The 221,959-nt window shown below is 72.6% G+C and carries 221 protein-coding genes and 1 riboswitch (2 of these 222 running past the window's edge); of the genes, 83 read left to right on the forward strand and 138 right to left on the reverse strand.

What is annotated here, in order from left to right:
* The 13 genes in view from ACLJQE_RS08395 to ACLJQE_RS08455 are tightly spaced (at most 22 nt apart) and all read right to left on the reverse strand, a layout consistent with a single transcriptional unit that may run on beyond the window.
* A protein-coding gene (locus ACLJQE_RS08395) for an NADase-type glycan-binding domain-containing protein (RefSeq protein WP_410638570.1) crosses the window boundary here: on the reverse strand, positions 1 to 760 show its 5' portion. Its footprint begins 221 nt before the window's first position; only the first 760 of its 981 coding nucleotides appear in the window; it begins with the start codon at positions 758 to 760; its stop codon lies off the left edge, out of view.
* A gap of 3 nt (positions 761 to 763) precedes the next feature.
* A complete protein-coding gene (locus ACLJQE_RS08400) occupies positions 764 to 1,303 on the reverse strand; it encodes a phage tail protein (RefSeq protein WP_410638571.1) in 540 nt (179 codons plus the stop codon).
* On the reverse strand, positions 1,300 to 3,261 hold the full coding sequence (locus ACLJQE_RS08405) for a putative baseplate assembly protein (protein ID WP_410638572.1): 1,962 nt from the start codon (positions 3,259 to 3,261) through the stop codon (positions 1,300 to 1,302). Before ACLJQE_RS08405 ends, ACLJQE_RS08400 begins: the two co-directional genes overlap by 4 nt.
* On the reverse strand, positions 3,261 to 3,680 hold the full coding sequence (locus ACLJQE_RS08410) for a GPW/gp25 family protein (RefSeq protein ID WP_410639160.1): 420 nt from the start codon (positions 3,678 to 3,680) through the stop codon (positions 3,261 to 3,263). Before ACLJQE_RS08410 ends, ACLJQE_RS08405 begins: the two co-directional genes overlap by 1 nt.
* A gap of 22 nt (positions 3,681 to 3,702) precedes the next feature.
* On the reverse strand, positions 3,703 to 3,984 hold the full coding sequence (locus tag ACLJQE_RS08415; RefSeq protein ID WP_103342742.1) for a PAAR domain-containing protein: 282 nt from the start codon (positions 3,982 to 3,984) through the stop codon (positions 3,703 to 3,705).
* 12 nt (positions 3,985 to 3,996) lie between these two features.
* The gene (locus tag ACLJQE_RS08420; RefSeq protein ID WP_410638573.1) at positions 3,997 to 5,820 is read right to left on the reverse strand and encodes a VgrG-related protein; all 1,824 of its coding nucleotides are present in this window, start codon (positions 5,818 to 5,820) and stop codon (positions 3,997 to 3,999) included.
* Entirely contained in the window at positions 5,813 to 6,580 is a 768-nt protein-coding gene (locus ACLJQE_RS08425) for a LysM peptidoglycan-binding domain-containing protein (RefSeq protein WP_410638574.1), read from the reverse strand. The genes ACLJQE_RS08420 and ACLJQE_RS08425 overlap by 8 nt, the downstream gene beginning before the upstream one ends.
* Before the next feature lie 2 nt (positions 6,581 to 6,582).
* A complete protein-coding gene (locus ACLJQE_RS08430; RefSeq protein ID WP_003098522.1) occupies positions 6,583 to 7,029 on the reverse strand; it encodes a phage tail protein in 447 nt (148 codons plus the stop codon).
* Positions 7,030 to 7,040: 11 nt separating this feature from the next.
* Positions 7,041 to 9,905: a hypothetical protein gene (locus tag ACLJQE_RS08435; RefSeq protein WP_410638575.1), complete on the reverse strand. Its 2,865-nt coding sequence runs from the start codon at positions 9,903 to 9,905 to the stop codon at positions 7,041 to 7,043.
* Between the two features lie 7 nt (positions 9,906 to 9,912).
* Complete coding sequence (locus ACLJQE_RS08440) at positions 9,913 to 10,071, reverse strand: DUF6760 family protein (protein WP_003098516.1); 159 nt, start codon at positions 10,069 to 10,071, stop codon at positions 9,913 to 9,915.
* Positions 10,068 to 10,514 (reverse strand): hypothetical protein, encoded by a 447-nt coding sequence (locus ACLJQE_RS08445; RefSeq protein ID WP_410638576.1) that lies wholly within the window; start codon positions 10,512 to 10,514, stop codon positions 10,068 to 10,070. Before ACLJQE_RS08445 ends, ACLJQE_RS08440 begins: the two co-directional genes overlap by 4 nt.
* Positions 10,515 to 10,518: 4 nt before the next feature.
* The gene (locus tag ACLJQE_RS08450) at positions 10,519 to 10,962 is read right to left on the reverse strand and encodes a phage tail protein (protein WP_091311556.1); all 444 of its coding nucleotides are present in this window, start codon (positions 10,960 to 10,962) and stop codon (positions 10,519 to 10,521) included.
* Positions 10,963 to 10,977: 15 nt separating this feature from the next.
* Positions 10,978 to 12,531, reverse strand: coding sequence for a phage tail sheath family protein (locus ACLJQE_RS08455; protein WP_410638577.1), 1,554 nt, complete (start codon positions 12,529 to 12,531; stop codon positions 10,978 to 10,980).
* Positions 12,532 to 12,722: 191 nt separating this feature from the next.
* Between ACLJQE_RS08455 and ACLJQE_RS08460 the strand changes: the two genes are divergently transcribed.
* Together ACLJQE_RS08460 and ACLJQE_RS08465 are read left to right on the forward strand one after the other, a co-directional pair.
* A complete protein-coding gene (locus tag ACLJQE_RS08460) occupies positions 12,723 to 16,286 on the forward strand; it encodes a hypothetical protein (protein WP_410638578.1) in 3,564 nt (1,187 codons plus the stop codon).
* A gap of 5 nt (positions 16,287 to 16,291) precedes the next feature.
* A complete protein-coding gene (locus ACLJQE_RS08465; RefSeq protein ID WP_410638579.1) occupies positions 16,292 to 16,573 on the forward strand; it encodes a hypothetical protein in 282 nt (93 codons plus the stop codon).
* Between the two features lie 16 nt (positions 16,574 to 16,589).
* Here ACLJQE_RS08465 and ACLJQE_RS08470 read toward each other — a convergent pair whose 3' ends face one another.
* The 3 genes from ACLJQE_RS08470 to ACLJQE_RS08480 all read right to left on the reverse strand — a co-directional run bounded on the left by ACLJQE_RS08470 (position 16,590) and on the right by ACLJQE_RS08480 (position 20,081).
* Positions 16,590 to 17,336 carry a DUF4157 domain-containing protein gene (locus ACLJQE_RS08470; RefSeq protein ID WP_410638580.1) on the reverse strand — a complete coding sequence of 249 codons (747 nt, stop codon included), beginning with the start codon at positions 17,334 to 17,336 and terminating at the stop codon, positions 16,590 to 16,592.
* Between the two features lie 103 nt (positions 17,337 to 17,439).
* Positions 17,440 to 19,425: an ATP-binding protein gene (locus ACLJQE_RS08475; protein ID WP_410638581.1), complete on the reverse strand. Its 1,986-nt coding sequence runs from the start codon at positions 19,423 to 19,425 to the stop codon at positions 17,440 to 17,442.
* A complete protein-coding gene (locus ACLJQE_RS08480; protein ID WP_410638582.1) occupies positions 19,422 to 20,081 on the reverse strand; it encodes a DUF4255 domain-containing protein in 660 nt (219 codons plus the stop codon). The genes ACLJQE_RS08475 and ACLJQE_RS08480 overlap by 4 nt, the downstream gene beginning before the upstream one ends.
* 119 nt (positions 20,082 to 20,200) lie before the next feature.
* Here ACLJQE_RS08480 and ACLJQE_RS08485 point away from each other — a divergent pair, with 119 nt between their 5' ends.
* Positions 20,201 to 20,644 (forward strand): GNAT family N-acetyltransferase, encoded by a 444-nt coding sequence (locus tag ACLJQE_RS08485; RefSeq protein WP_410638583.1) that lies wholly within the window; start codon positions 20,201 to 20,203, stop codon positions 20,642 to 20,644.
* Positions 20,645 to 21,273: 629 nt separating this feature from the next.
* On the opposite strand, the gene ACLJQE_RS08490 is transcribed toward ACLJQE_RS08485, so the two are convergent.
* Positions 21,274 to 22,131: a hypothetical protein gene (locus ACLJQE_RS08490; protein ID WP_410638584.1), complete on the reverse strand. Its 858-nt coding sequence runs from the start codon at positions 22,129 to 22,131 to the stop codon at positions 21,274 to 21,276.
* A 617-nt stretch (positions 22,132 to 22,748) separates the two neighbouring features.
* Between ACLJQE_RS08490 and ACLJQE_RS08495 the strand changes: the two genes are divergently transcribed.
* Positions 22,749 to 24,239 (forward strand): right-handed parallel beta-helix repeat-containing protein, encoded by a 1,491-nt coding sequence (locus ACLJQE_RS08495; protein ID WP_410638585.1) that lies wholly within the window; start codon positions 22,749 to 22,751, stop codon positions 24,237 to 24,239.
* Here the strand turns inward: ACLJQE_RS08495 and ACLJQE_RS08500 are convergent.
* Together ACLJQE_RS08500 and ACLJQE_RS08505 are read right to left on the reverse strand one after the other, a co-directional pair.
* Positions 24,157 to 24,720 (reverse strand): hypothetical protein, encoded by a 564-nt coding sequence (locus tag ACLJQE_RS08500; protein WP_410638586.1) that lies wholly within the window; start codon positions 24,718 to 24,720, stop codon positions 24,157 to 24,159. The genes ACLJQE_RS08495 and ACLJQE_RS08500 overlap by 83 nt on opposite strands.
* A gap of 15 nt (positions 24,721 to 24,735) precedes the next feature.
* Positions 24,736 to 26,151 (reverse strand): amidohydrolase family protein, encoded by a 1,416-nt coding sequence (locus ACLJQE_RS08505; protein ID WP_410638587.1) that lies wholly within the window; start codon positions 26,149 to 26,151, stop codon positions 24,736 to 24,738.
* A gap of 191 nt (positions 26,152 to 26,342) precedes the next feature.
* On the opposite strand from ACLJQE_RS08505, the gene ACLJQE_RS08510 reads away from it, so the two are divergent.
* The 4 genes from ACLJQE_RS08510 (at position 26,343) to ACLJQE_RS08525 (ending at position 30,090) form a co-directional block, all read left to right on the forward strand.
* Positions 26,343 to 27,155, forward strand: coding sequence for an IclR family transcriptional regulator C-terminal domain-containing protein (locus ACLJQE_RS08510; protein ID WP_410638588.1), 813 nt, complete (start codon positions 26,343 to 26,345; stop codon positions 27,153 to 27,155).
* Between the two features lie 106 nt (positions 27,156 to 27,261).
* Complete coding sequence (locus ACLJQE_RS08515) at positions 27,262 to 28,434, forward strand: CaiB/BaiF CoA transferase family protein (RefSeq protein WP_410638589.1); 1,173 nt, start codon at positions 27,262 to 27,264, stop codon at positions 28,432 to 28,434.
* A complete protein-coding gene (locus ACLJQE_RS08520; protein ID WP_410638590.1) occupies positions 28,427 to 29,218 on the forward strand; it encodes a citryl-CoA lyase in 792 nt (263 codons plus the stop codon). Before ACLJQE_RS08515 ends, ACLJQE_RS08520 begins: the two co-directional genes overlap by 8 nt.
* Before the next feature lie 11 nt (positions 29,219 to 29,229).
* Positions 29,230 to 30,090, forward strand: coding sequence for a dioxygenase (locus ACLJQE_RS08525; protein WP_410638591.1), 861 nt, complete (start codon positions 29,230 to 29,232; stop codon positions 30,088 to 30,090).
* Positions 30,091 to 30,243: 153 nt separating this feature from the next.
* On the opposite strand, the gene ACLJQE_RS08530 is transcribed toward ACLJQE_RS08525, so the two are convergent.
* The 3 genes from ACLJQE_RS08530 to ACLJQE_RS08540 all read right to left on the reverse strand — a co-directional run bounded on the left by ACLJQE_RS08530 (position 30,244) and on the right by ACLJQE_RS08540 (position 31,872).
* The gene (locus ACLJQE_RS08530) at positions 30,244 to 30,411 is read right to left on the reverse strand and encodes a hypothetical protein (RefSeq protein ID WP_410638592.1); all 168 of its coding nucleotides are present in this window, start codon (positions 30,409 to 30,411) and stop codon (positions 30,244 to 30,246) included.
* A gap of 129 nt (positions 30,412 to 30,540) precedes the next feature.
* Positions 30,541 to 31,284, reverse strand: a complete 744-nt coding sequence (locus ACLJQE_RS08535; protein ID WP_410638593.1) for a hypothetical protein — start codon at positions 31,282 to 31,284, stop codon at positions 30,541 to 30,543.
* 54 nt (positions 31,285 to 31,338) lie between these two features.
* Positions 31,339 to 31,872 carry a carboxymuconolactone decarboxylase family protein gene (locus ACLJQE_RS08540; RefSeq protein ID WP_410638594.1) on the reverse strand — a complete coding sequence of 178 codons (534 nt, stop codon included), beginning with the start codon at positions 31,870 to 31,872 and terminating at the stop codon, positions 31,339 to 31,341.
* A gap of 276 nt (positions 31,873 to 32,148) precedes the next feature.
* Here ACLJQE_RS08540 and ACLJQE_RS08545 point away from each other — a divergent pair, with 276 nt between their 5' ends.
* The 3 genes from ACLJQE_RS08545 to ACLJQE_RS08555 are packed head-to-tail and all read left to right on the forward strand — an operon-like array spanning position 32,149 to position 36,081.
* On the forward strand, positions 32,149 to 34,731 hold the full coding sequence (locus tag ACLJQE_RS08545) for an FtsX-like permease family protein (protein WP_410638595.1): 2,583 nt from the start codon (positions 32,149 to 32,151) through the stop codon (positions 34,729 to 34,731).
* Entirely contained in the window at positions 34,724 to 35,416 is a 693-nt protein-coding gene (locus ACLJQE_RS08550) for an ABC transporter ATP-binding protein (RefSeq protein ID WP_410638596.1), read from the forward strand. Before ACLJQE_RS08545 ends, ACLJQE_RS08550 begins: the two co-directional genes overlap by 8 nt.
* Positions 35,413 to 36,081 carry an ABC transporter ATP-binding protein gene (locus ACLJQE_RS08555; RefSeq protein WP_410638597.1) on the forward strand — a complete coding sequence of 223 codons (669 nt, stop codon included), beginning with the start codon at positions 35,413 to 35,415 and terminating at the stop codon, positions 36,079 to 36,081. Before ACLJQE_RS08550 ends, ACLJQE_RS08555 begins: the two co-directional genes overlap by 4 nt.
* Here ACLJQE_RS08555 and ACLJQE_RS08560 read toward each other — a convergent pair.
* Together ACLJQE_RS08560 and ACLJQE_RS08565 are read right to left on the reverse strand one after the other, a co-directional pair.
* Positions 36,062 to 37,264 (reverse strand): FAD-dependent monooxygenase, encoded by a 1,203-nt coding sequence (locus ACLJQE_RS08560; RefSeq protein ID WP_410638598.1) that lies wholly within the window; start codon positions 37,262 to 37,264, stop codon positions 36,062 to 36,064. The two genes, ACLJQE_RS08555 and ACLJQE_RS08560, sit on opposite strands and share 20 nt — an antisense overlap.
* A 57-nt stretch (positions 37,265 to 37,321) precedes the next feature.
* Entirely contained in the window at positions 37,322 to 38,182 is an 861-nt protein-coding gene (locus ACLJQE_RS08565; protein WP_410638599.1) for an oxidoreductase, read from the reverse strand.
* Positions 38,183 to 38,280: 98 nt separating this feature from the next.
* On the opposite strand from ACLJQE_RS08565, the gene ACLJQE_RS08570 reads away from it, so the two are divergent.
* The gene (locus ACLJQE_RS08570; protein ID WP_410638600.1) at positions 38,281 to 39,183 is read left to right on the forward strand and encodes a LysR family transcriptional regulator; all 903 of its coding nucleotides are present in this window, start codon (positions 38,281 to 38,283) and stop codon (positions 39,181 to 39,183) included.
* 16 nt (positions 39,184 to 39,199) lie between these two features.
* Here the strand turns inward: ACLJQE_RS08570 and ACLJQE_RS08575 are convergent, their stop codons facing one another.
* Positions 39,200 to 39,829 carry an FMN-dependent NADH-azoreductase gene (locus ACLJQE_RS08575; RefSeq protein ID WP_410638601.1) on the reverse strand — a complete coding sequence of 210 codons (630 nt, stop codon included), beginning with the start codon at positions 39,827 to 39,829 and terminating at the stop codon, positions 39,200 to 39,202.
* Between the two features lie 62 nt (positions 39,830 to 39,891).
* On the opposite strand from ACLJQE_RS08575, the gene ACLJQE_RS08580 reads away from it, so the two are divergent.
* Entirely contained in the window at positions 39,892 to 40,524 is a 633-nt protein-coding gene (locus ACLJQE_RS08580) for a TetR/AcrR family transcriptional regulator (protein ID WP_410638602.1), read from the forward strand.
* A 43-nt stretch (positions 40,525 to 40,567) separates the two neighbouring features.
* A complete protein-coding gene (locus ACLJQE_RS08585) occupies positions 40,568 to 41,647 on the forward strand; it encodes a GDSL-type esterase/lipase family protein (RefSeq protein ID WP_410638603.1) in 1,080 nt (359 codons plus the stop codon).
* A gap of 383 nt (positions 41,648 to 42,030) precedes the next feature.
* Here the strand turns inward: ACLJQE_RS08585 and ACLJQE_RS08590 are convergent, their stop codons facing one another.
* From ACLJQE_RS08590 to ACLJQE_RS08605, 4 genes are read right to left on the reverse strand one after another with little or no spacing between them, the layout of a single operon-like run.
* Entirely contained in the window at positions 42,031 to 42,330 is a 300-nt protein-coding gene (locus ACLJQE_RS08590; protein WP_310972923.1) for a hypothetical protein, read from the reverse strand.
* Positions 42,317 to 42,541: a hypothetical protein gene (locus ACLJQE_RS08595; RefSeq protein ID WP_410638604.1), complete on the reverse strand. Its 225-nt coding sequence runs from the start codon at positions 42,539 to 42,541 to the stop codon at positions 42,317 to 42,319. Before ACLJQE_RS08595 ends, ACLJQE_RS08590 begins: the two co-directional genes overlap by 14 nt.
* A 46-nt stretch (positions 42,542 to 42,587) precedes the next feature.
* Positions 42,588 to 43,043, reverse strand: coding sequence for an Lrp/AsnC family transcriptional regulator (locus ACLJQE_RS08600; RefSeq protein ID WP_043786019.1), 456 nt, complete (start codon positions 43,041 to 43,043; stop codon positions 42,588 to 42,590).
* On the reverse strand, positions 43,040 to 44,182 hold the full coding sequence (locus ACLJQE_RS08605) for a M24 family metallopeptidase (RefSeq protein ID WP_410638605.1): 1,143 nt from the start codon (positions 44,180 to 44,182) through the stop codon (positions 43,040 to 43,042). The genes ACLJQE_RS08600 and ACLJQE_RS08605 overlap by 4 nt, the downstream gene beginning before the upstream one ends.
* 180 nt (positions 44,183 to 44,362) lie before the next feature.
* Here ACLJQE_RS08605 and ACLJQE_RS08610 point away from each other — a divergent pair, with 180 nt between their 5' ends.
* On the forward strand, positions 44,363 to 45,307 hold the full coding sequence (locus ACLJQE_RS08610) for a 5'-3' exonuclease H3TH domain-containing protein (RefSeq protein WP_410638606.1): 945 nt from the start codon (positions 44,363 to 44,365) through the stop codon (positions 45,305 to 45,307).
* Positions 45,308 to 45,473: 166 nt separating this feature from the next.
* On the opposite strand, the gene ACLJQE_RS08615 is transcribed toward ACLJQE_RS08610, so the two are convergent.
* The 4 genes from ACLJQE_RS08615 to ACLJQE_RS08630 form a co-directional block, all read right to left on the reverse strand.
* Entirely contained in the window at positions 45,474 to 46,691 is a 1,218-nt protein-coding gene (locus ACLJQE_RS08615) for a GNAT family N-acetyltransferase (RefSeq protein ID WP_410638607.1), read from the reverse strand.
* Positions 46,692 to 46,746: 55 nt separating this feature from the next.
* Positions 46,747 to 47,949: a GNAT family N-acetyltransferase gene (locus ACLJQE_RS08620; RefSeq protein WP_410638608.1), complete on the reverse strand. Its 1,203-nt coding sequence runs from the start codon at positions 47,947 to 47,949 to the stop codon at positions 46,747 to 46,749.
* A 71-nt stretch (positions 47,950 to 48,020) separates the two neighbouring features.
* The gene (locus ACLJQE_RS08625) at positions 48,021 to 48,788 is read right to left on the reverse strand and encodes a DUF4333 domain-containing protein (RefSeq protein WP_410638609.1); all 768 of its coding nucleotides are present in this window, start codon (positions 48,786 to 48,788) and stop codon (positions 48,021 to 48,023) included.
* Between the two features lie 158 nt (positions 48,789 to 48,946).
* A complete protein-coding gene (locus ACLJQE_RS08630) occupies positions 48,947 to 51,724 on the reverse strand; it encodes a DEAD/DEAH box helicase (RefSeq protein ID WP_410638610.1) in 2,778 nt (925 codons plus the stop codon).
* Between the two features lie 138 nt (positions 51,725 to 51,862).
* Between ACLJQE_RS08630 and ACLJQE_RS08635 the strand changes: the two genes are divergently transcribed.
* On the forward strand, positions 51,863 to 52,438 hold the full coding sequence (locus ACLJQE_RS08635) for a hypothetical protein (protein WP_410638611.1): 576 nt from the start codon (positions 51,863 to 51,865) through the stop codon (positions 52,436 to 52,438).
* Here ACLJQE_RS08635 and ACLJQE_RS08640 read toward each other — a convergent pair.
* From ACLJQE_RS08640 to ACLJQE_RS08670, 7 genes are all read right to left on the reverse strand, one after another.
* Positions 52,435 to 53,316 (reverse strand): diacylglycerol/lipid kinase family protein, encoded by an 882-nt coding sequence (locus tag ACLJQE_RS08640; protein ID WP_410638612.1) that lies wholly within the window; start codon positions 53,314 to 53,316, stop codon positions 52,435 to 52,437. The two genes, ACLJQE_RS08635 and ACLJQE_RS08640, sit on opposite strands and share 4 nt — an antisense overlap.
* Entirely contained in the window at positions 53,316 to 54,287 is a 972-nt protein-coding gene (tatC, locus tag ACLJQE_RS08645; protein WP_410638613.1) for a twin-arginine translocase subunit TatC, read from the reverse strand. The genes ACLJQE_RS08640 and tatC overlap by 1 nt, the downstream gene beginning before the upstream one ends.
* An 86-nt stretch (positions 54,288 to 54,373) precedes the next feature.
* Positions 54,374 to 54,688, reverse strand: coding sequence for a Sec-independent protein translocase subunit TatA (gene tatA / locus ACLJQE_RS08650; protein ID WP_410638614.1), 315 nt, complete (start codon positions 54,686 to 54,688; stop codon positions 54,374 to 54,376).
* Between the two features lie 31 nt (positions 54,689 to 54,719).
* Positions 54,720 to 54,932 (reverse strand): bacteriophage holin, encoded by a 213-nt coding sequence (locus tag ACLJQE_RS08655; RefSeq protein WP_410638615.1) that lies wholly within the window; start codon positions 54,930 to 54,932, stop codon positions 54,720 to 54,722.
* Positions 54,933 to 54,941: 9 nt separating this feature from the next.
* Positions 54,942 to 55,922: a helix-turn-helix transcriptional regulator gene (locus ACLJQE_RS08660; RefSeq protein WP_410638616.1), complete on the reverse strand. Its 981-nt coding sequence runs from the start codon at positions 55,920 to 55,922 to the stop codon at positions 54,942 to 54,944.
* Positions 55,919 to 56,902, reverse strand: coding sequence for a helix-turn-helix transcriptional regulator (locus tag ACLJQE_RS08665; RefSeq protein WP_410638617.1), 984 nt, complete (start codon positions 56,900 to 56,902; stop codon positions 55,919 to 55,921). The genes ACLJQE_RS08660 and ACLJQE_RS08665 overlap by 4 nt, the downstream gene beginning before the upstream one ends.
* Positions 56,903 to 56,912: 10 nt before the next feature.
* Positions 56,913 to 57,344 (reverse strand): winged helix-turn-helix transcriptional regulator, encoded by a 432-nt coding sequence (locus tag ACLJQE_RS08670; protein WP_410638618.1) that lies wholly within the window; start codon positions 57,342 to 57,344, stop codon positions 56,913 to 56,915.
* 108 nt (positions 57,345 to 57,452) lie between these two features.
* On the opposite strand from ACLJQE_RS08670, the gene ACLJQE_RS08675 reads away from it, so the two are divergent.
* Together ACLJQE_RS08675 and ACLJQE_RS08680 are read left to right on the forward strand one after the other, a co-directional pair.
* Positions 57,453 to 58,367: an NADP-dependent oxidoreductase gene (locus ACLJQE_RS08675; RefSeq protein ID WP_410638619.1), complete on the forward strand. Its 915-nt coding sequence runs from the start codon at positions 57,453 to 57,455 to the stop codon at positions 58,365 to 58,367.
* 127 nt (positions 58,368 to 58,494) lie between these two features.
* Positions 58,495 to 59,199 carry an SDR family oxidoreductase gene (locus ACLJQE_RS08680; protein ID WP_410638620.1) on the forward strand — a complete coding sequence of 235 codons (705 nt, stop codon included), beginning with the start codon at positions 58,495 to 58,497 and terminating at the stop codon, positions 59,197 to 59,199.
* Here the strand turns inward: ACLJQE_RS08680 and ACLJQE_RS08685 are convergent.
* Positions 59,196 to 60,218 (reverse strand): WD40/YVTN/BNR-like repeat-containing protein, encoded by a 1,023-nt coding sequence (locus ACLJQE_RS08685; RefSeq protein ID WP_410638621.1) that lies wholly within the window; start codon positions 60,216 to 60,218, stop codon positions 59,196 to 59,198. The genes ACLJQE_RS08680 and ACLJQE_RS08685 overlap by 4 nt on opposite strands.
* An 89-nt stretch (positions 60,219 to 60,307) precedes the next feature.
* Positions 60,308 to 61,666 carry a Pup--protein ligase gene (gene pafA, locus ACLJQE_RS08690; RefSeq protein WP_410638622.1) on the reverse strand — a complete coding sequence of 453 codons (1,359 nt, stop codon included), beginning with the start codon at positions 61,664 to 61,666 and terminating at the stop codon, positions 60,308 to 60,310.
* Between the two features lie 144 nt (positions 61,667 to 61,810).
* Here pafA and ACLJQE_RS08695 point away from each other — a divergent pair, with 144 nt between their 5' ends.
* Together ACLJQE_RS08695 and ACLJQE_RS08700 are read left to right on the forward strand one after the other, a co-directional pair.
* The gene (locus ACLJQE_RS08695) at positions 61,811 to 63,292 is read left to right on the forward strand and encodes a bifunctional phosphatase PAP2/diacylglycerol kinase family protein (protein WP_410638623.1); all 1,482 of its coding nucleotides are present in this window, start codon (positions 61,811 to 61,813) and stop codon (positions 63,290 to 63,292) included.
* Positions 63,293 to 63,394: 102 nt separating this feature from the next.
* On the forward strand, positions 63,395 to 64,603 hold the full coding sequence (locus ACLJQE_RS08700; RefSeq protein WP_410638624.1) for an alpha/beta hydrolase: 1,209 nt from the start codon (positions 63,395 to 63,397) through the stop codon (positions 64,601 to 64,603).
* Positions 64,604 to 64,829: 226 nt separating this feature from the next.
* Here ACLJQE_RS08700 and prcA read toward each other — a convergent pair whose 3' ends face one another.
* The 4 genes from prcA to dop form a co-directional block, all read right to left on the reverse strand.
* Entirely contained in the window at positions 64,830 to 65,636 is an 807-nt protein-coding gene (prcA, locus tag ACLJQE_RS08705; RefSeq protein ID WP_410638625.1) for a proteasome subunit alpha, read from the reverse strand.
* 52 nt (positions 65,637 to 65,688) lie between these two features.
* Entirely contained in the window at positions 65,689 to 66,543 is an 855-nt protein-coding gene (prcB, locus tag ACLJQE_RS08710) for a proteasome subunit beta (protein ID WP_410638626.1), read from the reverse strand.
* Between the two features lie 109 nt (positions 66,544 to 66,652).
* Positions 66,653 to 66,847, reverse strand: a complete 195-nt coding sequence (locus ACLJQE_RS08715; RefSeq protein ID WP_013226725.1) for a ubiquitin-like protein Pup — start codon at positions 66,845 to 66,847, stop codon at positions 66,653 to 66,655.
* Between the two features lie 85 nt (positions 66,848 to 66,932).
* Positions 66,933 to 68,435, reverse strand: a complete 1,503-nt coding sequence (gene dop, locus ACLJQE_RS08720) for a depupylase/deamidase Dop (RefSeq protein ID WP_410638627.1) — start codon at positions 68,433 to 68,435, stop codon at positions 66,933 to 66,935.
* Positions 68,436 to 68,476: 41 nt separating this feature from the next.
* Between dop and ACLJQE_RS08725 the strand changes: the two genes are divergently transcribed.
* Positions 68,477 to 68,995, forward strand: coding sequence for an NUDIX domain-containing protein (locus ACLJQE_RS08725; RefSeq protein WP_410638628.1), 519 nt, complete (start codon positions 68,477 to 68,479; stop codon positions 68,993 to 68,995).
* Here ACLJQE_RS08725 and ACLJQE_RS08730 read toward each other — a convergent pair.
* From ACLJQE_RS08730 to ACLJQE_RS08740, 3 genes are read right to left on the reverse strand one after another with little or no spacing between them, the layout of a single operon-like run.
* Positions 68,986 to 69,591 carry a hypothetical protein gene (locus tag ACLJQE_RS08730; protein ID WP_410638629.1) on the reverse strand — a complete coding sequence of 202 codons (606 nt, stop codon included), beginning with the start codon at positions 69,589 to 69,591 and terminating at the stop codon, positions 68,986 to 68,988. The two genes, ACLJQE_RS08725 and ACLJQE_RS08730, sit on opposite strands and share 10 nt — an antisense overlap.
* Before the next feature lie 53 nt (positions 69,592 to 69,644).
* Positions 69,645 to 70,586, reverse strand: a complete 942-nt coding sequence (locus ACLJQE_RS08735; RefSeq protein WP_410638630.1) for an aldo/keto reductase — start codon at positions 70,584 to 70,586, stop codon at positions 69,645 to 69,647.
* Positions 70,583 to 70,918 carry a hypothetical protein gene (locus ACLJQE_RS08740; protein ID WP_410638631.1) on the reverse strand — a complete coding sequence of 112 codons (336 nt, stop codon included), beginning with the start codon at positions 70,916 to 70,918 and terminating at the stop codon, positions 70,583 to 70,585. The genes ACLJQE_RS08735 and ACLJQE_RS08740 overlap by 4 nt, the downstream gene beginning before the upstream one ends.
* A 76-nt stretch (positions 70,919 to 70,994) precedes the next feature.
* On the opposite strand from ACLJQE_RS08740, the gene ACLJQE_RS08745 reads away from it, so the two are divergent.
* Positions 70,995 to 71,357: an ArsR/SmtB family transcription factor gene (locus ACLJQE_RS08745; RefSeq protein ID WP_410638632.1), complete on the forward strand. Its 363-nt coding sequence runs from the start codon at positions 70,995 to 70,997 to the stop codon at positions 71,355 to 71,357.
* Between the two features lie 68 nt (positions 71,358 to 71,425).
* A complete protein-coding gene (locus ACLJQE_RS08750) occupies positions 71,426 to 72,307 on the forward strand; it encodes a TIGR03620 family F420-dependent LLM class oxidoreductase (protein ID WP_410638633.1) in 882 nt (293 codons plus the stop codon).
* Here the strand turns inward: ACLJQE_RS08750 and ACLJQE_RS08755 are convergent.
* Positions 72,296 to 73,132, reverse strand: coding sequence for a DUF3626 domain-containing protein (locus ACLJQE_RS08755; RefSeq protein WP_410638634.1), 837 nt, complete (start codon positions 73,130 to 73,132; stop codon positions 72,296 to 72,298). The two genes, ACLJQE_RS08750 and ACLJQE_RS08755, sit on opposite strands and share 12 nt — an antisense overlap.
* A 97-nt stretch (positions 73,133 to 73,229) precedes the next feature.
* Here ACLJQE_RS08755 and ACLJQE_RS08760 point away from each other — a divergent pair, with 97 nt between their 5' ends.
* Positions 73,230 to 74,156, forward strand: coding sequence for a DMT family transporter (locus tag ACLJQE_RS08760; protein ID WP_410638635.1), 927 nt, complete (start codon positions 73,230 to 73,232; stop codon positions 74,154 to 74,156).
* A 51-nt stretch (positions 74,157 to 74,207) separates the two neighbouring features.
* Here the strand turns inward: ACLJQE_RS08760 and arc are convergent, their stop codons facing one another.
* Positions 74,208 to 76,010: a proteasome ATPase gene (arc, locus tag ACLJQE_RS08765; RefSeq protein WP_410638636.1), complete on the reverse strand. Its 1,803-nt coding sequence runs from the start codon at positions 76,008 to 76,010 to the stop codon at positions 74,208 to 74,210.
* 366 nt (positions 76,011 to 76,376) lie between these two features.
* Here arc and ACLJQE_RS08770 point away from each other — a divergent pair, with 366 nt between their 5' ends.
* Positions 76,377 to 77,312 (forward strand): hypothetical protein, encoded by a 936-nt coding sequence (locus ACLJQE_RS08770; RefSeq protein WP_410638637.1) that lies wholly within the window; start codon positions 76,377 to 76,379, stop codon positions 77,310 to 77,312.
* A gap of 13 nt (positions 77,313 to 77,325) precedes the next feature.
* A complete protein-coding gene (locus tag ACLJQE_RS08775; RefSeq protein ID WP_410638638.1) occupies positions 77,326 to 77,778 on the forward strand; it encodes a hypothetical protein in 453 nt (150 codons plus the stop codon).
* 30 nt (positions 77,779 to 77,808) lie between these two features.
* Here the strand turns inward: ACLJQE_RS08775 and ACLJQE_RS08780 are convergent, their stop codons facing one another.
* Entirely contained in the window at positions 77,809 to 78,639 is an 831-nt protein-coding gene (locus ACLJQE_RS08780; RefSeq protein WP_410638639.1) for a tRNA (adenine-N1)-methyltransferase, read from the reverse strand.
* Between the two features lie 62 nt (positions 78,640 to 78,701).
* Positions 78,702 to 79,853, reverse strand: coding sequence for a site-2 protease family protein (locus tag ACLJQE_RS08785; RefSeq protein WP_410638640.1), 1,152 nt, complete (start codon positions 79,851 to 79,853; stop codon positions 78,702 to 78,704).
* Between the two features lie 271 nt (positions 79,854 to 80,124).
* On the opposite strand from ACLJQE_RS08785, the gene ACLJQE_RS08790 reads away from it, so the two are divergent.
* The 3 genes from ACLJQE_RS08790 (at position 80,125) to ACLJQE_RS08800 (ending at position 82,824) form a co-directional block, all read left to right on the forward strand.
* Positions 80,125 to 81,033 carry a RecB family exonuclease gene (locus ACLJQE_RS08790; RefSeq protein WP_410638641.1) on the forward strand — a complete coding sequence of 303 codons (909 nt, stop codon included), beginning with the start codon at positions 80,125 to 80,127 and terminating at the stop codon, positions 81,031 to 81,033.
* Positions 81,033 to 81,824: a thioesterase family protein gene (locus ACLJQE_RS08795; RefSeq protein WP_410638642.1), complete on the forward strand. Its 792-nt coding sequence runs from the start codon at positions 81,033 to 81,035 to the stop codon at positions 81,822 to 81,824. Before ACLJQE_RS08790 ends, ACLJQE_RS08795 begins: the two co-directional genes overlap by 1 nt.
* A gap of 64 nt (positions 81,825 to 81,888) precedes the next feature.
* Entirely contained in the window at positions 81,889 to 82,824 is a 936-nt protein-coding gene (locus ACLJQE_RS08800; RefSeq protein ID WP_410638643.1) for a ParA family protein, read from the forward strand.
* Between the two features lie 79 nt (positions 82,825 to 82,903).
* On the opposite strand, the gene hisG is transcribed toward ACLJQE_RS08800, so the two are convergent.
* The 6 genes from hisG to metH are packed head-to-tail and all read right to left on the reverse strand — an operon-like array spanning position 82,904 to position 90,416.
* Positions 82,904 to 83,749 (reverse strand): ATP phosphoribosyltransferase, encoded by an 846-nt coding sequence (gene hisG / locus ACLJQE_RS08805; protein ID WP_410638644.1) that lies wholly within the window; start codon positions 83,747 to 83,749, stop codon positions 82,904 to 82,906.
* 45 nt (positions 83,750 to 83,794) lie between these two features.
* The gene (locus ACLJQE_RS08810) at positions 83,795 to 84,058 is read right to left on the reverse strand and encodes a phosphoribosyl-ATP diphosphatase (RefSeq protein WP_410638645.1); all 264 of its coding nucleotides are present in this window, start codon (positions 84,056 to 84,058) and stop codon (positions 83,795 to 83,797) included.
* Complete coding sequence (locus ACLJQE_RS08815) at positions 84,042 to 84,644, reverse strand: methylated-DNA--[protein]-cysteine S-methyltransferase (protein ID WP_410638646.1); 603 nt, start codon at positions 84,642 to 84,644, stop codon at positions 84,042 to 84,044. Before ACLJQE_RS08815 ends, ACLJQE_RS08810 begins: the two co-directional genes overlap by 17 nt.
* A gap of 19 nt (positions 84,645 to 84,663) precedes the next feature.
* Entirely contained in the window at positions 84,664 to 86,127 is a 1,464-nt protein-coding gene (locus tag ACLJQE_RS08820) for an AlkA N-terminal domain-containing protein (protein WP_410638647.1), read from the reverse strand.
* Positions 86,128 to 86,185: 58 nt separating this feature from the next.
* Positions 86,186 to 86,818, reverse strand: coding sequence for an HAD family hydrolase (locus ACLJQE_RS08825; RefSeq protein WP_410639161.1), 633 nt, complete (start codon positions 86,816 to 86,818; stop codon positions 86,186 to 86,188).
* A 43-nt stretch (positions 86,819 to 86,861) separates the two neighbouring features.
* Positions 86,862 to 90,416, reverse strand: coding sequence for a methionine synthase (gene metH, locus ACLJQE_RS08830; protein WP_410638648.1), 3,555 nt, complete (start codon positions 90,414 to 90,416; stop codon positions 86,862 to 86,864).
* 38 nt (positions 90,417 to 90,454) lie between these two features.
* On the opposite strand from metH, the gene ACLJQE_RS08835 reads away from it, so the two are divergent.
* Positions 90,455 to 91,360: a PAC2 family protein gene (locus ACLJQE_RS08835; RefSeq protein WP_410638649.1), complete on the forward strand. Its 906-nt coding sequence runs from the start codon at positions 90,455 to 90,457 to the stop codon at positions 91,358 to 91,360.
* Position 91,361: 1 nt separating this feature from the next.
* Here ACLJQE_RS08835 and ACLJQE_RS08840 read toward each other — a convergent pair whose 3' ends face one another.
* Entirely contained in the window at positions 91,362 to 92,297 is a 936-nt protein-coding gene (locus ACLJQE_RS08840; protein WP_410638650.1) for a phosphotriesterase, read from the reverse strand.
* A 38-nt stretch (positions 92,298 to 92,335) separates the two neighbouring features.
* On the opposite strand from ACLJQE_RS08840, the gene ACLJQE_RS08845 reads away from it, so the two are divergent.
* Positions 92,336 to 92,881 (forward strand): CGNR zinc finger domain-containing protein, encoded by a 546-nt coding sequence (locus ACLJQE_RS08845; protein WP_410638651.1) that lies wholly within the window; start codon positions 92,336 to 92,338, stop codon positions 92,879 to 92,881.
* Here ACLJQE_RS08845 and ACLJQE_RS08850 read toward each other — a convergent pair.
* Both ACLJQE_RS08850 and ACLJQE_RS08855 read right to left on the reverse strand, forming a co-directional pair.
* Positions 92,876 to 93,709, reverse strand: coding sequence for a metallophosphoesterase family protein (locus ACLJQE_RS08850; RefSeq protein WP_410638652.1), 834 nt, complete (start codon positions 93,707 to 93,709; stop codon positions 92,876 to 92,878). The genes ACLJQE_RS08845 and ACLJQE_RS08850 overlap by 6 nt on opposite strands.
* A complete protein-coding gene (locus ACLJQE_RS08855) occupies positions 93,673 to 94,665 on the reverse strand; it encodes a helix-turn-helix domain-containing protein (protein WP_410638653.1) in 993 nt (330 codons plus the stop codon). The genes ACLJQE_RS08850 and ACLJQE_RS08855 overlap by 37 nt, the downstream gene beginning before the upstream one ends.
* 247 nt (positions 94,666 to 94,912) lie before the next feature.
* Between ACLJQE_RS08855 and ACLJQE_RS08860 the strand changes: the two genes are divergently transcribed.
* Positions 94,913 to 96,286: a serine hydrolase gene (locus ACLJQE_RS08860; protein WP_410638654.1), complete on the forward strand. Its 1,374-nt coding sequence runs from the start codon at positions 94,913 to 94,915 to the stop codon at positions 96,284 to 96,286.
* On the opposite strand, the gene ACLJQE_RS08865 is transcribed toward ACLJQE_RS08860, so the two are convergent.
* Both ACLJQE_RS08865 and ACLJQE_RS08870 read right to left on the reverse strand, forming a co-directional pair.
* Complete coding sequence (locus ACLJQE_RS08865) at positions 96,190 to 97,428, reverse strand: MFS transporter (RefSeq protein ID WP_410638655.1); 1,239 nt, start codon at positions 97,426 to 97,428, stop codon at positions 96,190 to 96,192. The two genes, ACLJQE_RS08860 and ACLJQE_RS08865, sit on opposite strands and share 97 nt — an antisense overlap.
* Complete coding sequence (locus tag ACLJQE_RS08870; protein ID WP_410638656.1) at positions 97,425 to 98,012, reverse strand: ArsR/SmtB family transcription factor; 588 nt, start codon at positions 98,010 to 98,012, stop codon at positions 97,425 to 97,427. Before ACLJQE_RS08870 ends, ACLJQE_RS08865 begins: the two co-directional genes overlap by 4 nt.
* Positions 98,013 to 98,158: 146 nt before the next feature.
* On the opposite strand from ACLJQE_RS08870, the gene ACLJQE_RS08875 reads away from it, so the two are divergent.
* Entirely contained in the window at positions 98,159 to 98,638 is a 480-nt protein-coding gene (locus ACLJQE_RS08875; RefSeq protein ID WP_410638657.1) for a MarR family winged helix-turn-helix transcriptional regulator, read from the forward strand.
* 154 nt (positions 98,639 to 98,792) lie between these two features.
* Entirely contained in the window at positions 98,793 to 100,424 is a 1,632-nt protein-coding gene (locus tag ACLJQE_RS08880; RefSeq protein WP_410638658.1) for an ABC-F family ATP-binding cassette domain-containing protein, read from the forward strand.
* Positions 100,425 to 100,550: 126 nt separating this feature from the next.
* On the opposite strand, the gene mshC is transcribed toward ACLJQE_RS08880, so the two are convergent.
* Complete coding sequence (mshC, locus tag ACLJQE_RS08885) at positions 100,551 to 101,789, reverse strand: cysteine--1-D-myo-inosityl 2-amino-2-deoxy-alpha-D-glucopyranoside ligase (RefSeq protein ID WP_410638659.1); 1,239 nt, start codon at positions 101,787 to 101,789, stop codon at positions 100,551 to 100,553.
* A 24-nt stretch (positions 101,790 to 101,813) separates the two neighbouring features.
* Positions 101,814 to 102,590 (reverse strand): MerR family transcriptional regulator, encoded by a 777-nt coding sequence (locus ACLJQE_RS08890; protein ID WP_410638660.1) that lies wholly within the window; start codon positions 102,588 to 102,590, stop codon positions 101,814 to 101,816.
* 53 nt (positions 102,591 to 102,643) lie between these two features.
* Here ACLJQE_RS08890 and ACLJQE_RS08895 point away from each other — a divergent pair, with 53 nt between their 5' ends.
* A complete protein-coding gene (locus tag ACLJQE_RS08895) occupies positions 102,644 to 104,233 on the forward strand; it encodes an amidohydrolase family protein (protein WP_410638661.1) in 1,590 nt (529 codons plus the stop codon).
* A 40-nt stretch (positions 104,234 to 104,273) separates the two neighbouring features.
* Here ACLJQE_RS08895 and ACLJQE_RS08900 read toward each other — a convergent pair whose 3' ends face one another.
* Together ACLJQE_RS08900 and ACLJQE_RS08905 are read right to left on the reverse strand one after the other, a co-directional pair.
* Positions 104,274 to 106,235, reverse strand: coding sequence for a vWA domain-containing protein (locus ACLJQE_RS08900; protein ID WP_410638662.1), 1,962 nt, complete (start codon positions 106,233 to 106,235; stop codon positions 104,274 to 104,276).
* Complete coding sequence (locus tag ACLJQE_RS08905) at positions 106,232 to 107,629, reverse strand: ATP-binding protein (RefSeq protein WP_410638663.1); 1,398 nt, start codon at positions 107,627 to 107,629, stop codon at positions 106,232 to 106,234. Before ACLJQE_RS08905 ends, ACLJQE_RS08900 begins: the two co-directional genes overlap by 4 nt.
* Before the next feature lie 100 nt (positions 107,630 to 107,729).
* Here ACLJQE_RS08905 and ACLJQE_RS08910 point away from each other — a divergent pair, with 100 nt between their 5' ends.
* A complete protein-coding gene (locus ACLJQE_RS08910) occupies positions 107,730 to 108,527 on the forward strand; it encodes a hypothetical protein (protein WP_410638664.1) in 798 nt (265 codons plus the stop codon).
* A 124-nt stretch (positions 108,528 to 108,651) separates the two neighbouring features.
* On the opposite strand, the gene ACLJQE_RS08915 is transcribed toward ACLJQE_RS08910, so the two are convergent.
* Positions 108,652 to 109,695, reverse strand: a complete 1,044-nt coding sequence (locus tag ACLJQE_RS08915) for a ferrochelatase (RefSeq protein ID WP_410638665.1) — start codon at positions 109,693 to 109,695, stop codon at positions 108,652 to 108,654.
* An 87-nt stretch (positions 109,696 to 109,782) separates the two neighbouring features.
* Between ACLJQE_RS08915 and ACLJQE_RS08920 the strand changes: the two genes are divergently transcribed.
* Positions 109,783 to 110,367 (forward strand): TetR/AcrR family transcriptional regulator, encoded by a 585-nt coding sequence (locus tag ACLJQE_RS08920; protein ID WP_410638666.1) that lies wholly within the window; start codon positions 109,783 to 109,785, stop codon positions 110,365 to 110,367.
* A gap of 76 nt (positions 110,368 to 110,443) precedes the next feature.
* Complete coding sequence (locus ACLJQE_RS08925; protein ID WP_410638667.1) at positions 110,444 to 111,604, forward strand: Cmx/CmrA family chloramphenicol efflux MFS transporter; 1,161 nt, start codon at positions 110,444 to 110,446, stop codon at positions 111,602 to 111,604.
* 3 nt (positions 111,605 to 111,607) lie between these two features.
* Here ACLJQE_RS08925 and fabI read toward each other — a convergent pair whose 3' ends face one another.
* From fabI to ACLJQE_RS08940, 3 genes are all read right to left on the reverse strand, one after another.
* Entirely contained in the window at positions 111,608 to 112,375 is a 768-nt protein-coding gene (gene fabI, locus ACLJQE_RS08930; RefSeq protein WP_410638668.1) for an enoyl-ACP reductase FabI, read from the reverse strand.
* 43 nt (positions 112,376 to 112,418) lie between these two features.
* On the reverse strand, positions 112,419 to 113,123 hold the full coding sequence (gene fabG / locus ACLJQE_RS08935; RefSeq protein ID WP_410638669.1) for a 3-oxoacyl-ACP reductase FabG: 705 nt from the start codon (positions 113,121 to 113,123) through the stop codon (positions 112,419 to 112,421).
* 282 nt (positions 113,124 to 113,405) lie between these two features.
* Entirely contained in the window at positions 113,406 to 113,657 is a 252-nt protein-coding gene (locus tag ACLJQE_RS08940) for a hypothetical protein (RefSeq protein WP_410638670.1), read from the reverse strand.
* 114 nt (positions 113,658 to 113,771) lie between these two features.
* Here ACLJQE_RS08940 and ACLJQE_RS08945 point away from each other — a divergent pair, with 114 nt between their 5' ends.
* The 7 genes from ACLJQE_RS08945 (at position 113,772) to ACLJQE_RS08975 (ending at position 120,030) form a co-directional block, all read left to right on the forward strand.
* Positions 113,772 to 114,437 carry a helix-turn-helix domain-containing protein gene (locus tag ACLJQE_RS08945; RefSeq protein WP_410638671.1) on the forward strand — a complete coding sequence of 222 codons (666 nt, stop codon included), beginning with the start codon at positions 113,772 to 113,774 and terminating at the stop codon, positions 114,435 to 114,437.
* A gap of 149 nt (positions 114,438 to 114,586) precedes the next feature.
* On the forward strand, positions 114,587 to 115,924 hold the full coding sequence (locus ACLJQE_RS08950) for an MFS transporter (protein ID WP_410638672.1): 1,338 nt from the start codon (positions 114,587 to 114,589) through the stop codon (positions 115,922 to 115,924).
* Between the two features lie 7 nt (positions 115,925 to 115,931).
* Entirely contained in the window at positions 115,932 to 116,600 is a 669-nt protein-coding gene (locus ACLJQE_RS08955) for a response regulator transcription factor (RefSeq protein WP_410638673.1), read from the forward strand.
* Positions 116,601 to 116,603: 3 nt separating this feature from the next.
* Positions 116,604 to 117,998, forward strand: coding sequence for a sensor histidine kinase (locus ACLJQE_RS08960; RefSeq protein WP_410638674.1), 1,395 nt, complete (start codon positions 116,604 to 116,606; stop codon positions 117,996 to 117,998).
* Positions 117,995 to 118,939: a TAXI family TRAP transporter solute-binding subunit gene (locus ACLJQE_RS08965; RefSeq protein WP_410638675.1), complete on the forward strand. Its 945-nt coding sequence runs from the start codon at positions 117,995 to 117,997 to the stop codon at positions 118,937 to 118,939. Before ACLJQE_RS08960 ends, ACLJQE_RS08965 begins: the two co-directional genes overlap by 4 nt.
* Before the next feature lie 116 nt (positions 118,940 to 119,055).
* On the forward strand, positions 119,056 to 119,511 hold the full coding sequence (locus ACLJQE_RS08970; protein ID WP_410638676.1) for a tRNA (cytidine(34)-2'-O)-methyltransferase: 456 nt from the start codon (positions 119,056 to 119,058) through the stop codon (positions 119,509 to 119,511).
* A gap of 9 nt (positions 119,512 to 119,520) precedes the next feature.
* Entirely contained in the window at positions 119,521 to 120,030 is a 510-nt protein-coding gene (locus tag ACLJQE_RS08975; protein ID WP_410638677.1) for a hypothetical protein, read from the forward strand.
* A gap of 1 nt (position 120,031) precedes the next feature.
* Here the strand turns inward: ACLJQE_RS08975 and ACLJQE_RS08980 are convergent, their stop codons facing one another.
* The 3 genes from ACLJQE_RS08980 to ACLJQE_RS08990 are packed head-to-tail and all read right to left on the reverse strand — an operon-like array spanning position 120,032 to position 123,034.
* Positions 120,032 to 121,012, reverse strand: a complete 981-nt coding sequence (locus ACLJQE_RS08980; RefSeq protein WP_410638678.1) for a VWA domain-containing protein — start codon at positions 121,010 to 121,012, stop codon at positions 120,032 to 120,034.
* The gene (locus ACLJQE_RS08985) at positions 121,009 to 121,953 is read right to left on the reverse strand and encodes a DUF58 domain-containing protein (RefSeq protein ID WP_410638679.1); all 945 of its coding nucleotides are present in this window, start codon (positions 121,951 to 121,953) and stop codon (positions 121,009 to 121,011) included. The genes ACLJQE_RS08980 and ACLJQE_RS08985 overlap by 4 nt, the downstream gene beginning before the upstream one ends.
* Positions 121,954 to 121,960: 7 nt before the next feature.
* Complete coding sequence (locus ACLJQE_RS08990; RefSeq protein ID WP_410638680.1) at positions 121,961 to 123,034, reverse strand: AAA family ATPase; 1,074 nt, start codon at positions 123,032 to 123,034, stop codon at positions 121,961 to 121,963.
* A gap of 209 nt (positions 123,035 to 123,243) precedes the next feature.
* Between ACLJQE_RS08990 and ACLJQE_RS08995 the strand changes: the two genes are divergently transcribed.
* On the forward strand, positions 123,244 to 123,378 hold the full coding sequence (locus tag ACLJQE_RS08995; protein ID WP_410638681.1) for a hypothetical protein: 135 nt from the start codon (positions 123,244 to 123,246) through the stop codon (positions 123,376 to 123,378).
* Between the two features lie 343 nt (positions 123,379 to 123,721).
* On the opposite strand, the gene ACLJQE_RS09000 is transcribed toward ACLJQE_RS08995, so the two are convergent.
* Together ACLJQE_RS09000 and ACLJQE_RS09005 are read right to left on the reverse strand one after the other, a co-directional pair.
* A complete protein-coding gene (locus tag ACLJQE_RS09000; RefSeq protein ID WP_410638682.1) occupies positions 123,722 to 124,273 on the reverse strand; it encodes a molybdenum cofactor guanylyltransferase in 552 nt (183 codons plus the stop codon).
* Between the two features lie 9 nt (positions 124,274 to 124,282).
* The gene (locus ACLJQE_RS09005; protein ID WP_410638683.1) at positions 124,283 to 124,996 is read right to left on the reverse strand and encodes an SAM-dependent methyltransferase; all 714 of its coding nucleotides are present in this window, start codon (positions 124,994 to 124,996) and stop codon (positions 124,283 to 124,285) included.
* 61 nt (positions 124,997 to 125,057) lie between these two features.
* On the opposite strand from ACLJQE_RS09005, the gene ACLJQE_RS09010 reads away from it, so the two are divergent.
* A complete protein-coding gene (locus ACLJQE_RS09010) occupies positions 125,058 to 125,456 on the forward strand; it encodes a DUF1801 domain-containing protein (protein WP_410638684.1) in 399 nt (132 codons plus the stop codon).
* Here ACLJQE_RS09010 and ACLJQE_RS09015 read toward each other — a convergent pair.
* Complete coding sequence (locus ACLJQE_RS09015) at positions 125,453 to 126,766, reverse strand: NlpC/P60 family protein (protein WP_410638685.1); 1,314 nt, start codon at positions 126,764 to 126,766, stop codon at positions 125,453 to 125,455. The genes ACLJQE_RS09010 and ACLJQE_RS09015 overlap by 4 nt on opposite strands.
* 342 nt (positions 126,767 to 127,108) lie before the next feature.
* Between ACLJQE_RS09015 and ACLJQE_RS09020 the strand changes: the two genes are divergently transcribed.
* On the forward strand, positions 127,109 to 129,922 hold the full coding sequence (locus tag ACLJQE_RS09020; protein WP_410638686.1) for an aconitate hydratase: 2,814 nt from the start codon (positions 127,109 to 127,111) through the stop codon (positions 129,920 to 129,922).
* A 70-nt stretch (positions 129,923 to 129,992) separates the two neighbouring features.
* On the forward strand, positions 129,993 to 130,790 hold the full coding sequence (locus ACLJQE_RS09025; RefSeq protein ID WP_410638687.1) for an alpha/beta fold hydrolase: 798 nt from the start codon (positions 129,993 to 129,995) through the stop codon (positions 130,788 to 130,790).
* Here the strand turns inward: ACLJQE_RS09025 and ACLJQE_RS09030 are convergent.
* The 8 genes from ACLJQE_RS09030 to ACLJQE_RS09065 form a co-directional block, all read right to left on the reverse strand.
* The gene (locus tag ACLJQE_RS09030; protein WP_410638688.1) at positions 130,787 to 131,491 is read right to left on the reverse strand and encodes an MgtC/SapB family protein; all 705 of its coding nucleotides are present in this window, start codon (positions 131,489 to 131,491) and stop codon (positions 130,787 to 130,789) included. The genes ACLJQE_RS09025 and ACLJQE_RS09030 overlap by 4 nt on opposite strands.
* Positions 131,492 to 131,703: 212 nt before the next feature.
* Positions 131,704 to 133,293, reverse strand: coding sequence for an alpha/beta hydrolase (locus ACLJQE_RS09035; RefSeq protein WP_410639162.1), 1,590 nt, complete (start codon positions 133,291 to 133,293; stop codon positions 131,704 to 131,706).
* Between the two features lie 142 nt (positions 133,294 to 133,435).
* Positions 133,436 to 133,858 (reverse strand): nitroreductase/quinone reductase family protein, encoded by a 423-nt coding sequence (locus tag ACLJQE_RS09040; RefSeq protein ID WP_410639163.1) that lies wholly within the window; start codon positions 133,856 to 133,858, stop codon positions 133,436 to 133,438.
* Positions 133,859 to 133,904: 46 nt separating this feature from the next.
* A complete protein-coding gene (gene egtD, locus ACLJQE_RS09045; RefSeq protein WP_410638689.1) occupies positions 133,905 to 134,882 on the reverse strand; it encodes an L-histidine N(alpha)-methyltransferase in 978 nt (325 codons plus the stop codon).
* Entirely contained in the window at positions 134,879 to 135,634 is a 756-nt protein-coding gene (gene egtC, locus ACLJQE_RS09050; protein WP_410638690.1) for an ergothioneine biosynthesis protein EgtC, read from the reverse strand. The genes egtD and egtC overlap by 4 nt, the downstream gene beginning before the upstream one ends.
* A 4-nt stretch (positions 135,635 to 135,638) precedes the next feature.
* A complete protein-coding gene (egtB, locus tag ACLJQE_RS09055; protein WP_410638691.1) occupies positions 135,639 to 136,991 on the reverse strand; it encodes an ergothioneine biosynthesis protein EgtB in 1,353 nt (450 codons plus the stop codon).
* Positions 136,988 to 138,250, reverse strand: coding sequence for a glutamate-cysteine ligase family protein (locus ACLJQE_RS09060; protein WP_410639164.1), 1,263 nt, complete (start codon positions 138,248 to 138,250; stop codon positions 136,988 to 136,990). The genes egtB and ACLJQE_RS09060 overlap by 4 nt, the downstream gene beginning before the upstream one ends.
* Before the next feature lie 130 nt (positions 138,251 to 138,380).
* Entirely contained in the window at positions 138,381 to 139,307 is a 927-nt protein-coding gene (locus ACLJQE_RS09065) for a LysR substrate-binding domain-containing protein (protein WP_410638692.1), read from the reverse strand.
* Between the two features lie 119 nt (positions 139,308 to 139,426).
* Between ACLJQE_RS09065 and ACLJQE_RS09070 the strand changes: the two genes are divergently transcribed.
* Positions 139,427 to 140,626, forward strand: a complete 1,200-nt coding sequence (locus tag ACLJQE_RS09070; RefSeq protein WP_410638693.1) for a Glu/Leu/Phe/Val dehydrogenase dimerization domain-containing protein — start codon at positions 139,427 to 139,429, stop codon at positions 140,624 to 140,626.
* Here the strand turns inward: ACLJQE_RS09070 and pip are convergent.
* From pip to ACLJQE_RS09095, 5 genes are all read right to left on the reverse strand, one after another.
* On the reverse strand, positions 140,616 to 141,563 hold the full coding sequence (gene pip, locus ACLJQE_RS09075) for a prolyl aminopeptidase (RefSeq protein ID WP_410638694.1): 948 nt from the start codon (positions 141,561 to 141,563) through the stop codon (positions 140,616 to 140,618). The two genes, ACLJQE_RS09070 and pip, sit on opposite strands and share 11 nt — an antisense overlap.
* Before the next feature lie 100 nt (positions 141,564 to 141,663).
* Complete coding sequence (locus ACLJQE_RS09080; protein WP_410639165.1) at positions 141,664 to 142,392, reverse strand: ESX secretion-associated protein EspG; 729 nt, start codon at positions 142,390 to 142,392, stop codon at positions 141,664 to 141,666.
* A gap of 25 nt (positions 142,393 to 142,417) precedes the next feature.
* Positions 142,418 to 143,788 carry a hypothetical protein gene (locus ACLJQE_RS09085; RefSeq protein ID WP_410638695.1) on the reverse strand — a complete coding sequence of 457 codons (1,371 nt, stop codon included), beginning with the start codon at positions 143,786 to 143,788 and terminating at the stop codon, positions 142,418 to 142,420.
* Positions 143,789 to 143,791: 3 nt separating this feature from the next.
* Entirely contained in the window at positions 143,792 to 144,415 is a 624-nt protein-coding gene (locus ACLJQE_RS09090) for a DUF3558 domain-containing protein (protein WP_410638696.1), read from the reverse strand.
* Between the two features lie 2 nt (positions 144,416 to 144,417).
* Positions 144,418 to 144,819, reverse strand: a complete 402-nt coding sequence (locus tag ACLJQE_RS09095; RefSeq protein ID WP_410638697.1) for a hypothetical protein — start codon at positions 144,817 to 144,819, stop codon at positions 144,418 to 144,420.
* Positions 144,820 to 145,004: 185 nt separating this feature from the next.
* On the opposite strand from ACLJQE_RS09095, the gene ACLJQE_RS09100 reads away from it, so the two are divergent.
* The 5 genes from ACLJQE_RS09100 (at position 145,005) to ACLJQE_RS09120 (ending at position 150,761) form a co-directional block, all read left to right on the forward strand.
* Positions 145,005 to 145,586, forward strand: a complete 582-nt coding sequence (locus ACLJQE_RS09100) for a TetR/AcrR family transcriptional regulator (protein WP_410638698.1) — start codon at positions 145,005 to 145,007, stop codon at positions 145,584 to 145,586.
* Positions 145,587 to 145,796: 210 nt separating this feature from the next.
* Positions 145,797 to 147,134, forward strand: coding sequence for a hemolysin family protein (locus tag ACLJQE_RS09105; RefSeq protein WP_410638699.1), 1,338 nt, complete (start codon positions 145,797 to 145,799; stop codon positions 147,132 to 147,134).
* Entirely contained in the window at positions 147,131 to 148,174 is a 1,044-nt protein-coding gene (locus ACLJQE_RS09110) for a hemolysin family protein (RefSeq protein ID WP_410638700.1), read from the forward strand. The genes ACLJQE_RS09105 and ACLJQE_RS09110 overlap by 4 nt, the downstream gene beginning before the upstream one ends.
* On the forward strand, positions 148,171 to 149,052 hold the full coding sequence (locus ACLJQE_RS09115; protein ID WP_410638701.1) for a 3-methyladenine DNA glycosylase: 882 nt from the start codon (positions 148,171 to 148,173) through the stop codon (positions 149,050 to 149,052). The genes ACLJQE_RS09110 and ACLJQE_RS09115 overlap by 4 nt, the downstream gene beginning before the upstream one ends.
* Positions 149,053 to 149,168: 116 nt before the next feature.
* Positions 149,169 to 150,761, forward strand: a complete 1,593-nt coding sequence (locus tag ACLJQE_RS09120) for a hypothetical protein (RefSeq protein WP_410638702.1) — start codon at positions 149,169 to 149,171, stop codon at positions 150,759 to 150,761.
* A gap of 95 nt (positions 150,762 to 150,856) precedes the next feature.
* On the opposite strand, the gene ACLJQE_RS09125 is transcribed toward ACLJQE_RS09120, so the two are convergent.
* Positions 150,857 to 151,636: an aldo/keto reductase gene (locus ACLJQE_RS09125; RefSeq protein WP_410638703.1), complete on the reverse strand. Its 780-nt coding sequence runs from the start codon at positions 151,634 to 151,636 to the stop codon at positions 150,857 to 150,859.
* 40 nt (positions 151,637 to 151,676) lie between these two features.
* A complete protein-coding gene (locus ACLJQE_RS09130; RefSeq protein ID WP_410639166.1) occupies positions 151,677 to 152,471 on the reverse strand; it encodes a helix-turn-helix domain-containing protein in 795 nt (264 codons plus the stop codon).
* A gap of 168 nt (positions 152,472 to 152,639) precedes the next feature.
* Between ACLJQE_RS09130 and ACLJQE_RS09135 the strand changes: the two genes are divergently transcribed.
* Positions 152,640 to 152,999: a nuclear transport factor 2 family protein gene (locus tag ACLJQE_RS09135; protein ID WP_410638704.1), complete on the forward strand. Its 360-nt coding sequence runs from the start codon at positions 152,640 to 152,642 to the stop codon at positions 152,997 to 152,999.
* Positions 153,000 to 153,109: 110 nt separating this feature from the next.
* On the opposite strand, the gene ACLJQE_RS09140 is transcribed toward ACLJQE_RS09135, so the two are convergent.
* A complete protein-coding gene (locus tag ACLJQE_RS09140) occupies positions 153,110 to 154,264 on the reverse strand; it encodes an NAD-dependent epimerase/dehydratase family protein (RefSeq protein WP_410638705.1) in 1,155 nt (384 codons plus the stop codon).
* A gap of 137 nt (positions 154,265 to 154,401) precedes the next feature.
* Between ACLJQE_RS09140 and ACLJQE_RS09145 the strand changes: the two genes are divergently transcribed.
* On the forward strand, positions 154,402 to 154,899 hold the full coding sequence (locus tag ACLJQE_RS09145; RefSeq protein ID WP_410638706.1) for a GtrA family protein: 498 nt from the start codon (positions 154,402 to 154,404) through the stop codon (positions 154,897 to 154,899).
* On the opposite strand, the gene ACLJQE_RS09150 is transcribed toward ACLJQE_RS09145, so the two are convergent.
* Both ACLJQE_RS09150 and ACLJQE_RS09155 read right to left on the reverse strand, forming a co-directional pair.
* Complete coding sequence (locus ACLJQE_RS09150) at positions 154,829 to 157,003, reverse strand: glycosyltransferase family 2 protein (protein WP_410638707.1); 2,175 nt, start codon at positions 157,001 to 157,003, stop codon at positions 154,829 to 154,831. The genes ACLJQE_RS09145 and ACLJQE_RS09150 overlap by 71 nt on opposite strands.
* Positions 157,000 to 157,935, reverse strand: coding sequence for an NAD-dependent epimerase/dehydratase family protein (locus ACLJQE_RS09155; protein WP_410638708.1), 936 nt, complete (start codon positions 157,933 to 157,935; stop codon positions 157,000 to 157,002). Before ACLJQE_RS09155 ends, ACLJQE_RS09150 begins: the two co-directional genes overlap by 4 nt.
* Before the next feature lie 124 nt (positions 157,936 to 158,059).
* On the opposite strand from ACLJQE_RS09155, the gene ACLJQE_RS09160 reads away from it, so the two are divergent.
* Both ACLJQE_RS09160 and ACLJQE_RS09165 read left to right on the forward strand, forming a co-directional pair.
* On the forward strand, positions 158,060 to 158,725 hold the full coding sequence (locus ACLJQE_RS09160) for a hypothetical protein (RefSeq protein ID WP_410638709.1): 666 nt from the start codon (positions 158,060 to 158,062) through the stop codon (positions 158,723 to 158,725).
* A gap of 67 nt (positions 158,726 to 158,792) precedes the next feature.
* Positions 158,793 to 159,530 (forward strand): helix-turn-helix transcriptional regulator, encoded by a 738-nt coding sequence (locus ACLJQE_RS09165; protein ID WP_410638710.1) that lies wholly within the window; start codon positions 158,793 to 158,795, stop codon positions 159,528 to 159,530.
* 5 nt (positions 159,531 to 159,535) lie between these two features.
* On the opposite strand, the gene gcvP is transcribed toward ACLJQE_RS09165, so the two are convergent.
* Together gcvP and ACLJQE_RS09175 are read right to left on the reverse strand one after the other, a co-directional pair.
* Positions 159,536 to 162,421 (reverse strand): aminomethyl-transferring glycine dehydrogenase, encoded by a 2,886-nt coding sequence (gcvP, locus tag ACLJQE_RS09170; protein ID WP_410638711.1) that lies wholly within the window; start codon positions 162,419 to 162,421, stop codon positions 159,536 to 159,538.
* Between the two features lie 302 nt (positions 162,422 to 162,723).
* Positions 162,724 to 162,822, reverse strand: a riboswitch (glycine riboswitch).
* Between the two features lie 42 nt (positions 162,823 to 162,864).
* Positions 162,865 to 163,443 carry a MerR family transcriptional regulator gene (locus tag ACLJQE_RS09175; protein ID WP_410638712.1) on the reverse strand — a complete coding sequence of 193 codons (579 nt, stop codon included), beginning with the start codon at positions 163,441 to 163,443 and terminating at the stop codon, positions 162,865 to 162,867.
* 279 nt (positions 163,444 to 163,722) lie between these two features.
* Between ACLJQE_RS09175 and ACLJQE_RS09180 the strand changes: the two genes are divergently transcribed.
* Positions 163,723 to 164,355 carry a TetR/AcrR family transcriptional regulator gene (locus ACLJQE_RS09180; RefSeq protein ID WP_410638713.1) on the forward strand — a complete coding sequence of 211 codons (633 nt, stop codon included), beginning with the start codon at positions 163,723 to 163,725 and terminating at the stop codon, positions 164,353 to 164,355.
* Here ACLJQE_RS09180 and trxA read toward each other — a convergent pair.
* From trxA to ACLJQE_RS09220, 8 genes are all read right to left on the reverse strand, one after another.
* Entirely contained in the window at positions 164,336 to 164,671 is a 336-nt protein-coding gene (gene trxA, locus ACLJQE_RS09185) for a thioredoxin (protein WP_410638714.1), read from the reverse strand. The two genes, ACLJQE_RS09180 and trxA, sit on opposite strands and share 20 nt — an antisense overlap.
* A 12-nt stretch (positions 164,672 to 164,683) precedes the next feature.
* Positions 164,684 to 165,079: a MerR family transcriptional regulator gene (locus tag ACLJQE_RS09190; RefSeq protein ID WP_410638715.1), complete on the reverse strand. Its 396-nt coding sequence runs from the start codon at positions 165,077 to 165,079 to the stop codon at positions 164,684 to 164,686.
* Between the two features lie 67 nt (positions 165,080 to 165,146).
* Positions 165,147 to 165,620 (reverse strand): bifunctional nuclease family protein, encoded by a 474-nt coding sequence (locus ACLJQE_RS09195; protein ID WP_004559569.1) that lies wholly within the window; start codon positions 165,618 to 165,620, stop codon positions 165,147 to 165,149.
* Positions 165,621 to 165,836: 216 nt separating this feature from the next.
* Complete coding sequence (locus ACLJQE_RS09200; RefSeq protein ID WP_410638716.1) at positions 165,837 to 166,583, reverse strand: MerR family transcriptional regulator; 747 nt, start codon at positions 166,581 to 166,583, stop codon at positions 165,837 to 165,839.
* Positions 166,580 to 167,044: a glycogen accumulation regulator GarA gene (gene garA / locus ACLJQE_RS09205; RefSeq protein ID WP_004559567.1), complete on the reverse strand. Its 465-nt coding sequence runs from the start codon at positions 167,042 to 167,044 to the stop codon at positions 166,580 to 166,582. The genes ACLJQE_RS09200 and garA overlap by 4 nt, the downstream gene beginning before the upstream one ends.
* A 114-nt stretch (positions 167,045 to 167,158) precedes the next feature.
* Entirely contained in the window at positions 167,159 to 167,545 is a 387-nt protein-coding gene (gcvH, locus tag ACLJQE_RS09210; protein WP_013226819.1) for a glycine cleavage system protein GcvH, read from the reverse strand.
* A gap of 92 nt (positions 167,546 to 167,637) precedes the next feature.
* A complete protein-coding gene (locus ACLJQE_RS09215) occupies positions 167,638 to 168,261 on the reverse strand; it encodes a CDP-alcohol phosphatidyltransferase family protein (RefSeq protein ID WP_410638717.1) in 624 nt (207 codons plus the stop codon).
* A gap of 441 nt (positions 168,262 to 168,702) precedes the next feature.
* Positions 168,703 to 168,912 carry a hypothetical protein gene (locus ACLJQE_RS09220; protein ID WP_043789768.1) on the reverse strand — a complete coding sequence of 70 codons (210 nt, stop codon included), beginning with the start codon at positions 168,910 to 168,912 and terminating at the stop codon, positions 168,703 to 168,705.
* 298 nt (positions 168,913 to 169,210) lie between these two features.
* Here ACLJQE_RS09220 and ACLJQE_RS09225 point away from each other — a divergent pair, with 298 nt between their 5' ends.
* The gene (locus ACLJQE_RS09225) at positions 169,211 to 169,714 is read left to right on the forward strand and encodes a hypothetical protein (protein ID WP_410638718.1); all 504 of its coding nucleotides are present in this window, start codon (positions 169,211 to 169,213) and stop codon (positions 169,712 to 169,714) included.
* A 28-nt stretch (positions 169,715 to 169,742) separates the two neighbouring features.
* On the opposite strand, the gene ACLJQE_RS09230 is transcribed toward ACLJQE_RS09225, so the two are convergent.
* Together ACLJQE_RS09230 and ACLJQE_RS09235 are read right to left on the reverse strand one after the other, a co-directional pair.
* Positions 169,743 to 171,446 (reverse strand): AMP-binding protein, encoded by a 1,704-nt coding sequence (locus ACLJQE_RS09230; RefSeq protein ID WP_410638719.1) that lies wholly within the window; start codon positions 171,444 to 171,446, stop codon positions 169,743 to 169,745.
* Positions 171,447 to 171,456: 10 nt separating this feature from the next.
* Entirely contained in the window at positions 171,457 to 172,299 is an 843-nt protein-coding gene (locus tag ACLJQE_RS09235; protein WP_410638720.1) for a crotonase/enoyl-CoA hydratase family protein, read from the reverse strand.
* Between the two features lie 167 nt (positions 172,300 to 172,466).
* Between ACLJQE_RS09235 and ACLJQE_RS09240 the strand changes: the two genes are divergently transcribed.
* The gene (locus ACLJQE_RS09240; protein WP_410638721.1) at positions 172,467 to 173,342 is read left to right on the forward strand and encodes an alpha/beta fold hydrolase; all 876 of its coding nucleotides are present in this window, start codon (positions 172,467 to 172,469) and stop codon (positions 173,340 to 173,342) included.
* Positions 173,343 to 173,583: 241 nt separating this feature from the next.
* Here ACLJQE_RS09240 and cobA read toward each other — a convergent pair whose 3' ends face one another.
* The 7 genes from cobA to rpmB form a co-directional block, all read right to left on the reverse strand.
* Complete coding sequence (gene cobA, locus ACLJQE_RS09245) at positions 173,584 to 174,804, reverse strand: uroporphyrinogen-III C-methyltransferase (RefSeq protein ID WP_410638722.1); 1,221 nt, start codon at positions 174,802 to 174,804, stop codon at positions 173,584 to 173,586.
* A 48-nt stretch (positions 174,805 to 174,852) separates the two neighbouring features.
* The gene (locus tag ACLJQE_RS09250; RefSeq protein WP_410638723.1) at positions 174,853 to 176,700 is read right to left on the reverse strand and encodes a DUF2201 family putative metallopeptidase; all 1,848 of its coding nucleotides are present in this window, start codon (positions 176,698 to 176,700) and stop codon (positions 174,853 to 174,855) included.
* Entirely contained in the window at positions 176,697 to 177,758 is a 1,062-nt protein-coding gene (locus tag ACLJQE_RS09255) for an ATP-binding protein (protein WP_410638724.1), read from the reverse strand. The genes ACLJQE_RS09250 and ACLJQE_RS09255 overlap by 4 nt, the downstream gene beginning before the upstream one ends.
* Positions 177,759 to 177,855: 97 nt before the next feature.
* A complete protein-coding gene (gene rpsR / locus ACLJQE_RS09260) occupies positions 177,856 to 178,110 on the reverse strand; it encodes a 30S ribosomal protein S18 (protein WP_410638725.1) in 255 nt (84 codons plus the stop codon).
* Positions 178,107 to 178,412 carry a 30S ribosomal protein S14 gene (gene rpsN, locus ACLJQE_RS09265; RefSeq protein WP_410638726.1) on the reverse strand — a complete coding sequence of 102 codons (306 nt, stop codon included), beginning with the start codon at positions 178,410 to 178,412 and terminating at the stop codon, positions 178,107 to 178,109. Before rpsN ends, rpsR begins: the two co-directional genes overlap by 4 nt.
* Positions 178,412 to 178,579 carry a 50S ribosomal protein L33 gene (rpmG, locus tag ACLJQE_RS09270; protein WP_005149953.1) on the reverse strand — a complete coding sequence of 56 codons (168 nt, stop codon included), beginning with the start codon at positions 178,577 to 178,579 and terminating at the stop codon, positions 178,412 to 178,414. The genes rpsN and rpmG overlap by 1 nt, the downstream gene beginning before the upstream one ends.
* Positions 178,579 to 178,815: a 50S ribosomal protein L28 gene (gene rpmB / locus ACLJQE_RS09275; RefSeq protein WP_308671920.1), complete on the reverse strand. Its 237-nt coding sequence runs from the start codon at positions 178,813 to 178,815 to the stop codon at positions 178,579 to 178,581. Before rpmB ends, rpmG begins: the two co-directional genes overlap by 1 nt.
* Positions 178,816 to 178,894: 79 nt before the next feature.
* Here rpmB and mrf point away from each other — a divergent pair, with 79 nt between their 5' ends.
* Genes mrf through ACLJQE_RS09295 form a run of 4 tightly spaced genes read left to right on the forward strand, consistent with a single transcriptional unit; the run spans position 178,895 to position 181,618 of the window.
* Positions 178,895 to 180,157: a ribosome hibernation factor-recruiting GTPase MRF gene (mrf, locus tag ACLJQE_RS09280; protein ID WP_410638727.1), complete on the forward strand. Its 1,263-nt coding sequence runs from the start codon at positions 178,895 to 178,897 to the stop codon at positions 180,155 to 180,157.
* The gene (locus ACLJQE_RS09285; RefSeq protein WP_410638728.1) at positions 180,154 to 180,408 is read left to right on the forward strand and encodes a type B 50S ribosomal protein L31; all 255 of its coding nucleotides are present in this window, start codon (positions 180,154 to 180,156) and stop codon (positions 180,406 to 180,408) included. The genes mrf and ACLJQE_RS09285 overlap by 4 nt, the downstream gene beginning before the upstream one ends.
* Complete coding sequence (gene rpmF / locus ACLJQE_RS09290; RefSeq protein ID WP_093946719.1) at positions 180,408 to 180,560, forward strand: 50S ribosomal protein L32; 153 nt, start codon at positions 180,408 to 180,410, stop codon at positions 180,558 to 180,560. The genes ACLJQE_RS09285 and rpmF overlap by 1 nt, the downstream gene beginning before the upstream one ends.
* Positions 180,557 to 181,618, forward strand: a complete 1,062-nt coding sequence (locus ACLJQE_RS09295; RefSeq protein WP_410638729.1) for a GTP-binding protein — start codon at positions 180,557 to 180,559, stop codon at positions 181,616 to 181,618. Before rpmF ends, ACLJQE_RS09295 begins: the two co-directional genes overlap by 4 nt.
* Before the next feature lie 18 nt (positions 181,619 to 181,636).
* On the opposite strand, the gene ACLJQE_RS09300 is transcribed toward ACLJQE_RS09295, so the two are convergent.
* The 5 genes from ACLJQE_RS09300 to ACLJQE_RS09320 all read right to left on the reverse strand — a co-directional run bounded on the left by ACLJQE_RS09300 (position 181,637) and on the right by ACLJQE_RS09320 (position 186,842).
* Positions 181,637 to 181,936, reverse strand: coding sequence for a hypothetical protein (locus tag ACLJQE_RS09300; RefSeq protein WP_410638730.1), 300 nt, complete (start codon positions 181,934 to 181,936; stop codon positions 181,637 to 181,639).
* Positions 181,937 to 182,048: 112 nt separating this feature from the next.
* Positions 182,049 to 183,464, reverse strand: a complete 1,416-nt coding sequence (locus tag ACLJQE_RS09305) for a pyridoxal phosphate-dependent decarboxylase family protein (RefSeq protein ID WP_410639167.1) — start codon at positions 183,462 to 183,464, stop codon at positions 182,049 to 182,051.
* A complete protein-coding gene (locus ACLJQE_RS09310) occupies positions 183,464 to 184,768 on the reverse strand; it encodes an MFS transporter (RefSeq protein WP_410638731.1) in 1,305 nt (434 codons plus the stop codon). The genes ACLJQE_RS09305 and ACLJQE_RS09310 overlap by 1 nt, the downstream gene beginning before the upstream one ends.
* A 121-nt stretch (positions 184,769 to 184,889) precedes the next feature.
* Positions 184,890 to 185,915 (reverse strand): LLM class F420-dependent oxidoreductase, encoded by a 1,026-nt coding sequence (locus tag ACLJQE_RS09315; RefSeq protein ID WP_410638732.1) that lies wholly within the window; start codon positions 185,913 to 185,915, stop codon positions 184,890 to 184,892.
* 9 nt (positions 185,916 to 185,924) lie between these two features.
* Positions 185,925 to 186,842: an oxygenase MpaB family protein gene (locus ACLJQE_RS09320; RefSeq protein ID WP_410638733.1), complete on the reverse strand. Its 918-nt coding sequence runs from the start codon at positions 186,840 to 186,842 to the stop codon at positions 185,925 to 185,927.
* Between the two features lie 87 nt (positions 186,843 to 186,929).
* Here ACLJQE_RS09320 and ACLJQE_RS09325 point away from each other — a divergent pair, with 87 nt between their 5' ends.
* The 4 genes from ACLJQE_RS09325 to ACLJQE_RS09340 all read left to right on the forward strand — a co-directional run bounded on the left by ACLJQE_RS09325 (position 186,930) and on the right by ACLJQE_RS09340 (position 191,328).
* Complete coding sequence (locus tag ACLJQE_RS09325; RefSeq protein ID WP_410638734.1) at positions 186,930 to 187,520, forward strand: TetR/AcrR family transcriptional regulator; 591 nt, start codon at positions 186,930 to 186,932, stop codon at positions 187,518 to 187,520.
* Positions 187,521 to 187,577: 57 nt separating this feature from the next.
* The gene (locus ACLJQE_RS09330; RefSeq protein WP_410638735.1) at positions 187,578 to 188,348 is read left to right on the forward strand and encodes an IclR family transcriptional regulator; all 771 of its coding nucleotides are present in this window, start codon (positions 187,578 to 187,580) and stop codon (positions 188,346 to 188,348) included.
* 98 nt (positions 188,349 to 188,446) lie between these two features.
* On the forward strand, positions 188,447 to 190,468 hold the full coding sequence (locus tag ACLJQE_RS09335) for a glycosyl transferase (protein WP_410638736.1): 2,022 nt from the start codon (positions 188,447 to 188,449) through the stop codon (positions 190,466 to 190,468).
* A 107-nt stretch (positions 190,469 to 190,575) separates the two neighbouring features.
* Positions 190,576 to 191,328 carry a DJ-1/PfpI family protein gene (locus tag ACLJQE_RS09340; RefSeq protein WP_410638737.1) on the forward strand — a complete coding sequence of 251 codons (753 nt, stop codon included), beginning with the start codon at positions 190,576 to 190,578 and terminating at the stop codon, positions 191,326 to 191,328.
* Positions 191,329 to 191,362: 34 nt separating this feature from the next.
* Here the strand turns inward: ACLJQE_RS09340 and ACLJQE_RS09345 are convergent, their stop codons facing one another.
* The 6 genes from ACLJQE_RS09345 to ACLJQE_RS09370 form a co-directional block, all read right to left on the reverse strand.
* Positions 191,363 to 192,514 carry an LLM class flavin-dependent oxidoreductase gene (locus ACLJQE_RS09345; protein ID WP_410638738.1) on the reverse strand — a complete coding sequence of 384 codons (1,152 nt, stop codon included), beginning with the start codon at positions 192,512 to 192,514 and terminating at the stop codon, positions 191,363 to 191,365.
* On the reverse strand, positions 192,511 to 193,515 hold the full coding sequence (locus tag ACLJQE_RS09350) for an ABC transporter substrate-binding protein (RefSeq protein WP_410638739.1): 1,005 nt from the start codon (positions 193,513 to 193,515) through the stop codon (positions 192,511 to 192,513). Before ACLJQE_RS09350 ends, ACLJQE_RS09345 begins: the two co-directional genes overlap by 4 nt.
* A complete protein-coding gene (locus tag ACLJQE_RS09355) occupies positions 193,502 to 194,206 on the reverse strand; it encodes an ABC transporter ATP-binding protein (RefSeq protein WP_410638740.1) in 705 nt (234 codons plus the stop codon). Before ACLJQE_RS09355 ends, ACLJQE_RS09350 begins: the two co-directional genes overlap by 14 nt.
* Positions 194,191 to 195,009, reverse strand: coding sequence for an ABC transporter permease (locus tag ACLJQE_RS09360; protein ID WP_410638741.1), 819 nt, complete (start codon positions 195,007 to 195,009; stop codon positions 194,191 to 194,193). Before ACLJQE_RS09360 ends, ACLJQE_RS09355 begins: the two co-directional genes overlap by 16 nt.
* Positions 195,010 to 195,132: 123 nt before the next feature.
* A complete protein-coding gene (locus ACLJQE_RS09365) occupies positions 195,133 to 195,843 on the reverse strand; it encodes an MBL fold metallo-hydrolase (protein WP_410638742.1) in 711 nt (236 codons plus the stop codon).
* A gap of 10 nt (positions 195,844 to 195,853) precedes the next feature.
* On the reverse strand, positions 195,854 to 196,735 hold the full coding sequence (locus ACLJQE_RS09370) for a LysR family transcriptional regulator (RefSeq protein ID WP_410638743.1): 882 nt from the start codon (positions 196,733 to 196,735) through the stop codon (positions 195,854 to 195,856).
* 102 nt (positions 196,736 to 196,837) lie between these two features.
* Between ACLJQE_RS09370 and ACLJQE_RS09375 the strand changes: the two genes are divergently transcribed.
* Entirely contained in the window at positions 196,838 to 197,449 is a 612-nt protein-coding gene (locus ACLJQE_RS09375) for a dihydrofolate reductase family protein (RefSeq protein WP_410638744.1), read from the forward strand.
* Between the two features lie 10 nt (positions 197,450 to 197,459).
* Here the strand turns inward: ACLJQE_RS09375 and ACLJQE_RS09380 are convergent, their stop codons facing one another.
* Both ACLJQE_RS09380 and ACLJQE_RS09385 read right to left on the reverse strand, forming a co-directional pair.
* Positions 197,460 to 198,395 carry a hypothetical protein gene (locus tag ACLJQE_RS09380; RefSeq protein WP_410638745.1) on the reverse strand — a complete coding sequence of 312 codons (936 nt, stop codon included), beginning with the start codon at positions 198,393 to 198,395 and terminating at the stop codon, positions 197,460 to 197,462.
* Between the two features lie 904 nt (positions 198,396 to 199,299).
* On the reverse strand, positions 199,300 to 199,812 hold the full coding sequence (locus tag ACLJQE_RS09385) for a DinB family protein (protein ID WP_410638746.1): 513 nt from the start codon (positions 199,810 to 199,812) through the stop codon (positions 199,300 to 199,302).
* Positions 199,813 to 199,870: 58 nt separating this feature from the next.
* Between ACLJQE_RS09385 and ACLJQE_RS09390 the strand changes: the two genes are divergently transcribed.
* From ACLJQE_RS09390 to ACLJQE_RS09400, 3 genes are read left to right on the forward strand one after another with little or no spacing between them, the layout of a single operon-like run.
* Positions 199,871 to 200,731, forward strand: a complete 861-nt coding sequence (locus ACLJQE_RS09390) for a hypothetical protein (protein ID WP_410638747.1) — start codon at positions 199,871 to 199,873, stop codon at positions 200,729 to 200,731.
* Positions 200,732 to 200,784: 53 nt separating this feature from the next.
* A complete protein-coding gene (locus tag ACLJQE_RS09395) occupies positions 200,785 to 202,455 on the forward strand; it encodes an ABC transporter ATP-binding protein (RefSeq protein ID WP_410638748.1) in 1,671 nt (556 codons plus the stop codon).
* On the forward strand, positions 202,452 to 204,203 hold the full coding sequence (locus ACLJQE_RS09400) for an ABC transporter ATP-binding protein (RefSeq protein ID WP_410638749.1): 1,752 nt from the start codon (positions 202,452 to 202,454) through the stop codon (positions 204,201 to 204,203). Before ACLJQE_RS09395 ends, ACLJQE_RS09400 begins: the two co-directional genes overlap by 4 nt.
* 261 nt (positions 204,204 to 204,464) lie before the next feature.
* Here ACLJQE_RS09400 and ACLJQE_RS09405 read toward each other — a convergent pair whose 3' ends face one another.
* On the reverse strand, positions 204,465 to 205,337 hold the full coding sequence (locus ACLJQE_RS09405) for a MerR family transcriptional regulator (protein ID WP_410638750.1): 873 nt from the start codon (positions 205,335 to 205,337) through the stop codon (positions 204,465 to 204,467).
* A gap of 355 nt (positions 205,338 to 205,692) precedes the next feature.
* On the opposite strand from ACLJQE_RS09405, the gene ACLJQE_RS09410 reads away from it, so the two are divergent.
* The 3 genes from ACLJQE_RS09410 (at position 205,693) to glgC (ending at position 208,767) form a co-directional block, all read left to right on the forward strand.
* Positions 205,693 to 206,094: an STAS domain-containing protein gene (locus tag ACLJQE_RS09410; RefSeq protein WP_410638751.1), complete on the forward strand. Its 402-nt coding sequence runs from the start codon at positions 205,693 to 205,695 to the stop codon at positions 206,092 to 206,094.
* A 304-nt stretch (positions 206,095 to 206,398) separates the two neighbouring features.
* Complete coding sequence (gene glgA, locus ACLJQE_RS09415) at positions 206,399 to 207,553, forward strand: glycogen synthase (protein WP_410638752.1); 1,155 nt, start codon at positions 206,399 to 206,401, stop codon at positions 207,551 to 207,553.
* Positions 207,550 to 208,767: a glucose-1-phosphate adenylyltransferase gene (gene glgC / locus ACLJQE_RS09420; RefSeq protein ID WP_410638753.1), complete on the forward strand. Its 1,218-nt coding sequence runs from the start codon at positions 207,550 to 207,552 to the stop codon at positions 208,765 to 208,767. Before glgA ends, glgC begins: the two co-directional genes overlap by 4 nt.
* Positions 208,768 to 208,773: 6 nt before the next feature.
* On the opposite strand, the gene ACLJQE_RS09425 is transcribed toward glgC, so the two are convergent.
* Together ACLJQE_RS09425 and ACLJQE_RS09430 are read right to left on the reverse strand one after the other, a co-directional pair.
* A complete protein-coding gene (locus ACLJQE_RS09425) occupies positions 208,774 to 208,905 on the reverse strand; it encodes a hypothetical protein (protein ID WP_257920605.1) in 132 nt (43 codons plus the stop codon).
* A 96-nt stretch (positions 208,906 to 209,001) separates the two neighbouring features.
* A complete protein-coding gene (locus ACLJQE_RS09430) occupies positions 209,002 to 209,151 on the reverse strand; it encodes a hypothetical protein (RefSeq protein WP_410638754.1) in 150 nt (49 codons plus the stop codon).
* Between the two features lie 173 nt (positions 209,152 to 209,324).
* On the opposite strand from ACLJQE_RS09430, the gene ACLJQE_RS09435 reads away from it, so the two are divergent.
* The gene (locus ACLJQE_RS09435) at positions 209,325 to 210,362 is read left to right on the forward strand and encodes an NADPH:quinone reductase (RefSeq protein WP_410638755.1); all 1,038 of its coding nucleotides are present in this window, start codon (positions 209,325 to 209,327) and stop codon (positions 210,360 to 210,362) included.
* Between the two features lie 43 nt (positions 210,363 to 210,405).
* On the opposite strand, the gene ACLJQE_RS09440 is transcribed toward ACLJQE_RS09435, so the two are convergent.
* Both ACLJQE_RS09440 and ACLJQE_RS09445 read right to left on the reverse strand, forming a co-directional pair.
* Positions 210,406 to 210,648 carry a hypothetical protein gene (locus ACLJQE_RS09440; RefSeq protein WP_410638756.1) on the reverse strand — a complete coding sequence of 81 codons (243 nt, stop codon included), beginning with the start codon at positions 210,646 to 210,648 and terminating at the stop codon, positions 210,406 to 210,408.
* Positions 210,649 to 210,706: 58 nt separating this feature from the next.
* On the reverse strand, positions 210,707 to 213,445 hold the full coding sequence (locus tag ACLJQE_RS09445; RefSeq protein WP_410638757.1) for a BTAD domain-containing putative transcriptional regulator: 2,739 nt from the start codon (positions 213,443 to 213,445) through the stop codon (positions 210,707 to 210,709).
* Between the two features lie 121 nt (positions 213,446 to 213,566).
* On the opposite strand from ACLJQE_RS09445, the gene ACLJQE_RS09450 reads away from it, so the two are divergent.
* Entirely contained in the window at positions 213,567 to 214,046 is a 480-nt protein-coding gene (locus tag ACLJQE_RS09450; protein WP_410638758.1) for a hypothetical protein, read from the forward strand.
* 36 nt (positions 214,047 to 214,082) lie between these two features.
* Here ACLJQE_RS09450 and ACLJQE_RS09455 read toward each other — a convergent pair whose 3' ends face one another.
* Positions 214,083 to 215,042 (reverse strand): alpha/beta hydrolase, encoded by a 960-nt coding sequence (locus ACLJQE_RS09455; RefSeq protein ID WP_410638759.1) that lies wholly within the window; start codon positions 215,040 to 215,042, stop codon positions 214,083 to 214,085.
* 123 nt (positions 215,043 to 215,165) lie between these two features.
* Here ACLJQE_RS09455 and ACLJQE_RS09460 point away from each other — a divergent pair, with 123 nt between their 5' ends.
* Entirely contained in the window at positions 215,166 to 216,188 is a 1,023-nt protein-coding gene (locus tag ACLJQE_RS09460; protein ID WP_410638760.1) for a helix-turn-helix domain-containing protein, read from the forward strand.
* 427 nt (positions 216,189 to 216,615) lie between these two features.
* Here ACLJQE_RS09460 and ACLJQE_RS09465 read toward each other — a convergent pair whose 3' ends face one another.
* Both ACLJQE_RS09465 and ACLJQE_RS09470 read right to left on the reverse strand, forming a co-directional pair.
* Positions 216,616 to 217,584: a TIGR01777 family oxidoreductase gene (locus ACLJQE_RS09465; RefSeq protein WP_410638761.1), complete on the reverse strand. Its 969-nt coding sequence runs from the start codon at positions 217,582 to 217,584 to the stop codon at positions 216,616 to 216,618.
* Between the two features lie 207 nt (positions 217,585 to 217,791).
* On the reverse strand, positions 217,792 to 218,571 hold the full coding sequence (locus ACLJQE_RS09470; protein WP_410638762.1) for a prepilin peptidase: 780 nt from the start codon (positions 218,569 to 218,571) through the stop codon (positions 217,792 to 217,794).
* Positions 218,572 to 218,772: 201 nt separating this feature from the next.
* Between ACLJQE_RS09470 and ACLJQE_RS09475 the strand changes: the two genes are divergently transcribed.
* Complete coding sequence (locus tag ACLJQE_RS09475) at positions 218,773 to 219,648, forward strand: universal stress protein (RefSeq protein WP_410638763.1); 876 nt, start codon at positions 218,773 to 218,775, stop codon at positions 219,646 to 219,648.
* 78 nt (positions 219,649 to 219,726) lie between these two features.
* Positions 219,727 to 220,140: a hypothetical protein gene (locus tag ACLJQE_RS09480; RefSeq protein ID WP_410638764.1), complete on the forward strand. Its 414-nt coding sequence runs from the start codon at positions 219,727 to 219,729 to the stop codon at positions 220,138 to 220,140.
* Positions 220,141 to 220,204: 64 nt separating this feature from the next.
* On the opposite strand, the gene ACLJQE_RS09485 is transcribed toward ACLJQE_RS09480, so the two are convergent.
* Positions 220,205 to 220,564, reverse strand: coding sequence for an STAS domain-containing protein (locus ACLJQE_RS09485; protein ID WP_410638765.1), 360 nt, complete (start codon positions 220,562 to 220,564; stop codon positions 220,205 to 220,207).
* A gap of 123 nt (positions 220,565 to 220,687) precedes the next feature.
* Here ACLJQE_RS09485 and ACLJQE_RS09490 point away from each other — a divergent pair, with 123 nt between their 5' ends.
* On the forward strand, positions 220,688 to 220,909 hold the full coding sequence (locus tag ACLJQE_RS09490; RefSeq protein ID WP_410638766.1) for a hypothetical protein: 222 nt from the start codon (positions 220,688 to 220,690) through the stop codon (positions 220,907 to 220,909).
* A 62-nt stretch (positions 220,910 to 220,971) separates the two neighbouring features.
* Here ACLJQE_RS09490 and ACLJQE_RS09495 read toward each other — a convergent pair whose 3' ends face one another.
* Positions 220,972 to 221,959 carry the 3' end of a beta-galactosidase gene (locus ACLJQE_RS09495; RefSeq protein ID WP_410638767.1) on the reverse strand. The gene runs 1,904 nt beyond the window's last position, so only the last 988 of its 2,892 coding nucleotides appear in the window; its start codon lies beyond the right edge, outside the window; it ends in the stop codon at positions 220,972 to 220,974.

Here is a 221,959-nt window from a genome sequence, read left to right on the forward strand (position 1 = left end):
CCGCGTCACCGGAGTACACGATCGCCTTCCGCAGGTCCGCCGGGTGGTCGAAGGTGAACACCAGCACCTGTTCCCGGTCGGCCGGGGCCGCCCAGAACGTGTTCTTGGCGTTGTCGGTGACCAGCGGTGCCGCGTGCCCGGTGCTCTGCGCGGTCGCGGTCACCTTGACGGGGTGGATCGGGTTCAGCTTGGCCTCGAAGATCCCGGTCACCTGGCTCCACAGCCCGACCGCAGCGGTGTTGATCGCGCCGCGGAACGGCTGGTAGAGCGCGTAGATCAGGGCCGAGAAGAGCAGCGCCACCACGACCGCCCGGCGGATCACCTTGCCCACGGTCCGCCGCGCGGCCCCGGCCCGGCCGGTCCGGCGGCGGACGCCGTCCTTGCCCGGCCGCGCCCCCGCCTTGTGCTCCTTCGGCTTGCGGCCGAACAGCCGCCGCCACCACGAGGTCCTGGCGACCTCGGACTCCGCCAGCGATCCGCCGCAGCGGCTGCAGAAGTTCCGGGTGGGCACGTTGCCCTTCCCGCACCGGCCGCAGATCAGGTCGCCAGGGTTGAGCACCTCCTCCGCCACGGTCTGCTGCACCGGCTGCCGGACCGGGGCGAGCGGCTCGGCAGGCTGCACGACCTGCTGCTGCACCACCGGCTGCGCCCGCACCGCGGCGACCGGGCCGTCGTCGTCCCACTTCAGGTAGCGGCCGCATTCGCCGCAGAACTCGACGTCGGCGGGCCCCTGGTGCCCGCACTCCGCGTAGATGACCATTCGCTAGCCCTCCAGCACTTCCACCGTGACCCGCACGTGGGCGGGCACCGCATCCACGACCGTCGCCGTCAGCCGCCGCACGTCGACCCGGGCCGGGTCCGGCACCCGCACGCGCACCTGCACCCACGGCGGTCCCGGGTCCGGCAGCGGCGCGCCGGGCTGCGGCGCTTCGACGACCCCGCCGCTGTCGGTCACCTCGACCACGCCGCCGGTCAGCAGCCGCACGTGTTCGGCGAGGCCGCGCGGCGTGCCGCGCCACCGGTGCAGCTCGACCGAGCACGTCACCAGCTGCCGCAGCTGCTCCGGGCTCCAGCTCTCGTCGACCCGCAACGCGACCCAGTGGGCCAGCCAGCCGACGAAGTCGGCGGGCGCCACACCCGGGTCGAGGTAACCCGCGAAGTTGTCCAAAGTGGAGATGACCGGGGCGAGCACCTCGTCGAGCGCACCGGTGAAGCCCTGCACGAACCGGTCCTCGGCGTACACCGCGGGCAGCAGCTCGCCGATCGGGTGCGGGCTCGGCAGCCCCGGGATTCCCGTCCTCATGCGCCCGCCTCCCGGACCCGCACCTGATGCCCGAACGAAAACGCCAGCGCGTTCGACGGCAGATCAAGCCGGTCGACCTGCTCACCCCGTTCACGCGTGATCGGGTTCGCGGCGAACAGCCGCACGTCCTCGACCAGCTCGACGCCGGGAAGCCGTTGCAGCACCGCGAACACCTCACCCGACTGGACCGGGCGCCCGAACGGCCAGCCGTCGCCGTCCGGGCCGCCGCTGATCGGGTTGAAGTAGTCGTACAGGGCCTGGCTCGCCCGGGCGCCCAGCGTGCCCGCCGTCGTCCGGCGCCGGGCGCGCAGCCGCGCGACCACCGTGACGCCCTGGTAGAACGGCGGTTCCACGGACACGAGCGCGCCCACGCAGCGCCGCTCGCCGAGGTAGCGCTCGATCCGGCCGCGCAGGCCGGCTTCGAGCATCAGGGTCGCGAAGGCGAGTTCGCCGGTGTCGGGCACGGCCGGCACGACGAGGACCCGGATCGCGCCGGTCTCGCGGCCGTCGGCGCCGTGCGCCGGGATGCACCGCACCCGGGCCGCTTCCGGCGCCGCTTCGCGCGCGAGCTGCTCGTAGTCCTCGGCGGTGACCGCGCGGTCGCGGGTGCGCAGCAGCAGCGGGCCGCGGACCGCCGCGTCCCGCACCGATTCGCCGTCGACCCCGCCGATCGCGGGACGGCGGTTGACCACGCTGCTGACGAACGGGATCGGGTCCCGCTGCACCTCGAGGACCTCGCGGGCGACGTTGCCGCGCCGCCCGCCCCCGGACCGGTACTCGGGCACGCGGATCGCGGCCGACTTGGGCGGGACGGCCCCGTAGTACCGGAGACCGCCCTCGGGCTGGCGGACCGCGGGCCCGAACGCGACCTCCCCGCCGACGCGGTCGAGCATGACGTGCCGGTCGTCCGGGCCGGAGTCGGCGAAGGAGCGGACCTCCGTCCACTGCTGCCAGCCGTCCGGGCCCGAGACCTCGACGAGGAGTTCGCCCTCCCCGACGACCACCGGCGGGCGGCCGAGCGGGAACCGCTGGCCCGGCGTGCCGTCGGAGGTCCCGGCGACCTCGTTGCGGATGATCTCGGCGTGCACGGCGCCCGCCGTGCCGCCGATGGTCGACGCTTCGACCGCGTACAGCCGCGGCGAGCGCTGGTAGAACGGCTGGTTCGGCTTGGCCTCGACCAGGCGGCACCGCAGCCAGCCGGCCCGCTGCCGCGCGAGCACCGACATCGCGTGCCCGTGCGGGACGTGCACCACGATGTCGCCGGCCCGGTTGAACGCGCCGGTGCTGTCCCGGTCGACCTCGCACGCCGCCCAGCCGGTGCCGTCCCACGCCTCCCACAGCCACGGCGGGTCGCGCGGGTCGACGCCCTGGCCCTCGACCTCGCAGTTCATCCGCAGCAGCACCGCGCAGCCGGGGACGGCGTCCGACAGCCCGAACAGGACCGCGTCGCCGGGGGCCGGGGTCTCGGAGAAGGCCGCCGGGCCGCCGCCGACGAGCAGCTCGTCGGTGCGGTCGACCGGCGGCAGGCCCGTGTCGGCCGTGCTGGTCGCCAGGTGCGCGAGCGAGCACGGCACGATGTTCAGCGTGCGCTCCACGGTGAAGACCACCGGGTCCTCGACCTCGTTGCGCACGCTGGCGACCTGCTTGCCCGCCGCGACCACCACCGGGACGTCGCGGGCGGCCGAGAGCCAGAACGTCACGTCGGTCCGCGCCGCGGCGGGCGGGAACAGCCGGACCCCGATCAGGTCGAGGAAGCGCAGGTAGTGCAGGTCGGGCACCCGGTTGAGCCGGTAGAGCAGCTGGTCGACCATCTGCGCGAACGTCTCGATCAGCGTGACGCCGGGGTCGGAGACGTTGTGGTCCGTCCACTCCGGACAGTTGCGCTGGACCAGGTACTTGGCTTCGTCGACCAGGTCCTGGAACCGGCGGTCGTCGAGGTTGGGCATCGGCAGGGACATCACGCACCGTCCTCTGTGGACTCGTGCGGCGGGATGACGTAGAACGGGAAGACGAGGTTGCGGGGATCGTTGGTGCCGCGCAGGCGGTAGCGGATGTCGATCAGCAGGGTGCCCCGGTCGGCCTCGTCGAAGCCGACCACGACGTCGTCGAGACTGATCCGCGGCTCCCAGCGCTCCAGCGCGACCCGGACCTCGTAGGCGATCTGCCCGGCGGTGGCCGCGTCGGCGGGCGCGAACACGAGGTCGTGCACCGCGCAGCCGAACTCGGGACGCATCGGGCGTTCGCCCGGCGAGGTCGCCAGGATCAGCCGGATGCTCTCGACGACCTCGCGCTCGCCGCCGACCAGCGCGATCGAGCCGGTCGCGTCGGTGTGCAGCGGGAACGCCAGCCCCCGGCCGAGGAAGTCCTTCCCGGTCACGTCCTTCCGTGTCACAGCCACGTCAGCCTCCGATCAGGACGGTCGGGCAGCCCATCACGATCGGCGCGCCGCAGGTGGCCATGTCGCCCATCCGGGCCGCCGGCATGCCGCCGATGAGCACCGTCGGGCAGCCCGGCGGCGCGATCGGCGTCGGCGGGTGCACCGCGGGCGGCGGGAACGAGCACGTGTGCAGCGTCCCGACGTTCGCGGCGGGCATCCCGCCGATCAGCACGGTCGGCACCCCCGGCCCGGCGATGACGCCCGGGTGCCCGGTCGGGTCGCCGACCCTCGCGGCTGGTGGCATGTCGCTCCCCCGTCAGTTGATCTTGACCACGCTGCCGCGCACGGTGACGACACCGCTCGCGGTCAGCTCCGTCTGGCCCTGGCCGGCGACCGAAACGGTGGCGCCTTCGACCTTCACGCCCGCCGTGCCGGTCAGCTTCAGCTGGCCGGCCGCCTCGATGCCGGCGTCGGTCTGGGACTTCACGGACACCTTCTGGCCCTTGAGCTCCAGCGGCCCGGTCCCGGCGTCGATGCTCACGCCGTTCCGCGCCTTGATCGTGACGCTCTTGCCGCTGGTCACCTCGATGACCTGGTTCTTCTGATCGATCTTGACCACGAACTTCGCGTCCCCGGAGGACAGGATGATCCCGTCGTCCTCGGCGAACTCGAGCTTGTGGCCCTTCCGTGAGACGAACCCGCGCAGGGCGACCTCCCCGCTGTTGGCGTCGACGACGGGCTTGGTGAACTTCGACGGCGCGGTGTCCTTGGTGCTGTGGAGGCCGCCGAGCACGTAGGGGGCCTCGAAGTCGCCGTGTTCGAAGCCCACCAGGACCTCGTCGCCGACTTCGGGCAGCACCAGCGCACCCCGGTCCTGGCCCGCGCCCGCCTGGACCGTGCGTGCCCAGGTGCTGGCGAACTCCTTGTCCAGCCACGGGAAGGTGAGCTTGACGCGGCCGAGCTTCGCCGGGTCCTTGAGGTCGGTCACCAGTGCGGGGACCACACCCGGCCACGTCGAACTCCTGGCGCCGCCGGCGACCAGCCCGTAGAGCGAGCGTTCCTGGCGGCCGGACACGGCGAACTCGGTGGTGTAGCCGACGTCGTCGTTGAACAGGTGGCGCGTGCTGGTCAGCGTGTACTTGCCCGCGAAGGGCAGGCCGACGCCGGTGAGGGTGACGGCGGTGCCCGCGCGCAGCTTCGGGTTGCCCTTCGCGACACCGTCGAGTTCGGTGCAGGCGCTGCCGAACCGGTCGGCCAGCGCCTGCGCGGTCGCGTTCGCCTCGCCCTGGGTGCGCCGGGGCGAGGCGGCTTCGAGGAAGGGCGGGCTCGCGAACTTCCCCGCCAGCGCCACCGGGTCCACCGACGGCACCTCCGCGCCCGCGTTCTTCGGCGTCGCGGTGGCGGTGATCGGCTGCTTGTTCTCGTAGTCCCAGCCGTTCACCCGCACCTCGGGGACCTGCTCGGCCGCGGTGACGCTGGCGCGCAGGCTGACCAGCGTCCCGTGTGCCTCGAGGACGAGCGGGTCGGCGGTGGCCTTCGTGGTGGTCGACGGCGCGCCGGAGGGCTTCTCCGGCAGTTCGAAGTTCAGCTTCCCGTCGCGGACGGCGATCTGCGCGCCCACCACGTCGGCGAGCCGGGACAGGAACTCCCAGTCGCTGACGTTGTCCTGGCTCAGCTGGGTGTTCGGGCGGCCGCCGAAGCCCTTGACGTTGTCGATCTTCCCGGCCGGGATGTTCGCGCGCTGGGCGACCCTGCGCACGACGTCCGCGACCGTCATGTCCGGGTACGCCGCGACCCGGCGGCCCCGGAACAGCCGGTGCGCGTGGTCGTACCCGCGGACCTCGGTGAACGTGCCGTGCGCGTCCAGGTCGACGGCGACCGCGGTGACCTCGCCGGAGAGCAGGTCCTGCGGGCCTTCCGGGTCGGACGTCTGGACCTTCAGCTTGATCTTGGCCCCGACCTTGAACTTGCCCTTCTCCAGCACCACCGACCCGGGGTCGCGGAAGCGCAGCACGAACGTGTCCGGCAGGTTCCGGCTGTCGTCGACGTAGGCGTAGCCGAGCATCACCTTGACGTCGTCGGGCAGCGCGGTGCCCTCGACCTCGACCATGAGCGTGTTCGTGAAGGTCTCGTTAGCCATCGAGCTCCTCCAGCGCGGGCACCAGGAGCCGGGTGCCGGGCCGCAGCCGCATCGGGTCGTCGATGTCGTTGGCGTCGGCGATCTCGCGCCACTTCCCGGCGTCGCCGTAGGCGCGGAACGCCACCGACGGCAGGGAGTCCCCGGCGACGAGCACGTGCGTGTCCCGGGCCGCGAGCGCGCCGGACGTCGGGTTCTGCCCGCCCAGCTCGCCCGAGATCTCTTCGAGGTTCACCGTGCAGACCGCGCGCACCGGCGTCCCCGACGGCGTGAAGAGCGTGTACTTCGCGGTGACCGACGCGACGTAGGCCGGAAAGCCCGTCATGCCGCCCCACTTGAAGATCACCCACGGCGGCGAGGGCTTTTTGTGCTGACGGCTGTCCTCGGTGGCCACGCAGCAGGTGAACAGCTGCTCGACCTTCTTGACGACGGCGTCGTCCATCTTGTCGGTGGCGTCGAGGAACATTTCCAGCGCGAGCTTCGCCGGATCGGACCCCTTGAACTGCGGGGGCGCGCTCTTCTTGGCGTTGGGCTGCGCGTCGCGGCCCCATTTGGCGTTCTTGCTGACCGAGAGTTCCTTGGGGTTGAACTGGAACTTGATGTCGAACAGCTTCTCGCCGGGCGGCTGCCCGGTCCCGCCGGACTGCGGCGGTTTCCGGACTTCCAGCAGCGCGCGCTGGAGGTTGCTGGGCGCCGGTTCCCCGGAACCGTAGGCGGCAGGCGGCTGGGCGCCGGCCGAGGTGAAGGTGACGGGCGAGGACATGGCTAGCCCTTCTTCGCCGGGCTGAGGAAGCCGTGGTGGGCCAGTTCGAGGGTCTCGGTGGCGACCTTGGGCGAGTCGGGCGAGAGCTGCGGCCCGCTCCAGCGCACCGGGACGACACCTTCGAGGGCCCAGCTGGCGATCACCTTGCCTTCGAGGGTGCGGGCCTCGATGGTGGCGGTCTTGCGCTCGATCCCGCTCGCCAGGCTGGCGAACCACTTGGTGATCTGCGAGCTGGCCTCGGTGACCGGGCGCGAGAGCTTGATGTTCGAGTACTTGATCCGGGTCGGCAGCTGCCAGACCATGCCGTTGTTGCCGCCCTCTTCCCGCTGTTCCATGACGAATTCGCAGCCGAGCCCGTCGCAGCTGGAGAACGCGCCGAGGTTGCCGAGGTTCTTGTCGTCCAGCTTGACGACGTAGCACACGGCAACGGCCTCTTCGGTGTCCGGCATCGGCTCCTCCTTCAGTGCGGGCGGTCGGTGAGCGCGCCCCGGCGTTCACGGTCGAGACGGAGTTCGGTCTTGAGGCGGCGCAGCAGCGGATCGAACAGTTTCTTGACGAGCTCTTCGGTTTCCGGCTGCTGTTGCTGTTGCTGTTTCTGTTGCTGCTGCGGAGGAGCGGCCGGCGCGGGCGTGGCCGCCGGTTCCGGTTCGCGCTGGACGACCGTGGTGAAGGTGGAGCCGGCCGGTGGGGCCTGGACGGCGCGGTGACTTGCACCTTGGTCGGCGATCCTCGCCACCGGCAGTGGTGCGGGAGTTTCGCTGTGGAGCACCGGCGCATCGGCGGCCCGCGGAATCGGGGTCGCGGAGCCCTCGACGGCCCGCGCGACGGGCAGGGACGGCACCGCGGTGCCGGGCAGTTCGGCGGGGAGTGCAGGGGTTTCGGCCGCCCGCGCCACCAGAAGCGGCGGCGCGGACCCGGCAACCGGCGCCCGGCTTTCGACGGCCGGTGCCACGGAGTGCGGCACCACCGCGGCTCCGGTCATCGGCGCCAAGCCATCCAGCGCCCGTGCCACCAGGAGCGACGGCACCGCAGCCCCCGCCACGGGCACCGAGTCTTCGAGGACCCGCCCCGCCGAACGCGACGGCAGCTCGAAACCATCGGCAACCCGCGCCACCGGAAGCAGCGGCGCCGCAGCTCCTGTCATGGGCGCCAAGCCTTCGACGGCCCGCCCCACCGAACGCGACGGCAACTCGAAACCATCGGCAACCCGCGCCACCGGAAGCAGCGGCACCGCAGCTCCCGCCACGGCCGCCGAACCTTCGAGAGCCCCCGACGCCGGGCGCGACGGCAACCCGGCGCCGGTCACCGGCGCCAAACCATCGGCAGCCCGCCCCGCCGAACGCGACGGCAGCTCGAGTCCACCGCCCACCGCCAAACCATCCACAGCGCGCGCCACCGAACGCGACGGCAGTTCGACTCCGCTGCCCGCCGCCAAACCATCCACGGCCCGTGCCACCGGAAGCAGCGGCACCGCAGCTCCCGCCACGGGCGCCAAGCCTTTGAGAGCCGGTCCTGCCGGGCGCGACGGCACCACCGTTCCCCCAGCGCCTTCGGCCGCGGGAGGCTGGGGGAATGCCGCGGTCTCGACCGCCCGCGCCACCGGCAGCGAGGCCCCGGTCGCCGGCGCCGAGCCATCGACGACCCGGATCACCGGGAACGGCGAAGCTCCCCCACCCTCGACGGCGGAAGTCACCGGGAATGCCGCGTTATCGACCGCCCGCGCCACCGGCAACGAGGCCCCGGTCACCGGCGCCGAGCCATCGGCGACCCGGATCACCGGGAACGGCGAGGCTCCCCCGCCATCGGCGGCGGGAGTCACCGGGAATGCCGGGGTCTCGACCGCCCGCGCCACCGGCAACGAGCCTCCAGCCACCGGCGCCGAGCCACCGGCCGCACCGGCGGTAGGCGCCGGAGTCCCGATCACCCGTGCGACCGGCAGCGGCGGGACCGTGTTCGCCGGCATCGGGGCCGCCGCCCCTTCGATGGCACGAGCCACGGGGAATCCCTGGGTCTCGACCGCCGGTGGCTCGGCCCCGGCCACCGGCCCGGAGCCACCGGCGGCCGGTTCCGGAGCCTCGATCGTCCGTGCGACCGTGCTCTCGGCCGCGCGAGCCACGGGCAGTCCCTGACTCTCGGTCGCCCGGGCAACCGGCAGCAGCGGCACCGCGGTCGACGGCACCGAAGCCGCCGCCCCCTCGGCCGCGCGAGCCACGGGCCATCCCGAAACCTCGATCGCCCGGTCCGCCGGTAGCGTCGATCCGCCACCCGGAGTCTCGGCCGCCCTCGCCATCGGGGGCGAGCCTTCGATGGTGCGAGCAACCGGCAGCGGAGCACTCTGCGCTGCTTCGGCCGGGGAAGCCGGCGAGTCCACGACCGCTCGAGCGACCGGGAGCGGTGCCCCCGCACCGGCCGGGGTGGTCACTTCCGTCACGGGGAGCGCCGGAGCCTCCACCGCTCGCATCAGCGGTAGTGGCGGCTGCTCCGCCGGGCGCACCGAGGGGTCGCCTCCCGGCAGCGCGGGTACTACCGGGTGCACAGGCGTCTCCCCCGCCCCCGGGGCCACCGGAAGCGGGGACTCGGCCGCCGGCGACGGCGGGGAAACGCTCGTCGAGCCGCCCGGTGTCCCGGGCGGCTCCGTGGTCCCGGACCGGTTCTCCGGGGTGTCGAACGGGCGGAAGCTGTTCACCGGCGGTGGTATCGCGGACGCCGCACTCGAAAGCGGTAAGCCGGCGTCCGCGCTGCGGGACACCGGGAGCGATGGTGCCGGGGAAGACTCCGGCAGTATCGGCGCGCCGAGGCCCAGCCGGCGCGGCACGGCCTGCTCGGTCCGCTGGACGAGCGGCAGCTCGGGCCGCGCGGGCTCGACCGGCTCCGCCGGGGTGTCCACAGGGGACGGCTCCGCGATGGCCTGGAGGGTCCGCACCGGCGGGGTGACCGCGCTGCCGGCCGACGTCAACGGCGGCACGACCGTGCGCCCCGCGACGACCGGCAACACCAATGGCAGCTCCTCCGGTTCCGCGGACCGGTCGCCGTCCGGCGCGACGACCCGCTGCACCGAGCCGTCCTGGCCGCCGGACGGCCGCACGAGGTCGCCGATGACGCCGGCGGGCTCCGCCGGCCCGACCCGGTGCCCGAGCGGCTCGAGGTAACCGGGACTCCGCCACGACGTCAGCGTCGAACTGAACCGCTGCACCGGGTTGACCAGCGGGTGCTCGGCCAGGACACGCTGGATCGGCGCCACGCTCCGCCACTCCGCGCGCGTCACCGGCAGCGCGGCCGGTGCCGGCGCGGCCTCCGGAGGCGTCTCCTTCCTGCGAAACCACATTCCAGCGTCACCGTCCCTGGCTCATCCGGGTGTTGATCCGGGCGATCTCGGCGACGTAGGTCAACCGGTCGGGGTGTTCGAGGTCGAGGATGTCGTCGAGCGACCAGTGCAGGTGGTAGGCGACGTACGCGACTTCCTCGTGCAGCCGGTCGGCCGCGTACGTCACGATTCCCCCAGGCGGCCACCGGCGACGTCGACGACGAAGCTGTGGCCGCACTCGGGGCAGGCGACGCCCGCCCTGGTGTGGCCCTCGCTGTTGACCCGGCGGTACATGTCCTGCAGGAACGCCAGGTCGGAGGCGAACAGGTTCTCGATGATCCCCGCGTGCACGTCGGTGATGTCGCCGATCCGGGTGACCACCCGGGCCAGCAGCACGACCGTGAGGAACGCCGCGTTCTCGCGCACCCGGTCGTCCCGCAGCGGGATCAGCTCGTCGCGCGCGGTGGCCAGGCGCATCACGCCGGAGTGGTGCACCTTGCCCTCGTCGTCGACGTACCCGCGCGGGAGCTCGAACGCGAACTCCGTCCGCAGCTTCGGCCGTTCCGACCGGGGTTCGCCCACCGGCAAGGGGGCTTCCTCGGCCGGCGCCGACGCCATCACCCTGCGCATCGGCTCACTCGACTTCCATCTGCTCGTAGGTGATGACGAGCTTCTCGGTGAGCACGCTCGTGTCGCCGGCCTTCAGCGAGCCGATCTCCAGGCTCTTCGGCCAGGCGTTGGTGAGCTTGTAGCGCTTGAGCGCGGTGCCCTCGTAGTCGTAGACGATGATGGCGCCGCCCTTGCGCGCGGTCGCCATCTTGCCGAAGTGCGCGTCCTTGACCCACTTCTCGAAGCTGTTGTCCTCGGTCAGGCCGCGGGTCAGCGTGACCTCGCCCGCCTTGGGCCTGCCGGGCAGCTTCTTGATGACGTACTTGCCGTCGACGGTGTTCTGCTTGAGCTCGATGACGTCCTGCTCCATCTTGAGGCCGGAGACCTCGGAGATCTGCTTGATCTGGACGCCGTCGATCTCGAGCCCGAAGGAGTGGCCAACAGCCTTGTCAAGGTCGGGAAGTGCCATGTCGGAGCCCTTTCATCACTCGTTGACGAGGCTGGTGCCGCCGGACATCTGGGCCAGCCGGAAGATCACGAACTCCGCCGGTTTCACCGGGGCGATGCCCACTTCGCAGATCACCTGGCCGAGGTCGATTCCCTCGGCCGGGTTGGTCTCGCGGTCGCACTTGACGAAGAAGGCCTCGTCCGGGGTGAGCCCGAACAACGCGCCCTTGCGCCACTCCATCACCAGGAACGCGCTGATCGTGCGCCGGATCCGGGCCCACAGCGCGTCGTCGTTCGGCTCGAACACGACCCACTGGGTGCCGCCGAGGATCGACTCCTCGAGGTAGTTGAACAGCCGCCGGACGTTCAGGTAGCGCCACGCCGGGTCGCTCGACAGCGTCCGCGCGCCCCAGACCCGGATGCCCTTGCCGGAGAACGACCGCACGCAGTTGACGCCGATCGGGTTGAGCAGTTCCTGCTCGGCCTTCGTCAGGTGCGTCTCGAGCGCGAGCGCGCCGCGGACGACCTCGTTGGCCGGGGCCTTGTGGACGCCGCGGGTGGCGTCGGTGCGGGCCCACACGCCGGCCATGTGGCCGCTCGGCGGGATGAACGTGTTGGTGCCCGACGCGGGGTCGAGGACCTGGACCCACGGGTAGTACAGCGCGGCGTACTTCGAGTCGTAACCGGCGGCGTCCATCCGCCAGCTGCGGACTTCCTGGGGGTTGAGCGCCGGCGGCGGGTCGATGATCGCCATCCGGTCGCCCATCAGCTCGCAGTGGGCGATCATCGCCAGCTGCACGGCCTTGACCGTGTCGAGGTCGACCAGGTCGCGCTGGTAGGCGGCCATCAGGTCCGGCGCCGCGACCATGGTGATCTCGTCGATCGCCTCCAGGCCGCCGAACCCGGTCCGGTCGGCGACGTCGCCGACGTAGTCGTCGGCCGCGACCCGGCGCGGGACCGGCGGTGCCTCCGCCTCCTTCGGCGGCGCGGAGAGCACCGCGGTGCCCTTGTCGGGCTTGGTGACGGCGCCGCCGGTGGCGACCTCTTCGATGGTGATCAGGCTCGACTTCTCCCGCACCGCGGTGACGACGTTCTCCTTGGTGCGCTTGGTCGTCACGTTGTGCGTCTCGACGACCTTGCCGTCCTGCTTGACCAGGACGGTGAACCGGTCTTCGGCCGGGTTGTCACCGGTCGGGTCGGCGACCTCGACGGTGATCTCCCCGGCCGGCTTGCCCTCCGGCAGCTCCTTCGCGACGAAGCGGTAGCCGCCGAGCACGGCCTGGCGGGCCGTGATCTGCTTCGGCGCGGCGCCGTTGTCCTGGGCGCGCGATCCGCCGATGCGGACGATGTAGCAGTTGCTGCCCCCGTTGAGGAAGTAGCCGTAGACGGACTGGGCCAGGTAGCAGCCCTCGATGAAGTCACCGAAGGTCTGGGTGAACTGACCCCAGTTGGACACCAGCGTCGGGGTGTTGAAGGGACCGTCCGCCGCGAAGCCGACGAAGGCGGCGACCGCGGTGCCCACGCCCTCGATCGGCCGTGCGCCCGCCTCGATCTCCTCGACGTACACCCCCGGCGTGAGATAGGTGGGCATGCGTGCCTCCCTTGTCGACGCACAAGTCTTGTCTTCGGCGATGCTGCTGCCGGCGCGTTCTCCGCGGAACGACCGTGCGGCTAGGCCCGCGGGAACCGATCTCTGCCCTTAAAGGCAGCTGCCCGTTCGGGCAGCCGTGCCCGCCCGTCCGGCCGTTGGCAACCGGCCCGCCACGGCCGACAGTGGAACCCATGCCGACAGGGCGGGACAAGGCGCCACGAGAGCCGTCCGGGCAGTCCGCGCGGCCGGCCCGGCCGGCCCGCCGGGCGACCCCGCCCGCGTTGCTGCGCCTGCAGGCCTCGGCGGGCAACGCGGCGGTGTCGAGGCTGGTCGCGCTGCAGCGGCAGGGCTGTCCCGCTCCCCCGGTCGCGCCGCCCGGTGTGACGCCGGAGTCCGACCCGAAGTTCCAGTCGCTGAAGAAGGACGTCGGCGGCAAGGCCAAGACGGCGAAGGCGCACCCGCCCGCCGGTTCGGAGGTCAAGAAGGCGCAGGACGCCGCGGTGGCGCCTACCGACGACAAGGACGCGCAGGCCAAGGCGGCCCAGGCGGACAAGATGGCGGCGGCGAAGCCGGCCGGCTTCGACAAGGCGGCCTTCATCGCCGCGGTGAACGCCGCGATCGCCAAGCAGGCACCCAAGAACCTCGACGAGGCCGACAAGTTCGCCTCGTCCGGCAAGGCCGACCAGGTCAAGTCCGAGGTGCTGGGCAAGGTCACCAGCGGCAAGGACGCCTCCGCCAAGGACGTCACCGACCGGACGAAGGAGCCGCCGGACCCCAGCCGGGCCGTGGAAAAGCCGGTCACGCCGCTGCCGGAACCACCGGCCACGCCCGCGTTGGCCCCGCCGGACGCACGCAAGGCGATCCCGGACAAGGCGCCGCCCGCGCAGACCGATCTGCGCGCCGACCAGTGCGAGACGCACGGGGCGATGGCCGCGGCGGGCGTCACCGACCAGCAGCTGGCCGAATCCCACGAGCCGGAGTTCACGGGCGCGCTGGCCGCGAAGCAGGAAGGCGAGCAGCACACGGCTGCGGCGCCGGCCGCGGTCCGCGAGTCCGAGGCGGGGCAGCTGGCCGCCGTGACCGGCGCGGCCCAGGCGTCCGGGCAGGCCGCGGTGGCGGGCATGACGGGCGCTCGTTCGTCGGCCGGGCAGAAGGGCCAGGCGGCGAAGTCGGCCACGAAGTCGAAGGACGAGCAGGACCGGGCGCGGATCGCCGGCGAGATCAAGGCCATCTTCGACGAGACCAAGACGAAGGTCGAGGGCGTGCTGGGCGCGCTCGACGACCAGGTGGCGAAGAAGTTCGAGGCGGGCGAGGCGCAGGCCAAGGCCGCGTTCACCGCCGATCACCAGGCGCGGATGAAGCGCTACAAGGCCGAGCGCTACGACGGGGTCACCGGCGCGGCCCGCTGGGCGTACGACCTGTTCGCCGACCTGCCTGCCGAAGCGAACAATCTCTTCCTGGAGGCCAAGAAGGTCTACGAGTCGAAGATGCAGGGCGTGATCGGCGAAATCGCGGACTTCGTCGGCGAGAAGCTGGGCGAGGCGAAGCAGCTGATCGCGGACGGCCGCACCCGCGTGCAGCAGAAGGTGGCGTCCCAGTCGCCGGCGTTGCGCAAGATCGCGGGCGAGGCGGCGAAGGAGTTCGGCGGCCAGTTCGACGATCTCGAGAAGTCCGTCGACGAGAAGCAGGATGCGCTGGTCGAGGACCTGGCCCAGAAGTACCGCGAGGCCCGCACCGCCGTCGACGAGGAGATCAAGGCGCTGCAGGCGGAGAACAAGGGCCTGTGGAGCAAGGCGAAGGAAGCGGTCGGCGGTGCGATCGAGACGATCCTGAAGCTGAAGGACATGCTCCTGGGCGTGCTGTCCCGGGCCGCGAACGCGGTCGGGCTGATCATCGCGAAGCCGATCGAGTTCCTCGGCAACCTGGTCAACGCCGTCAAGACCGGGGTGGTGAACTTCGGCGCCAACATCGTCCAGCACCTCAAGGACGGCCTGAAGGGGTGGCTGCTGGGCAACCTGGCGAGTGCGGGCATCGAGATCCCGGAGACGCTGGACGCGAAGGGCATCCTGAAGATGGTCCTGTCGCTGCTGGGCCTGACCTGGGCGAGCGTGCGGGCGCGGATCCTGCGGTTCATCCCGGAGCCGGTGCTGGCCAAGCTGGAGCAGACCCTCGACGTGGTCAAGGTGCTGATCACCGAGGGCGTGCCGGGCCTGTGGCGCTGGATCGTCGAGAAGCTGGGTGATCTGAAGGAGCTGGTGCTCGGCCAGATCAAGGAATTCGTGATCGAGAAGATCGTCAAGGCGGGCATCACCTGGATCATCTCGATGCTCAACCCGGCGGCGGCGTTCATCAAGGCCTGCAAGGCGATCTACGACATCGTGCTGTTCTTCGTGGACAAGGCCGCCCAGATCAAGGAGTTCGTCGACTCGGTGCTGGACTCGGTGGAATCGATCGCCCGCGGCGGCGCGGGTGCGGTGGCGGGGCTGATCGAGCGGACGCTGGCGAAGGCGTTGCCGATGGTGCTGGGGTTCCTGGCGAGCCTGCTCGGGCTGGGCGGGATCTCGGAGAAGATCAAGTCGGTGCTGGAGAAGGTCCAGTCCCCGGTCGGGAAGGTGATCGACTCGGTCGTGGGCACGATCGTCAAGGCGGGCAAAAAGGTCTGGTCGAAGCTCAAGGGCGGCAAGAAGAAGGACAAGGACGTCGACCCGAGCGACAAGGCCGGCGTCGCGCGGGCGGCGGCACAGGACGCGCACAACCGTCTCACCGCCGGCAACGTGGCACCGTCCGCGGCGAAGGGCGTTCTCGATTCGGTGCTCAACGTCTGGCGGCCGAAGGGCCTCCAGGAGCTCAAGCTGGTGCCGGACGGCGAACACCAGTTCAAGGTGCAGAGCAAGGTCAACCCGACCGACGAGCAGGGACCGGTCGTCTTCCGGCCACCGCCCATTTCGGAGATCTACCCCGGCGATCCCACCGGCGACCGGATGCTCACGGCCGACCAGGCGGCCGCGAAACCCCCACCCGAGGAGGACTTCGGTCAGACCGTCGCGCGTGGCAGCTTCCTCTACGGCGGGCGCGGGCACGTCGTCGGACCGGCGACCAGCGGCGCCGAGCGCGGTACCCAGAAAGCCGCGGGCGTCAAGACCGGCGCGCACGCCGAGGAGATCGTCGTCGCGATGTTCAAGCAGATCTGGGTGGACGCCCTCAAGCGGCCCCGCGGTCTGGAAATCAAGATGGAAATCGACGTCAACCGCAGCAGCTGCCCCAACTGTGCCGCCTACATCGCCGGGTTCATCAAGGAGCTCCGCGACGCCGACTGCCAGGTCGAGGCGAAGATCTTCTTCTCCCAGATGTACAAGAGCACCAAGCCGCAGCGGATCCCGGCGACGACCGCGGCCACCCACGCCGACGTCATCGGCAAGTTCCTCAGTGCCGGCAAGCTCGTCAAGACCAAGGAAGGCGGCCGGCACTGGGGCAGCAGCGTGCTCACCTCCGATCCCCGCAAACGCGCCAAGGGGTGGTACGAGATGCGGGGCGGTAAGGTCGAGGGCGACCTCCAGAACGCCAAGGCTGCGATCGGCATCCTGCGCACGGCGGGTGTCGAGGTTTCGGCACTGGGACTCGACAGGATGGACCCGAAGAGCGTCGAGGAGATGCGGCCGTCGGAGAAGGCAGCAGCGGAGACGAGGGCGCGCGAAGTGACCGAAGCGGTCAAGAAGGTCGACGAGGTGCTGGGACTCAGCGCGAAAGCGGGATGACGGACGTGCGCGTACTGACGGAATGGCTCGCCGAGTACTGGGAGCGGGGATACGAAGAGGTGGCTCTCTCCCAATGGGCGGTCACGGCACGGTACGCGCCGGACAAGGCCGATCGCTACCTCGTGGACTTGAGGGCCCTCCTCGACGGCACCGATCCCGGAAAGCTGACCGAGGTCCTGGCGAATTCCGGCATCGACCTCGACGAAACCGGGGACAAGAGCTACGAAGCGTGGTTGAGCCGGGTGCTCGACGAGTTCACCCGGGTACTCGCCGAGCATCGTCCATGACGAAACCGTTCGGGGATCAGGAAGCCTCTTCTTCGGTTTCTTCCTCGCGCTGCACGTAGGTCTGCGCCATCTTCGCTTCTTCGGCCTCTTCGGCCTCAGGCGCTTCCTCGCGCTGAACGGTCATCCGCTGCACGGAATCCTCGTGCGCGCCGCCGTCCTCGCAACGCTGGACCGCGGGCCCGGCCGGAGCGGGCGCGGACATCAGCCGGTCCGCGTTCGCCACCGCCTCGCGCTCGAACCGGTCCGACGGATCCGACACCTTCACCCCACCCCCAGCATCCGTCCCGTCCACCGGGCCGCTGCGCTGCTGCACCACGTGGGTCAGCTCGTGGGTCAGCATGTGCTTGCCCGAATCCGAAGCCGGGTCGTACTTGTCGCGCTGGAACACGATGCTCGAGCCCACCGTGTACGCCTGGGCGTTCACCGACTTCGCCGAGTCGTGCGCCGCCGCGTCCGTGTGGACCCGGACGTCCGAGAAGTCCGCACCGAAGCGGCCCTCCATGTCCGTGCGCGTCGCGGCGTCCAGCGGCGCGCCACCCGAGCCGACCACGTCGTGGACCGGGGAGCGCTCCTCCTCCACCAGCGAAGCGGTGCCCGCGTTGCCCACCGCGCGCTGCAGGCCCAGCATGCCCGCCGGGCCCAGGACGTCGGTGCGGCCGGCCACGGCCGCGCGGCCCAGGAGGTCGTGGTCGTCCCGCTCGATGCGGTCGCCCTTCGGCCGCAGGGCCGGGTCGAGATCGTTGTCGTGACTGTGCCCGCGCATGTCCGCTCCCTCCGCCGACGTCCAAGCTTGCCCCGCCGGCGCGCCGTGCGCCAGGCTGCGGTGCACGGCCGGACGGGCAGCGAAACCTGCCCCTACGGGCAGCTCAACCGTCCGTCACCATCGCCAGGTAGGGCCCGAACTCGCGGTCGAGGCAGAGCCGGCCCAGCTTGCGGTATTCCCGCGCCACCGCGCCGACCAGGTCGCTCATCGCCACCGGGCGGCCCGCCTCGGCCGCCAGGTACGCGCCGGTGACCGCGGCCGAGCGGATGTGGCCGCCGGCCAGTTCGAACGCTTCGGCGAGGAATCCCAGGTCCAGGTCGGCACCCCGCGGCATCCGGGCGCCGAGGCAGCGGTCCCACAGCCGGTGGCGGAGTCCGACGTCCGGCAGCGGGAAGTCCACGATGACGTCCAGCCGCCGGGTGAAGGCCTCGTCGAGGTTCGCCCGCAGGTTGGTGGCCAGCACCGCGATGCCGTCGAAGGTCTCCATCCGCTGCAGCAGGTACGCACTTTCGATGTTGGCGTACCGGTCGTGCGCGTCGCGGACCTCGGAGCGCTTGCCGAAGATCGCGTCCGCCTCGTCGAAGAGCAGGACGCCGTTGACCCCGGACGCCTCGGTGAAGATCCGCTCCAGGTTCTTTTCCGTCTCGCCGACGTACTTGTCGACCACGGTCGCCAGGTTCACGGTGTAGAGGTCCAGCCCGAGCGACGAGGCGATGACCTCGGCGGACATCGTCTTGCCGGTCCCCGAATCGCCCGCGAACAGCCCGGTCACGCCCCGGCCGCGGCCACCGCCCGGGCGCATCCGCCACTCGTCGAGCACCTGGTCGCGGTAGCGCGCCCGCGCGGCTAGTTCGTCCAGAAGGGACAGCACGCCGGCCGGCAGCACGAGGTCGGCCCAGCCGACGACCGGTTCGATCCGCCGCGCGAGCCGTTGCAGGCCGGCGGCGTTCTGGCTGCGCGCACCCGCCCGGACGTGGGACGCGCGGACCAGCCCGTCGTCGGCCAGCGCGGTCACCGACGCGGCCTTCGCCGCGCGGGCGATCTGCCCGGGCCCCAGCACGAAGTGCGCGGTCGCCTCGGCCGGGTCGACGTCCGGGGCGAGCTGGCCGTCGAGGCGGCTGCGCCAGAGTTCCGCGCGGGCCGCGCCCGACAGGGGCAGCGCGTCGAGCTGCAACGGTGGCGTCGCGCTCCAGCGCGGGTCCCAGGCACCGGTCCCGTGCACCACCAGCGGGACCGCCGGATGGGCCAGTTCCTCCAGCCGCGGGTCCTCCACCGGGCCCAGCACGATCCCGGCACCGCGCAGCAACGCCTCTCGCCGCAGCGACGCGGTGAGCTCGGCGTGGCCGGGTTCGGCCTGCCAGCGTGCCGCGTCCACCACCAGCGCCGGGTACCCGGCCGCGGCCAGCGCGCCGGCCCCGAGTTCCTCGGCACCGCCCCCGGGCTGCTCCTTCAGGTAGACGAGCCCGACCCGGCCGCGGATGGCGCGGGCGAGCCGGTCCCGGCCCGGCACTTCGACGAGCTCGGTGCCGAGGTGCGCGCAGCCGGCGAGCTCGGGCGCGAGCCGGTCGTCGCCGAGCAGGTGGTTCACCACCCGGTCGGGGACGCGCAGCGTGCGCGACAGGAACGGCCGTTCGTCCTCGCCCACGGCGAGCAGGCCGCAGGCGACCAGCGGGGAGCCGGCGTCCAGCCGGGCGCGGCCGGCGGCCGACGCCTCGGGGATGCCGCACAGGCGCAGCGCGAGCCCGGCACTGGCGCGGCGGCGGGTCACGTCGTCGTTGAGGTAGCCGTAGAACTGCTCGAACCGGCTGTCCAGGTCGGGGGCGAGCGCCACCAGCAGCAGTTCGACGTCGACGCCGGTGAGCCCGGCGCGTTCGGCGAGCGGGCGCAGCCTGCCGTCCGGGACGGAGTCGGTGAACGGGGTGAACGGCTCGCGGTGCCCGTCCAGCAGGGCGTCGATCGTCTCGTTGGACAGGTACAGGCCGCGGAACGGGTCGTCGGGGTTCGGGTCGGCCGCCCGGCGGCTGTCGACCGCGTCGCGGATGCGCTGTTCGAGCCGGGCCAGCCGCTCGAACAGGTACTCCAGGCTCACCGGGGCTTCCGGTGGGTGCGGGCCATCGCGACCCGGCGCTGCCCTTCGACGGCCCCGGCCGCGGACACGTGGTGCCCGATGCGCTCGCCGTCGCCGGTGTCGAGCTTGAGGCCTTCCTTGGCGGGCGGCCCGGCCGGGAAGACGCGTCCACTGTGGATCGGGGCGGAGACGACGACGTCGAGCGACGGCTTGAGTTCGCCGCCCAGCGCGGTCCACACGTCGGCGAACGCGCGGTCCTCCGGTGGCGGCAGCGCGACGGTCATCGGCACCGGCAGCGCCATCTCGGCCAGCGATCCGGTGAGCACCTCGGCCGGCACCGCCTCGTGGCGCAGCAGGCCGAGCAGCAGGTCCGACAGCACGCGGTGCTCGTCCTCGGGACGCTGGGTCCACGCGGTGACCAGGTAGGACAGCTTGACGTGCTTGGGCGGCAGGTGCCGCGCCGCGACCTCGCCACGCTGGTCGTACTCGTTGAGCAGCCCGCGCGACCGGCGTCGCATGTCCTCCCGCACGTCGTAGAGGTAGATGTTCACCGTCGGTGCGTTGCGCCGGGCGGCCCAGTCCTTGGTGGGTGCGTCGAAGGCGACGTCGACCTCGCTGCCGCGCAGCGCCTCGTCCTTCACCAGCCGGCGCAGCGCCTCGTCGACCTCGTGGATCACCGGCGGACCTCCTCGCACTGGCGGTGCCTCCACGATGATCGCGAGCGAGCGGACCGGCCAGCCGCGCAGCGGCAAACCTTCGGGTACCCCCGGCTGCCCGTACGGGCAAAGTGGGCTGCATGACGATCACGACCAGGCTCGCCGCCGAGGCCGACCTACCGGCACTTCTCGCCCTGTTCCAGGAGTTGCACCCGGACGACCCCGCCCCGTCCGGGCAAGCCGCGGCCGACGCCTGGCGGGCCATCGAGGGCCAGTCCGGACGGGCGATCCTGCTCGCCGAGACCGGCGGCGTGGTCGTCGGGACGATCGACTGCACCACGCTGCCGAACCTCACGCGGGGGGCACGGTCGTTCATGGTCGTCGAGAACGTCGTGGTCACAGCCGGACACCGGCGGTCGGGCGTCGGTGCCGCCCTGATGGAGGCGGCCGTCGCCCGGGCCCGGCAAGCGCGTTGCTACAAGGTCCAGCTGCTGTCGCGGTCCGGCCGCGAAGCCGCGCACGCCTTCTACGAATCGCTGGGATTCCGTGCCGTTGCCCAGGGCTACCGCCTGTACCTCGGCTGAGGACAGCGCGATCGGCCCCCGCACGTTCGCGGTTCGCGGTGCACCGGCAGCCGCCATGGCCACGATGGGCCTGACCGCGCAGGACTACCTGGTCCGCAGCGCCGACGGCCTCTTCGCCCCGATCGCCGTCGTGATGGCCGCGGTGCCCGGCCCGCTCCGGACGACCGCTGCCGCCCGCGGTGGCGACCACCGAGTGGCTCGCGACGTTCGCGCTGGTCAGCGTCGGGCTCTTCTGGGCCGTGGCCGGCTACTCCGCCTCGGTCGGCGGCGGCCGGGCCATCCAGATCGAGGCCGCGCTGACCGCGCCGCCGGAGGCCGTCCTCTACAGCGCGAAGAGCCTGAACCTGACCGCGCCGGGGTCCGCGAAACCCCGTGCCGCAACCCCGGCACCGCCTACAGTTCCGCTACACCGGGCTGAAGCTGATCCTGCAGTCCGGCGGCCAAATCTTCTTCCTCCCCGTGCAGTGGCACAAGGCTGACGGGACCGCCGTCGTGCTGCCCCGCACCGACGCCCTGCGGCTGGAGTTCACCCCGGTCGCCGACCCGGACGCCCCTGCTGAGCGCACCGAGCGAGCCGGGTCCGCACGGTGCGGACCCGGCTCGCTCGGCTTCGGCTTCGATCGGGGCGGTCAGTCCTCGTCGACGGCGAAGTCGTCGTCCACGTCGTGGTCGACCACCCAGTCGTCGTCGTCCGCCTCCGTGGCGTCGGCCACCGCGGTGACCGAGTGCGCCGCGGCCCCGCCCACACCGGCCGAGGTGTACCAGGCGTGGTAGCCCGCGTAGTCCGGCACGGCCACCGCGTGCGCACCCTCCGACGATGCGCCGTGGGGGCCGGCCGTCAGCTTCTCCGCCTCGTACGTGGCGTGGTGCTCACCCGCGTGGCTCGCCACGTGGGTCGAGGACGCACCGTTCACGCCGGCCGAGTGCTGCTCGGCGAAGTAGCCCACGCCGTCGTCACCGTCGTCGTCACCGTCGTAGCCGCTGTCGTAGTCGCCGTAGTCGGCGTCGTCATCGTCGTCGTCGGTGTCGTACACCGGGCGCACGACGTAGCCGGCCGGTTCCTGGTCCACCGGGTCGGGGTGGCTCACGACGTGGTGGACGACGTGGTCGACGTCGTCGTCCGCGTCGTAGTCGTCCGCGTCGCAGGCGCAGTCGTCGTCCCCGTCGTACCAGCCGTTGTGGACGGTGTGGTGCCACGGCCGGTGCCAGCCGTCGTCGTGGCCAGACTCGCCGCTGTGCGTCACGTAGGCGCCGCCGATGCCGGCCACCGCCGAGTCCTGCTCCGACCAGTGGTGTCCCCACCCGGTCGAGCCTTCTTCGGTGTCGGTCGTGCCCGCGCCGCCGATGCCGGCCCAGCTGCTGGAGCTTTCGGCGCTCCAGGAGTCGTGCGGCCAGTCGAGCGGGTGCGCCGTCGCCGGGCAGGCGATGACGAGGGAAAGCGGCAGCGCGAAAGCGCCGGCGACAGCCAGTCGTCGCAATGTGGACATGATTTCTCGGGGTTCCCTTCCTGAGTGCGGCAGCCGGGTTTCATTCGGGGCCCGGACGCCGGGGCAGAAGTTCTGTCCGAGAGGTGACGTTACCGCCCCGCGTGCCATCGACAGGGCTTTGACCTGCGCAAATACCCGATCGGTACGGGGGACGCACCGAGTGGAGGACAGCTGTCGAATGGGGTCGGACCAGCCTAGTTCGCCGCCGCGGAAGCGACTGGAATGAATGGCGGTAAATCACTCGCTCAGGTAGTTCTCGGTTTAACGGAACAAAACCGGGTCCGGCCGCCGGGGCGCCGGGAGCGGAGCCGTGGGACGACGCAGCCGCCGTCCACCGCTCGCCCGCCGCCGCGCTCGGCCGCCCGGCTGACCGGGACGCGGCAGGTGGCCCACCGCGCTACCCCGGCCGAGTGTCGCCGAACTTCCCCCTTCGGCAGGATTCCGGCTGCGAGCCGCCGCCGGACCACGATAACAGAACCGTCCACAGATTGTTCCCACGGTATTCACAGTCGTGGAGTAATCACGGCTTTTTTCGTTACCTGGTGCACCCAAAAAGCAACACAAATGGACTCGTTCGGACCACGCCGTTTCGCCGTGAATTGCGTAGGTTGCACGGCATGTCGCCGATAAGATCCATTCTGGCTGTCGTTCTGCTTGCCGCGTTCATCGTGCCGCCCGGCCCGGCGGTGGCCGAGGCCGCGGCGACACCCGGACCGGTGTGCGACCACCAGCCAATCGCCAACACGACGCCTCCCGCGGGCGCCGTCACCGCCGACCCCGCGGTGCCCGGCGACCTCTACCGCAAGACGCAGGAGTCGCCGGCCGGCACGACGTTCTGGCTGCCTGCGGGCACGCACAAGCTGGCGTCGGACCCGTTCGGGCAGATCATCCCCAAGAACGGCAACGTCTACCTCGGCGCACCGGGCGCGGTGCTCGACGGGCAGGGCATCAACCGCGCGGCCTTCACCCAGCAGGCGAAGGACGTCGTCATCCGCGGGCTCACCATCCAGAACTTCGTCGCCGAGCAGGACCAGGGCGTGGTGAACCACGATTCCGGCGAGCATTGGATCATCGAAAACACCACCGTGCAGAACAACAAAGGCGCGGGAATCATGGCCGGTGCGCGCCAGGAGGTGCGGCACAGCTGCCTGCGCAACAACGGCCAGTACGGGATGAACGCCTACCGGGCGGACAGCACGATCACCGCATTGATCGTCGAGGGCAACGAGATCTCGGGGAACAACACCGACGACTGGGAAACGCGCAGCCCCGGCTGCGGGTGCAGCGGCGGGATCAAGTTCTGGGTGGTCGACAAGGCCGACATCCGCGGGAACTGGATCCACCACAACCACGGCGCCGGGCTGTGGGCCGACACGGACAACAACGACTTCCTCATCGAGCACAACCTGATCGAGGACAACGACGCCGAGGCGCTGTTCTACGAGATCAGCTACAACCTCGTGTTCCGCGACAACGTCCTGCGCCGCAACAGCCTGGTCGCGGGCAAGTGGCGCGCCGACCGCGGCGACAACTTCCCGGTGGCGAGCGTCTACCTGTCCGAGTCGGGCGGTGAGCCGCGGGTGCCGGGCCGGACCTACCTCATCGACATCTACGACAACGTCTTCGAGGACAACTGGTCCGGCATCACCGCGTGGGAGAACGCCGACCGGTTCTGCAACAGCCCGGCCAACACCTCGATCAACACCTGCACGAAGCTCGTCGACGACCGGACGCAGTGCTCGGCGCCGGGCATCGCGTCCCCGCCGCTGTACGACGACTGCCGCTGGAAGACCCAGCTCGTCATGGTGCACGACAACACGTTCCGCTTCGACCCGGCCCGCGTCGGCTGCACGAACGGCAGCTGCGGCAAGATGGCGCTGCTGGCCAACTACGGGACGTACCCCTCTTGGTCGCCGTACAAGGGCACGCTCGTCCAGGACGCCATCACCCACGACCAGGACAACTACTGGTTCAGCAACGCCTACCACGGGCCCTGGAAGTTCGTCGCGGGTGACACGTCCCGGATCATGACGGCCGAGCAGTGGCAGTCGACGCCGTGGAACCAGGACAACTGCGCGTCCTTCGACGGCGTGATGCCACACTGCTGAGCAGGCCCAGCACGGCGGCGGACTTCGCCTCGTCGAGGAACCGCAGGCCCATGAAGTTGTCGCCGGGGGTGAAGCCGGGCAGGGCCCAGATCGCTTCGTAGGGCAGGTCGACGCGCCGGTAGCGGCGCAGGCTGTAGACGTTGCTGAACAGGCACTTGCCCGGGTCCGGGTTCCAGAGCCGGCGGGCGAACGCGGGGTTGCGGAAGCCGTGCCCCACCTCCGCGGTGGCCCGGACGTGCTTGCCGCCGGTGAAGAGCACGACGTCGCCGGTGGTCACGGTGTCCATCCGGCGGTCGTACTTGTCCTTGGCGCCCCAGAACCGGGCTCGCCCGCCCGGGTGCAGGGCGTCGAGGCGGGCGAGGTCGGCGGGGTCGAGCCGGTCGGCGAGCTCGCGGAAGGCCACGGTCCGGTCGAGGGATTCCGCGCCGTAGCGGCGGGCGTCCGCGGTGCCGTACGCGGGCTGGACGAAGACCTGGACCACACCCGGCACGGTAGCTCAGCCGCCGTGGGTGCGGTCGCTCTGGTAGTCGGTGTAGGTGTACGGGTTGTCCAGGACCTTGGTCTCCGGGACGTCCGGGTTCATCCCCTGCCGCCACGCTTCCTCCCCCAGCTGCCCGCGCAGGTGCTCCACGGTCTCCTCGACGCGGCGCCGGACGGCCGGCAGGTCGGCGCCGACCAGGCGGCCGTCGCGCTTGACCACCCGGCCGCCGACGAGCACCGTGTGGACGTCGGCGCGCTGGGCCTGGAACGCCACGTGGCCGTAGGGGTGCAGCAGCGGGAAGGACACCAGCGAGTCGTCGTTCTTCAGCAGCACGACGTCGGCCGTCTTGCCGACCTCGAGGCTGCCCAGGTCCGCACGGCCCAGTGCCGCGGCGCCGCCGCGGGTGGCCCACTCCACCACCTGTTCCGCCCGCAGCGCGGCGTGGGTCACCGTTTCGCCCTTGGTGTGGGCTTCCAGGTGCTCCCGGGACCGGTCGGCGCCCAGGGTCGCGCGCATGGCCGAGAACAGGTCGCCGCTCCACCACACCGAGGTGTCCATCGACAGCGACACCGGAATGCCGTACTGGCGCAGTGCCCAGGTGGGCGGGTAGCCCTGGCCCGCGCTCTGCTCGCTCTCGGTCGAGACCGACACCGACCCGCCGGTGGCGGCGATGCGCTGGTAGGAGTCCGCGGACAGCGACGCACCGTGGACGTAGATCGTCTCGGGGGTCATGAACCCGTGGTCGTACATCAGGCGGATGCCGTCGTCGCCGGTCGCGCCCCAGACGCCGGCGTGCGTGGTCACCGGCACACCGAGGTCACGGGCCACCTCGAACGCCGGCTTCTCGGGGAAGGCCGGATCGCCGGTGACGTCGAAGGCGAGCTGGAAGCCGAGGTCACCACCCGTGCGCCGCGAGACGAAGTCGCGGAACTCCCGCGTGGCCGTCCAGTTCGCCGGGGCGTCCTGGATGTTGCCGTAGGCCAGGACGAACCGGCCGGGGACGGCTTCGAGCGCGTCGGCCGCCGCGTCGGCGTGCCCCGTGGTCTGCAGGCCGTGGGACCAGTCGACGGTGGTCGTGACACCGGCCTCCAGGGCTTCCCACGCGCCGAGCAGGTTGCCCGCGTAGATGTCGTCGGGGCGGAACACCTTGCCCCATTCGAGGTAGTACCAGACGAAGTACTGGGTCAGCGTCCAGTCGGCGCCGTAGCCGCGCATGGCCGTCTGCCACAGGTGGCGGTGGGTGTCGATCATCCCGGGCATGACGATGCCACCGGAGGCGTCGATCTCGGTCGTGCCCGCCGGGACCTCCAGCGCCGGTCCGATCGCGGCGATGCGGCCGCCGTCGACGAGGACGTCTTCGCCGGGCAGGACGCGGCGCGCGTCGTCGAGGGTCAGCACCGTGCCACCCCGCAGGACGATCGATCCGGACATGACTGCCTCCGTTGCGTACACTTGTCCGCTGAGCGGACACTCGCCGGGTGACGTCACCCTTGCCCAGTGCCGCACCGGTGTCAATCCCCGCGGCTACGCTGCGGTGACAACCGGAGCTTCGCTCTGAGCCGGGGGCCCCGCCACCCGGACCCCCGAAGGTTCGGCTGTGGAAGACACAGAGGAGGTCGCGCATGCCACGCGAGGGAACCGGTCCCGACTTCATCGAGGCGCTGGCGCGCGGGCTCGAGGTGATCACGGCGTTCCGCCCGGGCCGCCCGGCGATGACGCTGGCCGAGGTCGCCACCGCCGCCGGGCTGGCCCGCCCGACCGCCCGCCGGATCCTGCTGACCCTCGAAGAGCTCGGCTACGTCCGCACGGACGGGCGCGACTACGCCCTGACACCGCGGGTGCTCGACCTCGGCGTCGCCTACGTGCACTCCACCGGCCTGTGGGACGTGGCCCGCCCGCACCTGGAGCGGCTGGTCGCGCGCACGAACGAGTCGTGTTCGATCGCCCAGCTCGACGGGTCCGACATCGTCTACGTCGCCCGGGTGGCGGTCCCGAAGATCGTGGGACTGAGCGTGCAGATCGGCACCCGGTTCCCCGCGCTGCCGACGTCGCTGGGCAAGGTGCAGCTGGCCGCGCTGCCGCCGGCCGAGCTGGAGGCGGTGCTGGCCGAGCCGACCCGCTCGGGGCTGGTCCCGCGCTGGCAGCCCGGCCGGGCCGAACGCGACGCCGAGCTGCGCGAGGTCCGGGCCCGCGGCTGGGCGCTGACCGACGAGCAGCTCGCGCTGGGCATCCGGTCGGTGGCCGCGCCGCTGCGCGACGGGTCCGGCCGGGTGATCGCCGGCGTCAACGTCAACTGCCACGCCGCGGAAACCCCGGTCGAGCGGCTGCTGGAGCACCACCTGCCGCTGCTGCTGCAGACGGCCGGGGAGATCAGCGCCGACTTCGCCCGTCTGCACGCCCTCCCCGCCGTGGTCGTGAGCGGCAAGGCGGGTTAGCAGCCGCCTTACCGCTCACGACCGGCTCCTTGACCGCGGCCCGGCGGTTGTCGCAGACTGACGGACAAGAGTCCGCCTGACGGACAGAAGGCGAGGAGCTGCACTCTTGTATGCCCACACCGCCGAACCACCCGCCGGCCCGCTGTTCGGGCTGCTGGTCGCGGACTTCTCCCGGGTGCTGGCCGGCCCGTACGCCACCATGCTGCTCGCCGACCTGGGCGCCGACGTCGTCAAGGTCGAGGGCCCGCAGGGCGACGAGACGCGCACGTGGATGCCGCCGGTGCGCGGGGACGTCTCGACCTACTACCTCGGCGTCAACCGCGGCAAGCGGTCCATCGCGCTGGACCTGCGCGACGAGGCCGACGCCGTCGTCGCCCGCGAGCTGGCGGCCCGCGCGGACGTGCTGATCGAGAACTTCAAGCCGGGCGGGCTGGCCAAGTACGGCCTGGACTACGAAGCGGTCCACCGGGCCAATCCCGGCAGCGTCTACGCCTCGATCAGCGGGTTCGGGGCCGGCGAAGGCGCGCACGTGCCCGGCTACGACCTGATGGTGCAGGCGATCTCGGGTCTGATGAGCCTGACCGGCGATCCGGACGGCCCGCCGTACCGGGCCGGGATCTCGGTGTTCGACGTCATGGCGGGCAACCACGCGGTGATCGGCATCCTGGCCGCGCTGCGCCACCGCGACGCGACCGGCGAGGGCCAGCACGTCGAGGTGAACCTGCTGTCCTCGGCGCTGACCGGGCTGGTCAACCACAGTTCGGCCTTCGCCGCCGGTGGCGTGGTGCCGTACCGGATGGGCAACGCCCACCCCAGCGTCTTCCCCTACGAACCACTGCCGACGGCCGATGCCGACCTGATCGTGGCCGCGGCCAACGACGGGCAGTTCCGCCGGCTGTGCGAGGTCCTCGACCTGCCCGACGTTCCGGCCGACCCGCGGTTCGCCCGGAACGCCGATCGCACGAAGCACCGCGAAGAGCTCCGGCCGATCCTGGTCGAACGGCTGGCGAAACGCGGCGCGGCCGACTGGTTCGACGCGCTGACCGCGGTCGGCGTCCCCTGTGGACCGATCAACACCATCGACGGCGGGTTCGCGATGGCCGAGCGCTTCGGGCTGGACCCGATCGTCGAAGTCGGCGACGGCGACCGCGCGGTCCCGACGACCCGCCACCCCATCCGGTTTTCCGCGACCCCGGCCGGCTACCGGCTGCCGCCGCCGGAGCTCGACGAACACGGCGCCGAGCTGCGGGCGTGGCTGACGGAGGCCGCCGATGGCTGAGCCGGTCTACGAAACCGCCCTCGGCGCGTCCACAAAGGACAAAATCACGCTGCTCGGCCGGGACCTCGCCGAAGACGTGATGGGCACGGTCGGGTTCGGCGAGCTCGCCTTCTGGCTGGCGACGCAACGGCGTCCGTCCGCGGGGGAAACCCGGGTCTTCGAGGCGGTGCTGGCCGCGCTGGCCGACCACGGCTTCACCCCGACCGCGATCGTCACCCGGCTGACCTGGCTGTCCGCTCCGGACTCGGTCCAGGGCGCGCTGGCCGCCGGCCTGCTGGGCGGCGGGTCGCGCTTCCTCGGCGTCACCGAGGACTGCGGCCGGTTCCTGCACGACGTCCTCACCGGCGTCGAGCTGCCCACCGACGAACCCGGCTGGGACGCGCTCGCGCTCGAAACCGTCGAAAAGCGCCGTGCGGAGCGGAAGTTCGTCCCCGGCCTGGGACACCACGTGCACAAGGACGGCGACCCACGCACCCCGCGGCTGTTCGAGATCGCCGGCGAAGAGGGCCTGCGCGGCCCCCACCTGGAGCTGTTCGCCGCGATCGGCCGGGTGCACCCGCGGGTGCTGGGAAAGACGCTGCCGCTCAACGGGGCCGGCGTCTGCGGCGCCGCGCTCGCCGATCTCGGGCTGCCGCTGGAGCTGCTGCGCGGGTTCGCGCTGCTGGCCCGGACCGCCGGGCTGATCGGCCAGCTCGCCGAGGAGCTGCGCCACCCCGTCGCCAACGACGTCTTCTTGTCGGTCGACCTGAACAACCGGTCGGTCCCGCCGGATCCGCACGCGTGAGAGGAACGCCGATGCAGCTGGTCACCGAGGACAACATCACCGAGCTCGCCGCGCAGCGCTGGGCGAGCGCGCACGATCCGCGGACGGCCGAGGTGCTGGCCGCGCTCGTGCGCCACCTGCACGCCTTCGCCCGCGAAGTGCGGCTGAGCGAGCCCGAGTGGATGGCCGCGATGCGGTGGCTGACCGAGGCCGGGCGGATCAGCGACGAGAAGCGGGAGGAGTTCATCCTCGCCTCCGACGTGCTGGGCCTGAGCATGCTGGTGGTGCAGATGAACCACACCTTCGACGCGAAAGCCACCCCGGCCACCGTGCTCGGCCCCTTCCACATCGAGGGTTCGCCGGAGAAGGAGTTCGGCGGCGACATGTCCGACGGCCTGCCCGGCACGCCGCTCTACCTCACCGGCACGGTCCGCGGCCTGGACGGCTTCCCCGTCGTCGGCGCGGTGCTCGACGTCTGGCAGGCCGACGAGGAAGGCGCGTACGAGTCGCAGCTCCCGGACATCGACGAGGCCCGGCTGCGCGCGAAGTACACCAGCCGCGCCGACGGGACCTACTGCGTGCGGACCATCGCGCCGAAGGGGTACTCGATCCCGATGGACGGCCCGGTCGGCGAGCTCATCCGCGGCACGGACATCAGTCACTTCCGGCCGGCCCACGTGCACTTCCTGATCAACGCCGCCGGGTACGAGCCGCTGATCACGCACCTGTTCCAGGAGGGCGCGCAGTACCTGGACAGCGACGTGGTGTTCGGCACGAAGCAGGAGCTGGTGGTCGCCTTCGAGCCGCGTGATCCCGGACCGACGCCGGACGGCGGCACATCGGCGCAGCCCTGGCTCGAAGCCCGGTACGACTTCATCCTCCAGCCGGTGTGACCACCGGTGCGCCGGGCGTGCGCCAACGCCCCAAGGTGGCCTTGGTTGCGTTGAACGCACCGAAGGCCACCTTGGGTGCGTTCAACGCACCGAAGGCCACATTGGGGTGCTGGTGCCCTGAGGCGTGTTCCCTGCTCTACCGTGAGTCGGCGGTCACTGGCCTCCAGGGCCGGGTTTCGGCACGTCGCCGATGTAGGGGCCGCCTCCGACCCCGCCGACCGGCGACGGGTCGCTCGGGGGACCGCTCGCCGCGGACGCCACGGGGGCGAGCAGGGCGAGCGCGGCCGCGGTGAGCAGAGCGGCAGCTGCAGTACGGTTCATCGTTGGGCTCCTTCGCGTTCCCCCGTATTGTGCGGGATCCGGCTTCCGAACCGCTTCCGCGCCCGGAAAGCTCCCGCCGATGGGCTGTTCGGTCCGGTTTCGGGGGTGCGCCGTTCAACGCGCGGTGCCTCACGACGGAGGCGCGGGGTTCCCGCAGAGTGCGGTGGGGAACTTCGGTTCGGCGGCCAGGATTTCACCGCAGCCGCCGCCCTTCGCCGAGGCGAAGTCGCTCCAACCGGTGCCCGTCCAGCGGTACGCGACCCGGCGCGCGGGTTCGCCGCCGTGCCGCTGCAGGTCGTGGATCAGCCAGTTCTGGTCGCACGCCCGCATGGTGCCGGGGTGCTCGGCCTCGGCGCCGAACTCCAGCGGCGCGATCCGCACCGGGCTGCAGTGGTCGGCGGGCGGGAAGCAGCCGACGATCCGGTCGCACCTCTGCCAGCCGCCGGCCACCAGTCCCCAGCTGTCGCCGAGGTTGACGTACACCGGCCGTTCCCCGATCGGCGCGGCCGTCTTCACCGGGAAGCCGGCCGGGGAAACCCCGCAGTTCGCGCCGCTCGGCATCCGGTACCGGACCTCGGCTTCGATCCGGTGGCCGGTCTCTTCGACCTGGGCCACCGGTGCTTCGGCGCAGGTGGGCAGGTTGACGTGCAGCACCGCGGTGTGGTCGTCCGGACCCGCCCGGACCTCGGTGACATACGCGCTCAGCGCCGCGGGCGGCGGCGCCGGAGTGGTGGTCGCCGAGGTGACCGGCGTGGTTTCGGGCGCGGCGGTGCTCTTGTACGGGATGTCCAGGGCCAGCAACAGCCAGAACGCGAGCAAGCCCGCGGCGAGCACCCCGGCCGTCCACAGCGCGGGCTTGATGAATCTCGGCATCGACGGTCCCCCCACCGTGTTCCGGCGGGAGCCTACCGAGGCCGGCGACCCGCCCTAGCGGCCGTAGCCCTCCGCGGCCAGCACCTTGCCCATCTGGTCGTAGGCCGCCGGGTCGTCCGGGGCCACCGTGGCGAGGCCGTCGACGTAGCGGTTGTACATGCAGAACGCCGCGGCGATCAGGACCGTGTCGTGCAGTTCGACGTCGGTCGCGCCTTCCGCGCGGGCCGCCGCGATCAGCTCGGGGGTCACGGCACGGCCGGTTTCGCGGACCGCGAGCGCGATCCGCAGCAGGGCCTTGAGCTTCTCCCCCACCGGTGCGTCGTCGACCCCGGCGCACGCCGCGTCGACCACCGCACGGCCACCGTCGAGGGTCTCGGCCGCCGCGGCGGCGTGGCTGCCGTGGCAGAAGCGGCACTCGTTGCCGTTCGACACCACCGCCGCGATCAGTTCCCGCTCACCGACCGTCAGGCTGCTCGGGCCGCGCAGCAGGGTCTGCGCCAGCTGGTTGAGCGGGACGGCGGTTTCGGGCCGGAACGCCATCAGCGACCGGATCCCCGGCAGCTGCGGGTCGAGCGGGATGTGCGGCATCGGTCCTCCTTGCGGGGCGGAAGATCTTCCTCGCGCAGTCTTTCGGCCCGCGGCCGTCCGGCCAACCTCCGTGTTGCCCAACCGGCCGCCGCCGAACGTCCCAGTCCGTTTCCTTGCCCCCACGGCGTTCGCGGCCGACGCCCATGATCGAGTACTCCGCTCGGCGCGTACCCACACGGTGAGCAACGATCGCGACAAAAACGTTCCAAGGCCGGGAGGTGGCCGGTAGCGTCCTGGTCCATGCGGGTGACGTGGGGGAAGAATGGACAACGCAGAGTGACCAAGCCGTGGCGAGCGGCCCCGAAGGCCGCCCTCTCCAGCCCGCTGACACTGATCGTGGCGGCCGTGACCTCGCTGCTGGCCTGTTTCCTCGGCACGGCCGCCGTGCTGCAGGCATCCGCGGCCGGCGGCGCGACGGTGCAGTACCAGACGGGCATCACCTGCCCGGACAGCTACGGCCCGATGTTCGGCAAGGGCAACATGCCGGTGCGGGACATCCCCGCGGTGACCGGCGCGATCCAGCGCCACGCCGCCGCCCACGGGTTCGGCACCCCGGTCGTCGGCCAGTTCACCAACGCCCTCCCCGGCACCGAATTCAACGGCGACCCGCACTACAAGGTCCGCCTCGGCTACCGCGACCAGGCCGGCCTGGACAACCTGACGCTGCAGCAGGGCACCCGCGCGCCGGGGCTGTGGCTGGGCAACGTGGTGGCCGACGCCGAACACATCGGCGTCGGCACGAAGCCGAGCCTGCAGGGCACCCCGCTGCCGCCCGTCACCGGCATCTACCGCGACCTGCTCGACCCGCCGCCCCGGTGGTGGTGTTCCCAGCAGTCCGGGGCCGTCGTCGACCGGCTGGCCAACGACCCGATCGACTCCATCGTCTTCGCCACCGACCGCAAGACCTTCGACGACGCGATCAAGGCGATCGGCCTGCCGACGATGCAGTACTTCCACGTCTCCTTCTACGAACCCGCGCCGACGACGCTGAGCGCGGCGGAAGACCTGCTGCAGCGCTCCCGGGACCTGGTCGCCGACGTCCGCGCCGACCTCACCGCGCAGGGCCTCGGCTCGCTGATCGCCGCCGACGTCCCGACGTTCCAGCGTTCGGTGCAGATCGCCCGCCAGGCCCAGGACAACGTGTTCGTTTCGATCCTGCCGCTCGCGCTGATCAGCGTCCTGGTCGGCTGCGCCGGTCTCGGCTCCGTCGCCCTGCAGTGGTACCAGCGGCGGCACGCGCAGCTTCGGCTGCTTTCGGCCCGCGGCAGCGGCCCCGCGGCACTCGGCGGGCTCGCCGTCGCGGAACTGGGCCTGCCGATCCTGCTCGGCGGAGCGGCGGGCGCGGTCGCGGCACGGCTGCTGCTCCGCCTGTACGGCCCGCCCGGTACCCCGGACCCGGCGGCCGAACTGCGCGCCGCCGGCGTCGCGGCCGCGACCCTCGCGGTGTCCCTGACGCTGCTGGCCCTGGTCGTCGCGGTCCGGGTGCACCGGGAGTTCGAGCTGGGCCGGATGCGCAGCGGTGGCCGCCGGGTGCGCCTGCTGGCGTACTTCCCGTGGGAGCTGGCGACGGCGGGCATGGCGTGGCTGGGCTGGACCCGCCTGGCGCAGTACGGCACGGCGTCGCGGCTGGGCAATCCGCTGCCGCAGGTGGACCCGCTCGCCCTGACCTACCCGGTGTTCGTGGTGCTGACCGTCGGGCTGCTGACCGCGCGGCTGGCGTGGCTGGCACTGCACGCTTCGCACCGGGCCCGGTTCTGGTCGCGCCCAGCTTTGCAACTGGCGATCCGGCGGCTGGCGGGCGCCCGTGCCCCGGTGACCGGGGTGCTCGTCATCGGCACCCTCGCCATCGGCACGCTGGCCACCGGGATCGGCATCGCCCGCGGCCAGGAGGAGGCACTGGCGACCAAGTCGGCGATCTTCGTCGGCAGCAACGCCCGCCTCGACACCGACAGCCCGATCGGCATGGGCGAGGTGGCGATGCCCGCTTCGCTGGCGGGCACCAGCACGGTGGTCGGCGAGCTGACCGGGACCGGCAGCGTGGTGCTGGTCGTCGACCCGGCGACGTTCACCCGCGGCGCCGCGGTGGACCGCGTGCCCGGCGACGACCTGGCCGGGCTGCTCGAGAAGATTTCGCGACCGGACCCGCGTGGCACGCCGGTGATCCGGGTCGGGCACACGGCCAAGCAGGACGCCAAGCTGCCGGACGGCCTGCCCGACGCGGTCGTCGCCGGCGACCTGCCGGTGTTCCCGTTGATCGGCACCTCGCCCGGTTACGTCGTCTCGCGCACGGTGCTCAGCCACGCGCAGCTCGACGGCATTCCGAAGTGGAGTGTGCTGACGACGGCGCCGATGGCGGAGGCGACCACGGCGTTGCGCGCGGCGGGGGTGTTCATCCCGAACCGGGTCAGCCGCGAGTCCGCTTTGGACGGTCTGCCGTTCTTCGTGGTGGCGTGGACGTTCTCGTTCGTGGCGCTGCTCGGCGCGGTGCTGGGGGTGGTGGCGATCCTGGCGCTGCTGGTGGCGGTCGAGGTCCGGCGGCGGCAGAACGCCCTGGCCGGGGCGCTGGTGCTGCGGATGGGCATGCGGCCGCGGACGCTGCTGGCCAGTCACCTGATGGAGCTGGGGGCGCTGAGCGGGCTGGCGATCGTCGTCGGGGTGACGTGCGGGGTTTCGGTGGCGGGCCTGTCGGTGCCCCGGTTCGACCCGGCGACGTTCCTCGCGCCGCGATCGGAGCTGCCGGATCCGCTGCCGTTCGTGCTGACTGTCGTCCTGATCGGCGTGGTGGTCGTCGCGCTGGCCGGCTGGATCGCGGTGCGCTCGGTGCGCACCGCCCGGACCGCGGAGCTGATCCGTGCCTGAGAAACCGATCTTCTCCCTGCGTGGCATCGGCGTCGACTACCAGACGCCCGCCGGGGTCGTCACCGGTGTCGACGACGTCAGCCTCGACGTGCCCGCACGCGGGATGACCGTGCTCGCCGGGCCGTCCGGGTCGGGGAAGTCGACGCTGCTGCGGGTGCTGGGGCTGTTCGAGCAGCCCGCCCGCGGCACGCTGACGTTCCAGGGCGCCGACGTCCGCAAGCTCAAGCACCGCGAGCGGCGGGCGCTGCGGCGCCACCACCTGGGGCTGGTGTTCCAGAACCCGGCCGACAACCTGCTGGGCTCCCTGACCGTGGCCGAGAACCTGCACGCCGCGGCCGAGGCCGCCGGGACCGAGTGCAGTGCGGACGACATCCTCGGGCAGCTGGGCCTGCACGGCACCGGCGGCTGGAAGATCACCGCGCTCTCGGGCGGGCAGCAGCAGCGGCTGGCGTTCGGGTGCGTGCTGGCCGCGCGCTCGACGGTGATCCTCGCCGACGAGCCGACGTCGCAGCTGGACGAGGCGTCGGCCGACCTGGTGCTGGACACCCTGCAGTACCTGGTGGACCAGGACTTCGCGGTCCTGGTCGCCTCGCACGACGAACGCCTGATCGACCTCGGCGCGCGGGTGGCCCGGCTGCACAAGGGCGCGCTCGAGGGCATCGAAGAACGGGAGCTGCCGGCATGACACTCGTGGAAGCGGTGGGACTGCGCCGCAGCTTCGCCCACCCCAGCGGCGACATCGAGGTGCTGCGCGGGCTGGAACTGCGCGTGGGCGCCGGCGAGCTCGTGACGGTGTCGGGCCGGTCCGGCTCGGGCAAGAGCGCGTTGCTGGCGCTGCTGTGCGGGTTCGACTCCCCCGACTCCGGCTGCGTGCTGCTCGACGGCGTCCCGATCAGCGGCGCGCCGCCGTGGCACACCTGCGCGGTGCTGCCGCAGGCGCTGGGCCTGGCCAACGAGCTGACGATCGCCGAGAACGTCGCGCTGCCGCTGCGGTTGCGCTCGGACGTCCCGCGGCCCTCGCCGTCGGCGATCGACGAACGGGTCACCGGCCTGCTGGACGAGCTGGGCATCGGCGAGCTCGGCGACCGCTACCCGCTGGAGGTGTCGTTCGGGCAGCAGCAGCGGGTAGCGCTGGCCCGCGCGGTCGCCGGGCGGCCGCGCGTCCTGCTCACCGACGAGCCGACCGCGCACCTGGACGCCGGGTCCACCCCGCGGGTGCTGCGGCTGCTGCGCCGCTGCGCGGAGGAGGGCGCCGCGGTGATCGTGGCGACCCACGACGAGGAGGTCCACCGCATCGCCGACCGCCGCGTCCGCCTGCTCGACGGGGTGCTCACCGCGCTGCTGGACTGACCGCGGCTCCCGCATCCGGCACTCCCGCGTAGCCGGGCAGCTCGGCGCCGTTGAGCGCGCGTTCGATCAGCGCGGTGAGCGCCTCGGGCTCGGCTTCCGGTTCCGCGGCGGCCGCGTCGCGGCTTCGGACGTGCAGCCGGCCGATCTCCTGGTTGGCCTCGACGAAGGAGCGCATCCGCTTCTCGTAGCCGTCGAACCCGGCTTCGGGGTCCCAGCCGGCGGCGGCGAGTTCGCCGGCCAGCAGGTAGGCGCCGACCAGGGCCAGCCCCGTGCCGCCACCGGACATCGGCGACGAGCAGAACGCCGCGTCGCCGATCAGCCCCACCCGGCCGTGTGACCAGCGGTCCAGCACCACCTGGGCGACCTGGTCGAGGTAGAAGTCCGGGGTGTCGTCCAGGTGCGCGAGGATCCGCGGCGTCCACCAGCCCAGGCCGGCCATCCGCTCGCGCAGCAGCCGTTTCTGCGCCTCGACGTCGCGGTGGTCGACGTCGAACCCGGCCGCGGGGAAGGAGAGCATCGCCATCGCCCGGGTGGCGTCCTTGAGGGGCCGCAGCCCGGCGGAGCGCCCGGACGCCGGGTCCTGGTGGTCGATCATCCAGCGGTCGATCCCGAACTCGTCGGGCACGCTGTAGAAGGCCAGTACGAGCCCGAGGTGGCGGACGAACCGCTCGCGCGGCCCGAAGACCATCGCGCGCAGCGCCGAGTGCAGCCCGTCCGCCCCGATCACCAGGTCGAAGCGGCGCCGTCCGCCGCTCGCGAAGGTCACGTCGACCCCGTCCGCGTCCTGGGTGAGCTCGGCGATCCGATCGCCGAAGAGGTACTCGACACGAGCGCGGGTGTCTTCGTAGAGCACCCGGGACAGGTCGCCGCGCAGGATCTCGATGTCCGCGATGTACCCGTCGCCGCCGTGGTCGTCGGCGCGGTAGGTCTCCAGCACGTTCCCGTCGGCGTCCACGGTGTGCGCGCCGGCGGTCTCGGTGCGGGCCGCGCGCACCGCGGCGTCCAGCCCCATCCGCCGGACGACCTCCTTGGCCACCCCGCGCGCGTCCACCGCCTGCCCGCCGGAACGCAGCCCGGGAGCGCGCTCGACCACGGTCACCTCGGCGCCCCGGCGGCGCAGCCAATGGGCCAGCGCGGGTCCCGCGATGCTCGCCCCGGCCACCAGCACCCTGCTCCCGCTCACCGCGGTCCCCCCATCGCCGTCCGGATGACGACCGGAGTGTAGGGCGAGCCACGTGGGCTACGGCACGGACGGCCGGGCCTCGTCGAACGCGGTGGCCCGGCTGACCTCCTCCCAGGCGGCCAGGTCCGCCGCGACGGCCTCGTGGTGGGCGCGGATCGCGTCGACGGCGTCCGCGCCCAGTGCGAGGCGCAGCGGGGCGTCGTCGCGGCCCACCGCACGGACGATCGCGGCGGCCGCCTTGGCCGGGTCGCCGGGTTGGGTGCCGTCCATGGTTTCGACCGCTTCGCGCGTTCCGGCGGTCGAGACCGCGTAGGCGTCGATCGTGCGGGACCGGTGCAGGCGGCCGCCGCCGAACTCGGTGCGGAACGCGCCCGGCTCGACGATCAGCACCCGCACCCCGAACGGCGCGACCTCCGCGGCCAGTGCCTCCGAGATGCCTTCCAGGGCGAACTTCGCCGCGCAGTAGGCGCCGTAGCCGGGCGGGGACAACTGCCCGCCCATCGAGCTGATCTGCACGACCGTGCCGCTGCCCTGTGCGCGCAGGTGCGGCAGCACCGCCTTGGTGACCGCGACCGCGCCGAAGAACATGACCTCCATCAGCGCACGCAGTTCGTCCATGGTGAGTTCTTCGACCGCGCCGACCGAACCGCGGCCGGCGTTGTTGACCACGACGTCGATCCGGCCGAACGCCTCGAGCGCGGCTTTCACCGCCGTGTCGATCTGCCCGGCGTCGGTGACGTCCAGTGCCGCGGTCCGGAGCCGGTCGCCGCCGCGCTCCTGCAGCTCCGTCAGGGTTTCCGGCCGGCGGGCGGTGGCCAGCACGCGGTCGCCGGCGGCCAGCGCGGCCAGCGCGATCTCCCGGCCGAAGCCGGCGGAGCAGCCGGTGATCAGCCAGACGCGGCCGTCGGTGTTCGTCATTTTCCGTGTCCTCCCAGTGCTTTGCTGCCTTTCATCCTGGAGACGAACCGGGCCGGGCCGCCAACACCGATGTCCTGTCACGGCTACAGTCGGAGCCTGTGACCCCCGAGTTGCGGCAGCTCCGCTACTTCGTCGCCGTCGCCGAGGCGACCAGCTTCACCCGCGCCGCCGCCGGGCTGCACCTCGCGCAGCAGTCGCTGTCCCAGCAGATCACCGTGCTGGAACGGGCCCTCGGCGTGCGGCTGTTCGACCGCGACGCCCGTGGCACGCGGCTCACCGCCGCCGGGCGGCTGTTCCTGCCCGAGGCGCGCGCGGTGCTGGCCCGTGCCGAAGAAGCCGTCGCGACGCTCGGCCGGGTGGTGCGCGGGGAAGTCGGCGACGTCCGGCTCGTCTTCCTCGCCACCACGGCGAACCACCTGCTGCCGCCGGTGGTCCGCGCGGTGCGGGAGCGGTACCCCGGGCTGGCGGTGACGACGGCCGAGGCATCGATCGCCGAGCTCGTCGAGGGTCTGCGCGAGGGCCGGTTCGACCTGGCGTTCACCCGGCCGCCGCTGGTCGGCGACCTGGTGTCCCGGACGCTGCTGACCGAAGAGGTGTGCGCGGTGCTGCCCGCCGGGCACCCGCTGGCCGGGCGGGCCTCGCTGAAGCTGGCCGACCTGGCGGCCGAACCGTGGGTGCTCACCCCGCGCGACAGCTGGGAACCGTGGCACCGCAGCTACGACGACGACTTCGCCGCCGCCGGCTTCACCCCGCGGGTGGTGCAGCGGGCCGCGACCGTGCAGGGCCTGCTCGGGCTGGTCGCGGCGGGCGTCGGCGTCACCCGGCTGACCCGCTCGTCGCACAGCCTGCGCCGCACCGGCGTGGCGTTCGTGCCGCTGGACGGCGACGTCGCCCGCACGGAACTGGTGTGGCTGCCCGGCAACGACAACCCGGCGGTCCGGGCGATCACCGAGGTCGCGGCCGGCCTGGCGGCGGCGACGGACCTGACCCAGGCGGGCTGACCGCTTCCGTTCGCGTTCAGAACGTCTTGGCGGCGTCGCGGGCGGCTTCGTGGGCGATCCGGCCGAGTTCGGCGGCGTCGCCGGTGAGGGTGGGGTGGAACCGGATCTCGGTGACGTCGTCGATGCCGGTCCAGTTGAGCCAGCCGGTGAAGAACGGCGCCTGGAAGTCCGCACCGAACTCCGGCCCGAGCCCGGGGGCCCACACGGCGCTGGTGTAGACGACCGCGGCGCGCTTGCCGCGGCCTTCGAGCAGGTGCCGGTAGCCGGTGACGGGGTCGACGCCGAAGACCCAGCCGGGCTGGGACACCACGTCCACGAACTGCTTGAGCACGTAGGGCACGCCGGAGTTCCACATCGGCACGCTGAACAGGATCCGGTCGGCGGCGTCGAACCGGGCGAACGCCGCCCCCGCGGCCGCCCAGGCCTCGGCTTCCGCGCCGTGCGGGGTGCCGCCGCCGAAGACGGTCATCTTGGCGCCGGCCGCGGCGGGGCCGAACGCGGGCAGCGAGCCGTCCCAGAGGTCCCATTCGTCGATGTCGGCGTCCGGGTGGAGGCTGCGGTAGGTGTCCAGGAAAGTGGCTGCCAGACGCAGCGACTCGGACGTTTCGCCTCGTGGGGACGCGGAAATGTGCAGCAGATCGGGCATTTGGAGGCTCCTCGAAGGAGGGCCGGCTTTCGCCGGACAGAGAATCGGACTAGAGTCCGTTTATGTCCTCGAACCGTAGTGGACCGCAGTCCGCTTCGTCAACGCCCGCCGGGCTGCCGGTCCTCGGCGCGCCCGTCCGCGAGCGGGCGGACGCCGCCCGCAACCGGGTCCGCGTCCTGGAAGCCGCCGAGAAGCTGTTCGCCGAACGCGGTGTCGACGCGGTGACCATGGACGACGTCGCGGGCGCCGCCGGCGTCGGCAAGGGCACGCTGTACCGCCGCTTCGGCGACAAGGGCGGCCTCGCCATGGCCCTGCTCGACCAGCGCGAACGCGAACTGCAGGAGCGGATCCTCACCGGCCCGCCACCCCTGGGCCCCGGCGCGGACCCCGCGGACCGCCTCGGCGCGTTCATCGAGGCCTACCTCGGGCTCCTGGACCGGCAGCTCGACCTCGTCCTGCTTTCCGAAACCGCCACGACCGGCGCCCGGTTCCGCACCGGCGCGCACACCCTGTGGCGGCAGCACTGCCGTCACCTGCTCGATGCGGGCGGCGCGGACGGCGCCGAGATCGCCGCGGACGTCCTGCTCGCGGCCCTGTCGGCCGAGCAGGTCCGGCACTGGCTCCGGGACCGGGAGATCGGCACGGTGACGCTGGCGCAGTCCCTCGTCCGGCTGGTGCGGAGCTGGTTGCCGTGACGCACCGTGTCCGCCGATCGGCCGGTCCGTAGAATCGGCGGCGATGCGACGTTTTCGGTGGTACTGGGGAGCCCTCGTCCTCGCGTGCGTGGCCCTGCTGGCCGGGTTCTTCGTCTTCTTCGGCTCCGAAAGCCGGCCCGGGCAACCGCAGCCGCGGCAGGGCCCACCGGGCACCGGCCCGCTCACCGTCGTCGCGATGGGCGACAGCACCGTCTCCGGCGAAGGCGCCGGCCAGTACACCGCCACCACCAACGGCCAGGGCGGCAACTGGTGCCACCGCTCCCCCAACGCCTTCGTCGAGAAGATCGCCGCGCCGGGCATCACCGCCCGCGTCAACCTCGGCTGCTCCGGCGCGCCCGCCGAGCAGGTCGCGCTCGGCGACGTCAAGCAGTGGACCGAAGGCTCGCAGGCGCAGCAGCTGGCCGCGCTGGTCGAGGACCACCGGGTCGCCGCGGTGGTGATCGCGGTCGGCGCGAACGACGAGCCGAAGTTCTCCAACCAGGTCAACGAATGCTTCAAGGCGTGGTTCGACGCCGGCGGCCCGCCGTGCAGCACCGCGCTGAAGCAGACCTGGCAGTCCAAAGTGGACGCGATGGTGCCGAAGGTCGCGAAGGCGGTCTCGGACGTCAAAACCGTGCTGGCGCAGGCGGGGTACGTGCCGGCCGACTACCAGCTGATCCTGCAGTCCTACGCGGCCCCGATCGGCCCGGACCTGCCGGAGGACCTGCGCAGCCTCAACGGCTGCCCGTTCCGCACCGAGGACCTGCGCTGGATCGCCCAGACCGGCATCGGCGTGCTGTCCTCCGGCCTGAAAGCGGCCGCCCAGCAGACCGGGGCGCGGTTCCTCGACCTGGCCAAGGCGGGCGTCAAGCACGAAGCCTGCAGCGGCGGCGCCAACCCCGCGACGGAGTGGTTCACCCGGCTGACGCTCCAGCTGGCCGACCTCGGCCGGGCCGAGCGCGCCGGGCACGCCCTCCAGGAATCCTTCCACCCCAACGCCGCCGGCCACGCGGCGATCGCCACCTGCCTGACGGAGTTCATCGCGGCCAAGGACGGCAACGCCTCCTGCCTGGCCGGCGCGGACGGCAAGCTCCACGCGATCCCGGAGGTCGTGGCCCGCTGACCCCGGACGGCCGGCTCACCAACCGACCCTCCGAGTACGCGGGCCGACCCGCCGAGTACGCGGGCCGACCCGCCGAGTACGCGAACCGACTTCCCGGGTACGCGGGCCGGGCGGGTACGGGTTTGTCAGTGCCCTTTGCGGACCGAGGTGGTGTCCACGCCGGCGGGGGTGCCGTCGACGCGGGTCGGCTGGAGCGGGGCAGCGGGGTGGCCCTGGTCGTCCACGAGGACCGAGTGGGGTTCACCGGGCTGGCGCTGCCGCTCGCGGCCGCGCCGTGGCGGCTGAACGCGGCGCTGATCGGCCTGTCCGGCAGGTGTCGTGGCCGGTCGTCGCCGGCTGGGCGGGGTCCGGTGTTCTCGCCCTGTGCGCACTGGCGGCCGGCCTCAGAGGTCGAGGGCGGCTCGCAACGCGATGTCGATGCGCTCCTGGACGTCCTGGTCGATCTCGGCGATCCGCTCGTCGAACCACGGGCGGTAGAGCCGGGTCAGGTTGAGCGTGGACACCCAGTAGCGGGCGTCGATCGCGACGCCGAGGATGTCCATCGGGTCGCGGTCGAGCAGTTCGGTGCCGAGCAGCCAGGGCCGCTCGGATTCGTTCACCCCGTCCGAGGACAGCAGCACCACCGTGCGCTGCCGGGCCGGATCGGTCGGGGGGTGGTACGTCCAGACTTCACCCCTGCGCACGCAGATCCTTTTCCGCCGCGCTGCGCTCGGCCTCGTCCGAATCCGCGACGGCCGGTTCCGGCCTCTGCGGGGTGTAACCCGTGCGCACCGCCTCGCGCCTGGCCGCCTTCGACAACCAGGACGAGACCGAGATTCCGTGGGCTTTCGCGGCTCGTTCGGCGAATTCCAGCGCGCCGCTGTCCAGCGAAAGAGTGACCTTACGTGTTGCCATACCTTTTACCGTACCAGCGCCCCGGCCGCCGGACGGAGCGCTGGTCTCAGAACGTCGGCGAACGTCCCTCGAACGGCGTAGAGAGCACCACCGTCGTGCGGGTCGACACCTTCGCGGCCTCCCGGATCCGGCGCAGCAGATCCTCCAGCGCCAGCGGCGACTGGACGCGCACCAGCAGGATGTAGGACTCGTCGCCGGCCACCGAGTAGCACGACTCGATCTCCTTGATGTGCTGGATCCGCTGCGGGTAGTCGTCCGGTGCCGCCGGGTCGTTCGGCGTCAGCGAGATCAGCGCCGTCAGCGGCAGGCCGATCTGCTCGCCGTCGAGCCGGGCGGTGTAGCCGAGGATGACCCCGCGCTGCTCGAGGCGGCGCACCCGCTGGTGCACCGCGGACACCGACAGCCCGACGCGCTCGGCGAGGTCGGTGAAGCTGCGCCGCCCGTCGGCCGCGAGCTCCTGGACGATCGACTGGTCCAGCGGTTCCAGGCCGCCGGTCGTCATGCGTCCAGCACGACGAGCTCGTGCGGCTGGTTGTTGACGGACTCGACGCCGTCGCCGGTGACGATCACGATGTCTTCGATCCGGGCACCCCACCGGCCCGGCTGGTAGATGCCCGGCTCGACGCTGAAGGCCATGCCCGGCTCCAGCGGCAGCGCGTTGCCCGCGACGATGTACGGCTCCTCGTGCACGTCCAGGCCGATGCCGTGCCCGGTGCGGTGGATGAAGTACTCGCCGAAACCCGCCGCCGCGATGACGTCCCGCGCGGCCGCGTCCACCTGCTCGGCGGTGACGCCAGGCTTGACCGCGGCCACCGCGGCGGCCTGGGCGCGCTGCAGCACCGCGTAGGTTTCGGCCACGTCGGCGTCCCGCGGCTCGCCGACGGCGTAGGTGCGGGTGGAGTCGGAGTTGTAGCCGGCCGGCAGCGGGCCGCCGATGTCGACGACCACGACGTCACCCTTTTCGATGACGCGCTCGGAGACGTCGTGGTGCGGGCTGGCGCCGTTCGGGCCGGAGCCGACGATCACGAAGTCCGCCTGGACGTGGCCCTCCTCGACGATGGCCGCGGCGATGTCGGCGCCGACCTCGGCCTCGGTGCGGCCCGGCCGCAGCCACTCGTGGACGCGGGCGTGCACCCGGTCGATCGCCGCGCCGGCTTCGCGCAGCGACGCGATCTCCGCGGCGTCCTTGCGCATCCGCAGCTCCCGCACGACCGGCCCGGCCAGGGTCTGCTCGGCCTCACCGAGCGCCGCCCGCAGCGCGAGGACGTGCAGGGCCGGGGTGAAGTCGCTGACCGCGACCCGCCCCGGCTTGCCGAGCCGGTCCGCGACCAGCTTGTACGGGTCGTCGCCGTCGACCCAGGTGAGCAGCTCGACCCCGAGCTCGTCGGTGGGGACGTCGGCGTACCCGGGCGCCTCCAGCTTCGGCACGACCAGCGCGGGGGTGCCGTCGGCCGGGACGACGAGGGTGGTGAGCCGCTCGAACGAGCCGCCGGCCTGACCGAGCAGGTACCGCAGGTCGGAGCCGGGCGCGATCAGCAGGGCATCGGTGCTCGCGGCGGCCGCGGCGGCACGGGCACGGTCCAGCCGGGCCCGCAGGGCGGCGGCGTCGGGAGCGGGCGTGTGAAGGGAACGGCGCGACATGGAGGCGAGCCTAGTGGGGCGGCCGGGACGGCGGACGCGCCCGGGCCCGCGACATGCCGGGCCGGGTGACGCAACCCGCCGGGTGTGTCGAGGCCGGGGCGGCCGCACTCCCGACCTCCTGCCGTGCCGAGTCGCGTGGCTTGCCCCTCGCCCGGGCCGCGGACGTGGCAGGCTGGGCGGGTGACCGGACCCCTTGCCCTGCTCGACTCCGCGAGCCTGTACTTCCGTTCCTTCTTCGCCCTGCCCGACTCGATGCGCGCCGCGGACGGGACGCAGGTCAACGCCGTGCGCGGGTTCGCCGACACGATCACGCGGATCCTCACCGACCGGCGCCCGGCGCGGCTCGTCTGCTGCCTGGACGCCGACTGGCGGCCGAAGTTCCGCACCGACCTGCTGCCCAGTTACAAGGCGCACCGGGTGGCCGAGGAGACCGGCACCGGCCCGGACGTCGAAGAGGTGCCCGACACGCTCACCCCGCAGGTGCCGATCATCCTCGACCTGCTCGAAGCGTTCGGGTTCGCCACCGCCGAAGCCGCGGGCTACGAGGCCGACGACGTCATCGGCGCGCTGGCGACCCGTGAGAAGGCCGACCCGGTCGAGGTCATCACCGGCGACCGGGACCTCTTCCAGCTCGTGCGCACCGAACCCACGCCCACGTCGGTCATCTACGTCGGCAAGGGCTGGGCCAAGGCCGAGGTGCTCGGACCGGCCGAGATCGCCGAGCGCTACAGCCTGCCCCGCGAGAACGCCGGGCCCGCCTACGCGGACATGTCCGCCCTGCGCGGCGACCCGTCCGACGGGCTCCCCGGGGTCGCGGGCATCGGCGAGAAGACCGCCGCGAAGCTGATCACGCAGTTCGGGTCGCTCGAAGCACTGGTGGCCGCGGGCGCGGCCGGGGACTCCGCGGTCCCGCTCAAGACGCGGCTGCGGCTGCAGGAAGCGGCGGACTACCTCGCCGTCGCCCCGACCGTGGTCCGGGTCGCGGTCGACGCGCCGGTGGAGCAGTCCCGCCCCGACATCGTGCCCGCGACGCCCGCCGACCCGGAGCGGGTCGCCGAGCTGGCCGAGCGCTGGAACCTCGGCAACTCGGTCGAACGGCTGCTCAAGGCCCTGCCCGGCGCCTAGTGCCGCGCCTGCCGGAACAGGGTCGCCGCCGACGGGGTGCGCCCCAATGTGGCCTTCGGTGCGTTCAACGCACCCAATGTGGCCTTCGGTGCGTTGAACGCAACCAAGGCCACCTTGGGGCGCTTGGGTGACGGACCGCTGTCAAACGAACCTCGGACGCGCGACCCTAGAAGGGCGTGCCGCACCACGGCGGCGCCGTCGTGGTGAACAGCTCGTCGGCCCGCCCGAGCGCGGCCGGGTCACGGACGTCGATGCGGCCGGCCTCGGCCAGCGTCGTCGCGGTCCAGTGCCCGAGGTAGAGCATGCCGAGGGTGTCGACGTCGAAGGCCAGGTCCGCCGCCTCTTCGGTGCGCCGGACGCCGTCCGGGCCGACCTCGTAGTGCCCGGTGTTGGCCGGCACCAGCCGGTCGGTCACCGCGAGCACCACCGGGGCGGCCGCGCGGTAGGTGCGGGCGGCGAGCGCGGCCGCGACGTCGACCGGCCGCAGCCAGAGGTCGTCCTCGACGGCGAGGGTGGCCGCGTGCCGGTGGTCGGTCAGCAGCAGGGCCAGCGGCTCGTCGACCGGGCGGTGCCGGGCCCGCACCTCGGAGACCAGGTCCACCGACAGCAGGTACCGCCAGAGCGCGGCCCGCGCCTCCGGGCCGGCGGCGTGCAGGTCGTGGACGTCCAGCGCGGCACCGCGGTCGGGTGCTTCGAAGGACCGGCGGTCGATCGTCGCGTACACGGCGAAACCGTCGTCCCCATCCGGTCCACTGTGGACGGCGACGAGGTGGGCGCCGCCCGGGCCTGCCTGCCGGTCGTGCGAGATCGGCCACCACTGCCCCGGCCGCCCGATCATGCCCGGCCGGTGCAGCCCGATCCGCCGGTACAGCCGGGGAATCTCCGTCACCGCCTCCTCCGGCGTGAGCAGCCGGACGTCGCCGCCGGCCGCCACGCGCTCGTGCAACCGGGCCGCCGGCCGCTCCACCCGCAGGGTCTTGCCGAGCGCGGCCGAGCCGTAGCCGAACCGCCCGTAGATGGTCGGCTCGCTGGCGTGCAGGACGGCCAGCGGCACCCCCCGCGCGGCGAAGTCCGCCAGCTGCGCGGCCATCATCGCGCTGAGCACCCCGCGGCGGGTCCGGTCGGCGCGGACGCCGACGCCCTCCACCGCGGCGACCGGCAGGGTCCGCCCGCCGGGGACGGCGATCTCGGTGTCGTAGGAGCTGACGATCCCGACCGGGGCCCCGTCGTCGAACGCGGCGAACTTGCGCGCGGCGGGCCAGGACGGCCCGATCCGGGCCCAGACGTCGTCGGTGACGGGCTGGACGTGCAACGCGCGGCGCAGCAGGTCGAAGGTGCTGCGCCGCTCGTCTTCGGTGATCGGGCGGACGTCGAAGGCGGTCATCCTCCCGATCTTGCCGCGGGACACCCCACCCGGCACGCGGTTTTCCCGCACCCGCTCAGAAGGGACTGCCGCTCCAGGCCGCCAGGCGGGTGCCGAACAGCACGTCCGCGGCCGCCGGGGCGGCCGGGTCACGGACCTCGATCCGCCCCGCCGCCGCCAGCGCCGAGGGCCGCCAGGTGCCGAGGTAGGCCATGGCCAGGGTGGTGACGTCCATGCGGAGCCCGGCCGGCCGGTCCGTGCGCGCGGCGCCGTCCGTGGTCACGAGGTAGGCACCGCTGTTGCCGGGCAGCAGCGGGTCGGTCACCTCCACGACCACCGGCTCGGCGGGTCCGTACGACCGGCCCGCCAACGCGGCCGGGACGTCGACGAGCCGGATCCAGTGCTCGTCCCCGATCCGGTCGACGTTCCCGCACCGGTGGTCGGCCAGCAGCAGCTCGATCGGATCGTCGAGCGGCCGCGACTCCGCGACGATCCGGTCCACCAGGTCGAGGCCGAGCAGGAACCGCCACAACCCCGCGTACGCCGTGGCCGAGCCGGCGAACAGGTCCGCCACCTCGACGGTCTTCGTCCACGGATGGGCCAGTGGGCCCGCGACGTGGTAGGTCGCGAACCCGTCCGGCCCGCCGGGCCCGTGGTGCACGACCGCCTTCACCGGCGGAGTGTGCCGACGCAGCTGCGTCTCGTAGAGCCGCCACAGCACCTCCGGCCGGGTCATCATCCCCGGCCGGTGCTCGAGGCGGTCGTACACACCGGGACAGACTTCGAGCGCCCGGTCGAGGTCCAGCAGCTCCAGCTCCCCACCGACGGCTGCGTCCGGACGCAGCCGCGCCCGGTGCCGGTCGATGCTGTAGCCGCGCGACCGCGTGGCCAGGCCGTAGCCGAACCGGCCGTAGATGCCGGCTTCGGACGCGAGCAGGTTCGCGAACACCACCCCGCGCGCGGCGAAGTCCTCCAGCTGCGTCGTCATCAGCGCGCGCAGCACCCCACGGCGCGTGCGGTCGGCGCGCACCCCCACCGAGGTGACCCCCACCATCGGCAGCCGCGCCCCACCGGGCACCGTCAGCTCCGCGTCGAAGGACCGCGCGGTCCCGACGAGCTCCGGATCGAACGCCCCGATCGTGCCGCCGGGCTGGTAGTACCGCGCCGCGTACACCCATTCGGCGTCGTCGGCCGACGGGAAGTGCACGGTCTCCCGGAACAGGTTGCTCGCCGCCCGGTGCTCCCCGGTGTCCAGCGTCCGGATTTCGAAGTCGCTCATACCCGGATCATCTCCGGAAACGACGAAGCCCGGCCACCGGAAAACCCGGCAGCCGGGCCCCGGGCCCCGCGCTACTTGGCGACGGGCGGGGAAACCTCGTAGTTGCCGCCGTCACCCTTCACCGTGATCGGCACCTGCTGCGGCTTCCCGGCGATCGTGGCGGTGCACTCGAACTTCGCCCCGTCCTCCACCTTCTGCTCGGCCGGGCAGGTGACGCCGGTGACGCCGTCGATCTTGTAGGTCTCGGTCAGCAGCTTCTGCACGTCGGTCTGCATCTGGGTGTTGTTGAAGACCTGCGTCTTGAAGAACCCGGGCGCGACGAACCCCAGCACCAGCACCACGGCGACGGCCACGATCGCCGCGACCACGCCGATCAGCAGGCCCTTCTTCGACTTCGCCGGCTTCTCCCCCTCCGGAGCCGCCGAGCCGGGGAACTGCTGGCCGTAGTCGTACTGGCCACCCGGCTGCTGCCCGTACTGCGGCTGGGCCTGGGGCCCGCTCGGCGGGTACGCCCCGCCGGGCTGCTGCCCGTACTGCGGCTGGGCCTGCGGCCCGCTCGGCGGGTACCCACCCCCCGGCTGCTGGCCGTAGGGCGGCGGCTGCTGGCCCCACTGAGGCTGCTGCGGCGCGGCGTACCCGCCCGGCTGCTGCCCCCACTGCTGCGGTTGCTGGGGCTGCTGCGGCTGACCCCATTGCTGCTGCTGGTTCGGGTCGTAAGGAGGCTGCTGCGGCTGTCCCCACTGCGGCTGCTCCTGCGAGCCGCTCGGCGGGTACGCGCCGCCCGGCTGCTGCCCGTACTGGGGCTGCTGTGGGTCGTTGCCGCCATAAGGCGTGCTCATCGTCTGCCTCCGCCTGCTTCACTCATCTCGCTGTCCACCCCGAACCACCGGCAAGCCGCGCACACACGGTGTCGAGGCGATCCAACCACAGGTGGGAGCCGAGCACACGTGTCCACGCTCACCGGCTTCCCGCCCGCCGAGCTGGGCTAACACCGAGTTCACGCCGCGCCGGCGGCCACGACCCCGCGGCGAAGCGCCTTCACCGCGTCGGCCGCCGCCGCACCCACCGGATCGGCCTTGCCCAGCACGTCCCGGATCTGGTCGAGCAGGTCGATCACCTGACGCGACCAGCGCACGAAGTCACCGGCCGACAGCTCCTGGCCGTTGGCCTCCGCCGCGGTCAGCACCTTCTCCAGGGATTCACCACGGGCCCAGCGGTAAACCGGCCAGGCGAACCCGGCGTCGGGCTCCCGGGTCCGGTCGAGCCGGTGCCGCCGCTCGTCCTCGGTCAGCTCCACCCACAGCCGGGCCGTCTCCTGCCACGCCTCGGGCACCGCCCCGCCCGGCAGCCGCGGCTCCCCGGCGGTGTCCCGGCGCGCCTCGAACACCAGCGTCGACACGACCGCGGCCAGCTCGGCCGGGTTGAGCTTGCGCCACACGCCGTGCCGGATGCACTCGGCGGCCAGCAGGTCCGACTCGCTGTAGAGCCGCGTCAGCCGCCGTCCGTGCTCGGTGACGCGATCCTCGCCGTCCCCCGCCGACTCCGGCCCGAGATAGCCGCGCTCACCCAGGAGCGCCAGGATCCGGTCGAACGCCCGCGCCAGCGAGTGGGTCGTCGCGGCGACCTTCCGCTCCAGCTGCTGCGTTTCCGCCGCGAGTCGCTGGTACCGCTCCACCCAGCGCAGATTGGCCTCACGCTCGGCCAGCCCGTGACACGGATGCGCGCGCAACGCCCGCTGCAGCGCCGCCAGCTCACCGTCCTCGTTCGCCCCCGACCGCCGCTTCTGCCTGCCCGGCAACGAAATCCCGGCGTTGCGCAGCGTCGCGGCGATGTCCCGGCGCGTCCGCGGCGACCGCAGCTCGATGTGCTTGGGCAGCTTGATCCGCCCCAGCGCCTCGACCGGCGACGGGAAGTCCGCCACCGACAACGGACCCGACCACCGGTCCTCGGTCACCACCACCGGACGGGGCTCCCGGATCGGGTCCAGCCCCGGATCGACCACCACGGCCAGGCCCGCCCGCCGCCCCGCGGGCACCGCGATGACGTCACCCTTGCGCAGCTTCTCCAGCGATTCGGCGGTCCCGGCCCGCCGCGCGGCCGTGTTCTGCCGCGACAACGCCTTCTCCCGCGTCGAAATCTTCGCCCGCAGCTCGACGTACTCGAGCATCTCGTCGAAGCCGCCGGTGACCGCGGCCGTGTAGCCCTTCAGCGCCTCCTTGTTCCGCTCGATCCGGCGCGCGGTACCCACCACCGACCGGTCGGCCTGGAACTGCGCGAACGACTGCTCCAGCAGCTCACGCGCCTCGGCCGCGCCGACCTGCGCCACCAGGTTGACCGCCATGTTGTAGCCCGGCCGGAACGACGACCGCAGCGGGTAGGTCCGCGTCGAAGCCAGCCCGGCGACCTGCTTCGGGTCCACCCCCGGCTGCCACGCGACGACGGCGTGCCCCTCCACGTCGATGCCCCGCCGCCCGGCCCGGCCCGTCAGCTGCGTGTACTCCCCCGGCGTCAGCTCGACGTGCGCCTCGCCGTTGTACTTCACCAGCCGCTCGAGAACCACCGTGCGGGCCGGCATGTTGATCCCCAGCGCCAGGGTCTCCGTGGCGAACACGACCTTCACCAGCCCACGGACGAACAGCTCCTCGACGGTCTCCTTGAACGCCGGCAGCAACCCCGCGTGGTGCCCGGCGATCCCGCGCTCCAGCGCCTCCCGCCACTCCCAGTAACCCAGCACGCCCAGATCGCCCTCGGGCAGCTCCGCCGTGCGCTCCTCGATGACCCGCCGGATCTCCTCGACCTCACCCGGCCCGTTCAGCCGCAACCCCGACCGGACGCACTGCGCCACGGCGGCATCGCAGCCCGCGCGCGAGAAGATGAACACGATCGCCGGCAGCAACCCGGCCCGGTCCAGCTGCTCGACGACGTCGACCCGCGACGGCGGCCGGAACCGCGGCATCCGCGGCGGCGCACCCCGCCGGTTCCGCGGCCCGCGGAACCCCGCCGGCGCGTACTGGCGGCCGATCTCCTCGGTCCGCCGCAACAGGGTCGGGTTGATCCGCAGTTCCGCACCCGGCGCGTGCACGTCGTCCCCGGCGAACAGGTCCAGCAGCCGGTTCCCCACCAGCATGTGCTGCCAGAGCGGCACCGGCCGGTGCTCGTCGACGACGACCGTCGTGTCGCCACGGACCTCCACCAGCCACTCGCCGAACTCCTCGGCGTTGCTGACCGTCGCCGACAGCCCGACCACGCGGACGTGCTCGGGCAGGTGCAGGATCACCTCTTCCCACACCGCGCCGCGGAACCGGTCGGCGAGGTAGTGGACCTCGTCCATCACCACGTAACCGAGGTCGATGATCGTCGACGAGCCGGCGTAGAGCATGTTGCGCAGCACCTCGGTGGTCATCACGACCACCTGCGCGTTGCCGTTGATCGAGGTGTCCCCGGTCAGCAGGCCGACGGCGTCGGTGCCGTAGCGGGCCACGAGGTCGGCGTACTTCTGGTTCGACAGCGCCTTGATGGGCGTCGTGTAGAAGCACTTGCGGCCTTCGGCGAGCGCCAGGTGCACGGCGAACTCGCCGACCACGGTCTTGCCCGCCCCGGTCGGGGCGCAGACCAGCACGCCGTGGCCGTCTTCCAGTGCCTCGCACCCGCGGATCTGGAACTGGTCGAACTCGAAGGACGCCTCCGCGGCGAAGCGCGTCAGCTGGGGGTACTTCCCGCGGCGCGCGGAGGCCGCATAGGCCTCGGCCGGGGACGAAGAAGGGCTACTGGCCACCTCGTCAGGGTTTCACATCCCCCGGGCAGTCCGCACGCCGCGTGACCGACGGGCGTGGCGTGCGGGGCGTTATACAGCGGGATCGGGGCGGGAACCGGATCACGGACGGGCGCGTCGGAGCGGCGGAGGAGGTCCCCGATGATCGAACCGTGTCCCGGGTGCGGGCAGCTGGACCGGGTGCAGCACGTGCCGGCGGTCTACCACGGCGGGCACTCCTACTACCGCGGCCAGGGCCCGCTGGTCGCGGTGCCCGCCGGTGACGGCGTCGTGTACTCGAGCAGCCAGGTCAGCGGGGTCACGGTCACCGCGGTCGCCCGCTCGCTCGACCCCTTTCCCCCGCCGCGCCGCAGCGGTGGCCTGCTGGCGGCGGTGATCGTGCTCGCGCTGGCCGGGAGCTGCTTCCTGCTGCTGCCGTTCTCGGCCGCCGACGACCCGCCGCCCGGCGGGACGGCCGCGAAGGCGCTGGGCTACGCGGTGCTCTCGCTGCCGGCGTTCGGGGTGTACCTCGCCGTGGGCGTGCTGGTCTGGCTCTACGCCCGGCGGGTGCGGGCGCACCGGAAACAGCGGAAGGGCGTTCCGGCGGCCCGGCAGGTCTGGGAGCAGGGCTGGTTCTGCCACCGCTGCGGTGGCGTGTACTTCGCCGACGCGGGACGGCTGCTGACCCCGGCGCACTTCCGGCACCTGGTGGCGCGCGCGGGCGGCTACGACCGTTAGGCCAGCACGGTGAGCGCGCCCGGCACGCAGCCGGCCGTCACCGGGACCGTGCCTTGCGGTTCCCCGTCGGCGTAGACGGGCCAGGTGTTGCCGGTCAGGGTCACCGAGCGGGCACGCAGCGTGCGGACCGCCGGGTGCGTCACGTGCCGGCCGGTGCGCAGGCCCGGGAGCATGCGCAGCAGGCCGCGGCGGGTCGTGTGCCCGACGATCGTGACGTCGAAGACGCCGTCCTCGGGGTCGGCCGTCGGGCAGATCGGGACGCCGCCGCCGTAGAAGCGGGTGTTGCCGATCGCCACGAGCGTCGCGACGAGCTCGAGGCGGGCGGTGCCGGTGTCGACGACCACCGGGCGGGCGCGGAACGCCGCCAGTTCGGCCAGGATCGCGACGTCGTAGCGGCGCGGCCCGGACGGACGGCGCATCCGGTTGGCACGTTCGTTGACGCTCGCGTCGAATCCCGCGCACAGGACCGTCGCGAACCAGGTGTCGCCGACGCGGCCGAGGTCGATCCGCCGCCGGGCGCCCGAGCGCAGGGCCGCGACCAGCGCGTCGACCGCCGGGAGCGGTTCGCCGGGGAGGCCGAGGGCGCGGGCGAAGTCGTTGCCGGTACCCGCCGGGACGAGGCCGAGCGCGACGTCGTGGTTCGCGCAGAACTGGACGCCCTGGTGGGCGGCACCGTCCCCGCCGAGCACGATCAGGACGTCGAGCCCGGCGGCGTGGGAGGACCGCATCAGCGCGCGGGACTCCTCGACGGAGTGGGCGACCAGCACGTCGAGGCGGTCCACGGCGGTGCGCAGCCGCTCGGCGACGGTGTCGGCGATCCGGGCGGCGGCGCCGTGCCCCGACGCCGGGTGTACGGCGAGCGCGGCGTGGATCCCCACTAGGTGACGTCGTCGGTGCTCGACCGGCCGCCGGACGCGGTCGGCGCGGACGGCTCGTCGTCGACGGTGCTCGGCGTGTAGTCGAACGGGGCGGCTTCGTCGTCGGCGAGCTTGTCCCAGCCCTCGTCACCGCGGGCCTTGTCCAGCTTGCGGTCGTGGAAGCGGGCCATCTGCACGGAGATTTCGAACAGCACGGTGAGCGCGCCGGCGAGGCCGAGCATGGAGAACGGGTCCGAGCCCGGGGTGGCGAACGCCGCGAAGACGAACAGCGCGAACACGATGCCGCGCCGCCACTTCTTCAGCTGCACGTACTTGACCACGCCGACCTGGTTGAGCATCACCACCAGCAGCGGGAGCTCGAAGCTGATGCCGAAGATGATCAGCAGCGACAGCAGGAACGAGATGTACTTGTCCGCGGTCAGCGCCGTGACGAACGCGTCCTGGCCGAAGCCCATGAGCAGCTGCAGGGCGTGCGGGAAGAGGATGTAGGCGAGCACGGCGCCTGCGGCGAACAGCACCGACGCGAACCCGACGAACGTCAGCGCGTACTTGCGTTCCTTGCTGTACAGACCGGGCGCGATGAACGCCCAGAGCTGGTACAGCCAGGCCGGCGAAAGGAGCACGGCACCGGCCGCGATGCCGACCTTCAGCTGCGTCATGAACGCCTCGAACGGCACGGTCTGCAGCAACCGGCACCCTTCGGCGCTGTCGAGCCGCCGATCCGGCGGGATGGCGCAGTACGGGTCCTTCACGAGGTCGCCCAGCGACGGGATCGGCCCGATGTTGGTGCCGAACCAGATGAACCCGAGGATTCCGCCGAGCACCACCGCGAGCATCGCGAAGCCGAGGCGGCGGCGGAACTCGTAGATGTGCTCGATGAGCGTCATCGTGCCGTCGGGGTTGGCCCGACGGCTGCGCTTGCGCCGCTTCGACCGGCGGCTGTCACCGTTTCCGGAGGCGGATTCCGCCACGGGTTGTTCCGTTCTCGTCGGAGTCCGCCGGAGCGCGCCGGGTTCGGCGCGCTCCGTGGACGGGGGACCGGGTGTGGCCTAGCCGCTCAGCTGACGTTCTTCTGCGGCTGCTCGGCGGCCTGCTGCTTCTTCAGCTCGTCGAGCTGCCGCTGCAGGTCGGCGACCTGCTGGTCGGTCGAAGCGGGCGTGACGGGCTTGGCCGGGATCTGCTTCGTGTCGGCGGGCTCGGCGTCTTCGTGCGCCGCGGCCTTGTCGCCGGTGAGGTCCTTGGTCTCGGCCTTGAAGATCTTCATGGACTTGCCGATGGACCGGGCCGCGTCGGGAAGCCTCTTGGCCCCGAACAGCAGCACGACGACGAGCACCAAGATGATCAAATGCCACGGCTGCAATCCGTTCAGCATGGTGGCCTCCTATCTGCGTCTGGTAGGGATGTTACTGGTTTTCCGCTTTGTGGTGGCGCCGCGCGAACGCGACGCGCAGCCCCGCCGCCCGGGCACGGACGAGCCCCGCCCGGTCCTGGGTGTTCGTAGCCACCATGCTTGCGGTCTGCCGGAAAGCACGCAAGACCTTGACGGTCCGCACCAGCAGGACCACGAGGACGGCGAGGCCGAGCACGATGAGCACAGCGGCGGGCAGGTACGGCACGCCGCCAGCCTAGTGGTCGCAGGTTGACGGAAGGTGACGGGCTCGGGCCACGGCGTCGGCGGCGCGGCGGCCGACGTCGGACGCGAGGTCCGCCGGGCTCTCCACCAGCGCTTCCCCGCCCAGTCCCAGCACCAGGCGGACCATCCACGACTGGTCGGCGTAGCGCATCCGGATCCGCAGGCGGCCACCGTCGAGTTCGTCGAGCTCCTCGCACGGGTAGTACTCGGCTACCCAGCGTGCGTCCTGGTCGAGGACCAGGACCGCCTCCCGCTGGTCGGGACGCTCGCGGAAGACGCCGTCGGAAATGTCGGTGGGGTGGGCGTGCGCGGGCGGCCGCGACGGCTCGTCGAGGATCGTCAGCTCGTCGATCCGGTCGAGCCGGAACAGCCGGACGCCCTCGGCGCGGCGGCACCAGGCCTCGAGGTAGCCGACGGCCTGGACGATCAGCAGCCGCATGGGGTCGACCGTGCGCTCGGTGATCTGGTCCTTCGAGGCGGTGTAGTAGCGGATCCGCAGGGCGCGCCGGCCCTGCAGGGCGCGGGCGACCTCCTCGCGGGTCCGCGCCGTCTTCTTGCCCTCCCGCACTCCCCCGCCGACGACCACGCCGGCCGGCTGGGCCTGCCCGGCGGCGGCTTCGATCTTGGCGATGGAGCGGCGGACGGCGTCGCCGTCGACCACGCCCGGCGTCTCGGCCAGTGCCCGCAGCGCCACCAGCAGCGCGGTCGCCTCGCCGCCGGTCAGGCGCAGCGGGCGGCTCATCCCGGCGTCGTGGTTGACGACGATCGTGTCGCCCTCGAAGGACAGGTCGATCAGGTCGCCGGGGCCGTAGCCGGGCAGCCCGCACATCCACAGCAGCTCGAGGTCCTTGCGCAGCTGCTTCGGCGTGACGTCGAAGTCCTGCGCGGCCTCGTCGATGCGGATGCCCGGGCGCGCGAGCAGGTACGGCACGAGGGCGAGCAGTCTCGGCATCCGGTCGGTCGATCCGCTCACCGGACACCGACCTGGCGCGCGACGACGGCTTCCAGCCGGTCCTGGACGCTCTTGGCCAGCACGTCGGGTTCGAACACGACGACGTCCGGACCCTGCGCGCTGATCCAGTCGGCGGCCGACTCGGGGTAGAGCAGGCCGATCTCCACGAGGTCGCCCTCTTCGCCGTCGACGGTGGCGCGGCCGACCACGGCGCCGCGGCGGCGGACGCCGGCCGCGCGGCCGTCGGCGACCCAGACCCGGGCGGTGGTCACCGGGGCCGGTTCGCTGTCGCCGGTGGCCGTGACGAGCTTGAGCAGGTTGACGCCCTCGGGGCGCCGGACCTCGCCGGGCTTGCCGACCGGGCGGACCTGCCCGGTGACGCGGGAGAGCCGGAAGCAGCGCGTGGCGCCGCGGTCGCGGTCGTGCCCGACGACGTACCAGCGGGCCCGCCACGACACCACGCCCCACGGTTCCAGGGTGCGCATGATCCGCTCCGGGGAGCCGCTGCGGCGGTATTCGAACCGCACCGCCTGGCCGTTCTGGACCGCGGCCAGCAGCGGCCCGAACGCCGGTTCGGCGCGCACGCGCGGCTCGACCACGGTGGGCGCCTGGTCGTCGACCTCCAGGCCGGCGGCGCGCAGCTTCACCAGTGCGCCCTGCGCCTGCCCGGTCAGCTCCGGGGAGTCCCACAGCCGGGACGCCAGTGCGACGGCGGCGGCCTCGTCGGGCGCGAGGTCGATCTCGCCGAGTTCGTAGTCGCGGCGGGCGATGCGGTAGCCCTCGATCGCGTCGAACGCGGAGTTGCGGCCGGTCTCCAGGGGGATGCCGAGCTCGCGCAGCTCGGTCTTGTCCCGTTCGAACATCCGGAAGTAGGCCTCGTCGCTGGCCGCGTCGCCGTATCCGGGCACGATGCCGCGGATCCGCTCGGCGGTGAGGTACTGCCGGGTGGACAACAGGGCCAGCACCAGATTGACCAGCCGTTCGGCGCGTGCGGTGGACACCCGGTAGAGCCTAGCCCGCGCGCCCCGGCCCGATCGTGAGGTCCGGGGTACGCGCGTCGTAATCGGTCCGGGCGGCGTCGACGGCTTCGAAGTTCGCCTCGGCCCACGCCTTGAACCCGGCCATCAGCGCGCGCAGCGATTCCCCCAGCGGCGTAAGGGAATAGTCGACGCGCACGGGCACCGCGGGCGTGACCTCGCGGTGGACGAGACCGTCCCGTTCGAGCACCCGCAGCGTCTGGGTGAGCATCTTCTGGCTGACGCCGGCGATGCGCCGCGAAAGGTCGCTGTAGCGCTGCGGGCCGTCACCGAGCGCGACGAGGACGAGGCTGACCCACTTGCCGGCGATCTCGTCCAGCAGCTTCCGGGTGGGGCACGCCGCCAGGTAGGCGTCGTAGGCGGCTTTCTCGGCTTGCCGCCGCTGTTCCGCCGTGCGCGTGGGCACCGGGCGAACCTCCTCGTGCCGTGGGCACCTGCAGGTGCGTACTTCCCATCGGAGAGTAGCTCCCCATACGTTCGCGGGGAAGGTTGCGGCTCGCGAAGGGAGACGAAGATGCGTGCGGTGGTGGTCCGGCGGTTCGGGGAGCCGGAAGTGGTTTCGGTGCCGGTGCCGGATCCGGGTCCCGGCCAGGTTCGGATTCGCGTGGCGGCGGCCGCGGTGAACCCGGTGGATCTGGCGACCACGAGCGGGGCGCTGAGCGCGGCGGGGGTGGTTCCGCCGCGGGAGGTGCTCGGCCTGGGGTGGGACGTCGCCGGTTCGATCGACGACGCCGGGGACACCGGATTCCGGGTGGGCGATGCCGTGATGGGTCTGCGTGACCGGATCGCCACGCCGCTCGGCGCCTACGCCGAGCAGATCGTGCTGGACGCATCGGCGGTCGCACCTGCACCGGCGGGTGTGTCGCCGCTTGAAGCCGCGACCCTGCCGCTGAACGCGCTGACCGCCGCCCAGGCGCTCGACCTCGTCGAAGCCACCGGGACCGTGCTGGTCACCGGCGCGGCCGGGGCGGTCGGCGGGTACGCCGTCGCGCTGGCGCACGCGCGGAAGCTGCGGGTCGTCGCCGTGGCCTCCGAAGCCGACGAAGCGCAGGTCCGGGCGTTCGGCGCGGCCGAGTTCGTGCCGCGCGGGCCGTCGCTGGGCGACCGGGTGCGCGCGGTCGTGCCGGGCGGGGTCGACGCCGCCCTCGACACCGCGCTCCTCGGCCTCGACGCCCTCGACGCGGTCCGCGGCGGCGGCGAGTTCGTGGCCTTCGCCGCGGGCGCCGCCCCGCTCCCGCTGCGTGGCATCCGCGTCCGCAACGTCTGGATCCGCGCGGACGGCGAACGCCTGGCCGAGCTGGCCCGCCTGGCGGAGAACGGCACGCTGGCGCTGCGCGTGGCCGCAACCCTGCCCCTGGCCGAAGCGGCGGCGGCCCACGCGCGTCTCGCCACAGGCGGCCTGCGCGGACGGCTCGTGCTGGTGCCCTGAGAACCAAGCGCAACCAAGGCCACATTGGGTGCGCCCAACGCACCGAAGGCCACCTTGGGTGCGCCCAACGCACCGAAGGCCACATTGGGGCGCTGGAGAGCCGGGGAACCGCCTTAGCCTGGAGTGCATGGCTGATCGTGTTCTCCTCATCACCGGTGCCTCCCGCGGCCTCGGCGCCGCGACCGCGCGCCTGGCCGCCGGCTCCGGCTCCGGCTTCAAGGTCGCCCTCGTCGCCCGCGAAGCCGGATCCGTCGCCTCCCTCGCCGCCGAGCTCGGCGAAGACCGGGCCGTCGCCCTCGGTGCCGATGTCGGGGACTGGCCGGGCATCTCCGGGGCCGTCGCCGAAACCGTCGAACGGTTCGGGCGGCTCGACGCCGCCTTCGCCAACGCCGGCATCGGGGTCGGGACGTCCTTCTTCGGCACCGACGATCCCGACCCGCGGGCGTGGGAGGCGATGGTCCGCACCAACGTCCTGGGCGCGGCCTACACCGCCCGCGCGGCCCTCCCGGCGCTCGCGGAGACGTCCGGGCACCTGCTCATCACCGGCTCGGTCGCCGGGCGCTACATCCGCAACGCGAGCCTCTACTCGGCGACGAAGTGGGCCGTGACCGGCATGGCGGGGGCGATCCGCGAGGAGGCCGTCGGCACCGGCGTGCGGGTCACGCTGATCAACCCGGGCATCACCGACACCGACATCCTCAGCGACGAGCAGCGCAGGAAGCCGAAGCTGGCCGCGGACGACATCGCCCGCGCGGTGCTCTACGCCCTCCAGCAGCCGCCCACGGTCGACGTCAACGAGATCATGGTCCGGCCGACCGGACAGGTCCTCTAGCGCAGGCGTGCCACCCGGCCCTGTGCGCCGCTGGCCCAGCAGGCGGCGCCGGCGCAGTCCACGCTGTCGAAGCTGCCGGTGTCGAACGACGTCCAGTGCCGTCCGCCGTCGGGGCTGTAGTCGCTGCCGCCGGGGCCGACGGCCAGCACCGTCCCGCCGCGCCAGGCCAGCCCGGAGCGGTAGCCCGCCGGGTACTGGCCCGGGGTGGTCCAGGTGCGGCCGCGGTCCCGGGTCAGCGCGACGGCCGGGCCGGGTGCGTCCGGGTTCGCGAAGTCGCCGCCGATCGCGATGCCCCGGGACGGCGAGCGGAAGGCCAGTGCGAACACGCCCGCCGACGGGCTGCTGGGCAACGGCGTGTCCGACACCGTCCAGTGCCGTCCGCCGTCGCCGGAGTGCAGGACGCGGGCGGTCGCGCCGCCGCCCGTCGCGAGCCAGGCGTCGAACGGCCCCGCCGTCGTGAGGCACTGGCCGCTGGCCGCGAACCCGGCCTCGCCGGGCAGCGCGGGCGGGAAGCCGCTGTCGGGCACCGGCCGCCAGCTGCGGCCGCCGTCGAAGGTGGCCTGCACGCGGAACCGGCCGTCGACGGGGTCGCTCATCGCCAGGCCGCGCCACGGGTCGAAGAAGGCGAGGCAGTCGTAGAAGGCCGCCGCATCGGTGTTCTGGAACGTCTGGCGCCAGTGCGCGCCGCCGTCGTCGGTCCGGTAGACGCGGGAGTCCGTCCCGGGGCCGATGGAGAGCACCACGGCGCGGTCGGCGTCGAAGGCCTCGATGTCACGGAACTGGAGCGTCCCGGTCCCGGGCGGCCCGACCGAGGCCCAGGTGCGGCCGCCGTCGACCGTGCGCAGGACGGTGCCCTGCGTGCCGCTGACCCAGGCCACCCGCGCGCTCACCGCGGACAGGCCGCGGAACTGGGCCGTGACGCCGGTCGGTTTCAGCTCCCACTCCGGCGGTCGCTCCCCCGCCGACGCCGGAGCCACGATCGAAACCAGCAAGGCGAGCACGAGCAGCACGACACGCATGCGCCCGATCCTGCCGCACCAGCCGCGCGACTTTCGTCGGGACCGCCGAGGGGGACGCCCGGCGCGGACGTCCCCCTCGGCGGTACCGGCTAGAGCGAGCTGATCAGGCGTTCCACCCGCTCGTCGACCGAGCGGAACGGGTCCTTGCACAGGACCGTGCGCTGGGCCTGGTCGTTGAGCTTCAGGTGCACCCAGTCGACCGTGAAGTCGCGGCCGGCGGCCTGGGCGGCGGCGATGAAGTCGCCGCGCAGCTTGGCCCGGGTGGTCTGGGGCGGGGTGTCCTTGGCGGCTTCGATCTCGCCGTCGTCAGTGACCCGGCGGACCAGCCCCTTGCGCTGGAGCAGGTCGAAGATGCCCCGGCCACGGCGGATGTCGTGGTAGGCCAGGTCGAGCTGCGCGATGCGCGGGCTGGACAGGTCCAGGTCGTGCTTGGCCCGGTAGCGCTCGACCAGCCGGTGCTTGATCGCCCAGTCGATCTCGGTGTCGATCTTGCCGAAGTCCTGCTGCTCGACCGCGTCCAGCGCCCGGCCCCACAGCTCGACGACGCGCTCGTTCGCCGCGGTCGTGCCGTTGTCCTTGATGTGCTGGATCGCGCGGGCGTGGTACTCGCGCTGGATGTCCAGCGCCGAGGCCTCGCGCCCGCCCGCCAGCCGCACCTGGCGGCGGCCGGTGAGGTCGTGGCTGATCTCGCGGATCGCCCGGATCGGGTTGTCGAGGGTGAAGTCGCGGAACTGGACGCCGGCTTCGATCATCTCGAGCACCAGGTTCGCCGAGCCGACCTTGAGCATGGTCGTCGGCTCGGCCATGTTCGAGTCGCCGACGATGACGTGCAGCCGCCGGTAGCGCTCGGCGTCGGCGTGCGGCTCGTCACGGGTGTTGATGATCGGCCGCGACCGGGTCGTGGCGCTGGAGACGCCCTCCCAGATGTGTTCCGCTCGCTGGGACAGGCAGTAGACCGCGCCCCGCGGGGTCTGCAGCACCTTGCCGGCACCGCAGATGAGCTGGCGGGTCACCAGGAACGGGAGCAGCACGTCCGCGATCCGGGAGAACTCGCCCGCCCGGGTCACCAGGTAGTTCTCGTGACAGCCGTAGGAGTTGCCCGCCGAGTCGGTGTTGTTCTTGAACAGGAAGATGTCGCCGCCGATGCCCTCGTCGGCGAGCCGCCGCTCCGCGTCGACCAGCAGGTCCTCGAGGATCCGCTCCCCGGCCTTGTCGTGGGTGACCAGCTGGACGAGGTCGTCACATTCGGCCGTCGCGTACTCGGGGTGCGAGCCGACGTCCAGGTAGAGCCGCGAGCCGTTCGAGAGGAACACGTTGGAGGAGCGTCCCCACGACACGACCCGCCTGAACAGGTACCGCGCCACCTCGTCGGGCGAGAGCCTGCGTTGTCCGTGGAAGGTGCACGTGACCCCGAACTCGGTCTCGATGCCAAAGATCCGCCGCTGCATTCCACCAGAGTAGGCGCTGGACCCCCTCCGACGGTGCGCCGTTCGGGCGTCGACACGCCCCCAGTACGCCACAGACGGTGAATTCACCCCGAATACGGCACGATTGGAGCACGGCTCTTGACGTCATTCGGAAGGCAGGACTCCTTGTCACACCAGCTCATCCGGGCCTTCCGGCGGGTCGGCCGGACCGACCGCGCCCTGATGCGCCGCAGTGCCTCGCTGCCCGCGTCGAAAGCCGACGACGCGCTGATGACGCTGTCGAGATCGGCGAACAAGTCCCGCCTGTGGTGGGCGGTCGCCGCGCTCCTGGCCACCCGCAAGGGCGCGCCCCGCCGGGGTGCGCTGCGCGGGGTCGTCGCGATCGCCGGGGCCAGCGCCGCGGCGAACCTCATCGGCAAGCCGCTGTTCCCCCGCCGCCGCCCGGCCGAGGAGGAGGTGCCGATGCACCGCCGCCTGCGGAAACGGCCCACGTCCTCGTCGTTCCCCTCCGGGCACTCCGCGTCCGCGGCGGCCTTCGCCACCGCGGTGGCGATGGAGTCGCCGCGGGCCGGGCTCGCCGTGGCCCCGCTGGCGCTGGCCGTGGCCTACTCGCGGGTCCACACCGGCGTGCACTGGCCATCCGACGTGGGCGTCGGGCTGAGCATCGGCGTCGGCGTCGGCCTGGCCACCCGGCACTGGTGGCCGCTGCACGACGACGTCCCGGGCCGCACGGCCCACGACGCGGACGCCCCCGAGATGGTCGACGGCGAGGACATGCTCGCGGTCGTCAACCCGAACTCCGGGGTGGCGAGCCAGGACCCGACCGAGGACGTCAAGTTCGCCTGGCCGAAGGCCACGCTGCTGTACCCGGACCCCCGGGGTGACCTGCGTGCCCAGCTCGAAGCCGAGATCGACGCCCGCGGCACGGTCCGCGCGCTCGGCGTCGCGGGCGGGGACGGCACCGTCGCCGCGGTGGCCTCCGTCGCCGCCGAGCGCGACCTGCCGCTCGCCCTGGTCCCGGCGGGGACGCTCAACCACTTCGCCCGCGACGTCGGCGTCACCTCGATGCCCGACGCCGACGCGGCGACCGAGGTGGGCAACGCCGTCCGCGTCGACCTGGGCGAAGTCGAGATCGACGGCGTCGGCGGCCCGGCCCACCGCTGGTTCGTCAACACCGCCAGCCTCGGCGGCTACCCGGAGATGGTCCGGCTGCGCGAGAAGCTCCAGCAGCGCCACCCCAAGTGGCCCTCGGCCGCGATGGCGCTGGCCAGGACGCTGCGGCACGCCAAGCCGCTGACCGTCCGGCTCAACGGCAAGCGGACGCAGATCTGGCTGCTGTTCGTCGGCAACGGCACGTACGCCCCGAAGGGGTTCGCGCCGAGCCGGCGGCCGGCGCTGGACACCGGGCTGCTCGACATCCGCTACCTGCGCGCCGACCTGCCCTACTCCCGCGCCCGGTTCCTGCTCGCGATGATCACCCGCAGCCTCGCCGCCAGCCACGTCTACCAGGAGCTCGACCTGCCCGAACTGAAGGTCGAGCTGCTCGACGGCAACCGCCGCGTCGCCACCGACGGCGAGGTCGGCCCGCTCGGCAACCGGTTCTGCTTCCGGTCGCGGCCGAGGGCTCTGACGCTCTACCGCCTGTGAGGTTGCTTTACCTTCTCTCAACGAACCCACAGGCGCCCGTGGCTAGGTTCGCGGTCGAACTGCGGGCACGCCGGCCCGCACCAGGGGACGAGCGGGGATTCGATGGACGGGCACGGCCTGGCGAGCGTCATCCACCGGGCCGCGACCGACCCGGTGCTCCCCGGTGACGTCACCGCCCGCGCCCGCGACCTCGGCCCGCTCGAGTCGCCGCTCATCTGGCTCGGCGTCGCCTCGGCCGCCGTCGCCGTCCTCGCCGTCGTGGTCGCGCTCGGGTACCGCCGCCGCGTCCGGCGCTGGGGCTTCACCGCCTTCGGCGTCCTGCTCCTGCTGACGGCGGTCACCGCGCTCAACAGCTACGTCGGGTACGTCCGCACCTCCGACGACCTGGCCCGGCTCCTCCAGCGCGGTCCTGGCGTCGTCAACCTCGCCGGCCACCTGCTCGACGACGGCAAGGAGGCGCCCGAACCGTCGGCGGGTTCGGCGTCCGCGCCGCACGCCGGCGCGGTCACGGCGGCCGCCGGGCAGCGGATCGACGTGCTCACCCTTCCCGACCCCGCCCACGGGATCCCGTCGGGCAGCAGCTACGTCATCCTGCCGCCCGGGTACGACGCCGGCCCCGCCCGCCGGTACCCGGTCGTCTACCTCATCCACGGCTACCCGTTCGGCGGTCCCCGCGACTGGCTCACCTCCGGCGACGCCCCCGGCACGCTCCTGGCGCTCCAGCAGGCCAACGTCATCGCGCCGATGATCGTGGTCAGCGTGGACATGACCGCCGGCACTCCCAGCACCGACTGGGAGTGCCTGAACGTGCCCGGGGGCCCGCAGCTGGAGAGCTACCTGGCCGGCACCGTGGTCCCGGCCGTCGACCAGCACTACCGGACGCTGGCCGACCGGACCCACCGGGCGCTGGGCGGCATGTCCGGCGGCGGGTTCGGCGCGCTCAACATCGGGCTCCACCACGTCGGCGAGTTCGCCACCCTGGTGATCGCCCTGCCGTACGACGACCTCAACGACTCCGTCGGCATCCTCGACGGCAACCAGGCCGCCATCGCCGCCAACACGCCTCGGCGCTACCTGCCTGCGATGAAGTTCAGCGCTCCGATTTCGGTGATGCTCGCGGTCGGTACCGGCGCGCCGACCGACGTCACCACGGCGCACCGGATCGCTGACGCGCTGCGGGCGCGGGGGCAGGAGGCCGTGGTTCATGCTGAACGGGGGTTCAACCACACCTGGCATACCGCGCGGGCCACGCTGCCGTACTTGCTGGCGTTTGCTGATCAGGCTTTTCGGACTTCTCCGGAGACGTTCTGAGGTCTGTGGGGTCTGCCGGGGTGTACCCCCGCCGGCCGAACGCCGGATTGTTCAACGGCCGACAGACCGTGTCAAGGCGGGAAAGCGTGCCTTGACACGGCCTGCCGGCCGCTGAGGCGGCTTCGTATCGGTCGGCAGGGGGGTGTGGCCGATGGGTTGTGTTGGGGTTGGTGCAGACGAAAAGCGGGGCGTGGCCGTCCGGCCACGCCCCGCTTTGCTTGGAAAATCACTCGCCTTCGGGCTTGCTCTCCGGCTCTTCGCCCTGGGGGTCCGGGACCGGGAGGAGCGTGTCCAGTGCCGTGCCCGTCAGGCGGCGGAACATGCGGCGGGGGCGGTCGCGGTCCAGGACCGCCACCTCCAGCTTGATCGGGTCGGCCTCGCCGTTTCCGTTCGCCGATGCGCTCGCCGATGCGCTCGCCGACGACGAGGACGAAGACGAAGAGGACGAAGTCGATGCCGGCTGGGTCGGCGTCCGCAGGGCCGCCACCGCGATGCCCAGCGCCGCCTGGAGGTCCAGGCCCTCCTCGAATGTCTCCTTCAGCTTTGCCGCGATCTTCTCGTTCTGACCGCCCATCACGGTGTACTGCGGCTCGTCGAAGATCGACCCGTCGTAGGTCAGCCGGTACAGCTGGTCCTCCGCCGCGGTCGCGCCGACCTCGGCCACGCAGACCTCGACCTCGAACGGCTTCAGCTGCTCGGTGAAGATGCTGCCCAGCGTTGCCGCGTAGGCGTTCGCCAGTGCACGGGCGCTCACGTCACGCCGGTCGTACTGGTAGCCCTTCAGGTCCGCGTGCCGGATGCCCGCCACGCGCAGGTTCTCGAACTCGCTGTAGCGCCCGACCGCGGCGAAGCCGATCCGGTCGTAGATCTCGGAGACCTTGTGCAACGTCGCCGACGGGTTCTCCGCCACGAACAGCACGCCACCCGAGTACTTCAGCACCACCACGCTCCGGCCGCGCGCGATGCCCTTGCGCGCCAGCTCGGAACGCTCCCGCATCAGCTGCTCGGGAGAGGCATACAACGGCATCGTCACGGTGTGCGCTCCAGGTCTTTCGGTGTTCCAACGTTCACTGGTCCGGCTCCGGTCAGGACAGCCGGCGCTGCTGGCGCTCGATCCGCCCGGCCACGACGGCCTCGGCCACGGCCGCCGTCTCGGCTTCCGACAGCTGTACGGCGCCGTGCTCCGCGGTGATCGTGACGACGCTCGGGAAGATCCGCCGCACCAGGTCCGGGCCGCCCGACGCGGTGTCGTCGTCCGCCGCGTCGTACAGCGCCTCCACCGCGACCCGCACCGCGCCGTCGACGTCGGCGTCCGGGTCGTGAAGCTTCTTCAGCGCGGACTTCGCGAACAGCGAACCCGAGCCGATGCCCGCGTAGCCGCCGTTCTCCTCGTAACGCCCGCCCGCGGCGTCGTACGAGACGATCCGTCCCGCGTGCTTGGCGTCCTCGGCCTCCAGGTCGTACCCCACGAACAACGGGATCGCCGCCAGCCCGGCCATCGCCATCTCGAGGTTCGCCTTGACCATCCCGGCCAGCTTGTTCGTCTTGCCGTCCAGCGACAGCGTGACGCCCTCGATCTTCTCGTAGTGCGCCAGCTCGACCGCGTACAGCCGCACCATCTCCACGGCCAGCCCCGCCGTGCCCGCGATGCCGACCGCCGAATACTCGTCGGTGACGTGCACCTTTTCGATGTCGCGGCTCGCGATCAGGTTGCCCGACGTCGCCCGCCGGTCACCCGCGATCAGCACACCGCCCGCGAACGTGCACGCGACGATCGTCGTCCCGTGCGGGATGCCCAGCTCAGCCACGCCCTGCGCCACGCGCCGCTCGGGGAGCAGCTCCGGCGCCTGCACGCGCAGGAAGTCCGAAAACGACGACGTCGCCGAGGAAAAGTAAGTCGAAGGCAGCGCGGGACCCGAGATGCCCCTGGTGTTGTCCATACGTGCTCAAAAATCCCATCTGTGCGGGCCGGAGCCCCGCGCGCGGAGGACGCACGCGGAACCCGGCCGCCGGCTGAACGGTCGGCAAGGGCGCAGTGCCCCGGAGCGGCTACTCGCCGCCCTTCTGCACGTAGGCCCGGACGAAGTCCTCGGCGTTCTCTTCGAGCACGTCGTCGATCTCGTCGAGGATCGTGTCCACGTCCTCGCCGAGCTTCTCGCGCCGCTCCTGACCCGCCGCGCCGGTGTCGTCGAACTCCTCGTCGGAGTCACCACCGCCGTGCTTTTCGATCTTTTCCTGGGCCATCTCGCCTCCCGGTCTGGCTGATGTTTCCTAGCCTACCCAGCGGCCCCGACATTCGGGGCAACGCCGCGATCGGTGTGCCAACCGCCTAGTCCGAACCGGTGAGCGCCTCCACCAGCTCCTCCGCCGTCGCCGCGTTGTCCAGCAACTTGCCGACGTGCGCCTTCGTCCCCCGCAGCGGCTCCAGGGTCGGGATCCGCACCAGCGACTCCTTGCCCACGTCGAAGATGACCGAATCCCACGAAGCCGCTGCGATGGAGGTCGCGTACTTCTCCAGCGCCCGGCCCCGGAAGTAGGCCCGCGTGTCCGACGGGGGCGTCGTCACCGCGGCCAGCACCTCCTCCTCCGAGACCAGCCGCTTCATCGACCCGCGCGTGACGAGCCGGTTGTACAGGCCCTTCGCCAGCCGCACGTCCGAATACTGCAGGTCGACCAGCCGCAGCCGGGGCGCGCCCCAGGCCAGGTTGTCCCGCTGCCGGTAGCCCTCCAGCAGCCGCAGCTTCGCCGGCCAGTCCAGCCGGTCCGCGCACTCCTGCGGATCCCGCGCCAGCGCGTCCAGCACCTCGCCCCAGACCCGCAGGACCTCCTTCGACGCCTGGTCCGCGTCCGTGCGCTCCAGGTTCTGCGAAGCGATCTCGTGGTAGGCGAACTGCAGGTCCAGCCCGGTGTACTTCTTGCCGTTGGCCAGCGCGACCTGCGTCTTCAGCGTCGGGTCGTGGCTGATCTGGTGCACGGCCTTGACCGGCTCGTCCAGCTTCAGCTCGTCGAACCGGATCCCCGACTCGATCAGGTCCAGGATCAGCGCCGTCGTCCCGACCTTCAGGTACGTCGAGTACTCCGACATGTTCGCGTCGCCGATGATGACGTGCAGCCGCCGGTACTTGTCCGCGTCCGCGTGCGGCTCGTCGCGGGTGTTGATGATCCCGCGCTTGAGCGTGGTCTCCAGGCCGACCTCGACCTCGATGTAGTCCGCACGCTGGGAGAGCTGGAACCCGGCCTCTTCACTCTGCTGGCCGATCCCGACCCGGCCCGAGCCGGTCACGACCTGCCGCGACACGAAGAACGGCGTCAGCCCGGCGATGATCGCGGTGAACGGCGTCGACCGCGCGCACAGGTAGTTCTCGTGCGTGCCGTAGCTCGCGCCCTTGCCGTCGACGTTGTTCTTGTACAGCTGCAGCTGCGGCTGGCCCGGCACGGACGCGGCCTTCATCGCCGCCTCCTCCATCACCCGCTCGCCCGCCTTGTCCCAGATGACCGCGTCCCGCGCGTTCGTCACCTCGGGTGCGGAGTACTCCGGGTGCGCGTGGTCGACGTACAGCCGCGCCCCGTTGGTCAGGATGACGTTCGCCGCACCCAGGTCCTCGACGTCCGGGTCGTGCCCCGGCCCGCCCGGGCCGGTCAAGTCGAACCCGCGAGCGTCCCTCAGCGGGCTCTCCACCTCGTAGTCCCACCGCGCCCGCCGGGCACGGGGGATGTCGGCCGCCGCCGCGTAGGCCAGCACGACCTGGGTGGAGGTGAGTACCGGGTTCGCCGTCGCGTCGCCCGGCACGGAGATGCCGTACTCGACTTCGGTTCCCATGATCCGCCGCATGTCCCCACCCTACGGGGTCGTCCTAGTGGAACGATGCACCCATGCCAGGCAGTGACGAACTCGTTGCCCTCTATGACCAGGCCGGCGCGGTGGTCGGCACCACCACCCGCACCCGCGTCCGCGCCGGCGCCCTGTGGCACGCCGCCGGCGTCGTCCTGGTCCGTTCGGGTGACGGAAACGCGGTCTACGTGCACCTCCGCACCCCCGGGAAGGACGTCTTCCCCTCCACCTGGGACTGCTGGGCCGGCGGGGTGGTCGCCGCCGGCGAGACCCCGGCCGAGTGCGCCCGCCGCGAACTCGCCGAAGAACTCGGCGTCCAGGGGGTGGAACCGGTGCCCCTGTTCACCAAGGTCTACGACGACGGCCGCAACCGCTGCCACAACTTCGCCTTCGAGGTCCGCTGGGACGGCCCGATCCGCCACCAGGCCGAGGAGATCGTCGAAGGCCGCTGGATCACCCTGGCCGAGCTGCGGGCCTGGATCGACGACCCGGCCCCGGAGCTGCCCTTCATCCCCGACGGCCGCGAAGGCGTCCAGGAGTGGTTCCGCCGCTACGGCTGAGCGGCCAGCTTCGCCGCCATCGCGGGCAGCAGGCGCTTCGCCGCGTCCACCGCCCGGGTCTCCGTGCTCGCCGAAACGGTCAGCCCGGACACGAGCCTCCCCTTCGCCAGCAGGACGGTGCAGGTCTTGCCCTCGCACCACGCCCGCTGGCGATCGACACCGGCCTGCGCCGGGACACTCACCGTCTTGCCCGCGCAGCCGGCACGCGCCACGGCGTCCGCCGCGGACTCGTCCGGGTAGGCCGCGACGCGGTGGCGCAGCACCGAGCCGCTGGGATAGCGCCAGGTCGCGGTGCGGCTGGTGGCCGAGATCCCGTCGGTCAGGCACCCCGACGTCTCACCCGAAGCCGGCTGCACGCCCTCCTCGGCGACGTCCGCATCGGACAGCAGCGCGCGCTGCGCGAGCGCACCGAGATCCGGCGTCACCGGGGCCGCCTTGGCGGGGCCCACCGGGGTTTCCGCGGCGGCCGGAGGCGTCGAGGACGTGGGGACCGGATCGTCGTAGTACGTCTCGAGGTTGTTCGGGTCGGGCCCGTCGCAGCCCGTGAGGCCGACCAACGCGACCGCGGCCAACGCGATCGCCTGCCGATGACGCACCTGTCCCGGCCTCCCGTCGTCCGTGGCGTGCCTGCGAAGGGTAGTGCAGCCGCTCAGTCCCACGCCAAGGAGGACCGGTGTCGCCAGTACGCCCCGGGTGCCTCGGCGAGCGTGGCCAGGACATCCCGTTCGGCCGCGGTCAGTTCGAGGGCCGTGGCCCGCAGGTTCGCCGCGAGCTGCGCCGGGCTCGCCGGGCCGATGACCGCCCGGCCCGCCCAGTCGTGCGCCAGCACCGCGGCCACCGCGACCGCGTCCGGCCCGGTGCCGTGCGCGGCCGCGATCTCGCGGACCGCGGCCGGCGCTTCCACCGCCAGCCTGCCGTTGGCCAGGGTTTCCTTGACCAGCACCCGGTTCCCGGCCGCGTGCGCCGCGGCCAGTGCCGGCCCCGCGGACGGCTCCAGGACGTTCCAGGTCGACTGCACCGCCGAGAACACCGGCTGCCCGGCCACTTCCAGCGCGAACGCCCGCTCGATCGCGTCCGCCTGGGCCGGCCCGGACGTCGAAAACCCGACCGCGACGCCGTTCGCGGACAGTTCCGCCAGCGCTTCGAGCAACGGTTCGTCACCGAAGAGCGGACTGTCCACAGTGAGCGAATGGACCTGGTGGAGCCCGACCCGGTCCCCCAGCAGCGCCAGGGTTTCCGCCCACTGCGCGGCGAACCGCGCCGCCGAGTGCTCCTTCACCTCGTGCACCTCGGCGTCGAGCCGCCACTCCCCGACGTAGGCGTACCCCCACTTGCTCGAGATCTCCACGTCGGCGTGTCCCCGCTCGGCGAGCCAGCCGGCCAGGAACTCCTCGGAGCGCCCGTACGAGCGGGCGACGTCGACGTGCCGGACGCCCGCGGCGTACGCGTCGTCGAGCACCGCGAAGGTCGCCGCTCGCATCGAAGCGACGTCCCGCACCGGCGGCAGCGCCCCGTCCCGGCCCAGGTTGATGTAGGCGGGACGGCCCAGCGCCGCCAGGCCGAGGGCGATCCGGTCCACGCGGGCGCTCACGCGGTCTGCTTGTGCCGCAGGATGGCCAGCCACTGACTCGCGGTCTGGGCCTGGCGGTGCAGCTTTTCGAGGCGCGCGGCCGGAGCCCGGACGTAGCCCTTGCCGAAGACGGGGGCGATCTGGCGCAGGCTCGCGCCGCCCTCCCGAGCCGCGAGCAGCAGCCAGTCCGAAGCGTCGGCGCAAGCCGCCGACGCGCGGCGCAGCTCGCCGAGCATGTCGATGAGTTCCTGGGCCCCCACCTCCCCCGCTTCGACGGCGGCCGCCGTCGTCTCCAGCCAGGCCAGGACGTCGGCTTCGGTGATGGGTGCGCGGGGCCGGGTTTCTTCGGTCACGGCCGTGAGTATAGGTCGTTATACGGGAAGGTGCGCGGAGCACACGCCGGGGCGGTTATGCTGATCTCGAGGCCTCATGACTGCGCACACCGAACCCGAACCCGAACTTGAACACGCCGAGCAGCTGCTCGACGTGTTCAAGGCACTCGCGAACCCGGTACGGCTGCAGGTGCTGCGGTGGCTGCGCGAGCCCGTGCGGCACTTTTTCGATGAACAGAGCCCGCTCGAGCGGGCCATCGCCGATCCGGTCGAGGTCGGCGTGTGCGTGACCCACATCCAGAAGAAGACGGGGCTGGCACAGTCGACCGTCTCGGCGTACATGGCCGAACTGCAGCGCGCCGGCCTGGTGCGGGCGACACGTGTCGGCAAGTGGACGCACTACAAGCGCGACGAAGCCCGGATCGCCGAGCTCGTCGGCACGCTCGGCCGCTCGCTCTAACCCCTCCCCTTCCCCGGTTCCAGTCCCCGCCGGTTGCATCATATCGAAAATCTGCGATACTTCGATTTATGGGTATGATCGAGAACATGCGCCTCGGCCGCTACGGGATCTGGACGTTCGACTTCGAGGACCAGCCGGCCGGTCTGATCCGGGACTCGGTGCGGGAGCTGGAAGAACTCGGCTGGCCGTCGATCTGGATCCCGGAGAGCCAGGGGCGGGAAGCACTGACGCACGCCGGGTTCCTGCTGGCGGCCACCGAGCGCCTCACCGTCGTGAACGGCATCGCGCGGATCTGGGCCCGCGAGGCGCAGTGGACCCGCGGCGCGGCCCTGCTGCTGGCGGACGCCTACCCGGACCGCCACCTGCTGGGACTCGGCATCGGTGCCGGAAAACCCGGCACGAAGCCCCTTCAGGCGATGAACGACTACCTCGACGCCTTGGACGACGGCCAGTCCGTCAACCCCGCCCCGCGGGCACCGATGCGCCGCCTGCTCGCGGCGTACGGACCGAAGATGCTGGCGCTGGCCCGCGACCGGTCGGCGGGCGCGCACACCTACCACGTAACGCCGGAGCACACGGCTCAGGCACGGGAAATCCTCGGGACGGAACCGTTCCTGGGCGTCGAGCACGCCGTGCTCTTCGAAACCGACGCGGCCAAGGCCCGGGAGATCGCCCGCGCGCACCTGCACCCCTACCTCACCTCGGAGTACAACGTCGCCAAGTTCCGGCGGCTCGGCTACACCGAAGCGGACCTCGACGGCGGCCGCGGCAGCGACCGGCTCGTCGACGACCTCGTGTTCTGGGGCGACCTCGACACGATCACCACGAAGCTGGGCAGCCACCTCGAGGCGGGCGCCGACCACGTCGGCGTCCAGGTCATCGGGGTCGAGCCGGGCACCTCGGCCATGCCGCACTGGCGCCGGCTGACCGAGGCCCTGCTACCCGCGTAAGCCGAACCGCGCAGTGCAGTGCCACACGCGCTTGAGCACCTGGGGGTCGTGCCGGCCGGCGCGGACGGCGCCGCCGATGACGCGGGCGTCCAGCCACCCGTCCTCGGCGATGTCTTCGCCGGCCCGCACGGCTTCCTCGCCGCGGTAGTCCGCGTGCTCGGCGAGCTTCGCCACCGGGAGCCGGAACCCGTGGTGCCAGCGGGTCGGGAACCGGAACTCCGCGGCCGCCGCCTCGACGTCGGTGCCGCGGAACGCCGGGTCCAGCACGAGGGCCGCGACGTCGTCCGGCAGCCGGAGCGGGCCGTGGACGTGAGCCTCGATGTAGCCGTCGAGCTCGTCGGGAGCGTCCGCCTCGACGAGCGGGATCAGCGGCATGTGCGTGCGCGTGCCGAAGTGCGCCGGCTCGCGGAAGCTGTCCGGGTAGCAGAACGTCGTCCGGTCCAGGACCTCCCGCTTGAGCCGGAGGTGGGCCGAACCGAACCGCACCGAGCCGCCGGCCCGGCGGCGGCGATGGTTGAGCGAGCCGTACTTCGGGCGGGCCGACGGCGGCAGGTCGTCGTAGACGCCGCCGAACATCCGGTGTTCCCAGTGCCACCGGTCACCACCGGGGTGCGCGGTCAGGCCGCCGTTGCCCGTGCCGGTCTCGAACTGCGAGCGGTAGACCCCGTCGGTAAGCCAGTGCCGCAGCAGCGGCACCTCCCCCACCAGCCGGTCCGGGTGGAAGTGGATCGTGACGTCCAGGTCTTCCGGCAGCGGCGGTCCGGTGACGCGGCTCGCGACGTGGCTGACGGCTTCCTGCCACCGCCGTCCGGTTCTCCCCGCCACGGAAACATCCTACCGCCGGGCGGTATAGGGCGTTATACGCAGCGCGGGGTCGGAAAACCGCTGGCTTCGCGGCCGGTTCGCCGGTTTGACTGCGGCCATGCGATTGGCGGAGTTCGGGGTCACGGTGCGGTTCGCGCTGCTGGCCGTGGTGTGGGGTGCGAGTTTCCTGTTCATCAAGGTGGGTCTCGGCGGGCTCTCCCCCGGCCAGGTCGCGCTCGCCCGCGTCGCGCTGGGGGCGGCGGCGCTGGCCGTGATCCTGCTGGTGCGCCGGCGGCCGCTTCCCCGTGATCCCGTGCTGTGGGGGCACCTCGCGGCCGTGTCGGTGCTGCTGTGCGTCGTGCCGTTCCTGCTGTTCTCGTGGGCGGAACAGTACATTTCGTCCGGATTGGCCAGCATCTTCAACGCGACGACGCCGCTGGTCACGATGCTGCTGGCGGCCGCCGCGCTGCCGGCGGAACGGTTCACCCCGCCCCGGGTGCTCGGCCTGCTGCTCGGGTTCGCCGGCGTGCTCACGATCGTCGGGGTGTGGCACGGCATCGACGTGTCGCACCAGCTGACCGCCCAGCTCGCCTGTCTCGGCGCGACGACGTGCTACGGCGCGTGTTTCGTCTACCTGCGCCGATTCGTCTCACCTCGGGGGACGGATCCGGTCGTCGTCGCGTTCGGGCAGACGGCGTCGGCAACGGTGATCCTCGCCCTGCTGGCTCCGGCGATCGCGGCCACGCCGGTCCACCTCGACCTGCCGGTGGTCGCGAGCATGATCGCGCTCGGTGTCTTCGGCACCGGCATCGCCTACGCCTGGAACACCCGGATCATCGCCGCCTGGGGCGCGGCCAACGCCTCCGCGGTGACGTACTTGACGCCGGTGGTGGGGGTCCTGCTCGGCGTGCTCGTGCTGGGCGAGCCGGTGAGCTGGAACCAGCCGGCCGGGGCACTGCTGGTGGTGCTGGGCATCCTCGCCGCCCACGGCAGGTTGCGCCTGCGCCGCTCAACTCCGGCCGAAGCCGAACTCGTCCGCCGTTAGACACGCCGATGGGGCGGCTGCCGAAGCAGCCGCCCCATCGAACCTTCGAACCTACAGGTACTGACCGGTGTTCGTGGCGGTGTCGATCGCCCGCCCCGAGTCCTGGTTCTTGCCGGTGACGAGCGTGCGGATGTAGACGATCCGCTCGCCCTTCTTACCGGAGATCCGGGCCCAGTCGTCCGGGTTGGTGGTGTTGGGCAGGTCCTCGTTCTCCGCGAACTCGTCGACGATCGCGTCCAGCAGGTGCTGCACGCGCAGGCCGGGCTGGTTGGTCTCCAGCACCGACTTGATCGCCGACTTCTTCGCCCGGTCCACGATGTTCTGGATCATCGCGCCCGAGTTGAAGTCGCGGAAGTACAGGACTTCCTTGTCCCCGTTGGCGTAGGTCACCTCGAGGAACCGGTTCTCGTCGCTCTCCTCGTACATCCGCTCGACGGTGTGCTGGATCATCGCGTCGAACGTCGCCTTGGCGTCGCCGCCGAACTCGGCGAGGTCGTCGGCGTGGATCGGCAGGCCTTCGGCCAGGTACTTGGAGAAGATGTCCTTCGCGCCTTCGGCGTCCGGACGCTCGATCTTGATCTTGACGTCGAGCCGGCCCGGCCGCAGGATCGCCGGGTCGATCATGTCTTCGCGGTTGGAGGCGCCGATGACGATGACGTTCTCCAGGCCTTCGACACCGTCGATCTCCGACAGCAGCTGCGGCACGATCGTGGTCTCGACGTCGGACGAGACGCCCGACCCGCGGGTCCGGAAGATCGAGTCCATCTCGTCGAAGAACACGATCACCGGGGTGCCCTCGGAGGCCTTCTCGCGCGCCCGCTGGAAGATCAGGCGGATGTGCCGCTCGGTCTCCCCGACGAACTTGTTGAGCAGCTCGGGGCCCTTGATGTTCAGGAAGTAGGACTTCCCGTCCTCGTTGTCGCCCCGCGCCGCCGCCACCTTCTTGGCCAGCGAGTTCGCCACCGCCTTGGCGATGAGCGTCTTGCCGCAGCCCGGCGGGCCGTAGAGCAGGACACCCTTGGGCGGCCGCAGCTGGTACTCCTGGTACAGGTCGGCGTGCAGGAACGGGAGCTCGACCGCGTCCCTGATCTGCTCGATCTGCCGGGTGAGGCCACCGATGTCCTCGTAGCGGACGTCGGGCACCTCCTCCAGCACCAGGTCTTCGACCTCCGCCTTCGGCACGCGCTCGTACGCGTAGCCGGCCTTGGAGTCGACCAGGAGCGAATCGCCCGGCTTGAGCGGTTGCTCCGCCAGCAGATCGGAGAGCAGGACCACCCGCTCTTCGTCCGCGTGCCCGACCACCAGTGCGCGAGGGCTGCCGCCCTCGATGTCCGGTGCGAGCACTTCACGCAGGGCGCACACCTCGCCGACGCGTTCGAAACCGCCGCCTTCGACCACGGTGAGCGCCTCGTTGAGCCGCAGCGCCTGGCCACGGCGCAGCGACGCGATCTCGACCGCGGGCGAAACCGACACCCGCATCTTCCGGCCCGCGGTGAAGACGTCCACCGTGTTGTCCTCGTACGCCTCGACGAAGACGCCGTACCCGGACGGTGGCTGGGCCAGCCGGTCGACCTCCTCGCGGAGGGCGAGGAGCTGTCCTCGCGCTTCGCGCAGGGTTTCGACCAGTTTGGTGTTTCGCTCGGTGAGCTGGCTCACCCTTTCCGAGGCCTCGGCGAGCCGCTGTTCGAGAACGCGGTTCTGCCGTGGCGAGTCCGTCAGTTTGCGACGCAGCAGCGCCACTTCCTCCTCGAGAAAACGGATCTGCCGAGCCTGCTCGTCCGCCGTCGTCCCAGCTCCGGATGTTGCTGAAGGGTCGGCCTCCTCGCGCCGACCTCCGGGAAGGTCATGATGCATCGGGCACCTCCTCGGAGTGCTTTTCATTCCACGGTACCGGCGATCACCGACAAGAAAAGGCCTTTCCGCATCACAAGATCGGCGCGTCGCGGTTTGCCTGCCACCCCCAGCACGGACATTCCCGCAGCGCAAGCGGCCATTTCGGTGCCCTGGCGCTGGTGCAAGACGGGTCCTTCCGGGCCGGGATGAAGCGAGCACGTCGGGAGTACCCCGCCCGCGAGAGCGCCAACCTCCGCGCGGGATCCGGGCATTTCCGGCCAGTTCCGCCCTAACCGCGCGGCGGTCCGGCCCGGTGGCTAGCATCGGGCAACGCTGTGCCGGCCCGACGGCCGGGCGCTACCGAAGGAACGCTAGGGGGCACCCGTCATGACCTACCCGCCGCAGCAACCGGGCGGCTACGGCCAGCAGCCCGGCGGCTACGGGCAGCAGCCCGGGCCGTACGGCCATCCGCAGCAGGGCGGCTACCCTCCGAGCGGTCCCCAGCCCCAGCCCGGCTACGGCGGCACTCAGCAGTACGGCCAGCCCGGCGACTACGACGGCGGGACCCAGCAGTACGGGCAGCAGGGCGGCTACGACGGCGGCACGCAGCAGTACGGGCAGCCCGGTCCGTACGACCAGCCCGGCCAGGGCGGTTACCAGCCGCAGACGGGCCCTCAGCCCCAGCAGGGCCACCCGCAGTACGGCCAGCAGGACCAGTGGGGCCAGCAGCCCCAGTCCTTCGGCGGCTACGACCCCTACGGCGGCGGTGGCTTCGGCGAGGCGCCCCCGCCCAAGAAGAAGAAAACCGGCCTGATCGTCGGCATCGCGGCGGGCGCGGTGCTGCTCGTCGGCGGCGGCGTCACGGCTGTGATCCTCGCCAACGGCGGCGACGACCAGCAGGCCGCCGCACCGCCCGCGAGCAGCAGCTCGGCGGCGCCGTCGACGGCGCCGAAGGCGTCCACCCCGAAGCCGAAGACCACCGCGCCGACCAGCCCGACGTCGAAGAGCAGCAAGCCCGCGGGCGGACCGGCCCCGGCCGGCAAGGCCGGCTCACAGGAGCTGTTCGACGCGACCATCGCCGCCTACAACGCGGGCGACGAGAAGGCACTCGGCGACACCATCTGCCGCAGCGTCTACGAGGGCAACACGGGCAACATCCCGAAGGTCACGGTCAAGCTGACCGGCACCCCGGAGGAGACCGGCGACAAGGCCACCGTCCGCTACTCCGCCACCGACGGCAGCGCCACCAAGGTCGGCACGATGTCGGCGCAGAAGGAATCCGGGCTCTGGTGCCTGTCCAACGTCAAGGCGGACGGCTCGTGAGCACCCGGCGGCGGTGAACCGCCCGATCGCCGCCGGGCTGGTCCTGCTCGGCGGCGCCGGGGCGGGCGTGGTGCTGGGGCTGCTGCTCGTGGCGCCGTCCGATTCCCCGCCCGTCGCAACCAGCCCGCCGGCGCCGTCGACCCGCCCTTCGGCACCGCCGCCCGCCCCCGACGAAGCCGACACGGCGGCGGTGGCGGTGCTGGCCCAGGCCATCGTCGACGCGATCACCCGCCACGATTCGGCGGCTTTCGGGAAGCTCACCTGCCGTCCGCAGACCGCCGAAGCACTGGCGGGCCTGCAGCGGACGTGGGACGCGGCCGGCCCGGTCACGGCGAGACTGGCCGCACCCCCGGAGCTGCGCGGCGAGTCGGCGACGGCGAAGGTGCACGTCGAAGCCGCGGGCGGCACCAAGGACACGCCCTTCCCGCTGCGCAAGGAGAACGGCCGCTGGTGCGTGCCGGGCTGAGCCGGCGGCGAAAACCCGGCGGGCGTCCGCTCAGCCCTTGCCCTTGCTCGGGCGACGCGAGACCCGCGGGGACACGGTGCCGTCCGCCAGCCGGCGGGCGGTGAGCAGGAACGCCGTGTGCGCCACCATCCGGTGGTCCGGGCGGACCGCCAGGCCCACCACGTGCCACGGGCGCATCAGCGTCTCCCACGACTCGGGCTCGGTCCAGCACTGCTGCTCGCGCAGCGACTCCGTGACGCGCGACAGCTGCGTCACGGTCGCGACGTAGACCGTCAGCACCCCGCCCGGCACCAGGTGGGCGGCGACGTTCGGCAGCTGGTCCCAAGGCGCCAGCATGTCCAGCACGACGCGGTCGACTTCGCCCTCGTGCGACGCCAGGTCGGCCACCGTGAGCGACCAGTTGGCCGGCTTCTCGCCGAAGAACTTCACCACGTTGCGCTCGGCGTGTTCGGCGTGGTCGTCGCGGATCTCGTAGGAGTGCACGCGCCCGGCCGGGCCGACCGCGCGCAGCAGCGAGCAGGTCAGCGCGCCGGAGCCGGCGCCGGCCTCCAGCACGCGCGCGCCCGGGAAGATGTCACCCCACATCACGATCTGCGCCGCGTCCTTCGGGTAGATCACCTGCGCGCCACGGGGCATCGAAAGCACGTAGTCCGGCAGCAGCGGGCGCAGCGCGAGGTACGTCGACCCGCCCGCGGACGTGACCACCGAACCTTCGGGGCGGCCGATCAGGTCGTCGTGGGCCAGCCCGCCGCGGTGGGTGTGGTACTCACCACCGGCGGCCAGCGTCAGGGTGTAGTGCCGCCCCTTCGAGTCGGTCAACTGCACCCGATCACCCGCGCGAAACGGTCCGCTGACCGACAACACTTCCTCCTGTAACCCGTTTGGCCGACGCCAGATCTTCGCAGGCCGCGCGAGCCAGGGGCTCAGCGGGTACGGCGGTTCAGCGCGGCCCGCAGGTCGTCCCGGCGCAGCACGCCCGCCGGGCGGCCCTCGTCGTCGACCACGAGGAACTGCCACGCCGCGGTTTCGCGGACCCGCTCGACGACGTCCTCCCCCGGCTCCGACGCCAGCAGCACCGTCTCGGCCCGGATGGGCTCGGCCGCGAACTCGGCCGGCGCGTTCGGCGAGGAGCTCGCGAGCCGCTCGGCCGCGCCCTCGTCCAGGAGCCCGGCCGCCACGCCGTCGGCGCGGACGAGGACCACGCCCCGGCCGGCCGACGCGGCCAGCGCGTCCGACACCGGGCTCTCGGCGGGCAGCTGCAGCACCGGCCGGACCAGCTCGCCGAGGACCAGGCCCTCCGGCCAGGTGCGGCGGGCTTCGGCGGCCAGCTCCGAGCGCGCGCCGAGGATGACGAACCACGCCGTCACGACGCAGACGCCCAGCCGCAGCCAGCGGTCCGGGCTCGCGGTCGCCAGGCCCCAAATGGCCCAGACCAGCAGCCCCGCGGCCACGACCGCGCCGCCGGCGACCGCGGCACGCGTCCCCTTCGCCCGGATGCCGGTGGCCGCCCAGACGCCGGCGCGGACCAGCCTGCCGCCGTCCAGCGGCAGCCCGGGCAGGAGGTTGAACACGCCGACGGCGAGGTTCGCCACCGCGCATTCGGCGACCAGGAGCCAGACCGCACCGTCCGGGGGCACGGCGAACATCAGCAGGCCGCAGAAGCCCCCGAGCAGCAGCGACACGGCGGGACCAGCCGCGGCGACCAGGCCTTCGTCGCCGGGGCGCTTCGGCGTGCGGGCCACTTCGGACAGGCCGCCGAGGAGGAACAGGCGCAGCCGCCGCACGGGGATCCCCAGCCGCAGCGCGACCAGGCAGTGCCCGAGTTCGTGCGCGAGCACGGACAGTCCCAGCAGCAGCGCGAACGCACCGGCCAGCAGCCACGACGTCGTGGTCGAGGCATCCGGCAGCAGCCGCCCGACCAGCGGCGCGTACAGCACGACGACGATCAGCGAGCCGATCCACCAGGACGGCGCGAGCAGCACCGGCACCCCGGCGACCCGGAACAGCACGAGGCCACCGTCCGAACGGACGGCCTGCCGGGTCCCCCCGGTGCCCTGCTCACTGGTCGCGGCCATGCGCAGAGCCTAGAGCCCCGCGTGTGGGTACCGGGTGATCCGGCCCCCACCAGTGTCGCCCCGCCTCAATGCGCCCCAATGTGGCCTTGGTTGCGTTCAACGCACCGAAGGCCACCTTGGGTGCGTTCAACGCACCGAAGGCCACCTTGGGTGCGTTCAACGCACCGAAGGCCACATTGGGGCGCTCGGGGCCATGGCTGGGTGGGGGCGGGTGGGCGTGGTGGGCGTTGCGGTCGCCGGAACTGTCGGACCCCGGCGTTACGCTCTGCCCATGCCCGACGCCGACACCGTCACCACCGACACCATGGACACCCCAGCCTCCGCCGTCGCCACCGAGGTGCGGCGGCGGCCCGCGTTGTCGCCGTCGAGGGCCAGTGACTTCAAGCAGTGCCCGCTGCTCTACCGGTTCCGCGCGGTCGACCGGCTGCCGGAGGTCCCGACCAGGGCCCAGCTGCGCGGCACGCTCGTCCACTCCGTCCTGGAACGGCTCTTCGCCCTGCCTGCCGCCGAACGCGTTCCACCGCGGGCGCGCGAGCTGCTCGGCCCGGCGTGGACGGACCTGTCCGCGGACCGTCCGGAGTGGACCGAGCTGTTCGACGGCGCGAAGCCCGAAGACCACGCGGAATGGCTCCGGTCGGCGGAAAAGCTCCTCGACGCCTACTTCGAGCTGGAGGACCCGCGGCGGCTCGAACCCGAAGCCTGCGAGCTGCACGTCGAGATCGAACTCGGCTCCGGCGTCCTGCTCCGCGGCTACATCGACCGGCTCGACGTCGCGCCGACCGGGGAAATCCGGGTCGTCGACTACAAAACCGGTGCCGCGCCGCGCGAGATCGGCGAGGCCAAGGCGATGTTCCAGATGAAGTTCTACGCCGTGGTCCTGTGGCGGCTGCGCGGGATCGTGCCGCGCCAGCTGAAGCTGATGTACCTCACCGACGGCCAGTCGCTCGCCTACACGCCCGACGAAGCCGAGCTGCTGCGCTTCGAGCGCACGCTGGAAGCCATCTGGCAGGCCATCCTCAAGGCCGGCAAGACCGGCGACTTCCGGGCGAACAAGAGCAAGCTGTGCAACTGGTGCGACCACCAGGCGCACTGCCCCGAGTACGGCGGCACCCCACCCGAATACCCCGGCTGGCCGGAGCCCGACGCGGGCGACGAGACGCCGCTGGACCGGGCCGACTGATGGCCGACGCCTTCTACGTCCCGCTCGGCGGCGACCGGTTCTCCGCCACCGGGCACACGGCCGGGCCGTGGACCCCCGAGGCCCAGCACTTCGGCCCGCCGTCGGCGTTGCTCGTCCGGGCCCTCGAAAACGTCGAAACCACCCATCCGGCCGCACTCGGACGGGTGACCGTCGAGATCCTCGGCCCGGCACCGGTCGCCGAGCTCACCGTGCGGGCCCGGATCGAGCGCCCCGGCCGGTCGGTCGAACTGCTGCAGGCCGAACTCGCGAGCGCCGAGCGCGTCGTGGCGCGGGCGTCGGCCTGGCGCATCGCGACGGCGGACACGGCGGAGGCCGGCACCGACGCCGGCCCGCTGTTGCCCGGCCCGGGCACCGTCGCCGAGTCGCCGTGGCCGGAGGGCTGGCTGGGCGGCTACCTCGACGCGATGGAGTGGCGTGCGGTGCGCGGCGGCATGGACGTACCGGGCCCGGCGGCGGTGTGGGCCCGCCAGCGCGTCCCGCTGGTCGACGGCGAAGAACCGAGCGGCCTGCAGCGGCTGTTCGCCGTCGCCGACTCCGCCAACGGCGTCTCGAACTACCTCGACCCGCAGAAGTGGTGGTTCATCAACTCGGAGCTCACCGTGCACCTGCGGCGGACGCCGGAGGGCGAGTGGATCGGCCTGGACGCGGTCACGCTGGTCGGCAAGCACGGCATCGGCACGGCGACGAGCATCCTGCACGACGACGGCGGCCCGGTGGCCACCGGCGCGCAGGCGCTGATGGTCCGGCCGCGACAGGCCGGGGGCGGATAGCCACCCACAACGGGCCCGCATCCAATAACCTTCGCGGAACGACCGACTTGAGGAGCGCTCCGGCATGCAGATCACCTCGGTGGTCAACCAGAAAGGCGGGGTCGGCAAGACCTCACTGAGCGTCGGCACCGCGGCCGCACTGGCCGAGCGGGGCCGCCGGGTGCTGCTGGTCGACCTCGACCCGCAGGGCCACGCGACGACCGAGATGCTCGGGCTGTCCGAGGTGCCCGCGGACCAGCCGAGCCTGGCGAAGGCGCTGGCCAAGACGTGGAAGGGCCCGATCGAGGAACTCGTCGTCCCGCACCCGCGCAGCAACCTCGGCCGCGGCGGCGCGCTCGACGTCGTGCCGACGTCACCGGGGATGTTCGACCTGATCCGGCGGCTCGACTCGTTCCGCGTCCCCGGCTGGCAGCTCGCGCGGGTCATCCAGTTCGCCAACTACGACCACTGCGTCATCGACTGCCCGCCCGCGCTGGACGTGCTGACGAACAACGCGCTGGCGGCGTCGCACGGCATCCTGGTCCCGGTCCAGCCGGACAAGACGAGCATCCGCGCGCTGCGGCTCCTGTCCGACCAGGTCCGGTACGTCGAGCAAACAGTCGGTCGGCAGCCGCTGTCGTGGTTCGGCCTGGTGCCGAGCCTGTACCGGCGGCCGATCTCGCACTACGCGGCCGCGGCGCTGCAGGAGATGTACGACTTCGGCATCCCGATGCTGTCGCACCTGCCGCTGGGTGTGGTGATGAACGAGGCGGCGGCGCACGGCGTCCCGGTGACGACGTACGCGCCGGAGACGTTGCAGGCGCTGTCCTTCCGCGAGATCGCGGGCACGCTGGACAGCCACCTGGCGCAGAACCAGGCGCCCGCGGTGGTCCCGGCCGACGAGGAGTTCGTCTTCGAGGACTTCATCTCCGAGGTCGCGGTGGCGCGCAACGTCAACGACAACGGCGTCCGCAAGGGCCTGTACGACCTGCTGCCCAAGAAACCGAACCGCCCCCGGTAAACGCCATGAACGACTCGTTCATGGCGTGGGACGTCACGAACGAGTCGTTCACTTCATGCGGTGGGGCCGCGGCCGGCGGTCAGAGGCGGCAGGAGCGGATGTCGGAGGCCAGGATCGCCTTCGCGCCGACCTCGGCCAGCTCGTCCATGACGAGGTTGACCTTCTTGCGCGACACCATCGCCCGCACGGCCACCCAGTCGTCGTCCGCGAGCGGGGCCACCGTCGGCGACTCCAGGCCCGGCGTGATCGCGATCGCGCGCTCCACCAGTGTCCGCGGGCAGTCGTAGTCCAGCATCAGGTACTGCTGCGCGAACACGACCCCGCGCAGGCGCGCGGCCAGCTGCGTCTTCGGCTTGCTCTCCTCGGAGCCCTTCCGCTGCAGCAGCACCGCTTCCGACACGCAGATCGGGTCGCCGAACGCCACCAGGTTGTTCTGCCGCAGCGACCGGCCCGACTCGACGACGTCCGCGATCGCGTCCGCCACGCCGAGCTGGATCGAGATCTCCACCGCGCCGTCGAGGCGGATCACCTCGGCCTCGACGCCGTGGCGGGCGAGGTCGTCGCGGACCAGCCGCGGGTACGACGTCGCCAGCCGCTTGCCGTGCAGGTCCGCCGGCTGCCAGTCCCGGCCGGCCGGGGCGGCGTAGCGGAAGGTCGAGCCGCCGAAGCCGAGCGCCTGGACCTCCTCGACCGGGGCACCGGAGTCGAGCGCGAGGTCGCGACCGGTGATGCCGAGGTCGAGGTCGCCGGAGCCGACGTAGATCGCGATGTCCTTGGGCCGCAGGAAGAAGAACTCGACCTCGTTCACCGGGTCGAGCACGGTCAGGTCGCGCTGCTCATGCCGCTTGCGGTAGCCCGCCTCGCCGAGCATCTCCGTCGCCGCGGCGGCGAGGGCTCCCTTGTTCGGCACGGCAACACGCAGCATTTCGCTTCTCTCCTCGTGGTCAAGCGACGTTCTTCGAGCGACCCGTCACAGGTGGCGGTAGACGTCCTCGGTCGACAGGCCGCGGCCGAGCATCAGCACCTGCACCCGGTACAGCAGCTGGGAGATCTCCTCCGCCAGGCGCTCGTCGGACTCGTGCTCGGCGGCGATCCACACCTCGCCGGCTTCCTCCAGCACCTTCTTGCCCTGGGCGTGCACCCCGGCGTCGAGGGCGACGACGGTGCCGGAGCCGTCGGGACGGGTACGCGCGCGCTCGGCAAGCTCCGCGAACAGCTCATCGAAGGTCTTCACGGTCCGCGATCCTTCCATCCCGGACCCCGCCGCGCCGCCCCGCCCCGCCCCGGGTGCCGCCGATCTCACACCACGGTGGACCCGGTTCCCAAGACGTGGGATCAGAAGAGGGCCCCTGCTCGAAGTCGAGCAGGTAGCGCTTGCGCTCGAGCCCGCCGCCGTAGCCGGTCAGCGAACCGGTGGAGCCGACCACCCGGTGGCACGGCACGATGATGCTGATCGGGTTCTTGCCGTTGGCCAGCCCCACCGCGCGCGACGCCGCGGGCTTGCCGAGCCGGTCGGCCAGCTGGCCGTAGGAGATCGTCGCGCCGTAAGGGATCTTGCACAGCTCCGCCCAGACCAGCTGCTGGAACGGCGTGCCCGCGAAGGCCAGCGGCACCTCGAACTCGTGCCGCTGCCCGGCGAAGTACTCCTTCAGCTCGGTTTCGGCGCGGTCGAAGACGGCCGCGCCGGGGTCGTGCAAGCCGAAGGTCAGCTCGTCCGGGCGGTGGCGCTGGTCGACCATGTAGAGGCCGCAGAGCGCCGCACCCTCGGCGACCAGGGTCAACGGGCCGCACGGGCTGTCGACGACGGCATGGGTACGCATGGGACTTCCTTTCGAAGAGCTAAGCGGCGGGCATCCGGTTGATCGGGTGGTCACCGGTGGCCCACAGGTGCTGGGTGGCGTAGGCGCGCCAAGGACGCCACGCCGCGGACCGGGCGACGACGGCGGCCTGACCGCCGAGCCCGAGAGCCTCCGCCGCGTACTTGATACCGAGGTCGGTGGGGAGGAAGGCGTCCGGGTCGCCCAGCGCGCGCATCGCGATGCTCTCGACCGTCCACGGCCCGAAGCCGGGCAACGCGCTCAGCGCGGCGCGGGCCGCCTCCCAGTCGCTGCCCGCGCTGAGGTCGAGCCCGGCCGTCAACGCCACCACCAGTCCCAGCAGGGTCCGGCGACGGCTGCGCGGCATGGCCAGGGTCTCCGGATCGAGGGAGGCCAGCGCCTCGGGCGACGGGAACAGGTGGGACAGGCCGCCTTCGGGGTCGTCGACCGGTTCGCCGTGCGCGACGACGAGCCGGGCCGCGTGGGTCCGCGCCGCCGCCGTCGAAACCTGCTGCCCCAGCACGGCCCGCACGGCGAACTCGGCGCCGTCCACCGTGTGCGGGACGCGGCGGCCCGGCGCGGCGGCGACCAGCGGCGCGAGCAGCGGGTCCGTGGCGAGCTGGTCGTCGACGGCGACCGGGTCGGCGTCGAGGTCCAGCAGGCGGCGGCACCGGCTGGTGGCGGCGGGCAGGTCCCGGAGGTCGGCCAGGGTGAGCCGGCAGGCGATGTGGCCGTCCTCCGGGCGGAGCGCGACGACGCCGTGGCCGTGCGGCAGCCGCAGCGTCCGGCGGTAGGCGCCGTCCCGCCACTCCTCCACGCCCGGCACGCCGGTCGCCACGAGGTGCCCGAAGAGGTTGTCCGGGCACAGCGGCTTCCGGTAGGGCAGCCGCAGCACGAGCGCCCCGGCCGCGGCCTGCGGCGTGCCCTTCGCGCGGCTGCGCAGCTCCGTCGGGGAGAGGGCGAACACCTCGCGGACGGTGTCGTTGAACGTCCGGATGCTGCCGAACCCGGCGGCCAGTGCGAGCTCGGTCATCGGCAGGGTGGTCGTCTCGATCAGGGTCCGCGCGGTCTGCGCGCGCTGGGCCCGCGCCAGGGCCAGCGGACCGGCGCCGAGCTCGGCGAAGACCTGCCGTTCGACCTGCCGGACGCTGTAGCCGAGCCGGGCGGCGAGTCCGCTCACGCCTTCGGTGTCGACCACGCCGTCGGCGATCAGCCGCATCGCCCGCGCCACCAGGTCGGCGCGCTCGTTCCACAGCGGCGAGCCGGGGCTGGCGTCCGGGCGGCAGCGCTTGCAGGCCCGGAACCCGGCCTGCTGGGCGGCCGCGGCGCTCGGGTGGAAGGTCATGTTCCGCGGCTTGGGCGGCACCACCGGGCAGCTGGGCCGGCAGTAGATCTTCGTCGTCAGGACGGCGGTGTAGAACCACCCGTCGAACCGGGCGTCCTTCGCCTGCACGGCCCGCACGCACCGCTCGAAGTCCTCATGCACCGCCTCAGCATCGCGGACCCGGGCGACTCGGGCTAGCGAAAATGCGACATGGTGGTGCTCAGCCGAGCAGGGCCGCCAGTCCGGGCACGTCGATGCCCACGAGCGAGTCGCGGAACACCCGCCGCTCCCCCGCGTCGACCGGGACGTCGTTGGGGACGACCAGGACCGTGCAGCCCGCCGCGACCGCCGACGCCGTGCCCGGCGGCGAGTCCTCGACCGCGACGCACCGCTCAGGCGAGACGCCCAGCAGCTCGGCCGCCTTGAGGTACGGGCGCGGGTGCGGCTTGTTGAGGCCTTCGACCTCGTCGCCGCACACGGTGACGTCGAAGAAGTCCCGCCCGATCGTGTTCAGCGCCAGCTCGGTCAGGACGCGCTCGGTCGAGGTGACCAGCGCCGAGCGCACGCCCGCCTCGCGCACCGCGATCAGCGCCTCGCGGGCACCCGGGCGCCACGGCAGCTCGTCGTCGAACAACCCGGCCGTGCGGCGGCGGATCTCCGCACCCGTCGACGCGATCGCCTCGGGATTGACCGGACGGCCGACGACCTCGAGCAGGTACGCCGACGTGTCGTCCATGTTGGACCCGACGAGCGTCATCCGCTGTTCTTCGGTGAGCTTGCCGCCGAGCCACTCCGTCGTCTCGTAGAGGGCGACGTCCCACAGCTTCTCGGAATCGACCAGTGTGCCGTCCATGTCCCACAACACGGCGTCGAGTCCGTCCACAGTGGATTCTCCCTCAGGTGTTGAAGTACTTGGCTTCGGGGTGGTGGCAGACGATCGCGTCGGTCGACTGCTCGGGGTGCAGCTGGTACTCCTCGGACAGCTTGACGCCGATCCGGCCCGGCTCGAGCAGCGCGACGATCTTCGCCCGGTCCTCGAGATCGGGACAGGCGCCGTAGCCCAGTGAGAACCGTGCTCCACGGTAGCCGAGCTTGAAGAAGTCCTCGACGTCGTCGGGGTCCTCTGAGGCGACCGCCACACCGCCGGGGAAGGTGAGCTCCTGCCGGATGCGGCAGTGCCAGTACTCGGCCAGCGCCTCGGTCAGCTGGACGCCGAGGCCGTGGACTTCGAGGTAGTCGCGGTAGGCGTCGGCGGTGAACAGCTCGTTCGCGTAATCGGCGATGGGCTGGCCCATCGTGACGACGGTGAACGGCACGACGTCCACTTCGCCTGACTCGCGGGGCCGGTAGAAGTCGGCCAGGCAGAGCCGCCGGTCGCGGCGCTGCCGCGGGAAGGTGAAGCGCAGCCGCTCCGGTGCGCCGGGCGACGGCTCGGTGAGCACGACGAGGTCGTCGCCCTCGGCAACGCACGGGAAGTAGCCGTAGACGACGGCCGCGTGGGCCAGGACGCCGTCCGCGGTCAGCCGGTCGAGCCAGTACCGCAGCCGCGGCCGGCCTTCGGACTCGACCAGTTCGTCGTACGTCGGCCCGCTGCCGCCGCGGGCGCCCTTGAGCCCCCACTGGCCCATGAAGGTGGCGCGCTCGTCGAGCATCGCGGCGTAGTCGGCGAGCGCGACGCCCTTGACCACCCGCGAACCCCAGAACGGCGGGGACGGCAGCGGCACGTCGGTGGCGACGTCCGAGCGCGCGGGCAGCGGTCCCCCGAGGGCCTCCTCGTCGGCCTTGCGGGCTTTGCGCGCCTCGGCAATCCGCAGCGAGCGTTCGCGGCGTTCCTTGCGCTCCTGACGCTTCTGCTCCGCGTCGGCGTCCACCGGGGGCGATTCCCCGCGCTTGGCGGCCATGATCGCGTCCATCAGCCGCAGGCCCTCGAACGCGTCCCGCGCGTACCGGACGTCGCCGAGGTACAGCTCGCTCAGGTCGTTTTCCACATAGGACCGGGTCAGCGCGGCGCCGCCGAGCAGCACCGGCCAGCGCGCCGAGACACCCCGGGAGTTCATCTCCTGGAGGTTCTCCTTCATGATCACCGTGGACTTCACCAGCAGCCCGGACATCCCGATCGCGTCGGCGCCGTGCTCCCCGGCCGCGTCCAGGATGGTCGTGATCGGCTGCTTGATGCCCAGGTTGACGACCTCGTAGCCATTGTTGGACAGGATGATGTCGACGAGGTTCTTGCCGATGTCGTGCACGTCGCCTCGGACGGTGGCCAGCACGATCCGGCCCTTGCCCGCGTCGTCGCCGGACTCCATGTGCGGTTCCAGGTGCGCGACGGCCGCCTTCATCACTTCGGCGGACTGCAGCACGAACGGCAGCTGCATCTGCCCGGACCCGAACAACTCGCCGACGGTTTTCATGCCCGACAGCAGCGTGTCGTTGATGATCTGCAGGGCGGGCCGCTGCTCCAGCGCGGCGTCGAGGTCGTCGGTCAGCCCGGTGCGCTCGCCGTCGACGATCCGGCGTTCCAGCCGTTCGAACAGTGGCAGGGCGGCCAGCTCCTCGGCCCGCGACGCCTTCGACGACGCCGTGCTGACGCCCTCGAACAGGGCCATCAGCTCCTGCAGCGGGTCGTAGCCCTCGCGGCGGCGGTCGTGGATCAGGTCGAGGGCCACGGCGCGCTGGTCGTCCGGGATCCGGGCCATCGGCACGATCTTGGACGCGTGCACGATCGCGGTGTCGAGGCCGGCTTGGACGCACTCGTGCAGGAACACCGAGTTGAGCACCTGCCGCGCGGCCGGGTTGAGACCGAAGGAGATGTTCGACAGGCCGAGCGTGGTCTGCACCTCGGGGTGGCGGCGTTTGATCTCGCGGATGGCTTCGATCGTCTCGATGCCGTCGCGGCGCGACTCCTCCTGGCCGGTGGCGATGGTGAAGGTCAGCGCGTCGACGATGACGTCGGAGGTCCGCAGGCCCCAGTTCCCGGTGATGTCCTCGATCAGCCGCGTCGCGATGTCGGCCTTCTTCGCGGCGGTGCGAGCCTGGCCTTCTTCGTCGATGGTCAGCGCGACGACGGCGGCGCCGTACTCGCGCACCAGCTCCATGACCTGGGTGAAGCGGGACTCGGGCCCGTCGCCGTCCTCGTAGTTGACGGAGTTGACCGCGCACCGGCCGCCGAGCCGTTCCAGCCCGGCGCGCAGCACCGGGACCTCGGTGGAGTCGAGCATGATCGGCAACGTCGATGCCGTGGCCAGGCGGCCGGCGAGCTCGGCCATGTCCGCCGTGCCGTCGCGGCCGACGTAGTCGACGCACAGGTCGAGCAGGTGGGCGCCGTCGCGGGTCTGCTCGCGGGCGATCTCGACGCAGTCGTCCCAGCGGCCCTCCAGCATCGCGGTGCGGAAGGCCTTCGAGCCGTTGGCGTTGGTCCGCTCGCCGACCATCAGCACGCTGGCGTCCTGCTTGAACGGCACCGCCTGGTACAGGGACGACACGCCGGGCTCGGGCCGCGGCCGCCGCGGGACCGGCGGGGTGTCCGCCACCGCGGCGGCGAGCTGCCGGATGTGCTCGTCGGTGGTGCCGCAGCAGCCGCCGACGAGGCCGACGCCGAACTCGCGCACGAACCCGGTCAGCGCCTCGACCAGCGCTTCCGGGCCGAGTGGGTACACGGCGCCGTCCGGGCCGAGCTCCGGCAGGCCGGCGTTGGGCATCACCGACAGCGGCACCCTGGCGTGCTTGGCCAGCTGCCGCAGGTGCTCGCTCATCTCGGCCGGGCCGGTGGCGCAGTTGAGCCCGATGACGTCGATGCCGAGCGGCTCCAGCGCGGCCAGCGCCGCGCCGACCTCGGTCCCGAGCAGCATGGTGCCGGTGGTTTCGACCGTGATCGAAGCGAGGATCGGCACCTGCCTGCCTTCGGCGGCCATCGCCCGCTTGGCGCCGATGATCGACGCCTTCGTCTGGAGGATGTCCTGGGTGGTTTCGACGATCACCGCGTCGGCGCCGCCGGCCAGCAGACCCCGGACCTCCTCGCGGTAGGCGTCACGCAGCGTGGCGAACGGCGCGTGTCCCAGCGTCGGGAGCTTCGTGCCGGGCCCGATAGAGCCGAGCACGAACCGCGGGCGGTCGGGCGTCGCGAACTCGTCGGCGGTCTCGCGGGCCAGCCGCGCCCCGGCCTCGGCGAGCTCGAAGATCCGCTCGGTGATGTCGTACTCGGCGAAGTTGGCGAAATTGGCCCCGAAAGTGTTGGTTTCGACCGCGTCCGCGCCCGCTTCCAGGTACCCGCGGTGCACCGAGCGGACCACGTCCGGCCGGGTGACGTTGAGGATCTCGTTGCAGCCCTCGAGACCGCCGAAGTCGTCCAGGCTCAGGTCGTGGGCCTGCAGTGCGGTGCCCATCGCCCCGTCGGCCACCAGGACGCGCGAGCGCAGGGCATCGAGGAACGGCGACGACGGGCGTTCGGACATGCTGAACAGCCTAAGGCCGGTGGTCGTAGGCTGGTCCGGTGAGTGAGCCCGTCGACGAGACCCCGCGGCCGCCCGGCGGCCGCCCCGAACCCACCCGGCCTTTGATGGTCGTTGCCTTCGAAGGCTGGAACGACGCAGGTGACGCGGCCAGCCGGGCGGTCGAGCACCTGCAGCTGAACTGGGACGCCACCCCACTGGCGGAACTGGAGCCCGACGACTACTACGACTTCCAGGTCAGCCGCCCGACCGTCCGGATGGTGGACGGCGTCACTCGCCGGGTGGACTGGCCGACGACGCGGCTGTCGGTGTGCCGCCCCGACGGCTTCGACCGTGACGTGGTCCTCGTCCAGGGCCCCGAGCCCAACATGCGCTGGCGCGCGTTCTGCGGGGAGCTGCTGGAGCACATCCAGCAGCTCGACGTCGCGACGGTGGTGACGCTGGGGGCGCTGCTCGCCGACACCGCGCACACCCGCCCGGTCCCGGTCACCGGGACGGCGTACGACAAGGACACCGCGTCCCTGTACGGCCTCGACCTGAACAACTACCAGGGTCCGACCGGCATCGTCGGCATCCTGCAGGACTACTGCGTCCAAGCGGGCATCCCGGCCGTGTCGATCTGGGCCGCGGTGCCGCACTACGTGTCGCACCCGCCGTCCCCGAAGGCCACGCTGGCGCTGCTGCACAAGCTGGAGGACATCCTCGACGTCGAGATCCCCCTGGGCGCGCTGCCGGAGCAGTCCGAGGAGTGGCAGCGCACGGTCAGCGAGATGGCCGACGAGGACGAAGAGATCAGCGAGTACGTCCGCAGCCTCGAAGAGCGCGGCGACGCCCAGAGCGAGGTCGCCGAGCAGGACGTCAGCGGCGACAAGATCGCCGCCGAGTTCGAGCGCTACCTGCGCCGCCGCGGTCGTGGCGGCGGGCAGGAAGGCTTCGGCCTGCGCTGAGTCACGCGAGCCAGCTGGTGGCGAACGCCCGTGCGGGGTTCGCCACCAGCATGGCCGTGACGACGTCGCCGCCGAGCTGCTCGGTCAGCCGGGGCGCGAGCGTGGTGAGCAGGTAGGACGCGCCCGGCTGGTACCGGGCCGCGGCGGTCGTGGTGTCGCCGCCGAGGAGCAGCTGCCCGCCGTGCCCGGCCTCGACGAGCGCTTCGAGGCCGTCGAAGAGCCGCCAGTCGGTGGCGTGGTTGGCCCGCGACGGGCCGTCGAAGCCGAGGAACACGCCGGTCTCGGCGATCTCCCGCTGGATCCGCGGGTCCGGGTTGCGGTTGAGGTGCCCGAGGATCACCTGCTGCGGGGGCACGTCCAGCTTGCCGCAGAGCAGTTCGACCGTCTCCAGGCCCGCCGTGCCGAGTTCGAGGTGCACGGCGATCGGCGCGCCGGTCTCCTGGTGGGCGACCGCGGCGGCGGTCATCGTCAGCCGGGCGTGGGAGTCGATCGTGTGGAAGGCGCCGGCCACCTTGACCAGCCCGGCGCGCGGGCCGGTCCGCGGCTCGCCGGGCAGGTCGGCGGGCTGGGTTCCCTCGGTCAGGTCGGCGACGAACTCCCGCGCGAGGTTGTCGACGACGTGGCCGAGGACCGCCGGAGCGTAGTGCTCCGCGCGGTGCAGGCCGGCGGCCGCGACCACGTGCACGCCGAGCCGCTGCGAGATCGAGGCCAGCTCGCGGGTCCGCCGGGTCAGGCCGTACGGCGTCCACTGGACGAGCGCCGCCCCGCCCCGCACCTTGAAGTCGAGGAGTACTTCGGCGGCGTCGGCCGGGTCGTCGAGCTCCTGGCCCGGCAGCTGTTTCGAGGCGAAGAAGAGGTGGTCGTGCGAGTTCGTCACGCCCAGTTCGGCCGGATCGATGTCGCCCAGCACCGTGCGGACCTTGGGTTCCCCAGTCACGACCGCGAGTGTAACGGCTCAACCGTTACGATGGCGAGGTGTCCGAAGACTTCCGCCTCGACATGGGCGCACCCTGGCTGAACCTGCTCGCCACGCGCGGCCGCCACTTCGGGGCCCAGCCGGTCGAGCGGATCCCGACGCCCGCGCGGCTGAGCGAATGGCTCGCCCGGGTCGAGCTGACGCCGCTCGCCCCGGTCACGGACGCCGACCTGCGCACGGCCCACGAGCTCCGCGAGGCCCTCCGCGAACTCGCACTGGGCGTGATCGACGGGACTCCGCCGAGAGCCGGCCAGGCGAGCTCGCTGACGCCCTTCCTCAAGGCCGAGCCGGTCCACCTCGCCGCGCTCGACCGGCTGCACCGCAGCGCGCCCGCGACCGCCGCCGACGCGCTCGGCCGGCTGGCGCACCAAGCCGCGGACTGGCTCACCGGGCCACTGCGAGCGGACCTGCGGGCGTGCCCCGAGCAGGACTGCCGGGGTGTCTTCGCCGACCCGGGCGGCCGGCGGCGGTGGTGTCCCGCCCCCGCCTGCGCCAGCCGCGGCCGGGTCCGCGCGCTCAGGGAGCGGCGGCGCGGAGGATCATGACGGCCACAGGATCCGGCGCATCGGCACCGCGCCCCGGGCCCGCTTCCGCCACTCGCGCGGGTAACCCAGCGAGACCTCTTCGAACCGGACGCCGTCGGCCTCGGTGCTGCGCGGGATGTGCAGGTGACCGTAGACGGCGACCTCCGCGCGGTAGCGGACGTGCCAGTCCTCGGTCTTCGTCGTGCCGCACCACAGCGCGAACTCCGGCCAGTACAGCGGCGCCGTCGGGTGCCGGTGCAGCGGCCAGTGCGACATCAGGATCGTCCCGTGGTCCCCGGGAATCGCGTCGAGGCGTTCGGTGCTGACCTTCAGCCGGTCCGCGCACCACGCCTGCCGGCTGGGGTACGGGTCCGGGTGCAGGAAGTACTCGTCCGTGCAGACCACGCCGGCCTCGCGGGCCTGGCGCAGGGCCTCCTCCAGGGGCTTGCCCGCCGCGTCCGGGGTCCGCCAGCTGTAGTCGTAGAGCAGGAACAGCGGCGCGATCGTCAGCGGCCGCGGGCCGTGCCGCCAGACCGGGAACTCGTCCTCCGGCGTCAGGACGCCGATCTCGCGGCACTGCTCGACGAGGTACTCGTAGCGGGCCTGGCCCCGCAGCTGGCAGGGGTCGTTCTTCGTGGTCCACAGCTCGTGGTTGCCCGGCACCCAGACGACCTTCGCGAACCGGCTGCGCAGGGTCTTCAACGTCCCGATGGTGGCTTCGGCGAGCTCGGCGACGTCGCCGGCGACGAGCAGCCAGTCTTCGGGGGTTTCCGGGACGACCGAGTCGAGGATCGGGCCGTTGCCCTCGTGGGTCACGTGGAGGTCGCTGGTGGCGAAGAGGTGCGGCACCCCTCCACCGTAGCCACCGCGGCCGGGGAAGCTTCGCGAAACCTGCGGATCGCTTCCCGCTGGACCGGGCTCAGGCGGTCCGGTCTCGCCGTGAGCGTGACCGTCCCGGAGCCGGTTTCGTGCAGTTCCAGGGGGTCGGCGATGGCCGGACGGCGCCGGATCGCGTCGAGGGCCGCCACCGCCCGGTCGCGGGACCAGCCGAGGGCGGCGGCCAGCCCGTCCGGGGTCACCGGCCGGCCGGCGTGCACCAGGGCGGCGACCACGGTCAGTGCGTCGTACCCGGCGGCCTCCGCCAGGGTGCTGCCGCCCATCTGCTCGCTGAGCCGTCCGAAGAACCGGCCCATGCTCGCCAGCCGGGTGCCGGCGGTCGTGTCCGGCCCGAAGATCCCGATGCCCCGCTGCGCGACGGCCGCGATCCGGCCGTGGGCCCCGGTATCGGCCTGCCACGCGCGCAGCCAGACGTCGTCGTCGATCGTGTAGCGCTCTCGGCGCCCGCCCGGGTCCGGCCGTCGCCCGACCAGCTCCATGGCTTCGAGGGCGCCGATGGACTTGGACACCGAAGCCGGGCTGACCTGCAGCAACCCCACCAGCTCGGCCGCGGTCAGCCCGTCGTCGCCGGCGGTGAGCAGGCAGACGAACACGCGGGCGGTCATCCGGGGCAGCCCGGTGGCGGCCAGCAGGGCCGCGAACTCGTCGACGAACCCGCGCACCACCCCGGCGGGCTGCCCGGGCGGCGCACCCGGCCGGGGCGGCCTGCGGCGGCGGGCCCGCCGGACGGTGGATTCCTGCGCGAGGCCGGGCCGGTATTCGCCGGACGTGCTGTTGCGGGCCACCTCCCGGCTGATCGTGGACGTCGGACGGCCGAGCCGCCGTCCGATCTCGGCGAACCCGAGCCCGTCGGCGAGCCAGCTCGCGATGCGGCGGCGGTCGTCGAGGGTCAGCCTGCCTCCGGGCACCGGACCCTCCTCCCTGTGCGTTCATCGACAGTGCAGTGCAACGGCTCGTTGCGTTCGTCATCAGCGCTGTTGCAATTTTTTGCCGGTCTACCAGGCATTATGGTCTCATCCTCGGTGACCGAACTGCAAACGCAACGTAGCTTTTCCGCATGAGGAAAGAGAAGACACACGTGCTGGCCGTCTCGCTGGCGGTCGCGAGCAAGGACGGCACCAGGGCCGAGGCCACGAACGCGGTCGGGCTCGCCCGATGACAATCCGGGACCGGGTGGCGGCCCTGCTGACCGGGTACGGCATCCCGAGCGCCGCGATCGGCGTGCTCCGCGACGGCGAAATCACCGAGTTCGCGGTCGGCGTCAAGAACGTCGAGACCGCCGAACCGGCGACCACGGACACGGTCTACCAGTGCGGCTCCATGACGAAGACGTGGACCGCACTGGCCTTCCTGCAACTGGCCGACGAGGGCAAAGCGGACCTGGACGAGCCGATCCGGACCTACCTGCCGGAGTTCTCGGTGGCCGATCCGGAGACGACCGCGAAGGTCACCGCCCGGCACCTGCTCAACCACACCAACGGCATCGAAGAAGCCTTCGGCGACCCCGGCGAAGACGACGACATCCACGAGCGCATGGTCGAAAACATCGCCGGCGCGCCGCAGGTCTTCCCGCTGGGCCACACCCACGGCTACAGCGCGGCGCTCGGTTACGCGATCCTCGCGCGGGTCGTGGAGGTGCTCGACGGCAAGCGCTGGGACGACGTCCTGCGGGACCGGCTCTTCACTCCCCTGGGCCTGACCGGCACGAACAGCCGCCCCGAGCGGGTGGACGAGACCCGCGCCGCGACCGGGCACCTGATCCGCTCCCCGGCCGAAGGTCCCTTCGTCACGCCGATCGACTACTTGCCGAGGGCGTTCGGCGCCGGCGGCGGCATCACCTCGACGGTCCGCGACGTGCTCACGATGGCGCACGTCCTGCTGAACGCCGGAACGGCGCCGGACGGCAGGCGGATCGTGTCGGCGGCGAGCGTCCGGGAGATGATGCGGTCACGGGTTCCGGTCCCGGACCCGTACATGTTCGGGCCGGAGTGGGCGCTCGGCCTGATCGTCTGCGACTGGTCCGGCGAGACCGTCTATGCCACGGACGGCAGCACGATCGGCCAGAACGCCCGGCTGCGGATCCTGCCGGACTCGAACACCGCCGTCGTCGTGCTGACGAACGGCGGCCCGCGGGAAAGCTTCGCGCGCGAGGTGTTCCGCGAGATCCTGGGCACCGTACCGGAGCTGCCAAAGCCGGATCCGGCCCTGAAGCTCGACCTGCCGAGGTACGAGGGCGTGTACGAGCGGCCGGGCACCCGGTACGAGGTGTCCGCCGACGGCGGGGCCCTGTTCCTGACGCTGGACCTCGACCCGATGCAGGCGGAGTTCCTGGGAAAGCCGGCGCGGCTGAGGTACGAACTGCTGCCGGTGAGCCCGACGCACTTCCTGATGCCCTCGGCCGATCCGCTGGAAGACACCCAGACGGTCGCGATCTACGACTTCGCCGACGGGGCCGCCCGGTACCTCCACACCAACTGCCGGGTGCACCCGCGGCGCGGCAGCAGCATCAGCACCCCGGCGAGGACGTAGCCGCCGGCCTGGACGTTCAGCAGCACGGCGGGCCCGGTCGTCGCGACGAGCGTGCCCGCCAGCAGCGCGCCGGCCGTCGTGCAGGTGGCCACGGCGGCGAACGTCGTGCTCAGCACCCGCCCGGCGCGCTCGGGCGCGACCGCGTGCTGGATCTCCGACAGCACCCCGGCGCCGACGACCACGCCCGGCGCACCGGCCACGACGAACAGCCCGACGTACACGCCCAGCGCCGTCGTGACCGGCGCGAGGTTCCAGATCACCGCCGACACCAGGCCGAGCGCGAGGGCGCCCCAGCCGAGCAGCGCGGCCGGCGCGACCCGCCGCGCCACGGTGGCCAAGGCGAACCCGGCCGCCAGCCCGCCGAGGGCCTGCACGCCCCGCAGCAGGCCGGCGTCGGCTTCGCTGCCGCCCAGCACGTCCAGGACGTAGACCACGAAGAGCACCAAGAACATGCCCTGCGCCAACGACGTGAACACCAGCGCGAGCCCGGTGCGGCGCAGGCGCCGGTTGCGGGTCAGCTCGCGCAGACCGTCGAGCCAGGCCTGCACCACCGGTTCCCGCGCGGGCGCCGCCGGCGGCGCGGTGACCCGGCGGAACGGCTTGGCCAGCAGGGCCGCCGCCACCACGAGGACGGCCAGGTAGCCGAGGACGACGTCGGCGAGCCCGCCGAAGCCGAGCAGGGCACCGCCCGCCCAGCCGCCGGCCAGCCGGGCGACGCTGCCGTTCACGCTCATCAGGCCGTTCGCCGCGGTCACGTCCGCGACGCCGACGAGCTCCGGCACGAGCGCGTTGCGCGCGGGTTCGAACACCGACGCCAGCGCCGCCTGGGCGGCCATCACCGCGTACACCACGGTGACGCCGGGCTCGGCCAGCAGCGGCAGCGCCACGACGGCGAGCCCGGCGCAGACGCCGAACAGCACCGCGCGGCGGTTCCACCGGTCGGCGACGACCCCGGCCACCGGGCTCAGCAGCACCGCGGGCAGCAGGCCGAGCACGATGCTCAGCGCCGTCGTGGCGGCGGAGCCCGTCCGCTGGAAGACGTGGAGCGGCAACGCCACCTGCAGCATCCACTCGGCCGTCTCGCCGAAGAACGCGGCCACCCACAGCCGCGCGAACGCCGGAACCCCCAGCAGCTGCCTCATTCCTCCGCCTTCCCCGAGTGTTCGATGCGCGGGAACGCCCGCAGGCCGACGTGCACCGGCCGCGCGCCGGCCGGGGCGTCGGTCCGGATGGCGCCGATGTACGGGCGGACCAGCGCGTCGATCGCTTCGGTCAGCCGGGTCAGCTCCGCCGGGGTGACGCGCAGGGCGTAGGTCGACAGCCCGGTCGCGGCGCGCCAGGCCGGGTCGAGGTCGTCGAGGGAGTCCAGGTACCGCTGGGTCAGCTCCTGCTCGTGGGTCAGGGTCGCGCCGACCACGCCCAGCTGGGCGGCCCGGTGTGCCGGGTCGTCGGCCAGGTCCCCCAGCTCCAGGCCGACCTGCCGGGCGCGCCACGGGCGTTCCCGGCCGTCCTCGGCGTCGGCTCGCTCGACCAGGCCGTACTGGGCGAGCTGGCGCAGGTGCCAGCTGCAGTTGGACGCGGTCGAGCCGACGGCCTCGGCGCACTCGCTCGCGGTCCGCGGGCCGACGGCGGTCAGGTGGTTCAGCAGCGCCGACCGCAGCGGGTGCGCCAGTGCCCGCAGCAGCTCGACGTCTTCGATCCGCTTGCGCGGCGGCAGCCCGGCCATCGGTGGTCCAATCTGAAAGAAGTGTTTCGAAAGTGCTCTTTCAGAGTTGATCCCGCCTGCGGATTTGTCAAGCGGCTCCGCTATCGTTTGCGGGGCAGTGACTGCGCGGAGCAGTGACCGCGTCGTGACCCGACCTTGGATGGACGTTGCCCGACCAGCGCGAACTCGCCACCGCCGCCGCCCTCGCCCTCCCCCGCTTCGTGGGTTCGACCGCGCTCTTCCACGCGGCGGTCGCCGAACGGATGGGTGTCACCCCGACCGAGCTGCACTGCCTGCACCTGCTCCACGGCGGCGTCAGCGACTCCCCGTCGGAACTCGCCCGGCTGCTCGGGATGAGCACGGGCGCGTTCACCCGGCTGCTCGACCGGATGGCCCGGCACCGGCTCGCCGAGCGCGCCCCCGATCCCGCGGACCGCCGCCGGCTGGTCGTGCGGCCACTGCCCGACCGGATGGCCGAACTCGCCGAGCTGTACGCGCCGATGGCCCGGTTCGTCGGCGAGCGCCTCGCCCGGTTCGACCGTCGTCAGCTGACGGCCCTGCTGGAGTTCCTCACCGACGGGACCGCGGCAGCCGAACGGTCGACGGCCGACCTCCCGGACGTGACCCAGGTCATAACGGTTGACTAACTCTACGGTTGTTGCGTTAACCTGGCTCCACTATGAGGAACTGAACCGCGCCCATCCCGCTTCCGAGGCGGCCCCCGGTCGAGCCTGACGCTCCCGGCGGCCACGACGCCCGGCGGGATTTCCGCTTTCTTCCCCCAGGGCTCGGTGATCGCACATGTCCACCCTTTTTCCCTTGCAGGCCAAGGACGTCGTCTTCGGCTACGGCACCCGCGTCGTCCTCGACGGCGTCTCGCTGACCGCGTCGGCCGGGCAGCGGCTCGGCCTGGTCGGCGAGAACGGCACCGGCAAGTCCACCCTGCTGCGCCTGCTGGCCGGGCTGGAAGAGCCTCGCTCCGGCGAGGTGCTGCGCGGCCCGGACGTCGGGTTCCTGCTGCAGGAACTGCCCCATCCGATGGACGCCACCTTCGCCACCGTGCTCGACGACGCGCTCGCCGAGATCCGGGCCGCCACGACCCGGCTCGACGAGCTGACCGCGGCCATGACCGACCGGCCCGACGACGCGGACGTGCTCGAGGAGTACGGCCGGGTGCTGGAGTGGGCCCAGGCCCACGACCTCTGGGACGCCGACCGACGCGCGAAGCTCGTCTGCGACGGGCTCGGTCTCGGCGGCGTCGAACCGGACCGGCGGCTCGGCACGCTGTCGGGCGGCCAGCGCTCCCGGCTCGGCCTGGCCGCGCTGCTGATCCGGCAGCCGCAGACGCTCCTGCTCGACGAGCCGACCAACCACCTCGACGACTCGGCGATGGAGTTCCTGGAACGCCACCTCACCGAACTGACCGGGATCGTGGTGCTGTCCTCGCACGACCGGGTGTTCCTCGACGCCGTCTGCACCGACATCGTCGACCTCGACCCGGCGGCGGCCGACCGCCAGGCCGGCGGCGCGGTCCGCTACGGCGGCAGTTACACCGATTACCTCGGCCACAAGAAGGCCGAGCGGGCACGCTGGGAACAGCGTTACGCCGACGAGCAGGAAGAACTGAAGGAGCTGCGGGAAACCGCCGCGGTCACGGCGCGGAACGTCGCCTCCGGCCGCGGGCCTCGCGACAACGACAAGTTCATCCACCACTTCAAGGGCGCCCGCGTCCAGAAGACGATCTCGCGGCGGGTCCGCGACGCCGAGCAGCGCCTGGAGCACCTGGAGCGCGACCAGGTGCGCAAACCACCGGCACCGTTGCGGTTCAAGGCGGAGCTCACCGGCCGGGCGACCGGCAACGGCCCGGCGATCTCGGTGCGCTCACTCGAAGTCCCCGGACGCCTGCGGCTGCCCCGGCTCGACGTCGACGGCTCGGCCCGGCTGCTCGTCACCGGCGGGAACGGCGCCGGCAAGTCGACGCTGCTCTCGGTACTGGCCGGACGGCTCGCCCCCGCGGCCGGAACGGTCCACTTCGGACACGGCGTGCGGGTCGGGCTGCTGGAGCAGGACGTGGTGTTCGCCGAGCCGGAACGCAACGCGGCCCGGGTCTACCGGGACGCGCTCGGCGAGGACGCACCCCCGCTGAGCGGGCTCGGCCTGCTGGCGTCACGGGATCTGCGGCAGCCGGTGGGTGCGCTGTCGGTCGGCCAGCGGCGGCGGCTGGCGCTGGCGATCCTGCTCGCCGACCCGCCGGACGTGCTCCTGCTCGACGAGCCGACGAACCACATCTCGCTGACCCTGGCCGAAGAGCTGTTCGCGGCCCTGGAAACGGCACTGGGCGCGGTCGTCATCGCCTCCCACGACCGCTGGCTGCGCCGCGACTGGCCAGGCGACCACCTGGCCCTCGCCCACGGCCATCCCGTCGCCGCATAGCCCGTTCCGCACACGAGTGCGGCACTTTCACGCGAAAGTGCCCATCTCGCATCTTTCCCAGGGAAAGTGACGACCTCCGCCGGGTCAGAAGGGGGCACTTTCACGCGAAAGTGCCCCCTCTCGTCGTCAGAGGGTGATGCCGAGGAGGGCGTCGACGGCGTCGCGGATCAGGGCCGGGGCCGTCGGGTCGGTACCGTCGCGGCGCAGGGCCTCGTTCGCCCACGCGTCGATCGCCGCCAGGGCCTTCGGCGTGTCGAGGTCGTCGGAGAGGTGGTCGCGCAGCCGCGTGACGGTGTCCGCCGCCGCCGGTCCGGTGGCCAGTGAGACGGCTTCCCGCCAGCGCGCGAGCCGGGTTTCGGCGTCCGCCAGCAGCTGTGCCGTCCAGGGGCGGTCGTCGCGGTAGTGGCCGGCGAACAGCGCCAGCCGGATCGCGCCCGGATCGACCCGGTCGGCACGCAGGCGCGAGACGAACACGAGGTTCCCCCGCGACTTCGACATCTTCTCGCCGTCGAGGCCGATCATGCCCGCGTGCACGTAGTGGCGGGCGAACTGACCGTCCTTCGCGACGGCCTCGGCGTGCGCCGCGCTGTACTCGTGGTGCGGGAAGATCAGGTCCGAGCCGCCACCCTGGAGGTCGAACCCGAGGCCCAGCCGGTTGACCGCGATCGCACTGCATTCGATGTGCCAGCCGGGGCGGCCCGGGCCGAGCTCGGACTCCCAGGACGGCTCGCCTTCGCGGGCCACGCGCCACAGCAGCGCGTCCAGCGGGTGACGCTTGCCGGCCCGGTCGGGGTCGCCGCCGCGTTCGGCGAAGTACTTCGCCATCGTCTCGGCGTCGTAGTTCGATTCGTAGCCGAACTTCCCGGTCGCCGTGTGGTCGAAGTAGACGTCGGGGAACTCCGGGTCGTCCGCGCGGTACGCGGCGCCGTTGGCCAGCAGTTTCGCGATGACCTCGACGATCTCCGGGATGCTCTCGACGGCGCCGACGAACTGCTTCGGCGGGAGCACGCGCAGCGCGGTCATGTCCTCGCGGAACAGCGCCGTCTCGCGCATGCCCAGCACGACCCAGTCGTCCTGGTCGCGCGTGGCGCGTTCCAGCAGCGGCTCGTCGATGTCGGTGACGTTCTGCACGTAGTGGACGTCGTGCCCGTTGTCCCGCCAGATGCGGTTCACCAGGTCGAAGGCCAGGTACGTCGCGGCGTGCCCCAGGTGCGTCGCGTCGTACGGCGTGATGCCGCAGACGTACATCCGGGCGGTGGCGCCGGGCGCGGTCGGGCGGATCTGCCCGGTGGCCGTGTCGTGGAGCCGCAGCGGGCGGGGGGTGCCGGGGATGCGGGGCACGTCGACCGATGACCAAGTCTGCATACCTCGACTGTAAGGGCTGGTGCGTCACGCCTTCCCGAGCGGTGGGACGAGCCTCACGCGCGCGTACGCTTCGATCGCCCGAGCCAGCCACGCCGGGAGCGCGGGATCGGCCCGCTCGGCCAGCGCCCGTTGGCGGGGATCGGTCAGGTACAGCCCGCCCATCGCCGCGTAGGCCGGGGCGGTCGGCTGCCAGAAGTGGCTCACGGACTCGTAGTGCTCGGCGACGGCGTCGAGCGCGGCGGGGTCTTCCGGCGCGGCACCGGAGCGCATGACGGCGGCCAGCCGCCGGAACAGCGCCGCGCTCCGGGCGGCGGCGTGCTCGTAGTCCGCGGCGGTGAGCCCCTCCTGGGCGGCCTGGGCGGTGTCGAACGCCACGGCGGCGCCCTCGCCGAACGTCTCGCGGTAGTTCTGCCGCATCGCGGCGCCGTCCTTGCGCAATCCGGCGAAGAACCGGTCCGGGTCGTCGATCCGGGCGCGGCCGAGGTCGGCGATCGTCTCCTCGACGGTGGCGATGACCCGGTCGAGGCGGCGCCGCTCCTCCTCGAGCTGGGCCAGGTGCCCCCGCAGCGCGGCCGCTTCTTCGACCTGGTCGCCCAGCACGGCGCCGATCTCGGCCAGGCCGAGCCCGAGCCGGCGCAGCAGCAGGATGCGCTGCAGGCGCAGCAGTTCGAGCCGGCCGTACCAGCGGTAGCCGTTCGCCGCCACCGAAGCCGGGGTCAGCAGGCCGATCGCGTCGTAGTGGCGCAGCATCCGCGCCGAGACGCCGGACGCCTTCGCGACCTGGCTGATCGAGTACTGCATCCCTTCAGCTTGAAGTTGACCTTGACACTGTGTCAACTTTTATCGTGGGCGCGGTGACCACGACCATCACCGGCGCCCGCGTCTTCGACGGCGAGCGCCTCACCGACCACACCGCGGTCCGGATCGCGCACGGCCGCATCACCGCGGTCGGCGACGACACCCTGCGCCGGCCCGGCGACGAGCACGTCGACGCCCGCGGCGGCACCCTGCTCCCCGGGCTGATCGACGCCCACGTGCACCTGCTGCCCGGCGCACCGCGGCAGGCGCTCACGTTCGGCGTCACGACCGTGCTGGACATGTTCAGCAAGCCGGACACGGTCCGGGACGCCCTGGCGCGCGCGGCGGAACCGGACTGCGCGGACGTGCGGTCGTCCAGCGTCGGGGCCACGGCACCCGGCGGACACCCCAGCCTGATGTACGCGCCTTTCCCGTACGTGACCGGACCGCGGGACGCCGAGCGGTTCGTCGCCGACCGCGTCGCCGAAGGTGCGACGCACCTGAAGGTGCTCTACGACGACGGCACCGGCGGGCCGATGCCGATGCCGTCACTGGACGTGCCGACGATCGCCGCACTGGCCGAAGCCGCGCACCGGGCGGGCCTCGTCGTCGCGGCGCACGTGTCGACCGCGCGCGGGGCGGTGGACCTGCTGGCCACCGGGGTGGACGTGCTCGCGCACGTCCCGTTCGACGCACTGGCCGGCCGCCAGGTCGCCGCCGTCGCCGCGGCCGGGGTCGCGGTGATCTCGACGCTGTCGGTGGCCGACGGCTTTCCCGGCGGCTCGCTGCTCGCCGAGCCCGCGCTCGCCGGCCGCCTGGGTCCGGCGTGGTGTGCGGTGCTCGAACGGCAGGCGCAGCGGTGGCTCCCGCCGCAGCTCCCGGATTTCACGGTGGCGCGGGCCAACGCCCGGCTGCTGCACGAGGCCGGCGTGCCGCTGCTGGCCGGGACGGACGCGCCGAACCCGGGCACCGTCCACGGCGCGAGCCTGCACCGCGAGCTGGGGTACCTGGTGGCGGCGGGGTGCTCGCCGCCGTCGGCGCTCACCGCGGCGACCGCCCGTCCCGCCGATGCGTTCGGGCTGGCCGACCGCGGCCGGATCCGGCCCGGGCTGCGCGCGGATCTCGTTCTGGTCGACGGCCGCCCGGACGAGGACATCACCGCGACGCAGCGGCTCACCGCGGTGTGGAAGCAGGGGGTCCGCACCGATCCGGCCGGTTACGTCGGCTCGGCCGACGAGCAGGCCGGGCTGGCCGCCCTGGAGGCGCAAACCGAGAAGGTGATCGCCGCCGTCCGCGACGGGCTGGGCGTGCCGCCGATCGACGTCCGGCGGGAGGAGGACGGCGAGCTCCTCGGCCACCTCCGGCTCACCGGAGCGGGCTGGGAGCCGGTCACCGTGTTCCACGCGGCACTCGCCGAGCCGACGAGCCGCGAGGAAGCCGAGGAGGTCGTCCGCCGCACCGGCCTTTCCTGCCTCGCCGACCCGTGGTGGGTCGAAGAGACGCCGGGCCGGTGGACGGAGGCGCGGATCCAGGAAGCGCACCCGGACCGCCTGCGGGTGCGGTGGACGGACCCGCTCGCCGGCCAGCCCGCGCACGGCCGGTGGATCGACCCGCGGCAGGTGCGCGTCCGGCGGCACCGCCGGTGAGCGGACGCTCCCGCCGGCGGTGCGAGAGCGTCCGGGCCGGTCACCGCCGGGTGCGCAGGTAGTCCCCCACCACGGCCGCACCGAGGCCGTCCAGGTCCGGCGCGATCACCCGGCCGCCCGACCGGCGGGCGATCAGGTCCACGAAGGAGGTCAGCCGCGGGTCGTCGCCCAGGCGGAACACCGAGATCGACGCACCCAGCTTGGCCAGGCGGTCCACTTCGGACAGTGTCTTGTGGAGGGTACGGGGCTGCGGCGGGTAGTCGAAGACCGCCTCGCCGTCCGGTTCGAGGTGCGCCGTCGGCTCGCCGTCGGTGACCACCAGCACCACCGGCTGGGCGTCCGGGTGCCGCCGCAGGTGCTGCCCGGCGAGCAGCAGCCCGTGGTGGGCGTTGGTGCCCTGCTCCCACGCACCCTCCAGGCCGACCAGCTCCGGCAGCTCCACCGACTGGGCGTAGCGGCCGAACGTGATCAGCTGCAGGGCGTCGTTGCGGAAGCGGGTGCTGATCAGCTGGTGCAGGGCCAGTGCCGTGCGCTTCATCGGCAGCCAGCGCCCTTCCTGCACCATCGACCACGACGTGTCGACCAGCAGCGCCACCGCCGCGCGGGAGCGGTGCTCGGTCTCGACCACCTCGACGTCCTCGACGTCGAGGCGCACCCGCCGCTCCCCTGCCGACACCGACCTCAGCACCGCATTGCGGATGGTCCGCGGCACGTCCCAGGGCTGCATGTCCCCGAACCGCCACGGCCGGGACGCACCGGTGGGCTCGCCCGCCGCGCCCGCCGACTCGGTCTCGCGTTCGCCGGTCTTGCCGCGCAACGCGTTCACGATGTCCGACAGCGCCGTCTCGCCGAGGCGCCGCAACGCCTTGGGCGACAACCGGAGCGAGCCGTCGGCGGCGCGTTCGAACAGGCCCTGCCGGCGCAGCTCGCGCTCCAGTTCGGCCAGCCGGCGGGCGTCGACGCCCGCGTCCTTGCCGAGCTGCTGTTCGAGGGCCTCCAGGTCGATGTCCTCCAGCCGCGCGCCGGGGTAGGACTGGCCGAGCTGCTCGGCCAGCGCGTCGAGCTCGGCGAGGTCCGCCATGGCCTGCGCGCCTTCGCCCATGCCCAGCGGGTTGTTGCCGCGGAAGCGCGCCGAACCGGTCCAGTCCTCACCCGGCCGCGCCGCCCGCAGCTGACCGTCCAACCGGGACAGCTGCTGGGCCAGGCGCGGGTCGCCGAAGGCCTGCTGGGTCAGCTCGGCGAGTTCCGCGCGCTGCTCGGCCGACATCGAGTTCAGCATGCGCTGGGCGGCCGCCGACCGTTCGGCGAGCGCGTCGATCAGCTCCTCGACGTTCCGCGGGTTCTCCGGGAAGAACTCGCCGTGCTTGCCCATGAAGTCTTCGAAGCGCTGCTGGATGTCCTCGGCTCCGCGCGCGTGCGCCTCGAGGAGGTCGTTGAGGTCGCCGAGCATCGCGTTGATCCGCTCGACGTCCTCGGGCCCGGCGTTCTGCAGCGCCTGCTTCATGCCCTGGAACCGGGAGTCCATCAGCTCCTGGCCCAGCAGGTCCCGGATCTGCCGGTAGTTCTCGCGGCCCTGTTCGGAGCGCCAGTCGTAGTTCGCGAGCTCGTTGACCGCCGCGGCCGTGCCCGGCGGCAGCGCGTCGAGCTGGGTCTCCCGGAACCGGGCGTCGTCGTCCGGGTCCGGGAACAGCTCGCGCCGTTCGGCGTCGAGGGCCTCCTGCAGCAGGCGCTGGACCTCCTGGAGGGTGCCGTCGAGCCGGTTGCGCCGCTGGATCTGCGAGCGACGCTGCCAGAGTCGGCGAGTGAGCTCGTCGAGGCCCGCGGTGCGGTTCGTGCCGCGCCGGAGCAGCTCCTCCAGCGCGGACCGCGGCGACGCCCCGGCCATGACGTCGCGGCCGATCTCGTCGAGCGCGTCACGCAGGTCGGCCGGCGGCGCGAGCGGGTCCGGCCCGTCGTGCCACGGGCCGTAGGAGTAGCCGTCGGGAAGCGGGACCGCGGTCATCGGCCGTAGACGGTCGTCGCGTCGTCGGAGTCCTTGGCGAGCCTTCGCGACAGGAACAGCGATTCGAGCGCGAGTTCGACGGCGGCCGCGATCCGCCCGGCGGGCTCGTCGGCGGCGACCCCGGCCCGCTGGGCGACCTCGTGCAGCACCGGCAGCTCCGGCAGGGCTTCCAGGACGTCCTTGCCCGGCACGCGCTCGCCGGTGGCGACCAGGTGGCCATCGGCGACCGCGTCGGCCAGCGGCCGCAGGTCGAGCCCGGCGAACCGGTCACGCGCGGTTTCCGCGATCGCCAGGCGCAGCAGGTGGACGAGGTGCTCGATCTCGCGGCCCTCTTCGCCGGGCTCGAACTCGATCTTGCCGCGCAGCACCGACGGCACCGCGTCGAGGTCGACCGGGCGCGCCACCGCGGGCTCCTCCCCCGTCAGCGCCGAGCGCCGCAGGGCCGCGGCCGCCACGGTCTCCGCCGCGGCGACGGCGAACCGCGCCGAGACGCCGGAACGCTGGTCGACGACCGTCGATTCGCGGAGGTTCCGGACGAACCGGGCGATGACCTCCAGCAGCGGCTCGCCGACCTCGGCGACGAGGTTGGCCTCCTGCCGGACGACCGCCACTTCCGCTTCCACGTCCAAGGGGTAGTGGGTGCGGATTTCGGCGCCGAAGCGGTCCTTGAGCGGGGTGATGATCCGGCCGCGGTTGGTGTAGTCCTCGGGGTTCGCGGTGGCCACGAGCAGCACGTCCAGTGGCAGCCGCAGCGTGTAGCCGCGCACCTGGATGTCGCGCTCCTCCATCACGTTCAGCAGCGCGACCTGGATGCGCTCGGCCAGGTCGGGCAGCTCGTTGATGGCGACGATGCCGCGGTGGGCACGCGGGACGAGACCGAAGTGGATGGTCTCCGGGTCACCGAGGCTGCGGCCTTCGGCGACCTTCACCGGGTCGACGTCCCCGATCAGGTCGCCGACGGAGGTGTCCGGCGTGGCGAGCTTCTCGGTGTAGCGCTCGGAGCGGTGGCGCCAGGCCACCGGCAGGTCGTCGCCGAGCTCGGCGGCCCGCCGGATCGACGCCGGCGTGATCGGCTGCAGCGGGTGTTCGCCCAGCTCCGAGCCTTCGATGACGGGCGTCCACTCGTCGAGCAGGCCGGCGAGGGTGCGCAGCAGGCGGGTCTTGCCCTGACCGCGTTCGCCGAGCAGGACGACGTCGTGGCCGGCCAGCAGCGCGCGCTCCAGTTGCGGCAGCACGGTGCGGGAGAACCCGACGATGCCGGGCCAGGCGTCTTCGCCGTTCCTGAGGGCGGTCAGCAGGTTGTCGTGGATCTCTCGGGCGATCGGGCGCGGTTCGTACCCGGCCGCGCGCAGGGCCCCGGCGGTGCGGGGAAGAGCGTCTGGAACAGCGTTCACCCGGTCGACGCTACTGCCGGATCGGCGGTCCGTCGACGTGGAGCGGCTCCAGCGTGGGCGCGCTCCTGGCATCGCGGGCGAGCCGGTAAAATAGGGCGTCGTGTGCCGTCCCAGTGCGACTTTCGCCGTCTGGTCGAGTGCGTGGCTCAACGGGGCCGCCGCGTCCGACGATGTCCTCGATGCCCTGCTCGCGTGGGGTGAGGCCCATGACGTCGTGGCCGCCGACGCGGCCGCGGCCGACAGTTTCGCGCTCCCGCTGGCGTTCAACCGGGCGGCCACGCCGGTGCAGCTGCTGATGGCGCTGCGTTCGCAAGGAGCGAAATCCCTCCGGCTGGTGCTGCCGGTCCCCGGCGACGTCCGCGGCCTCGGCGGCGGCGGCCCGTTCACCGAAGCGGCGTTGCGCGCGGGCGACGCGCTGGTGCTGGCCGACCTCGGGTTCGGCCTGGTGCCCGAGCCGATCGCCGAAGGCCTGGTGCGCTGGACGGTCTACTCGCTGGCCTCGCAGGCCACCACGGAGCACGTCCCGCTCGGCGAGGCCGAGCACGGGCTGACGGACGCGATCCGCGCCAGCGCCGGGGCGTTGCAGACGCTCGACGTGGCCTCGGACCGGCCGGGCGTGCGTGCGGAGCTGTCGGCCCACCTGCGTTCCCGCCCGGACGTCGACTGGCCGGCCGGGACACCCGGGCGCTCGTTGCGGGTGCTGCAGCGGGCCGAGGAGATCGCGGCGATCCTGGTGATCGCCTTGTCGGACGACCCGGGCGGGGCGTTGTCGGCGTCGGCTTCGTCGTTGCGCGCCCAGGCGCTGCGGCCGCTGTCGGACGCGGTCCGCACGGCCCGCTGCGCGGCGGTCAACGAAGCGGTGCGGGTGTTCGCGGAACAGACGGCCCGCGAAGGCTGAGACTTCCAGCGCCCCAATGTGGCCTTCGGTGCGTTGAACGCACCCAAGGCGGCCTTCGGTGCGTTCAACGCACCCAAGGCCACATTGGGGCGGTGGGCCGGGGCCACCTCGTGGGGTGCCGGACCTAACGGCCGGGGCGCTTCGCGGGTTCGCAGCAGCCCACCGCGCACGGCGCGCCGTTGAGCGTGCAGCCCGCCGCCGGGAACGCCGACAGCTTCCGCGGCACCACCCCGTGCGTATGCTCTCGGATCAGCTCCACCACCAGCTCCGCGAACCTCGGGTCCGATCCCGCCGTCGCCGCGCGGGCGAAGGCCATTCCGTGCTCCGCCGCGCGTTCCGCCGCCTCGTTGTCCAGGTCCCAGATCACTTCGAGGTGGTCGGACACGAACCCGATCGGCGACACGACCACGCCCGGCACCCCGTCGGCGTGCAGCGCGTCGATGTGGTCGACGATGTCCGGCTCCAGCCACGGGATCTGCGGCGGCCCGGACCGCGACTGCCACACCACGTCGTAGGAGCCGACGCCCGCCTCGGCCGCCACCAGGCGCGCCGCCTCCGCGATCTGGCGCGAGTAGCGGCGGCCGCCTTCCGACGGCGGGCCCGAGGCGCGGTCCGCGCTCTCCGGCACCGAGTGTGCGGTGAACACCGTGCGGATCCCCGGCTCGTCGCCCAGCGACGCGTGCGCCGCGCGGACGCCGTCGGCGACCGCCGAGACGAACAGCGGGTGGTCGAAGAACTGCCGGATCTTCACCAGTTCGGGGGCACCGGCACCGACGGACGCGCGGGCGCGCTCGATGTCCTCGTCGTACTGGCGACAGGCGGAGTAGCCGCCGTACGCGCTCGTGGGGAACACCAGGACGCGCTGGGCGCCCTGGGACGTCAGCGAAGCCAGGGTGTCCTCGACCATCGGGTGCCAGTTGCGGTTGCCGAAGTGCACCGGCAGGTCCACACCGGCCGCCGCGAGCTGCTTCTCGACCGCGGCCATCGCGTCGCGGTTCAGCTCGTTGATCGGCGAAACCCCGCCGAAGTGCCGGTAGTGCTCGGCCACCTCCAGGAGCCGCTCGCGCGGCACCCCCCGGCCCCGGGTGACGTTTTCGAGGAAGGGCATGACGTCGTCGGGCCCTTCCGGACCTCCGAACGAGAGCCACAGCAACGCGTCGTATCCCACCCCGCCATCTTGCCGCGGTGGCGGCCCGCACGCTGACGGGGGCCCGTTATGAATCGACCAGTACAAAACTCTGCTACGGTGGGTGCCATGGCCAGGCCACGGGAGTTCGACGAAACCGCCGCCGTCGAGAAGGCGATGCACGCCTTCTGGGAACACGGCTACGAAGCGACGTCCACGCAGGACCTGTGCCAGGCCACCGGGCTCGGCCGCAGCAGCGTCTACAACACGTTCACCAGCAAGCGAGCCCTCTTCGGGCGTTCGCTGGCGCACTACACCGGCACCCAGCTGGACAGGCGCCAGGCGATCCTCGACGGCCCCGGTACCGCGGCCGAACGGCTCGCCGCGGTCCTCGACAGCGCCATCGAAGACGACGCCGAGGAGCAGCCCCGCGGCTGCCTGGTGGTCAACACCCTGGCCGAACTCGGCGTGCCCGACGACGAAGTGGGCGCCGCACTGCGCAAGGACACCGCCCGGAACCTGACCATGTTCGCCGAATGCGTCCGCGAAGGCGTGCTCGACGGCAGCCTCCGGGACGGCCTGGACCCCGCCGAGGTGGCGGAGTACCTGCTCAGCACCACCTCGGGCCTGCGGGTGATGGCCCGCCGGGGCACGAGCCGGGCCGGCAGGCGCGCCGTCGCCGATCTCGCGCTTTCGGCGATCGTCGCCCGCTGACACGTTCGCCCGGCGAAGTCCGGCGCCGCCTGCCGCAGTTTTGAACTGAACGATACACAACCTGGAGGGAAGCCCCATGCCCCTGGCCGTCTTCGTCCTCGGGCTCAGCGTGTTCGCGCTGGGCACGTCCGAGTTCATGATCACCGGCCTGCTCCCCGGCATGGCCGCCGACCTGCACGTGAGCATCCCCGACGCCGGCCTGCTGATCTCCGCGTTCGCCGTCGGCATGGTCGTCGGCGCGCCGCTGCTGGCGGTCGGCACCCTCCGGCTCCCCCGCCGCCGGACGCTGCTGGCCATGCTCGGCGTGTTCGTCGTGGCCCACGTCGTCGGCGCCCTCGCCGAGGGCTACGCGCTCCTCTTCGCGACGCGCGTGGTCGCGGCGCTGGCCTGCGCCGGGTTCTGGGCGGTCGCACTGGCGACGACGATCGCGCTCGTTCCCGTCGACCGGCGCGGCCGCGCGATGGCGGTACTGGTCGGCGGCCTGACCGTCGCGAACATCGCCGGTGTGCCCGCCGGCACCTTCCTGGGCCAGCACGCCGGCTGGCGGACGGCGTTCTGGGCGGTCGCGGTGGCGACGCTGCTCGCGGTGGTGGGCGTGGCCCTGCTGGTGCCGGAGACGACCGGGGACGCGGTGGGCGCCCGCGGCGAGCTGCGGCTGTACCGGCGCGGGCGGGTCTGGCTCGCCCTCGGCGTGATCGCGCTGTGCCAGGCCATGATCTTCGCCGCGTTCAGCTACCTGGCGCCGCTGCTCACCGAGACCGACGGCCTCCCGGCGGGCTGGGTTCCGGGCGTCCTCGCGCTGTTCGGCGTCGGCGCGCTGATCGGGATCAGCGCCGGCGGCCGGCTCGCGGACCGGCGGCCGTTCGCCACGCTCTACGGCTGCCTCGCGCTCGCGCTGGGCGCGTTGCTCGTGCTCGCCCTCACCACCGACGCGCTCGTCGCCGTCGCGGCCGTGCTGGTGTTCGGCGTGGCCGCGTTCGGCGCCAACCCGGCGCTGAACGTCCGCGCCTACCAGGTCGCGGGCGATGCGCCCACGCTCGTGGGCGCCAGCGCGACCGCGGCGTTCAACGTCGGCAACACCGTCGGGCCCTGGCTGGGCGGCGTCGCGATCGACGCCGGGCTCGGCTTCCCGAGCGTCGCCTGGACCGGGATCGCCCTCGGCGTCGCCACGCTGGCCGCGCTCACGGTCGCCGCCGCCGTCCAGCGCGGCGACGACCGTGAGCCGGTGGCCGTGTGAGGCTCAGACGCCGAGGAAGTGGACCCCGCCGTCGACCATGATCATCGAACCGGTCGTGGCGGGGAGCCAGTCCGACAGCACCGCGCAGACGCTCTTCGCCACCGGGTCCGGGTCCGTGCTGTCCCACCCGAGCGGCGCGCGCTCGCCCCAGCCGTCCTCCAGGTCGACGAAGCCCGGGATGGACTTGGCCGCCATCGTCTTCATCGGGCCCGCGCTGACCAGGTTGACCCGGATGCCCTGCGGCCCCAGTTCCTTGGCCAGGTACCGGTTGACCGACTCGAGCCCGGCCTTCGCGACGCCCATCCAGTTGTAGACCGGCCACGCGACGCGCGCGTCGAAGTCCATGCCGACGTACGAGGCACCCCGGCCGAGCAGCGGCAGGCACGCCTTCGCCAGGGACATGTACGAGTACGTCGAGATCTCGATCGCCGTCTTGACGTCTTCGGCGGGCGCGTCGAGGAACGGCGCGCCGAGGCAGGTCTGCGGGGCGAAGCCGATCGAGTGCAGCACACCGTCCAGGCCGTCGACGTGCTCGCGGACGCGGTCGGCCAGCGAGTCGAGGTGCTCGGTGTTGGTGACGTCCAGCTCGAGCACGGGCGCCTCTTCGGGCAGCCGCTTGGCGATGCGCTCGACCAGCGACATGCGGCCGAAACCGGTCAGCACCACCTTCGCGCCCTCCTGCTGCGCGATCTTGGCCGCGTGGAAGGCGAGCGAAGCGTCGGTGATGACACCGGTGATCAGCAGGCGCTTGCCTTCGAGCAGTCCGGGCACGGGTCCTCCAGGTCTTGGTTCGGTGAATGTGTTTTCGAAGACTTCAGTGGCCGAGGCCGAGACCGCCGTCGACGGGCAGCACCGCGCCGTTGACGTAGCCGGCTTCGTCGGAGGCCAGGTAGCGCACGGCGGCGGCGATCTCCGCCGGCTCGGCGTAGCGGCCGGAGGGCACCTGGGCGAGGATCTCCTTCTTCCGCGCCTCGGGCAGCTCGTCGGTCATGTCGGTGTGGACGAACCCGGGCGCGACGACGTTCGCGGTGATGTTGCGCGAGCCGAGTTCGCGGGCCAGCGAGCGCGCGAACCCGACCAGGCCCGCCTTCGACGCCGCGTAGTTGGCCTGGCCGGCCGAGCCGGAGAGGCCGACGACCGAGGAGATGAAGACGAACCGCCCCCACTTGCCGCGCAGCATGCCGCGCGAGGCCCGCTTGGCGACGCGGTAGGCGCCGGTCAGGTTGGCGTTGATGACCCGCTCGAACTGCTCGTCGCTCATCCGCATCAGCAGCGTGTCGTCGGTCAGCCCGGCGTTCGACACCAGCACCTCGACCGGCCCCTGGTGCTCCTCGACGAGCTTGAACGCCGCGTCGACCTGCTCGGTGTCGGTGACGTCGGCCTGCACCCCGAACAGCCCTTCGGGCGCCCCGGAACCACGGTGCGTGACGGCGACCTGGTGCCCCTGTGCGGCGAGGTCCCGGGCGATCGCCAGACCGATGCCCCGGTTGCCCCCGGTGACCAGAACCGACCGTCCCACTGTGTTCTCCCTCTTCGTGAACTCCTGCGCTGCTGACGCGCACGAGGTTATCGGCAGCACCGCCGGGTCGCGCACCCGCGCCCGGCCTCGCCGCGACCGTCTTAAGCGGGCGTTATGCCGCCGCGTCAGCACGTGCGGCCACGCCGACCAGAACTCAACCAAAGAACGCACCGGTAACCAAAGATCACCGGTGCGTTCTTCCACACAACCCGCCGGTAACGTGCGACGCCCGCCACAGAGCGTCACCGGGAGAGCTCACCGCTGTCGCTGGTTCTCACCTCGTCATGATCGCCGGACGGGGCTCGGCGCGATGCCGTGCTGGCGGCGGTAGATCGCCTCGCAGCGCGGACACTGGTGCGGCACGCCGCGCTCTCGACGTTTTGCCAGCACGTCGAACACGGCCACGCCCTGCGTTCCGCACAGCATCAGCAGTGGCTCGCCGGGTTCCGGGATGCCGCCCGACCGCGTCCGGTGCCAGAGGCCGTCGATCACCGGGTGGATCGCCTCGGGATCGATGTGGATCACGGCGGACATCAGCTCTCCTTCTCGGCGCGGCACATGGGTAGCATCGCCAGCACAGCGCGTGAGATGAAGTGGAGAAAGGTCCACAAGGTGTCCACACCCGTGACAACGGTGCCGGGTTCCCGGTTGAGGGAAGAACGTGAGGCCGCAGGCCTGTCGCTCACCGAGATGTCGAAGAAGATCAGGTTCTCCAAGTCGCTGCTCGGCATGGTGGAGACCGGGCAGCGGACGGCCTCGATCGAGCTGATCGAGGCGTACGAACAAGTCCTGGGAGTCGACATGTGGCGCAAGGACATCACGCACTCGAACCTGTTGATCGTGGACAAAACCAGTCGTGCGGCCCTCCTGGCCGGCGTCGAGCGAGGCGACCCCGGACCGCTGCGCAACACGCCGACGGCGCATCGGACGGACGTGAGTCTGGGCAGCGTCGTCTCCGAGAAGGCCATCGAGTGGTTCCGAAAGTGGGCCGTCGAAGGCGACACCGCGACGCTGCGCACGAACTCGCTGAGCGTGATCGCCAAGGTTCCCGGCAAAGAGAACGCCGACCTCGTCATGCAGGTGCTGGAGAACGACCCGAAGGTGCGGCGGCTGATCGTCGCGAGCGAGATCTCGCGGTTGACCCAGCTGGACTGGAAGACCGCGCTCAAGGGCGCAGACGACCCGACGACGATCCCCGAGCCGCGGAAGCTCGCCCCGAAGCTGGCCAAGGGCGCGATCAGCCCGAAGGGCACCGAGTCGCGCTGGGCGTGCACCTACCTCCTCACCCGGATGGTTCCGGTCCTCGGGCGGTAGCGCGCCGGCGTGACGGCCGGCCACCGCGCATCATCGAGCCGGACATCCGCGTCCCCGTCATCGTCCTAAGCACGTGTTAGGAACTGCCTCCCGAGCTTGCTGGTTACCCGCTGGTTGGTCACCGTGAGTCGCGACACAGGAGGTCGACGATGACAACCCGGATCGACGATGCCACTCCGGCGGCCGTCAGTGAAAAGCGTGTGATCGGCAACGTGCTGCGCGGCTCGATCGGCAATCTGGTCGAGTGGTACGACTGGTACGCCTATGCGGCGTTCACCACCTACTTCGCCAAGTCCTTCTTCCCGACGTCCGACACCACGGCCGCGTTCCTGGGGACCGCGGCCGTGTTCGCCGTCGGGTTCCTCATGCGGCCGCTGGGCGGGTGGATGCTCGGCCGGTTCGCCGACCGGTTCGGCCGGCGCAGTGCGCTGGTGCTCTCGGTGACGCTGATGGCGGGCGGCTCGCTGCTCATCGCCGTCACGCCGAGCTACCACACCATCGGCATCGCCGCGCCGATCCTGCTGCTGACCGCGCGGCTGATCCAAGGCCTGTCGGTCGGTGGCGAGTACTCCACCTCGGCGACCTATTTGTCCGAAGTGGCCACTCCCGGCAAGCGCGGCTTCTACTCCAGCTTCCAGTACGTGACGCTCTACGGCGGCCAGCTGCTGGCGCTGGGTCTTCAGCTGATCCTGCAGGCGCTGCTCACCGAGCAGCAGCTGACGTCGTGGGGCTGGCGGATCGCGTTCGTCGTCGGCACCTTCGCCGCCCTCGTCGTCATGTGGCTGCGGCGCGGGATGGACGAATCGGAGAGCTACCAGCGAGAGGCGGACGAGAACAAGGGCGAGAACAAGGGCGAACGCGGCACGCTGCGCGCACTCGTCAAGTACCCCAAGGAGATCGCGCTCGTCGTCGGCCTCACCCTCGGCGGCACGGTCGGGTTCTACACCTTCGCCACCTACAGCCAGAAGTTCCTGGAGAACACCGCGCACATCCCGCGCCGGCAGGTCACCATCGTGCTGTTCTGCGCGATCCTGCTCGCCGCCTGTCTGCAGCCGGTGTTCGGGCGCCTGTCCGACCGGATCGGCCGCCGTCCGCTGCTGCTGTTCTTCGGCATCGGCGGCACGCTGCTGACCGTCCCGCTCATGACCGTGATGGGCTCGACCCGCAACCCCGTCGGCGCGTTCTTCCTCGTGCTGGCCGGGCTGGTGATCGTCGCCGGGTACACCTCGATCAACGCCATCGTGAAGGCCGAGCTGTTCCCGACGAAGATCCGCGCCCTCGGCGTCGGGCTCCCGTACGCGCTGACCGTGGCGATCTTCGGCGGCACCGCCGAGCTGATCGCGCAGGCACTCAAGAGCGCCGGGCACGAAACGGTGTTCTTCTGGTACGTCGCGGGCTGCATCCTGGTGTCGCTGATCGTCTACGGCACAATGCGGGAAACCTCGAAGACCTCCGAGCTGGAAGAGCGCAGGGAAGACGAACGCTGACAGGGGGATGACCGTGCGCGTGCTCCTCGTCGAAGACGACGCGGGTGTCGCCGGCGCGCTCGCCGAGTCGCTGCACGCGCGCGGTCATCCCGTCACCAGCGTCGGCCGCGGGGCCGACGCGCTGCACCACCACCGCGCGGCCGACCTCGTCCTGCTGGACCTGGGCCTGCCCGACCTCGACGGCCTCGACGTCCTGCGCAAGATCCGGGCCGTCTCGCCGGTCCCGGTGATCGTGCTGACCGCCCGCGGCGACGAGCGGTCCGTGGTGCGCGGGCTGCGGCTCGGCGCCGACGACTACCTGACCAAGCCGGTCCGGCTGGCCGAGCTGCTGGCCCGGATGGACGCCGTCGTGCGGCGCGCGGTGGCCCGCGCCGCCCCGGCCGGCGACGTCGTGCGGGTCGAGGACGTCGAGATCGACCTCGGGGCCCGCCGGGTCCTCGTCGCCGGGCACGACGCCGGGCTGACCACCAAGGAGTTCGAGATCCTGGCCGTCCTCGCCGCCCGCCCCGGCACCGCGGTGAGCCGCCAGCAGCTCATGGACGAGGTCTGGGGCGACGCGTACCTCGCGGTGTCGCGCTCGCTCGACGTCCACCTGACCGGGCTGCGCGCCAAGCTCGACCGGCCGGGCCTGCTCACCACCATCCGCGGCTTCGGCTACCGGCTCGGCCGGGACTGACCGGTGCGCACCCGGCTCCTGGTGGTCCTGGTCGCCCTCGCCCTCGCGGTGGTCGCCGCGTTCGCCGTGCCGCTGCTGACCGCCACCGCCGAGCAGCGCACCCAGCAGCTGGTCATCGCCCGCACCGCCGACGTGGACCGGTTCGTCGTGCTCGCGCAGCAGGCCGTCGACACCCGCGACCCCGCGGCGCTCGCGGCCGACGCGGAGCGCTACGCCCAGGTGTACGGCGAAGGCGTCGTCATCGTCGACGCCCGGCGCCTCCCGCTGGTGCAGGCGGGCGGCCTGACCGCGGGCGAGCCGGCGGTGCGCGGGCTGGTGGAGGCGGCCATGCGCAACGAACCCGCGCCACGGGTGGACCGGCTGGACCCGTGGTCGGCCGAACCGGCCTACTTCGCCCGCCCGGTCGGCACCGGCACGCGGGTGGCCGGGGTGGTCGTGCTGCGCGCGTCGGTGACGGCGGCGGCCGCGGACGTCGCCACCCGATGGGGCACCATCGGGGCCGGCGCGGTGCTGGTCGCGATGGTGTTCGTGCTGCTCGCCGTGGTGCTGGCCCGGTGGATGGTGCGGCCGCTGCACGAGCTGGAGACCGGGGTGCTGGCCGTGGCGGACGGGCACCGCGCGCACGTCCCGGAACGCGCCGGGCCGCGCGAGCTGCGGTCACTGGCCGCCGAGGTGAACCGGATGTCGGAGGCGGTGCTGGAGGCGGCCGAGCAGCAGCACCGGCTGGTCGCCGACGCCTCGCACCAGCTCCGGAACCCGATGGCCGCGCTGCGCCTGCGCGTCGATTCCCTGGCCCACCAGGTCGACGGCGACGGCGCCACCTACCGCGCGACCGTCGCCGAGGTCGAGCGCCTCGAGAAGCTCCTCGACGGCCTGCTCGCCCTCGCGCTGGCCGAGAGCACCGCGACCCGCGTCGCGGCCGGCGGTGCGGACGAGACGTGCGACCTGGCGTCCGTGCTCGCCGAACGCGTCGACGCCTGGCGCCCGGCCGCCGAGGACGCGGGTTCGGCGATCGTGCCGCCGCCCGGCCACGACGAGCCGGTGACCGTGCGCTGCCCGGAAGGCGAACTGGCGCAGATCCTCGACGTGCTGCTGGACAACGCCGTCCACTACGCCGGCCGCGGCGCGAAGATCACCACGGACTGGGAAAGCGGCGCCTCGACCGCCACGCTCGTCGTCGCCGACGACGGGCCTGGTCTGTCCTCGGAGGACCGTGCACGGGCGACCGAGCGGTTCTGGCGCGCGGGTGGCGAAGGCGCCCCGCGCGGCACCGGCCTCGGCCTGGCCATCGCGCACCAGCAGGTGCGCACGCGCGGCGGTGTCCTGGAACTGCGCCAAGCGCTCCCCCACGGCCTCGAAGTCCGCGTCACGCTGCCGCTGCAGGAGGTGCCGGAATGACGCTCACCCGCCGCACGGCCCTGCTCGGCGGCCTCGGCCTCGCACTGGCCGGGTGTTCGCCGTCCGGCTACCGCGGCCCGGAACGCACGCTCACCATCGCGGCCGGCGAGCGCGGCGGCTTCTACCTGGCGTTCGCCGAGCTGCTCTCGGCCGAGCTGAACCGCGCGGAACCGCTGCTGCACGCCACCGCCGTGCCGACCGAGGCGAGCGTCGCCAACGTCGGCCTGGTGCAGCGGGGGCAGGCCGACCTCGGGCTGGTGCTCGCCGACGTCGCCCAGACCGCACTCGGCGGCGGGCCGCCGTTCGCCGCGAAGGTACCGCTGCTCGCGCTCGGCCGGGTGTACGAGAACTACCTGCAGCTGGTCGTGCGGGCGGACGGGCCGGTGCGCCGCCTGGCCGACCTCGCCGGACGCGCGGTGTCCCTGGGCGCGGGCGGCTCCGGGGCGGCGCAGCTCGGCGAGCGCCTGTTCGCCAAGGCGGGCGTCGCGGTGGACGCCCGCCACCTGCCGTTCGACGACGCGGTCCGCGCACTGGCCGGCCGCCGCATCGACGCGATGCTGTGGTCGGGCGGCGTCCCGACGCCGAAGCTGGCCGAGCTCACCCGCACGACCCCGATCGCGTTGCTGCCGCTGGATTCGGTGGTACCGGCCCTGCGCGCGGCGTACGGCCCGGTGTACGACCAGGTCCAGGTCCCCGACGGCGCGTACCGCGGAGTCGGCGCGCTGAGCACGATCGGCGTGGCGAACCTGCTGGTGTGCACGCCGTCCTTGCCCGGCGACGTCGCCGCGGCGGTGGTCCGGCTGCTGGTCGAGCGCGCCACCGCGCTGGTGCCCGCCGAGGCGGTGGGGACCCAGTTCCTCGACGTGCGGACACTCATCGGAACCCAGCCGGTCCCCCTGCAACCGGGCGCGGCAGCCGCGTACCAGGCCCTGCACGGCTGACTGTGCCGATCGTTCCCGATCCGGCCACAGTCACGGCCGAATGGCCTCGCAGGAACGTTACGGGCCGCTGAGGGGGGCGGCCTGCTTTTGGCCGGATCGGGAACTAGATTGAGCCCGTGTTCCGCGTCCTCTTCTACCACCCGGAAATCCCGCCCAACACCGGCAACGCGATCCGCCTGGCCGCCAACACCGGCTGCGAACTGCACCTGGTCGAGCCGCTCGGCTTCACCCTGGAGGACAAGCAGCTGCGCCGGGCCGGGCTGGACTACCACGACCTGGCGCGCGTCCACGTCCACGCCGGTCTCGAAGCGGCGTGGCACGCCTTGCTGCCGGCGAAGGTCTACGCGTTCACCGCCTCGGCGACGCGGCTGTACACCGACGTCGCCTACGCACCGGGCGACGTCCTGATGTTCGGGCCGGAATCGGTGGGCCTGCCTGCCGTGGTCCAGGAAGCGCCCGAGGTGACCGACCGCGTGCGGCTGCCGATGCTCCCGACGAGCCGGTCGCTGAACCTGGCCAACACCGCGGCGATCACCGTCTACGAAGCGTGGCGCCAAAACGGCTTCCGGTAGGTTCACCCGATGCGACAGCAGTTCCTGGGGGCGCTCATCGGCGCCGCGTTCGGTACCGTCTTCGTCCTGGTCAACTCCGGTGACCCCGTTCCCGCCGCGCTCGGCTGGGTGCTGCGGGCCCTCGCCGTGCTCGCCCTGGCGGCGGTGGTGGTCCTCGGCGTCCGCGCGGGCGGGCGTCCCACGCTCGAAGGGCGGCCGGTGTTCGGGCCGAGCTACCGGGTGATCGTCATCGGCGAAGTCGTGCTGCTCGTCGCCGGGTTCTTCGTGCTGAACCTGCTGGACGCGCCCGTGCAGGCCAACGTCGCGTGGATCGCCACGATCGTCGGGCTGCACTTCGCCGCGCTCGCCTCGGCGTGGAAGACCCGCTCGATCCTCGTGGTCGGCGTGGTCCTGACCGTGCTCGGCGTCGTCGGTCTGGTCCTGCTCGGGAGCGCCGCGGAGTGGGTGCCGTTCGTCAGCGGCGTGCTCTCCGGGGTGACCCTGCTCGGCGGAAGCCTGTACGGCGTCCGCCGAGCCTGAGTCACGGCAGTCTCTGTCCGAAGAAGAGGCTGGCCGCCGCGCCGAGCATGAGGATCAACGTCCCCACCACCACCCACGGCTTGCTCGCGTCGGCGTCCTTGAGCTCGTAGCCGATCTGCTCGCCGAGGTCCGCGTAGACTTTCTTCAGCTCTTCGGCGCTGGCCGCCTTGTAGAAGTCGCCGCCGGACAGCCGGGCGATTTCGCGCAGGGACTCGTCGTCCACGCTGACCGGCTGGGGCTTGCCGTCGATGTCGACCGAGCCGTGGGTGGTGCCGAACGAGATCGACGAGATCGGCACGCCGGCCTGCTTCGCCGCCTGCGCCGCGGTGTACCCGCCTCGCGCCGCGTACAGGTCTTCCGGGACCGTCTGCTTCCCGTCCGACATCAGCACGATCCGCGCCGGCGGCGGCCCGTCGGCCCCGCCGACCACGCTCGAGAAGCTCTCCACCGACTGGAGCGCGGCGAAGATGCCTTCCCCGGTCGCCGTCGACTGGGCCAGCTTCAGGTTTTCGATCGCCTTGATCACGCCGTTGCGGTCGGTGGTCGGGTTGACCAGCACCGTTGCCGTGCCCGCGAAGGAGATCAGCCCCAGGTTGATGCCCGGCGTCATGTTCCGCGCGAAGCTCGTCGCCGCCTCCTGGGCCGCCTGCAGCCGCGTCGGCTGGACGTCGGTGGCCTCCATCGACAGCGAAACGTCGATGACCAGCATCACCGTCGCCCGGTTGCGCGGCACCTTCTGCTCGGCGGTCGGTCCGGCCAGCGCCACGGTGAGCAGCAGCAGCGACAGCACGATCAGCACCGCCGGCAGGTGCCGGATCCAGCCCTGGCTCTTCGGCGCGACCTTTTCCAGCAGGTCCAGGTTCGCGAACCGCATGGTCCGCTTCCGGCGCGCCCGCTGCGCGAGGACGTACCCGATGGCGACCGCGGCGACCGCGATCAGCAGCAGGAACCACCACGGCGACGCGAACCCGGTAAAACTCACGCGACACCCCCCGACCAGCGGCGCTTGCGGGCCACGACGAACCGCACCATGTCGGCGATCCAGTCGGCGTCCGTGCGCAGCGTCAGGTGGGCCGCGCCCGCGCGCCGCAGGCCGGCCGCCACGCGCTGGCGGTGGGCGTGGGCCGCGGCCCCGAACTCCTTGCGCAGCAAGGCCGAAGCGTGCACTTCCCGCTGTTTCCCTGTCTCCGGGTCGGCCAGCACGACGGTGCCCACCTCGGGCAGGTCGACGTCGCGCGGGTCGAGGACTTCGATCGCGATCAGTTCGTGGCGCCCGCCCAGCGCCCGCAGCGGCCGCTCCCACGACGTGTCGCCCAGGAAGTCGGAGATCACCACGGCCAGGCCACGCCGGCGCGGCGGGCGGCGCAGCGCTTCGAGGGCCTGGGCGAAGTCGCCCCGGGTGCCCTCGGCCGCACGCGGCGTTTCGGCGACCTTGCGCAGCAGCCCGCGGGCGTGCGGGAGGCCGCCGCGTGCCGGGATGCGGGTCGTTTCGGCGCCGGTGGAGATCAGCGCGCCGATCCGGTTGCCGCCACCCCCGGTCAGGTGCGCGACCGCGGCGACGGCGCAGACCACCAGGTCGCGCTTTTCACAGAGCGCCGTGCCGAAGTCGAGGCTCGCCGAAAGGTCGGCGACGATCCACGTCTCCAGCTCCCGGTCGGCCACGGTCTCGCGGATGTGCGGGGTCGTGGTCCGGGCGGTGACCGCCCAGTCCATCCGGCGGACGTCGTCGCCGGGCTGGTACGGGCGGGCCTCGCCGGGCTCGGACCCCGGCCCCGGCACCAGGCCGAGGTGGTTGCCCTGCAGCAGCCCGTCGAGCCGGCGGCGGACGTCGAGCTCCAGCGTGCGGAGCCCGGCTTCCAGGCGCTCGCCGCGCAGCACCGGCGGCGCCCACGAAGGACGTTCGCCCTTCTCGTTCTTCGCCATCGCCGGGTTACCTGACCGGCGCGCCCGCCGGGACCGGGCCGCTCTGGCCGGCCCCGCCCTGCGGCCGGGCCGAGACCTGCGGCAGCGGCACGGTCTGCAGCACGCGCGTGATGATGTGGTCGATGGGCACCCCGTCGGCCAGTGCGTCGTAGGACAGCACGAGCCGGTGGCGCAGCACGTCGGGGACGACGTCGACGACGTCCTGGGGCAGCACGTAGTCGCGGCCGCGGACCAGGGCCAGCGCCCGCGCGGCGGCGATGATGCCGAGGCTCGCCCGCGGCGAAGCGCCGTAGGAGACCCAGCCGGCGACGTCGGCGAGGCCGTGCTCGTTCGGCGTCCGGGTGGTCAGCACCAGCCGCACGACGTAGTCGACCAGCGCGTGGTGCACGAACACCTGCGACGCGACGCCCTGCAGCCGGACCAGCTCGCCCGGGCTGAGCACCTCGTGCGGGGTGGGCGGCGTGACACCCATCCGGTAGATGATCTCGCGCTCTTCCTCCGCCGAGGGGTACTCGACGACGATCTTGAACAGGAACCGGTCGCGCTGGGCTTCCGGCAGCGGGTACACGCCCTCGTTCTCGATCGGGTTCTGCGTCGCGAGGACGAGGAACGGGTCGGGCATCGGGAACGTCTGGCCGCCGATCGACACGTGCCGTTCGGCCATCACCTCGAGCATCGCCGACTGGACCTTGGCGGGCGCGCGGTTGATCTCGTCCGCGAGCACGAAGTTCGCCACGACCGGGCCGAGTTCGACGTCGAAGCGCTCGGCGCCCTGGCGGTAGATCCGGGTGCCGAGGATGTCGGCGGGCACGAGGTCGGGGGTGAACTGGACGCGCGAGAACGAGCCGCCGACGACCCGCGCGAACGTCTCGACGGCGAGGGTCTTCGCCACGCCGGGCACGCCTTCGAGCAGCAGGTGGCCCTTGGCCAGCAGGCCGACGAGCATCCGCTCGACCAGGCGGTCCTGGCCGACGATGATCCGCTTGACCTCGAACACGGTCCGCTCCAGCAACTGGGCGTCCCGGGCCGGCGTCGCGGGCTGCTGCCCGTTCCCGCCCTCGGCGTAGCCGGGCTCGGTCACTCTGCCTCCTCGAATTCTCGTGCGCCGCCCCCGCGACGGTGATCACGCGGTGCGACCGTACTGCGCCCCCGGTCGGCCGTCTCATCCGGCACGCGGACGAACGCACCCGGCCCACGATCAGCCAACACGGTCACCGGTGTGGCACCTGTGAAGCACCTGTTTCGACCTGACAGCACGGCCGGGCTGGGCGAGGATGCGGGGATGCGGGGATGACCCGACCCACCGTGCGGCTCGCCGAACTGGTCGCCACCCTGTCGCTGGTGGCCGACCTCGGGATGGGCCGCCCGATGGAGCGCATGCTGCGCCAGACGGTGATCACGCTTCCCGGTGACCACGATCCGTGAGGTCACCGCGGTCATCGACCCGGCCACCGGCGAGCCCACCTGACACGGTCGCGGCTCGGCGGGGTGGCTCGACAGCCCGGCTCGGCGGCTCGGCACCCCGGCTCGGCTCAGCAGTGCGGCCCACCGGCACGGCCCGGCGGCCCGGCTCGGCCACGCAGCCCGGCGCAGCGGTGCGGCCCGGCCCGGCGGTGCGGCCCAGCAGTGCGGCCCGGCGCAGCAGTGCGGCCCGGCGCAGCAGTGCGGCCCGGCCCGGCGGTGCGGCTCAGCCATGGCGGTCAAGAGCTCAGGCGTGTCGACGCCACATCACCGGCATCCACCCGGCCAACCGGGGCCCCGGTGCGCCTCAGCGGTGGCGTTCGAGGTCCTCGGGCGTGTCGATGTCGTCCGCTTCGCCCCGTTCCGCCGGGAGTTCGGCCACCGTCAGCCCGCCCAGGACGCGGCGCAGGGCCGCGTTCTCCGGCTGCTCCGGCAGCGCCGTCCGCAGTGCCGCGAGCCGCCAGGCGCCCAGCAGCCACTGGCGCTTCCCCGCCGCGTCCACCAGGACCGCGCCGTCGCCGTCGCCGTCGCCGATGGCCGTCAGCAGTCTGTCCACTGTGGACCGGCGGACGCCGGGGAGGTCGGCGGCCAGCACCACGACCGCCTCGACGTCGCCGGGCACGAACAGCAGGCCCGCCGCCAGTGCCGCCACCGGGCCGGTGCCGGGCACCGGTTCGCGGGTCCACACGACGTCGAAGCCGGGCCGCCGCGGTCCGACCACGATCACCCGTTCGGCGCCGTCCAGGGCGTGGATCGCGCGGGCCAGCAACGGTTTCCCGCCCACCGACAGCGCCGGCTTGTCCACACCGGACAGCCGGCGGGCCGCGCCGCCGGCCACCACGATCCCCGCGTAGCGCACCGGGGCACCCTAGCGGCCCAGCACGAGGTAGGTGAAGCCCAGCACGCCCCGGTAGTCCCGGACGTATTCGCGCAACCGCCGGTCGAGCCACTCCCGCACCCGTTCCGCCCGGGGGTCGGCCGGGTGGGCCGCCAGCCATTCCGCCCAGCCGGCCCGCGAGGTCGACTCGAAGTCGTCCCACTCCAGCTGGTCGGCGGTGCTCAGGTGCAGCACGCGCCAGCCGGCGCCGTCGGCGGCGTCGAGCAGGTCCGGCAGGGTCACCAGGTCCGGGCCGAAGATCTCGAGCGCCGCCGGCCCGGGCGGCGCCGCCCAGAAGCCGTCACCGTAGAGCAGCCTGCCGGACGGCCGCACCAGCCGGGCGAGTGCTTCGAGCGCCGCCCGGGTCGAGCCGAAGACGTGGGCGGCCCCGACGGAGAACACCCGCTCGGCGGGTACGTCCCAGGTCGCGGCGTCCGCCTCGGTGAACTCCACCGACAGGCCCCGCGACGCGGCCGCGGCCCGGCCGCGGTCGAGGCCGGTCACGTCCGTGTCGACGCCGGTCGCGCGCAGCCCCGGCGTCCGTGCCGCCGCCCGCAGCAGCAGCTCGCCCCAGCCGCAGCCGAGGTCGACGAGGTCCCCCTCGGCCAGGGCCATCCGGTCGAGCAGCAGCTCCGCGTGCGGCTCGGACAGGGGCGTGTTCCAGCGCATCCGGGTGCGCCGCAGCGCGTTCAGCTCGTCGTCCACCCGGTGATCCTGGGGTCCGGAGGGTGACCGCGTCGACCGGGTTTCGCGCATACTCGCTTCCATGACCTACACCGTCGAGCCACGCGTGGACGCCTACATCGACGCCCTGCCCGCGTGGCAGCAGGCGATCTGCCGGGAGGTCCGCGAACTGGTGCACGCGGCGGACCCCGAGGTGGTCGAGACGATCAAGCGCACCCGGCAGCCCTACTTCGTGCTGGAGGGCAACATCTGCGCCCTGCTCGCGGCGAAGGACCACGTCAACGTGTTCGTCTACGACGGCGGCATCGTCCCGGACCCGGACGGCATCATCACCGCCGGCCACGGCAACAAGACCGCGCGGACGGTCGCCTTCCGCGAAGGAGAGCGGATCAACGCACCCGCGCTCACGGCGATGTTCCGGCAGATCATCGCGAACAACCGCGCGGGCGGCTGGCGCAAGCTCAAGGCCGCCCGCGGCTAGCCGATCAGGCGCGTCGCGTACGGCATGATGCCGCCGTAGCGGACCGGGGCGATCCGGACCCGCAGGCCGGACTGCGGGGCTTCGACCATCATCCCGCCGCCGAGGTAGAGCGCGACGTGGTGGATGCCGCCCGGGCCGCCCCAGAACAGCATGTCGCCGCGGCGGAGCTGGGACAGCGGCACCTGACGGCCCGACGAGTACTGGTAGCCGCTGTAGTGCGGCAGCGAGCGGACCCCGGCGAAGGCGTAGATCATCAGGCCGGAGCAGTCGAAGCCGATCTTGTTGTAGTCGCCGTAGCGGTCGGCGACGCCGCCGTCGCGGATGCCGCGGGTCGGGCCGCTCGCGTTGCCGCCGCCCCACGCGTACGGCATCCCGAGCTTGGACAGCGCCCGCGCGATCACCGCCTCGATCGACGACCCGGCCGGGGCCGACGGCGCCGGGCCACCCGAGGGACGGCCGCCGCCCCCGGCCGCCGCGAGCGCCGCCTTGCGGGCACGCTCCTCGTCCTCACGCTGCTTCTGGGCGAGCCAGTCCTGGTAGCGCTGGCGCTGGCCCTGCAGACCGCCGACCTTGGCCTGTGCGGCGTAGAGCTGCTGCTCCACGTCCGACTTGTTCTTCTCGAGCTGGGCGTTCTGGCTCGCCTGGCTGTCCTGGGCGCGCTCGGCGACGGTCCGCGCGGTGTCGGCGCTGTTCTTGGCCTGGCGGGCCGCGTCCTGCTTCTGCCGGGCGATTTCGGCGGCCTTGCGGGCCGCGGCGTCCTTGTTGGACTTCTCGGTCTGCGCCTGCTGGAGCCGGTCGAGGGCGTTGAGCCGGTCGCCGCCGACGGCGTCGAGCAGCTGCGCGCGGGCGAGCATGTCCTTGGGGCTGGCCGCGCTCAGGTACGCCGAGAGCGAGCCGACCGTGCTGCCCTGCTGGAAGCTCGCCGCGGCGAACGTCTTGAGGTCCGCCCTGGCCTTCTCGATGGCCGCCGAGGCCGCGTCCGCCTCGGTGCGCGCGGCCTTGGCGTCGTTCTCCGCCCGCGCCGCGTCGTCCTGCGCGGTCTGCAGGTCGACCAGGGCCTTGTTGGCCTGCTCCTGCTTGAGCTCGACGTCGTCCTGCAGCTGCGTCAGCTTCTGCTCGGCCTGGGCCAGCTGGTTGGTCAGCCTGCCGACCTCGCCGGCCTTCGCGTTGGCGTCGGCCTTGCCGGCCTGGATCTCGGAGTCACTGGGGTTGGGCGGCGGCGGGGGTGCCGCGAGGCCCGTGCCACCCGCACCGAACAAGATCACCAGCGTCAGCGTGCTCACGCTGAGTCCCCGGCGGACGCGCGGCACCCGCGCACCTCCGCACCGTCCCGCCACGACCGCACCTCCGCTCACCAGCGCACACCCCGTGTCACTGCAGTCACACCACTATCACAAGCATCAGCGGAAACTTACACAACGTAGGCACCAATTCCCCTCATTGAGGGACCCCGGATCAGATGGCGCAGCCCACACCGCGTGTCGTCTTGAACCGTAAACAGGACGCGCGTACTGTTTGAGGCACCGCGAGGTGTGCCATCCCGCATCCGGTCCTACGGTGGGGGTGCGCAAGACTCGCCCCACCGAACCGACCGAACTGACCCGGGACTCCCCTGCCGCACCGGCGCGGCGTCCCCGCCACTGGAGTTAGACGTGACCTCACCTGCCAGCAAGGACAGCTTCGGCGCCAAAGACACGCTGAAGGTCGGTGACGCCTCGTACGAGGTGTTCCGCCTGAACAAGGTCGAGGGCGCCGAGCGCCTGCCGTACAGCCTGAAGATCCTCCTCGAGAACCTGCTGCGCACCGAGGACGGCGCGAACATCACCGCCGACCACATCCGCGCGCTCGGTTCGTGGGACCCGAACGCCGACCCGTCGATCGAGATCCAGTTCACGCCGGCCCGCGTGATCATGCAGGACTTCACCGGTGTTCCCTGCGTCGTCGACCTCGCCACCATGCGCGAAGCGGTCACCGACCTGGGCGGCGACCCCGACAAGGTCAACCCGCTCGCCCCGGCCGAGCTGGTCATCGACCACTCGGTGATCATCGACGTCTTCGGCCGCCCCGACGCCTTCGAGCGCAACGTCGAGATCGAGTACGAGCGCAACCGCGAGCGCTACCAGTTCCTGCGCTGGGGCCAGGGCGCCTTCGACGAGTTCAAGGTCGTCCCGCCGGGCACCGGCATCGTGCACCAGGTCAACATCGAGCACCTCGCCCGCACGGTGATGTCCCGCAACGGACAGGCCTACCCCGACTCCTGCGTCGGCACCGACTCGCACACCACCATGGTCAACGGCCTCGGCGTGCTGGGCTGGGGCGTCGGCGGCATCGAGGCCGAGGCGGCCATGCTGGGCCAGCCGGTGTCGATGCTCATCCCGCGCGTCGTCGGCTTCAGGCTGACCGGCGAGATCCCGGCCGGCGTCACCGCCACCGACGTCGTGCTGACCATCACCGAGATGCTGCGCCGCCACGGCGTGGTCGGCAAGTTCGTCGAGTTCTACGGCGAGAGCGTGGCCGCGGTGCCGCTGGCCAACCGCGCCACCATCGGCAACATGAGCCCGGAGTTCGGCTCCACCGCGGCGATCTTCCCGATCGACGAGGAGACCGTCCGCTACCTCAAGCTGACCGGCCGCTCGGCCGAGCAGGTCGCGCTGGTCGAGGCCTACGCCAAGGAGCAGGGCCTCTGGCACGACCCGTCGCGCGAGGCCACCTACTCCGAGTACCTCGAGCTGGACCTCTCGACGGTCGTCCCGTCGATCGCCGGCCCGAAGCGCCCGCAGGACCGCATCGAGCTGACCGACGCCAAGTCGGCGTTCCGCAAGTCGATCCACGACTACGTGGACGGCGAGGACACCACGCCGCACACCAAGATGGACGAGGCTTCGGAGGAGTCCTTCCCGGCCAGTGACGCCCCGTCGCTGTCGTTCGCCGAGGACGACGCCGCGCCGGTCACCAGTTCTGCCGCGAACGGCGCGTCGGGCCGCCCGAGCAAGCCGGTCAAGGTCTCGACCTCGGACCGCGGCGAGTTCGTGCTCGACCACGGCGCCGTGGTGATCGCCTCGATCACCTCCTGCACCAACACCTCGAACCCGTCGGTCATGCTCGGCGCCGCGCTGCTCGCGCGCAACGCCGTGGACAAGGGTCTCGCGGTCAAGCCGTGGGTGAAGACGTCGATGGCGCCGGGCTCGCAGGTCGTCACCGACTACTACACCAAGGCCAACCTGTGGCCGTACCTGGAGAAGCTGGGCTACCACCTGGTCGGCTACGGCTGCACCACGTGCATCGGCAACTCCGGCCCGCTCTCGGACGAGATCTCCGCGGCGATCCAGGAGAACGACCTCACCGCCGTTTCGGTGCTCTCGGGCAACCGGAACTTCGAGGGCCGGATCAACCCCGACGTGAAGATGAACTACCTCGCGTCGCCGCCGCTGGTCATCGCCTACGCGCTGGCCGGGACGATGGACTTCGACTTCGCGAACCAGCCGCTGGGCCAGGACGCGCAGGGCAACGACGTCTTCCTGAAGGACATCTGGCCGACCGCGCAGGAGATCCAGGAGACCATCGACTACGCGATCACGCAGGAGATGTTCACCAAGGACTACGCGGACGTCTTCGACGGCGGCGAGCGCTGGAAGTCGCTGCCCACCCCGGAGGGCAAGACCTTCGAGTGGGACACCGAGTCCACCTACGTGCGGAAGCCCCCGTACTTCGAGGGCATGACGCCGGAGCCGGCCCCGGTCACCGACATCACCGGCGCGCGCGTCCTGGCCAAGCTGGGCGACTCGGTCACCACCGACCACATCTCCCCCGCCGGCGCGATCAAGCCGGGCACCCCGGCCGCGCAGTACCTGACCGAGCACGGCGTGGAGAAGAAGGACTTCAACTCCTACGGCTCCCGGCGCGGCAACCACGAGGTGATGATCCGCGGCACGTTCGCGAACATCCGGCTGCGCAACCAGCTCCTGGACGACGTGCAGGGCGGCTACACCCGCGACTTCACGCAGGAGGGCGCGCCGCAGGCGTTCATCTACGACGCGGCCCAGAACTACGCGAAGCAGGGCACCCCGCTGGTCGTGCTGGGCGGCAAGGAGTACGGCTCGGGTTCGTCGCGTGACTGGGCGGCCAAGGGCACGTCGCTGCTGGGTGTGCGCGCGGTCATCACCGAGTCGTTCGAGCGCATCCACCGGTCCAACCTGATCGGCATGGGCGTCATCCCGCTGCAGTTCCCGGCGGGCGAGTCGGCCTCGTCGCTCGGCTTGGACGGCACGGAGACGTTCGACATCTCGGGCATCACCGCGCTCAACGAAGGCACGACCCCGCGCACGGTCCACGTGACGGCGGCCAAGGCCGACGGCACCACCGTGGAGTTCGACGCGGACGTCCGCATCGACACCCCGGGTGAGGCGGACTACTACCGCAACGGCGGCATCCTGCAGTACGTGCTGCGGAAGATGACGCAGGCGTAAGGGTTTCCGCACCGAAGGCCTCCCCGTCGAGCAGGCGGGGAGGCCTTCGGCGTCCGGTACCGTGGCGCGCATGGGGGAACTTCTCGAGCTCGGCGACGGCACGCTGTCCTACGAAGAGCGCGGCGCAGGGCGGCCGATCGTGTTCCTGCACGCGGGCGGCATGACCCGCGCGATGTGGGACGGGCAGTTCGCGCGGTTCGCCCGCGAGCACCGCGTGATCCGCTACGACGGCCGCGGCGCGGGCGGCTCGTCGGACCCGTCCGGCGACTTCTCGCACCACGAGGACCTCAAGAAGCTGCTGGACGCGCTCGACGTCGACCGGCCGGTGCTGGTCGGCTGCTCGTTCGGCAGCCGGGTGTTCCTCGACTTCGCGTTGGCCTACCCGGACCGCGCCGGCGGCCTCTTCCTCAGCTCGCCGGGGATCAGCGGCATGGAGTTCCGGGACCCGTTCGTCCTCGACCTGCTGGGGCAGGCCGGCGAAGCCGCACGGACCGGGGACGGCCCCGCCCTGCTCGAATGTGTGCTGCGGTTGTGGGTCGACGGACCCCACCGCACCCCGGGCGAGGTCGATCCGGCGGTCCGGAAGGTGTGCCGGGACATGCTGGTGGAGAACGCCACCCAGGGCCACACCGCGCCGGTCCTCGGTACCGAACTGGGCGCGATCGGCCGGGTCGCCGAAATCCGGGCGCGGACGCTGCTCGTCACCGGCGACCTGGACTCGGCCGACATCTTCGCCGTCGCGGACCTCGTCGGCCGCGAGGCCCCGCACGCGCGCCGGGCGACGGTGCCCGGCGCGGCGCACATGGTGAACCTCGAGCAGCCCGCCCGGTTCGACGAGCTGCTCGGCGAATTCCTCCGCACCGGTTAGGCGGGCACGGCCTCCCACCGCACGCTCGACACCGACGGCTCCAGCGAAAGCCGCGACACCGCGGCCTCCATCTGGGCGTCGTCGCGCTGGTCGCCGACCAGTTCCGCCCGCACCTCGACCGTGTGGTCCGCCCGGTCGGTGCTCAGCACCGAGAGCAGGCGGAAGTCCGTGCGGGTCAACGACTGCACGAGCAACGCCCGCACGTGCGCTTCCGTCGCGTCGCGCGTGACGGCCTGGAACGCGTACCTCGTCGGCGTCTCGTCCCCGGCGTCCGGGCGGCGGTCGACCACGCGGCCGAGCGGGCGCAGCACCACGTTCACCCCGACCACGACGGCGGTGCCGGCCACCGCGACCGGGTACAGGCCCGCGCCGGCGAGCGCACCGACCGCGGCGGAGCACCACAGCGTCGCGGCGGTGTTGAGGCCGCGGACGTTGAGGCCGTCGCGCAGGATGACACCGGCACCGAGGAATCCGATGCCCGAGACGATCTGCGCGGCCACCCGGGTCGGATCGGCGTCGCCGCTCGAGGCCAGCCCGCCGAAACCGTGGGCGGACAGCAGCACGAACAGCGTCGCGCCGACCGCGACGAGGGCGTTGGTGCGCAGCCCGGCCATCCGGGCGCGGAACTGGCGCTCGATCCCGATGACGGCACCCAGGCCGACCCCGGCGCCGACGCGCAGCAGCATTTCGAAGATGGTCATTTCCGGCTCTTTTCCGGCGTGCGCGCACTGCCGGACAGGGGGGCGACCGGACTCAGCCCCGCCGGAAACCTCCGGTGAGCGCGCGCCCGGCCGTCCGATGACTGTCCGCTGGCATGTGCCGCTCACCTCGCTTCCCGTGTTCGTCGATGATCAACCTGGCCAGGGTAGCCGGTCCCGCGGCCCGGGGAAGGGCCGCGGGACCGGGTTCACACTCAGAACGGCTGGACGTTCGGCTGGAACACCTGCCCGTTCGCCGGCACCTTGAGGTCGGTCAGGTAGTCGGCCACGGCCTTGTCGACGCCGAGGGCGTCACCGAGGATGCAGTGGCCGAACGCGTCGACCGACAGCAGCCGGGCGTTGCCCAGCTCCGCCGCCATCCGCTGCGAGAACTTGTACTGCGTCGCCGGGTCGTAGTAGTTGCCGACCACGACCACCGGGACGTCGGTCTTCGCCCGCCACGGGCCGCGGTAGACGTCCGGCTTCTTCGCCGGCCACACCGGGCAGGCCGCCGTGTCGGCGAACGCCTGGTAGCGGCCGAACGTCCGCGACTCGCGCTCCCACTTCGCGGCGATGTCCGGCACCTGGTCCTGCTTGATCCGGAACGGCTTGTCCGAGCAGTTGACGGCGAAGTACGAATCGTCGCCGGTGTACGGGCTGTCCGGCCTCAGGTCGGCCAGGCCCCGATGACCGCCGGCGAGCACCTTCAGCGGCCCGGCCTGCAGCGACTGCGCCTGCGCGGACGGGTGGATCGCGTTGTAGTACGCCTGCAGGAACTCGGCCAGGTCGACGAACGCACCCGGGCTGTAGAGGACGCCCCCCACGGTGCCCGTGAACGCGTTGATGTCGAGCGGGTCGGCTCCCGGGAGGGTGATCGGCTGCTTGCGGAGGTACTCCCGCAGCTCGTCGAACTTCGCCCGCGGGTTGCCGTCGCTGAACGCGCACTTCGCGCCCACCTGGTCGCACCGCTTGAGGAACGCGTCGAGTGCGATCTCGAAGCCCTGCGCGCGCTCCCGGTCGTACTGGGCGCCGTCGCTGGTGCGCAGCGCCGGGTCGACGTTGCCGTCGATGACGATCGCGCGCGACTGCTTCGGGAACATCGACGTGTAGGTCGAGCCGATCAGCGTCCCGTAGGAGAAGCCGACGAAGGTCAGCTTCTGGTCGCCGACCGCCGCGCGCAGCTTGTCGAGGTCGCGCACGACGTCCTTGGTGGACATGTGGTCGAGCAGCGAGCCCGCGTTGTTCTTGCAGAACCGGCCGTAGTCGCGGTAGCTCGCCAGTGTCCCGGAGATCTCGGTGCGGCTCAGCGGCACCGCGATCTGGGCGGCGAAGACCTCGTCGGCGTCCTCCTGGGTGGTGAAGCAGCGCAGCGGGTTGCTCTGCCCGACGCCGCGCGGGTCGAACCCGATCAGGTCGAAGCGGTCGAGCACCTGCGGCTGGAAGATGGCCGGGCCGCTGATCGGCATCCGCAGGCCCGAGCCGCCGGGGCCGCCGGGGTTGAGGAACAGCGAGCCGACGCGCTTGTCGGGCGTGCGCGCGGCGCGCTTCAGCATGGCGATGTCGATGGTGCCCAGCGAAGCGTTGTCGTGGTCGATGGGGACGCGGTAGCGGGCACAGCTGTAGAACTGCACCTGGTCCGCGGGTACGCCGGCGAGCGTGGCGGCCGGGCAGGTACCCCAGTCCGGTGCAGCGGTCGCGCCGACGACGGCGGGCTTGACCGCCGAGTCTCCGGCCGCGGCCGCGGTCGCGGTCCCGGCCAGGCCCACGCCGGCCACGAGTGCCCCCACCAGTGCGAACGACCGCACCCGGTCCTGTGTGGATCTCGGCAAGACGTCTCCTCCCTAGGTCACGCGCTCTGCCGCGAGGTCACGACGTCACGGCGCGTTACCCGGGTGAGACTGGCACAAACCGGTGAACCCCGGCACCGGCCGAACGGATGGTGGGAACCTATCGGGCCACCGGCGTGAGCACGAAAACCGGCAACGGCCGGGCGGCCTCGCGCTGCTCCATCGCGTACCCCGGCCAGAAGGCGAGCAGCTCGCCCCACATCCGCTCGTACTCTTCGCCGTGCAGCTCCCGGGCGAGGACGCCGACCGGCTTCCCGGCCAGCGCCACCTCGGACTTCGGGTCGGCCCGCAGGTTGAGCGCCCACGCCGGGTCGTGCGGACGGCCCCAGTTGGACGCCGTCAGCACGAAGTCGCCGCCGCGCGGGTAGTAGAGCAGGTTGGTGCTGCGAGGCAGCCCGCTCTTGCGGCCGGTCGTGGTGAGCCGCAGCGACGGCAGCCCGGCGAGCGCCACGAGGCTCACCCGGCCGCCGAACGCCTTGTGCAGTTTCTTGTCCGCCCACACGACGAACCGGGCAGTGCGCATCAGCCACGGCTTCGTGCCGGCGGCCCGGGCCAGTGCCCGGAGAGGATTAGCCACGCACGGATTTTGCCAGGCTCACCCCGAACCGCTGCTGGGAGTCGGTCCACCAGTGCTCGAGGGCGAACCCGGCCGCGGCTAGTTCGGCCTCGACGCCGCTCGGGCGGAACTTGGCCGAGATCTCCGTCCGGATGTGCTCGCCCGCGGCGAAGGTCACCGTGAGGTCGGCGCCGGGGATGTCGACGGTCAGCGCGCGGCGGGCCCGCAGGCGCATCTCGATCCACTCGTTCTCCGCGTCCCAGTGCGCGACGTGGTCGAACTCGTCGGGGTCGAAGTTCGCGCCGAGCCGGGCGTTGACCACCCGCAGCACGTTCTTGTCGAACTCGGCGGTGACGCCGGCGGCGTCGTCGTAAGCGCGTTCGAGGATGCTCGCGTCCTTGACCAGGTCGGTGCCGAGGAGCAGCCACTCCCCCTCGTCCAGGACCTCCCGGACCGAGCGGAGGAAGGTCGCGCGCTCGGCGGGCAGGAAGTTGCCGATCGTGCCGCCGAGGAAGGCCACCACGCGCGGCTGGCCGTCCGGCAGCAGGTCCAGGTGCTGGGTGAAGTCGCCGACCACCCCGCGGACGGTCAGCCCCGGGTAGTCCTTGGAGATCGCCTCGGCGGCCTCGGCCAGCGCGGATTCGGACACGTCGAGCGGGACGAACGCTTCCAGCGTGCCGTGGCCGGTGAGCGCGTCGAGCAGCAGGCGGGTCTTCTCGCTCGACCCCGAGCCGAGCTCGACGAGCGTGTGCGCCCCGGTCAGTTCCGCGACGTCGCCGGCGTGCGCGGCCAGCACTTCGCGCTCGCTGCGGGTCGGGTAGTACTCCGGCAGCTGGGTGATCTTCTCGAACAGCTCGCTGCCGTCGGCGTCGTAGAACCACTTGGGCGGCAGCCACTTCTGCGCCGCGGTGAGCCCGGCGACGACGTCGGCGCGCAGTTCCGCGGTGACGTCGTCGCCGGAGCGGTGGTGGTCGAGATCGACTTCGGTCATGACGGCTCCTGGGTGAGGGGAAGCAGGTCGACGCCGGCCGCGGTGGCGCGCACGGCGTGGTGGTCGGGGACGGGCCGCCAGCGCGGGTCGCCGTCGAGGGGTTCGGACGCCAGCAGCACGCCGGCCGGGGTTTCCAGCACGGAGAGCGCGTGCGTCCAGGTGGTGCCGATCAGCGTTTCGCCGTCGGTGAGCAGGAAGTTGAGCCGGGAGCCGGGGGCGGCCGCCTCGACGGCGGCGGTCAGCTCCGCCACCGCCCTCAGCGGGTCTTCGCCCGTGGCCAGCCGGGCCCGCAGCAGGGCCCAGAGCACCACCGAGTCCGTCGGCGCTTCCAGCGTCAGGAGCTCGGTGACCGGCAAGGTCTTGGCCAGTTCGGCCAGCGAGCCCGGGTAGCCGCGGACGACGCCGTTGTGGCTGAAGAGCCAGCGTCCTGCGGTGAACGGCGCCGCGGCCGCCTCGGTCACCGGCAGCCCGGTGGTGCCGTTGCGGACCGCGGCGACGAACGCGCCCGTGGTCACCGCCGCCGCCAGCGGCGGCAGGGTCTCGTCCGTCCACAGTGGAGTGGACCGGCGGTGGCGCAGCGGCGGTGAGCCCGGGCCGGGGTACCAGCCCAGCCCGAACCCGTCGGCGTTGACCGAGCCGCCGCCGCGCATGTCGGCCGGCGCGTACGACTGCACCAGCAGGGAATGCGGGGCGCGGAAGAGCACCTCGGCCGGCGAGAGCGGCTCGCCGAGGTAGCCGATGTGGCGGCACATGCGCCTAGCCCACCTCGCCGGGTGCCGCGGCGCGGGCGGTGCGGAAGCCGGCGAAGATCTGGCGCCGGATCGGGTAGTCCCAGTTGCGGAACGTGCCGCGGATCGCCGCCGCGTCCGTGCCGAACGACCCGCCGCGCAGCACCTTGTGCTCCGGGCCGAAGAACACCTCCGAGTACTCCCGGTACGGGAAGGCCGAAAAGCCCGGGTAGCCGTGGAAGTCGGTGCTCGTCCACTCCCAGACGTCGCCGATCAGCTGGTGCACGCCGGTCGGCGACGCACCGGCCGGGTACGCCCCCACGGGCGCCGGGCGCAGGTGCCGCTGGCCGAGGTTGGCGTGCTCGGCGGACGGTTCCTCGTCACCCCAGGGGAACCGGCGCGACCGGCCGGTCGCCGGGTCGAACCGCGCCGCCTTCTCCCACTCGGCCTCGGTCGGCAGCCGCCGCCCGGCCCAGGCCGCATACGCCTCGGCTTCGTGGTAGGAGACGTGCACGACCGGCTCGTCGGCCGGGATCCGCTCGTGGACGCCGAACCGGGTCCGCCACCAGCCGTCCTGCTCCCGCTTCCAGAACCGCGGCGCGGTGATGCCGTTTTCGGTGCGGTAGGCCCAGCCGGCCGGGCTCCACCACCGCTGGTCGTCGTAGCCGCCACCGTCGAGGAACGCGACGTAGGCGCCGCACGTCACCGGCACCGTGTCCATCCAGAACGCGTCGACGGCAAGCTCGTGCGCCGGGCGCTCGTTGTCCAGCGCCCACGGCTCGGCCGACGTGCCCATCGTGAAGACACCGCCCGGCACCAGCACTTCGGCCGGCAGCGCGCCGGAGCGGGCCGGCGGCGGCTCGGGCGCGTGCAGCACCGGGTCGCCCTTGCGGAGCTGGTGGGTGGCCAGCATCGTCTCGTCGTGCTGCTGCTCGTGCTGGGTGATCATGCCGAACGCGAACGCCTGCTCGGTCAGCCGCCTGCCTGTCATCGGCGCGTGTTCCAGCACGTCGAAGGCCTTCTCGCGGACCTGTTTGACGTACGCGCGCGCCTCGGCCGGGCCGAGCAGCGGCAGTTCCGGCCGGTCGGCGCGGGCGTGCTGGAAGGCGTCGTAGATGTCATCGATCTCCGGCCGCAGCGGCTCCCGGCCGCCGACGTCGCGGACCAGCCACAGTTCCTCCTGGACGCCGATGTGCGCCAGGTCCCAGACCAGCGGCGACATCAGCTTCGAATGCTGGCGGACCAGGTCCTCGTCGTCGACCGCGTCGGTCAGCGCGAGGCTGCGCGCCCGGGCCCGCGTCAGCGCCTCCGCCGCGCGGGCGCGCAGGTCCTGCGCGCTCAGTTCGCCCAGTGCCTCTTCACCCAGTGCCTCGGTGGTCATGCTTCGCTCCTCGCTCGGTACACGCGCCCCTGCACGCTCTCGCTGATCCCGGTGATCGAGCCCTCCGCCAGCCCGGTCGCGCTCAGCTCGGCGCAGCCGAGGTCGGCCAGCGCCGCCGCGGCGGCCGCCAGCTCCGGGTCGGCCAGGCCGCGCCGCGCCGCCGTGGTCCACCGGCCCTCGACCCGGGCGCAGACCTCGCGCACCTTCTCGGCGGTGGCCGGCCGGGCGAGCAGCGCGGACACCAGGGCCACCGGGGCCAGCCACTCGTCCGGCGGTTGCGCGTCGAGGTAGCGGATCTCCAGGTACCCCTGCGGGCGAACCGGCGTGAACATGGTGGTCAGGTGGTAGTCCAGGTCCGCCACCGTCGGTCTCGGCAGCAGGGCGGCCGCGCCCCGGCCGTCGATCCAGTCGGCGAACGTCAGCCCGTCGGGCGCGTCCCACGGCCGGTCGCCGCGGGGCAGCACCATCAGGGGGACGTCCATCAGGCGGGCGGCCCACGCACCCGCCGGGTCGTCGCCCGCCACGGTGGCCGTGCGCGTGCGCACCGCTTCCGTGTCGTGCACCGCGAGCCAGCGGGCCGAGGCGTGCCCCGTGTCCCGTCCGGCGTGGACCCGGGAATTGGCGAAGAGGGCGAGCAACGGCGGACCCATCGCGTGCACGGCCGCCCACCGCGCGGCGTAGTGCTCCGGCTCGCCGGCGTCCACGCAGATCTGCAGGCCCGCGGTGCTGCACATCATCGTGAGGCCGCCGGGGCCGATCGGCGTGAACCGGCGCTCCATGGCCGCGTAGCGCGGGGTGTGCAGGAGCCGGCGGGGCGCGCGGTGGGCGTCGATGCCCGTTTCGCCCAGGACGAGGTGGTGCCGGGCGAGGCGGTCGCGCAGGTGGTGGAGGTCGGCCGTGACGACTGCGTCGAGTTCACGCAGGGAGGCCTGGGGAAGAGCGGAAATCTCGACCTGGCACCCGGGTTCGAGGCTCACGGGTGAGCCGGCCGGGAGCGGCGAGGCGGGGCTGCCGGGGCTGAGTGTCCGCGGGGTGTGCGGACCCAGTGTCGTGGCGAGGACGTCGGGATCAAGCGGTCTGGCCGGGTCGTCGGCGTGGTGCACGGTGAACTCCAGTTCCACGCCGGTCAGGCGCGGCGGGCCGTGCTTGAAACACACCGATGCGACGTACGCCTCGCCGGCCGCGCGGTCCGCCAGCACCCGCGCGGTGCGGTTCGAGGCACTACCCGACTTCTCGGGAAAATCGTGCACCGTGGACACCTCAGTCATGTCCGTTCCTGTTCCTTGTGGGGGGAACTTCTCGACTTCGGACGCTACACGCGGGGTACGACAAATTCAGGTCGGATCTTGCGCACCGGGAGGTGTTCACCACTCCGTAAGACGCCCCGGATCAGGGCAAAGCCGGTTCGGTGCCGAGGCCGAGCTCGGCCGCGGACGCCCGCACGGCGTCGATCACCAGGTGCAGCGCGGGGCGCCGGGACGCGGTGCGCCGGTAGGCGATCGACACCGTCCGCAGCAGCGGCGTGGTGAGCGTGACGACGTCGATCCCGGGCGGTCGCAGCAGGCGCAGGCCCAGGTCGGACACGAGGGTGATGCCCAGCCCGGCGCCCACCATCGCCATCGCCGTCGACTGCTCTTCGACCTCGTGGTTGATCTTCGGCGCGAAGCCGTGCCGCTGGCAGGCAGTCCGCATCGCGCGGCCGAAGTGCGACTTGGGGCTGGCCAGGATCCACGGGTACTCGGCCAGGTCGTCCAGGGACGCCGCCCCCGACGGCACGGTGCCCCGCGGCACCGCGGCGTGCAGCCGCTCCACGGCGACGACCACCCGTTCCAGCCCGGCGTCCCACGGCATCGGCGCGTCGGAGTAGTCGATGACGAACGAAAGGTCGAGGCGGCCGTCCCGGACCGCGTCGGCGGTGTCTTCGGGGGCCAGCTCGCGGGTGCGCACCTCGATGCCCGGGTGCTGGCCGGCCAGTGCGGTCAGCGCCGTCGGCAGCAGGCCGGAGGCCACCGACGCCCACACCCCGGCGGTCAGCCGGACCGTGCGGGCCTCCTGGGCCTCCTCCAGGGCGAGGGTGGCGCGTTCGACCGAGCCGAGGATCTCTTCGGCGTGCTCGGTGAGCAGGGTGCCGAGCTCGGTCAGCTGGACGCGCCTGCCGAGCCGTTCGAACAGCTTCGCGCCCACGTCCCGCTCGAGCTGCGCGAGCTGCTGCGACACCGCCGAAGCGGTGTAGTGCAGTGCCGCGGCCGCCGCCGTCACGGTGCCCCGGCGGTGCAGCTCGCGCAGCATCCGCAGGCGGTGCAGCGAAAGCTCCATACACAAAACTTAAACGAGATCGTGCAGCAGCGTTAAATGGACGGGCGGGCCACCGGGGGCGCACGCTCGTGGTGGCGGTCACGAGGCCGCCCCGGACTTCCCTGGAGGTGAGTGGCCTGATGACCCCCCGCGACGCCCAGCCGCTGATGCGGCTCACGTGGACCGATCCCGTCACCGGCGCGCCCGGCTACCTGGTCGTGCACAGCCTGGTCTCCGGCGTCGCCACCGGCGGCACCCGCATGCGGGCCGGCTGCACGATGACCGAGGTCGAGGACCTCGCCCGGGGCATGGCGAACAAGACCGCGACCTTCAACCTGCCGGTCGGCGGGGCCAAGGGCGGGATCGACTTCGACCCCAAGGACCCGCGCGCGTTCGACGTGCTGAAGCGGTTCTGCGCGTTCCTGCGGCCGTGGCTGGACGCGCACTGGGTGACCGCCGAGGACCTGGGCGTGCCGCAGCACCTGATCGACTCGGTGTTCGCCGAGCTCGGGCTGGAGCAGTCCTACCACGCGGCGATCCGCCGTTCGGCCGATCCGGCGCGCACCCTGCGCCGGGTGCAGGCGGGCCTCAACGCGCCGGTCCCCGGCGGCCTGCTGCTCGGCGACGTCGTCGGCGGCTACGGCGTGGCGCAGGCGTGCCTGGGCGTCGCGGCGACGTGGGACTGGGACGTGCGCGAAACGACGGTGGCGATCCAGGGCATCGGCACCATGGGCGGCGGCGCGGCCTGGTACCTGCACGAAGCCGGGGTGAAGGTGGTCGCGGTGGCCGACGCCGCGGGCACGCTGTACGACCCCGCCGGCCTCGACGTCCCGGCGCTGCTCGAACTGCGCGACCGCTTCGGCGAGGTGGACCGCTCCCGGCTGCCCGCCGGGGTCCGCTCGCTGCCGCGGGAGACGATCGTCGGGATCGACGCGGACATCTTCGTGCCGGCCGCGATCTCCTACGCGCTGCGGCCGGACAACGAGAGCGTGGTCAAGGCCAAGGTCGTCGTCGAAGCGGCCAATGCGGCGACGACGCCGGAAGCGGAGGCCGCGCTGTCGGCCCGCGGGGTCGCGGTGGTGCCCGACTTCGTCGCCAACGCGGGCGCGGCGGCCTGGGCGTGGTGGCTGCTGCTGGGTGAAGTCGGCGCGGACCCGGCCGACTCGTTCCTGCGGCTGCGCACGGAGATGCAGGCGAAGATCGCGCTGCTGCTGGCGGAGTGGAACATGGACCGGCTTCCCCTGCGCGTCACCGGGCTGCGGCTGGCCGAGGCCAACCGCGCCGGGCGCACCGAAGCCGCGCTCGCTCCGGAAGGCGAGCCGGCGCTGCTCATCCCCTGAGCGCGAAGCGGTCGGTCGCGCCGATCAGGACGTCCTGCATCGACGCGGCCGACACCGTGTGCCCGACGTCGTCCAGCATCACCAGCTCGCTGCCCGGCCAGGCGTGGTGCAGCAGCCAGGGCGTGCCGACGAGGTTGCTCGTGTCGAGCACGCCCTGCGCCAGCACCGCCGGGATGCCCGCGAGCTCGCCCGCCCGGCGCAGGATCTCGCCGTCCTCGAGGAACGCGCGGTTGCTGAAGTAGTGCGTGACGAGCCGGGCGAAGCAGAGCCGGTACGCCGGGTCCTCGAAGACGTCGTGCGGCGGCACGCCCGGCAGCATCGCGTCTTCCCAGGCACACCAGTCCTTCGCGGCCTGGTGGTGGACGGCGGGGTCCGGGTCCATCAGCAGCCGGTGGTAGGCCGCCGACAGATCGCCGTCACGCTCGCTTTCCGGCACGCCTTCGCGGAACTTGGCGAAGCCGTCCGGGAAGTACGCGCCGAGACCGCGGATGAGCATCTCGATCTCGATGAAGCGGTCGGTCGCCAGGCCCATCAGCACGACTTCGCTGACCCGCTCGGTGTGGCGCAGGGCGTAGGTCAGGCCGAGCACGGAGCCCCAGGATCCGCCGAACAGCAACCACTTTTCGATGCCGAGGTGACCGCGCAGGCGCTCGAAGTCCGCCACCAGGTGGGCGGTGGTGTTGGCGGACAGGTCGGCGACCGGGGCACCGGCGTGCGGGGTGCTGCGGCCGCAGCCGCGCTGGTCGGCCAGGACGATCCGGTAGCGCGCGGGGTCGAAGAAGCGGCGGACGTTCTCCGAGCAGCCGGAGCCGGGGCCGCCGTGCACGACGAGCGCGGGCTTGCCGTCCGGGTTGCCACAGGTCTCCCAGTAGATCTCGTGCCCGTCGCCGACGTCGAGCATGCCGTGCTCGTAGGGTTCGATCTCGGGGTACAGCATCAGCGCGTCCTTCCACCGGGAGATGCAACAGCGCTGTCACATTAGCGTCGCGCGCTGCCCCGCGCACGGCCTTTTCGGCCGGCTTTCGGTCGGCTTTCGGTCAGCGGAGGGTGCCGGCCAGCTCGGCGAGCGTGTCGGCCAGCTCCTGCGGGCCCGCCGGGCCGATGTGGATGACGGCGTCGTCGCCCGAGCCGGACGTGTAGCTGAGGTAGCGGCCCCAGTCGGTGTCGGCGTAGTGCAGCGGCTGCTGCAGGCAGCTGTGGCGGCCGACGTCGTCGCGACGGCCGACGTAGAGCTCCCCGCTGCCCGAGACCGGCCGCTGCACGAGGCTGATGACGTCGGCGACGGCCGGGTCGAGCGGGTAGGCGGCCTGCCCGCGGCGGGCCGCCTCGGTCAGGTCCGCCACCCGGACGGTGCGCAGCCGCCCCCCGCCGGGACCGACCGGCGGCAGCTGCTCGACCAGGGACTCGGCGAGCCGGTTCCGGTCGATTTCCTGCACGCCGACGTGCGTCCCGTCGGACACGGCCAAGACCGCCTGCAGCCCCTTCGCGGCGGCGAGCACGCCGTAGGTCCGGCCACCGGCGCCGACCCAGCCGTAGCACTCCCGCGCCGGGCTGACCAGCACCGGAAGCCAGTCGAGGAAGTCGACGGCGGCCCGGCCGCGGGCGTCGACCAGGCCGGCCTCGGCGAGCGCGGCGTCGACCCGCTTGCCGGCCTCCTCGCGCTCGGCGGCCGAGAGCCACAGCGGCTCCGGACGCAGGGTGAGGTGGAGCTGGCCGACCTGCTCGCGTTCGGCCAGCGCGGCCAGCGCCTCGACCGGAAGGTCCACCCGGCCTGTTGCCACGTCCACCCGCCTACTCGCCGATGACCGGCGGACTGGTCCGCTGGTCGGTACCGAAGATCGCATCCGGATCCGCTTCGATCAGGTAGTCCGGCCGCTGGTGCTCATCGTCGTCCTCGCCCTCGGCCCGCCGGCCCCCGGGTCCCATCGGCCCCATCTGCCCGGACCGCCCGGCAGCCGAACGCGCGGCGGCCGCCTCCGCGGCGGCGACGTTGCCGAGGCTGCCCATGCCGGAGCCGCGGCCGCTGCCGAGCCCGCGCTCGCCCGCACCACCGGCGCCGCCGCCGCTGCCGGTACCCGCGCCGGTTCCGCTGCCGCTTCCGGTGCCCGTGCCGGTGCCGCCCCGGCCGGTGGAGTCGAGCAGCCGTCCCCCGGCGTTGCCGCTGTTGGGGCCGCGCCCGCCGGTGCTGGAGTTGGGATCGTTGGGGTTCAGGTAGTTCTGGCCGCCCCCGGGGTTGGTGGGGTAGAAGTCGACCCCATCGACGTCCGGCGGCGTGTTGCCCGGCCGGTCGACGACCTGCTGCCCCGGCCGGGTCGGCGTGGTCGGGCGGTTGGTGCCGGTTTTACGGGTGTCGTCGCCGGGCAGGTCGACGCCGCCCGGGATGCCCCCGGGCCGATCGGTGTTCCCGGGGCGGTCGGTGCTCCCCGGCCGGTCGGTGCTGCCGGGGCGATCGGTACTGCCGGGCTTGTCGGTGCCGCCGGAGTTCGTGGTGTCGACGCTGGTGGTCGAGGTGCGGTCGTCACCGCCCGGGTCGCCGCCCGGGTATTCCGCGTACCACTTGTTCCGGTCGGTGGGCTCGTTGATCCACGGGTCGATGCGCCCGGGCGGATTCGGCGTGTTGACCGCGATCGCGGCGCCGTCGGATTCGAGAACGCCGTAGTCGGTGGGCAGTGCTGCGCTGGTGCTGTCAGTAACGTTGCTGTACTGATCCATTACGCGGACGTTGGTCTCGTTCGCCGCGTTGTAGCGCGCCATGCCCTCCTGGTAGTTGTCGATGTCGTCCTTGGCCATGAACGGCCCGGCGATCGGGATGGCGGCCTTGAGCCCGGTGGTCCACGGGTTCGGCTTGTCCGGCTTTGGCGGGACTTCGACGACGGCGTTGCTGGAAGAGTCGAAGACGGTGGCCTGGGTGTCGACGGAAGCCTTGGTCACGTCGAGGGGTGCGGCGGTCTCGGCAAAGGCCTGTTCGAGCGGACCGGCGCCGGCGTTCGCGGCGTCGGCGGCATCGCCGGTCCAGGCCTGCTTCATCCGCTCCTGCAGGGACTTGATGCCCTGCGCACGGTCCAGATAGGCCGACGAAAGCTTCGAGACCTCGTCCGCGGCGTTGCGAAGGCCAGTGGTGTCGCCCTGTCTGAAGTTCTCGTAGATCTGCTTGCCGTCCACTCGTCATGCCCCCTTGAGTGTGGTGATGATCGACGCCGCCACCTTCTGGGCCGCGGCGCAGGAATCCTCCGCACCTTCGTACCCACCGGCGTACACGTTGATCGCGACATCGTCGGCGACGCCGACGTCCATGACGCAGTTGCCGATCGGCCGGCGATCACGCTTGTCCACGTAGATCGCCGGGTAGCCGTCCACATCAGGGGCGGGCTCGAGGAACGGGAACTGGCCGCTTTCGTGCGCTCCGTACAGGCCCGTCAGTCCTCCGGCGCCCCGGTCGCGGTTCCCGGTGCCGATGATGACCTGCATGCTCACGCCTTCGCCGGAAATCTTCCAGCCGCACCCCGGCCCGGCCGCGCCGAGTTCCTCGTCCTGCAGCTGGGTGTGCCCCGGGTTCGTGAACCGCAGGGACGACAGCACCGAACTCGGCACGATGTCGCAGGGCTTCGAGACGTACTTCGAGACGTCGAGCGGTGCGGCCACCTTGGGCACGGCGGGGTTGGCCGACGCACTGGCCGACGGCGGCCCGCTCGGCGCCGGCGTGGCTGTCCCGGTCGTTTCGGGGGAACACCCGGCGAGCAGCAGCGTGGCGGCTGCGCCACTGGCCAGGATTCGGGCAGTCAAGCGCACGGTCACACCGTCCGGAAGGGGTCGGCCATGCCCTGGTCTGTCGCGACCGTCTTCGTCTGCGCTTCTTTCAGCTTCTTGATGTAGCCCTGCACGTACTTGCGCATGGAGTCGTTTTGGGTCTGGAGCGCCGCAAGGGAGTCGACGCTCGTCGACACGTAGCCGCCGCTGACCGAGTCCTTCCCGGGCGCTTCGAGCATCCTCATGATGTTCTGGATCCGTTCGCCGTCGTCGACGATCTTGTCCAGCTCGGCTTCCCACTGGCCGATCACCGAGGCGAGTTCCTCGGGGTTCAGTTCGAACCGGCCGCCCCCGCCGCCACCGCCGCCGTAGACGCGGCCGCGCTCGCCGAGGATGTCGCCACCCCAGACTGCCTGGACCGCCTGTCCGGCCTCACCGATGATCACGACCGCACCTTCCCCTCAGCTCACCCACCGTGATGGGGCAAACCTTAGCCAACCGTCTCACTTCGTGTCAGCGAATCGCCGCAACGTTCAGACGGCTGGGCGGGCTGGGTGGTTCCCGGGCACTCCGGGTCACAGTACGTACGTACGGATTGCGAGATGCCGGTCCGCGGTGCCAGGATTTCAGGATGCCACGCGTAAGCCAGGATCACCTCGACGCACGCCGGCGCCAGATCCTCGACGGCTCGCGCGTCTGCTTCGCGCGTTACGGCTACGAAGGTGCCACAGTCCGGCGCCTGGAGGAAGCCACCGGTCTCTCGCGGGGGGCCATCTTCCACCACTTCCGCGACAAGGAGTCGCTCTTCCTCGCCCTCGCCGAGGACGATGCGCTCCGGATGGCCGACGTCGTCGCCGAGCAGGGGCTCGTGCAGGTCATGCGGGACCTGCTGGCCGGGGGTGACCACCCCGCCGACTGGCTCGGGACGCGGCTGGAGGTCAGCAGGCGGCTGCGCACCGATCCCGAATTCCGGGGCCGGTGGGCCGAACGGTCCAAGCAGCTGACCACCGCCACCCGGCTGCGGCTGCTGCGTCAGCGCGAGGCCGGGAACCTGCGGGACGACGTCGACGTCGACGTCCTCACCGCCTTCCTGGAACTCGTCCTCGAAGGGCTCGTCTCGCACCTGGCCATGGGCCTGCCCGCCGCGGGGCTGGGCCCGGTGCTCGACCTGGTCGAAGAAACCGTGCGGCGGCACCGGCCGGGCGCCGCCTGATCCGCGGGTGAGCGCGCCGACACACCGGTCGCGCCAGCGGGCGGTGACGGGGACGCGTTAAGATTGCCCCCATAACCGCAGTACACGCCGATTTCCCGCTAGGAGTGACCGTTTCGTGCGCGCAGCGCAGTCACCCGGTGACAGTACCGGGCCGGGTGACCGACCCGGCTGTCCGATAGGTTCGTCCCCCGCCGACCGGGCGGGTGCGGAATGACCCAGGTCCTCTTCGCCGTCGGCGGCGTCCTCCTCTTCGTGCTGCTGACGATCGGCACCGGGCTCGCCGTCGCGGCCGAGTTCTCGCTGACCGCGCTCGAGCGCAGCACCGTCGAGGCCAACGTGCGCCAGGTCGGCGACCGCCGCGCGCTGACCGTCCAGAAGGCGCACCGGACGCTGTCGTTCCAGCTCTCCGGCGCCCAGGTCGCGATCACCCTGACCACGCTGATCACCGGGTACCTGGCCGAGCCGCTGATCGGCGAGCTCGTCCGGCCGCTGCTGACCGCCGTCGGGCTCCCGGCCGGGTTCGCCGCGGGCGCGTCGATCGCAGTCGCCCTGGTCCTGGCCACGTCGCTGTCGATGATCCTCGGCGAGATGGTGCCGAAGAACCTGGCGATCGCCCGGCCGCTGCCGACCGCGCGCGCGGTCGCCGGCTACCACTCGCGGTTCTCCTCGCTGTTCCGCTGGCTCATCACGCTGATGAACAACAGCGCGAACTTCCTCGTGCGCAAGTTCGGCGTCGAGCCGCAGGAAGAGCTGCGGTCCGCGCGTTCGCCGCAGGAGCTGGGCTCGATCGTGCGGTCCAGCGCCGAGAGCGGCACGCTCGACACGTCCACGGCCGAGCTGCTCGACCGCTCGCTGCGGTTCGGCGAGCGCACCGCGGAAGAACTGATGACCCCGCGTGTGCAGCTCGAATCCCTCGCCGTCGACGACACCGTGGACGACCTCATCGAGATCTCCCGCCGCACCGGGTTCTCGCGGTTCCCGGTGCACGCCGAGGACCTCGACGACGTCCGCGGTGCCGTGCACGTCAAGCAGGCCTTCGCCGTGCCCGCCGCGGACCGGTCCGCGGTGCCGATCGGCTCGGTCATGCGGCCGGTACCGACCGTGCCGGAATCCCTTCCCGGCGACGACCTGCTGCTGCGCCTGCGCGACTCCCGCTTCCAGCTCGCCATCGTCGTCGACGAGTACGGCGGCACGGCCGGGCTCGTCACCCTGGAGGACGTCGTCGAGGAGATCATCGGCGACGTCCGCGACGAGCACGACGAGCGCGAAGCACCGGCGTCGCAGCAGGTCGGCGCGGACAGCTGGCTGGTGTCCGGGCAGCTGCGCGCCGACGAAGTCACCGGCGTCACCGGGTTCCGGATGCCGGACGGCGACTACGAGACCATCGCCGGGCTGATCCTCGAGCGGCTGGGCAAGATCCCCGCCGAGGGCGACGCCACCGAGGTCGACGGCTGGCTGCTCACCGTGACCACGATGGACAAGCGCCGGATCGCCGAGGTCGAAGTCGCCCCGGTCCGCGCGGCCCCGGAACCGGAGGTGGCCTCGTGAGCGACTGGCTGAACATGGTCCTCGTCGTGGTCCTGCTGCTGGCCAACGCCTTCTTCGTCGGCGCCGAGTTCACGCTGATCTCCTCGCGGCGCGACCGGCTCGAAGCGCTGCTGGAGCAGGGCAAGACGCGCGCGAAGATCGTCATCAACGCGAGCAAGCACGTGTCGCTGATGCTCGCCGGCGCGCAGCTGGGCATCACCATCTGCTCGCTGCTGCTCGGCCGGGTCGGCGAGCCCGCCATCGCGCACCGGCTGGCGGTGGCCTTCGACGCGCTGGGCCTGCCGCAGGTGCTGGTGCACCCCATCTCGTTCGCCATCGCGCTGGCGTTCATCACCGTGGCGCACGTGCTGATCGGCGAGATGGTGCCGAAGAACCTCGCCATCGCCGAGCCCGAGCGGCTCGCGCTGTGGCTGGTGCCGGCGCACGTCGCGTGGGTGAAGCTGGCCAACCCGTTCATCTGGCTGCTGAACTTCGTGGCCAACTCGCTGCTGCGCGCGTTCCGCGTCGAGCCGAAGGACGAGCTGGAGACCGCCTACACGTCCGACGAGCTGGCCGAACTGCTCAGCGAGTCGCGCCGCGAGGGCCTGCTCGACCAATCCGAGCACCAGCGGCTCGCCCAGACGCTCTCGTCGGTGCAGAAGACGGTCGCCGACGTGCTGGTGCCCACCGCCGAGCTGACCACGCTCCCCTGCGAGCCGACCGTCGGCGACGTCGAGCGGGCCGTGTCGTCCACCGGGTTCTCCCGGTTCCCGGTGTGCACCGACGACGGGCGCCTGACCGGCTACATCCACGTCAAGGACATCCTCGACCTGGCCGGGCAGGACCCGAGGACGACCGTGCCCGACTCGAAGACGCGCGCGCTGACCGAACTGCGCGCCGACGCCCGGCTCGACGTCGCGCTTTCGGCCATGCGCAAGGAACGCAGCCACCTCGCGCGGGCGCTGGACGCCGGCGGCAACGCCGTCGGGGTCGTCGCGCTGGAAGACCTCGTCGAGGAGTACGTGGGCACGGTGCGCGACGGCACCCACGTGGGCGCATGACCGGCGTGGAGGTGCTCGCCGAACCGGACTGGCTGGCCAGGGAGGCGGCGCACGTCGCGCGGGTGCGCCGGTGGACCGGGCCGCACCAGGAGCGGCGGTCCCGTGGCGAAAAGCACCCGGTGCTGGACTTCCTGTTCACCTACTACTCACACCGGCCGTCGCACCTCGAGCGGTGGCAGCCCGGGCCCGGCGTAGCCCTCGCCGGGCCCGCGGCGCGGCGCTTCCTGGACCGCAAGGGCTACGTCTCGACGCCCGACGGCGTGGTGCTGGATCCCGCCGGTTTCGGTGCGGGCAAGGTGCGGACGGCCGAGTTCGTCCTCGGCCTGCTGACGGCGACGGCGTCGCGCGCGCCCCGGCTGAGCTGCTTCGGGCTGCACGAGTGGGCGATGGTCTACCGCGAGCCGGCGGATTCGGTGCGCCACGACCAGGTGCCGTTGCGGCTGGGGTCGGCGGGCACCGACGCGGTGGTGGAGTCGCTGGACATCCGCTGCGGGCACTTCGACGCGTTCCGCTTCTTCACCGCGCCCGCACGGCCGTTGAACGAGCTGACGCCGTCGAGGGAGACGCAGATCGCACTCGAGCAGCCGGGGTGCCTGCACGCCAACATGGATCTGTTCAAATGGGCGTACAAGCTCGACCCGTTCGTGCCCGCGGAGCTCGTGGCGGACTGCTTCGAGCTGGCGGTGGAGATCCGGACGCTCGACATGCGGGCCAGCCCGTACGACCTGGCGGAGCTGGGTTACCCGCCGGTGCGGATCGAGACCGCCGCCGGACGGGCCGAGTACGCCAGGGCCCAAGGGGAGTTCGCCCGCCGGGCGGCGCCGCTGCGTCATCGCCTGATTGCGCATTGCCATCGCCTGGTCAGCGCAGCACCCTGAGCACGACCCACTGTGAGTCAGATTATTCTCTCTCCGATACTCACCTGTTAGGGTGATAACGGTTTGATTGCATCGCAGCGCGTGCTTGACGTGCGCTCACCCCGAAAGGATGACGGATGGGGCGACACTACCGGGACGAGGAGCCGGTGCCGCACCCTCAGGACCGCACCCCGCGCGTTCCCGCCGAGGGTCGCAGCGAGGCTTCCGGCGCTTTCCGCACCCCGGGACGCAGCTCCATCTCGGACGCCTTCGGCATCGCGGGCCGCGCCGGCCGCGAGTCATCCGGTTCGGCTTTCTTCACGGAAGGGGCCGAGGCGCCGGGCTTCCCGCCCGAGAACGGCGGCGTGCAGCCGTCCGCCCGGCGGGGCGAAGCTTCGGGGGCGTACCCGGCCGCGGGCCGGGGCGAATCGACCGCGACCCGCGCCCCTCGCCGCGGCGAGGCCTCCGGTGCCCACCCCGTGGCGAGCAGCGAATTCACCGCGACCCGCGCTCCGCACCGCGGTAACGCCTCCGCCGCTCACCCGGTCACGAGCAGCGAAATCACCACGACGCTCTCCCCTCGCCTCGGTGAAGCCTCCGGCGCGTACCCGGTCGCCGACACCGCCTCCCGCCGCGGCGAGGCCTCCGGCACCCACCCGGTCGCCGAGACTGCGACCACCACCCGCTCCCGCCGCAAGGGCGGCGGCCCGGCCGCGGACCGCATCGAGGCCCCCGGGGCCGGCAGAGCCACCCGCGCCTCCCGCCGCGGTGAAGCCACCGGCGCCCACCCGGTCGCCGGGCCCGCCGAAGCAACCGCTCCGCGCTCGCGCCGCAGGGGCGGCAAGGCCGTCCCCGAGCGGCCCGCCGAATCCGCCGCCGAGCGGACCGAGATCATCACCCGGCAGGACGACGACCTCACTGCCCGCGGCGAAACGTCCGGGTCGGCCCGCACCCTCGACCGGAGCGACGACACCGGCGCCCGGGCCGCGGGCCGCGGCGAGCGCGGCGACAGCCGTGACAGCACCGGGCCGCAGCGCGCCGGCCGTGACGACAGCACCGGGCCGAACCGGACCGACCGCGGCGAGGTCACCGGTTCGCACCGGGTCGTCGCCAAGAGCGACGCCACCGGTTCGCACCGCATCGTCGGCAAGAAGGCACCGCGCCGCCGGATCGCCACCTGGCCGATCGCCTGTCTCGTGCTCGCCGTCCTCATCGGGCTCGGCATCGTCGGCTGGAACTGGGCCGACAACGAACTCAACAACCGCGCCGAGGCGCAGGCCGCCAGCTGCGACGGCGGCACCACGCACATGCGGGTCATCGTCACCCCGGGCGCGCAGAAGCCCGTCGCCGCCGCGGCCGACCGGTGGAACCAGGCCGCCACCGTCGTCCACGGCGAGTGCGTGCACGTCATGGTCGAAGCCAAGCCGTCGGCGCAGGTGCTCGACGCGCTGGTCGGGCGGGCCAACATGGACTCCATCGGCGGGCTTCCGGCCGCCTGGCTGCCCGAGTCGTCGTACTGGGTCAGCGAGCTCACCACCAAGAAGCCCGAGATGATCGGCTCGCCCGGCCAGTCGGTGGCGAACGCGCGCTCGGCGGACTACCCGTTCATCGGGCTCGCCGGCCCGGGCATCGACGACACCTCGCTGCGCGCCGCCCAGACCTTCCGCGAGTACCTGGAGCAGCCCGCCCAGCAGGCCGACTTCGCCGCGGCGGGCATCAAGTCCGCCTAGTGCCGCGCGTTCCGGGGGCCGGAACCGGCTCGCTCCCCGAAACCGGCCCGATCAGCGCGGGCTTCCGGCCGCGGCCAGGAGACTGTCGGCGAACCTCAGACGCGCGTGCCGTTGTCGAGCTCGGCCACCACGGCGAGGTCGTCGTCGGCCAGCTCGAAGTCGAAGACGCCGAAGTTTTCCCGGATCCGGGTCGTGGTGGCCGACGCCGCCACCGCGACCGTGCCGGTCTGCAGGTGCCACCGCAGCACGATCTGGGCCGGGGTCTTGCCGTACTTGGCGGCGAGGGCGGTGACCGTCTCGTCCGACAGCAGCGCGGCGTTCGCGGCCGGGCTGGCGGCGACCGTCACGATGCCCCGCTCGCCGTGGAACTCGCGCAGTGGCAGCTGCTGCAGCCACGGGTGCAGCTCGATCTCGTTGACGGCGGGCACCGCGCCGGTCGCGTCGATCAGCCGGCGCAGCTCGGAGACGCCGAACCCGGCGACGCCGAGCGCGCGGACCCGCCCGTCGGCACGCAACCGGCTCAGCGCGCGCCAGGTGTCGGTGAACGCGCCCTTCGTGCCGTCCAGCAGGAGCAGGTCGGCCCGCTCGAGCTGGAGCGCCTCGAGTGCCTGGTCGGCGGCCCGGCGGGCGGTGTCGTAGCCCTGGGCGGGCACGTGCACGCTGACGAAGAGGTCCTCGCGGGGCACCTCGGCCGCGGCGAGCACCGCGCCCACCGCCGCCTCGGTGCCCGGCGTGGCGTCGATGCCGCGGTAACCGGCGTCGAGGGCGATGCGGACGGCCCGCCCGGTTTCGGCCGGGGACAGGCCGGCGACGCCGAACAGCAGCTGGGGGATGCGGACTCCGACGGACAAGGCGAGCGAAGGCGGGACGGCCATCAACCGGTGATCCTCACTTCGGATGCTGCGCGGACCCCCATCATCCCACCCGGGCGGCCCGCTCGCGCAGATACGCCGCCGTCGCCGGGTCGGCCGGGAAGAAGGACTCGATCACCAGTTCCGCCACGGTGACGTCCAGCGGGGTGCCGAACGTGGCCACCGTGCTGAAGAACGTCAGGTCGGTGCCGTCGTGGCGGAACTCGAGCGGCACGAAGATGTCACCCGGTCCGGGGACCTCCACCTCGGGCACGGGCTGGTCGCACGGGTACCCGCGCAGTTCGTCCAGCAGCTCGGCGAGACCCGTGTCGGCGGTCTGGGTCACCTGGCGCCGCAGCCGGCCGAGCAGGTGGGCCCGCCACTCCCCCAGGTTGCGGATGTGCGGGGCCATGCCGTCGGGGTGCAGGGTCGCCCGCAGGACGTTGGTGGTCAGCTCGGCCGGGATCCCGGCCACGAAGAGGCCGACGGCGGCGTTGGCGTCGACGAGATCCCAGTTCCGGTCGACGACGGCGGCCGGGTACGGCTCGTGGCCGGCCAGCAGCTGCCGCACGGCTTGCCGGACGGCGTCCATCCCGGGGTCCCCCAGCGCGCTCTCGGTGTAGGCGGGCGCGTACCCGGCGGCGAGCAGCAGCCGGTTGCGTTCCCGCAGCGGGACGTCGAGGTGCTCGCCGAGCCGCAGCACCATGTCCCGGCTCGGCTTGGAGCGCCCGGTTTCCACGAAACTGAGGTGGCGGGTGGAGATGTCCGCCGAGATCGCCAGATCGAGCTGGCTGATCCGGCGCCGGTCGCGCCATTCGCGCAGCAGTTCCCCGACGGGCCGCTGCCGCGCCTGCACCATGGTCGTCACGACAGCGACGCTACGGCGATCACGGGGTGGCTGCCATTACCCCGGGGGTAATGGGGCGGCATTACCTCTCGCGTAATCGACGCGCCGCCGCCGCGCCGCCAGAGTGGGTTCCAGCGCCGGGACGACGGAAGCCGTTGTCCCCCAACGAAAGGATCCACCATGACCGACGTCCGCACCATCGTCGAGCAGTACCTCGCCGTCTGGAACGAGACCGACGCCGGCAAGCGCCGTGCCCTCGTCGCCGACGTCTTCACCGAGGACGCCCGCTACACCGATCCGCTCGGTGCCGTCGGCGGGCACGACGGGATCGACCGGTTCGTCGCCGGGGCGCAGCAGCAGTTCGGTGGGCTCACCTTCAGCCTGCCCGCCGACCCGGACGCCCACCACGACCTCGCGCGCTTCCAGTGGTACCTCGGCACCCCCGGTGCCGAGCCGGTCGCCATCGGCTTCGACGTCGTCGAGCTCGAAGACGGGAAGATCGCCAAGGTGCACGGCTTCCTCGACAAGCTGCCCGGCTGAACCGTGGGGCGCGTGCGCCCCAATGTGGCCTTCGGTGCGTTCAACGCAACCAAGGCCACATTGGGGCGCGTTGAGCCGGGCCGCCGGCAAAGCGGCTCAGACGCGCGGCACTAGGCCTTCAGCGCGCCCCGCCAGCGGACGGTCGGGCGCAGCTTCTCCGGGTTCACCCGGTGCTTGTTGGCACCCACGATGTCGAACATCGACTCGATCAGCGTGTCCGACAGCAGGTGCGGCTCGAGCCCCAGCCCGACCAGCCCGGTGTGCTTCACGTTGTAGTAGTGCTCCGGCGCCTCGGTGCGCGGGTTCTCCAGCTGCTCGATCTGCACCGGGCCGGGGAACCGGTCGGCCACCAGCTCGGCGATACCCGCCACCGGCATGCTTTCGGTCATCTGGTTGAACACGCGGAACTCCCCCGGCTCGGCCGGGTGCTCGACGGCGAGGCGGATGCACTCCACGGTGTCGCGGATGTCGATCAGCCCGCGGGTCTGCGCGCCCTTGCCGTACACCGTCAGCGGCTGGCCCAGCACCGCCTGGATGACGAACCGGTTGAGCACCGTGCCGAACACCGCGTCGTAGTCGAAGCGGGTCGCCAGGCGCGGGTCCAGCGCCGTCTGCGGGGTCTGCTGGCCGTACACCACGCCCTGGTTGAGGTCCGTCGCGCGCAGGCCCCACGCGCGGCAGGTGAATTCGATGTTGTGCGAATCGTGGACCTTGGTCAGGTGGTAGAAGGAACCCGGCCGTTTCGGGAACAGCACGCGATCGCGGCGCCCGTTGTGCTCGAGTTCCAGCCAGCCTTCTTCGATGTCGATGTTCGGCGTGCCGTACTCGCCCATCGTGCCCAGTTTGACCAAGTGGATCGCCGGGTTGATCTCCGCGATCGCGTACAGCAGGTTCAGCGTCCCGACCACATTGTTGTGCTGGGTGTACACCGCGTGCTCGCGGTCGATCATGGAATACGGCGCCGACCGTTGCTCGGCGTAGTGGACGACGGCGTCCGGTGCGAAGTCGCGCACCGCTCCGAACAGGAACTCCGCGTCGAGGAGATCGCCCTCGTAGCTGGTGATCGTCCGGCCGGAGACCTCGCGCCAGGTGGCGATCCGGTCGGCCATGGATTCGATCGGGACCAGGCTTTCGACGCCGAGTTCGGCGTCGTAACCGCGGCGGGCGAAATTGTCGAGGACGGCCACCTCGTGGCCTTTGTCCGATAAGTGCAGCGCGGTCGGCCAGCCCAGATATCCGTCACCGCCGAGAACCAGCACCCGCATTGTGCCGCCTTTCCTGATCGTTTACGACCCCGACGCTATAGATCACCTGCTGATGAGGACCTGGCAATGAGCTGTGAATCTCCTATGCGTAGGGGGGCCGGACGGCGGCGCGGCCGGCCCGCGGGGAGGATGGGGACATGACGACCGTAACCAACGGCCTGCGGCCCCGCACGGCGGAGAAGACCCGCCGCCGCGGCTGGGCCCGGCTGGCGCGCGCCGCGACGACGTCGGTCGCGGCCACCGTCGTCAGCCAGGTGGTGCTGCTCGCCGTCCTCGCCGCCGGCGGGGTCCCGGTCCTGGCGAGCGCACTGGCGTGGGCGGCCGGTGCGGTGCTGAACTTCCTGGTCACCCGGCGCTGGGTGTGGGGCCGCACCGGGCGGCCGCGCGTGCGGCGCGAACTGCTGCCCTACCTCGCGGTGATCGGGCTCGGCGGGCTGGTTTCGATCGGCCTGACGACCCTCGCGGGCTCGCTGCTGACTCCGCTGGACCTGCCGCGCTTCTGGTGGGTCGCGCTCGTCGACGGTGCGTACGTCGGCAGCTACGCGCTGGTGTTCGTCGTCAAGTTCACCCTGCTCGACCGGCTCGTGTTCGGCCGCGGCGCAGCACGTAACCCCGCCACCACGTCCCGGTCATGACGCGCGCGTAGTTGGCGCCGTAGACGAGGCTGCCGCCCTTCTTGCTCTTGCCCGCCTTGCGCAGCCGCATGCTCATCGGCAGTTCGACGACGCGGGAGCCGCGGGCGGTCACGCCGAGCAGCAGCTCCGACGACTGGTACTGCGGCTCGCGAAGCGGGACCGAGCAGGCCAGCTCCGCCCGCATCGCGCGGAACCCGAACGACGTGTCGGTGATCCGCCGCGCGGTCAGCACCGACGCCAGCACCGCGAACACCCGCACGCCGAGCCACCGGACGCGGCTGTCGGCCTCCTCGTGCCCGAGCCGCCGGGACCCGGTGACGAAGTCCGCGGTGCCGTCGACGACCGGGCGGACGAGTGCCTCCAGTTCGCTGGTGTCGTACTGACCGTCGGCGTCGGTCGTCACGACGTACTCGGCGCCGGCTCCGGCCGCCAGGTGGTAGCCCAGCCGCAGTGCGGCGCCCTGGCCTCGGTTGCGCGGTGCGACGCACACGTAGGCACCGTGGGCCTCGGCGATCGCGGCCGTGTCGTCGGTGCCGCCGTCGACGACGACGAGGACGTCCACCGGCAGGCCGAGGCACTCGTCGGGCATCTTCTCCAGCACCTCGCCGATGCCGCCGGCTTCGTTGTAGGCGGCGATGACGACGGTCAGCGGCGCCAGTGCAGGCTCCGGGTGCCGGCTGCGGAAGTCGTCGAGGGCAGCGGAGTCGACGTCGTCGGGGAAAGCGGCAAGCCGCTTCCGGCTCGCCGACGTCAGCGTCGTGAAGCCGAGCGCCCCGGCGACGGGCAGCAGCACGAGCGCCGGGATCTGGTAGCGCCAGGAGAACAGGAACACCGCCGAGGCGAACAGCAGGAGAAGCCCGCTCGACGCCGCGAGCAGCGCCCCGGCCTGGGCCCGGTCCAGGGGCTTCTTGCGCCGGAACACCGTCAGGAGGCCGAGGAGCGCGCCGATGCCGAGCACCGCGCCCGGGACGTACCCGCCGCCGAGCTGGTAGTCGCGCAGGATCTTGGCCAGCGGCCGGTCGACGCTCGCGACGACGCCGTCGTTCTGCAGCGTGACCAGGTCGATCAGGGACTGGTCGGCCCACTGCGGGTAGCTGAGCTGGAACTGCCACCGGTCCAGGGGGACGTCGGTGGGGTCCTGCTCGCGCGTCCAGGCGAAGCTCTTGGCGAAGTCGTCCAGGACCGCTTCGGCGACGTCGCCGGGCTGCTGCTTCAGGACGTCGATCGCGAACTCGTGCGCCAGCGCGGCCTTGTCCGCGCCGGGTGGCAGCGGGCCCGGCCAGTTCGGGTCGAGGTCGGCGTGGGTGTAGTTGTCGACGAGCCGGGTTTCGCGGGGCTCGGCCGGGCAGAACACCCGCAGCACCGGGTCGAGGTGGAGGTTCGCGCAGTCGGCGACGGCGGCGGTGCGGCCGTAGAGCATGTTCCCGGACGGCCCGGCCAGGCCCCACTTGCCGGTCTCCGAGTGCACCCGTGCCGAGTACGGCACCAGGACGGCGAGCAGGCCCAGGAGGCCGACGCCGGCCCGGCGCCAGCCCGCCCACTGCCGCCACGCTCCCCCGGCGGTGACGAGGAAGACCAGCAGCGGAACAACCAGGGAGATCCCGATCAGCCGCGTCAGCACGCCGAAGCCGAGCAGCAGGCCTGCGGCGCCGGCGCGCTTCCAGCCGGGGGTGCCCCAGCCGAGCAGCAGCCAGAGGAGCCCGAGGAGCACGGCCTCGAACGTCACCTCGGACATGATGTTCTGCTCGATCTGCAGCTGGTAGGCGTCGAACAGCACCGGGGCCGCGGCGAGCGCGCCGACCCACGGACGCCCGCCCAGCCGCAGGACCAGCCCGTAGACGCCGACCGCGATCAGGATGCCGCCGATGTGCTGCACCGCCGCGACCCAGGCGAGGCCGCCGACGGCCAGCAGCGGCCGCAGGACGAGGTCGTAGCCGATGGGGTCGAGCTGGTCGGCGCGCAACGCGTGCAGGTTGTCGATGTACCGGAACGAATCGATGAACAGCAGCGCGGGCCGGTAGGCGAGCCAGGTGAGCACCCGGAGCGTGATCGCCGGGACGAGGAGCAGGAGCAGCAGCCAGTGGCGGCGGAGGAACCCGCTCACGGTGTCGCGAGGCCGGAGAAGTACTTCCACGCCGTGGCCAGGCCGTCGGTGAGCGAGACCGACGGCCGGTAGCCGATGGTCTCCGCACTCGCCGAGACGTCGACGACGACCGCGGGCATCTCGCCGGCGGGGGCCTCGACGTGCTCGATCGGCAGCTCGGCGCCGGTCACCTCGCGCACGGCCTCGATCATCTCCAGGACGGACACCGAGCGCCCGGCGCCGACGATCGCGCGGCCGGAGTAGCCGCTGCCGAGGGCCAGCAGGACGGCGCGGACGACGTCGTCGACGTGCACGAGATCGCGGCGCTGGCGGCCGTCGCCGTAGACCTCGACCCCGGTTCCGGTCAGCGCGGCCCGCATCATCCGCGGCACGAAACTGTCCTTGTGGGACATTCCCGGGCCGTAGACGTTGGTGAACCGCAACGCACACGTCGTCATGCCGTAGGCCCCGGCGTAGCCCGACAGCAGCATTTCGCACGCCGCCTTGGTCGCGCCGTACGGCGTCAGCGGCCGCAGCGGCAGGTCCGGGGTGATGGTCGCGCCGCCGACGTCGCCGATCACCGCGTTGGTCGAGGCGAGCAGGAACTTCGGCACCTCGTGGCGGCGCGCGAGCTCCAGCAGCTCCTGGGTGACCAGGACGTTGTCGGCGAAGGTGTCCTCGGGCAGCTCGACCGACTTCAGCACCGACGTCAGGCCGGCGAGGTGCACGATGCCCGCGGTCGCGGCGGTCACGGCCTGCTCGCGGACGGCCGCCTCGCGGAGGTTGCCGACGACCACGCGCACACCGCCGAGTTCTTCGGGGAACGGGACCCGGTCCACGACGGTGACCGGGACGCCCCGGTCGCGGAGGGCGCGCACGACGGCCCGGCCGATGAAGCCACTGCCGCCGGTCACGACCACCGATGTCCGACCAGGACCGTGCGCACTCGCCATGGGCGTCAACCTACCCGGAGTTCCTGTGCGGCCGCAGTGCGCGTACGCAGAACTGCGTATGGCCGCCCGCCCCGCCGGCTTGGTGTCCTTGACCGGTCACACAGCAATGGGGAGGAACTCACCAATGAAACGACTCTTCACCGTTCCGGCGCTCCTGCTCGCTTCGCTCGCCGGGATTCTCGCGGCCCCGGCCGCCGCCCAGGCGGCCACGACCGACGTCGGGATCATCCCGGCGAGCCGGTCGTGCCCGGCCGGGACCGAGGCCATCGTGATCCGGATGGACGACGAAGACTCCGGCAACACGAACTCGCGCGGCGGGTTCATCGGCGCCGTCAGCAGCACGAGCAACACGGAGTTCTTCTTCTGCCGGGTGAACGGCACCGCGTTCCGCGGGTTCGTGCAGTCCGGCTCGTTCCGGCCGTACGCGGTCCTCAAGCTGGGCGCGAACTGCCCGAACGGCTCCCAGGAGTTCTCGCGGCGGTTCGACAACGAAGACGACGGCAACAACAACTCGTTCTCGGGCAACATCTTCCCGAACTCCAGCGACAGCAACACGCTGCTGCGGTTCTGCCTCTTCGCGCCCGGCGTGGCCACCACGACGGCGTTCCCGAACGTCGGCTTCGGCTACCTGGTGTTCTCCGGGGTGGACGCGTCGGGCTTCTTCCGCAGCGACGACGAGGACGACAGCAACAACAACTCCTACACCGCCCCGGCGGGGATCAGCAGCATCGCGCAGTCGATGGTGAGCGCCGGGTCGAACACCACGATGAACGTCCGGATCGCCCGGTAACACCCGTTCGTATCTCCCTCGGTCCTCCCGGGTCTTTTCCAACCGGGAGAACCGAGGGGGACAGCGAGTGACCAATGAAGTGACCGCGCGGTGCCTGCACCGCGCCCTGGAAGTCGTGCACGACCTGAAGGCCGGTCCGGCGGCCGGCCTGGCCGCGCTGGGCCGGCTCGTCGGCTGCGACGTCGTCGCGTGCACGAGCACCGAGCACACGACGCGGCGGCTGACCGGCACGGTGCTCGACCGTCCGGAGCAGAACCTGCTGCGCCACCCGGAGTTCCGCGCGCAGGCCCACCAGCACCCGGCGTTCGCGGCCCACCGCAGCGGCCGGCTGCCGCTGGGGACGTCGGCCGCGCTGAGCGACCTGGCGGATCAGCGCACCCTGCGTGCCTTGCCGCTGTACACGGATTTCTACCGGCCGCGGGGTACCGCCGACCAGCTGCTGTGCGTCATCCAGGTCGACGACCGCCACGGGCGCGTCCTGACGCTCAACCGCTCCCGGCCCGGCTTTTCCGCACGCGACCGGGAGCTGGTCGACCTGCTGGCCCCGCACGTGGCCCAGGCCTTCGCCCGGGAAGAGTTCCCGCCGGTCCAGCCGGTCACCGGGCTGCCACTCGAAGTGCTGACCGCACGAGAGCGTGAGGTGGCCGCCGCCGTGGCGCGCGCGGCGACCGACCGGCAGGTCGCCCGGCTGCTGGGGAACAGCCCCCGGACGGTGCAGAAGCACCTGCAGCAGATCTACCGCAAGCTGGACATCGCCGGCCGCGCCGAGCTGACGGTCCGGCTGTCCGGCGGGGAAAACCCGTGACGGGGTCAGGCGAACGCCTCCGGTGGCGGGCACGAGCAGACCAGGTTCCGGTCCCCCGCCGCACCGTCGATCCGCCGGACCGGCGGCCAGATCTTCGGCGCGGACGTCCCCGCCGGGAACACCGCGGTTTCGCGGCTGTAGGGCCGGTTCCACTCGCCCGCGACGCACCGGGCGGTGTGCGGGGCCTGCCGCAGCGGTGAGTCCTCGAGCGGCCACTCCCCCGCCGCGACGCGGTCGATTTCGGCGCGGATCGCGATCATCGCCGCGCAGAAGCGGTCGAGTTCGGCGAGGTCTTCGCTTTCCGTCGGCTCCACCATCAGGGTGCCCGCGACCGGGAACGACATCGTGGGCGCGTGCAGCCCGTAGTCCGCCAGCCGTTTCGCGACATCGTCGACCGTGACGCCGGTGGCCTTGGTCAGCGGCCGCAGGTCGAGGATGCATTCGTGCGCGACGAGCCCTTCGTGGCCGGCGTACAGCACCGGGTAGTGGCCGCCGAGGCGGCGGGCGACGTAGTTCGCGTTGGCGACCGCGACGAGGGTTGCCCGGCGGAGGCCCTCGGCCCCCATCATCCGGACGTACGCCCACGAAATCGGCAGGATCGACGCGCTGCCCCACGGCGCCGCGCTGACCGGGCCGACACCGGTGGCCGGGCCGGCCGCCGGCTGCAGCGGGTGGTTCGGCAGGAACGGTGCCAGGTGCGCGCGGACCCCGATGGGGCCGACACCGGGTCCGCCGCCGCCGTGCGGGATGCAGAACGTCTTGTGCAGGTTGAGGTGCGAAACATCGGCACCGAAGCGGCCGTACTGAGCCACGCCGATCAGCGCGTTCAGGTTGGCGCCGTCGACGTACACCTGCCCGCCGGCATCGTGCACCGCCGCGCACACTTCGCCGACGGTGTCTTCGTAGACCCCGTGCGTCGAGGGGTAGGTGAGCATGATCGCGGCGAGGACGGCCCGGTGCTCGTCCACTGTGGACCGGAGGTGGGCCAGGTCGATGTTCCCGGCGTCGTCGCAGCGGACGACGACCACGCGCATGCCCGCCATCACCGCGCTCGCCGCGTTCGTGCCGTGCGCGCTGGCCGGGATCAGGCAGACGTCGCGCCCGTGCTCGCCGCGGGAGCGGTGGTAGGCGCGGATGGCGAGCAGGCCCGCGAACTCGCCCTGGCTGCCGGCGTTGGGTTGCAGGGAAACGGCGTCGTAGCCGGTGATCCGCGCGAGCCAGGCACTCAGGTCGGCGGCGACGTCCAGGAGCCCGGCGGCGTCTTCGGACGGCGCGAAGGGGTGCAGGCCGGCGAACTCCGGCCAGCTGACCGGCTCCATTTCGGCGGTGGCGTTGAGCTTCATGGTGCACGAGCCCAGCGGGATCATGCTGCGGTCGAGGGCGACGTCGGAGTCCGCCAGCCTGCGCAGGTAGCGCAGGTAGCGCAGCATCGCCGTTTCCGAGCGGTACGCGTGGAACACCGGGTGCGTGAGGTATTCGCCGGTGCGCCGCAGCGGGGCCGGGAGCGCGTCGGCGGTGTCCGCGTCCAGGCCGTCCACATCGGACACCGAGACGCCGAACGCCTTCCACACGCAGGAAAGCCGCTCACGGGTGGTCGTCTCGTCGCAGGCGATGCCGACGTGGTCGGCGTCGATCCGGCGCAGGGAGACGCCGAGGTCGCGGGCCGCCGTGACGACCGCGTCCGCCCGGCCGGGCACCGCCGCGGCGACGGTGTCGAAGAACTCGCCGTGCACGACCTCGACGCCGCCCTCGGCGAGGCCGGCGGCCAGCACGGTGGCCATCCGGTGCGCCCGCAGCGCGATCGCGCGCAGCCCCTCGGGCCCGTGGTACACCGCGTACATCGACGCCATCACCGCCAGCAGGACCTGGGCGGTGCAGATGTTCGACGTCGCCTTTTCCCGGCGGATGTGCTGTTCGCGCGTCTGCAGGGCCAGCCGGTACGCGGGGGCGCCGTCGGCGTCCTTCGAAACGCCGACCAGCCGGCCGGGCAGCTGCCGCTCCAGGCCCCGGCGCACCGCCAGGTACGCGGCGTGCGGGCCACCGAAGCCGAGCGGGACGCCGAACCGCTGCGTCGATCCGACGGCGACGTCGGCGCCGAGCTCGCCCGGCGGCCGCAGCAGGGTGAGGGCGAGCGGGTCGGCGGCGACGATCACGGCCGCACCGTGCTTCTTCGCCTCGCCGATGGTGAGGTCGAGCTCCCGGACCGCGCCGGACGCACCCGGGTAGGACAGGAGCACGCCGAAGAAGTCCCCGCCGAGCCCGAGCCCGGTCAGCCCTTGGGAGAGGTCCTCGACGACCAGTTCGATCCCGAGCGGCTCGGCCCGCGTCCGGAGGACGGCGAGGGTCTGCGGCAGGGTGTCTTCGTCGACGACGAAGCGGGGGGACGTCGCCCGCCCGGCCCGGCGCACGAGAGTCATCGCCTCGGCGGCCGCGGTGGCCTCGTCGAGCAGGGAGGCGTTGGCGACGGGAAGCCCGGTCAGGTCCGAGATCATGGTCTGGAAGTTGAGCAGTGCCTCGAGCCGCCCTTGGGAGATCTCGGGCTGGTAGGGCGTGTAGGCGGTGTACCAGGCCGGGTTCTCGAGCACGTTGCGCCGAATCACGGGCGGGGTGACGGTGTCGTGGTACCCGAGCCCGATCATGGCGGCGGCCGGCCGGTTCCGGGCGGCCAGCTCGCGAAGTTCGGCGAGGGCCTGCGCTTCGGAGGCGGCGGGTGGCAGTTCGAGCGGCCGGGCGGACTCCCGCAGTGACGACGGGACGGCCCGCTCGGCGAGTTCGTCGAGGGAAGCGACGCCGATGACGTCGAGGATGTGCCGCAGTTCGGCCGGGCCGGGCCCGATGTGCCGGTCGGCGAAGGGGAGACCCTGTTCCAGAGAGGCGAGTGACGGATCCACGATGGCCTCCTGGGGACAGCAGCGCCTACCAACCCGACTTTGGTTCGCGAGGTGACCACGGCGGGGGTCCGGGGGCGGAGCCCGCCGGGCGGGGTGTGGGGGTTGCACCCCCACAAGACACTCCGGAGGGTTCGGGCGAGCGACTGCCGCGAGCATAGCTCGCCCAAACCCGGAGGAGCCCTCCCCACTCTGTCCGTACCCATTTCTGGGCGCCTGAGAGTTTCGCCCGCGTGGTTGAACCGGGCTTGCACCGTCGGCGGGGCCATCAGGCTGTGTCCTGACGACCCGCTTTCCAGAGGCGTCTCGTCCGCGCGGTCCGGGGTGCCTGAGAGGTTCCGGGGAGGACTTGCTCCTTCGGCGCCGAGCTCAAGGTGTGGCTCGGACTCTCCCGCGCGGATTCGTCGACCGCACGGTGAACCTTACTCCGCCTGCCGCGGTGGTGATCAACCGGTCTTGCGGGCGTTGCGGCGCTGGGTGAGTTCGTCCGGTTCGTGCGTCTCGACGATGCCGCCGTCGGCGCGTTCGGCCGGGAACTCGTGGATGGTGCCGCTGATTTCCTGCATGGCGCCGCTGACGGCGATGCCGAAGACGCCTTGGCCGCCCTGGAGCAGATCGACGATCTCCTCCGGCGAGGTGCATTCGTACACCGTGGTGCCGTCGGAGAACAGCGTCACCCTGGCCAGGTCGCGGACGCCGCGGACACGCAGGTGGTCGACGGCGACGCGGATGTTCTGGAGCGAGACGCCGGTGTCCAGCAGCCGCTTGACGACCTTGAGGACCAGGATGTCCTTGAACGAGTACAGCCGCTGCGAGCCGGAGCCGTGCGCGGTGCGGATGCTGGGCGCGACCAGTTTGGTCCGGGCCCAGTAGTCGAGCTGACGGTAGGTGATCCCGGCGATCTGGCACGCCGCCGGACCCCGGTAACCCACCAGCTCGTCGGGCAGCGAGTTGTCGGGGAACAGTTCGCCCTGCTCACCAGCCGCGACCTCGACAGGCTGCTTCTCGGAACCAGCCTCGACCACGCAAGCCTCCCCTCGCCCGACCAGGCGGCCGGCGAATGACAGCCGGACGGTCCCAGGAGCGGGACCCGCCGGAGATCAACCGCCACGGTCCGGCCCCAGACCGTGAATCACACCGTGACGATTTACCTGCTTCGACGGTAAGCGCCAGGACAGGGCGGGTCAACGCGACGCGCGGCAAGCCTCAACGGTCGGCTGAGCCTTTGAGCCGTTCGCCGTACCCCCGCTCGTGGTCGTTCAAACACGGTGGACGTTTTTACTCAGCCGTGTTAATTTTTACTCATGCAAGTAAACACCGACCTCATGGCCGAAATGGGCCTCAGCGTCACCGAGGCCGCGCGCCGAGCGCAGATCATCGGCGCGACCATCGGCGTCCTCGCCGACCTCGGCTACCGCCGGAGCACCTTCGCCAAGATCAAGGAGCGGGCCGGGCTCAGCAGCACCCGGCTGATCTCCTACCACTTCACGAACAAGGCCGGCCTGATGCAGGCCGTGCTCAGCACGGTCGTCGAAACGAAGAACGAGTTCCTCGCCGAACGCACCGGCGGCGGCCTCGACCCGGCCGACCGACCCGGCTACCTGCGGGCGCACATCGAGACGTCCGTGGCGTTCCTGCGTGCCTACCCCGAGTGCGTCCGGGCACTGACCGAGCTCGCCGCCAACGCCGACGACGCCGACGGCTGGGTGATGACGAAGGTGCTGGTCGACGACATGCGCGTGCACGGATTGGCCCGCCAGCTGCGGCAGGGCCAGGCCGAGGGCGCGTTCGGCGAGTTCACGCCGGAGGTGATGGCGATGTCCATCGCGCAGGCCATCGACGGCGTGGCCGCGGCCTACGCGGCCGACCCGGCCCTGGACCTGGAGAAGTACGGGCGCGAACTGGCGGACGCGTTCGTCAAGGCGACGGCGCCTTGAGGGCCCGGTCGAGCCGCTCTTCGATGCGGGCCTTCGGGAACGCGCCGACGATCGTCTCGACCGGCTCCCCGCCCGAGAAGAGGATCATCGTCGGCAACGACATGACCTGGTAGGAGCGGGTGGTCTCGGGGTTCTCGTCGGCGTTGATCTTGCGGACGGCGAGCTCACCGTCCCGCTCGGCGGCCAGCTGCGCCAGCACCGGGCCGACCATCCGGCACGGGCCGCACCAGGTGGCCCAGAACTCGACCAGCACGGGAACGTCGCTGCCGAGGACCTCGGCGAAGGTCGCATCGCTGATGTCGAGAACTTCGGACATGGGTGGGCTCCTTCACGGACGGGGTGCTCCGGGGACGACACACGGATCGGGCGCCTGCCGGGCAAGCGCCCCGGCGAGCTTGGCGGCCAGTTCGGCGCGGATGCCACCGAGCCGGGCGAGGAGTGCGTCGGCTTCTTCGAGCTTGCGCCGGTACACCTCGATCGAACTCGCGCACGAATCGCCGGTCTCGTGGCCGCTGCGCAGGCAGTCGACGAACGGCCGGGTCTCTTCGAGGGTCAGGCCGACCGTCTGGAGGGTCAGGATCTCCTTGACCAGCTGGAGGTCGTCCTCGTCGTACTCGCGGTAGCCGTTGGCCGAGCGCCGGGCCTGCAGAAGGCCCTGGTCCTCGTAAAAACGCAGCGCACGGGTGGTGACACCCGTGCGCTGCGCCAGTTCTCCGATCCGCATGCCCTCGACGCTAGACGTTGACGTCCACGTCAAGGCAAGTTCTCAGATGTCCGCTCTCGCGGAAATCTCAGGTGTCGGCTCCGCGGAAGTCTTCCGGCGACACGGAGTCGAGGAACTCGCGGAACTTCTCGACCTCGTCCTCCTGCTCGTCCGGGATGATCAGGCCGGCTTCCTCCAGCACCGAATCCACGGCGTGGATGGGGACTCCGATCCGCAGGGCCAGCGCGACCGAGTCGCTCGGCCGGGCGGATACCCGGATGTCGCCGTCGAAGACGAGCTCCGCGAAGAACGTGCCCTCTTTCAGGTCGGTGATGACGACCTGCTCGAGCTCCCGGCCCAGCGCTCCGATGACCTCTTTGAGCAGGTCATGCGTGAGCGGGCGGGCGGGGCGGACCCCCTGTTGCTCCAAGGCGATGGCGGTGGCTTCGACCGAGCCGATCCAGATCGGCAGGTACCGTTCACCCTCGGTTTCCCGCAGCAACAAGATCGGCTGATTCGCGGGCAGCTCGACCCGCACACCGACGACGCGCATTTCGCTCATCGGGCTTCGCCTCCCTCCCGTGCACACGGGCTGCAGCGCTGAACCGGCTTCACGCCCATACTCCCGACGCTACCCGTCATCCGTGCGCTGTGCTCGCTGTCCGGACTCTCTCGGTTCGCCTGCCGCAAACCCGTGCCTTCACGGTACGGCATGCGGTGCCGAACATTCAGTCATTGACATGGGACCGCAAAGAGGATCTCACTGCCCCGTTATCGATCAACACCCGGCGACGCCGCGGATTCCGGCCTTGACGAGGAGCGTGTGCAGGGTCACGGACAGTGCCGCGAGCTCCCGCACCACTTCGTCGGCCCGGGACTTGGCCTCCGGGTCACGGTGCCGGTACACCGGCGTCACGATCTGCTCCAGCAGCCCGACCTCGCGGTCGGCCGCGGCGCGGAAGGCACGCAGGTGTCTCGGTTCGATCCCGAATTCGGTCATCGCCTTCACCGTCCGCGCGACCAGCACCGCGTCCGGGTCGAAGAACCCGGCGGTGCCGGGCCGGACCAGGCCGTACTGCTGCAGCTCGGCCAGCGCGGGCTCGTCGATGCCGGCCTGCGCCAGGAGCTCCTCGCGGGTCAGGCGCAGCTCCTTGCCCGCGACGAAGTCGTCCGCCACGGGCAGGCCGACGTTCTCCGCCGGCGCGTCGATCGGCACCAGCCGGCGCGGCGGGCGGGGCAGGGCCACGGCGGGCTCGGCACCCGAGTCCGCCGCGTCCAGCTGTTCCTTGATGACCTTCAACGGGAGGTAGTGATCCCGCTGGGCGGCCAGGACGAACCTCAGTCGCTCCACGTCCGCCGCGGCGAACTGCCGGTACCCCGAGGCCGTCCGGCCCGGTTGGACCAGGCCTTCCGCTTCGAGGAACCGGATCTTGGAGATGGTGACATCGGGGAAGTCGCCGCGCAGCTGCGCGAGTACCGCCCCGATGCTCAGTCCGTGGTTCTGTGGCCGCCCGGCCGCCGTCACTGCGCCCCCTGGCCCCCGTGCCCCGGGCCGGTCAGGAAGACCAGGCGGAACTTCCCGATCTGCACCTCGTCGCCGCCGGCGAGCACCGCCTGGTCGACCGGCTCGCGGTTGACGTAGGTGCCGTTGAGGCTGCCGACGTCGATGACGACGAACTCGCCGCCCTCACGCCGGAACTCGGCGTGCCGGCGGGAGACCGTGACGTCGTCGAGGAAGATGTCGCTGTCCGGGTGCCGCCCGGCGCTGGTGGTGTCGCGGTCGAGCAGGAACCGCGAACCCGCGTTCGGCCCGCGCTTCACGACCAGCAGGGCCGAACCCGGGGGCAGGGCGTCGACACCCTGGACCGGGGCTTCCGGGGCGGGCTCGCGACCTTCGGCTTCGGCCAGGAAGTCGGCCCGGAAGACAGAGGTCCGCTCCGGAGACTGCTCCGGGGGAACGCCGCCGGGCCCGTCGTTCGTGCTCACCTGAGCTCTCCTCCACACATGCTGTGTTGCCAGTACTCAAGAACGTGTAGCTGCCAACGTACCGTGCCTGATCGATTCTCCGAGCCCCGGCTCCCCGAACCGGCGGAGCGGGCCTCAGCCCTTGGTCAGCGCGTCGTACGCCTCGGCTTCGAGCAGGGCTTCCAGGCCCGCCGGGTCGTCGAGCCGGATCTCGATCAGCCAGCCCTCGCCGTAGGGATCGCTGTTGATCAGCTCGGGCGAGTCGGCCACGGCGTCGTTGACCGCGACGACCTCGCCGTCGACCGGCGCGAACAGCTCGGAGACGCTCTTGGTCGACTCGACCTCGCCGAAGACGTCACCCGCGCTCACCTGCCTGCCGACGTCGGGCAGGTCGACGAACACGACGTCGCCGAGCTGGTCCTGCGCGTACTCGGTGATGCCGACGCGCACGAGGGTGTCCTCGCCGCGGGTGGCGACCCACTCGTGTTCCTCGGTGTAGCGAAGCTCTTCAGGAGCGGACACCGCCGGTCCCCTTTCATGCCCTCACTGGCGAAATGTGTTGGCGAAGTCTTACACCCACACGGCGCAGCCGCCCGCCACGACCCGGGCAAAGCTCACGCTTCTCCGGTTGCGCGGAGCGCGTTGCGCGCCTGCACGACGTAAAGCACCCCGGACCAGACGTAGAGGACGCCGCCCCAGATGGTGAAGGCGTACCCGATCGGCCGGGCGACCGCGGCGACGTCCGAACCGCCCTGTGCGAGCAGCAGCAACGGGAAGGCGTACATCAGGACGAAGGTGGCCCCCTTCCCGAGGTAGGTGACCTCGGGCGGCGCGAAGCCGCGGCGGCGCAGGGTGACGACGCAGACGCCGAGCACGGCCTCCCGCAGCACCAGCGGGACGACGACCCACCACGGGATGATGTCGCGGACGAGGAAGGCGATGAGGGTGGCCAGGATGTAGAGCCGGTCGGCGGCGGGGTCGAGCAGCCGCCCGAGCCGCGACATCTGGTTGAGCCAGCGGGCGAGCTTGCCGTCGAGCCAGTCGGTCAGCGCGCTGAAGACGAGCAGGGCGAGCGCCCAGCCGTCTTCTTCCGGGCCGAGCAGCAGCCAGAGGAAGACGGGTACCCCGGCCAGCCGCAGCAGGGACAGCATGTTGGGGACGTTGAGGGCCTGCCGCAGCAGCGACGGCTCGGCGGCGGGATCCGCCTGAGCGGCGGGTTCGGGGGCGGCTGTGCTCACGGGGCCATTAAACAGCGGAGCGGCGCCGGACCGCCCGGTGGTGCGGCGGCCGGGCTGTGGGTGACTGGGTGGCGGACGGATCGGGACCGGCTGGTGCCGCGGCGCCGGGATCGGGGCGCGCAGGCGGGCCGGAGCAGCTTGGTGCCGCGGTCATGGGGGCCGTGCGTGGCGGGCCGGGGCTGCCTGGTGCCGCGGCACCGAGATCGGGCTGCGCAGACGGGCCGGAGCAGCTTGGTCCCGCGGTCTTGAGGGCCGTAGGTGGCGGGCGGGTCAGGGCTGCCTGGTGCCGCGCTGCCGGGGGATCGAAGTCCGCGGGCGCTCCGCCTGCCAGGCGCTCGCAGCGCACCGGCCGGGCGCTCGCGCGGGCTCGACTTCCCGAGGCGCTCCCCCGCCGGCCCGCGGCGGAAGCCGGGCCGCCCCCGCGGCCCGGGCTCGCGCAGGTCAGCTCGCGCGGCGGTGGCTCCAGCCGCGTCGTTGCAGCTCGGCGCTGCTCAGCGACTCGGGGCGGCCGCGGTAGTCGGTGCCCATCCAGCGGGCGCGGCCGGCTCGTCCCTCGAGGACGTACGGGCGGCCGCAGCACCAGACCACGGTGCTCGGGACGGTCGGCGGACTGGACGGGTCTTCGGTACTGGTCACAGCGTCGGCGTTCATCGCTCTCACGGATTCGGTACGGGTGTCGGGGACGGGAAGCTCGTCAGCCTCCACCAAGATCTTCGGCGCCCGGGCCCGGATTGTTAACCGTTGCGGCACGAATTAGACCGATCGATTCTTGATGACAGCGGGAGGTTTCGAAGCGTGAACGGAATGTTAATCGTCCATTGTGGACATCGATCCGGCAGCCACCGGGCCGGGCCGCCACCCCCCTGTTGTAATCTCCGGCACACCCGTGGGCGCGTCGCTCCACCGGGACCAGGACGACCGGCCGCCCGGCCGGGGAGGAAGGATCGCGGTGCCCCACCCGACCACCACGAGGACGTGGCTCGTGGCCTGCCTCGCCCTGCCCGTGCTCGCCGCCTGCTCCGGCGATCCCGCCGCGCAGGCGCCCCCGGCTCCGCCGTCCTCGACCGCTCCGACGTCCGTGACGACACCGGCGGGTACCCCGCCGCCCTCGCCCGAAACCGGCGACGGCTCGTCCGCGCCGGCCCCCGCCACCAGGCCGTCCGGGCCACCGCCGTCGGTGCCCGGGTCGTGCGGCACCGTCACCGGCGCCAGCGGGATGACGCTCTACGTGTTCGACAGCGGCTCCGCCGGCGTCAGCTGCGTCGCGGCGACGAAGCTGGTCGGCGACTTCCACCGCAAGATCACCGGGCGGCAGGGCGCCGGCTCGAACGACGCGGTGAACGAGACCGTCGACGGCTGGCTGTGCACCTCCGGCCCGCCCGCCGCCCAGGGCGGCACCACCTGCACCAAGGGCGAGCAGACGGTCTTCGCCGCCGTCGTGCCGTCCGAGTGAGCCCGTTCGCCCCGGTGAGCTGCCGGAATCAGGACTTGAGGTCCGGGAAGTCCTCCTCGCGGTACTCGGTCCCCGCTCCGCGCTTCGGATCGCTCTCGCGGCCCCGCAGCTCGACCCGGCGGATCTTGCCCGAGATCGTCTTCGGCAGGTCCGCGAATTCCAGCCGCCGGATCCGCTTGTACGGGGCCAGGTGCTCGCGGCAGTACGCCAGGATCGACCGCGCGGTCGCCGCGTCCGGCGAGAACCCGGCCGCCAGCACGACGTACGCCTTGGGCACCGCGAGCCGGATCGGGTCGGGCGCCGGGACGACCGCGGCCTCGGCCACCGCCTCGTGCTCGATCAGGACGCTCTCCAGCTCGAACGGCGAGATCCGGTAGTCCGACGCCTTGAACACGTCGTCGGTGCGCCCGACGTAGGTGATGTAGCCGCGCTCGTCGATCGAGCCGACGTCACCCGTGTGGTAGTAGCCGCCGGCGAAGGCCGCCGACGTGCGCTCGTCGTCGCCGGTGTACCCCGTCATCAGGCCCACCGGCCGGTGGGCCAGGTCCAGGCAGATCTCGCCCTCCGCGGCGCGCTCGCCGCTGACCGGGTCGACCAGCGCCATCACGAAGCCGGGCAGCGGGCGGCCCATCGAGCCGGGCACGACGTCCTGGCCCGGGGTGTTCGCGATCTGGACGCTGCTTTCGGTCTGGCCGAAGCCGTCGCGGATGGTGACGCCCCACGCCTTCTCGACCTGGTCGATCACCTCGGGGTTGAGCGGCTCCCCGGCGCCGACGACCTTGCGCGGCGGGTTCTTCAGCGCCGTCAGATCGGCCTGGATGAGCATCCGCCACACCGTCGGCGGCGCGCAGAAACTCGTCACCCCGCACCGGTCCATCTGCGCCATCAGCGCGCCCGCGTCGAACCGGCCGTAGTTGTAGAGGAACACCGTCGCCTCGGCGTTCCACGGGGCGAAGAAGTTGCTCCACGCGTGCTTCGCCCAGCCGGGCGAGGAGATGTTCAGGTGGACGTCCCCCGGCTCGAGCCCGATCCAGTACATCGTGGACAGGTGGCCGACCGGGTACGAGACGTGCGTGTGCTGCACCAGCTTCGGCTTCGCCGTCGTGCCGGAAGTGAAGTACAGCAGCAGCGGGTCGCCGGCCCGGGTCGGGCCGTCCGGGGCGTACTCCGGCGACTCGGCGAACGCGGTGGAGTACGAGTACCAGCCTTCGACCGGCTCCCCCACCGCGATCCGCGTGTAGCCGCCGTCGATGCCGTCGAACTTCGGCGCGTCGGCCGACCGGACGACGACGTGCTTGGCGGCCCCGCGCTCCACGCGGTCGGCCAGGTCGGCCGGCCCGAGCAGCGTCGACGCCGGGATGATCACCGCGCCGAGCTTGATCGCGGCGAGGATCGTCTCCCACAGCTCGCCCTGGTTGCCCAGCATGAGGATCAGCCGGTCGCCCCGGCGGACGCCGAGCGAGCGCAGCCAGTTCGCCACCTGGTTGGACCGGCCGGACATCTCCGGGTAGGTCCAGCGGTTCTCGGTGCCGTCCTCCTCGACGATCCACAGCGCGTACCGCTCGGCGTTGTCCGGGTCGTGCGCCACGACGTCGAACCAGTCGATCGCCCAGTTGAACTCGGTGAACTGCGGCCAGGCGAAGTCGCGGTACGCCGTGTCGTAGTCCTCACGGTGGGTCTGCAGGTAGTCCCGCGCGACGCGGAACGCGTGGTGGACCTCCGAAGCACTCACCCTGCCTCCTCTACTCGCCCTTGAACTCCGGCGTGCGGCGCTCCATGAAGGCTTGGACCGCCTCGCCGAGGTCCTTGCTGGGCAGGAACGCCGAGTTCCAGGCCGCGACGTACCGGAGGCCGTCGGCGACCTGGCGTTCGGTGTTCGCCGCCAGTACCTGCTTCGTACCCTGCACCACGAGCGGCGGGTTCGCAGCCATCTCGCCGGCGAGTCCGCGCGCGGCCTCGAGCAACGCGGCCTGGTCGGGGTGGACGTCGTTGACCAGGCCGATCTTCTCGGCGCGGGCGGCGTCGATGTCCTTGCCGGTGAGGGCGAGCTCCCGCAGGTGCCCCTCGCCGATGATCGAGGCGAGCCGCTGCAGGCTGCCGAGGTCCGCGACGATGGCGACGCGCACTTCGCGGACGCTGAACTTGGCATCGGCGCTGGCCAGGCGGACGTCGGCGGCCGCGACGACGTCGACACCGCCGCCGATGCACCAGCCCGACACGGCCGCGACGACCGGTTTGCGGCATTCCGCGATCGAGCTGACCGCCGCCTGCAGCGACCGGACCTGGTCGAGGAACGCCGTCCGCGGGCCGGCCAGGCTGTCCCCGCCCAGCATCGGCGCCCAGTCGCCCATCATCGCCGGCAGGTCGAGCCCGTAGGAGAAGTGCTTGCCGCTGCCGGTCAGCACCACGGCCCTGACCTGCGGATCGGCGTCCAGCGCGCGGAACACCAGCGGCAGCTCGCGCCAGAAGTCCGGGCCCATCGCATTGCCCTTCGACGGACCGAGGAGCGTCACTTCGGCCACATGGCCGGCTACGTCGACCTTGAGGGACACGAGATCGGGCAGACTGTCAGCAGTAGCGGTCATGGGGTCATCTTGACCCATGCCCGGGACAACCCGCCATTGGCACCCGGTCAATTGGCCACGGTGGTCATGACCACGGTGGCCATGACCACAGCGTCACCGTGCCAACCTGGTCGGGGGATGCTTTCCTGAACGAGACTCACGCCACGACCCGGGGAGGACGGTGGGACATGAGCCCGGCCAGCGCGACCGCGATCGAACCCGACCCCCCGTCCGCCCCCGTCCGGCGGTCCTCCCGGCCGATCGAGCTGACCGGCTCGTTCGACCACGAAGGGCACCGGCTCTGGTACACCGAGTTCGGCAGCGGCGACAAGGTCCTCGTCCTCACCCACGGGATCATGCTCACCCGCCGGATGCACGCGCCGCTCGCGCGCCGGCTGGCCCGCGCGGGGTTCCGCGTGATCACCCTCGACCTGCTCGGCCACGGCGACTCCGACCGGCCGACCGAGTCGTGGTGGTACTCGATGCCGTCGTTCGGCGAGCAGACCCTGGCCCTGCTGGACCACCTCGAGGTGGCGTCCGCCGTGATCGGCGGGACGTCGCTGGGTGCGAACGTCTCGCTCGAGGTGGCGGTGCAGGCGCCTTCGCGGGTGCGCGGGTTGATCGTCGAGATGCCGGTGCTGGACAACGCGATCGTCGCCGGGCTGATCACCTTCGCGCCACTGCTGATGGCGGCCCGGTTCCTGCCGTTCACGGTGCAGGCGGTGGCGCTGGCGGCGTCGGTGGTCCCGCACGGCAACCAGTGGGTCGACGTCGTCACGGACACGCTTTCGCAGCGCCCGGCGCCGATGGCGGCCCTCATCCACGGCGTGCTGTTCGGCCGGATCGCACCCCCGAAGTCGGTCCGCCGCAAGATCACGACGCGCACGCTGGTGATCGGCCACCAGCGCGACCCCATCCACCCGTTCGGTGACGCGGACACCCTGGCGGTCGACATGCCGGACGCGGAGTTCGTCCAGGCCCGCAGCCCGGTCGAGCTGCGGTTCGACCCGACCCGGCTTTCGGACGCGATCCGGGATTTCGCAGCGAGCTGCTACGAGGACTGAAATATTTCGCCCATGCCATTGGTGTGGGTGACCGGCAACGCGGGGGCCGGCAAGTGTCGACGGCACCCGGCCGCTGCCCGAAGTCGCCGACGCGATCCTCGCCGCCGCCCACCGGCTGCACTCCCCGTGATCAGAGCCGTGACTCGCGTGATTGAAGCCGTAACTCGCGTGATCCAGGCCGGATCTCGCGAGTTCCGGCTTCGATCACGCGAGATCCGGCCCCGGTCACGCGAGATTCCCGTCAGGACACGGGGGCGAGGCCGGCTACCGGGCCGATCACGATCACCGCCGGTGGGCGGACTCCCGAAGCCGCCGCGTCCGCCACCACGGTGTCCAAAGTGGACCGGAGGGAGCGCTGGGTGCGCATCGTGCCGTCCTCGATGATCGCGACCGGGGTGTCCGCCGGGCGGCCGCCGTCCAGCAGGGCCTTCGCGAACTGCGGGAGCCTCTCCACGCCCATCATCAGCACGATCGTGCCCCGCATCCGGGCCAGGAGCTCCCAGTCGACCAGCGACCGGTCGTCGCCGGGGGCGACGTGGCCGGAGACCACCACCACCTCGTGGGCCACGCCGCGGTGGGTGACCGGGACGTCCGCCACCGCCGGGACCGCGAACGCGCTCGTGATGCCCGGGACCATCGTCACCGGGACACCCGCCTCGGCGCAGGCCAGCACCTCCTCGAAGCCGCGGCCGAACAGGTACGGGTCGCCGCCCTTGAGGCGGACGACGAACTTGCCTTCCTTGGCGCGCTCGATCAGCGTCCTGTTGATGACGTCCTGGCTGGCCGCGCGGCCGTACGGGATCTTCGCCGCGTCGACGATCTCGACCTCGGGAGCGAGCTCGTCGAGCAGCTCGCGGGGCGCCAGCCGGTCGACCACGACGACGTCCGCGCGCGAAAGCAGGCGCCGTCCGCGGACCGTGATCAGCTCCGGGTCGCCCGGGCCGCCGCCGACCAGCGCGACGCCGGGCAGGCTGCCCTCGGGATGCGGACGGCGGCCGTCCTCGATGGTGCCGTTGTGCAGGCCGTCGAGCATCGAGTCGCGGACCGCGGCCGAGCGCAGCGGCTCGCCGCCGGAGAGCACGCCGAACAGCAGGCCGCCGTGCCGGCCCGACGCCGGGGTCACGGCCGAGCCGGACTCGCCCTCGTCGGCGCGGACGCAGAACACCCGCTCTTGCTCGGCTTCGGCGCAGACCGCCGCGTTCACGTCGGGGTCGTTCGTGCAGGCCAGCGCGTACCAAGCCGCGCGAAGGTCACCGGGAGCGTAGGGGCGTTCGTGCCAGACGAGCTCGCCCGCGTCCACCATCCCCTGCACGGACGGCGTCGTGTGCGGCGACACCAGTTCGACGCGGGCCCCCGCGCTGATCAACCGGGGCAGCCGGCGTTGCGCGACCGTGCCGCCGCCGATCACCACGACGCGGCGGCCGGAGAGCTGGAGGCCGGAAAGGTAGTGCGGGTCGTCCATAGGGCGGCAGTTTATTGGGGGTTCATCCGTACGCCAGCCCAGCGTGGGTCACGCCACCCGGAAGACCGGCCCGCGCGCCACGAACGGCAGCCGCGCACCCCGCGGCACCAGGTACGCGTGCTCGCGGCGCGGCCGGACGTGGTCGCACTGGGCGTCGGTGATGATCAGGATCGGCCCGTCGGCCGGGAAGTCGGCCGCGCGCTGCAGCAGGTCGACGCCGGGCTGCAGGACCGTCCCGCCGCGGCCGCGCACCTTGACCCGGCCCGCGATGTCCTCCACCGCGAGGTACCCGGCGTCGTAGGCGACGGCGTCGCAGAACACCACGCGGGCCGCCGGGACGTCCCTGGCCAGCGCGTACGACGCGATCGCGCCCAGCGCCTTGCCGAGCAGCTCGGCGTTCATCGAGCCCGACGTGTCCAGCACGACGCCGAAGGTGACGCGCCGGTCGAGCCGTTCCGGGCGGACCCGGCCCGGCCGCGGGATGTCCGGGGTCGCCGACTGGCGGCGCGACGCCCGCGCGTAGCTGCGCACCGGCAGCTCCACCCGGACGTGCTCGTCGAACCAGCGCGCGAGCCGGGCGTCCCACGGCAGCGGCGGGTGGTCCAGAGCCCGGATCTCCTGCTCCAGCCCGGCCGGCAGCAGCCCGCGGCCCTGGGCGTGGTGGTACTCGAGCCCCTGGGTGAGCGCCCGGCGGTAGAACTCGTCGAGGTCGACGCCCTGGACGCGGTCGCCCCACGGCACCGGCCGCACGCCCCGCCTGGACGACCGGCGCCGCGCCGCCTCCGGCTCGGACAGCCACTCCCCCAGCACGTCCCCGGCCTCGCGCGAGCCCAGGGTCAGGAGCTTGCGGGCCCGGCGGAGATCGGTCGTCAGCGTGTCGTACACCGACTCGGCCGACATCCCGGTCAGCTGCGGGTCGTGCAGGGCGCCGTGGGGCAGCTCGCCCACGCCCATGGCGACCAGCCAGCCGTTGACCACGTAGTCGCAGGCGACGTTCCACAGGTACGGGTCGCGGCCCAGTGCCCGCCGGTCGTGCCGCAGCGCGGCGTGCAGCATCTCGTGCGCGAGCACGAACCGCCACTCCTCGGCGGTCAGCGCGGCGGCCGGGTTGACGTGGATTTCGCCGTGCTCGGCGTCGACCGCCGCCAGGGAGATGTCCCAGGCGCGGACGACCTCGGCGTCGACGACCAGGGTGAACCCGGCCGCGACCGCGCCGAGCAGCGGGAACGACGAGACGAACCAGGACAGGGCGCGGTCCCACTCCCCCAGCGCCCGGCGGTGGCGGGTCCGGCCGCGGGCGTCGGCCGCGCGTTCCATCGCCTCGGTGGCCGACGCGATCAGCCCGCGGGCGAACCGTTCGGTCCACGGGTCGGGCTTGCCGCGGTACCGCAGTTCCCAGCGGCTCATCGGCGGTGCGGGGTCCAGGCAGAGCCGCGCGCCACCGGTCCCGAGGCCCTTGAACGGCTCCGGCACACCCGTCTCGCGCCACGTTGCGGCCAGCGCGGCCTCGTCGGTGCCCGGCAGCTCCGGCAGCTCGCCGAGGGGCGTCCCGACGCGGACGGCGTCGGCGAACCGGTGGACCGCGACGCAGCACGCGGCACCGTAGGCCTCGTCCAGGAGCGGCTCTTCGTCGAGGTGGCCGAGGCCGAGGTGCAGCAGGAGGTGCGCGAACACCCAAGCCCACTCGCCGGGCTCGGCGTCCCGGGCGCGGTTGGCCGTGACCAGCCCGCGCCCGTCGACGACGGCCCAGCTGCCCACGCCGGTCAGGCTCTCCTGGCTCAGGCGCGCGCCGCGGGCGAGGTGGTCGAGGACGGTGTGCGCGCGGACCTGGGCCCAGCCGTCTTCGATCGCCTTGTTCCGGCGCTCGCGGCGCTTCGCCTCCCCCTTGGCGTTCACGTGCGCGCAGCCACCAGCCGCGGGAGATCGCGGGCGGCTTCGACGAGGAACCACGACGGCAGCCGCGGGTGGCCCGCTTCGTCGTCGGCGATGACCAGCTGCGCCATCTCCAGGGAGAGCTCGGCCAGCTCCACCAGCAGGCTCTTCGCGCGGAAGGCGAACTGGCGCACGGCCGCCGACGCGTGCCGCTTGTCCGCGGGCAGGTCCTTGACCAGCCGGGCGCGGAACGTCTCGGCGAGGAAGTAGAGCAGGTCGCGGTCGCCGGGCTCGGCGGGCCAGCGCGCGTCGCCCTTGAGGATCGCCTCCAGGTCGAAGGCGTGCCGGGCCACCTTGAGGTAGGCGCGGAAGGCGCCGGCGTGTGCCGGGGTGAGGGTCGCGTAGGCCAGCAGCGCGACCGTCTCGTCGTCGGCCGGGTCGCCGGCGGAGTGCAGCAGGTCCGAGAGCATGTGCCAGGACCGCGGCGTCGAGAACGGCTCCTCGGACTTCGGCGGCGGGCTCCACAGGTGGTCCGGGCGCTGGGTGAGGTACTCGATCACCCACGGGTGGATGCCGGTCCCGGCGGCCCAGGTGAGCCAGTCGTCCGGCGCGGCACGCAGGTGGACGTGCACCAGGCGGTTGACCAGGGCCGAGGCCATCGGCCGGGCCAGTGCCTGGTCGGTGGCCCGGTTGCCGGCGCCGATCACGACCGAGCCCGGCGGCAGCTCGTACGAGCCGATGCGGCGGTCGAGGATGAGCGAGTAGAACGCCTTCTGGACGTCGGGTGCGGCGGCGTTCAGCTCGTCGAGGAACAGGCAGTACGGCTCGTCGCGGGCGATCTGCTCGGGCGGGCAGAACCGGCTGCGCCCGTCGACGATCTGCGGGACGCCGATGAGGTCTTCGGGCGCGAGCTGGGTGCCCAGCAGCGAAACGCAGTCGAGCCCCAACGACGCCGCGAAGTCGCGCACCAGCGAGGACTTCCCGATCCCGGGCGCGCCCCAGAGGAACACCGGCCGCACGACGGCGGTGGTGAGCAGGACCTCGGGCAGCCGGGCGGGCGTGACCGTGAGCTGGGCGTGCAAGCGTGGACCTCCTGTGTGAGGACATCCCTTGCGACGCCCCCTTCCGGACGCCCATGGTCGCGCACCGCCCGGTGGGCGTGCACTTGAATATCCGCTGTCAGCTCGCGCGGCCCGCGGACGGGTACGGCAGCAGGGCCATCTCGCGCGCGTTCTTGATCGCCGTGGCGACCTGTTTCTGTTGCTGCGGCGTCAATCCCGTCACCCGGCGGGCCCGGATCTTGCCGCGGTCGGAGATGAACTTCCGCAGCATGTTGGCGTCCTTCCAGTCGACCTCGGTGATCTTGTTGGCCCGGAACAGGTTCACCTTGCGCTTGGCGGGACGGTCGCGAGTCGGCTTCGGCATCCGGCTCACCAGCTCGACTTCGTGACGCCGGGCAGCTCACCGCTGTGCGCGGCCTGCCGCATCTTCACCCGCGACAACCCGAACTTCCGCAGGTAGCCGCGCGGACGGCCGTCCGCGACGTCGCGGTTGCGGATCCGCGTCGGGCTCGCGTCGCGCGGCAGCTTCTGCAGCGCGACGACCGCCGCCGCCTTCTCCTCGGCCGACGAGCCCGGCGAGGCGACGACGGCCTTGAGCGCACGGCGGCGTTCGACGAACCGGGCGGCGATCACCTTCCGCTGCTCGTTCTTCGCGATCTTCGACTTCTTGGCCATCAGCGCTCTTCCTTGAACTCGACGTGCTTGCGCGCCACGGGGTCGTACTTGCGCAGGACCATCCGGTCCGGATCGTTCCGGCGGTTCTTCTTCGTCACGTACGTGTAGCCGGTGCCCGCGGTGGACCGCAGCTTGATGATCGGCCGGATGTCGGTGCTCTTCGCCATTACAGCTTCACCCCCTTCGCCTTCAGCTCGGCGACGACGGCCTCGATGCCGCGTTTGTCGATCGTCTTCATGCCCTTGACGGAGACGCGCAGCCGCACCCAGCGGCCCTCACTGGGCACGAAGTAGCGACGGCTCTGCAGGTTCGGCTCCCACCGCCGGGACGTGCGGCGGTGGGAGTGCGAGACCTGCTTGCCGTAGCCCGGCTTGCGGCCGGTGACCTGGCAGACGGCGGACAAGAGACCCTCCCGAGTTGGTAGTGGTTATCATTGTCATCTACTCTACGCACCGTACCCCGCCCGTATTCCTGGAGCCCCTGTGACCCCCAAGCAGACCCGTCGCCCCCGCGTCCCGCTCGTCCTCGTGAGCGGCCTCGCCGCGGGCCCGAACGCCGAACTGGCGGAGCTGCTGCGCGCCGCCGGGCCGGGCACCGCCGTCGTCCACCACGACCTGCGGGAGATCCACTCCGGCGTCGTCCGCCGCCGCCTCCGGCTCGGCCCACGCGACGAGCTGACCGTGCTCGAACTGGCCCACGGCTGCGTCTCCTGCACGTTGCGAGAGGACCTCCTCCCGCTGCTGCGGCGGCTGGCCCGGCGCCCGGAGGTGACCCGGATCGTCGTCCGGCTCGACGAGGCCATGGAGCCGGAGCCGGTGAGCTGGGCGATCCGGAACGTCCTGGTCGGCGACCACCCGGTGCACGACGACGTCGACCTGCGGGCCGTGCTCACCGTCGTCGACTGCGCGACCTGGCTCGCCGACGCGACCGGCGACGACGAGCTGGCCGACCGGAACCTGCAGGGCAGCCCCGAGGACGAGCGGACGGTCGCCCAGGTCGCGCTGTCCCAGGTCGAGTTCGCCGACGTCCTCGTGCTGGCCGGCGCGGCCACGGACGCGTGGAGCGCCGCCAAGGCGACCGCGGTGCTCGACCGGGTGGCGCCGTCGATCCCACGGGTCGAGCTCTCCCGGATCGACGGCGGCAGCGTGCTCGACGCGGTCCCGGCGAACGCCCGGCGCGGCGAGGTCACCGACATGCACGGCGCCCTGCTGCGCGGCGAACCGCCCCTGCACGACGACTGCGGCATCGCCCTGCTCACCTTCACCGCGCGGCGGCCGTTCCACCCGGAGCGGCTGCACGACGCGCTGGACGTGCTGCTCGACGGCGTCGTCCGCACCCGCGGGCGCGCCTGGGTGGCCAGCCAGCCCGACGTCGCGTTCTGGATCGAGTCGGCGGGCGGCGGGCTGGGCCTCGGCCACGCGGGACCGTGGCTCGCGGCACCGGACGGTCCGGAGTGGACGGACGTTTCGCCCGAGCGCCGCACGCTGGCGTCCCTGCGCTGGGACCCGGTGCACGGCGACCGCGCGCAGGAACTGGTGGTCGTCACCGACCAGGCGACGCCCGACGAGGTCGAGGCCGCCCTGCGCGGCGCGCTGCTCACCGACGAAGAGCTCGCCGAGGGCCCCGACGCCTGGCTGCGCTACCCCGACCCGTTCGGGGACTGGCACGAGGAACCGTGCGAAGACACCGAAACCGACCCGGCCCGGCACGACGCGGCCGCGGCGAACCGAAAGGAAGACCAGTGAAACCCGGCATCCACCCCGACTACCACCCGGTGGTGTTCAAGGACTCGTCGACCGGCGATGCGTTCCTCACCCGCTCCACCATCACCTCCGACCGGACGATCGACTGGTCCGACGGGAACACCTACCCGCTCGTCATGGTCGACATCAGCTCGTGGTCGCACCCGTTCTGGACGGGCACCCAGCGGATCATGGACAGCGCCGGCCAGGTCGAGAAGTTCCACCGCCGCTACGGGAAGCGAGGCAACCGCTGATGGCCGTCCCCAAGCGCAAGATGTCCCGGAGCAACACCCGGTCCCGGCGGTCCCAGTGGAAGGCCGCCGTGCCCGACCTGGTGCCGATCAAGGTCGACGGCAAGGTCCAGCTGGTCCCCCGCCGGCTGATGAAGCACTTCCACGCGCAGTGAGCGTTCCGGTCACCGTGCTGTCCGGCTTCCTCGGCGCGGGCAAGACGACGCTGCTCAACCACATCCTCGCCAACCGGTCCGGGGTGCGGGTCGCGGTCATCGTCAACGACATGAGCGAGGTCAACATCGACGCCGCGCTGGTCCGGTCGCAGGAGCGGCTGGTCGAGCTGACCAACGGGTGCATCTGCTGCACCCTGCGGGAGGACCTCCTGGAGGAGATCGCGGCGCTGTGCGCGGACGACCGCTTCGACCACGTGCTCATCGAGTCGAGCGGCATTTCCGAGCCGATGCCGGTGGCGGCGACGTTCACGTTCCTGGACGAGGTCGCCCGCCTCGACACGATGGTGACGGTGGTGGACGCGGCGAACTTCGCCCGTGAGCTGGCCGGCGGCGACTCGCTGGTGGAGCGCCGGCTGGACCAGTACGAAGACGACGAGCGGACGGTCAGCGACCTGCTGATGGACCAGGTCGAGTTCGCCGACGTCCTGCTGCTGAACAAGACGGACCTGGTCGCGGCGGCCGAGGCGGACCGGCTGGTGGCCGTGCTGCGCCGGCTCAACCCGGCGGCCGACGTCGTCACCGGCAGCTTCGGGAAGGTGCCGCTGGAGCGGGTCTTCGGGACCGGCCGGTACGACCCGGTCCGGGCGCAGGAAGCGCCGGGCTGGGTGGCCGAGCTGAACGGCGACCACGTCCCGGAGACCGAGGAGTACGGCATTTCCAGCGTCGTGTTCCGCGCCGCACGCGCGTTCGACCCGGCGGCGCTCTGGGACTTCGTCAGCCGGCGGCTGGACTCCGGCGAGTTCGGGACGGTGCTGCGGTCCAAGGGGTTCTTCGCGCTGGCGTCCCGGCCCGGGGTGACCGGGCTGTGGTCGCAGGCGGGCACGGTGGCGCGCTTCGAACCGCAAGGCGTCGCCGAGGCACCGCGGCAGGAGCTGGTGTTCATCGGGATCGACCTGGCGGGGGAAGCCCTGCTCGAGGCACTGCGGGAGTGCCTCGGGGAGGCGACCGGACCGGACCCGTTCCCGGAGTGGGGCCCGGTCCACGTCCACTCCGCCTAGGCGGTCCGCCGCCGCTGGTCAGTGGTCGTCGTAGTGGTCGTCGTGGGTTGCGTGGCGGTGCCCGTCGTGCAGGTAGTCGACGTGGTCGCCGTGGGGTACCGCCACGTGGCCGCAGCCGTCGCCGTGGGTGTGGTGCTCGTGGCCGGCGTGCGGCACGTGGCCGGCGATTTCGCACTCGTCGAAGTGGCCGTCGTGGGCCCGGTGCAGGTGGCCCTCGTGCACGTAGTCCACGTGGTCGCCGTGCGGAACCGCCGCGTGGCCGCAGCCCTCGCGGTGGCGGTGGTCGTGGCCGGCGTGCTCGACGTGCGGCATGGTCATCGGCTGTCCCTTCGCGGTGTGTCCACTTCGGACGGTAACACCGGAGCGCGGCCGCGGCCCTGCCGAAAGCTCCCGGCTCACCCGATAGCGCCACCGGCGTCCGGGTCACCCCTCACGACGGGGTGTAAAGGGCGCCGAGGAATTCCAGCAGGAGACGCTCCCGGAGCGGCGGCGGTGCCGTGGCGAGGAGGGCGTTGATCGGGGCCATCCGGTCCGGGAGGCCGGCCGCGCCGCCGAGGCCGGCCGCGGCCAGGAGGCCGGCGAACTGGTCCGGCGTCAGCGTCGCCGGGTCGAGGGCCGCCACGAACTCCGCCACCGCCGGGTCGACCGCGACCGGGCCCGCCGCCCGCGCCGCGTCCAGTGACGCGGCCAGGTCGGCCAGGAACTCCTTCTCGGTTCCGTGGTTGGCCGCGGTCACCGTGAGGTGGAGGTTCGCCGGGGACGACAGGTGCGCGAACTGCGGCTGGACGTACCAGCCGCGCGCCTTCATCTCGTCGGCCACCGTGAACAGGTCGAAGCCGTCCGCGCCGGTGAACGCGATCAGCGTCGACACCGGGTCGCCGAGCACCCGCAGGCCCGGCAGCTCCGCGATGCCCGCCCGGATGCGCGCGGTCGCTTCACGCGCGGCGGACGCCAGCTGCAGGTAGCCGTCGGAACCGAGGTGGTGCACCACCGCCCACGCCGCGGCGAGCGGCCCGCCGGAACGCGTGCTCTGGATCGTCGTGTTCAGCATCGTGTAGCCCGGCCAGGCCGCGCTCGCGAAGTAGTGCGTGCGCCGCAGCTCCGCCGAGGCGTGCAGCAGCACCGACGTCCCCTTCGGACAGTACGCGTACTTGTGCAGGTCCACCGAAATGCTCGTCACGCCGGGGACGCGGAAGTCGAACGGCGGGACGTCCGCGCCGAGGCGTGCGAAGTACGGCAGCACCCAGCCGCCGATGCAGGCGTCGACGTGCAGCCGGACGCCGCGTGCGAGCGCCGCCGCGGCGATCTCGGGCACCGGGTCGAGCACGCCGTGCGCGTAGGACGGCGCACTCGCCACGACCAGGACCGTCGAGTCGTCGATCGCCGCGGCCATTGCCGCCGGATCGGCGCGGAAGGTGACCGGGTCGACCGGGACGTCGATGCGCCGCAGCCCGAACAGGTGGGCCGCCTTGTGGAACGCCGCGTGCGCGGTGGTCGGGAGCACGATCGACGGGGACGCGACCGCCGGGTGCGCGTCCCGGGCGGCAAGCACCGCCAGCAGGCACGATTCGGTACCGCCGGAGGTCACCGAACCGACCACGCCCGGGACGTCGCCGAGCAGCGCGGCGGCCGCGGAGACGAGGTCGTTCTCCATCTTCAGCAGGCTCGGGAAGGCCGTCGGGTCCAGGCCGTTGGCCGACGACGCGAGCGCGTGCGCCGCCGCGCCCAGCGAGTCCACTTCGGACAGGCCGCTGTCGTAGACGTAGGCCAGGGTGCGGCCGCCGTGCGTCGGCAGGTCGCCCGCGCGCAGCTCGCGCAGGGCCGCCAGGACGTCCTCGGGCGGGATCACGGGCGCGGCTCCAGCACCTTGCGCCGCAACAGCGGCAGGGCCAGCGCGATCAGCACGCCGGGGACGATCGACGCTCCGACGAGGATCGCCACGATGGCGCTGTCCGGCTGGAGCGCGGTGGCGTCCGTGCTGGACACGTACCCGCCGAACGCCAGGATCAGCGCCCAGAGCCCGCCGCCGAAGGCCAGCCCGAGGGTCTCCCCCGCGGTCCACACGCCCGCGGCGATCCCGGCGCGGGTCTCGCCGGTGCGTTCCTCTTCGGCCGTGATCAGGTCGGGCAGGATGGCCAGCGGGAACACCGAAATCCCGGCGTACCCGACGCCGCAGAGCGCCACGAAGACGAACGTGACGACCAGCGGGATCGACTGGGCGAAGACCAGGCCGAGCAGCCCGGCCGCGAAGGCCGCGGTGGCCAGGCGGAAGCCGTTCAGCTTGCCCACCCGGTCGCCCAGCCGCGGCCACAGCGGCATGGTGACCAGCGCCGGGCCGACGAAGATGACGAACAGGATCGTGCCGTACCCCTCGCTGCCGAGGATGCGCTGGGCGAAGAACGGGATCGCGGCGAGCACCGTGCCGATGCCGAGCGCCTGGATGAAGTACGTGCCGAGCAGCCAGCGGAACGGCCGCCAGGCGGCGAGCGTGCGCACGAGCTCCTTCAGGTTCACGGTGTTCGGGCGCAGCGAGCCGACCGGCGCGTCCTTGAGCCCGAAGTACACCAGCAGCGTCGCGGCCAGCACGATCAGCCCGATCACCAGGGCCATCACCCGGTAGCCGGCGACCCCGTCGATCGCGGCGGTGATCGCCGGGGCGCCGCCACCGCAGATCAGGATCGTCACGGCCAGCACGCCGATGCGGACGCTGGTGAGCTTCGTGCGCTCGGTCGCCGACTCGGTCAGCTCGGCGGGCAGCGCGTTGAACGGCACCTGGAACAGCGCGTACGCCGTGGCGCAGAGGGCGAACGTGATCGCCACGTACAGCGCGTCCGGCAGCGGTTTCCCGAAGCCGGGGTGGGCGAACATCGCCGCGAACAGGATCGCGACGCCGATGCCGCCGATCAGCAGGAAGCGCCGCCGGCTGCCGGTCTTGATCAGATCGGCGTCGGACATCCGCCCGGCGATCGGGTTGAACAGCACGTCCCAGGCCTTGGGCACGAACACGATCGCGGCGGCCCAGCCGGCGGGCACGGCCATCGTGTCGGTCAGGTACTTCACCAGCACCAGTCCGGGAACCGTGCCGAAGGACCCGGTGACGAACGAGCCGAGCGAATAGCGGAACCTCGTCCGGCCGGACAACGTCGCCAACAGGTCCTCCTCGGATGCGTACCGGGTGCAGGCCATGAGTATTCGATCTCGGCGAGCACCCGGTAGTGGTCGAGGGGAATCGTGCCATCGTCGTGACCAGGGCCACGGAGCGACCCGCCGGTCAGCGAAGAGCGCGGGCGATCTTCTCCAGCGTCGCGGCGTCACCGCGCAGGAGCAGCTGGGTCACCACGGTGTCCTCCCAGGCCTTCAGCTCCTCGCGGATCTTCTCCGGCGGCCCGATCAGCGAGGTGTCCTCCACCAGCGACGTCGGGATCGCCGCGGCCGCCTCCTCCTTGCGGCCGGCGAGGAAGAGTTCCTGGACCTCGTCGGCGACGTCGCCGTAGCCCAGCCGCGCGTACACGTCGTGGTGGAAGTTGACGCTCTTCGCGCCCATCCCGCCGATGTACAACGCCAGCGACGGCTTGATCCAGCTCGCCGCCTCTTCGACGTCGTCGTGCACGATCACCGGCAGCGAGCACGGCACCTCGAACGTGTCGAGGGTGTGCCGCGCGCCCGGCCGGGAGAAGCCTTCTTCGAGCGCGGCCTTGTAGAAGTCGTTGCTCTTGGGCGAGAAGAACAGCGGCAGCCAGCCGTCGCCGATCTCCGCCGCGAGGGCCACGTTCTTGGGCCCTTCGGCGGCCAGGTGGATCGGGATCTCCTTGCGCAGCGGGTGCACCGTCGGCTTCAGCGGCTTGCCGAGCCCGGTGCCGCCCTTGAACGGCAGCTGGTAGTGGTCGCCGTCGAGGGTCACCGGTGCCTCGCGGGCGATCACCTGCCGGACGATGTCGACGTACTCGCGGGTCCGGGCGAGGGGCTTCGGGTACGGCTGGCCGTACCAGCCCTCGACGACCTGCGGGCCGGACGCGCCGAGCCCGAGCACCATCCGCCCGCCGGAGAGGTGGTCGAGGGTCATGGCGCTCATCGCGGTCGCGGTCGGGGTGCGCGCGGACATCTGGACGATGTTCGTCCCGAGCCGGATGCGGCTGGTGGACGAGCCGTACCAGGCCAGCGGCGTGAACGCGTCCGAGCCGTACGCCTCCGCCGTCCACACCGAGTCGAAGCCGAGCTCCTCGGCCTTGAGGACGGCTTCCAGGGCACCCGGGGTCGGGCCGCTCTGCCAGTACCCGACGTGGAATCCCAGCTTCACGAATTTCTCCTAGATGTTCGGCGCGTAGTGCTCGGGTTTGCCCCGCTCGGACAGCGGCGGCAGGTTCCTGCCTGGAGTCTCGACCAAGGGCGCGTCGAGATCCACCTCGCCGCGTTCACGGCGCCAGCCGGCGCGGGCCCGCGGGTGGTAGCGGCGGTCGTGCGGCACGAGCTTGAACACGGCATTGACCAGCTTCCCGAACCGCCGGTGCCGCCGCGCGTCGCGCTCGGTCCAGCGGAAGCCGAGCAGGTCGCGGACCTCGCGGTCGTAGAGGCCGATCGTCAGCCAGACGAAGTTGCGCGCGATCACCCGCTGGACCGGCCGCCACAGCACGTCCGGCAGCCAGGGCAGGAACGGTGGCTTGCCGAGCCCGCGGATGTCCAGGACGTCCCGGGTGGCCTTGTTGTCCTCGAGGACCTCGGTGCACATGCGCTTCCAGTAGCGCTGGAAGTCCTCCCAGGTCTCGGGCACCGGCCGCAGGGTCATGCCGTACATCCGCCACCAGCGGACGTGCTCGTCGAACAGCTGCCGCTTCTCCGCCTCGCCGATGCCGCCCATGAAGTGGCCGGCGATCAGGATCGTGCTGACGAAGAACGTCGCGTGCGCCCAGTAGTAGGTCTCGGGGTCGAGCGCGTGGTAGCGGCGGCCCCGCGCGTCGACGCCCTTGATGCGGTCGTGGTAGCCGCGGACTTCGAGGGCGGTCGCGTGGGCGCGCGGGCCGTCGTAGACCACGCCGCCGATCGGGTAGAGCGAGCGGAACAGCCGCTGCCAGCGCTCCTCGAAGAACCGCGAGTGCTGCTCGACGCCGGCGCCGAGGCCGGGGTGCATGTTCTGCATCGACCCGGCCCACAGGCCGATGAGCAGGCCGCGCCAGTCGCCGAAGTACTTCCACGTCAGCGAGTCGGGCCCCAGTGGTTCGGGGGTCATCGGTGCACTCCTCGTCGAGTCCGGAACTGACTACAGGTGTTGTCAGGCTAGGATCTGACAACAGATGTAGTCAACCGAGGAGCTGTGATGCCGGGCCGGACCTGGGCGGGCACGACACTGGACGACCGGAAGGCGCTCCGGCGCGAGCAGCTGGTGGCCGCCGGCCTGGAACTGCTGGGGACCGAAGGCTCGGCCGGGACGAGCGTCCGCGCGGTGTGCCGGCGGGCGAAACTCACCGAGCGCTACTTCTACGAGAGCTTCGCCGACCGCGAAGAGCTCGTCGCGGCCGTGTACGAGCACGTCGGCGAAGAGGCGCGTCAGGCGCTCGTCGACGCCGTGCGGGACGCCCCCACCCCCGTGTCGCGGGCGGAGAACGCCGTCCGGGCGTTCGTCGAACTGATCGTCGACGACCCCCGCAAGGGCCGGGTCCTGCTGCTCGCACCGCTGACCGACCCCGCGCTGACCCGCCGCGGCCTGCACCTGCTGCCGGTGTTCGCCGCACTGGTCGGCGAGCAGCTGACCCGCGGCGACGAGACCGAACGCCGGATGGTCGCCATCGGGCTGGTCGGCGCGCTGACCAACGTCTTCGTCGCCCACCTCGACGGCTCGCTGAAGGTTTCGCGCGAGCGGCTCGTCGCGCACTGCGTGAAACTCGTCCTCGGCGCCGACAGCCACTGACGCACCTCCTCGCCCGACCTGCAGACAGTCGCGCGGCGGATCGGGCACACTCAACCCATGCGTACCGCTGGGCGGAACGAGGGCGTGAGCGGCGACGGCCTCGTCGCGGCCCGGCTCGCCGCGCTCCTGGAAGCCTTCCGGCCGGGTGACGAGACCCTCGGGGTCTCCGAACTGGCCCGCCGGACCGGGCTGGCAAAGACGACCGTGCACCGGCTCGCCGGGCACCTGACCGAGACCGGGCTGCTCGAACGCGAGGCCGGGGCGGTGCGGCTCGGGCTGCGGCTGTTCGAGATCGGCCAGCTGGCCTCGCCGCGGCGCGGACTGGTCGAGGCGGCCCGGCCGTACCTGGCCGACCTCCGCGAGGCCACGCGCAACACCGTCCACCTGGCGATCCTCGAAGGCACCGAAGTGGTGTACCTCGACGTGCTGCGCGGGCCGGACGCGCCGACGCTGCCCTCCCGCATCGGCGGGCGGTTCCCCGCGCACGCCACCGGCGTCGGCAAGGCCATCCTCGCGTTCTCCCCGGATTCGGTGGTGAACCAGGTGATCGACGCCGGGCTGCCGCGGGTGAGCGCACGGACGATCACCGCCCCCGGCCTGCTCCGCCGTCAGCTCACCCGGGTCCGCGAGGACGGAATCGCCTTGGAGCGCGAAGAATCCGGCGTCGGTGTCGTGTGCGCGGCCAGCCCGCTGCTCGACGCGGCCGGCGTCGCGGTGGCGGCGGTGTCGATCTCCGGCTGGGCCAACCGGATGCGGACCGAACGGGTCGCCCCGGCCGTACGGACGGTCGCGCTCGCGTTGACCCGGACCCTGTCCGGACAGCCGTAGAAATCTTGCCCGGCAACGGGTTTCCGGCGGCTGGGCCGTCCGGCTGACGGCGTGGTCCCGGACGGGACGGGGCAGCACCACCCGCTACGATCCGTGCAATGGTCCAGCACCGCCCGGTCTCCGCCGCGCACCGGTTGCTGTCGCTCGACATCGTGCTCGCGCTGCTGGCGCTGGCCGGCGGGCTGCGCGTGCTCTACCTCGCGGCGCCGTCGCCGGCCCTGCCCGCGGAGGCCGCCACCGTCGCCCACGCCTACGCGCTCGGCAACCTCACGACGTTCGCCGACGCGGGCGGCGCCGGGGTCAGCCCGTTCGGCTGGCTGCAGCTGGCGGCGGCCACGATGGTCTCGGACGCGTTCGACCGCTCGGCCACGGCGCTGGCCGCGGTCCGCGAGACCGTGCTCGTCGCGGCCCTCGCGGGCACGGTGCTGGCGTGGGTACTGGCGCGCCGCCTGGGCCTGACGCGCTGGGCAGCCGCGGCGGCGGTGCTGCTCGTCGCCGCGTCCCCGCTGGCGCTGGGCGTGCAGCGGCTGGTCGTCGTGGAGCACCTGGCGGTGGTGTGGGCGCTGGGGGCACTGGCCCTGATCACCCGGCGGCGCGCCCGGATCCGCCACGACGTCGCGGCGGCGGGGTGCCTGCTGGCGGCGGTGCTCACGTCGCCGCTGGCGCTGTTCTTCCTGCCCGCGGCGGGCTGGCTGCTGGTGCGCCGCGCACCGGTGCGGGCGGCGCTGGTCGCGGTGCTGCTGAACCTGGGGCTGGGGATCGCGTTCGGCCCGGCCGCGGGGGTGCTCAGGCCACACCTGGCGGCGGCGACCCGCCCGTCGGTGGCCGACTGGGCGGCGCTGGACCCGGTGTGGGTGGCGCTGTCGGTGGTCGCGTTGGTCGCGGCGCTGGCGGTCCGAACGGTGCGGCCGCTGGCGTCGACGGGGCTGCTGCTCGCGGCGACACTGCTCGTGCCGGGGGTGCCGGACACCGCCGTGCTGGCGCTGCTGGTGCCGGTGACGCCGCTGCTGCTGGCGGGCGTCGCCCAGGCCGCGGTCCGGCGACACGCCCCGGCACGCCACGGCTTCGCCACCGCCCGATCGGCCCCGGCGGACCACGGCGACACGAGCCGGGAAGGGCGCCCCAATGTGGCCTTCGGTGCGTTGAACGCACCCAAGGCGGCCTTCGGTGCGTTCAACGCAACCAAGGCCACATTGGGGCGCTGGAACCGGGCCACCCACACCACCACTCCGCACCCCACACACCGCGAGAGCACAGACCAGCCCGGCCAAGCCGAAGCCTCACCGTCCGCCGCCCCGCACCTCGCGCGCCACAGCCACACCACCCGCCGCCGGGCCGCGCCCGCGGCGGCCGCCGCCGTCCTCGTTGCTGCGATTGCCGTCAGCTGGAGCACCGGGTTCCCCTCACTGCGGCCGGCCGTCGACCGTGGCGGGCCGCTCGCCTCCGCCCGGGACTGGTTGCGGGCCAACGCCTCCGGGTCCCGGCTCCTCGTCGACGACGCTGCCTGGGCCGAACTCGCGAACGCCGGCTGGCCGACCGGCATGCTGGCCCCGCCCGCCGCGTGCACGACCGGGTGCCCGCCCGCCGAGTGGGCCGTCTTCGGGAACGACGGGCCCGGGCTCCGGAAGCGCTACCCGGCTCTGGACGGCGCCTTCGCCGGCGCCGGTGCCACCGCGGTGTTCGGCTCCGGCGACACGCGGGTCACCGTCTGGCGCCTCGGGCTGCCACCGCCCGATCCCGCCGCGCCGCCGGAAGCACCGGCCCGTGCCCACGCCGGCGAAGCCCTGACCGCGTCGGCCCGGATCACGCTGACCCCCGATGCCGCCGCCGTGCTGCGCAAGGGCGATGCCGATCCGCGGCTCATCGCGACGATCGCCGCGCTCGCCGCCATCCAGCCCGTGGCGGTCGCGGCCTTTCCCGAGGTCCCCGGCGAAGACGCTGCCGGGCAGCCGCGCCGCCGGGTGCTCTTCACCGGCGGCGAAGGCGGCACCACCGCCTTCTACACCGGCCAGCGCGACCTCTTCCGCCCGGCTTCGGTCGTCCACACGGCCGGCGGCGTGCTCGTCACCTACCCGCTGTTCGCGCCGCCGGGCCTGCTCGTCCCGGTCTCCTCCCGCTGAGCGGGCCGTGGCGATCCCACCCGCTACGGCGGCACGAGGGACACGCTTCGCAGGATGACGGACATCCCCTGCCTCCCAGCCGCGCCGGCCGTCCAGAGTCCGGGAGCATGACCACCACACAGACGACCCGGCGGACCGTGCTCGGCGGGCTGGCCGCCGCGGCGCTGGCGCTGCCGGCCGCTACCGGCACCGCGGCCGCCGCGGACCGCCGTCCGGGGCCGCGGATCGGCATCCTGCTCTACGACGGCTTCAGCCTGCTCGACCCGACCGGCCCGGCGGAACTGCTGTCGCGGCTCCCGGGCGCGACGGTCACCATGATCGGCGAGCGCCGCGGCCCGGTGCGCACCGACACCGGGCGCACGGCCGTCTTCGCCGACCGCGCGGTGTCCGAAGTGGACCGGCTCGACGTCCTGCTGGTGCCCGGCGCGGGCAACCGCGGCACGGTCGCCGCGATGCGGAACCCGGTGCTGCTGGACTGGATCCGGCGCGTCGACCGGCACACGACCTGGACGACGTCGGTGTGCACCGGCGCCCTGATCCTCGGCGCGGCGGGCCTGCTGCGCGAGCGGGCCACGACGTACTGGGCGTCGGCGGACTACCTCGAGGCCACCTTCGGCGTCGAGTACGTGCCGGAGCGGTACGTCCGCGTGGGCAAGGTGATCACCGCGGCGGGGGTCTCCGCGGGCATCGACATGGCGCTGTTCCTGGCGAGCGAGCTCGCCGGCGAGGAGGTCGCCCGCGCGGTCCAGCTGGCCGTGGAGTACGACCCGCGGCCCCCGTTCGACGCCGGTGACGCGGCGGTGGCGAGCCCGCGGCTGAAGGAACTCGCGTTGCGGCTGCTCGCCGAATCACAGGAGTAGCGCTGGTGGTGCGGGGTGCCGCCCCGCACCACCGCTACAGCGCGGCGACGTTGCGCTCCGGGTGCGCCGGCCGGGGCAGGGCCGGGACGTCGGCCAGCAGGCCGCGCCGGGCCAGCTCCGGCCGGACCCCGTCGCCGAACCAGTACGCCTCCTCCAGGTGCGGGTAGCCCGACAGCACGAACTCCGTGACACCGGCCGCGTGGTACTCCTCGATCAGGTCCGCGACCTCTTCGTGGCTGCCGACCAGCGCGGTCCCCGCACCGCCGCGGACCAGGCCGACGCCCGCCCACAGGTTCGGGTGGATCTCCAGCGCGCGGACCCCGCCGCCGTACCGGCCGCCGTGCAGCGCGACCATCCGCTGCTGCCCCACCGACTCGCTCGCGGCCAGCTGCGCCTGCGCCTTCGCGACCTGCTCCGGGCTCAGCGCGTCGAGCAGCTTCTGCGCCTCCGCCCAGGCCTCGGCCGAGGTGTCGCGCGAGATCGTGTGCAGCCGGACGCCGAAGCGGATCGGCCGGTCCCCGGCCAGCGCACGCACCTTGCCGATCTTCTCCGCGACCTGCGCGGGCGGTTCACCCCAGGTCAGGTAGACGTCGGCGTGCCGCGCCGCCACCGGCAGCGCGGCCGGGGACGAGCCGCCGAAGTAGATCGGCGGCACCGGGTCGGGCGCGGCCAGCGTCGTCGCGCCTTCGACCCGCAGGTGCTCGCCTTCGAAGCTGAACGGCTCGCCGGACCACACCCCGCGGACAATGGTCAGGAACTCGTCCGTACGGGCGTACCGGGCGTCGTGGTCGTGCCAGTCGCCGAAGCGGCGCTGCTCCACCGCGTCGCCGCCGGTGACGATGTTGAGCAGCACGCGGCCGCCCGACAGCCGCTGGAACGTGCCCGCCATCTGCGCTGCGAGCGTCGGCGAAATGACGCCCGGGCGGAACGCGACCAGGAACTTCAGCCGGGTCGTCTCCCGGATCAGCGCGGCCGTGGTGAGCCACGCGTCCTCGCACCACGTGCCCGTCGGCGTCAAGACGCCTTCGAAACCCTGCCGCTCGGCCGCGCGGGCGACCTGGGCCAGGTAGTCCAGGTCCGGGTCGCGCTGGGCGGCCGGGCCCGCGGAGCGGTTGGCGTGGAAGCGTTCCACGATCGTGCGGCCGTCGCCGCTGGTGGGCAGGAACCAGTGCAGCCTGATGCTCATCCGTTGCTCCTCGCCTGGTCCAGATCGGGACCGAACCGCCGGTCGACGAAGGCGGCGAAGTCCACCGTGCCCGGCAAAGTCTTCTCGTCGGTGAAGGCGTCCGCGAGCTGCTGTTCGGACGCAACAACGGCGTCGTCGAGCACGATCGGCAGGTCGCGGCCCGCTTCGACGGCCTTCCGCGCGACTTCGAGCTTCAGCCCGGTCTCCTTGGCCCACGCCTGCGCCCAGTCTTCGCGGTGCGTGTCGGCCCACTTCTGCGCCTTGACCACCCGCACCGCGAAGTCGCGCAGTGCGGAGTTCTTCCCGGGATCGGCGAGCGCGGCCGTGCTCGCGGTCAGGAAGCCGAGGCCGTTCGACGCGCCCCGGCCGTCGGCCAGCACCCGCGCGTGCGCCTCGAGCTGCGCCTGCGCGGTGTAGGGGTCCCAGATCGCCCACGCGTCGATGGTGTGCTGGGTGAACGCGGCATACGCCTCGGACGGCTGGAGGAAGCTCAGCTTGACGTCCTTGGTGGACAATCCGTTGCGGTGCAGCGTGTTCAGCAGCTGCCCGTGCGCCGAGGTGCCCTTGGCGACGCCGATCGTCCGGCCCCTCAGCGACGCGACGTCCCGCAGCGGCGAGTCCGGCGGGACGAGGACGGCTTCCCGCTCGACGTTGCTGCGCGACACGCTGATCACCTTGATCTTCGCCTTCGCGGCGGCCGCGAAGATCGGCGGGGTGTTGCCGACGCGACCCGCGTCGATCGCGCCGGCCGAGGCGGCCTCGAGCAGGGGCGGGCCCGACGTGAACGTCGCCCATTCGATCCGGTACGGCGTCCCTTGCAGCAGGTTCGCCGCGGTGAGCAGGGACTTCACCCCGCCCTTCTGGTCGCCCACCTTGAGCGTCACCTTCGCCAGATCGGCCGCGCCCACCGTGGCCGGCACCGGAGCTTCGCCGGTCGCCGTGCTGCAGGCGGAGACGGCGAGTGCGGCCGCGACGGCCGCCATTCCCTTACGCCAGAACATCTTCGGTCACTCCCAGGTCGGCCAGCACGCGGTGGCGGAGGTCGTCGTGGCCGTCGGCGTCGCGCGGCCGGTGCGCGGCCACGATCCGGCCGCCGTCGAGCACCAGCACCCGGTCGGCGAGCCGCAGGGCCTCGTCGACGTCGTGGGTCACCAGCAGCACGCCCGGCCGGTGCCGCCGCCAGAGGTCCTGCACGAGGCCGTGCATGGAGATCCGGGTGAGCGCGTCCAGTGCCCCGAACGGCTCGTCGAGCAGCAGCAGACCGGGTTCGCGGACCAGCGCGCGGGCCAGCGACACCCGCTGGGCTTCGCCGCCGGACAGCGTGAGCGGCCAGTCGTCGGCGTGCTCGGCCAGGTGCACTTCGGCCAGTGCCTTTTCGGCCAGCGTCCGGTTGCGGGACTTCGTGACGCCGTCCTGGCGCAGGCCGAGGACGACGTTGCGCCAGACCTTCCGCCACGGCAGCAGCCGCGGCTGCTGGAAGGCGACCGAGACGGTGCCGGTGACGTCCGCGCGGCCTTCGACGTCACCGTCGAGGCCGGCGAGCACCCGCAGGAGCGTCGACTTGCCGGACCCGCTGCGGCCGAGCAGGGCGACGAACTCGCCGCGCTCGACGGTCAGGTCCAGTCCGTTGAGGACGGTCCGCTCACCGAACCGCTTGGTGAGGCCGCGGACCTCGGCTACCGGGTTCGCCACCGCAGCACCTTCCGTTCGAGCAGCCGGACCAGCGCATCGGTGACCAGGCCGAGCAGGGCGTACAGAACGAGCCCGACGACCACGACGTCCGTGCGCAGGAATTCGCGGGCGTTGTTGATGAGGTAGCCGACGCCGGCGTCGGCGTTGACCGTCTCGCCTACGATCAGGGCGAGCCAGGCGAGGCCGAGCGACTGCCGCAGCCCGACGAGCGTCTGCGGCAGCGCGCCGGGCAGCACGACGTGCCAGAGCCGTTCCGCGCGGCTGAAGCCGAGTGCCCGCGAGGCTTCGACGAGCGCGGGGTCGGCCCCGCGGATTCCCGAGTGGACGTTGAGGTAGAGCGGGAAGGCCACGCCGAGCGCGACCAGCACGATCTTCGTCTCTTCGCCGATGCCGAACCACAGGATGAACAGCGGGATCAGCCCGAGGAACGGCAGAGTGCGCAGCATCTGCACCGGCGGGTCGACCAGCGCTTCGCCCCAGCGGGAGAGCCCCGAGACGATGCCGAGCAGGACGCCGGCGACCGCGCCGAGAGCGAAGCCCGCACCGACGCGGCCGAACGAAACGGCGAAGGCGTCACCGAGTTCGCCAGTGCGCGCGGTTTCGAGGCCGGCCTGCACGACCGTCCACGGTGAACTGAGCTTGTCGGGTGGCAGGGCACCGGTGGCGCTGGCGATCTGCCAGGCGGCGAGGAGCACCACCGGGCTGATCCAGCGCCGGAGATCGGGCCGCCGCACGGCTTTGCGCGGCGGCCCGGCGGCGCGTTTCCGGACGTGCGTGAGCACGCCCGTGGTGGAAATCGACACGGATTTCTCCCGGGACGGGGACGTTCGGCTTGCGTGGCCCCGACAATCCGGGGCGTGGGAACCGAAGTCAATCGGCGCCCACTCCGTGAACATCCCGTGTTTCACCCCGTGGAACGGCTTGTCTCAGCCGCCGAACATGACCTTCCATTCGCCGAGCGACCGCGGCCGGTAGACGAAGTTCGTGCGCTTGACTTCCGACAGCGCGGCCGACGGCTCGGCCGAGTACTGGTGCCCGGGGTAGACCACCGGGTCACCGGGCAGGCCGGCCAGCGCCTGCAGGCTGCGGTAGATCTCGTCGGCGTCGCCGCCGGGGAAGTCCGTGCGGCCACAGCCTTCCAGGAACAGCGTGTCGCCGGACACGAGCTTGTCCTCGACCAGGAAGCACTGGCTGCCCGGCGTGTGCCCGGGCGTGTGCAGCAGCCGGATGGGGACGGCCCCGACCTCGAGGACGTCGTCGTGGTCGTGCGCGCGCAGATCGGTGCCGGACACGCCGGTGACCCGCCGGACCCACTCGGTCTCGGCGCCGTTGACGTGGATGGGCACCTGCTCGATCGCGAGGAGCTCGGCGATCCCGGGCAGCGAGAAGCCGAGCATCTCGCCGCCGACGTGGTCGGGGTGGTGGTGGGTCGCCAGCACGCCGGTGAGCCGCATCCCGTCCTGCGCCAGGACATCGAGGAGGTCCCGCACCGCGTAGGCCGGGTCGACGATGACGGCGTCCCCGGTCTCGCGGTCGCCGATCAGGTAGGCGAAGTTCACCATCTGCGTCGCGACGGGGTCCCCGACGGCGAAGTCACGGCCGGCGAGCAGCTGCCGGAAATAGAGCCGATCAGTCATGCCGGACACCCTACGGTCCGCGCCGCGTCGGCGCGGCAGCTTGGGCGAGCGCGGCCAGGACGGCGGCCGCCGCGGGCGGGTCCGGCGGGTCGCCGTAGGTGGCCGCGTGGATGCCGCGGTGGACGCCGGGGAGTTCGGTGGCGTGGATGCCGGGACGGCGGTGGGCTTCCAGTGCGAGCCCGGGCAGGATGGCGACGCCGAGACCGGCGGCGACCAGGGACTGCACGACGACCATGTCGTCGCTGGACGAGCCGAAGCGCGGGGTGAACCCCGCCCCCGCGCAGACGGCGGCCAGCTCCTCCCGGCACCGGTCGCACCCGCCGATCCACGCGGAGCCGCGGTGGTCGGCCAGGCTGTCGCCAGGGCGTCGGCTGATCAGGTGGATCGGGTCGTCGGCGAGGTGGCGGAACCGGAAACCGTCCTCCTCGGGCGGGGCGCCGGCGTGCCGGAAGACGAGGGCGACGTCGAGTTCGCCGCGGCGCAGCATGTCCAGTGCTTCGACGGGGTGCCGGTCGAACAGGCTCAGCTCGAGCCCCGGGTGTGCCCGCGCCAGCGACGCGGCGGCTTTCGGCACGAGGGTGCTCAGCGCGGACGCGTTGGCGGCCAGCCGGACGCGCCCGGCCCGCAGGCCGGCCTGCGCGGCCAGCTCTTCGGCCGCCGCGTCCACGCGTCCGACGATCTCGGCGGCGCGGCCGGCCAGCAGGTGACCTTCCGGCGTCAGGCGGATCCCGCGCCCGGCCCGCTGCACGAGCCGGGCACCGGTGGCCGCTTCCAGGCGGGCCAGGTGGTGGCTCACCGACGGCTGCGAATAGTGGAGTTCCCGGGCCGCTTCGGTCACCGACCCGTGCCGGGCCACCGCGGCCAGGACCTTGAGCTGGACCAGGTTCAGCATTCATCGAGGATATCAATGAGTCATGGCCCGAATTGACATTGGACGCCATGCGATGTCCGGTCCATCCTGGTTCCGGAGCAACCGACCGAGGAGGACACGGACATGACCGGCAAGGTGACCTGCGATCTCACGATCACCCTCGACGGGTACGCGGCCGGCCACCACCAGACCGAGCAGCGGCCGTTCGGCGACGACGGCGGCGACGGCTGGGGCGACAAGCTGCACGCCTGGTACGGCGAAGGCCGTGCCGAGCACCCGGCCGAGTTCGACCGGATGATGACAGCCAAGGCGTTCATCATGGGGCGCAACATGTTCGGCCCGGTGCGCGGCGCGTGGGACCGGCCGTGGACGGGCTGGTGGGGCGACGACCCGCCGTACCACGGCCCGGTCTTCGTGCTCACCCACCACCCCCGTGATCCGCAGCCGATGGCGGGCGGCACCACGTTCCACTTCGTCACCGACGGCATCGAAGCCGCGATGGCCCGGGCACGCGAGGCGGCGGGCGACGGCGGGATCTCGGTCCACGGCGGCCCGACCACGGTCAACCAGTACCTCGCCGCGGGCCTGATCGACGAGCTGCGGCTGCACGTCGCGCCGTACACGCTCGGCGACGGCGTCCGGCTGTTCGACGGCGTCCCGCCGTTGAACCTCGAGCAGGTGGACTCCCGGGCGACGGCCTCGGTCACGCACCTGCGGTATCGCGTGCTCCGGTGAGCTCCCCACGTCAGGGCTTCCCGCCGCCGGCCCACTGGTGGACGCTTCCCCGGTGCAGGGCGGCGTAGGCCCGATCCCGGAGGGCGTTCGCCTCGCGATCGGACAGCGTCCGATCCAGCGGGCGGAGGACCAGGCGGACGAGGAGGTTCTTCTGGCCCGGCTTCGCGCCGAGCCGGGCTCGCGCCTGTGCCGGCAGTGCGGCGTACGGCGTTTCCTGCCGGATCTCGACCGACTCGACGACGTCGGCTTCGTCGCCGAGGGCGTCGCGCACGCGGTCGCCGAGGTCTTCGGCGCGGTCCCCGGCCGGCACCACGATCGACAGGTCGCGGCGCACCGGCGGCAACGTGGAGACCGGCCGGTAGGGCGCGAGGTCCGTCAGCTGGGCGGCGACGGCCGGCTCGGTGGAGCGCAGCAGCCGGATGTCCGGGATACCCTTGCGCAGCATCAGCATCCGGTCGAGACCCATGCCGAGCGCCAGGCCGGACCAGCCGTCGCCGAGCCCGGCCCGCGCGAGGACGCCCGCGTGGGCGAGCCCGCACTCGGCGACCTCGACCCAGCGCCCGCCGTGTTCGACGTCGAGCTGCGCACCGTCCACTGTGTACGGATGACGGCGTGGTTCCAGCCGCCACAGCAGGCCCGGCACGAGAGCGGCGACCATCTCCTCGAGGCCGGCCCGGGTGACGGTCCCGCGGACGATCCGCCAGAGGTCGAGCTGGTGCGGCGTGCCGCTGTGCAGCCGGTCGATGCTGTCGCGGCGGTAGACGAGGCCGGGGCACACGAGCAGGACGTCATCGGCGGGGTCCGCGGCCAACGCGCGCAGGGCCGCGGGGACCATCGCGCTGGAGTGGCTGCGCAGGACGTGGCCGGCATCGACGTACCGGGTGTAGCGAGCGTCGCGCGTGACGTCGGCGGGGGTCGTAGCCGAGGTTGTCGTAGTTGTCGGCAACGGTGACGATGCGCTCCCCGGGCCACCACCGGACGGCGCACGGCCACCGGGCGGCGAGCGCCTCGACGGCTTGGTCGACGACTCGTTGAATGGCATGTGCCCCGGCGGCGGGATCGGTCAGATCCCGGACGGCGAGATCGCGGGCAAGCTGGGCCGGGGTGAGTGTTTCGGGCATGACGGGACCTCCGGGCTCGGGATGGATTGGGGTGGGTTCCCCCTGGCCCGGGCGCCCGGCGAGGTTCAGTCAGTGTCGAGTGCGGACATGGCAACCGAACCCCGCTGGCGCCCGGAAAGGGCCAGGGGGCCGGTAAATCGGCGGTACTCCGCAACGACGGCCACGAATCCAGGTTAGCGGCGCTTGTCACGCGGTTTTTGTCGCAGTTCGCGAGCCGATGCGGGGTGGGCGGGGTCGAGCTGGGCTGGGCTGGGCTGGGCTGGGCTGGCCGAGTTGGACTGGGCAGGCCGAGCTCAGCTGAGCTGGATCGAGCCGGGGCCGGCCGAGCCGGATAGGGCGGGACCAGGCTCAGCTGGATTGGGCAGGCCAGGCCGGGCCAGGCCAGACTGGGGCCGGCTGGGCTCGACTGAGCCGAGCTGGGCTCGGCCCAGCACGGCACGGCCTGGCCGTGCCACGCCGGGCCAGGCCGGGCCGGGCCGTGCCACGCCGGGCCAGGCCGTGCAGGCCGTGCTGGGCCGGGCTGAACCAAGCCAGACCAGACCAGACCAGGCCGAGCTAGGCCGGGCTGGGATCGGCTGGCCGGCTCGGCTGGGCCGCGCGAGCCAGGCTGGCCGGGCCGGGCCAGGCCCAGTCAGGCAGGAACCGCCCGGCTGAAGCGGAACCCGACCGAAACCTCTCCTTCCCCCTCCCCCTGCCCACCCACCCGCCACCGCCGCCAGCTCAAGTCCGTTACTCGCCCACCTCCCCGTCCGCCAGCTCGCGCAGGACGTCCAGATGCCCCACGTGCCGTGCCGTCTCCTGGACCACGTGGGCCAGTACCCAGCGGACCGTGAACTCCGATCGCCGTCGCGTGCGGTCGTCCGGGGTCAGGCCGCGCAGGGCCTTCTCCGCCCTGGCCCACTCCGCCTTGTACGCCGCCGCCACCGCCGCCGGCGTGTCCTCCGGGCCGATGTCCCAGCTCGGGTCCGGGCTGCCCACCCACAGCGATGGCAGGTCCGCGCCGCCCGCCTCGATCGACAGCCACCAGCGCTCCACCGCCGTCAGGTGCTTCAGCACCCCCAGCGCGCTCATCCTCGGCGACGCCGGCAACGGTCTTGCCGCCGCCTGCGACGGTGACAGCCCTGCCAGTTTGTTCACCGCCGTGGCGCGCAGGAACTGCAGGAAGTCCAGCAGCAGGCGCAGCTCGTCGCCCGCCATCGGGGAAGGCCACTCGCGGTGCGTTTTCGAACTCGTGTTCGACATGACCGCACCGTATCGCACCGGTCCGACAAAACCGGGCCGGCGAAATAGAGTGATCGGCATGTGGTGGGGACTGCTCTGCGCCTGGGGTGCGGCATGCGCGTACGGCGTGGCTTCGGTGATGCAGTCGGTCGCCGCGCGGGCCACGGACACCGGTGCCGACGGGGTCGACCCGAAACTGCTGGTCCGCGTGCTCGGCCAGGGGAAGTTCGTGCTCGGGCTCCTGCTCGACGTCCTCGGGTTCGCCGCCCAGATCGCCGCCCTGCACGTCCTGCCCCTGTTCGTCGTCCAGGCCGCGCTCGCCGCGAGCCTCGCCGTGACCGCCGTCGCCGCGCGGTTCCTCGGCGTCCGGCTCGGCCGGCGGGAGTGGGTGGCGGTCGGCGTCGTGTGCGCCGGGCTCGCCCTGCTCGGCGCCGCCGCCGCAAGCGAAGGCTCGGACCCCGTCGGGCTCGGGTTCCGGCTGACGCTGCTCGGAGCGGTCGCCGTCCTCGCCGTGGCCGGGATCGCCGCCGGCAAGGCGAGCCGCCGGATCCGGACGCCGGCGCTCGGGCTCGTCGCCGGGCTGTGCTTCGGCGTCGTCGCCGTCGCCGGCCGCGTCATCCCCAGCCTCGCGCCGCTCGATCTGCTCACCGACCTCGCGACCTACACGGTCGCGATCGCCGGCGGGATGGCCATGCTGTTCTACGCGACGGCGTTGCAGCGCGGGAGCGTCACCACCTCGACCGCGATGATGGTGCTCGGCGAGACGGTCTTCCCGTCGATGATCGGCGTACTGGTGCTCGGCGACCGCACCCGGCCCGGCTTCGCGGCCGTCGCCGTGGCCGGGTTCGTCCTCGCCGTGGTGGCCGCGCTCGCGCTGGCCCGGTTCGGCGAACCGGCGACCGAACCGCGAACTGAGACGAAGCCGACCGTGTTCCCGTAACTTCTTTACTTAGACTAGCCTTACCTATCCCAGCTCTGGAGAGGGAGGCGCGGGTGAGCACGACGGGACGGCAGGTCCTCCGCCGGTCGATCGCCGGGCAACGACGATCGGTGGCGCTCGCGGCGCTCCTGACCGCGGGTCACCAAGGCGGCGAAGCACTGGTCCCGGTGGTGATCGGCGTGATCATCGACCAGGCCGTCGCGGGTGGCTCGGCAGGCACGCTGGTGACCTGGCTGGTGGTGCTGGGCGTGCTGTTCGCCGCGCTGTCGACCAGCTACCGCCTCGGCGCCCGCTTCGGCGAGCGCGCCGCCGAACGCGCCGCCCACGGCCTCCGCCTCGACGTCGGACGCCGGGTGCTGCACCCCGGCGGCGTGGGCGGCTCCGGCACCCTCGCCGGCGAGCTGGTGAGCATCGGGACGTCGGACGCCAAGCGCGTCGGCACCGTCAACGGCGTCCTGCCCTTCGGCGTCGCCGGGCTGGCCGGGCTGCTGGTCAGCGCCGTCGTCCTGCTCACCATGTCGCTGCCGCTCGGCCTGCTCGTGCTGCTCGGCACGCCGCCGATGCTGTACCTGGCGCACCTGATCGGGAAGCCCCTCGAGCGCCGCAGCGAGGCCGAGCAGGAGCGGTCGGCGTTCGCGTCCGGCGTCGCCACCGACCTGGTCGCCGGGCTGCGCGTCCTCAAGGGCGTCGGCGCCGAACGCGCCGCCGTCGACCGCTACCGGCGGACCAGCCAGGACTCGCTGCGGGCGACGCTGCGCGCGGCCCGCGCCCAGGCGTGGCACAACGGCGCGCTGCTGGCGCTGACCGGGATCTTCATCGCCGTGGTCGCGCTCGTCGGCGGCAACCTCGCCGCGGCGGGCGACATCAGCGTCGGCGACCTGGTGGCCGCCGTCGGGCTCGCGCAGTACCTGATCACGCCGTTCTCGATCTTCTCGTGGGTCAACGGCGAGCTCGCGCAGGGCCGGGCGTCGGCCGCGCGCATCGCCGACGTGCTGAACGCACCGCCGTCCGTCGGCGCCGGGGACGCGACGCTGCCGGTTCCGGCGGCCGGGCACGTCAAGCTGTCCGCGCTGAGCCGCGGCGCCCTGCGCGACGTCGGCTTCGAAGCGCGTCCGGGCGAGTTGCTGGGCGTGGTGGCCACCGACCCGGCCGCCGCGACCGACCTCCTGGACTGCCTGGGCCGCGCCGCCGATCCCGACGGCGGCTCGGTGTCGGTCGACTCGGTCGATCTGTCCACAGTGGATCCCAGCCGGGTCCGCGAGGTGGTGCTGGTCGCCGCGCACGACGCGGACCTGTTCGCCGGGACGGTCGCCGAAAACGTGGCCACCGGGCCGAAAACGGCCGAGGCGATGACCGCGGCCGCCGTCGACGAAGTGGTGAGCGCCCTGCCCGGCGGCGTCGCCACCGCCGTCACCGAACGCGGGCGGTCGCTGTCGGGCGGGCAGCGCCAGCGCGTCGCGCTCGCGCGGGCGCTCGCCGCCGACGCGCCGGTGCTCGTGCTGCACGACCCGACGACCGCCGTCGACACGGTCACCGAGGCCCGGATCGCCGCCGCGCTCGCCGAACTGCGGCGCAGCCGCACCACGATCCTCGTCACCACCAGCCCGGCGCTGCTGGCCGCCACCGACCGCGTCGTCCTGCTCGACGACGGGCGGGTCGCGGGCGAAGGCAGTCACGCCGAGCTGGCCGGCCGTCCCGACTACCGAGCGGCGGTGCTGTCATGACCCGCGAACTCCTCCCCGTGGCCGACGGCCGCCGGATCCGCGCCGTCCTCGGCGAGCTCGCCGGCCGGGCGAAAGGCCGCACGGCGGCCGCGTTCACCATGCTCTTCGCGGCCACCGCGATCGGCCTGCTGACCGCGCCGCTGCTCGGCCGGGTCGTCGACCTGGTCGCCACGCGGCGCCCGGCCGCGGAGCTCGTCACGCCGGTGGTGGGGCTGGTCCTCGTCGCGGTGGCGCAGGCGGTGGCGACCGCGATCGGCGTGTCGCTGGTCGCGCGGCTGGGCGAGACGATGCTGGCCGAGCTGCGCGAGCGCTTCGTCGAACGCGCACTCGGCCTGCCTCTCGAACAGCTCGAGCGCGCCGGGTCCGGCGACCTCACCGCCCGCGTGACGAACGACGTCTCGGTCGTCGCCGAGGGCGTCCGGCAGGCACTGCCCGAGCTGGGCCGGTCGGTGCTGACGGTCGTGCTGACCCTCGGCGCGCTGGCCGTGCTGGACTGGCGGTTCCTGCTGGCCGCGCTGCTGGCCGTGCCGATCCAGCTGTGGACCGTGCGCTGGTACGTGCCGCGCGCGAAGCCGTTGTACGCCGCGCAGCGCGAGGCCGTCGGGGCGCAACAGCAGCAGCTGCTGGACACCATCGGCGGCGCGAAGACGGTCCGGGCGTTCCGGCTGGCGGACACCCACCTGGAGCGGGTGCGGCAGCGCTCCGACGAGGCCGTCTCCCTCGCGTTGCGCGGAATCCGCCTGGTGACCCGGTTCTACGCGCGGCTCAACCTGGCGGAGTTCGTCGGGCTGTCGGCGGTGCTGGCGCTGGGGTTCGTGCTGGTGGGCGCGGACGCGGTGACGGTCGGCGTCGCGACGGCGGCGGCCCTGTACTTCCACAGCCTGTTCGGGCCGATCACGACGGCGCTCGCGCTGGTCGACGACGCGCAGGCGGCCGCGGCCAGCCTCGCGCGGCTGATCGGCGTCGCCGACCTGCCCGCCGAAGCGTCCCCTCCGCAGCCGTCACGGCCGGTGGACGCGTCAGTCAAGACGGCGGGGATCGGATACTCCTATGTGGACGGTCACCCGGTGCTGCGGGACGTCGACCTCGGTGTCGCGCCCGGCGAACGGGTGGCGCTGGTCGGTGCGAGCGGCGCCGGGAAGACGACGCTGGCCAAGCTGATCGCCGGCATCCACCGCCCGGACACCGGATCGGTGACGCTCGGCGGCGTGTCCTTGGACGAGCTGGGGCCGGAAACCACCCGGCGGACAGTGGGACTGATCAGCCAGGAGGTCCACGTGTTCGCCGGCCCGTTGGCCGACGACCTGCGGCTGGCCCGCCCGTCGGCGACGGACGCCGAACTGCGCGCCGCGCTGGCGAAGGTGGGCGCGCTGACCTGGGCGTCGGCGCTTCCGGACGGCCTCGCGACGGTGGTCGGCGAGGGCGGCCACCAGCTGACGGTGACGCAGGCGCAGCAGCTGGCCCTGGTTCGGCTGGTGCTGGCCGACCCGCCGATCGCGATCCTCGACGAGGCCACGGCCGAGGCGGGCAGCGCGGGATCGAAGGTGCTGGAATCGGCGGCCGCGGCAGCGCTGGAGGGACGCACGGCTTTGGTGGTGGCGCACCGCCTCACCCAGGCGGCGGCGTCCGACCGGATCGTGGTCCTCGACGCGGGCGCGGTCGTGGAGTCGGGCACCCACGACGATCTCGTCGCCGCGGGTGGTCAGTACGCGAAGCTCTGGGCAGCCTGGTCCGGTCAACGCGCCTGACACCGTGTCGTCCCGCCGGGGACGCGAGTCGTCCGGCCAGGTACGCGAGTCGCCGTTCCGGTACACGGAAGTCGCGTGATCAGGCGCCGAACTCGCGTGATCGGAGGCCGATCTCGTGTGATCGGAGGCGGATCTCGACTGCCCGCCGCCGCCTCCGCGCGCTCGTTCTCTCCGTCGGCCGGACCGCTGCAACGAGCTTGCAGCGGATCACGGCGGCAGGAGCGATCCAAGCCGGACACCCGGTGCGAGCCGGGCGCGGCCTCAGTTGTTCGTGTGCTCCACCGCCAGCTCCACCGCCGAAGGCAGGTCGTTCACCCACCGGAAGCCGCGATCGCCCAGGTGTGCCCAGCCCGGCCCCGCCGTGCCGACCTCGCACCCCGACGTGCGGATCCGGTCCGCCAGCAGGTCGTCGGCCGTGGCCGGGGCCATCGACCACAGCACCACGAGCACCGGGTCCAGGCGGGCCGCCAGGTCCGCCACCGTTTCCGCCGGGACCAGCTGGCCCAGGTACGTCGCCGGGACCGCCGCTTCGGCCAGTGTGGCCCGCAGCGCCTCGATCGGCAGCGAGTGCCGCTCCGCGGGGCAGCAGGCCAGCAGCACCGGGCGGCCCGGCACCGCCTGCGGGAACCGGCGGCTGAAGCGCTCGAACGCCAGGGAGATCTCCGACGTCAGCGCCCACTCCGACGCGAAACACACGTCGCCGCGTTGCCAGCGGTCGCCCAGGCCGCGCATGACCGGTGCCAGCACGTCGGTCCAGGCCGCCGACGGGCCCAGGGTGCCCAGCGTTTCGTCGAGCAGCCCGGCCACCGAGGCGTACCGGAGCTCTTCCGCGGCGTCGGTGAGCTCGCGCGCACGACGGGACGCCGGCACCTCGAGCCCGGCCGGCGCCCGGCCGAACGCCGCCTCCGCCGCCTCCCGCACCGGCATTCCCCGCGCGGCGAGCCGCTGCATGTGCTGCAGGCGGCGGACATCCGCGTCGGAGTAGCGGCGGTGGCGCCCGGTGACGGCGGGCGGGCCGATCCCGTACCGTGCGCTCCAGCTGCGCAGCGTCACCGGGGACACCCCGAGCAGCTCGGCCACCTTGCCGGGCGCCCAGGCCCCGGCGCCGGACGGCGCGTCGTTGTCGGGTTCCACCGTGCCCCTTCGCCTCTCGGATCGCGAACGGCCGAAGTTTAGCTATGAGCACGGCGGCCGAACGGCGGAGACACGCAGGCCGCGGCGGGGACGCGGCGGCGGGGCGATGGCCGGCCGCGTCCCCCTCCGGCGCCGCCCGGCACCGGTGATCCGGCCCGCGTCGGCCGGATCGGACGGCCGCGCGGTGTGGCATCCGCAACGGCCGGTGACGTACCGCAGAACCCGTCCCCTCTCCAAGCTATACCGTGCCGCAACGCTTGTGCATCGCCTTCCCCCGGATGTCGCAGCGGTCCGGGCGAATGACCTCGCGCCGCGGTGGGTATTCCTGCCAAGGTGTCCCAGGAGGAAGGAACCGATGACCGACCACCACTCCGCACCCGGCCCGGCCGGCGACGGCGTCGTCATCGTCCGCCGCGTCGGCGAACTGGACCTGCACCGCGCGCGCGAACTGCGGGACGCGCTGCTGGGACCGATCCACGACGGCGCCTGCGGGGTCGTCGTGGATTTCACCGCGACGACCTTCTGCGACTCGACCGTCTTCAGCGTGCTGGTCGAGGCCTACCGGGCCGCTGCCGCGCGTAACGTGCCGTTCGCCATCGCCGGCGGCGAGACCGCGGTCGCGCGCCCGCTGCAGCTGCTCGGCCTGGACCGGCTGCTGCCGCTGCACACCGGGCTCGACCCGGCGCTGGCCGCCGTCACGGAAAGAGCGGCCGCCGGGTGCGGTGACGCTTCCGGGCCGAGTGCCGCGCGGTCGTGACCGTCCGTCCACTGTAGGCACCGGCGCCGGTCACCCCGTCGGCCCTGTCCTGCCCCCCGTTCGACGGCTTGACGGAGATCGCGGTCTTCTGCGCCCATCGGCACGCCGGCCGCCCGCAGGCCGGCGTGGCGAGCCGCCCGCGGCGGGCTCGCCGGCACCGGACGAACCGGACCGGACGGGCGGCTGGTCCGGTTCCGCGGTGGCGGGTGCCGCCCGCGATCACCCGGGCAGTGACGGAAGACTCGTGGAATTCCCCTGTCCGCCAGACTGCGCCACCGACCCGTGAGGCCCTAGTGTTCGCATCATGAAGGTCGGCCTGCTCACCCGCGAGTACCCGCCGGAGGTCTACGGCGGCGCCGGGGTCCACGTGGAGTTCCTCGCCCGGGAGTTGCGACCGCTGGTCGACCTCGACGTGCACTGCTGGGGCACGGACCGCCCGGACGCCACCGGGCACACCGATCCGCACGGCTACCGGCAGCCCGCGTTCACGACCATGGACATCGCCGTGTCCATGGCGAACGCCCTCGAAGGCCACGACCTCGCGCACAGCCACACCTGGTACGCGAACCTCGCCGGGCACCTGGCCAAGCTGACGCACGGCATCCCGCACGTCGTCACCGCGCACTCGCTGGAGCCGCTGCGGCCGTGGAAGGCCGAGCAGCTCGGCGGCGGCTACCGCGTCTCGTCGTGGATCGAGCGCGAGGCCTACGAAGCCGCGGACGCGATCGTCGCCGTCAGCGGCGGCATGCGCCGGGACGTCCTCGCCGCCTACCCCGCGGTGCCGCCCGAGCGCGTGCACGTGATCCACAACGGCATCGACACCACGCTCTACCGCCCCGACCCCGGCACCGGCGCGCTGGCGAAGCACGGCATCGACCCGGACCGGCCGTACGTGCTGTTCGTCGGCCGGATCACCCGGCAGAAGGGCGTCCCGCACCTGGTGCGGGCCGGCGCTTCGCTGGACCCCGGTGTCCAGCTGGTGCTGTGCGCGGGTGGCGCCGACACCCCCGAGCTCGACGCGGAGTTCCGCGGGCTGGTCGCCGAGCTGGAGAAAACCCGCACCGGCGTCCGCTGGATCCCCGAGATGCTGCCGCGCGACGAAGTCGTGCAGCTGCTCACCCACGCCGCGGTGTTCGCCTGCCCGTCGGTCTACGAGCCGCTCGGCATCGTGAACCTCGAGGCGATGGCGTGCGGCACGCCGGTGGTGGCCAGCGACGTCGGCGGCATCCCCGAGGTCGTCGACGACGGGCGCACCGGCCTGCTGGTGCACTACGACGAACAGGACCCGAAGGGGTTCGAGGCGGGCCTGGCCGCCGCGCTGAACGAAGTGGTCGGCGCTGGGGACCGTGCCACCGCGATGGGTACCGCCGGCCGCGAGCGCGCGGTCGGCGAGTTCGGCTGGAAGGCGATCGCCGAGCGGACGGTCGCCCTCTACGAAGCGTGCGGGAGGTCGCTGTGAACGGCGAATGCCACGTCCTGGGCATCGTGCTCGCGGGCGGAGAGGGCAAGCGGCTGATGCCGCTGACGGCGGACCGGGCGAAACCGGCGGTGCCGTTCGGCGGCACGCACCGGCTGATCGACTTCGTGCTCTCCAACCTGGTGCACGGCGGGATCCGGCGGCTGTGCGTGCTGACGCAGTACAAGTCGCATTCGCTCGACCGGCACATCTCGACGACGTGGCGCCTGTCGGCGCTGACCGGCGAGTACGTCACGCCGGTGCCCGCGCAGCAGCGGCTCGGCCCGCGCTGGTACCAGGGCAGCGCCGACGCCATCCACCAGAGTCTCAACCTCGTCCACGACGAGAACCCCGAGTACATCGCGGTGTTCGGCGCGGACAACATCTACCGGATGGACCCGCGGCAGATGCTCGAGGCGCACATCGCCTCCGGCGCGGGGGTCACCGTCGCCGGCATCCGGGTGCCGCGGAAGGAAGCGAGCTCGTTCGGGGTCATCCGGACCACCGACGGGCTCCTGATCGACGCGTTCATGGAGAAGCCCGCGGACCCGCCGGGCCTGCCGGACGCCCCCGAAGAGGCGTACGTGTCCATGGGGAACTACATCTTCACCACGAAGGTGATGCTGGAAGCCCTGTACGCCGACGCCGAAAACGCCGCGTCGCACCACGACATGGGCCGCGACATCATCCCGGCGCTGGTCAAATCGGGCGAAGCCGCGGTCTACGACTTCAACACCAATGTCGTGCCCGGCGAAACCGAACGCGACCACGGTTACTGGCGTGACGTCGGGACCATCGACAGCTACTACGACGCGCATGTCGACCTCATTTCGACGCACCCGATCTTCAACCTCTACAACCGGAAGTGGCCGATCCTCGCCCACCCCGGCCAGCGCGCGGCGGCGAAGTTCGTCGAGGGCGGCTCGGCGAACCAGTCGATCGTCAGCAACGGCTGCATCATCTCCGGCGCCCAGGTCGTCGACTCGGTGCTCTCCCCCGACGTCATCGTCGAGCAGGGCGCGGTGGTGCAGGGCTCGGTCCTGCTCGACGGCGCCCGCGTCGGCCGCGGCGCGGTGGTGCGGCGGGCGATCCTCGACAAGAACGTCGTGGTCCCGCCGGGCGCGCACATCGGTGTCGACCTGGCCCGCGACCGCGGGCACTACCACGTCAGCGAGGGCGGCATCGTCGTGCTGGGCAAGGGGGAACGCGCGATCTGAGCCCCGTCAGGAGCGGGTGGCGGCCGAGATCCGCTCGACGACCTGCCGGGGGTCGATCCCCCAGCGCTCGGCGAGCTCCGAGATCGATGCGCCCGCCGCGTACTCGGCGGCGATCATGCTGTTGACGACGCCGGCCACGGCTCACTCCTCGCGCGGATGCTCGGGCACCCGAGATGCTACATGTTCGTCGCGGACGTCGAACAACGTGCTGTACGTCGGCGGCCCGCTCGCCGGTCACCGCCCGGATTTTTTCGGCTCTCGCGGCGGCTTCGGCGCTTTGGCCTGCGCGCGCGTCGCGCTGAACACGGCGTCGAAGATCGGCGTCGGCTCACCGTCGTCGCTCTCCGGCCGCTCGTCCCCCGGGTTTTGCTTTTCCTCTCCCACGCGCCCAGTTTCTGCGACGGCCGCCGATTTCGCTGGCGCCGACGCCGAAAATCGCCCGGCCGGGGGATCACCCACGCGGATTTCCTCGCTTTTCCGGGCGGAAAAACGATTTCCCGTTGCGCATTTCCTCGGTTACCGGGAATATCCCGGGCCGTCCGCGGATTGCACCCGGCATGAAAGCAGTCGTCTACCGCCGCCACGGCGGACCCGAGGTGCTGGAGCTGTCGGAACGGGCCGTCGCGGACCCGGGACCGGGCGAGGTCCGCGTCCGGATCGTGGTGTCCGCGGTCAACCCCACGGATTGGAAGGCACGCAGCGGCCTCCGCGCCGAGCCCGGGGCCGGCGTGCCGGAAACGGTGCCCAACCAGGACGGCGCGGGCGTGGTCGACGCGGTCGGCCCGGACGTCACCGGCTTCGCACCCGGCGACCGCGTGTGGGTGATCATCGCCGGCGCGTACGGGCCGGCGTCCGGCACCGCGCAGGAGTACACGGTGCTGCCGGTTTCGAAGCTGGTCCGGCTGCCCGACGGGGCCGGGTTCGACGAAGGCGCCGGGCTCGGCATCCCGGCGCTGACTGCGCACCGGGCGCTCACCGTCGCCGAGGACGGCCCGTCCCGGCTCGCTCCGGCCGCGCTCGACGGCCGCACGGTCCTGGTCAGCGGCGGCGCGGGCGCGGTGGGCAACGCGGCGATCCAGCTCGCCCGCTGGGCCGGGGCGACGGTGATCGCGACGGTCAGCAGCGACGAGAAGGCCGCCCTGGCCCGGGCCGCCGGCGCACACCACGTGCTGCGCTACCCAGACCCGGACCTGGGGGCCCGGATCCGCGAGCTCGCCACCGACGGCGTGGACCTGGTGGTCGAGGTCGCGATGGGGGTGAACGCGAAGCTGCACACGGAGGTGCTGCGCCCTCGCGGCACGGTCGCGACGTACGGCGACGACCGGGGTACCGGGACGGTGAGCCTCGATTTCGGGGCGAACCTGTTCCTGAACGCGCGCTACCAGTTCCTGGTGCTGTACACGGTGGGCGAGGACAAGCTGCGCGCGGGCGCCGAGGACATCACGGCGGCACTGGCCGACGGCGCCCTGCGGGTCGGCGAGGACCGCGGGGTGCCGATCCACCGGTTCACGCTGGCGGAAACGGCGAAGGCGCACGCCGCATCGGAGGACGGGATCAACGGGAAGGTGCTGATCGACGTCGGTCCGGCGGACTGACCCGCGGCCCGGCCCGGTGCCGTGCGGTGCGGCGCGGCCCAGCTCAGCCCGACGCGGTGCGGCGCGGCGCGGTGCGGCGCGGCGCGGCGCGGCGCGGCCCGGCCCAGCCTGGCTCGGCCCAGCCCAGCCCAGCCCAGCCCAGCTCGGCCCAGCCCGGCCCAGCCCGGCTCGGCCCAGCCCAGCCCGGCTCGGCCCAGCCCAGCCCGACGCGGCGCGGCTCGGCTCGGTGGGGGCTCGCCGGCGCCCCTGCCCCGTCGCCACCGGCGCCGGCCGGGACCCCGCCCACTGGCTCGCCCCCCGCCGCCGGGCGGCGGGAGGCGAGCCGGTCGGGCGTGGGAAGCCGGTCAGAACGTCGCGGGCGCGGTCAGGCCGATCTCGTCCTGCACCGCGCGGCCCGCACGCCGGTGCCGGTCCGCCTCCGCGTCCCGGCCCAGCGCGGCCTCCGCGGTCCCCAGGCCGAGCAACGCCCGCGCCTCCTGGGCGCGGTAGCCGGTCCGGCGTGCGGTCGTCAGGGCCACGCGGTACGCCGACCTCGCCGCGGGTGCGTTGCCGGTCGCCTGAGCCGCCGCGCCGAGGCTGTTGGCCGCCATCGTCGCCAGCAGCGGGTGGTTGAGCCGGGCGAGGATCGCGCACGCCCGTTCGGCGTGCCCGTGCGCTTCCGCCGGACGGCCGTCCGCCAGCAGGACCTCCGCGGCGTCGATGCGGCTCCACGCCTCCCCGAACGCGTAGCCCGCCTCGACCGCCGCGCGCACCGCCTTCTCCACCGTCGCCCGGGCCTCCGGGAAGCGGCCGAGACGAGCCAGGACCAGGCCCAGTTGCGCGCTCGCCAGGATCGCGCCGCGCGAGTCACCGAGCTCCTCCCGGATCGCGCGGGCGCGCGCCGCCGACGTCAGCGCCTCTTCGTACCGCCCGAGCACCTCCTGGGCGTTGCTGAGGTTGCCCCAGGCCACGCACGCGACGGCGTGGCCGCCCGTTTCCCCGGCCAGCACCAGTGCCTGCCGGTAGTGCCCGACCGCGTCGGCGTACCGGCCGAGCATGCCGTGCACCGCACCCATCCGGGCGAGCGCCGCCGCTTCGGCCGCGCGGTCGCCGGACTCGCGGACCAGCCGCAGCCGCTCCGCCGTGGTTTCGACGGCTTCGGCGAGCCGCCCGGTCTCCCAGTGCGCCGTCGTCAGGTTCGCCAAGCCGAGCTGCCGGGCGTGCGGATCGCCCAGCCGGTCCGCGGCCGCCGCGCCCGCGCGGGCCAGCGCCGTCAGCTCGTCCCGGTGCCCCTGCTCCCGCAACGCGGCCACCGCGCGGTCGGCGATCCGCCAGGCGTGCTCGTCGTGGCCTTCGAGCGCGGTGACGGCGACCAGGTTGGCGCGCTCGGCGGCGAAGGAGTACTCGCCGTCGCGGTAGTGGTCCAGGAGCCGGACGAGCGCCGCCGCGGCCTCACCGGAGTCCGCCACCGCCCGCGCGTGCCCGGCGATCAGGTCGTGGAAGCCGTAGCGGCCGGGGGCGGGCTGCCGCAGCAGGTGCGCGTCGAGCAGGTCTTCCAGGAGCCGTTCCGCCTGCGCGACGTCCGTGCCGTACAGGGCCGCCGCCGCGGCGGCCGCGAAGTCGCCGCCCGGGTGGCAGCCGAGCACCCGGAACATCCGCCGCTGCGGCGGCGTGAGGTCGCGGTAGGACAGCGCGAAGGCCGCCGCGACGTCCCGGCCGCCCGCGCGCAGCTCCCCCAGCCGGCGCCGTTCCGAGCCCAGCCGCGTCACCAGGTCATCCACCGTCCACAGTGGACGTGACTGCAGCCGGGCGGCGGCGATCCGCAGCGCCAGCGGCAGGTACCCGCACAGCCGCGCGACCGCGGCGCCGGGCCGTCCCCCGGCCGCCGCCGCGAACAGGGCCTCGGCTTCCGGCGGCGGCAGCACGTCCAGGGAAAGCGCGAGCGCGCCGTCCACCGCGGCGAGCCGGCGGCGGCCGGTGATCAGCACGCGGGCGCCCGGTCCGCCCGGCAGCAGCGGCACCACCTGGGCCGCCGAGCCGGCGTTGTCGAGCACGACGAGCAGGCGGCGCCCGGCCACGCGCGAGCGCCACCACGCGGCGCGCTCGTCGAGGCCGTCCGGCAGGCGGCTCGCCGGCACGCCGGTCTGCAGCAGCAAGGCGGCGAGGGCGGCCTCGGCCGGCAGCGGGTCGCGGCCCGGCGTGTGGCCGTGCAGGTCCACGAACAGCTGCCCGTCCGGGAAGTCCCGGGCGGCCCGGTGCGCGACGCGCACCGCGAAGGCCGTCTTCCCGACGCCGGCCATCCCGTCGACCACCACCGGACGGCCGGTGCGCAGCGCCTCCAGGGCCGCGGCGACGTCGGCCGCGCGGCCGGTGAAGTCCGGGACGTCGTACGGCAGGAAGCACCGGCCGGGCGCGGGCTCGTCGTGCAGCAGCTGTTCGTACGACGCCCGCAGCGGCGCGCCCGGGGTGATCCCGAGCTCGTCCGCCAGCCGCCGCTTCGCGCGCTGGTAGACGTCGATCGCGTCGGCCGGCCGCCCCGCCCGGTGCAACGCCCGCATGAGCAGCCCGACCAGGCCTTCGCGCAGCGGGTGCCCGGCGACCAGCGCGGTCAGCTCGGCGACGGTGCCGGCCTCCCCGGCGTCGACCTCGGCGGCCAGGCACTGCTCCAGCACCGCCAATCGGCGCTCCTCCAGGCGTTCGGCGTCCGGGCGCAGCGCGGCGCTGTCCACGCCGGCGAGTGCGGGACCCCGCCAGCAGCCCAGTGCCGCCCGGTATTCGCCACGGGCGGCGAGGTCCTCGAACACGTCGAGGTCGAATGCGCCGGGCCGCAGCGCGAAGCCGGGACCTTCGGCGGTGAGGACGTCTTCGCCGGCGCCGGCCGCGACGAGCGTGCGACGCAGCGCCGTGGTGAGGTTGCGGACCTGCCGCACCGCCGTCACCGGGGGTTCACCGTCCCACACGACGTCGACCAGCCGGGACACCGGGACGACCCGGCCGGCGTCGAGCAGCAGCGCCGCCAGGATGCGCTCCTGGCGCGGCCCGGACGGCCCGATCGGCCGCCCGCCGCCGAGCACTCGCACCGGACCCAGGACGCGGAACTCCATCACTCACCCCGCGGGCGAGGTTAACCACCCGCGCGGCGGCGCCGGTGCGGAAGTGATGCAGCTGTGATGCGCCGCCGCGGCAGCGTCGGGCCGGATCACGAGCCCGGCGAAGGGAAAGCAAATGCGCAAGTGGGGTTACGCGGCGTTGGGCACCGCGCTGGCGGCGGCGGTGCTCGGCACGCCCGCCGCCGCGGCAGGCGGCCAAGCCGGAAGCGGGCAGCAGGAGTGCCGGCGGGCGTTCGACCACGCCGTGTGGGAGGACATGGACAGCTACAACAAGCGCGACGCCGCCCGGTACCGCGCGATCATCCACCGCGACATGGTGACCGTGGGCCGCAAGGGCAACCTCTACATCGGCTACGACGCGAACGTGATCCCGGTGGTGGAGCAGCAGTTCAAGGTGCCCTACGAGTACGCGATGCCGTGGACGGTCACGCACACCGTCGTCGAGGACTGCAAGATGGGCTTCGCGATCCTGGACGCGCACTACCTCGAGCCGTCGCACGGCATCGACCGCCACTACACGATCAGCCTGACGCTGGTGCGCGAGCACGGCCGGTGGCAGGTCATCAAGGACACGGTCACGGACGTCGTGGCCTGACCGCGGGGCGGCCCGGGAGCACCGGGCCGCTCCCGCTCAGCCGGCCGTGATGCCGAGGCCGCGCCGCAGCGCGTCCAGCTCGTCGGCGAACATCCGGCGGGAAACCGCCGCCGTCTCGACCAGCGAGGACCCGTGGAAGGTGCCCGGGTAGTGGCGCAGGTCGACGGGCACGCCCGCGTGGGCGAGCCCCTGCGCGTAGGCGATTCCCTCGTCGCGCAGGGGATCGAACTGGCACGTCGTCACGAACGCCGGCGGCAGCCCGGCCAGGTCGGTGGCGCGCGCCGGGGCGGCGTGGGGCGAGACGTCCGGGCCGCCCGGTTCCGCACCGAGGTAGCTCGTCCAGCTGTACACCGCGTTCGGCCGGTTCCAGATCGGCGTGTCGGTGTAGGCCCGCATCGACGGGGTGTCCAGCCGGTCGTCGAGTTCCGGGATGCCGAGGTACTGGAAGCACAGCCGCGGGCCGCCGCGATCGCGGGCCAGCAACGCCACCGCCGCCGCGAGGCCGCCGCCGGCGCTCTCGCCCGCCACGCCGAGCCGGTCCGGGTCGATGCCCAGCTCGTCCGCCTTGGCCGCCGCCCAGGTCAGGGCCGCGTAGCAGTCCTCGACCGGGGCCGGGAACGGGTGCTCGGGGGCGAGCCGGTAGTCCACCGAGACGACCACGACGCCCAGCTCGTCGACCAGGCGCAGCAGGTGTGCGTGGAAGGTGTCGAGGTCGCCCAGGACGAACCCGCCGCCGTGGATGTACAGCAGGCCGGGCCCCGCCGTCGTGCGGTTGGCCGGCGCGTAGACGCGCACGGGGACGTCCGGGGCGTCGGACGGCCCGGGCACCGCGAGCTCGCGGACGTCCACGGGGTTCACCGGTTCGTAAGCGGGGAGTACCTGGCTGAGCTGCGCCATCGAGGAACGCGCGGCCAGCAGGGACTCGTGGTCGGTGAGCACCACGGCCGGGAGCATGTCCAGCCAGGGCAGCAGCTCGGGATCGATCGCGTAGGTCATGGTCCGATCATCGGCCGCGGACGGTGACCGGGCCACCGCCACGCGGCGGGCGTTGCGGGCCCGATCCTCGCCACCCGGCGGCGCCGCTCGCCATCCGGTGGCGGGCACGCCTATCGTGGCGGGATGAAGGGGCTGCTGCTGCGGCTGTCCGGGCTCGACGCCGACGCCGAGAACGCCGTGCGGGTGATCGGGTTCTTCGACCGCCTGATCGCCGGCCGAGCCGGGCTGGACGCGCTGGTGCGCAGCACCGCCGACCTGGCCGGCTGCCCCGTCGGGGTGCACGCTCCCGGTCAGGGACTTTCGTTGCGCGCTTCGCCCGGCGAGGGCGTCGTCACCCCGGGCGCAGCGCCTGCGGGAGCGGCCACACGGGCGCTCGAAGGCGGCGTGGCCGTGTGGGTGGCCCGGACGGGCCCGCCCGCCCCGCTCGACGACATGCTGCTCGAGCGGTACGCGATCGCCGCCGCGATCCTGCTGGAGCACTCCGGTGTGCCGCGGCCCGAACTCGGGGATCCGGCGCTGGTCGAGCTGGTGCTGTCCGAGAACACCGGCACCGCCGAGCGGTCCCGGGCCCTGCACCTGCTCGGCTTCGGCCCGGCGACGCGGCTGCGCGTGCTCGCGGGCACGGGCGTCGACGCGCTCGACGGCCGTTCGGCGCGGCTGGGCGGGGTGCGGGCCGTCCTGCTCACGGGCGAGGTGGCTTCGCTGCCGGACGGCGCCCGCGCGGGCGTCGGCCCGGACGGGCCGGCCATCGAGGTCGCCCGTTCCTGGGCGGCCGCCCGGACGGCCCTGCGGTTCACCTCGGCGGCCGAGCCGGTGGTCTGGTGGGAACGGCTGGGCGGGCTGGCCGCGATCGCGGGCAAGCTGGCGCCGTCGGAACTCGCGGAGCTGCCCGACGTCCGGGCGCTCGACCACCTGGCGGCCGAACCCCACGGCACGGACACGCTGGCGGCCCTGGACGCACTGTGCGCCACGGGCTCGGCCCGCAAGGCGGCCGCGGCCCTGCACCGCCACCACAGCACGATGCCGGCCCGGCTGGCCCGCGCGGAGTCGGTGCTGGGCTTCGAGGTCGACTCGCCATCGGGCCGCTTCCGCCTCCACCTGGCCCTCCTCCTGCGGCGGCTGCGGGACAACGCCGACCCGGGCTGACCGTCCTCAGTGGACTCGCGCGGCGCGGTCCGCGGCCTCGGGCCTCGGGTCGGGTTCGCGTGCCTGGCCGGTCGGTTGGTGTGGTCCCGGGGGTCGGCTCGCGTGCCCGGAGGGTCGGCTTGCGTACCTGGAGGGTCGGCTTGCGTGCCCGAGGGTCGGCTTGCGTACCTGGAGGGTCGGTTCGCGCAACCCGATCTTCCCCGGCACGCGAGCCGCCCCCGGGCGCCCCAGCCGACCGGTCACGTGCACAAGCCGACCACCCCAGTACGCGAACCGACCGGCCAGGCACGCGAACCGACCACCCGAGTACGCGAGCCGACCGGCCAGGTGCGCATGCCGACCGTCCGGGACGCGTGTCGCCGGAATGCGACACCACCCGGCCCCGGAGTTCCGCAGCCGCGAAAAGTGCCGGAGCCGGGCGTTGGGGTCAGGCGGCCGTTGTCAGGGGGTGCCGTGATCGTCGCACCAAGTTCTCGGCTGCGGGCGGCCACTCCGGGTACCTGAACTCGAAGCCCGCTTCCTTCAACTTGCCCGGGACCACGCGGCGGCTCTTCAGCAGCAGCTCCGTGTCGCTGCGGAGCACGAACGCGCCGATCTCCGCCATCCACTTCGTTGCCGGGAGGCCCCAAGGTACCCCCGCCGCCGTGCGCAGGGTGCGGAGGAAGTCGCGGTAGGGCAACGGCTCCGGGGCCGCCAGGTTGACCGGTCCGCTCAGCCCGTCGTGCTCGATGAGGAAGCCGAGCGCGCGGATCAGGTCCTCCTCGTGGATCCAGGACATGTACTGGCCGCCGCCCGCTACCGGGCCGGCCAGGCCGAGGCGGGTCAGGCGCAGGAGCGCGGCCAGCGCGCCGCCGGGTTCCGGGCTCATCACCATCGCCGTGCGCAGCGCCACCTTGCGCGTGTGCGGCGTTTCCGCCACGCGCTGCTCGCGCTCCCACGCCTTGGCGATGTCGACGCTGAACGACCAGTACGCCGGCACGTCCGGCTCGTCGCCACCGAGGATCCCGGTGGTTTCGTCGTTCGGGGCGGCGTACGTGTGCGCGTAGATCGTCGCCGTGCTCATCTGCAGCCACACCCGCGGCGGCCGGGCCGCGCGGGCGATCGCGCCGCCGACCACCCGGGCCGAGTCGACGCGGGAGTTCAGCATCTCGCGCAGGTTCGCCCGGGTGTACCGGCAGTTCACCGACCGGCCGGCCAGGTTGAGCACGACGTCGCTGCCGTCGATCTCCGCCGTCCACGGGCCCGGGCCGCGGCCGTCCCAGCGGACGTGGCGCACGCCCGGCTCCGGCCGCGCCTCCCGCCGGGTCAGCACCACGACCTCGTGCCCCTGCCCGGCCAGCGTGCGGCTCAGCACCCGTCCCAAGTGCCCGGTGCCGCCCGGAATCACGATCTTCATCGAACCCCCTTCACGATCCGCCCCCGTGCCACCGTACCGCAAGAATTGAACGCGTTCAAATGTCCCGAATGGGCTGCCCGGACACGGGGACGGGTGCGCCGTCCGGGACGCCGCCGGCCAGGGCGTGGGTGGCCTTTGTGGACGGTGACCCGGTGCCCGGGAGCCCGCCAGGTGTCGGTGCTGAGCTGGTCCGGAACCGGTGACGGCTCAGGCCAGACCGGTCAGCCGCTGGTAGGCCTGGCCGAGCGGACCGGCCGCGAAGATCGCCACCAGGGCCGCGGCGATCATGAACGGCCCGAACGGCAGCGCCGTCTTGCGGCCGCCCTTCCCGGCCGCCAGCACGACGACCCCGGCCACCGCGCCGAGCAGGAACCCGCCGAACGCCCCGATCAGCAGCGCCGGCCAGGACAGGGAGGCGAGGACCCCGCCGAGGATCCCCGCGAGCCGGACGTCGCCGAAGCCCATGCCCGCCGGGTACGCCAGCGCGAGGAGGAGGTAGAACCCGAACAGTGCGGCACCGCCGATCCCGGCGCGGGCGAGCGACCACCAGTCGCCGCGCCACCAGGCCGACGCCGTGAGCAGGACCAGCAGGACCGGGTACGACGGCAGCACGATCGCGTTCGGCAGGCGGCGGCAGTCGAGGTCGATCACGGCCAGCGCGATCCCGATCGCGCCGAAGTACAGGAACGCGGGCAGGTCCGGCGGGTCGAGCCGCACGGCCAGCAGCGCGAACAGCGCCGCGGTGCCGAGCTCGACCAGCGGGTACCGGACGCTGATCCGGGCGCCGCAGCCCGCGCACCGGCCGCGCAGGACGAGCCAGCCGAAGACCGGGACGTTGTGCCGGGCGCGGATGCCCTGCCCGCAGCCCGGGCAGCGCGACGGCGGGCGGACCACCGACTCACCGCGTGGCACCCGGTGGATCACGACGTTGAGGAACGACCCCACGAGCAGGCCGAGCACCGCCGCCGCCACGACCAGCGCCGCCATCGGGCTCCTTCGGGATCGGGGGCGAACGCCGCAGATCTTGCCCGACACGGGTCCCGCCCGCGACCGCACACTCCGCCATGCGTGATTGGCGGGTCGACACGCGTGATTGGCGGGTCGACACGGCATCCGGCTCGGGTGCGGCGTGTCGTCCGTTGCCGTACGGGGTCCCGGCCGCGGGCGGGCGGGCCTACAGTCTTGAGGATGACCGCCGCCGGATCGCCGATCGTCGCCGGGGTGGACGGGTCGGCCGAGTCGCTCGACGCCGTCCGCTGGGCCGCGCGGACCGCGCGCCTGCGGGAGGCGCCGCTGGAGATCGTGCACGCCCTCGACGTCCCGGCCCTGCTCGCCGGCGGGGTCGTCCCGCCACCCGAAGAGATGGTGGACGCCTTGCGCGCCCGGGGGCGCCGTGCGCTGCGGACGGCGCAGGAACTCGCCGCCGCGCAGGGGGTTCCCGACGCGGCGACCCGGCTCGACCCGGACCGCGCGGCCCAGGCGCTGATCGGGGCGTCGCGGTCCGCCGCGCTGCTCGTCGTCGGGGCGGCCGGGCACGGCAGGCTCACCAGCCTGCTGGCGGGGTCGGTCGCCGCGGCCGTCGGCACCCACGCGCGCTGCGACACCGTCGTCGTCCGCGGGGACAGCTGGGACGAGCCCGGCGCCTCCGCGCGGCCGGTCGTCACCGGTGTCGACGGCAGCGAAGCCGGCGCCCGGGTACTGGCGACCGCACTGGCCGAAGCCCGCACCCGCGGCGCACCGCTGCTCGTGCTGCACGCGTGGGCGGACAGCCCGCCGCCGCACCGGGACCCGCGGTGCGTCACCGAGGCGGGGCGGCGGCTGCTCGGCGAGCGGGTCCTCGCCCACGACACCGGGGACGTCGAGGTCGAGCAGGTCGTCGTCCACGCGCACCCGCGGAAGGAACTCGTCGAACGCAGCGGCACGGCTCAGCTGGTCGTGCTCGGTGACCGCGGCCGCGGCGGCTTCCCCGGGCTGCTGCTCGGCTCGACCGGGCAGGCCCTCCTGCACCACGCCGCCTGCCCCGTCCACCTGGTCCGCACCACCGCGGAGAACACCTCTGCGTAAACACCGCCGCGTAAAAGGGGAAGCGGAACGGAAGCGGCACCGGGCAGGATGACGAGCGAAGCGAGTGGGAGGAAGAAGATGAAGACTGCGGTAAAGGCCGGGCTGGTCGCGCTGGTGGCCGGCGCGACGGTGCTGGTGGCCCCGGCACAGGCGGCCACGATCATCCAGCGGACGGCCATCTGCCGGGCGGCCGACTACAGCGGCGCGTTCACGCTCCGGTACGAGACCGTCGGGGGCTACCACCGCATCATCGGCGGGTACACCACGTCGGGGCCGTACATCGGCGACGCCACGGGCAAGGTCGCCCTGCGCATTTCGTACCGCAGCGGGTCGACGACGACCACGGTGTACTCCCAGACGTCGGCCACGACCGGGAGCACCACGTTCACGACGCCGACGACCACCGCGGTGCCGACCGTCTACGGGGGCACGGCGGCGGCGACGTTCGACAACGGCACGGTGTCCTGCACCGCGACGGTGCCGATCAGCTAGCCGCGGGCCGAGGGCCTCGGCCGCGTGGGGGCGGTCGAGGCCCAGGCGCCGAAGCGCGCCCGGGTCACCGGGCGAGGAGCTGCTCCTGGCGGCCTTCCAGCCGGAACAGCGGGGCGACCGCGGCCAGGTCCAGCGCGCGCCGGACCACGGCGGAGGGCTTCAGCACCAGGTCGATCCCCGCGTCGGCGCAGCGGGCCCGCAGCCGGCCCAGAGATGCCACGCCCGTCACGCCGCAGAACCCGACGCCCAGCAGGTCGAGCACCAGCCGCCGCGGTGCCGCCGCGACCGCGCGGTCGAGTTCCTCGTCGAGGCGTGGCCGCGTCGCCATGTCGATTTCGCCGGTGACCGTGACGCGCAGCGTTCCCGGCCGGGGCTCCGCGGTCGTCGCGGTCAGCAGCAGCGCGGACAGGTCCAGGGCGCTCATCGAGGTGCTCCTTCCACGGTCAACGACAGGTGATCGTTTGCTACCCCGCCACCGCCGTCACCAAACCGCCCTTTCGCTCGGTGCCGTCGGCTGAAACGCTCGGACCGACCGTGAGGAGCGACGATGCCCGGACTTCTGCTGCGTGACGGCCGTCCCTGGAGAACCCGGCGGCCCGGCGGGCCCGCGCCGGCCGACCGGATCGCCGACGAACGCGTCCACCGCACCGACGTCTACTCCGGCACCGGGCTCACCGGGGCCGAGGTCGTCCGCGACACCGCCGCGCGGCTGGCCGGGCGGATCACCGTCGTGGTGGTCGACGCGGAGACCCGGCCCACGCCGTGGTGACGCGGCCTCCGCGCGACCTGGTCGTCAAGGCGGGCCACCTCGTCGCCCGGACCGACGCCCTCTCACGGCCGCCACGGCGGTGAGGACACCGGCCGGACCGGCACGCCGCCCCGTGCCGTGCCCAGGTCGGTGAGCGCGACCTGCTCCAGCCCGTTGCCCGGGCCGCCGTCGCTGGTCACCGCCAGGGCGAGGGTGTTGCGACCGTGCGGGTCGAGGATCCCGGTGGGCAGCACGAACGTGTGCTGCGGCCCGACGTCCCCGATGTACTGGCCGACGTTCCAGCCGTTGAGGAACACCAGCACGCGGTAGCGGCCGCCCGACCGCGGCTTCGCCGGGTCGCCGATCGTCAGGCCCACCGACGTGTCCTGGTTCCGGGGGACCCGCAGCGAGAACGTCGTGCGGTACCACGTCGTCCCGGGGGCGGCCCCGGCCGCGGGCACCGCCGACGGCGCCCAGGCGCGGTCGGGGAAGCCGGGCAGGTGCCGGCCGGCCCGTTCGCCGGCGAGCCCGCCGCTGTTCAGCGGGCCGCGCACCGGATCGGCCGTGCCGCCCTGGAGCTTCCACGCCACCCCGGTCAGGGACGTGGAGATGAGTCCCCGGCCTTCCTTGTGCGCGTCGTTGACGCCGCCGTCCTGGTTGTGGCCGTTGTTGCGGACCATCACCGACAGCACGTGCGGGCCGTCGCCGCGCAGCCCTTCCGGCACGGCGAACTCCGCGGTGCCGGTCGTCGGCGGCGCGGCCAGCGCGGACGGCAGGACGTGCTGGCCGAGGTACTGCCCGTCCAGCCACGCCTGGACCATCCCGGCGCCCCCGCCGCCGTAGCGGAGGCTGACCCGCTCCCCCGGTGTCCCGGTGAACCGGCCGCGGTACCAGACGTCGCCGACGCCGAAGCCGTAGTCGTCCGCGGTCAGCACCGGCTGCCCGGCCGGCGGCGGGGTGGTGCTGTTGGTCGTGGTCCGGTCCGCGGACGGCCACGACGAATCGTCGTACCCCGCTTCGGCCTCCGGGGAGCCCGGCGCCGAGCGCCAGCCGGTCAGCTCCGGCAGGCGC

The organism is Amycolatopsis sp. lyj-346, assembly GCF_046548975.1.
GTDB lineage: Bacteria > Actinomycetota > Actinomycetes > Mycobacteriales > Pseudonocardiaceae > Amycolatopsis.

What these genes read in the sequence shown, in the direction of transcription:
- ACLJQE_RS08400 (WP_410638571.1), bottom strand. Translation starts at nt 1,303, where the DNA reads ATGAGGACGGGAATCCCGGGGCTGCCGAGCCCGCACCCGATCGGCGAG.
- ACLJQE_RS08405 (WP_410638572.1), bottom strand. Translation starts at nt 3,261, where the DNA reads ATGTCCCTGCCGATGCCCAACCTCGACGACCGCCGGTTCCAGGACCTG.
- ACLJQE_RS08415 (WP_103342742.1), bottom strand. Translation starts at nt 3,984, where the DNA reads ATGCCACCAGCCGCGAGGGTCGGCGACCCGACCGGGCACCCGGGCGTC.
- ACLJQE_RS08420 (WP_410638573.1), bottom strand. Translation starts at nt 5,820, where the DNA reads ATGGCTAACGAGACCTTCACGAACACGCTCATGGTCGAGGTCGAGGGC.
- ACLJQE_RS08425 (WP_410638574.1), bottom strand. Translation starts at nt 6,580, where the DNA reads ATGTCCTCGCCCGTCACCTTCACCTCGGCCGGCGCCCAGCCGCCTGCC.
- ACLJQE_RS08430 (WP_003098522.1), bottom strand. Translation starts at nt 7,029, where the DNA reads ATGCCGGACACCGAAGAGGCCGTTGCCGTGTGCTACGTCGTCAAGCTG.
- ACLJQE_RS08435 (WP_410638575.1), bottom strand. Translation starts at nt 9,905, where the DNA reads ATGTGGTTTCGCAGGAAGGAGACGCCTCCGGAGGCCGCGCCGGCACCG.
- ACLJQE_RS08445 (WP_410638576.1), bottom strand. Translation starts at nt 10,514, where the DNA reads ATGCGCAGGGTGATGGCGTCGGCGCCGGCCGAGGAAGCCCCCTTGCCG.
- ACLJQE_RS08450 (WP_091311556.1), bottom strand. Translation starts at nt 10,962, where the DNA reads ATGGCACTTCCCGACCTTGACAAGGCTGTTGGCCACTCCTTCGGGCTC.
- ACLJQE_RS08455 (WP_410638577.1), bottom strand. Translation starts at nt 12,531, where the DNA reads ATGCCCACCTATCTCACGCCGGGGGTGTACGTCGAGGAGATCGAGGCG.
- ACLJQE_RS08460 (WP_410638578.1), top strand. Translation starts at nt 12,723, where the DNA reads ATGCCGACAGGGCGGGACAAGGCGCCACGAGAGCCGTCCGGGCAGTCC.
- ACLJQE_RS08470 (WP_410638580.1), bottom strand. Translation starts at nt 17,336, where the DNA reads ATGCGCGGGCACAGTCACGACAACGATCTCGACCCGGCCCTGCGGCCG.
- ACLJQE_RS08485 (WP_410638583.1), top strand. Translation starts at nt 20,201, where the DNA reads ATGACGATCACGACCAGGCTCGCCGCCGAGGCCGACCTACCGGCACTT.
- ACLJQE_RS08490 (WP_410638584.1), bottom strand. Translation starts at nt 22,131, where the DNA reads ATGTCCACATTGCGACGACTGGCTGTCGCCGGCGCTTTCGCGCTGCCG.
- ACLJQE_RS08495 (WP_410638585.1), top strand. Translation starts at nt 22,749, where the DNA reads ATGTCGCCGATAAGATCCATTCTGGCTGTCGTTCTGCTTGCCGCGTTC.
- ACLJQE_RS08505 (WP_410638587.1), bottom strand. Translation starts at nt 26,151, where the DNA reads ATGTCCGGATCGATCGTCCTGCGGGGTGGCACGGTGCTGACCCTCGAC.
- ACLJQE_RS08510 (WP_410638588.1), top strand. Translation starts at nt 26,343, where the DNA reads ATGCCACGCGAGGGAACCGGTCCCGACTTCATCGAGGCGCTGGCGCGC.
- ACLJQE_RS08520 (WP_410638590.1), top strand. Translation starts at nt 28,427, where the DNA reads ATGGCTGAGCCGGTCTACGAAACCGCCCTCGGCGCGTCCACAAAGGAC.
- ACLJQE_RS08525 (WP_410638591.1), top strand. Translation starts at nt 29,230, where the DNA reads ATGCAGCTGGTCACCGAGGACAACATCACCGAGCTCGCCGCGCAGCGC.
- ACLJQE_RS08530 (WP_410638592.1), bottom strand. Translation starts at nt 30,411, where the DNA reads ATGAACCGTACTGCAGCTGCCGCTCTGCTCACCGCGGCCGCGCTCGCC.
- ACLJQE_RS08535 (WP_410638593.1), bottom strand. Translation starts at nt 31,284, where the DNA reads ATGCCGAGATTCATCAAGCCCGCGCTGTGGACGGCCGGGGTGCTCGCC.
- ACLJQE_RS08540 (WP_410638594.1), bottom strand. Translation starts at nt 31,872, where the DNA reads ATGCCGCACATCCCGCTCGACCCGCAGCTGCCGGGGATCCGGTCGCTG.
- ACLJQE_RS08555 (WP_410638597.1), top strand. Translation starts at nt 35,413, where the DNA reads ATGACACTCGTGGAAGCGGTGGGACTGCGCCGCAGCTTCGCCCACCCC.
- ACLJQE_RS08565 (WP_410638599.1), bottom strand. Translation starts at nt 38,182, where the DNA reads ATGACGAACACCGACGGCCGCGTCTGGCTGATCACCGGCTGCTCCGCC.
- ACLJQE_RS08575 (WP_410638601.1), bottom strand. Translation starts at nt 39,829, where the DNA reads ATGCCCGATCTGCTGCACATTTCCGCGTCCCCACGAGGCGAAACGTCC.
- ACLJQE_RS08580 (WP_410638602.1), top strand. Translation starts at nt 39,892, where the DNA reads ATGTCCTCGAACCGTAGTGGACCGCAGTCCGCTTCGTCAACGCCCGCC.
- ACLJQE_RS08585 (WP_410638603.1), top strand. Translation starts at nt 40,568, where the DNA reads ATGCGACGTTTTCGGTGGTACTGGGGAGCCCTCGTCCTCGCGTGCGTG.
- ACLJQE_RS08595 (WP_410638604.1), bottom strand. Translation starts at nt 42,541, where the DNA reads ATGGCAACACGTAAGGTCACTCTTTCGCTGGACAGCGGCGCGCTGGAA.
- ACLJQE_RS08600 (WP_043786019.1), bottom strand. Translation starts at nt 43,043, where the DNA reads ATGACGACCGGCGGCCTGGAACCGCTGGACCAGTCGATCGTCCAGGAG.
- ACLJQE_RS08605 (WP_410638605.1), bottom strand. Translation starts at nt 44,182, where the DNA reads ATGTCGCGCCGTTCCCTTCACACGCCCGCTCCCGACGCCGCCGCCCTG.
- ACLJQE_RS08615 (WP_410638607.1), bottom strand. Translation starts at nt 46,691, where the DNA reads ATGACCGCCTTCGACGTCCGCCCGATCACCGAAGACGAGCGGCGCAGC.
- ACLJQE_RS08620 (WP_410638608.1), bottom strand. Translation starts at nt 47,949, where the DNA reads ATGAGCGACTTCGAAATCCGGACGCTGGACACCGGGGAGCACCGGGCG.
- ACLJQE_RS08625 (WP_410638609.1), bottom strand. Translation starts at nt 48,788, where the DNA reads ATGAGCACGCCTTATGGCGGCAACGACCCACAGCAGCCCCAGTACGGG.
- ACLJQE_RS08635 (WP_410638611.1), top strand. Translation starts at nt 51,863, where the DNA reads ATGATCGAACCGTGTCCCGGGTGCGGGCAGCTGGACCGGGTGCAGCAC.
- tatA (WP_410638614.1), bottom strand. Translation starts at nt 54,688, where the DNA reads ATGCTGAACGGATTGCAGCCGTGGCATTTGATCATCTTGGTGCTCGTC.
- ACLJQE_RS08675 (WP_410638619.1), top strand. Translation starts at nt 57,453, where the DNA reads ATGCGTGCGGTGGTGGTCCGGCGGTTCGGGGAGCCGGAAGTGGTTTCG.
- ACLJQE_RS08680 (WP_410638620.1), top strand. Translation starts at nt 58,495, where the DNA reads ATGGCTGATCGTGTTCTCCTCATCACCGGTGCCTCCCGCGGCCTCGGC.
- ACLJQE_RS08685 (WP_410638621.1), bottom strand. Translation starts at nt 60,218, where the DNA reads ATGCGTGTCGTGCTGCTCGTGCTCGCCTTGCTGGTTTCGATCGTGGCT.
- pafA (WP_410638622.1), bottom strand. Translation starts at nt 61,666, where the DNA reads ATGCAGCGGCGGATCTTTGGCATCGAGACCGAGTTCGGGGTCACGTGC.
- ACLJQE_RS08700 (WP_410638624.1), top strand. Translation starts at nt 63,395, where the DNA reads ATGGACGGGCACGGCCTGGCGAGCGTCATCCACCGGGCCGCGACCGAC.
- prcB (WP_410638626.1), bottom strand. Translation starts at nt 66,543, where the DNA reads ATGGACAACACCAGGGGCATCTCGGGTCCCGCGCTGCCTTCGACTTAC.
- ACLJQE_RS08715 (WP_013226725.1), bottom strand. Translation starts at nt 66,847, where the DNA reads ATGGCCCAGGAAAAGATCGAAAAGCACGGCGGTGGTGACTCCGACGAG.
- dop (WP_410638627.1), bottom strand. Translation starts at nt 68,435, where the DNA reads ATGCGGCGGATCATGGGAACCGAAGTCGAGTACGGCATCTCCGTGCCG.
- ACLJQE_RS08725 (WP_410638628.1), top strand. Translation starts at nt 68,477, where the DNA reads ATGCCAGGCAGTGACGAACTCGTTGCCCTCTATGACCAGGCCGGCGCG.
- ACLJQE_RS08745 (WP_410638632.1), top strand. Translation starts at nt 70,995, where the DNA reads ATGACTGCGCACACCGAACCCGAACCCGAACTTGAACACGCCGAGCAG.
- ACLJQE_RS08750 (WP_410638633.1), top strand. Translation starts at nt 71,426, where the DNA reads ATGGGTATGATCGAGAACATGCGCCTCGGCCGCTACGGGATCTGGACG.
- ACLJQE_RS08760 (WP_410638635.1), top strand. Translation starts at nt 73,230, where the DNA reads ATGCGATTGGCGGAGTTCGGGGTCACGGTGCGGTTCGCGCTGCTGGCC.
- arc (WP_410638636.1), bottom strand. Translation starts at nt 76,010, where the DNA reads ATGCATCATGACCTTCCCGGAGGTCGGCGCGAGGAGGCCGACCCTTCA.
- ACLJQE_RS08770 (WP_410638637.1), top strand. Translation starts at nt 76,377, where the DNA reads ATGACCTACCCGCCGCAGCAACCGGGCGGCTACGGCCAGCAGCCCGGC.
- ACLJQE_RS08785 (WP_410638640.1), bottom strand. Translation starts at nt 79,853, where the DNA reads ATGGCCGCGACCAGTGAGCAGGGCACCGGGGGGACCCGGCAGGCCGTC.
- ACLJQE_RS08790 (WP_410638641.1), top strand. Translation starts at nt 80,125, where the DNA reads ATGCCCGACGCCGACACCGTCACCACCGACACCATGGACACCCCAGCC.
- ACLJQE_RS08795 (WP_410638642.1), top strand. Translation starts at nt 81,033, where the DNA reads ATGGCCGACGCCTTCTACGTCCCGCTCGGCGGCGACCGGTTCTCCGCC.
- ACLJQE_RS08800 (WP_410638643.1), top strand. Translation starts at nt 81,889, where the DNA reads ATGCAGATCACCTCGGTGGTCAACCAGAAAGGCGGGGTCGGCAAGACC.
- hisG (WP_410638644.1), bottom strand. Translation starts at nt 83,749, where the DNA reads ATGCTGCGTGTTGCCGTGCCGAACAAGGGAGCCCTCGCCGCCGCGGCG.
- ACLJQE_RS08815 (WP_410638646.1), bottom strand. Translation starts at nt 84,644, where the DNA reads ATGCGTACCCATGCCGTCGTCGACAGCCCGTGCGGCCCGTTGACCCTG.
- ACLJQE_RS08825 (WP_410639161.1), bottom strand. Translation starts at nt 86,818, where the DNA reads ATGGACGGCACACTGGTCGATTCCGAGAAGCTGTGGGACGTCGCCCTC.
- metH (WP_410638648.1), bottom strand. Translation starts at nt 90,416, where the DNA reads ATGTCCGAACGCCCGTCGTCGCCGTTCCTCGATGCCCTGCGCTCGCGC.
- ACLJQE_RS08860 (WP_410638654.1), top strand. Translation starts at nt 94,913, where the DNA reads ATGACAATCCGGGACCGGGTGGCGGCCCTGCTGACCGGGTACGGCATC.
- ACLJQE_RS08865 (WP_410638655.1), bottom strand. Translation starts at nt 97,428, where the DNA reads ATGAGGCAGCTGCTGGGGGTTCCGGCGTTCGCGCGGCTGTGGGTGGCC.
- ACLJQE_RS08870 (WP_410638656.1), bottom strand. Translation starts at nt 98,012, where the DNA reads ATGGCCGGGCTGCCGCCGCGCAAGCGGATCGAAGACGTCGAGCTGCTG.
- ACLJQE_RS08880 (WP_410638658.1), top strand. Translation starts at nt 98,793, where the DNA reads ATGTCCACCCTTTTTCCCTTGCAGGCCAAGGACGTCGTCTTCGGCTAC.
- mshC (WP_410638659.1), bottom strand. Translation starts at nt 101,789, where the DNA reads ATGCAGACTTGGTCATCGGTCGACGTGCCCCGCATCCCCGGCACCCCC.
- ACLJQE_RS08890 (WP_410638660.1), bottom strand. Translation starts at nt 102,590, where the DNA reads ATGCAGTACTCGATCAGCCAGGTCGCGAAGGCGTCCGGCGTCTCGGCG.
- ACLJQE_RS08900 (WP_410638662.1), bottom strand. Translation starts at nt 106,235, where the DNA reads ATGACCGCGGTCCCGCTTCCCGACGGCTACTCCTACGGCCCGTGGCAC.
- ACLJQE_RS08920 (WP_410638666.1), top strand. Translation starts at nt 109,783, where the DNA reads ATGGCCAGGCCACGGGAGTTCGACGAAACCGCCGCCGTCGAGAAGGCG.
- ACLJQE_RS08925 (WP_410638667.1), top strand. Translation starts at nt 110,444, where the DNA reads ATGCCCCTGGCCGTCTTCGTCCTCGGGCTCAGCGTGTTCGCGCTGGGC.
- ACLJQE_RS08940 (WP_410638670.1), bottom strand. Translation starts at nt 113,657, where the DNA reads ATGTCCGCCGTGATCCACATCGATCCCGAGGCGATCCACCCGGTGATC.
- ACLJQE_RS08950 (WP_410638672.1), top strand. Translation starts at nt 114,587, where the DNA reads ATGACAACCCGGATCGACGATGCCACTCCGGCGGCCGTCAGTGAAAAG.
- ACLJQE_RS08955 (WP_410638673.1), top strand. Translation starts at nt 115,932, where the DNA reads ATGACCGTGCGCGTGCTCCTCGTCGAAGACGACGCGGGTGTCGCCGGC.
- ACLJQE_RS08965 (WP_410638675.1), top strand. Translation starts at nt 117,995, where the DNA reads ATGACGCTCACCCGCCGCACGGCCCTGCTCGGCGGCCTCGGCCTCGCA.
- ACLJQE_RS08975 (WP_410638677.1), top strand. Translation starts at nt 119,521, where the DNA reads ATGCGACAGCAGTTCCTGGGGGCGCTCATCGGCGCCGCGTTCGGTACC.
- ACLJQE_RS08985 (WP_410638679.1), bottom strand. Translation starts at nt 121,953, where the DNA reads ATGGCGAAGAACGAGAAGGGCGAACGTCCTTCGTGGGCGCCGCCGGTG.
- ACLJQE_RS08995 (WP_410638681.1), top strand. Translation starts at nt 123,244, where the DNA reads ATGACCCGACCCACCGTGCGGCTCGCCGAACTGGTCGCCACCCTGTCG.
- ACLJQE_RS09010 (WP_410638684.1), top strand. Translation starts at nt 125,058, where the DNA reads ATGACCTACACCGTCGAGCCACGCGTGGACGCCTACATCGACGCCCTG.
- ACLJQE_RS09025 (WP_410638687.1), top strand. Translation starts at nt 129,993, where the DNA reads ATGGGGGAACTTCTCGAGCTCGGCGACGGCACGCTGTCCTACGAAGAG.
- ACLJQE_RS09030 (WP_410638688.1), bottom strand. Translation starts at nt 131,491, where the DNA reads ATGACCATCTTCGAAATGCTGCTGCGCGTCGGCGCCGGGGTCGGCCTG.
- ACLJQE_RS09040 (WP_410639163.1), bottom strand. Translation starts at nt 133,858, where the DNA reads ATGCGCACTGCCCGGTTCGTCGTGTGGGCGGACAAGAAACTGCACAAG.
- egtD (WP_410638689.1), bottom strand. Translation starts at nt 134,882, where the DNA reads ATGACCGAAGTCGATCTCGACCACCACCGCTCCGGCGACGACGTCACC.
- egtC (WP_410638690.1), bottom strand. Translation starts at nt 135,634, where the DNA reads ATGTGCCGCCACATCGGCTACCTCGGCGAGCCGCTCTCGCCGGCCGAG.
- egtB (WP_410638691.1), bottom strand. Translation starts at nt 136,991, where the DNA reads ATGACCACCGAGGCACTGGGTGAAGAGGCACTGGGCGAACTGAGCGCG.
- ACLJQE_RS09065 (WP_410638692.1), bottom strand. Translation starts at nt 139,307, where the DNA reads ATGGAGCTTTCGCTGCACCGCCTGCGGATGCTGCGCGAGCTGCACCGC.
- ACLJQE_RS09070 (WP_410638693.1), top strand. Translation starts at nt 139,427, where the DNA reads ATGACCCCCCGCGACGCCCAGCCGCTGATGCGGCTCACGTGGACCGAT.
- pip (WP_410638694.1), bottom strand. Translation starts at nt 141,563, where the DNA reads ATGCTGTACCCCGAGATCGAACCCTACGAGCACGGCATGCTCGACGTC.
- ACLJQE_RS09100 (WP_410638698.1), top strand. Translation starts at nt 145,005, where the DNA reads ATGCCACGCGTAAGCCAGGATCACCTCGACGCACGCCGGCGCCAGATC.
- ACLJQE_RS09105 (WP_410638699.1), top strand. Translation starts at nt 145,797, where the DNA reads ATGACCCAGGTCCTCTTCGCCGTCGGCGGCGTCCTCCTCTTCGTGCTG.
- ACLJQE_RS09115 (WP_410638701.1), top strand. Translation starts at nt 148,171, where the DNA reads ATGACCGGCGTGGAGGTGCTCGCCGAACCGGACTGGCTGGCCAGGGAG.
- ACLJQE_RS09120 (WP_410638702.1), top strand. Translation starts at nt 149,169, where the DNA reads ATGGGGCGACACTACCGGGACGAGGAGCCGGTGCCGCACCCTCAGGAC.
- ACLJQE_RS09125 (WP_410638703.1), bottom strand. Translation starts at nt 151,636, where the DNA reads ATGGCCGTCCCGCCTTCGCTCGCCTTGTCCGTCGGAGTCCGCATCCCC.
- ACLJQE_RS09130 (WP_410639166.1), bottom strand. Translation starts at nt 152,471, where the DNA reads ATGGTGCAGGCGCGGCAGCGGCCCGTCGGGGAACTGCTGCGCGAATGG.
- ACLJQE_RS09135 (WP_410638704.1), top strand. Translation starts at nt 152,640, where the DNA reads ATGACCGACGTCCGCACCATCGTCGAGCAGTACCTCGCCGTCTGGAAC.
- ACLJQE_RS09140 (WP_410638705.1), bottom strand. Translation starts at nt 154,264, where the DNA reads ATGCGGGTGCTGGTTCTCGGCGGTGACGGATATCTGGGCTGGCCGACC.
- ACLJQE_RS09145 (WP_410638706.1), top strand. Translation starts at nt 154,402, where the DNA reads ATGACGACCGTAACCAACGGCCTGCGGCCCCGCACGGCGGAGAAGACC.
- ACLJQE_RS09155 (WP_410638708.1), bottom strand. Translation starts at nt 157,935, where the DNA reads ATGGCGAGTGCGCACGGTCCTGGTCGGACATCGGTGGTCGTGACCGGC.
- ACLJQE_RS09160 (WP_410638709.1), top strand. Translation starts at nt 158,060, where the DNA reads ATGAAACGACTCTTCACCGTTCCGGCGCTCCTGCTCGCTTCGCTCGCC.
- ACLJQE_RS09180 (WP_410638713.1), top strand. Translation starts at nt 163,723, where the DNA reads ATGCAAGTAAACACCGACCTCATGGCCGAAATGGGCCTCAGCGTCACC.
- trxA (WP_410638714.1), bottom strand. Translation starts at nt 164,671, where the DNA reads ATGTCCGAAGTTCTCGACATCAGCGATGCGACCTTCGCCGAGGTCCTC.
- ACLJQE_RS09190 (WP_410638715.1), bottom strand. Translation starts at nt 165,079, where the DNA reads ATGCGGATCGGAGAACTGGCGCAGCGCACGGGTGTCACCACCCGTGCG.
- ACLJQE_RS09195 (WP_004559569.1), bottom strand. Translation starts at nt 165,620, where the DNA reads ATGAGCGAAATGCGCGTCGTCGGTGTGCGGGTCGAGCTGCCCGCGAAT.
- ACLJQE_RS09220 (WP_043789768.1), bottom strand. Translation starts at nt 168,912, where the DNA reads ATGAACGCCGACGCTGTGACCAGTACCGAAGACCCGTCCAGTCCGCCG.
- ACLJQE_RS09235 (WP_410638720.1), bottom strand. Translation starts at nt 172,299, where the DNA reads ATGACCGCTACTGCTGACAGTCTGCCCGATCTCGTGTCCCTCAAGGTC.
- ACLJQE_RS09240 (WP_410638721.1), top strand. Translation starts at nt 172,467, where the DNA reads ATGAGCCCGGCCAGCGCGACCGCGATCGAACCCGACCCCCCGTCCGCC.
- cobA (WP_410638722.1), bottom strand. Translation starts at nt 174,804, where the DNA reads ATGGACGACCCGCACTACCTTTCCGGCCTCCAGCTCTCCGGCCGCCGC.
- rpsN (WP_410638726.1), bottom strand. Translation starts at nt 178,412, where the DNA reads ATGGCCAAGAAGTCGAAGATCGCGAAGAACGAGCAGCGGAAGGTGATC.
- rpmG (WP_005149953.1), bottom strand. Translation starts at nt 178,579, where the DNA reads ATGGCGAAGAGCACCGACATCCGGCCGATCATCAAGCTGCGGTCCACC.
- rpmF (WP_093946719.1), top strand. Translation starts at nt 180,408, where the DNA reads ATGGCCGTCCCCAAGCGCAAGATGTCCCGGAGCAACACCCGGTCCCGG.
- ACLJQE_RS09300 (WP_410638730.1), bottom strand. Translation starts at nt 181,936, where the DNA reads ATGACCATGCCGCACGTCGAGCACGCCGGCCACGACCACCGCCACCGC.
- ACLJQE_RS09320 (WP_410638733.1), bottom strand. Translation starts at nt 186,842, where the DNA reads ATGACCCCCGAACCACTGGGGCCCGACTCGCTGACGTGGAAGTACTTC.
- ACLJQE_RS09325 (WP_410638734.1), top strand. Translation starts at nt 186,930, where the DNA reads ATGCCGGGCCGGACCTGGGCGGGCACGACACTGGACGACCGGAAGGCG.
- ACLJQE_RS09330 (WP_410638735.1), top strand. Translation starts at nt 187,578, where the DNA reads ATGCGTACCGCTGGGCGGAACGAGGGCGTGAGCGGCGACGGCCTCGTC.
- ACLJQE_RS09335 (WP_410638736.1), top strand. Translation starts at nt 188,447, where the DNA reads ATGGTCCAGCACCGCCCGGTCTCCGCCGCGCACCGGTTGCTGTCGCTC.
- ACLJQE_RS09340 (WP_410638737.1), top strand. Translation starts at nt 190,576, where the DNA reads ATGACCACCACACAGACGACCCGGCGGACCGTGCTCGGCGGGCTGGCC.
- ACLJQE_RS09345 (WP_410638738.1), bottom strand. Translation starts at nt 192,514, where the DNA reads ATGAGCATCAGGCTGCACTGGTTCCTGCCCACCAGCGGCGACGGCCGC.
- ACLJQE_RS09350 (WP_410638739.1), bottom strand. Translation starts at nt 193,515, where the DNA reads ATGTTCTGGCGTAAGGGAATGGCGGCCGTCGCGGCCGCACTCGCCGTC.
- ACLJQE_RS09365 (WP_410638742.1), bottom strand. Translation starts at nt 195,843, where the DNA reads ATGACTGATCGGCTCTATTTCCGGCAGCTGCTCGCCGGCCGTGACTTC.
- ACLJQE_RS09370 (WP_410638743.1), bottom strand. Translation starts at nt 196,735, where the DNA reads ATGCTGAACCTGGTCCAGCTCAAGGTCCTGGCCGCGGTGGCCCGGCAC.
- ACLJQE_RS09375 (WP_410638744.1), top strand. Translation starts at nt 196,838, where the DNA reads ATGACCGGCAAGGTGACCTGCGATCTCACGATCACCCTCGACGGGTAC.
- ACLJQE_RS09385 (WP_410638746.1), bottom strand. Translation starts at nt 199,812, where the DNA reads ATGTCGAACACGAGTTCGAAAACGCACCGCGAGTGGCCTTCCCCGATG.
- ACLJQE_RS09390 (WP_410638747.1), top strand. Translation starts at nt 199,871, where the DNA reads ATGTGGTGGGGACTGCTCTGCGCCTGGGGTGCGGCATGCGCGTACGGC.
- ACLJQE_RS09400 (WP_410638749.1), top strand. Translation starts at nt 202,452, where the DNA reads ATGACCCGCGAACTCCTCCCCGTGGCCGACGGCCGCCGGATCCGCGCC.
- ACLJQE_RS09410 (WP_410638751.1), top strand. Translation starts at nt 205,693, where the DNA reads ATGACCGACCACCACTCCGCACCCGGCCCGGCCGGCGACGGCGTCGTC.
- glgA (WP_410638752.1), top strand. Translation starts at nt 206,399, where the DNA reads ATGAAGGTCGGCCTGCTCACCCGCGAGTACCCGCCGGAGGTCTACGGC.
- ACLJQE_RS09435 (WP_410638755.1), top strand. Translation starts at nt 209,325, where the DNA reads ATGAAAGCAGTCGTCTACCGCCGCCACGGCGGACCCGAGGTGCTGGAG.
- ACLJQE_RS09445 (WP_410638757.1), bottom strand. Translation starts at nt 213,445, where the DNA reads ATGGAGTTCCGCGTCCTGGGTCCGGTGCGAGTGCTCGGCGGCGGGCGG.
- ACLJQE_RS09450 (WP_410638758.1), top strand. Translation starts at nt 213,567, where the DNA reads ATGCGCAAGTGGGGTTACGCGGCGTTGGGCACCGCGCTGGCGGCGGCG.
- ACLJQE_RS09455 (WP_410638759.1), bottom strand. Translation starts at nt 215,042, where the DNA reads ATGACCTACGCGATCGATCCCGAGCTGCTGCCCTGGCTGGACATGCTC.
- ACLJQE_RS09460 (WP_410638760.1), top strand. Translation starts at nt 215,166, where the DNA reads ATGAAGGGGCTGCTGCTGCGGCTGTCCGGGCTCGACGCCGACGCCGAG.
- ACLJQE_RS09465 (WP_410638761.1), bottom strand. Translation starts at nt 217,584, where the DNA reads ATGAAGATCGTGATTCCGGGCGGCACCGGGCACTTGGGACGGGTGCTG.
- ACLJQE_RS09470 (WP_410638762.1), bottom strand. Translation starts at nt 218,571, where the DNA reads ATGGCGGCGCTGGTCGTGGCGGCGGCGGTGCTCGGCCTGCTCGTGGGG.
- ACLJQE_RS09475 (WP_410638763.1), top strand. Translation starts at nt 218,773, where the DNA reads ATGACCGCCGCCGGATCGCCGATCGTCGCCGGGGTGGACGGGTCGGCC.
- ACLJQE_RS09480 (WP_410638764.1), top strand. Translation starts at nt 219,727, where the DNA reads ATGAAGACTGCGGTAAAGGCCGGGCTGGTCGCGCTGGTGGCCGGCGCG.
- ACLJQE_RS09485 (WP_410638765.1), bottom strand. Translation starts at nt 220,564, where the DNA reads ATGAGCGCCCTGGACCTGTCCGCGCTGCTGCTGACCGCGACGACCGCG.
- ACLJQE_RS09490 (WP_410638766.1), top strand. Translation starts at nt 220,688, where the DNA reads ATGCCCGGACTTCTGCTGCGTGACGGCCGTCCCTGGAGAACCCGGCGG.